Source organism: Kribbella sp. NBC_01484 (assembly GCF_036227145.1).
Lineage (GTDB): Bacteria > Actinomycetota > Actinomycetes > Propionibacteriales > Kribbellaceae > Kribbella.
Genome location: NZ_CP109437.1, coordinates 6,856,623 through 7,087,308, shown reverse-complemented (window position 1 = coordinate 7,087,308; position 230,686 = coordinate 6,856,623). Strand labels below are relative to the sequence as shown.

The 230,686-nt window shown below is 68.2% G+C and carries 200 protein-coding genes, 1 tRNA gene and 4 pseudogenes (2 of these 205 only partly in view); 98 read left to right on the top strand and 107 right to left on the bottom strand.

Annotation, left to right across the window (positions count from 1 at the left end):
• Positions 1-765 carry the 5' portion of an LLM class F420-dependent oxidoreductase gene (locus tag OG555_RS34240; RefSeq protein ID WP_329476777.1) on the bottom strand. It extends 288 nt beyond the left edge of the window, so only the first 765 of its 1,053 coding nucleotides appear in the window; it begins with the start codon at positions 763-765; its stop codon lies beyond the left edge, outside the window.
• Positions 766-816: 51 nt separating this feature from the next.
• Here OG555_RS34240 and OG555_RS34235 point away from each other — a divergent pair, with 51 nt between their 5' ends.
• Both OG555_RS34235 and OG555_RS34230 read left to right on the top strand, forming a co-directional pair.
• Positions 817-1,758: an aldo/keto reductase gene (locus OG555_RS34235; protein WP_328520594.1), complete on the top strand. Its 942-nt coding sequence runs from the start codon at positions 817-819 to the stop codon at positions 1,756-1,758.
• A 16-nt stretch (positions 1,759-1,774) separates the two neighbouring features.
• Positions 1,775-1,960: a DUF5703 family protein gene (locus OG555_RS34230; protein WP_130448421.1), complete on the top strand. Its 186-nt coding sequence runs from the start codon at positions 1,775-1,777 to the stop codon at positions 1,958-1,960.
• Here OG555_RS34230 and OG555_RS34225 read toward each other — a convergent pair.
• The gene (locus OG555_RS34225) at positions 1,935-2,972 is read right to left on the bottom strand and encodes a LuxR C-terminal-related transcriptional regulator (RefSeq protein ID WP_329476775.1); all 1,038 of its coding nucleotides are present in this window, start codon (positions 2,970-2,972) and stop codon (positions 1,935-1,937) included. The two genes, OG555_RS34230 and OG555_RS34225, sit on opposite strands and share 26 nt — an antisense overlap.
• A gap of 10 nt (positions 2,973-2,982) precedes the next feature.
• Positions 2,983-3,402: an ester cyclase gene (locus OG555_RS34220; RefSeq protein WP_329476773.1), complete on the bottom strand. Its 420-nt coding sequence runs from the start codon at positions 3,400-3,402 to the stop codon at positions 2,983-2,985.
• A 98-nt stretch (positions 3,403-3,500) separates the two neighbouring features.
• Between OG555_RS34220 and OG555_RS34215 the strand changes: the two genes are divergently transcribed.
• Genes OG555_RS34215 through OG555_RS34205 form a run of 3 tightly spaced genes read left to right on the top strand, consistent with a single transcriptional unit; the run spans position 3,501 to position 5,588 of the window.
• Entirely contained in the window at positions 3,501-3,986 is a 486-nt protein-coding gene (locus OG555_RS34215) for a MarR family winged helix-turn-helix transcriptional regulator (protein WP_329476771.1), read from the top strand.
• A complete protein-coding gene (locus OG555_RS34210) occupies positions 3,983-4,810 on the top strand; it encodes an ABC transporter ATP-binding protein (protein ID WP_329476769.1) in 828 nt (275 codons plus the stop codon). Before OG555_RS34215 ends, OG555_RS34210 begins: the two co-directional genes overlap by 4 nt.
• Complete coding sequence (locus OG555_RS34205; protein ID WP_329476766.1) at positions 4,770-5,588, top strand: ABC transporter permease; 819 nt, start codon at positions 4,770-4,772, stop codon at positions 5,586-5,588. The genes OG555_RS34210 and OG555_RS34205 overlap by 41 nt, the downstream gene beginning before the upstream one ends.
• Here the strand turns inward: OG555_RS34205 and OG555_RS34200 are convergent.
• Both OG555_RS34200 and OG555_RS34195 read right to left on the bottom strand, forming a co-directional pair.
• Positions 5,585-6,325, bottom strand: a complete 741-nt coding sequence (locus OG555_RS34200; RefSeq protein ID WP_329476764.1) for an N-acetyltransferase — start codon at positions 6,323-6,325, stop codon at positions 5,585-5,587. The two genes, OG555_RS34205 and OG555_RS34200, sit on opposite strands and share 4 nt — an antisense overlap.
• Entirely contained in the window at positions 6,285-7,490 is a 1,206-nt protein-coding gene (locus OG555_RS34195; RefSeq protein ID WP_329476762.1) for an MFS transporter, read from the bottom strand. Before OG555_RS34195 ends, OG555_RS34200 begins: the two co-directional genes overlap by 41 nt.
• Before the next feature lie 73 nt (positions 7,491-7,563).
• Between OG555_RS34195 and OG555_RS34190 the strand changes: the two genes are divergently transcribed.
• Genes OG555_RS34190 through OG555_RS34180 form a run of 3 tightly spaced genes read left to right on the top strand, consistent with a single transcriptional unit; the run spans position 7,564 to position 11,579 of the window.
• Positions 7,564-8,424, top strand: a complete 861-nt coding sequence (locus OG555_RS34190; protein ID WP_329476760.1) for a LysR family transcriptional regulator — start codon at positions 7,564-7,566, stop codon at positions 8,422-8,424.
• Positions 8,425-8,466: 42 nt separating this feature from the next.
• Positions 8,467-9,108 carry a lysoplasmalogenase gene (locus OG555_RS34185; RefSeq protein ID WP_329476758.1) on the top strand — a complete coding sequence of 214 codons (642 nt, stop codon included), beginning with the start codon at positions 8,467-8,469 and terminating at the stop codon, positions 9,106-9,108.
• Positions 9,109-9,140: 32 nt separating this feature from the next.
• Complete coding sequence (locus OG555_RS34180) at positions 9,141-11,579, top strand: glycosyl hydrolase (RefSeq protein ID WP_329476756.1); 2,439 nt, start codon at positions 9,141-9,143, stop codon at positions 11,577-11,579.
• Here OG555_RS34180 and OG555_RS34175 read toward each other — a convergent pair.
• Genes OG555_RS34175 through OG555_RS34160 form a run of 4 tightly spaced genes read right to left on the bottom strand, consistent with a single transcriptional unit; the run spans position 11,570 to position 14,567 of the window.
• Complete coding sequence (locus tag OG555_RS34175; protein ID WP_329476754.1) at positions 11,570-12,901, bottom strand: M20/M25/M40 family metallo-hydrolase; 1,332 nt, start codon at positions 12,899-12,901, stop codon at positions 11,570-11,572. The genes OG555_RS34180 and OG555_RS34175 overlap by 10 nt on opposite strands.
• Before the next feature lie 38 nt (positions 12,902-12,939).
• Entirely contained in the window at positions 12,940-13,335 is a 396-nt protein-coding gene (locus tag OG555_RS34170) for a Rieske (2Fe-2S) protein (RefSeq protein ID WP_329476752.1), read from the bottom strand.
• Between the two features lie 11 nt (positions 13,336-13,346).
• Positions 13,347-13,895 carry a DUF6529 family protein gene (locus tag OG555_RS34165; RefSeq protein WP_329476750.1) on the bottom strand — a complete coding sequence of 183 codons (549 nt, stop codon included), beginning with the start codon at positions 13,893-13,895 and terminating at the stop codon, positions 13,347-13,349.
• A 9-nt stretch (positions 13,896-13,904) separates the two neighbouring features.
• Entirely contained in the window at positions 13,905-14,567 is a 663-nt protein-coding gene (locus OG555_RS34160; RefSeq protein ID WP_329476748.1) for a hypothetical protein, read from the bottom strand.
• 107 nt (positions 14,568-14,674) lie between these two features.
• Between OG555_RS34160 and OG555_RS34155 the strand changes: the two genes are divergently transcribed.
• Genes OG555_RS34155 through OG555_RS34145 form a run of 3 tightly spaced genes read left to right on the top strand, consistent with a single transcriptional unit; the run spans position 14,675 to position 16,207 of the window.
• On the top strand, positions 14,675-14,914 hold the full coding sequence (locus tag OG555_RS34155; protein WP_329476746.1) for a hypothetical protein: 240 nt from the start codon (positions 14,675-14,677) through the stop codon (positions 14,912-14,914).
• Positions 14,904-15,533 (top strand): dienelactone hydrolase family protein, encoded by a 630-nt coding sequence (locus OG555_RS34150; protein WP_329476744.1) that lies wholly within the window; start codon positions 14,904-14,906, stop codon positions 15,531-15,533. The genes OG555_RS34155 and OG555_RS34150 overlap by 11 nt, the downstream gene beginning before the upstream one ends.
• The gene (locus OG555_RS34145; protein WP_329476742.1) at positions 15,530-16,207 is read left to right on the top strand and encodes an endonuclease V; all 678 of its coding nucleotides are present in this window, start codon (positions 15,530-15,532) and stop codon (positions 16,205-16,207) included. The genes OG555_RS34150 and OG555_RS34145 overlap by 4 nt, the downstream gene beginning before the upstream one ends.
• Here OG555_RS34145 and OG555_RS34140 read toward each other — a convergent pair.
• Both OG555_RS34140 and OG555_RS34135 read right to left on the bottom strand, forming a co-directional pair.
• Positions 16,193-16,681, bottom strand: coding sequence for a VOC family protein (locus OG555_RS34140; protein ID WP_329476740.1), 489 nt, complete (start codon positions 16,679-16,681; stop codon positions 16,193-16,195). The two genes, OG555_RS34145 and OG555_RS34140, sit on opposite strands and share 15 nt — an antisense overlap.
• 9 nt (positions 16,682-16,690) lie before the next feature.
• Complete coding sequence (locus tag OG555_RS34135; RefSeq protein ID WP_329476737.1) at positions 16,691-17,500, bottom strand: maleylpyruvate isomerase family mycothiol-dependent enzyme; 810 nt, start codon at positions 17,498-17,500, stop codon at positions 16,691-16,693.
• Between the two features lie 151 nt (positions 17,501-17,651).
• Between OG555_RS34135 and OG555_RS34130 the strand changes: the two genes are divergently transcribed.
• Together OG555_RS34130 and OG555_RS34125 are read left to right on the top strand one after the other, a co-directional pair.
• Positions 17,652-17,737: transfer RNA gene (locus tag OG555_RS34130), tRNA-Leu, on the top strand.
• A 514-nt stretch (positions 17,738-18,251) separates the two neighbouring features.
• Complete coding sequence (locus OG555_RS34125; RefSeq protein WP_329476735.1) at positions 18,252-18,455, top strand: hypothetical protein; 204 nt, start codon at positions 18,252-18,254, stop codon at positions 18,453-18,455.
• A 6-nt stretch (positions 18,456-18,461) separates the two neighbouring features.
• Here OG555_RS34125 and OG555_RS34120 read toward each other — a convergent pair whose 3' ends face one another.
• The 3 genes from OG555_RS34120 to OG555_RS34110 all read right to left on the bottom strand — a co-directional run bounded on the left by OG555_RS34120 (position 18,462) and on the right by OG555_RS34110 (position 22,730).
• Positions 18,462-21,140 carry a P-loop NTPase fold protein gene (locus OG555_RS34120; protein ID WP_329476733.1) on the bottom strand — a complete coding sequence of 893 codons (2,679 nt, stop codon included), beginning with the start codon at positions 21,138-21,140 and terminating at the stop codon, positions 18,462-18,464.
• A 54-nt stretch (positions 21,141-21,194) separates the two neighbouring features.
• Positions 21,195-21,656: a hypothetical protein gene (locus OG555_RS34115; RefSeq protein WP_329476731.1), complete on the bottom strand. Its 462-nt coding sequence runs from the start codon at positions 21,654-21,656 to the stop codon at positions 21,195-21,197.
• Positions 21,657-22,523: 867 nt separating this feature from the next.
• On the bottom strand, positions 22,524-22,730 hold the full coding sequence (locus tag OG555_RS34110; protein WP_329476729.1) for a hypothetical protein: 207 nt from the start codon (positions 22,728-22,730) through the stop codon (positions 22,524-22,526).
• Positions 22,731-23,071: 341 nt separating this feature from the next.
• Between OG555_RS34110 and OG555_RS34105 the strand changes: the two genes are divergently transcribed.
• Complete coding sequence (locus OG555_RS34105; protein ID WP_329476727.1) at positions 23,072-23,356, top strand: hypothetical protein; 285 nt, start codon at positions 23,072-23,074, stop codon at positions 23,354-23,356.
• 44 nt (positions 23,357-23,400) lie between these two features.
• Here OG555_RS34105 and OG555_RS34100 read toward each other — a convergent pair whose 3' ends face one another.
• Entirely contained in the window at positions 23,401-23,682 is a 282-nt protein-coding gene (locus OG555_RS34100) for an HNH endonuclease domain-containing protein (protein WP_329476725.1), read from the bottom strand.
• Positions 23,683-24,484: 802 nt separating this feature from the next.
• Between OG555_RS34100 and OG555_RS34095 the strand changes: the two genes are divergently transcribed.
• The 6 genes from OG555_RS34095 to OG555_RS34070 all read left to right on the top strand — a co-directional run bounded on the left by OG555_RS34095 (position 24,485) and on the right by OG555_RS34070 (position 28,572).
• Positions 24,485-24,757, top strand: coding sequence for a hypothetical protein (locus tag OG555_RS34095; RefSeq protein ID WP_329476723.1), 273 nt, complete (start codon positions 24,485-24,487; stop codon positions 24,755-24,757).
• Complete coding sequence (locus OG555_RS34090; RefSeq protein WP_329476720.1) at positions 24,754-26,751, top strand: RHS repeat domain-containing protein; 1,998 nt, start codon at positions 24,754-24,756, stop codon at positions 26,749-26,751. The genes OG555_RS34095 and OG555_RS34090 overlap by 4 nt, the downstream gene beginning before the upstream one ends.
• 76 nt (positions 26,752-26,827) lie before the next feature.
• Positions 26,828-26,980 (top strand): hypothetical protein, encoded by a 153-nt coding sequence (locus tag OG555_RS34085; protein ID WP_329476718.1) that lies wholly within the window; start codon positions 26,828-26,830, stop codon positions 26,978-26,980.
• A 20-nt stretch (positions 26,981-27,000) separates the two neighbouring features.
• Entirely contained in the window at positions 27,001-27,195 is a 195-nt protein-coding gene (locus OG555_RS34080; RefSeq protein WP_329476716.1) for a DUF308 domain-containing protein, read from the top strand.
• Positions 27,196-27,315: 120 nt separating this feature from the next.
• Positions 27,316-27,543 (top strand): DUF1003 domain-containing protein, encoded by a 228-nt coding sequence (locus OG555_RS34075; RefSeq protein ID WP_329476714.1) that lies wholly within the window; start codon positions 27,316-27,318, stop codon positions 27,541-27,543.
• Between the two features lie 273 nt (positions 27,544-27,816).
• Complete coding sequence (locus OG555_RS34070) at positions 27,817-28,572, top strand: DUF4937 domain-containing protein (RefSeq protein WP_329476712.1); 756 nt, start codon at positions 27,817-27,819, stop codon at positions 28,570-28,572.
• A gap of 435 nt (positions 28,573-29,007) precedes the next feature.
• Here the strand turns inward: OG555_RS34070 and OG555_RS34065 are convergent, their stop codons facing one another.
• Entirely contained in the window at positions 29,008-29,631 is a 624-nt protein-coding gene (locus tag OG555_RS34065) for an NADPH-dependent F420 reductase (RefSeq protein WP_329476711.1), read from the bottom strand.
• A gap of 63 nt (positions 29,632-29,694) precedes the next feature.
• Entirely contained in the window at positions 29,695-30,429 is a 735-nt protein-coding gene (locus tag OG555_RS34060) for an SDR family NAD(P)-dependent oxidoreductase (RefSeq protein WP_329476710.1), read from the bottom strand.
• 277 nt (positions 30,430-30,706) lie between these two features.
• On the opposite strand from OG555_RS34060, the gene OG555_RS34055 reads away from it, so the two are divergent.
• The 5 genes from OG555_RS34055 (at position 30,707) to OG555_RS34035 (ending at position 34,991) form a co-directional block, all read left to right on the top strand.
• Entirely contained in the window at positions 30,707-31,600 is an 894-nt protein-coding gene (locus OG555_RS34055; protein WP_329476709.1) for a LysR family transcriptional regulator, read from the top strand.
• A gap of 407 nt (positions 31,601-32,007) precedes the next feature.
• The gene (locus tag OG555_RS34050) at positions 32,008-32,496 is read left to right on the top strand and encodes a GntR family transcriptional regulator (RefSeq protein WP_329476707.1); all 489 of its coding nucleotides are present in this window, start codon (positions 32,008-32,010) and stop codon (positions 32,494-32,496) included.
• Entirely contained in the window at positions 32,493-33,380 is an 888-nt protein-coding gene (locus tag OG555_RS34045) for an ABC transporter ATP-binding protein (protein WP_329476706.1), read from the top strand. Before OG555_RS34050 ends, OG555_RS34045 begins: the two co-directional genes overlap by 4 nt.
• Positions 33,377-34,417, top strand: a complete 1,041-nt coding sequence (locus tag OG555_RS34040) for a hypothetical protein (protein ID WP_329476704.1) — start codon at positions 33,377-33,379, stop codon at positions 34,415-34,417. Before OG555_RS34045 ends, OG555_RS34040 begins: the two co-directional genes overlap by 4 nt.
• Before the next feature lie 79 nt (positions 34,418-34,496).
• Complete coding sequence (locus OG555_RS34035; protein ID WP_329476702.1) at positions 34,497-34,991, top strand: hypothetical protein; 495 nt, start codon at positions 34,497-34,499, stop codon at positions 34,989-34,991.
• On the opposite strand, the gene OG555_RS34030 is transcribed toward OG555_RS34035, so the two are convergent.
• On the bottom strand, positions 34,911-35,885 hold the full coding sequence (locus OG555_RS34030; protein ID WP_329476700.1) for an NYN domain-containing protein: 975 nt from the start codon (positions 35,883-35,885) through the stop codon (positions 34,911-34,913). The two genes, OG555_RS34035 and OG555_RS34030, sit on opposite strands and share 81 nt — an antisense overlap.
• A 494-nt stretch (positions 35,886-36,379) precedes the next feature.
• On the opposite strand from OG555_RS34030, the gene OG555_RS34025 reads away from it, so the two are divergent.
• Positions 36,380-37,006: a GNAT family N-acetyltransferase gene (locus tag OG555_RS34025; protein WP_329476698.1), complete on the top strand. Its 627-nt coding sequence runs from the start codon at positions 36,380-36,382 to the stop codon at positions 37,004-37,006.
• Positions 37,007-37,620: 614 nt separating this feature from the next.
• On the opposite strand, the gene OG555_RS34020 is transcribed toward OG555_RS34025, so the two are convergent.
• From OG555_RS34020 to OG555_RS34010, 3 genes are all read right to left on the bottom strand, one after another.
• Complete coding sequence (locus tag OG555_RS34020; RefSeq protein WP_329476696.1) at positions 37,621-37,983, bottom strand: hypothetical protein; 363 nt, start codon at positions 37,981-37,983, stop codon at positions 37,621-37,623.
• A 431-nt stretch (positions 37,984-38,414) separates the two neighbouring features.
• A complete protein-coding gene (gene hrpB / locus OG555_RS34015; protein ID WP_329476694.1) occupies positions 38,415-40,955 on the bottom strand; it encodes an ATP-dependent helicase HrpB in 2,541 nt (846 codons plus the stop codon).
• Positions 40,956-41,418: 463 nt separating this feature from the next.
• The gene (locus OG555_RS34010; RefSeq protein ID WP_329476692.1) at positions 41,419-41,748 is read right to left on the bottom strand and encodes a cupin domain-containing protein; all 330 of its coding nucleotides are present in this window, start codon (positions 41,746-41,748) and stop codon (positions 41,419-41,421) included.
• Positions 41,749-42,045: 297 nt separating this feature from the next.
• Here OG555_RS34010 and OG555_RS34005 point away from each other — a divergent pair, with 297 nt between their 5' ends.
• Entirely contained in the window at positions 42,046-42,390 is a 345-nt protein-coding gene (locus tag OG555_RS34005; protein ID WP_329476690.1) for a VOC family protein, read from the top strand.
• Positions 42,391-42,523: 133 nt separating this feature from the next.
• Complete coding sequence (locus OG555_RS34000; protein ID WP_329476688.1) at positions 42,524-42,919, top strand: nuclear transport factor 2 family protein; 396 nt, start codon at positions 42,524-42,526, stop codon at positions 42,917-42,919.
• Positions 42,920-43,138: 219 nt separating this feature from the next.
• Here OG555_RS34000 and OG555_RS33995 read toward each other — a convergent pair whose 3' ends face one another.
• The 3 genes from OG555_RS33995 to OG555_RS33985 all read right to left on the bottom strand — a co-directional run bounded on the left by OG555_RS33995 (position 43,139) and on the right by OG555_RS33985 (position 47,216).
• On the bottom strand, positions 43,139-43,477 hold the full coding sequence (locus OG555_RS33995) for a hypothetical protein (protein ID WP_329476686.1): 339 nt from the start codon (positions 43,475-43,477) through the stop codon (positions 43,139-43,141).
• Positions 43,478-43,625: 148 nt separating this feature from the next.
• Entirely contained in the window at positions 43,626-44,654 is a 1,029-nt protein-coding gene (locus tag OG555_RS33990) for a Gfo/Idh/MocA family protein (RefSeq protein ID WP_329476685.1), read from the bottom strand.
• Between the two features lie 102 nt (positions 44,655-44,756).
• A complete protein-coding gene (locus tag OG555_RS33985) occupies positions 44,757-47,216 on the bottom strand; it encodes an ATP-binding protein (protein WP_329476683.1) in 2,460 nt (819 codons plus the stop codon).
• A gap of 355 nt (positions 47,217-47,571) precedes the next feature.
• On the opposite strand from OG555_RS33985, the gene OG555_RS33980 reads away from it, so the two are divergent.
• From OG555_RS33980 to OG555_RS33970, 3 genes are read left to right on the top strand one after another with little or no spacing between them, the layout of a single operon-like run.
• A complete protein-coding gene (locus tag OG555_RS33980) occupies positions 47,572-48,723 on the top strand; it encodes a patatin-like phospholipase family protein (RefSeq protein WP_329476681.1) in 1,152 nt (383 codons plus the stop codon).
• Positions 48,720-50,456, top strand: a complete 1,737-nt coding sequence (locus tag OG555_RS33975) for a hypothetical protein (protein ID WP_329476679.1) — start codon at positions 48,720-48,722, stop codon at positions 50,454-50,456. The genes OG555_RS33980 and OG555_RS33975 overlap by 4 nt, the downstream gene beginning before the upstream one ends.
• Positions 50,456-51,736: a hypothetical protein gene (locus tag OG555_RS33970; protein WP_329476677.1), complete on the top strand. Its 1,281-nt coding sequence runs from the start codon at positions 50,456-50,458 to the stop codon at positions 51,734-51,736. The genes OG555_RS33975 and OG555_RS33970 overlap by 1 nt, the downstream gene beginning before the upstream one ends.
• Positions 51,737-52,595: 859 nt before the next feature.
• Here OG555_RS33970 and OG555_RS33965 read toward each other — a convergent pair.
• The 3 genes and pseudogenes from OG555_RS33965 to OG555_RS42995 all read right to left on the bottom strand — a co-directional run.
• Entirely contained in the window at positions 52,596-53,780 is a 1,185-nt protein-coding gene (locus OG555_RS33965) for a hypothetical protein (protein WP_329476675.1), read from the bottom strand.
• Positions 53,777-54,943: pseudogene (gene groL / locus OG555_RS33960) on the bottom strand (chaperonin GroEL); the annotation flags it as partial. The gene OG555_RS33965 and the pseudogene groL, both read right to left, overlap by 4 nt.
• 150 nt (positions 54,944-55,093) lie before the next feature.
• Positions 55,094-55,513 (bottom strand): annotated as a pseudogene (locus tag OG555_RS42995) (TCP-1/cpn60 chaperonin family protein); the annotation flags it as partial.
• Positions 55,514-55,959: 446 nt separating this feature from the next.
• Between OG555_RS42995 and OG555_RS33955 the strand changes: the two are divergent.
• From OG555_RS33955 to recD, 4 genes are all read left to right on the top strand, one after another.
• On the top strand, positions 55,960-56,937 hold the full coding sequence (locus tag OG555_RS33955; protein ID WP_329476671.1) for a hypothetical protein: 978 nt from the start codon (positions 55,960-55,962) through the stop codon (positions 56,935-56,937).
• 327 nt (positions 56,938-57,264) lie between these two features.
• A complete protein-coding gene (recC, locus tag OG555_RS33950) occupies positions 57,265-60,579 on the top strand; it encodes an exodeoxyribonuclease V subunit gamma (protein WP_329476669.1) in 3,315 nt (1,104 codons plus the stop codon).
• Positions 60,579-63,875, top strand: coding sequence for a UvrD-helicase domain-containing protein (locus OG555_RS33945; RefSeq protein WP_329476667.1), 3,297 nt, complete (start codon positions 60,579-60,581; stop codon positions 63,873-63,875). The genes recC and OG555_RS33945 overlap by 1 nt, the downstream gene beginning before the upstream one ends.
• Positions 63,872-65,677 carry an exodeoxyribonuclease V subunit alpha gene (gene recD, locus OG555_RS33940; protein ID WP_329476665.1) on the top strand — a complete coding sequence of 602 codons (1,806 nt, stop codon included), beginning with the start codon at positions 63,872-63,874 and terminating at the stop codon, positions 65,675-65,677. The genes OG555_RS33945 and recD overlap by 4 nt, the downstream gene beginning before the upstream one ends.
• Positions 65,678-65,707: 30 nt before the next feature.
• Here the strand turns inward: recD and OG555_RS33935 are convergent, their stop codons facing one another.
• The 4 genes from OG555_RS33935 to OG555_RS33920 form a co-directional block, all read right to left on the bottom strand.
• The gene (locus OG555_RS33935; RefSeq protein ID WP_329476663.1) at positions 65,708-67,354 is read right to left on the bottom strand and encodes an adenylate/guanylate cyclase domain-containing protein; all 1,647 of its coding nucleotides are present in this window, start codon (positions 67,352-67,354) and stop codon (positions 65,708-65,710) included.
• A gap of 123 nt (positions 67,355-67,477) precedes the next feature.
• Positions 67,478-67,711 carry a lipoyl domain-containing protein gene (locus tag OG555_RS33930; protein ID WP_329476661.1) on the bottom strand — a complete coding sequence of 78 codons (234 nt, stop codon included), beginning with the start codon at positions 67,709-67,711 and terminating at the stop codon, positions 67,478-67,480.
• Entirely contained in the window at positions 67,708-68,754 is a 1,047-nt protein-coding gene (locus OG555_RS33925; RefSeq protein ID WP_329476659.1) for an alpha-ketoacid dehydrogenase subunit beta, read from the bottom strand. The genes OG555_RS33930 and OG555_RS33925 overlap by 4 nt, the downstream gene beginning before the upstream one ends.
• A 10-nt stretch (positions 68,755-68,764) precedes the next feature.
• Positions 68,765-69,793, bottom strand: coding sequence for a thiamine pyrophosphate-dependent dehydrogenase E1 component subunit alpha (locus OG555_RS33920; RefSeq protein WP_329476657.1), 1,029 nt, complete (start codon positions 69,791-69,793; stop codon positions 68,765-68,767).
• 492 nt (positions 69,794-70,285) lie between these two features.
• On the opposite strand from OG555_RS33920, the gene OG555_RS33915 reads away from it, so the two are divergent.
• Positions 70,286-70,819 carry a YcxB family protein gene (locus OG555_RS33915; protein WP_329476655.1) on the top strand — a complete coding sequence of 178 codons (534 nt, stop codon included), beginning with the start codon at positions 70,286-70,288 and terminating at the stop codon, positions 70,817-70,819.
• A gap of 268 nt (positions 70,820-71,087) precedes the next feature.
• The gene (locus OG555_RS33910; RefSeq protein ID WP_329476653.1) at positions 71,088-71,693 is read left to right on the top strand and encodes an ankyrin repeat domain-containing protein; all 606 of its coding nucleotides are present in this window, start codon (positions 71,088-71,090) and stop codon (positions 71,691-71,693) included.
• Between the two features lie 136 nt (positions 71,694-71,829).
• On the opposite strand, the gene OG555_RS33905 is transcribed toward OG555_RS33910, so the two are convergent.
• The 8 genes from OG555_RS33905 to OG555_RS33870 form a co-directional block, all read right to left on the bottom strand.
• Positions 71,830-72,714 (bottom strand): alpha/beta fold hydrolase, encoded by an 885-nt coding sequence (locus OG555_RS33905; protein WP_329476651.1) that lies wholly within the window; start codon positions 72,712-72,714, stop codon positions 71,830-71,832.
• Entirely contained in the window at positions 72,711-73,148 is a 438-nt protein-coding gene (locus OG555_RS33900) for a GlcG/HbpS family heme-binding protein (protein WP_329476649.1), read from the bottom strand. The genes OG555_RS33905 and OG555_RS33900 overlap by 4 nt, the downstream gene beginning before the upstream one ends.
• Positions 73,149-73,187: 39 nt before the next feature.
• Entirely contained in the window at positions 73,188-74,039 is an 852-nt protein-coding gene (locus OG555_RS33895) for an enoyl-CoA hydratase/isomerase family protein (protein WP_329476647.1), read from the bottom strand.
• Between the two features lie 66 nt (positions 74,040-74,105).
• A complete protein-coding gene (locus tag OG555_RS33890; RefSeq protein ID WP_329476645.1) occupies positions 74,106-74,939 on the bottom strand; it encodes an alpha/beta fold hydrolase in 834 nt (277 codons plus the stop codon).
• Between the two features lie 160 nt (positions 74,940-75,099).
• Entirely contained in the window at positions 75,100-75,564 is a 465-nt protein-coding gene (locus tag OG555_RS33885) for a VOC family protein (RefSeq protein ID WP_329476643.1), read from the bottom strand.
• Between the two features lie 126 nt (positions 75,565-75,690).
• Positions 75,691-76,296, bottom strand: a complete 606-nt coding sequence (locus OG555_RS33880) for a muconolactone Delta-isomerase family protein (RefSeq protein WP_329476641.1) — start codon at positions 76,294-76,296, stop codon at positions 75,691-75,693.
• A gap of 147 nt (positions 76,297-76,443) precedes the next feature.
• Positions 76,444-79,233 carry an ATP-binding protein gene (locus OG555_RS33875; RefSeq protein WP_329476640.1) on the bottom strand — a complete coding sequence of 930 codons (2,790 nt, stop codon included), beginning with the start codon at positions 79,231-79,233 and terminating at the stop codon, positions 76,444-76,446.
• Positions 79,234-79,238: 5 nt separating this feature from the next.
• Positions 79,239-79,397, bottom strand: coding sequence for a hypothetical protein (locus OG555_RS33870; RefSeq protein WP_329476639.1), 159 nt, complete (start codon positions 79,395-79,397; stop codon positions 79,239-79,241).
• A 600-nt stretch (positions 79,398-79,997) separates the two neighbouring features.
• Here OG555_RS33870 and OG555_RS33865 point away from each other — a divergent pair.
• Positions 79,998-81,158 carry a hypothetical protein gene (locus OG555_RS33865; protein ID WP_329476638.1) on the top strand — a complete coding sequence of 387 codons (1,161 nt, stop codon included), beginning with the start codon at positions 79,998-80,000 and terminating at the stop codon, positions 81,156-81,158.
• 67 nt (positions 81,159-81,225) lie between these two features.
• Positions 81,226-84,153, top strand: coding sequence for a leucine--tRNA ligase (leuS, locus tag OG555_RS33860; protein ID WP_329476637.1), 2,928 nt, complete (start codon positions 81,226-81,228; stop codon positions 84,151-84,153).
• 137 nt (positions 84,154-84,290) lie between these two features.
• Here leuS and OG555_RS33855 read toward each other — a convergent pair whose 3' ends face one another.
• From OG555_RS33855 to OG555_RS33845, 3 genes are all read right to left on the bottom strand, one after another.
• Positions 84,291-84,812 carry an FHA domain-containing protein gene (locus OG555_RS33855; protein WP_329476636.1) on the bottom strand — a complete coding sequence of 174 codons (522 nt, stop codon included), beginning with the start codon at positions 84,810-84,812 and terminating at the stop codon, positions 84,291-84,293.
• A gap of 112 nt (positions 84,813-84,924) precedes the next feature.
• Complete coding sequence (locus OG555_RS33850; RefSeq protein WP_329476635.1) at positions 84,925-85,362, bottom strand: ribonuclease H family protein; 438 nt, start codon at positions 85,360-85,362, stop codon at positions 84,925-84,927.
• Positions 85,363-86,149: 787 nt separating this feature from the next.
• Positions 86,150-87,373 carry an IS256 family transposase gene (locus tag OG555_RS33845; RefSeq protein WP_329476634.1) on the bottom strand — a complete coding sequence of 408 codons (1,224 nt, stop codon included), beginning with the start codon at positions 87,371-87,373 and terminating at the stop codon, positions 86,150-86,152.
• Between the two features lie 798 nt (positions 87,374-88,171).
• Here OG555_RS33845 and OG555_RS33840 point away from each other — a divergent pair.
• Positions 88,172-88,843, top strand: coding sequence for a peptidoglycan-binding domain-containing protein (locus OG555_RS33840; protein WP_329476633.1), 672 nt, complete (start codon positions 88,172-88,174; stop codon positions 88,841-88,843).
• A gap of 98 nt (positions 88,844-88,941) precedes the next feature.
• Here OG555_RS33840 and OG555_RS33835 read toward each other — a convergent pair whose 3' ends face one another.
• On the bottom strand, positions 88,942-89,202 hold the full coding sequence (locus OG555_RS33835) for a hypothetical protein (protein ID WP_329476632.1): 261 nt from the start codon (positions 89,200-89,202) through the stop codon (positions 88,942-88,944).
• A gap of 203 nt (positions 89,203-89,405) precedes the next feature.
• Between OG555_RS33835 and OG555_RS33830 the strand changes: the two genes are divergently transcribed.
• Positions 89,406-90,122 carry a hypothetical protein gene (locus OG555_RS33830; RefSeq protein ID WP_329476631.1) on the top strand — a complete coding sequence of 239 codons (717 nt, stop codon included), beginning with the start codon at positions 89,406-89,408 and terminating at the stop codon, positions 90,120-90,122.
• 15 nt (positions 90,123-90,137) lie between these two features.
• Positions 90,138-91,823: a S8 family peptidase gene (locus OG555_RS33825; RefSeq protein ID WP_329476630.1), complete on the top strand. Its 1,686-nt coding sequence runs from the start codon at positions 90,138-90,140 to the stop codon at positions 91,821-91,823.
• A 4-nt stretch (positions 91,824-91,827) separates the two neighbouring features.
• On the opposite strand, the gene OG555_RS33820 is transcribed toward OG555_RS33825, so the two are convergent.
• A complete protein-coding gene (locus tag OG555_RS33820) occupies positions 91,828-92,514 on the bottom strand; it encodes an AfsR/SARP family transcriptional regulator (protein ID WP_329476629.1) in 687 nt (228 codons plus the stop codon).
• On the opposite strand from OG555_RS33820, the gene OG555_RS33815 reads away from it, so the two are divergent.
• Entirely contained in the window at positions 92,491-93,525 is a 1,035-nt protein-coding gene (locus tag OG555_RS33815) for a WD40/YVTN/BNR-like repeat-containing protein (RefSeq protein WP_329476628.1), read from the top strand. The two genes, OG555_RS33820 and OG555_RS33815, sit on opposite strands and share 24 nt — an antisense overlap.
• Before the next feature lie 18 nt (positions 93,526-93,543).
• Positions 93,544-95,748: pseudogene (locus OG555_RS33810) on the top strand (M36 family metallopeptidase); the annotation flags it as partial.
• Between the two features lie 462 nt (positions 95,749-96,210).
• Here the strand turns inward: OG555_RS33810 and OG555_RS33805 are convergent.
• Complete coding sequence (locus OG555_RS33805) at positions 96,211-98,361, bottom strand: transglycosylase domain-containing protein (protein WP_329476627.1); 2,151 nt, start codon at positions 98,359-98,361, stop codon at positions 96,211-96,213.
• A 197-nt stretch (positions 98,362-98,558) separates the two neighbouring features.
• Between OG555_RS33805 and OG555_RS33800 the strand changes: the two genes are divergently transcribed.
• The 4 genes from OG555_RS33800 to OG555_RS33785 all read left to right on the top strand — a co-directional run bounded on the left by OG555_RS33800 (position 98,559) and on the right by OG555_RS33785 (position 105,555).
• Positions 98,559-102,158, top strand: coding sequence for a BTAD domain-containing putative transcriptional regulator (locus tag OG555_RS33800; protein WP_329476626.1), 3,600 nt, complete (start codon positions 98,559-98,561; stop codon positions 102,156-102,158).
• Positions 102,155-103,525, top strand: a complete 1,371-nt coding sequence (locus OG555_RS33795; RefSeq protein WP_329476625.1) for an FAD-binding oxidoreductase — start codon at positions 102,155-102,157, stop codon at positions 103,523-103,525. The genes OG555_RS33800 and OG555_RS33795 overlap by 4 nt, the downstream gene beginning before the upstream one ends.
• A 96-nt stretch (positions 103,526-103,621) precedes the next feature.
• Positions 103,622-105,013: an FAD-binding oxidoreductase gene (locus OG555_RS33790; RefSeq protein ID WP_329476624.1), complete on the top strand. Its 1,392-nt coding sequence runs from the start codon at positions 103,622-103,624 to the stop codon at positions 105,011-105,013.
• A gap of 164 nt (positions 105,014-105,177) precedes the next feature.
• Positions 105,178-105,555 carry a VOC family protein gene (locus OG555_RS33785; protein ID WP_329476623.1) on the top strand — a complete coding sequence of 126 codons (378 nt, stop codon included), beginning with the start codon at positions 105,178-105,180 and terminating at the stop codon, positions 105,553-105,555.
• Between the two features lie 110 nt (positions 105,556-105,665).
• On the opposite strand, the pseudogene OG555_RS33780 reads toward OG555_RS33785, so the two are convergent.
• From OG555_RS33780 to OG555_RS33755, 6 genes and pseudogenes are all read right to left on the bottom strand, one after another.
• Positions 105,666-106,795, bottom strand: a pseudogene (locus tag OG555_RS33780) (DUF4091 domain-containing protein).
• A gap of 675 nt (positions 106,796-107,470) precedes the next feature.
• On the bottom strand, positions 107,471-111,025 hold the full coding sequence (locus OG555_RS33775) for a choice-of-anchor D domain-containing protein (protein WP_329476621.1): 3,555 nt from the start codon (positions 111,023-111,025) through the stop codon (positions 107,471-107,473).
• A 177-nt stretch (positions 111,026-111,202) separates the two neighbouring features.
• Positions 111,203-112,678, bottom strand: a complete 1,476-nt coding sequence (gtfA, locus tag OG555_RS33770) for a sucrose phosphorylase (protein ID WP_329476620.1) — start codon at positions 112,676-112,678, stop codon at positions 111,203-111,205.
• Between the two features lie 12 nt (positions 112,679-112,690).
• On the bottom strand, positions 112,691-113,197 hold the full coding sequence (locus OG555_RS33765) for a universal stress protein (protein WP_329476619.1): 507 nt from the start codon (positions 113,195-113,197) through the stop codon (positions 112,691-112,693).
• A gap of 14 nt (positions 113,198-113,211) precedes the next feature.
• Positions 113,212-114,588, bottom strand: a complete 1,377-nt coding sequence (locus tag OG555_RS33760; RefSeq protein ID WP_329476618.1) for an MFS transporter — start codon at positions 114,586-114,588, stop codon at positions 113,212-113,214.
• Positions 114,585-115,064 (bottom strand): SRPBCC family protein, encoded by a 480-nt coding sequence (locus OG555_RS33755; RefSeq protein WP_329476617.1) that lies wholly within the window; start codon positions 115,062-115,064, stop codon positions 114,585-114,587. Before OG555_RS33755 ends, OG555_RS33760 begins: the two co-directional genes overlap by 4 nt.
• A gap of 244 nt (positions 115,065-115,308) precedes the next feature.
• Between OG555_RS33755 and OG555_RS33750 the strand changes: the two genes are divergently transcribed.
• Entirely contained in the window at positions 115,309-116,373 is a 1,065-nt protein-coding gene (locus tag OG555_RS33750; protein ID WP_329476616.1) for a LacI family DNA-binding transcriptional regulator, read from the top strand.
• Between the two features lie 204 nt (positions 116,374-116,577).
• On the opposite strand, the gene ligD is transcribed toward OG555_RS33750, so the two are convergent.
• Positions 116,578-117,549, bottom strand: a complete 972-nt coding sequence (gene ligD, locus OG555_RS33745; protein ID WP_329476615.1) for a non-homologous end-joining DNA ligase — start codon at positions 117,547-117,549, stop codon at positions 116,578-116,580.
• Positions 117,550-117,880: 331 nt separating this feature from the next.
• On the opposite strand from ligD, the gene OG555_RS33740 reads away from it, so the two are divergent.
• From OG555_RS33740 to OG555_RS33730, 3 genes are all read left to right on the top strand, one after another.
• A complete protein-coding gene (locus OG555_RS33740; protein ID WP_329476614.1) occupies positions 117,881-119,602 on the top strand; it encodes an ABC transporter ATP-binding protein in 1,722 nt (573 codons plus the stop codon).
• Positions 119,595-121,370 (top strand): ABC transporter ATP-binding protein, encoded by a 1,776-nt coding sequence (locus tag OG555_RS33735; protein ID WP_329476613.1) that lies wholly within the window; start codon positions 119,595-119,597, stop codon positions 121,368-121,370. The genes OG555_RS33740 and OG555_RS33735 overlap by 8 nt, the downstream gene beginning before the upstream one ends.
• Positions 121,371-121,751: 381 nt before the next feature.
• Positions 121,752-124,469, top strand: a complete 2,718-nt coding sequence (locus tag OG555_RS33730) for a beta-N-acetylhexosaminidase (RefSeq protein WP_329476612.1) — start codon at positions 121,752-121,754, stop codon at positions 124,467-124,469.
• A 73-nt stretch (positions 124,470-124,542) separates the two neighbouring features.
• Here the strand turns inward: OG555_RS33730 and OG555_RS33725 are convergent, their stop codons facing one another.
• Positions 124,543-125,079, bottom strand: coding sequence for a DUF1440 domain-containing protein (locus OG555_RS33725; protein ID WP_329476611.1), 537 nt, complete (start codon positions 125,077-125,079; stop codon positions 124,543-124,545).
• 193 nt (positions 125,080-125,272) lie between these two features.
• Here OG555_RS33725 and OG555_RS33720 point away from each other — a divergent pair, with 193 nt between their 5' ends.
• Positions 125,273-126,172 (top strand): MBL fold metallo-hydrolase, encoded by a 900-nt coding sequence (locus tag OG555_RS33720; RefSeq protein ID WP_329476610.1) that lies wholly within the window; start codon positions 125,273-125,275, stop codon positions 126,170-126,172.
• 290 nt (positions 126,173-126,462) lie between these two features.
• Positions 126,463-127,278, top strand: a complete 816-nt coding sequence (gene dapB / locus OG555_RS33715) for a 4-hydroxy-tetrahydrodipicolinate reductase (protein ID WP_329476609.1) — start codon at positions 126,463-126,465, stop codon at positions 127,276-127,278.
• 22 nt (positions 127,279-127,300) lie between these two features.
• Here dapB and OG555_RS33710 read toward each other — a convergent pair whose 3' ends face one another.
• Positions 127,301-128,647: a caspase family protein gene (locus OG555_RS33710; RefSeq protein ID WP_329476608.1), complete on the bottom strand. Its 1,347-nt coding sequence runs from the start codon at positions 128,645-128,647 to the stop codon at positions 127,301-127,303.
• Positions 128,648-128,776: 129 nt separating this feature from the next.
• Here OG555_RS33710 and OG555_RS33705 point away from each other — a divergent pair, with 129 nt between their 5' ends.
• The 4 genes from OG555_RS33705 to OG555_RS33690 all read left to right on the top strand — a co-directional run bounded on the left by OG555_RS33705 (position 128,777) and on the right by OG555_RS33690 (position 133,799).
• Positions 128,777-130,285: an aldehyde dehydrogenase gene (locus tag OG555_RS33705; protein WP_329476607.1), complete on the top strand. Its 1,509-nt coding sequence runs from the start codon at positions 128,777-128,779 to the stop codon at positions 130,283-130,285.
• A gap of 74 nt (positions 130,286-130,359) precedes the next feature.
• The gene (locus OG555_RS33700) at positions 130,360-131,961 is read left to right on the top strand and encodes a DHA2 family efflux MFS transporter permease subunit (protein WP_329476606.1); all 1,602 of its coding nucleotides are present in this window, start codon (positions 130,360-130,362) and stop codon (positions 131,959-131,961) included.
• A gap of 34 nt (positions 131,962-131,995) precedes the next feature.
• Complete coding sequence (locus OG555_RS33695) at positions 131,996-132,907, top strand: carbohydrate kinase family protein (RefSeq protein WP_329476605.1); 912 nt, start codon at positions 131,996-131,998, stop codon at positions 132,905-132,907.
• Positions 132,900-133,799, top strand: a complete 900-nt coding sequence (locus tag OG555_RS33690) for a pseudouridine-5'-phosphate glycosidase (protein WP_329476604.1) — start codon at positions 132,900-132,902, stop codon at positions 133,797-133,799. The genes OG555_RS33695 and OG555_RS33690 overlap by 8 nt, the downstream gene beginning before the upstream one ends.
• 15 nt (positions 133,800-133,814) lie before the next feature.
• Here OG555_RS33690 and OG555_RS33685 read toward each other — a convergent pair whose 3' ends face one another.
• From OG555_RS33685 to OG555_RS33675, 3 genes are read right to left on the bottom strand one after another with little or no spacing between them, the layout of a single operon-like run.
• Positions 133,815-134,342 carry an Lrp/AsnC family transcriptional regulator gene (locus OG555_RS33685; protein ID WP_329476603.1) on the bottom strand — a complete coding sequence of 176 codons (528 nt, stop codon included), beginning with the start codon at positions 134,340-134,342 and terminating at the stop codon, positions 133,815-133,817.
• Between the two features lie 10 nt (positions 134,343-134,352).
• Complete coding sequence (locus OG555_RS33680; protein WP_329476602.1) at positions 134,353-135,828, bottom strand: aldehyde dehydrogenase family protein; 1,476 nt, start codon at positions 135,826-135,828, stop codon at positions 134,353-134,355.
• Positions 135,818-136,573 carry an SDR family NAD(P)-dependent oxidoreductase gene (locus tag OG555_RS33675; RefSeq protein WP_329476601.1) on the bottom strand — a complete coding sequence of 252 codons (756 nt, stop codon included), beginning with the start codon at positions 136,571-136,573 and terminating at the stop codon, positions 135,818-135,820. Before OG555_RS33675 ends, OG555_RS33680 begins: the two co-directional genes overlap by 11 nt.
• A gap of 106 nt (positions 136,574-136,679) precedes the next feature.
• On the opposite strand from OG555_RS33675, the gene OG555_RS33670 reads away from it, so the two are divergent.
• Positions 136,680-137,666, top strand: a complete 987-nt coding sequence (locus OG555_RS33670) for an NAD-dependent epimerase/dehydratase family protein (RefSeq protein WP_329476600.1) — start codon at positions 136,680-136,682, stop codon at positions 137,664-137,666.
• On the opposite strand, the gene OG555_RS33665 is transcribed toward OG555_RS33670, so the two are convergent.
• On the bottom strand, positions 137,658-138,554 hold the full coding sequence (locus tag OG555_RS33665; RefSeq protein WP_329476599.1) for a hypothetical protein: 897 nt from the start codon (positions 138,552-138,554) through the stop codon (positions 137,658-137,660). The two genes, OG555_RS33670 and OG555_RS33665, sit on opposite strands and share 9 nt — an antisense overlap.
• Before the next feature lie 151 nt (positions 138,555-138,705).
• Positions 138,706-139,506, bottom strand: a complete 801-nt coding sequence (locus tag OG555_RS33660) for an alpha/beta fold hydrolase (RefSeq protein WP_329476598.1) — start codon at positions 139,504-139,506, stop codon at positions 138,706-138,708.
• Between the two features lie 202 nt (positions 139,507-139,708).
• On the opposite strand from OG555_RS33660, the gene OG555_RS33655 reads away from it, so the two are divergent.
• Positions 139,709-140,734 (top strand): NADPH:quinone reductase, encoded by a 1,026-nt coding sequence (locus OG555_RS33655; RefSeq protein ID WP_329476597.1) that lies wholly within the window; start codon positions 139,709-139,711, stop codon positions 140,732-140,734.
• A gap of 89 nt (positions 140,735-140,823) precedes the next feature.
• Complete coding sequence (locus tag OG555_RS33650; protein WP_329476596.1) at positions 140,824-141,564, top strand: orotate phosphoribosyltransferase; 741 nt, start codon at positions 140,824-140,826, stop codon at positions 141,562-141,564.
• Positions 141,565-141,580: 16 nt separating this feature from the next.
• Here OG555_RS33650 and OG555_RS33645 read toward each other — a convergent pair whose 3' ends face one another.
• Positions 141,581-143,530 carry a glycoside hydrolase family 15 protein gene (locus OG555_RS33645; protein WP_442914455.1) on the bottom strand — a complete coding sequence of 650 codons (1,950 nt, stop codon included), beginning with the start codon at positions 143,528-143,530 and terminating at the stop codon, positions 141,581-141,583.
• A gap of 262 nt (positions 143,531-143,792) precedes the next feature.
• Positions 143,793-144,650 carry a serine/threonine-protein kinase gene (locus tag OG555_RS33640; protein ID WP_329476595.1) on the bottom strand — a complete coding sequence of 286 codons (858 nt, stop codon included), beginning with the start codon at positions 144,648-144,650 and terminating at the stop codon, positions 143,793-143,795.
• A 273-nt stretch (positions 144,651-144,923) separates the two neighbouring features.
• Between OG555_RS33640 and OG555_RS33635 the strand changes: the two genes are divergently transcribed.
• Positions 144,924-145,916 (top strand): calcium-binding protein, encoded by a 993-nt coding sequence (locus OG555_RS33635; RefSeq protein ID WP_329476594.1) that lies wholly within the window; start codon positions 144,924-144,926, stop codon positions 145,914-145,916.
• Positions 145,917-145,983: 67 nt separating this feature from the next.
• Here the strand turns inward: OG555_RS33635 and OG555_RS33630 are convergent, their stop codons facing one another.
• A complete protein-coding gene (locus tag OG555_RS33630) occupies positions 145,984-146,736 on the bottom strand; it encodes a polysaccharide deacetylase family protein (RefSeq protein ID WP_329476593.1) in 753 nt (250 codons plus the stop codon).
• Positions 146,736-147,533 carry a glycosyltransferase family 2 protein gene (locus OG555_RS33625; RefSeq protein WP_329476592.1) on the bottom strand — a complete coding sequence of 266 codons (798 nt, stop codon included), beginning with the start codon at positions 147,531-147,533 and terminating at the stop codon, positions 146,736-146,738. Before OG555_RS33625 ends, OG555_RS33630 begins: the two co-directional genes overlap by 1 nt.
• A 164-nt stretch (positions 147,534-147,697) precedes the next feature.
• Between OG555_RS33625 and OG555_RS33620 the strand changes: the two genes are divergently transcribed.
• From OG555_RS33620 to OG555_RS33610, 3 genes are read left to right on the top strand one after another with little or no spacing between them, the layout of a single operon-like run.
• Entirely contained in the window at positions 147,698-148,351 is a 654-nt protein-coding gene (locus OG555_RS33620; protein ID WP_329476591.1) for a response regulator transcription factor, read from the top strand.
• Entirely contained in the window at positions 148,342-149,598 is a 1,257-nt protein-coding gene (locus OG555_RS33615) for an ATP-binding protein (protein WP_329476590.1), read from the top strand. Before OG555_RS33620 ends, OG555_RS33615 begins: the two co-directional genes overlap by 10 nt.
• A 47-nt stretch (positions 149,599-149,645) precedes the next feature.
• On the top strand, positions 149,646-150,902 hold the full coding sequence (locus tag OG555_RS33610; protein ID WP_329476589.1) for a COG4705 family protein: 1,257 nt from the start codon (positions 149,646-149,648) through the stop codon (positions 150,900-150,902).
• Between the two features lie 48 nt (positions 150,903-150,950).
• Here the strand turns inward: OG555_RS33610 and OG555_RS33605 are convergent, their stop codons facing one another.
• Genes OG555_RS33605 through OG555_RS33590 form a run of 4 tightly spaced genes read right to left on the bottom strand, consistent with a single transcriptional unit; the run spans position 150,951 to position 155,694 of the window.
• A complete protein-coding gene (locus OG555_RS33605; protein WP_329476588.1) occupies positions 150,951-152,144 on the bottom strand; it encodes a YncE family protein in 1,194 nt (397 codons plus the stop codon).
• Entirely contained in the window at positions 152,141-152,923 is a 783-nt protein-coding gene (locus OG555_RS33600) for a polysaccharide deacetylase family protein (RefSeq protein WP_329476587.1), read from the bottom strand. The genes OG555_RS33605 and OG555_RS33600 overlap by 4 nt, the downstream gene beginning before the upstream one ends.
• Positions 152,924-152,941: 18 nt before the next feature.
• Positions 152,942-153,256: an antibiotic biosynthesis monooxygenase family protein gene (locus OG555_RS33595; RefSeq protein WP_329476586.1), complete on the bottom strand. Its 315-nt coding sequence runs from the start codon at positions 153,254-153,256 to the stop codon at positions 152,942-152,944.
• 56 nt (positions 153,257-153,312) lie between these two features.
• Positions 153,313-155,694, bottom strand: a complete 2,382-nt coding sequence (locus OG555_RS33590) for a hypothetical protein (RefSeq protein WP_329476585.1) — start codon at positions 155,692-155,694, stop codon at positions 153,313-153,315.
• 242 nt (positions 155,695-155,936) lie between these two features.
• On the opposite strand from OG555_RS33590, the gene OG555_RS33585 reads away from it, so the two are divergent.
• Entirely contained in the window at positions 155,937-156,647 is a 711-nt protein-coding gene (locus OG555_RS33585) for a hypothetical protein (RefSeq protein ID WP_329476584.1), read from the top strand.
• On the opposite strand, the gene OG555_RS33580 is transcribed toward OG555_RS33585, so the two are convergent.
• The 3 genes from OG555_RS33580 to OG555_RS33570 form a co-directional block, all read right to left on the bottom strand.
• Complete coding sequence (locus tag OG555_RS33580; protein WP_329476583.1) at positions 156,626-157,270, bottom strand: response regulator transcription factor; 645 nt, start codon at positions 157,268-157,270, stop codon at positions 156,626-156,628. The two genes, OG555_RS33585 and OG555_RS33580, sit on opposite strands and share 22 nt — an antisense overlap.
• Complete coding sequence (locus OG555_RS33575) at positions 157,258-159,135, bottom strand: sensor histidine kinase (protein WP_329476582.1); 1,878 nt, start codon at positions 159,133-159,135, stop codon at positions 157,258-157,260. Before OG555_RS33575 ends, OG555_RS33580 begins: the two co-directional genes overlap by 13 nt.
• A gap of 197 nt (positions 159,136-159,332) precedes the next feature.
• Complete coding sequence (locus tag OG555_RS33570; RefSeq protein ID WP_329476581.1) at positions 159,333-159,767, bottom strand: MarR family winged helix-turn-helix transcriptional regulator; 435 nt, start codon at positions 159,765-159,767, stop codon at positions 159,333-159,335.
• A gap of 46 nt (positions 159,768-159,813) precedes the next feature.
• Between OG555_RS33570 and OG555_RS33565 the strand changes: the two genes are divergently transcribed.
• Positions 159,814-161,217: an MFS transporter gene (locus tag OG555_RS33565; RefSeq protein ID WP_329476580.1), complete on the top strand. Its 1,404-nt coding sequence runs from the start codon at positions 159,814-159,816 to the stop codon at positions 161,215-161,217.
• 1 nt (position 161,218) lies between these two features.
• On the opposite strand, the gene OG555_RS33560 is transcribed toward OG555_RS33565, so the two are convergent.
• Complete coding sequence (locus OG555_RS33560) at positions 161,219-161,581, bottom strand: hypothetical protein (RefSeq protein WP_329476579.1); 363 nt, start codon at positions 161,579-161,581, stop codon at positions 161,219-161,221.
• Positions 161,582-161,960: 379 nt separating this feature from the next.
• Here OG555_RS33560 and OG555_RS33555 point away from each other — a divergent pair, with 379 nt between their 5' ends.
• The 3 genes from OG555_RS33555 (at position 161,961) to OG555_RS33545 (ending at position 163,647) form a co-directional block, all read left to right on the top strand.
• Positions 161,961-162,392 (top strand): hypothetical protein, encoded by a 432-nt coding sequence (locus OG555_RS33555; RefSeq protein ID WP_329476578.1) that lies wholly within the window; start codon positions 161,961-161,963, stop codon positions 162,390-162,392.
• Between the two features lie 192 nt (positions 162,393-162,584).
• On the top strand, positions 162,585-163,211 hold the full coding sequence (locus tag OG555_RS33550) for an RNA polymerase sigma factor (protein WP_329476577.1): 627 nt from the start codon (positions 162,585-162,587) through the stop codon (positions 163,209-163,211).
• Positions 163,189-163,647: a hypothetical protein gene (locus tag OG555_RS33545; protein WP_329476576.1), complete on the top strand. Its 459-nt coding sequence runs from the start codon at positions 163,189-163,191 to the stop codon at positions 163,645-163,647. The genes OG555_RS33550 and OG555_RS33545 overlap by 23 nt, the downstream gene beginning before the upstream one ends.
• Positions 163,648-163,654: 7 nt before the next feature.
• Here OG555_RS33545 and OG555_RS33540 read toward each other — a convergent pair whose 3' ends face one another.
• Positions 163,655-166,237, bottom strand: a complete 2,583-nt coding sequence (locus OG555_RS33540; RefSeq protein WP_329476575.1) for a CHAT domain-containing protein — start codon at positions 166,235-166,237, stop codon at positions 163,655-163,657.
• Positions 166,238-166,256: 19 nt separating this feature from the next.
• Between OG555_RS33540 and OG555_RS33535 the strand changes: the two genes are divergently transcribed.
• Together OG555_RS33535 and OG555_RS33530 are read left to right on the top strand one after the other, a co-directional pair.
• On the top strand, positions 166,257-167,858 hold the full coding sequence (locus OG555_RS33535) for a S8/S53 family peptidase (protein ID WP_329476574.1): 1,602 nt from the start codon (positions 166,257-166,259) through the stop codon (positions 167,856-167,858).
• Between the two features lie 3 nt (positions 167,859-167,861).
• A complete protein-coding gene (locus OG555_RS33530) occupies positions 167,862-168,056 on the top strand; it encodes a hypothetical protein (protein ID WP_329476573.1) in 195 nt (64 codons plus the stop codon).
• Positions 168,057-168,148: 92 nt separating this feature from the next.
• Here the strand turns inward: OG555_RS33530 and OG555_RS33525 are convergent, their stop codons facing one another.
• Entirely contained in the window at positions 168,149-170,101 is a 1,953-nt protein-coding gene (locus OG555_RS33525) for a heparinase II/III domain-containing protein (RefSeq protein ID WP_329476572.1), read from the bottom strand.
• Positions 170,102-170,477: 376 nt separating this feature from the next.
• Here OG555_RS33525 and OG555_RS33520 point away from each other — a divergent pair, with 376 nt between their 5' ends.
• The 3 genes from OG555_RS33520 to OG555_RS33510 are packed head-to-tail and all read left to right on the top strand — an operon-like array spanning position 170,478 to position 173,705.
• Complete coding sequence (locus OG555_RS33520; protein WP_329476571.1) at positions 170,478-171,275, top strand: alpha/beta fold hydrolase; 798 nt, start codon at positions 170,478-170,480, stop codon at positions 171,273-171,275.
• Positions 171,276-171,297: 22 nt separating this feature from the next.
• Positions 171,298-172,146, top strand: a complete 849-nt coding sequence (locus tag OG555_RS33515; protein WP_329476570.1) for a helix-turn-helix domain-containing protein — start codon at positions 171,298-171,300, stop codon at positions 172,144-172,146.
• The gene (locus OG555_RS33510) at positions 172,143-173,705 is read left to right on the top strand and encodes a DUF4139 domain-containing protein (protein ID WP_329476569.1); all 1,563 of its coding nucleotides are present in this window, start codon (positions 172,143-172,145) and stop codon (positions 173,703-173,705) included. The genes OG555_RS33515 and OG555_RS33510 overlap by 4 nt, the downstream gene beginning before the upstream one ends.
• 52 nt (positions 173,706-173,757) lie before the next feature.
• Here the strand turns inward: OG555_RS33510 and OG555_RS33505 are convergent, their stop codons facing one another.
• The 7 genes from OG555_RS33505 to OG555_RS33475 all read right to left on the bottom strand — a co-directional run bounded on the left by OG555_RS33505 (position 173,758) and on the right by OG555_RS33475 (position 180,813).
• Positions 173,758-174,519 carry a carbohydrate deacetylase gene (locus tag OG555_RS33505; RefSeq protein WP_329476568.1) on the bottom strand — a complete coding sequence of 254 codons (762 nt, stop codon included), beginning with the start codon at positions 174,517-174,519 and terminating at the stop codon, positions 173,758-173,760.
• A gap of 97 nt (positions 174,520-174,616) precedes the next feature.
• Positions 174,617-175,399, bottom strand: a complete 783-nt coding sequence (locus OG555_RS33500) for an enoyl-CoA hydratase/isomerase family protein (RefSeq protein ID WP_329476567.1) — start codon at positions 175,397-175,399, stop codon at positions 174,617-174,619.
• Positions 175,396-176,493 carry a hypothetical protein gene (locus tag OG555_RS33495; protein WP_329476566.1) on the bottom strand — a complete coding sequence of 366 codons (1,098 nt, stop codon included), beginning with the start codon at positions 176,491-176,493 and terminating at the stop codon, positions 175,396-175,398. Before OG555_RS33495 ends, OG555_RS33500 begins: the two co-directional genes overlap by 4 nt.
• Positions 176,493-177,713 (bottom strand): CaiB/BaiF CoA transferase family protein, encoded by a 1,221-nt coding sequence (locus OG555_RS33490; protein ID WP_329476565.1) that lies wholly within the window; start codon positions 177,711-177,713, stop codon positions 176,493-176,495. Before OG555_RS33490 ends, OG555_RS33495 begins: the two co-directional genes overlap by 1 nt.
• 22 nt (positions 177,714-177,735) lie before the next feature.
• Positions 177,736-178,854 carry an aldose 1-epimerase family protein gene (locus OG555_RS33485; RefSeq protein WP_329476564.1) on the bottom strand — a complete coding sequence of 373 codons (1,119 nt, stop codon included), beginning with the start codon at positions 178,852-178,854 and terminating at the stop codon, positions 177,736-177,738.
• A gap of 2 nt (positions 178,855-178,856) precedes the next feature.
• Positions 178,857-179,615 (bottom strand): SDR family NAD(P)-dependent oxidoreductase, encoded by a 759-nt coding sequence (locus OG555_RS33480; protein WP_329476563.1) that lies wholly within the window; start codon positions 179,613-179,615, stop codon positions 178,857-178,859.
• A 31-nt stretch (positions 179,616-179,646) separates the two neighbouring features.
• The gene (locus OG555_RS33475; protein WP_329476562.1) at positions 179,647-180,813 is read right to left on the bottom strand and encodes a mandelate racemase/muconate lactonizing enzyme family protein; all 1,167 of its coding nucleotides are present in this window, start codon (positions 180,811-180,813) and stop codon (positions 179,647-179,649) included.
• 180 nt (positions 180,814-180,993) lie between these two features.
• Here OG555_RS33475 and OG555_RS33470 point away from each other — a divergent pair, with 180 nt between their 5' ends.
• Positions 180,994-181,770, top strand: coding sequence for a FadR/GntR family transcriptional regulator (locus tag OG555_RS33470; RefSeq protein ID WP_329476561.1), 777 nt, complete (start codon positions 180,994-180,996; stop codon positions 181,768-181,770).
• 46 nt (positions 181,771-181,816) lie between these two features.
• On the opposite strand, the gene lhgO is transcribed toward OG555_RS33470, so the two are convergent.
• The 4 genes from lhgO to OG555_RS33450 all read right to left on the bottom strand — a co-directional run bounded on the left by lhgO (position 181,817) and on the right by OG555_RS33450 (position 186,581).
• Positions 181,817-183,022 carry an L-2-hydroxyglutarate oxidase gene (gene lhgO, locus OG555_RS33465; protein ID WP_329476560.1) on the bottom strand — a complete coding sequence of 402 codons (1,206 nt, stop codon included), beginning with the start codon at positions 183,020-183,022 and terminating at the stop codon, positions 181,817-181,819.
• A gap of 71 nt (positions 183,023-183,093) precedes the next feature.
• Positions 183,094-183,921 (bottom strand): aldo/keto reductase, encoded by an 828-nt coding sequence (locus OG555_RS33460; protein WP_329476559.1) that lies wholly within the window; start codon positions 183,919-183,921, stop codon positions 183,094-183,096.
• Positions 183,922-183,948: 27 nt separating this feature from the next.
• On the bottom strand, positions 183,949-185,259 hold the full coding sequence (locus OG555_RS33455) for a serine/threonine-protein kinase (protein WP_329476558.1): 1,311 nt from the start codon (positions 185,257-185,259) through the stop codon (positions 183,949-183,951).
• A 104-nt stretch (positions 185,260-185,363) separates the two neighbouring features.
• Positions 185,364-186,581 carry an MFS transporter gene (locus OG555_RS33450; protein WP_329476557.1) on the bottom strand — a complete coding sequence of 406 codons (1,218 nt, stop codon included), beginning with the start codon at positions 186,579-186,581 and terminating at the stop codon, positions 185,364-185,366.
• Between the two features lie 75 nt (positions 186,582-186,656).
• Here OG555_RS33450 and OG555_RS33445 point away from each other — a divergent pair, with 75 nt between their 5' ends.
• The 8 genes from OG555_RS33445 (at position 186,657) to OG555_RS33410 (ending at position 193,038) form a co-directional block, all read left to right on the top strand.
• Positions 186,657-187,634 (top strand): ArsR/SmtB family transcription factor, encoded by a 978-nt coding sequence (locus tag OG555_RS33445; RefSeq protein ID WP_329476556.1) that lies wholly within the window; start codon positions 186,657-186,659, stop codon positions 187,632-187,634.
• Between the two features lie 42 nt (positions 187,635-187,676).
• On the top strand, positions 187,677-188,528 hold the full coding sequence (locus tag OG555_RS33440; protein ID WP_329476555.1) for a phosphotransferase family protein: 852 nt from the start codon (positions 187,677-187,679) through the stop codon (positions 188,526-188,528).
• 45 nt (positions 188,529-188,573) lie between these two features.
• Positions 188,574-189,377, top strand: a complete 804-nt coding sequence (locus OG555_RS33435) for an alpha/beta fold hydrolase (protein WP_329476554.1) — start codon at positions 188,574-188,576, stop codon at positions 189,375-189,377.
• Positions 189,374-190,552: a PP2C family protein-serine/threonine phosphatase gene (locus OG555_RS33430; protein ID WP_329476553.1), complete on the top strand. Its 1,179-nt coding sequence runs from the start codon at positions 189,374-189,376 to the stop codon at positions 190,550-190,552. The genes OG555_RS33435 and OG555_RS33430 overlap by 4 nt, the downstream gene beginning before the upstream one ends.
• A gap of 55 nt (positions 190,553-190,607) precedes the next feature.
• Positions 190,608-191,372, top strand: coding sequence for a GAF and ANTAR domain-containing protein (locus OG555_RS33425; protein WP_329476552.1), 765 nt, complete (start codon positions 190,608-190,610; stop codon positions 191,370-191,372).
• Positions 191,365-191,700, top strand: coding sequence for an STAS domain-containing protein (locus tag OG555_RS33420; RefSeq protein WP_329476551.1), 336 nt, complete (start codon positions 191,365-191,367; stop codon positions 191,698-191,700). The genes OG555_RS33425 and OG555_RS33420 overlap by 8 nt, the downstream gene beginning before the upstream one ends.
• 85 nt (positions 191,701-191,785) lie before the next feature.
• Positions 191,786-192,085: a hypothetical protein gene (locus tag OG555_RS33415; protein ID WP_329476550.1), complete on the top strand. Its 300-nt coding sequence runs from the start codon at positions 191,786-191,788 to the stop codon at positions 192,083-192,085.
• Between the two features lie 83 nt (positions 192,086-192,168).
• Positions 192,169-193,038 carry an LLM class flavin-dependent oxidoreductase gene (locus tag OG555_RS33410; RefSeq protein ID WP_329476549.1) on the top strand — a complete coding sequence of 290 codons (870 nt, stop codon included), beginning with the start codon at positions 192,169-192,171 and terminating at the stop codon, positions 193,036-193,038.
• A 1-nt stretch (position 193,039) separates the two neighbouring features.
• On the opposite strand, the gene OG555_RS33405 is transcribed toward OG555_RS33410, so the two are convergent.
• The 7 genes from OG555_RS33405 to OG555_RS33375 form a co-directional block, all read right to left on the bottom strand.
• The gene (locus OG555_RS33405) at positions 193,040-193,924 is read right to left on the bottom strand and encodes an aldo/keto reductase (RefSeq protein ID WP_329476548.1); all 885 of its coding nucleotides are present in this window, start codon (positions 193,922-193,924) and stop codon (positions 193,040-193,042) included.
• Positions 193,925-193,994: 70 nt separating this feature from the next.
• Entirely contained in the window at positions 193,995-194,924 is a 930-nt protein-coding gene (locus OG555_RS33400; RefSeq protein ID WP_329476547.1) for a helix-turn-helix transcriptional regulator, read from the bottom strand.
• Positions 194,921-195,859 carry an alcohol dehydrogenase catalytic domain-containing protein gene (locus tag OG555_RS33395; protein ID WP_329476546.1) on the bottom strand — a complete coding sequence of 313 codons (939 nt, stop codon included), beginning with the start codon at positions 195,857-195,859 and terminating at the stop codon, positions 194,921-194,923. Before OG555_RS33395 ends, OG555_RS33400 begins: the two co-directional genes overlap by 4 nt.
• Positions 195,856-196,668, bottom strand: coding sequence for a carbohydrate ABC transporter permease (locus OG555_RS33390; RefSeq protein ID WP_329476545.1), 813 nt, complete (start codon positions 196,666-196,668; stop codon positions 195,856-195,858). The genes OG555_RS33395 and OG555_RS33390 overlap by 4 nt, the downstream gene beginning before the upstream one ends.
• Positions 196,665-197,552, bottom strand: a complete 888-nt coding sequence (locus tag OG555_RS33385) for a carbohydrate ABC transporter permease (RefSeq protein WP_329476544.1) — start codon at positions 197,550-197,552, stop codon at positions 196,665-196,667. Before OG555_RS33385 ends, OG555_RS33390 begins: the two co-directional genes overlap by 4 nt.
• A 2-nt stretch (positions 197,553-197,554) precedes the next feature.
• Positions 197,555-198,913, bottom strand: coding sequence for an ABC transporter substrate-binding protein (locus tag OG555_RS33380; RefSeq protein ID WP_329476543.1), 1,359 nt, complete (start codon positions 198,911-198,913; stop codon positions 197,555-197,557).
• Positions 198,901-199,887 carry an alpha/beta hydrolase gene (locus OG555_RS33375; RefSeq protein ID WP_329476542.1) on the bottom strand — a complete coding sequence of 329 codons (987 nt, stop codon included), beginning with the start codon at positions 199,885-199,887 and terminating at the stop codon, positions 198,901-198,903. The genes OG555_RS33380 and OG555_RS33375 overlap by 13 nt, the downstream gene beginning before the upstream one ends.
• A 121-nt stretch (positions 199,888-200,008) precedes the next feature.
• Between OG555_RS33375 and OG555_RS33370 the strand changes: the two genes are divergently transcribed.
• Together OG555_RS33370 and OG555_RS33365 are read left to right on the top strand one after the other, a co-directional pair.
• The gene (locus OG555_RS33370) at positions 200,009-200,632 is read left to right on the top strand and encodes a TetR/AcrR family transcriptional regulator (protein ID WP_329476541.1); all 624 of its coding nucleotides are present in this window, start codon (positions 200,009-200,011) and stop codon (positions 200,630-200,632) included.
• Between the two features lie 106 nt (positions 200,633-200,738).
• Positions 200,739-201,947, top strand: coding sequence for an MFS transporter (locus OG555_RS33365; RefSeq protein ID WP_329476540.1), 1,209 nt, complete (start codon positions 200,739-200,741; stop codon positions 201,945-201,947).
• Positions 201,948-201,976: 29 nt separating this feature from the next.
• On the opposite strand, the gene OG555_RS33360 is transcribed toward OG555_RS33365, so the two are convergent.
• Together OG555_RS33360 and OG555_RS33355 are read right to left on the bottom strand one after the other, a co-directional pair.
• Positions 201,977-202,993: an aldo/keto reductase gene (locus OG555_RS33360; RefSeq protein ID WP_329476539.1), complete on the bottom strand. Its 1,017-nt coding sequence runs from the start codon at positions 202,991-202,993 to the stop codon at positions 201,977-201,979.
• A gap of 62 nt (positions 202,994-203,055) precedes the next feature.
• Positions 203,056-204,744, bottom strand: a complete 1,689-nt coding sequence (locus tag OG555_RS33355) for a SulP family inorganic anion transporter (RefSeq protein ID WP_329476538.1) — start codon at positions 204,742-204,744, stop codon at positions 203,056-203,058.
• Between the two features lie 110 nt (positions 204,745-204,854).
• Between OG555_RS33355 and ppk2 the strand changes: the two genes are divergently transcribed.
• Together ppk2 and OG555_RS33345 are read left to right on the top strand one after the other, a co-directional pair.
• Complete coding sequence (ppk2, locus tag OG555_RS33350; protein WP_329476537.1) at positions 204,855-205,679, top strand: polyphosphate kinase 2; 825 nt, start codon at positions 204,855-204,857, stop codon at positions 205,677-205,679.
• A gap of 163 nt (positions 205,680-205,842) precedes the next feature.
• Complete coding sequence (locus tag OG555_RS33345; RefSeq protein WP_329476536.1) at positions 205,843-207,429, top strand: S53 family peptidase; 1,587 nt, start codon at positions 205,843-205,845, stop codon at positions 207,427-207,429.
• Positions 207,430-207,461: 32 nt separating this feature from the next.
• Here the strand turns inward: OG555_RS33345 and OG555_RS33340 are convergent, their stop codons facing one another.
• Entirely contained in the window at positions 207,462-208,145 is a 684-nt protein-coding gene (locus OG555_RS33340; RefSeq protein WP_329476535.1) for a GAP family protein, read from the bottom strand.
• Positions 208,146-208,160: 15 nt separating this feature from the next.
• Entirely contained in the window at positions 208,161-208,382 is a 222-nt protein-coding gene (locus tag OG555_RS33335; protein WP_329476534.1) for a hypothetical protein, read from the bottom strand.
• A gap of 262 nt (positions 208,383-208,644) precedes the next feature.
• On the opposite strand from OG555_RS33335, the gene OG555_RS33330 reads away from it, so the two are divergent.
• The gene (locus tag OG555_RS33330; RefSeq protein WP_329476533.1) at positions 208,645-210,648 is read left to right on the top strand and encodes a hypothetical protein; all 2,004 of its coding nucleotides are present in this window, start codon (positions 208,645-208,647) and stop codon (positions 210,646-210,648) included.
• Positions 210,649-210,668: 20 nt separating this feature from the next.
• Complete coding sequence (locus tag OG555_RS33325; RefSeq protein WP_329476532.1) at positions 210,669-211,784, top strand: S1C family serine protease; 1,116 nt, start codon at positions 210,669-210,671, stop codon at positions 211,782-211,784.
• Positions 211,785-211,787: 3 nt separating this feature from the next.
• On the opposite strand, the gene glsA is transcribed toward OG555_RS33325, so the two are convergent.
• From glsA to OG555_RS33295, 6 genes are all read right to left on the bottom strand, one after another.
• Positions 211,788-212,774 carry a glutaminase A gene (gene glsA / locus OG555_RS33320; RefSeq protein ID WP_329476531.1) on the bottom strand — a complete coding sequence of 329 codons (987 nt, stop codon included), beginning with the start codon at positions 212,772-212,774 and terminating at the stop codon, positions 211,788-211,790.
• Position 212,775: 1 nt separating this feature from the next.
• Positions 212,776-213,996 carry an SLC13 family permease gene (locus OG555_RS33315; RefSeq protein ID WP_329476530.1) on the bottom strand — a complete coding sequence of 407 codons (1,221 nt, stop codon included), beginning with the start codon at positions 213,994-213,996 and terminating at the stop codon, positions 212,776-212,778.
• On the bottom strand, positions 213,911-215,272 hold the full coding sequence (locus OG555_RS33310) for a leucyl aminopeptidase family protein (protein ID WP_329476529.1): 1,362 nt from the start codon (positions 215,270-215,272) through the stop codon (positions 213,911-213,913). Before OG555_RS33310 ends, OG555_RS33315 begins: the two co-directional genes overlap by 86 nt.
• A 172-nt stretch (positions 215,273-215,444) precedes the next feature.
• Entirely contained in the window at positions 215,445-218,132 is a 2,688-nt protein-coding gene (locus OG555_RS33305) for a LuxR C-terminal-related transcriptional regulator (RefSeq protein ID WP_329476528.1), read from the bottom strand.
• A 121-nt stretch (positions 218,133-218,253) separates the two neighbouring features.
• Positions 218,254-219,081 carry a cytochrome bc1 complex diheme cytochrome c subunit gene (qcrC, locus tag OG555_RS33300; RefSeq protein ID WP_442914454.1) on the bottom strand — a complete coding sequence of 276 codons (828 nt, stop codon included), beginning with the start codon at positions 219,079-219,081 and terminating at the stop codon, positions 218,254-218,256.
• 73 nt (positions 219,082-219,154) lie between these two features.
• On the bottom strand, positions 219,155-219,658 hold the full coding sequence (locus tag OG555_RS33295; RefSeq protein WP_329476527.1) for a hypothetical protein: 504 nt from the start codon (positions 219,656-219,658) through the stop codon (positions 219,155-219,157).
• 154 nt (positions 219,659-219,812) lie between these two features.
• On the opposite strand from OG555_RS33295, the gene OG555_RS33290 reads away from it, so the two are divergent.
• On the top strand, positions 219,813-220,106 hold the full coding sequence (locus tag OG555_RS33290) for a putative quinol monooxygenase (protein ID WP_329476526.1): 294 nt from the start codon (positions 219,813-219,815) through the stop codon (positions 220,104-220,106).
• A gap of 81 nt (positions 220,107-220,187) precedes the next feature.
• Here OG555_RS33290 and OG555_RS33285 read toward each other — a convergent pair whose 3' ends face one another.
• Positions 220,188-220,370 carry a hypothetical protein gene (locus OG555_RS33285; RefSeq protein ID WP_329476525.1) on the bottom strand — a complete coding sequence of 61 codons (183 nt, stop codon included), beginning with the start codon at positions 220,368-220,370 and terminating at the stop codon, positions 220,188-220,190.
• 310 nt (positions 220,371-220,680) lie between these two features.
• Here OG555_RS33285 and OG555_RS33280 point away from each other — a divergent pair, with 310 nt between their 5' ends.
• Positions 220,681-221,271, top strand: a complete 591-nt coding sequence (locus tag OG555_RS33280; protein WP_329476524.1) for a GAF and ANTAR domain-containing protein — start codon at positions 220,681-220,683, stop codon at positions 221,269-221,271.
• A 7-nt stretch (positions 221,272-221,278) separates the two neighbouring features.
• On the opposite strand, the gene OG555_RS33275 is transcribed toward OG555_RS33280, so the two are convergent.
• The 3 genes from OG555_RS33275 to OG555_RS33265 form a co-directional block, all read right to left on the bottom strand.
• On the bottom strand, positions 221,279-223,213 hold the full coding sequence (locus OG555_RS33275; RefSeq protein WP_329476523.1) for an acyl-CoA dehydrogenase family protein: 1,935 nt from the start codon (positions 223,211-223,213) through the stop codon (positions 221,279-221,281).
• Positions 223,214-223,319: 106 nt separating this feature from the next.
• The gene (locus OG555_RS33270) at positions 223,320-223,520 is read right to left on the bottom strand and encodes a hypothetical protein (RefSeq protein ID WP_329476522.1); all 201 of its coding nucleotides are present in this window, start codon (positions 223,518-223,520) and stop codon (positions 223,320-223,322) included.
• Positions 223,521-223,734: 214 nt separating this feature from the next.
• Positions 223,735-223,908: a CsbD family protein gene (locus tag OG555_RS33265; protein WP_328520346.1), complete on the bottom strand. Its 174-nt coding sequence runs from the start codon at positions 223,906-223,908 to the stop codon at positions 223,735-223,737.
• 231 nt (positions 223,909-224,139) lie between these two features.
• On the opposite strand from OG555_RS33265, the gene OG555_RS33260 reads away from it, so the two are divergent.
• Together OG555_RS33260 and OG555_RS33255 are read left to right on the top strand one after the other, a co-directional pair.
• The gene (locus OG555_RS33260; RefSeq protein WP_329476521.1) at positions 224,140-224,325 is read left to right on the top strand and encodes a hypothetical protein; all 186 of its coding nucleotides are present in this window, start codon (positions 224,140-224,142) and stop codon (positions 224,323-224,325) included.
• A 55-nt stretch (positions 224,326-224,380) separates the two neighbouring features.
• Positions 224,381-224,953 (top strand): GNAT family N-acetyltransferase, encoded by a 573-nt coding sequence (locus OG555_RS33255; RefSeq protein ID WP_329476520.1) that lies wholly within the window; start codon positions 224,381-224,383, stop codon positions 224,951-224,953.
• Here OG555_RS33255 and OG555_RS33250 read toward each other — a convergent pair.
• Entirely contained in the window at positions 224,950-225,540 is a 591-nt protein-coding gene (locus OG555_RS33250) for a helix-turn-helix domain-containing protein (RefSeq protein WP_329476519.1), read from the bottom strand. The two genes, OG555_RS33255 and OG555_RS33250, sit on opposite strands and share 4 nt — an antisense overlap.
• Positions 225,541-225,713: 173 nt before the next feature.
• Here OG555_RS33250 and OG555_RS33245 point away from each other — a divergent pair, with 173 nt between their 5' ends.
• The 4 genes from OG555_RS33245 (at position 225,714) to OG555_RS33230 (ending at position 229,859) form a co-directional block, all read left to right on the top strand.
• Positions 225,714-226,118 (top strand): hypothetical protein, encoded by a 405-nt coding sequence (locus tag OG555_RS33245; protein WP_329476518.1) that lies wholly within the window; start codon positions 225,714-225,716, stop codon positions 226,116-226,118.
• 9 nt (positions 226,119-226,127) lie between these two features.
• Positions 226,128-228,824, top strand: coding sequence for a LuxR C-terminal-related transcriptional regulator (locus OG555_RS33240; protein ID WP_329476517.1), 2,697 nt, complete (start codon positions 226,128-226,130; stop codon positions 228,822-228,824).
• Between the two features lie 118 nt (positions 228,825-228,942).
• Positions 228,943-229,629: a hypothetical protein gene (locus tag OG555_RS33235; protein ID WP_329476516.1), complete on the top strand. Its 687-nt coding sequence runs from the start codon at positions 228,943-228,945 to the stop codon at positions 229,627-229,629.
• A gap of 26 nt (positions 229,630-229,655) precedes the next feature.
• Positions 229,656-229,859 carry a hypothetical protein gene (locus OG555_RS33230; RefSeq protein ID WP_329476515.1) on the top strand — a complete coding sequence of 68 codons (204 nt, stop codon included), beginning with the start codon at positions 229,656-229,658 and terminating at the stop codon, positions 229,857-229,859.
• A 27-nt stretch (positions 229,860-229,886) separates the two neighbouring features.
• On the opposite strand, the gene OG555_RS33225 is transcribed toward OG555_RS33230, so the two are convergent.
• Positions 229,887-230,686, bottom strand: partial view of a X2-like carbohydrate binding domain-containing protein gene (locus OG555_RS33225; protein ID WP_329476514.1) — the 3' portion only. Its footprint extends 1,720 nt past the window's final position; only the last 800 of its 2,520 coding nucleotides appear in the window; its start codon lies off the right edge, out of view; its stop codon occupies positions 229,887-229,889.

Genomic DNA, 230,686 nt, shown 5'->3' with positions numbered 1-230,686 from the left:
GAAGTTCTTCTCCCGGCTGCCCATGCCGCCGATGTACAGCGCGGCGTATCCACGGATCGGGTCGGCCGCGGCGTGCAGGTCGTCTCCGGTCATCACCGGTACGGACGCGACGACGTCGAAACCGTCGAGCCCGAGTTGGCGGGTCTCGCGGCCCGTCTTGACGTGGTTCAACTGCTCTCCCAGATAGGCGGGGTCGTTGAGGATGCCGAGCCAGCCGTCGGCGATCTCGCCGGCCAGCTCGAGGTTCTTGGGGCCGACCGCGGCCAGGTAGATCGGCACGTGGTCACGGATCGGCCGGACGGTCAGCTTGAGCGCCTTGCCCGGTCCGTCCGGCAGCGGCAGCGTGAAGTACTTGCCCTCGTACGCAACGGTCTCACGGCGGAGAGCGGAGTTCACGATGGCAACGTACTCACGTGTCCTGAGCAACGGCTGAGAGAACCGGACGCCGTGCCAGCCCTCCGACACCTGCGGTCCGGACACGCCGAGGCCGAGCCGGAACCGGCCGTTCGACAGCCGGTCCAGGGTGGCCGCGGTCATCGCGGTCATCGCCGGGGACCGGGCCGGGATCTGGAAGACCGCGGCGCCGACGTCGATCGTGGTGGTCTGGGCGGCGATCCAGCTGAGCAGCGTGGCGGCGTCCGAGCCGTATGCCTCCGCCGCCCAGGTGACCGAGAATCCGAGCCGCTCGGCCTCTCGCACCAGCCGCAGATGGTCCAGATGGTCGTCGCCGCCGAAGACGAAGCCGATGTTGAGTCCGAGTCGCATGACTGGCGAGCCTAGCGAGCCGTTGTCGGTGGCCCGCAATAGGCTCGGGTCATGCAGCAGCGCTATCTCGGTCACAGTGGACTGGCGGTGAGCAGGCTCGGCCTGGGCACCATGTCCTGGGGCCGCGACACCGACGAGCACGAGGCGCGCGAGCAGCTCGCCGCGTTCGTCGCCGCCGGCGGCACGCTGATCGACACCGCGGCGGCGTACGGCGACGGCGACAGCGAGCGCCTGATCGGGTCGCTGCTCGGCGACGTGGTGGACCGCGACGACCTGGTGATCGCGACCAAGGCCGGGTTCAGCGTCCGCCGCGGCGAGCGGATCACCGACACCTCGCGGGGTGCCCTGCTGCGTGACCTCGAGGCGTCGCTGCGACGGCTGAACGTCGACCACATCGACCTGTGGCAGCTGCACACCTGGTCGGACGACGTACCGCTGGAGGAGACGCTGTCCGCGCTCGACCACGCGGTGAACTCGGGCAAGGTCCGGTATGTCGGCGTGTCGAACTACGCCGGCTGGAAGTCGGCCCGGGCCGTCACCTGGCAGCAGGCCTGGCCCGGTCGCGCGGTGCCGGTGTCCAACCAGGTCGAGTACTCACTGCTGGCCCGCGACGCCGAGGCGGACGCGATCCGCGCGGCCGGCGGGCTCGGGATCGGGGTGCTGGCCTGGTCGCCGCTTGGCCGCGGTGTGTTGACTGGAAAGTACCGAACGGGCATCCCGGCGGACTCCCGGGCGGCGTCTCAGCATCTGTCCAGATTCGTCGACCCCTATCTCGACGGCCGCGGTTCGGGCATCGTGGAAGCGGTCGCACGAGCCGCCGACGGGCTCGGCTGGACCCCACTCGAGGTGGCGCTCACCTGGGTGCGGGACCGGCCGGGAGTGTCGGCGGCGATCGTCGGGGCCCGGACGGCGATGCAGCTCAAGTCGGTCCTGGGTGTGGAGGAGCTGACCCTCCCGCCCGCGATCGTCGCTGCGCTGGAGGATGTGTCGTAAGTCGTTGGAGGTGCGGATGGCCGAATATGAGCTACAGCAGTTCGAGGTGTCGAGGACGGAATCGCGTGGCGCGGTCCGTCGTTTGCTGACCGAGCACGCGGAGTACGGCGGCTGGGAGCTGGCCCGGCTGAGACGCTACCCCGACGGCACCCGGCGGGTCTGGCTCCGCCGCCGCATCATCCGGGTGATGCGGACCCTCTGAGCAACGCCGTCACCAGCTCCCGGCGGCTGCCGACGCCGACCTTGTCGTACGCCGCTCGCACATGTTCCTGCACGGTGTACGGCGACAAGCACAGCCGCTCGACGATCTGCCGTGTGGAGAACCCCTGCAACAGCAACTCCGTCACGCGCTGCTGAGCCGGCGTCAACCCATGCACATCCAGCAGGAACGACCCCAGCTGCGCCGGAGTGACCGGCTCGATCACCACCGCGGTCCGCTCGCCACCGCCTCGAAGTGTCGAGGCGTGCAGGGCCAGCCAGCGGCCCGCGTTCGTCCGCACCTTGACCGCCGGCGCTGCGGGCAGTTCCTGCACCCGCATCAGCTGAGCGGCCACCGCTCGCACCGCGACGGGGAGCTCACTGCGACGATCCGGCTCCAGCTCGGCCAACCAGTGCTCGGCCTCCGCACTGATCGACTCCACCCGCAGATCCGCATCGAGCACGACCACCCCCGGCCCGACGTCCGCGGTCTCCATCGACCCCATGCGGAGGCCTCGTCGCAGTCCCTCGGCCAGATGTGGTGTCAAGCGCCGTATCAGCTGCAACTCCTGCTCCGAGAACCCGGCGTCCGCGTCCTCGCGGTGCAGGCAGATGACGCCCCAGCAGCGGCCGTTCGACACCAGCGCGGCCCGGAGTTCGTCGCCGAGACCGAGTGGCCGCATCACCTCGGCGTACCGAGCGCTGCTCGCCCAATCACCCTTCGTCGCGTGCCCGAGTGAGCTGACCGGATCGCGTGCCGCGGCGAGTGTGGCGAACTTGTTCACATCCGCCTGGCCGAACTCGTTCGCGAGGAACTGCTCGGTCACCGCACCGAGCGGTTCGTCCACACTGACCGCCGTGAACAGCACGGTGGCCGGATCGACCGTCGCGAAGAACGCCGCGTCGATCGTCATCAGGCCCTTCAGCCGGCGCAACGTCTCGGACCGCAGCTCATCGGCGTCCAGCCCCGCGTAACAGCGCTGAATCAGCACGTCCAGGCGATCCGCCGCCCCCATGATCGTGATGCTACGCCGGTACGACGCCGAGCTGCCTGAGGAAACCGAGGTCGTCCAGGCGGCCCCAGCGCTCGACGATCCGGCCGTCGCGGAGCCGGAAGATGTTGATCCCGGGCAGGCTGACCGTCTTCCCGGTCGGCGCGATGCCCATCACCTCGCCCTCGTGGGTCCCGCCGGCGGTGAACCGCTCGACCACGATGTCGCCCTCGGCAACGAGTGCGTGCAGCTCGCTGTGCCAGTCGGGGAACGCGGCCCGCATCATCGCGCCGGCCGCCCGCATCCCGTCACCGTCCGGCGTGACTCCGAACGGCGGATCGTGGTTGATGAAGTCCCCGGCGAGGTACGTGTCGACCGCGCTCGGGTCCCCCTTGGTGAACAGTCCGTCGATGAAGTCCCTGACGACGGCTTTGTTGCTGTCTGTTGTGTTCATGGCATCGATGCTCCGACGGACCGGCTCCCCGGCGTACCCCCATTAGTTGGGGTTTCGTGTCGCTGACATAGCTCTGTGACAGAGGTATTCTGAGGAGCATGAGCACCGACGTCCTTGCCGAGGAGTTGCTGGCCGCGCTCGGGCTGGTGCGTCGGCACCTCCGCCGATCCGCGGGGCGGCCCGGGTCGCTGTCGACGCTGACCGGCTCACAGACCGAGCTCGTCCGGACAGTCCGCCGCAACCCCGGCATCTCGGTGACCGAGGCCGCCGCCGAGCTCGGCCTGGTCGCGAACACGGTGTCGACACTGGTCGGTCAGCTCATCGAGCGCGGGTTGCTCGTGCGCTCCCCCGACGAGGCCGATCGGCGCGTCGCCCGGCTGACCTTGACCGAGCCGGCCCGTGAGCAGGTCGAGGCCTGGCGCGACCGCCGTACCGCGCTCGTCACCCAGGCGCTCGACGGCCTCGAGACCGACGATCGGGACGCATTGCGGGCCGCGTTGCCGGTGCTCGACGTACTCGCGGAGCGGTTGCACCCCCAGCAAGACGAACGTGCCCTGGTCCAGCAGGGGAAGGAGCGAGGATGAGTGCGGATTCAGTGCCTGACCCGGTTCCGGCCGTCCGGATCGACGGCTTGAGCCATCGGTTCGGCGATCATCTCGCCGTCGACAACCTGGATCTGGAGGTGTCACCCGGCGAGTGTTTCGGCCTGCTCGGTCCGAACGGCGCCGGCAAGACCACCACCCTGCGCGTCCTCAACACCCTGTACCGACCGCAGTCCGGCACGGTCCGGGTCTTCGGGCTCGACGTCCGCACCGACGCGATGTCGGTACGGCGGATGCTCGGCTACGTCCCGCAGCAGCTGTCGATCGAAGGGGCGCTGACCGCCCGGGAGAACGTGTCGTGGTTCGCGCGGCTGTTCGACGTACCGCGTAGGGAGCGGGCCGCCCGGGTCGCCGAGGTGCTCGAGATCGTCGACCTGACCGATGCCGCGGACCGGCTCGCCTCGACGTACTCCGGTGGCATGGTGCGCCGCCTGGAGCTGGCGCAGGCGCTGGTCAACCGGCCGGCACTGCTCGTACTGGACGAGCCGACGGTCGGCCTCGACCCGGTCGCCCGGGATTCGGTCTGGGCCCGGGTTCAGCAGATGCAGGAGCGGTACGGGATGACCGTGCTGCTGACCACGCACTACATGGAGGAGGCCGACCTGCTCTGCGACCGGGTCGCCCTGATGCACGAGGGCCGGTTGCGCGCGATCGGGAGCCCGGACGAGCTCAAGGCCGAGCTCGGACCCGAAGCCAGCCTCGAGGACGTTTTCCGCCACCACACCGGCGAGAGTCTCGCCGCTGCCGAGAAGGGAGGCCTGCGCGATGTCCGTGGCACCCGTCGCACCGCCCAACGCATGGGCTGAGTCCAGGCCCCGGGCCGCCGTCCGGCTGCTGTCGCGGATCGCCACGTTCTGCCTGGTCGAGTTGCAGAAACTGCGGCACGACCGGACCGAGCTCGTCACCCGCGCGATCCAGCCGATCCTGTGGCTGGTCATCTTCGGCCAGACGTTCAGCCGGATCCGGGCGATCCCGACCGGCGACGTTCCGTACCTGGACTATCTCGCGCCGGGCATCATCGCGCAGTCCGCCTTGTTCGTGGCGATCTTCTACGGCATCCAGATCATCTGGGAGCGCGACGCCGGCATCCTCACCAAGCTCCTCGTCACGCCCAGCCCGCGCTCCGCCCTGGTGACCGGCAAGGCGTTCGCGGCCGGCGTACGGACGATCTCGCAGGCGATCGTCGTCATCATCGTCGCCGCGCTGCTCGGCGTCAGCATGACGTGGAATCCGCTGAAGTTGCTGGCCGTGTTCGTGGTCGTCGTCCTCGGCGCAGCCTTCTTCTCCTGCCTGTCGATGACGATCGCCGGCCTGGTCCTGCGGCGCGACCGGCTGATGGGCATCGGTCAGGCGATCACCATGCCGCTGTTCTTCGCGTCCAACGCCTTGTACCCCGTCAGCTTGATGCCCGGTTGGCTGCAGGTCATCAGCCACGTCAACCCACTCACGTACGAGGTCAGCGCCCTGCGCGGCCTGCTCATCGGCCTACCCACCAACTACTGGCTGGACTTCGGAGTCCTCATCGTCGCCGCCACCGCCGGCATCTGCGCAGCCGCCTCCCTCCTCGGCCGACTCGCCCGCTAAAGATCGTGCCGCATCCAGACGTTGGGCTCGACGTACACCGCGTGGTCATGCCGTACGTCGCAATGCACCGGTACGAGCGCCTTCGGGACGATCACGTCGCCCGTCGTGTCGAAGGGCAGGCCGGTCCACTCGCGCCACTCCGCCAGTGAGCCCGCAATCACCATCGACCGGGGCGCCACCTTGACGATGGTTGCGCCCGCCCTGACGTGCACCCGCAGCCACGGGTCTTGTGGCAGACCATCTGGGCGCAGCTGCTTGATGTACTCCGTCATCGGCTGATCCGCGTCCGTCTTGCCGTTCGGCCGGACCGGGGCGAACAGGGCGCTATGTCCCTTCGCCTTCACCGCCGTCCGCATTGCCCTGAGCATCTCGTGAGACAGGCCGCGGCCGAGGTGGGACGGCCGGATCAGGATCTCCAGTGCACTCGACACGTTCGGCTCTCGGCCGTTGCGCAGGTCGGCGAACCCCCAGTGCAGCACCCGGTCCCAGCCGCCCGACGGGAGCTCCGCGCGGTTCTCGTCCGGGAAGACGAACGGGATGCTCCGGCCGTGTGCCACCAGCTCACCGTCCTCGGTCGCCACCACGCACTGGTCGGGGAACCGCACCGGCACCTGACCCATGAACGCGTTGCCGATCGGGTCGTTGTGCATGAACTCGGGCCACGCGTCGGCGAACTCGTACATCCGCTCCAGGTACTCAGGCCGCTCGGCCAACGTGGTGATCACGATCTCGGACATACCCCGCAGTCTCGCACCGCACCAGCACGAGTACGGCGACCAGCGCCGTCAGCAGCCCGGCTCCGACCAGAGTGGGCTCAGCCCCGGCGGCAGCGATGACCGGCCCGCCGGCCAGCATCCCGGCCGAACTGCTCGCGCTCACCACCACACTCTGGCCCGACAACAGCGTCCGCCGCTCGGCGCCGGCCGACGACCGCGTGATGATGACGGAGATCGCCGCGATCCCCAGGACGACGGTCAGCCCGGAGAACGCGCCCATCACGGCGACGACCGCCGGGGTGGTCCACAGACCCATGCCGATCCAGCACAGCCCCATGCCGGTCCAGGCGATCGATGCCAACGGCACCGGGCGGATCCGCCGGACGATCGCCAGCGAGATCGCGGTCCCGATCACCGACCCCACGCCGTACCCGGTCATGCCGGAGGCGAGGTAGATGCCCGGCCGTCCGCGCTCCTCGCCGATCACCGACAAGCCGAGAGTGAACGCGAACCACGTCACACATCCCGTACCCCGGACGATCCAGCCGTAGAGCACCTCACGGTGCCCTTCGAGGCTCGCCCGGATCGAGGGTGTCGCTATACCTCCAGGTGCTCGCTCGGCGCGCACGGTGCAGGCCAGCAGACCGGAGGCGAGCACGGTCGCGGCTTCGACCCAGAGGAGTCCGTTCGTCAGGTCCGCCGCGACCGCCAGGGCGCCGACGACCGGGCCGACCATCATGCCGATCCGGCGGAGTCCGTCCTGCCAGGTCAGCAGTACGACGGCCCTGCCCTCAACCCACCGGTCTCCGGTGTCGGCGAGTAGAGCCGACCGGCCCGGCGTGGCCAGCGCGTCGCCGCAGCCGAGCAGGAGTCCGCTGATCACCAGCAGCCCAGGAGTGAGCAGTCCGAGCATCGCCGCAGCCGGCACAAGGGCCAGCGCTGCCGCAGACACAGCCGCAACCACTGCGAGCCGCGGACCCGAGTCCACCCACTGCCGTGCCTTTCGGGCCCACCACGGTGACAACAGCACCGGCATGCCGGCCGCACCACCGACCAGGCCGGTCGCGGCGACCGAGCCCGTCTCGCGCAGGATCACCAGCGGCAGCGCGACCTGCGCGATCCGGAAGGCGAAGTCTGCCGCTCCCCCACCGGCGAGCAACGCCAGGGCTTCGGACCGGGCTCTCATACCCTTGATTCTTCGAGGTTTCCGGCCGTTCAGGTAGTGAGCCGGCGCTGCCTGGTTGCCATAGGCTGAACCTATGGCCTCATTACCCTCGGTCGAGGACCTGCGGCTGGTCCAGGCCGTCACCCGTACGGGCGCCGTCGGCACGGCCGCCCGCGAACTGCGCATCTCGCAGCCCTCCGCGTCCCAGCGACTGAGCCGGCTGGAACGCCTGTGCGGCACCAGGCTGTTCGAGCGCGACACCCGCGGCGCCCGCCCGACCGCGGCCGGCGCCGAGCTCAGCCGCCGGGCCGACCATATCCTCGGCCACCTCGAGGAGGTGTACGCCGCCACCCGGGCGGCCGCCGTCGGCCGGCGACTGGTGATCGGCACCTTCGCCAGCCTCGCGCCGATCCTCTTCCCGGTCCTGGACGCCGATCTGCCCGACCTGGACATCGAGCAGCAGGTCGACCACGGCCACTTCCTGGTCGAGCGCATCGCCGAGGGCACGATGGACGCCGCCTTCATCGCGATCGCCGACCAGATGACCCTGCCGCGCGAGACCGTCGCGCGCCGCGTCGGCCGCGACGAACTCGTCCTGTTCGTCCCACCCGGCGCCCGCCCACCCGGCCGCGGGCGGCACCCGCTGAAGGATCGTCCGGTCGCGTTCGCCACCTACGACCGCGGCATCGAAGACATCCACGCCCGCCTGGCCGCTCTCGGCGCGCTCCCACGCCGCGGCGTCACCCTCAGCACAACGGTCGCCATGGCCCGCCGCCGCGCCCACCTGGCCCTGGTCCCCCGCAGCGCCCTCGCCACCGAGCTCCGCCCCGGCGAACACCTCACCCCGGCCCCCTTCCGCTACCGCCTCACGCTCTCCGTCATCACCACCCCCACGCCACCCAAACCACTGATCCGGTACCTCCCGCGCCTCCGCGCCACGTTGAACTTGTCGTGAACACCGGCGAGCCGCGGCCCGCCGTACGGCACACTCGGACGTATGAACCTGCGGGGGTTGGCGCGTGACCGGCGATTGTTGACGGCGTTCTGGGGTACGACGGTCGTGCAGGTGGCGGCCGTTGCCTTCGACGTCAAGATCCTCAAGCAGGCCAGCAAAGTGCCGCTGATGCCACTGCTGTGGTCATGGTCGCGGACCCAGGACGCACCGCCACTCCTCCAAGCGGCCTTGCTGGCGTCGGCCGCCGGTGACCTCCTCCTCGAGACCGATCTCCAACTGGCCGGCATGGCCGCCTTCGCCGCCGCCCACGCCTGCTACCTGGCGGTCTTCCTCGCCAACCCGGCGCAGCGGTCGTGGCGCGTGCTCGCCGCGTACGGCGCGCTCTGGGCGGCGCTGATCGCGGCTCTCTCCCCCGGGTTGGGCGGTCAGCGCGTCCCTGTCGCGGTATACGCGTTGTTGCTCACGGCAACTGCGATCGCCTCGCGGTGGCACAGCCCGCGCAGCGGCCTCGGCGGCACGTTGTTCTTCATCTCCGACACGCTGATCGCGCTGCGGATGGCCGGCCGCGACTTCCCCGGACGCGGTGCGCTGGTCATGTCGTCGTACGCGATCGGTCAGTACCTCCTCACCTCCGGCATCACCGCATCGCGACCGGATCTGACCGGTAGTGGTCATAGGCGTTGACCTCTGGTCGCGGATCGCGATGGGGTGATCGGGTGGCGACCGTCGACGACGTACGAAGCCAGTTCCGGACACCGCCGCCCGAGGGGCGGCCGATGATGCGATGGTGGTGGTTCGGGCCGTCGGTGGACCGGCGTGAGCTCGACCGCCAACTGCGGGCGATGGCCGCGGCCGGGCTGGGCGGGGTCGAGGTCGCCTTCGTCTATCCCCTGGGCCCGGTCGACACGCCCTTCGGTTCGGACAAGTTCCTCGATGACGTAGGCCATGCCGCGAGGACGGCACGCGAGTTGGGGCTGAGGTTCGATCTGACGCTGGGTAGCGGCTGGTCCTTCGGCGGCGGGCATATCGGACCGGACCTGGCCGCCCGCCGGCTCTGCTGGGACCGGCGCGAGATCGGCCCTGAGGCGTACGACGTACCGGCGGTGGCGGCGTGGCCAGGAGACGAGGTCGTCGCGGCGTTCGTGGGCGAAGGGTCAGGGGGTGTGCCCACGTCCTACGTCGAACTTCCGGTCAGCGACGGCACGATCCGGGTGCCGCGGGGCAACGGGCCGCGTGAGGTGCTGATCGCGTCCTCGCGCCTTACCGGGCAGAACGTGAAGCGAGCCGCGGCGGGCGCGGAAGGGCCGGTGCTCGATCACTACTCGGCGGCTGCGGCGGCCGAACACATCAGGTGTGTCGCGGAACCGCTGCTGATGGCGGCCACGCCGGAGCTGGTCGGATCAGTGTTCTGCGACAGCCTGGAGGTGTATCAGGCCGACTGGACGGCCGGCATCCTCGAGGAATTCGGCCGCCGACGCGGATACGAGTTGCGGCCGCGGTTGTACGAGTTGCTCGTCGACACGACCGGCTCGAGGCAACTACGCATCGACTTCCACCGGACGTTGTCGGAGTTGTACGAGGAGAACTTCGTCGCGGTCTTCCAGCGCTGGGCGGCCGGGCACGGCGTACTGTTCCGGATCCAGAGCTACGGCGAACCGCCCGCGACGATGAGCAGCTACCGCTTCGCCGACCTGTTCGAGGGCGAGGGCTGGGGGTGGACGAGCATCCCGGAGACGCGGTGGGCGTCGTCGGCCGCGAGCATCCACGGCCGATCGGTCGTGTCGGCGGAGGCCTGGACCTGGGTCCACTCGCCGTCGTTCCGCGCGACCCCGCTCGATCTCAAGGGCGAGGCCCACGAGCACTTCCTGTCCGGGGTGAACCAGCTGATCGGACACGGCTGGCCGTACTCGCCGTCCGGCGGCCGCGGACTGGGCTGGATCTTCTACGCCGCCGGTGCCCTCGACGACCGCAACCCTTGGTGGCCGGTGGCAACGGATCTCTTCGGCTATCTGCACCGCTTGTCCTGGTTGCTGCAGCAGGGAACACCGGTCCGGCCGGTCAAGGTCTACGTGCCGGCCTCTGACGCGTACGCCGAGATGCACGGATCGGTGAATCTGTACCGGACCGTCCGACGGTTGATCGGCGACGACATCCCGCGCAGCATCCGGTCGGCCGGACTCGACTTCGACCTGATCGACGACGACGCGCTGAGTGTGGTCGACCCGGCCGGGATTCCGCTGGTCGTCGTACCCCCGGACGCGACGATGCCGGAGGCAACTACCCACTGGCTCGACGCGGTCCGCGCGGCCGGCGGCTCGGTGGTCAGCGACCCGTCGGCAGCGCTGCCGGGTGCACCGCTGACAGCGCCGGACGACGTCGGGGTGGTGCACCGGCGACTGGACGACGGTGACGTGTACTTCGTGGCGAACACCGGCAACGAGCCGCGGACAGTCCGCTACGAGGGGCCGGTTGAGCAGTGGGATCCGTTCACCGGCGCGGTCACGGTCATCGACGGCGCAGAGGTGACATTGGACGCGTACGAGGCGACCGTCCTCGTCCCAACTAGCTCGTCGGTGGACCGAGTCGCGGTGGAAGAGGTGACGGTCGGCTCGGGCGGAGCGGCGTGGATGGTCGGCTTCGCCGATGAGACCACGCCCGTGACGCTCCCGCACCGATGGGAGGACGATCCCGGCCGAGCGGCGTACTCGGGATCCGCGACCTACCAGACCTCGATCGAGCTACCTGATCTGGAAGCGACCATGCGGGTGCTGCTCGACTTCGGCACCGGCCAAGCAGTGCCGACCGGGGCCGAGACCTATCTACCAGCGCACTCCTACCGGGCGATGCTCGTGCCGCCGATCGGCGTCGCCGCCGAGATCTGGCTCAATGACACCCTCTGCGGCACGCTCTGGGCGCCGCCGTACCACGTCGACCTGACGCACGCGGCGCGGCCCGGACCGAACGAACTGCGCATCGTCGTCCACAACACCGCGGCCAACGCCTTGGCGGCCGACGATCAGCTCGCGCCGCTGGTCGAATCCGTCACAGCTCAGTACGGACGCCGCTTCGACCTCCAGAACGTCGAGTATGCTGCCGACTTCCTGAACTCAGGTCTGCTCAACCCACCGACGGTGGTCCTGCGGCATCAGGCCTGATCGAAGAAGCGGTCCAGGACCCGGGAACCGAATTCCAGGGCGCTCGTCGGCACCCGCTCGTCGATGCCGTGGAACATGCCCATGAAGTCGAGGTCCGGCGGCAGCTGCAGCGGCACGAATCCGAAGCAGCGCACTCCCAGCCGGCTCCACGACTTGGCGTCCGTACCACCTGACATCAACAGCGGCGCGGTCCGGCTCTGTGGGTCCTCGGCCGCGAGACAGGCCTTCATCGCCTCGACCAGGCCGCCGCTGAACTCGGTCTCCAGCGCGATGTCCTCGACCACCGTCTCGCGCCGCACCTTGTCACCGAGCAGCTCGTCGATGGTGGCGAAGAACTCGTCCTCGTACCCGGGCAGGAACCGGCCGTCGATGTGCGCCTCGGCGTCGCCCGGGATCACGTTCACCTTGTAGCCGGCGTTCAGCATCGTCGGGTTGGAGCTGTTGCGGACCGTCGCGCCGAACATCCGGCTGAAGCTGCCGAGCTTCGCCAGCGTCGCGGTCATGTCGTCCGGGTCGAGCTCGATCTCGAGCACGTCCTCCAGCGTCTTCAGGAACTCCCGGACCGTCGGCGTGACCCGCAGCGGCCACTCGTGCGTGCCGATCCGGGTGACCGCCTCGACGAGGTTGGTGACCGCGTTGTCGGTGTTGACCATCGACCCGTGGCCCGCCGTACCGCGGGCCTTGAGCCGCATCCAGTTCATGCCCTTCTCGGCGGTCTCGATCAGGTACAGCCGCAGGTCGTCCTTCAGCGTGACCGAGAATCCGCCGACCTCGCCGATCCCTTCGGTGCAGTCGGCAACGGTGTCCGGGTGGTTGTTGACCAGCCACTGGGCGCCGTACACGCCACCGGCCTCCTCATCCGCGGTGAAGACGAGCCGCACCGGCCGCCGCGGCTTCACCCCGGCCCGCTGCCGCGCCCGGACCACCGACAGCACCATCGCGTCGAAGTCCTTCATGTCGACCGCGCCGCGGCCCCAGACGCACCCGTCGAAGATCTCCCCGCCGAACGGGTCGACCTTCCAGTCCTTGGGATCGGCCGGTACGACGTCCAGGTGACCGTGCACGAGCAGCGGATCGGCGGACTGGTCCTCGCCTTCCCAGTGCGCGACCAGCGTGGCCCGGCCGGGCTCGGACTCGTAGATCGTCGACTCGATCCCGACCTCGTCCAGCTTGGCCGCGACGTACTCGGCGGCGACCCGCTCACCGTTGCTCTTGCCGTTGCCGTAGTTCGTGGTGTCGATCCGGATCAGCTCACTGCAGAGCTCCACCACCTCGGCGTCGGGGGTGTACGACGTACGGTCGCTCGGCGTCGGAGAAGTCATGCGACCCATCCTCCCCCACCTGGTCGGTCAGATCGTCGTCAGGTCAGGGTGATCGAGTCGCCGGAGATGGTGATCTGCTTGGGCGGGAGTGGTCGCGGCGCCGGTCCGGCGACTACGGCGCCGGTGGCGATCGCGTACTTGCTGCCGTGGCAGTCGCAGTTGATGGTGCCGTCCGCGACCGTCGCGACCGGGCAGCCCAGGTGGGTGCAGATCGAGCTGAACGCCTTGAAACTGCCCTTGGTCGGCTGCGTGACGACCACCTGGTTCGGCGCGAAGATCACCCCGCCGCCGACCGGGATGTCCTCGGTCTTGCCGAGGATGGCGTTGGCCGGCGCCGGGGCCGGCGTGCTCTTGGGTTCGCCGTACTTGGCGCAGCCGGTCACGGTCGCCAGTCCGGCGGCGACGAGCAAGGTACGGCGACTGGTCTCAGCCACAGGTGGTCCCTTCAACGGATGATGCCGAACGTGGTGAAGAACCACAGCGACGAGGTCAGCCACAGCCCGACCAGGGCGGTGAACACGGCACCGCCGGCCACGGGCAGCAGCCACGACGGTGTGTCCTTGCGACTGAGCGTGAGCATCTTCGCGACGAACGCGCCGTAGAAGAAGCAGCCGAGCAGTGAATGGATCAGTACGCGCGGTTCGCCGTACTGGAATCCCAATGCGTACAGGCAATGCGCGACCACAGGCAGGGTGACCGCGACCGCGGCACGGCCCGACCAGCGGTGGAGCGGGCCGACCCAGGCGCGCCCGGTCAGCCCCTTGAAGTGTCCGAAGAGGGCCATCGCGGAGACCACCTGCACCACGCCGAGCAGGAGGGCGAGGGTCGCCATCCAGGCCTTCACGGACTGGAAGCTCGAGAAGCCCGCGACGTTGATCGCGACGCCGGTGGGATCGTGGACCCGGCCGTAGACGCCGAGCGCGACGGCGGCCGCGGCCCCGACCGCGAGTGGGATCCCAACCCTCGTGACCTGGTGAACCGGTGTCGTCGTCACATCCGCTCCTCAGAACGTCTCGTCACCGGTGATCGACTGCGCCGTCACCTGCACGCCGTCGACGCTCGCGGTCCGGCTCGCCGGATCGAGCCGCGGGGCCGGTGCCGGCGTCCCGTCGTTGTCGACGCCGACCTCACTGCCGTCCGGCAGCACGATCCACCCGATGGTCCTGCTGTTGCTCGCCGACCGGTACAACCCGGCCGGCGGACCAGCCGCGTCGATCGCGAAGTGCAGCGTGCGGCCACGTAACGTGAACGTGCCAACCGCTGACTTCGCGGTAGCCCGGCCGACGAGCCGTTCGCCGGTGCGGGAGCGCAGCGCGAGTTGACCCGTTGTGAACGTGCCGGTCAGCCAGGCCTCCAGCCGACGCCCGTCGCAGACGTAGGCGACGGCTCGATCGCCCTTGACCGCGATTGCGACCGAGGCCTCACGCTTCGTCGTCCTTCCGGCGTAGACGATGGTCCGCTGCGCCTGCGGTGTGACGGTCTGCTGCGGCGCCGCTGTTGGCGTCGGCGGCGGTGTGGTCGCGGGTGCCGTGGTTGTCGGCGTACTCGTCACCGGCGCGGTCGAGGTGTAGGCCGGGCTGCCGGTCTGGGTGCTGTCCACCACGAGCAGGACGACGAGACCCACGGCTGTCGCCGCAAGCGTCACCAACGGACTGCGTTGCCCCATCTCGTTTCCCCCGGAGCGTTGATCCGAGGATCCCGCCCGGCGCACGCCCGGTCAACGGTTGAGGCCGGAGCCCGTCGGGATCCGGATGAGACGAGTACGTTGGGTGTATGAAAGGCGATCGGGTCGAGATCGTCGTCGACACCGGCAACGGCGCGTCGGCGTACGAGATCACGGCGACCAAGGCCGGTCGCCGGGTCGAGGTCACCACCAGCCGCAATGTCACCGAGGTGGTCGAGGTGACCCGCTCCGGTACGCCGATCCGCACCGCCCGCTTCATCTCCGCCCGGGTGATCGCGCTGGTGGAGCACCCGGCCGGTGAGCCCTCGGCCGACGGGCATGAACATTGAGCAGGTCGTCATCGACGCCCGCGGTATGGAACTGCCCGGGGATCTGGCCATGCCGGGGGCGGCGGCTGGTCTGGTGATCTTCGCCCATGGCAGCGACAGCAGCCGTCACAGCCCTCGCAACAAGTACGTCGCCCACGTCCTCAACCGGGCCGGTCTCGCCACCCTGCTGTTCGACCTACTGACCCCGGTGGAGGCGCAGGATCGAAGGAACGTCTTCGACATCCCGTTGCTGGCTGAGCGACTGACAGCTGCCCACGAGTGGGCCGAGCGGCGCGACGACATCGGCGATCTCCCGGTCGGATACTTCGGCGCGAGTACCGGCGGCGCCGCCGCGGTGTGGTCGGCCGGCAGCGCTTCCGACGACGTGCGCGCGGTGGTCTCCCGGGGCGGACGAGTCGACCTGGCCGGCGCGCGGCTTGCCGACGTGACGGCACCCACTCTCCTGGTCGTCGGCGAGCTGGACACCGACGTACTCAGCCTCAATCGTGACGCCCAAACGCAGTTACGTTGCGTCAACCGCCTCGAGATCGTTGCCGACGCCACCCATCTCTTCACCGAACCCGGCACCCTCGAACACGTCGCCGAACTGGCCCGCGACTGGTTCCGCACCCACCTATGACCTGGCCGACCGAGCCCGGCGAACTGATCTCGCGGCAGCAGGAGCTTGCCCACACGCAACCGACACTGTGGACTCCGCCGGACCGCCTTCTGATCGGCGGGATCTGGGTCTGTTTCCCTCACGGATTGACAGGTCCGGGCTCGGCCGGCGACCGCGCTTGGGCCGCCGCGCTCGTCCTGGATCGCGGTCGCGTCGTCGGGCAGGAGCTGGTGACCGGTCACGCCTCGGGTCCTTACATCCCGGGACTGCTCGCCCTCCGCGTCGGTCCGTTGTGGGAGGACGTCGTACGACGTCTGCGCCCCAAGCCCGCCGTGTTGCTCCTCGACGCGACGGGACGCGATCACCCGCGACAGGCCGGGCTGGCGTTGCATCTCGGCGCCGTCCTGGACCTGCCCACCGTCGGTGTCACGCATCGCCCGCTGACCGCCTCCGGAGATTGGCCGGCCGACGAGCGTGGCGCGACCTCACCGTTGACGATCGGCACCGATCAGGTCGCGGCCTGGCTCCGCACGAGGAAAGGCACCCGCCCGCTGGTGGTGCACCCGGGTTGGCGAACCGACCTGCCCACAGCGATCCGGATCGTCTCGGCGTCGCTCGGCGGCCACCGGACGCCCGAGCCGTTACGGCAGGCGCGCCGGTCCGCCCGCCGCGCTCGCGGGTCAGAGCACCTTTAGGCCGTACATCTCGCCCAGTGGGTCGGCGATCAGCTCGATCCTGGCGCCATCGGGGTCGCGGAAGTAGATCGACGTACCGCTCTCCTCCAAGTACTCGACGCCGGCCTCGTCCAGGTTGTGCTTCAGCCGCTCCCACTGCGCCGGCTCCACCGAGATCGCCAGGTGATGCAGTCCGCCCAGCACCTCGGCGTACGGACCGAGATCGAGCCCGGGGAAGTCGAAGAACGCGAGCAGGTTCCCGTTCCCGATGTCGAAGAAGAAGTGGTTGGACCCCTCGTAGTCGCGGTTCCCGACGATCTCAGTCAGCGGGAACCCGAGCACCTCCTGGTAGAACTTGACCGTGCGCTCGACGTCCGCACTCAGCAGCGCGGTGTGATGCAGCCCGCGCGCGGAACTCTTCCCGCCCGGTGTCAGGTACGTCGTCCTGATCCGGTCGCGCTCGGCCTCGATCGCGGGCAGGTCGATATCGGTCATGCGATCCCCTCAGATCCGGAAGAACAGGTTCAGGTAACGGTCGGCGATCGCGCGGTCGCCACGGATCGTGCCGGCGTTGCTCCGGCCGAACGCGGTCAGCACGAAGCTGCCCGGGTCGAACTCGAGGACCGTCGGCAGTCCGGTTGCGTCCCCCGGCTCGTAGTCCATGCCGTCCGGGCCGACTCGCACCAGCGTGTCGCCGGCGTTCGGGCCGCTGGTGATCCGGATGCCGAGCTCGCACGGATCCTTGGCGCCGGTCGTGTACTTCCACAGCACGAACATGAACGGTACGAGGAGATCCGCCGCCTCGCCCGAGAGCCCGTGGGCCCGGCCGGTCCCCTGCCGGATGTCCCAGGAGTGGACGCCGTAGTCCATCAGCTGGAACGCCGGGAAGAAGAACGCCGGCAGCGGACCCATGTAGAAGTGCGGGACGTTGAACCCGGTCCACTCGTCTGGGCCCAGCGCGTCGAAGATCTCCATCATCTTGTCGAAGTCCGTACGCAGCCGCTCGACCAACTCGGTCCGCGGCACCGACCGCAGCGCCAGCGCCTGTGTGTCCACCCGCGCAGCCATCCCCGGCAACCCGTACGCCTCCGGCAGCTCCTGGTCGGCTCGAGCCGCGTCGAAGGCGACGAAGTACGCCTCCGTCGTGTCAGTGATGTGGGCCACCACGTCCCGCACCTGCCAGTGCCCGGCCCCGGTCGGCGCCTCCCAGACGTCGTCGGAGTCCACCATCTCGAAGAACTGTCCGGCCTCTCGCCGCACCACCCCGAGCATCGTCTCCTTGCCCTCGAAGGACATGCCGTTCCACCCGCTCATGCCCCCTCACCTCCCACCACGAGCCGCTCCTTGAATTTCAAACTACGCTCTCCCCACCCCCTCGTCACCACCCCGCCCGCCCGATGTGAATTCCACCCCTGGAGTTTGCTACTGTTCTCCGGTCAGCACCGCTGAGGCGGGGCGACCACTCGTCCGGGTGGCGGAATAGGCAGACGCGCTAGCTTGAGGTGCTAGTGCCCTTCGCGGGGCGTGGGGGTTCAAGTCCCCCCTCGGACACGCATGCTAACCACACGCGGGCTAGGCCTGATGGAAACATCAGCCACCCGCGTTTTGTAGTTGTAGGGGACTTCGAGCCTCATGGCGCCGTAGAGGTCAGCCAAATCCGCTCGATCCGCCTGGTTCAGCACCGCCTTCATGGCCTCCCAGCTCCTCCACCATCGCGCGGATGTCCGCACCGTTCAGACGCTCGGCCTGCTCCAACGCCTCCAGTCCCGCCAGCGCGGCCTCGTTCTCCGCGACGGCAGCGTTGTACTGACTCGTCAGCGCCTCGGGATCCCAACCCGCCTCCAGACCACGTTGAAGCCGCGTCCGCGGCCGCGATCCTCTTAGCTCTGTGCACCCGCCAGAAGTGCAACAGTCCGATCAAGATTTTCAGGACTGAACAGTCCCGCAATCCATTCGTTCACACCGTCGGAGAGGCGATCCTCGCGGACGTAAACCGCCGGCGGATGTCCAAGAGCCGCCCTCGACCCCGGAACCAGGGTCCGCACGGCGCACGGTAGAACCTCGCGTGCTTCCGCGGAGCGCCCTCCATCTGCCGCCCGATCTTCGCTTCCTCGAGCTCTCCGGGCGTGAAGAGGATCCGTCGGCGGCTGCCGCGACCCGGCAGCAACTTCTCGACCTCTACGAGGAAGAGGGCGTGCACGTGAGTACGAAGCCCGAGCTCAAGACCAGGGTCGTGCTGAACTACTTCTCCAACAAGCCGGCGTGCTGATTCGGATCAGGTTCCGGCATCGAAGGTCAGCCGGCGAATCAGGTCGTAGCGGCTGAGGAATCTGCTCATCGGTGTCAGGTCGAAATCATCGCCTGCGCGTCGACCCATGAGCTCCTTGCGTTTCGTCAGCCAAGTCTCCACGCACCTTCGCTCCACGGTCAGCTCGTCCTCGCCGAACGCGGCGAGGGCAGTGCGAAGGGTGGCCGGCGGCTCGGAGATCTCGTCGGCGGATGCCAACGCGAGACGCTTTGCCAGGTACGGCGTACCTTCGTGCAGGACTGCCATGAAACAAGTGGCCATCCGCTCGGTCGGCTGTCCGCCGTCCGCCGACAGCGGCGGTGCCATCGCGAGCAACAGCTGGCAAATGTTGACGAAACGCTTGACCCGGCGCGGTGTTCCGCCCATAAGGGGTGCGAGCGACTCGATGAAAGCGAGTTCCTCCTCGGTCAGCTGAAGCTGCGTGGCGTCGAGGTCGAGCCAGCTGCCGAAGTCCGTCAGCATCGCGGTCACCAGCTCTTCCTCGCGCTTGCCGAGTTGCAGGGTGTCACCTCCGCCGCCGGCAGTGATCGGCTGTGCTGCCACCGATGGCAACAGCAGTCCGCGCAACAGTCGTCGCCGGGCGTCGTCGTCGAGATCCTCCACCCAGAACGGGATCTGGAAGATCTTCTCCACGTAGTCCATCGCCTTCGGCTGCTCGCCGGCCTCGTCCGACGTCGCGTCGAGCGCGGGCAGCGCGTCGTGCAGGGCCGATCGGAGCCAGCGCGTGTCCACCGCGACGACCACGACGAACAGGGGGAACGACAGCAGCAGGTGCACCGCCTCCAGAACCTCGACCACCTTCTTCGGTGGGCATCGATCCAGATCGTCGATGTACAACACGATCCGGTTCGGCGGTCCGCCCGCGCCCAGTGGTGTCTCCCGGTTGAACTCGGCGGTCAGGTCGGCGAGATCCTGCAGGTCCTGATGAACCTTGCTGATCAGGCCCAGCTGGCTGCGGTAGTCATCACTGGCCCCACGACCGGCGACGAAATCCGCCAGCGTGGTTCCGACCGTGTAGGCATCGCGCCTCCGCTCCAGTTCGGTCTGCCGGTCGCGAACCTCGTGCGCGACCGTCTTCGCGGCTCCCACGTCAGCCTGCGTCGTTTGGAGTTCGTCCTTGGCTGCGGTCAGGTCGTTCTTGACCTCGGTGACGGCCGCCGCGAGCTCCTCGTCGACCTTGCGCTCGGCTTCGGCCAAGGCCTCTTGCTGGTTCGTGGCGAAGTCTGCCACCGCCTTGAGCACCAACGCCGCCAAGGGAATCAGCGGAGCGAGACTCGTCACCAGGCTGGCGAGTGGTGGAGCCGACAGCCTGTCCATCACGAACGCGACCACCGGTACGACGGCCGCCGCCAGTGCCACGTAGACGACTCGCCAGCCGGTCCAGAACTTCTTCTGCAACCATGGGCTGGTTCGGCTGGCCACCACGGCCCGCCGTACCTCGGCGACCCCGTCGGCCACGGCCGCGGCCGGCGTACCGTCGAGCTCGTTCTTGCCAGCGGCAACGACCGTCTGGACCAGCGTCGCGCGGGCGACGGATTCGAGTTCACCGGTGATCATCCTGTCCCGGAGCTCCGCGGTCGTCCGCACCACCGCGTCGAGGTGCTCCTCCTTCTTCCGAACAGCGTCGGCCGCCTTGGTCTCGGCGCCGCGCAACCTCTCCAGCTCCCGCTCGGCAGCAGCGACCTCGTTCTTCGTGGCGTCCAGGCTCTCCAGGATGTCTGTCCGCTTTCGATCGGACAGCGTCTGCTGCGCCGGACCCAGCTTGTCGAAGATCTTCTCCAGCAGCGACGCCCAGAGGTTGGTCTCGACGTACTCCCAGGCGTTGAACTGGATGTGCGCGACATTGGGCCAGACGGTGAGGTTGGCCTGCGCGGTCTTGCCGGCCAACTCGCTGAGCTGGCAGATCCGGTGCCGGATCTTGGCCATCAGGAAGCTCTTGCCGCTGCCCCACTGACCGAACAGGCCGATGGCCAGCGGCGGCACCAGGGTGCGGGACGAGATCAGGTACGCGAAGGCGTCGGCCTCGACGCTGATGTCGACGAAGTCGGCTGTCGGATCGACCACGTCACTGCTGAACGCGGCCAGGCTGGCCGGTCGGCGCGGAAAGGTCCCGGCCAGCCACTCCCCCAGCTTCTTCCCCGCGATCTCCTGCTGCGGGACCAGTTCGACCAGAAAGGTGCGATACCGATCGGCGAGCGTACTCACCGAGAGGCCGGATCGGTTCAGCGGGCGTTGCAGAGCCTGCCGGAAGAATTGCGACTCGGCCAGCAGCGCGCCGACCAGGTCGGCGAGGATGGGCGTCCGCCTGGGGGCGAGCCGGTCCGCCACCGAGATGATCTGAGTGACCTGCTGATCCTGGCCGAGCGGGCTGGCGCCGACGGTCGCGGCCGCCTGCCGGAGGCTGTCCAGCGTGATCTTCGGAAAGTCGTCCGGCAGCAGATCACGAGCGGTGAGCCCGAAGTACCCGATCAGGCGCCGCATCTCGCCGTCCGGATCAGGATGAGCCAGCAAGGTCCCGAGGAACAGGTCCGGCTCGCTCACCGTCTGCCCTGCCCCCCGCAACGCCGCCGACGCCTCCGCCCACCGCAACGCCCCCTCGAACGACCCCGACCGCCCCGAAGGACTCCCACTCGCAGCCTGAGACATCTCCCCCACCCCCAGCTCGCACGATACGACGCCGCGCGCGGCGAGAGCAGATCTCTAGCCGGGTGGGGCCGGAGTCGGGCCTGAGACCGCTGCCGCGTAGGTCTCCGGTGGCAGTGTTGACGGGTTCGCCGCCTTGCCCGGTTGGCGGGCCAGCAGGCCCTTCCCCAGCGAGCCCAGGGTGGTGAGCAACGCCAGATTGAGTGCGGTGCCCCAGTCGAACGTGCCGACGTTGAAGACGCCGACAGCGACGATCGATGCCGCCAGCGACGAGAGGAATGTCTTCGCCAGCCGGACAACAACGTCGGGCCAGAAGGTGAGTTCGGTCATCTTGGTCAGGTACTGCAGCGCGGTGAGGATGACCGAAGCCACGGCCGCGCCGATCGCCAGGGTGCCGGAGTACTTCCACGGAACGTTGCCGGCGGAAATCTCCGTACCGCCCGCGAGGAGAGTAGCGAAGAACATCTGCCCGGCAGACCAACCTGCCCTTTCCAGGAAATCGAATACGACTGCCCGCATTGTCAACTTCTTCGTTGCCATTGCCGCCCCCTAGAACACGATCAGATAGGCACAGGATCGCCGCGCCGGCAACCGATGGCAATCTCCTGCCGGCAACGGTGCAACCGGATGGTGCAGAATGCAACCCTCGCGGTGTCCGGCTTTCTCGGCGAGGATGAGGCGTCATGTACGAGGTAGCGGTGTCGGCAGCGGAATTGTGGGCGCCGCGACATCCTGGGAGCTGACGAACCGGCCGTCGTCCTCGAGAAGGAACAGGTCGTGGCTGGCCACCAGACCACCCATAACAGCGGTGTCATCCAGGCCGGCATCTACTACAACCGGGCAGCCTGAAGGCAGTGCTGTGTCGGGACAGCGAAGCTCTCGGTCAACCCGGACCGCGGCGCCTGGGTCGGGACGTCAGTCACCGTATTCGGCGCGATCTCCGACAGCCGCAGACCGACGACGTCGACATGGGGGCCGGAACTGGGCCGCCACCGCGGCCGAGCCGCGAACCTCCGAGAACACACCTCTTTACGCACCTCAATCAGCGCGAGACGATGGCCAGCGACGGGAGCTCTTGCGCATGACCGAACGAGCAGAACCCTTACCAGTAAGGGATTCGGCTCATCTTTGACAACTCACGATCAACCTCAGATGGAGATCAGCCGTTACGGAGTTCGACCAGCGGGCGCCGCGTCGAGCTCGAACCGTGTGGTTAAGGTGCGTGTCCCTCCTCGGACACCGACACTATCCACACGCGGGGCAGGCGTGATCGAGACTTCCGCCAACCGCGTCCGATGGTCGTATTCGACCGCCAGTCGAAGTGCTCGAACAGCCGCTCCCACGGCAACGATCGCGACTGCCCGATATCGAAGAGGTCTTCGACGATCACACCGCCCAGCGGCTCCACAACCGCGCAGCCTCCCCTACCTGCCACGCCTTCGACGTCCTCGGATCCTGGTTCTCCTCCGTCGAACACCGCCCGTAGAACGCCAGCCGCCCGATCCCCTCCCCCGCCACAGGCTTCTCTGCGAGCGCCTCCATCCCCAGCAGGTCATCGAGTGTGGCCCACTCGTCCATCGGCTCTCCGCTCAAGACGCGTTCTCCTCGGCTCGGGAAGCGCCCTCGGCCGCACGCTCCTCCCGCGCCAGTCGTACAACAATCCGGCAGAGGACACGAGCGGCCTGTGGATAAAGCACCGGCACTCCGTCGGCGACCACCCTTATCCACAGCTCCGAGTCATGACTCGGAGCTGTGGACTCGCTAGCGGATCGCCCAACCGTCATATCCGCTCAACGCCCTCCGCCGTCAGGCTGCCCAAACGCTCGCGACGTTGATCAGGAAACCCGCATAACGTGGCAAGCGCGAGACGGCTCGGCGACCGCCTGCGAGATGGCCGTTGCCGCGCGGCGGATAGCAGTCGCATCTTGGAAGGCATGGACGTAAGTGCCGTAGCGCTCGAGCTGTATGGGCTGACACCCGAGGAGTTCACCGCTGCGCGCAACAGCGTCGCCAAGACGGCGAAAGCCGCCGGTGACGTCCGAACCAGCGTCGCGGTGATGGCCCTCCGGAAACCGACACTCGCCGCCTGGCTAGCCAACATCCTGGTCCGAGCCGATCCCGACGGCATCAACAACCTCACCGAACTCGGCGAGGAGCTACGCGAAGCCCACCTCACCCGCGACGCGAACCAGCAGCGCCTCACAAGCTTCGAGGGCTGACGTAGCTACCGCACGGCTGCGCGAGAGGGAGTTGGCGGGTCTTCCTATGGGCAGGATCGGGTGATCGCCTGAGATGCGTCGCGGTCGGCCGCGGAGATCGGCAGTGTGTATTTGCGGGCGACCTGGAGGCAGCGCAGGAAGTCGACGCGTCGCTGCAGCGGCCATTGGGCCGCGCCCATGTCCCAGGCCCGGGCCAGCGGGTACAGATGGTCGATCTGCACCTCGGTCGCGGCGGCCTTGCGGAACTCGATCCGGCGACCGGTGTAAGGGTCGGTGAGAAGGGTGCCGGCGATGACGACCCATCGGGACCGACCGCGGTAGTGCATCGCGGTCAGTTGGGCCGCGAGTACGTCGTTGCGGGTGTCACAGCCGTTGTGGCCACCACGGCCTGAGTGGTCGTCGGCCCAGGCCTGCCCGGACTGGTCTCGCTTTACCCAGGCACGTCGGGCCGGGTGGCGATGCCGCGGGCTTGGCGGAGTTCGGCAGAGATCAGCGTGGCCGAGCTGGTCGCTGGCTGGGCCGGGGCGGGACTGCGGGTGGGTGTATCGACCCGGCCGGGTCGGCGCCGGCCACTGGATAGGCGCACCCGGTAGCCGCGAGGTCGAACGCCCGCAACAACAGGTGTCACCGCTGTCATACCTGTTTAGGGCAATCCGACTAGTGCCAGCGCCATCTGACGGCGAGGCTCCGACCTGGTGGCGAGCCTCACCAACAAGGCAGCCAAGGCAGCCTGGGATCGCCTCCAGGTCCACGTACAGCTCGGCGACGATGCGCCGCTCGAGACCGTCGGGTACTTGCAGCGCAGGCTCGACGGGTCCTCGGCCCCGACACCGTCAACCAGCGGCTCGGGGCAGCGCTGGATAGCCGACTGCTGCTAAGGATCTGGCCGCTCGCGGGCTCGTCCTGGCGGCTCCGACTCGCACCTTGTCGTATCCCGATCTTGTGGATCAAGCTGGTCCCACGTCCGAGGATCGGAGCAGACCATGGCCACGCTGCATGCTGACCTGACGTGCGCCTACCGCCGGCACAAGGCGGTGGTGCCCGTACGACAGCGTCGACCGCCTACTGACGGTCCGTGAGCACGACGCGGCCGCCCCGCCGGTCTCGACCTTCACCTATCACGACAACGTGGGCCCCGCGCCGGCCGACGCCGGCCTGCACACCGCGGGCGGGCGGCTCGTCCGGGTAGACGACGAGTCCGGCACGACGGTGTTCGACTACGACGAGCGCGGGCAGGTCGCGACCAAGAAGATGACCCGCGCCGACTTCGCCCCGCTCACGCTCGAGACCGTGTACCGCGCGCGGACGGGCTCGTCTCGGCGGTCACCTACCCCGACGGGTCGACCATCGATTACGAGTACGACCGCGTCGGCCGGCTCGTGGCGATCACCGACGTCGTGAGTGAGATCGAGTACGACGTGCAGAACCATCCCCGGCGCGTGCGCTACGCCAACGGCGTCGAGCGCCTCAACGAGCACGAAGCGCTCACCGGTCGCCTGACACGCTCGCAACTGAACACACCCAGCGCCGCGGGAGGCACTCGGGTGACGGTCCGCGACGTCAACTACGGCTACGACGTCCTCGGCAACGTCCACACCCTGACGGGCACCGGTCCCGGGCAGACCTGGGCATACGGCTACGACGCCCTGTCCCGCCTCGTGCGCGCCGAGGGCCTCGGGCCGGCCGTTGCCGGCGCCGGCGCAGCTCAGCAGGTGTGGACCTACGGCTACGACGACGCGGGCAACCTGCTCAGCGCCTCCGACGTCGGTACCTATGCCTACGGTGAAGGTGGGGAGGCGGCGACGTGCCTCACGACCCTGGGGACACAGCACTTCACATATGACGACCGCGGGCACGTCGCGAGCGCGCCCTGGGGCGCGCACACCGTCGACGCCAGCGGACGCCTGCGCCGAGTCGCGCTCACGTCAGGGACGGTGCACGAGTACACGTACGACCACAGCGGCCGCCTCGCAGTGAGCGAGGTCACCGGCACGGACGCCGGCGGGGGCGCCGTGACGTCGCGCGTCTGGTCCCCGGACGGGCTCGTGAGCATCGACGACGACGGAATGATGCTCCAGATCACCGATGGCACGATGATCCTGGCCCGTCGGCGAGCCGCGTCCGCGGGCGGCCCGGCGGCCGCGCGCACCACCTGGCTCCACCACGATCACCTCGGCTCGGTCTTCGCCGTCACCGACGGCGCGGGGCAGGTCGTGCTCCAGTTGCGCTACGGACCGTACGGGCAGGTGCTCGACCGGTCCGGGGTGGGCGCCGTACCGCAGACGTTCGCCACCGGGCTGGCGCCGGCGCCGCGAACCGGGCCGGCGGCCACGCTCGACGCGCCCCCGATCGTGCTGCTCGGGGCGCGCTGGTACTGCCCCGCGGTCGGCCGCTTCCTGTCGCCGGATCCGATCGTCGGGGACGCGGCCGATCCCGCCGCCTGGAATGCCTACGCGTACTGTCGGAACAACCCGACGAGCTACGTCGACCCCACCGGTCGCCAGGCCTGGAAGGTCGTCGCGGGCGTGCTTGCCACGATCGCGATCATCGCCCTCGTCATCATCGTGACGATCCTCAGCTGGGGCACCGCCGCGCCCGCCACCATTGCCCTCGGAGGCACCGGGATCAGCGTGACCTGGTCGACGGTGTTCACGGCCACCCCCCTCGTAGGTGTCGTGGCCGGTGGCGTCATCGGAGGCGTCGCCGCGGCGCGCGCCGGCGGCGATGCCTCCGACATCCTGGTCGGCATGCTCGTCGGGGCGGCCGTCGGAGGCTCTGCGGCGTTCGGCGCGGCCGTCGCGGGGCCAGCGGTCGCCGCGGGGTTCGCATTAGCTTGCAACGCTTCCTTCGGCGCGGGCACGGTCGCCGCCGGCGCCATCGCCGGCGCCGTCAGCGGAACGATCAACGGCGCCGCGATGGGCTTCGCGAGCGGCTTCGCGGGCGGGCGCAACAAGGGTGCGGGCGACATCATGGAGAAGGTGCTCGTCGGCGCGCTCATCGGCAAGGCCGTCGGCGCTGCGCTGGGCGCACTCAGCGGGGTCGTGCCACAGCCGGGCGACTCACCGGCGCGGGCCGCCGCGCGCATCTTCGAACCGGAGCCGGCGATGCCGGCAGGGGCTCCCACCCAGGCACCGATGACCCCGCCGACGCCGGTGAACAGCATCGGCGAAGCGGGCCGCCAGATAGCCTTCGGGTTCCTCGGCAAGACCCTGAAGGAGTTCTTCCCGCTCATCGCGTCCTCGACATCTCGAGTGACCGGCTCGATCGTGGCGCAGACAGTTCTCGTCGACCTGCATGCCGCCGCCCTCTCGGCGGGGTGGGACGACCTCGAGGCGTACGTCCGGACGCACAAGATCGATTTGGGCCCGTTCGATTTGTTCGGGGGAAGCTTCTGACAAAACGGGCGGAGAGGGTTCGCACCGATTGCGCCGTCGCTTCTTGGCCGTTGGGAAGCTATGGATCTGGTTCGGCATGTTCGTGCTGTCGTACAAGGTGGGCAGCCTAGGCGCGGTGGCGACGTTCGTCGGCGTGGCTTTCCTGTTCGGCGGCATCACCCAGCTCGTGGTGGCCAGCCGGGTGCCCACGGTGCGCTGGCTCTCCATCGTGGCGGGACCCTGGGGGTAGCCGCCGGCATCGTCACCTTCGTGTGGCCAGACATCACCCTCTACGTCGTGTCGATCCTGGTGGCCTGGTACCTGATCGTCTATGGCACCATCCACATCGTCAGCGCGCTGGTCAGCCTGGTCGGAATGTGGGCCATCTGCCGCTGGGTGAGCGAGATCTTCGCCGGCTTCACCCTGTGCCACGGCGGCAAGCAGGCCGACCGGCTGGTCGCATGACCGCCGCTCGAGCGGCCAGTTCCACCGACGCTCTCCACGGCGCCGCCGTTCTCAAACAGCTAGCGCCGGCACGCGCCAGGCGGCCTTGGCGTCGAGGACCATCCGTTCGGCCTTCTGACCATGATCGTGTCGCTCGAGGCCATCTTCCTGTCAACATTTGTGATGATCAGCCAGAACCGCGCCGACGAGAAGCGCCAAGTGATCGCGGACGAGGCTTGGCGGACAGTCGAGGAGGAGGAGCAACAGAACGAGAGGCTGCTCCGGCTGTCCAACGAGATCCTCGATCTCACCAAGCAGATTCACGCTGCGAGCGCCACGGCCACGCCGGCGAGTCGGCCCGGAGCCTAGTGAAGAGCGGCAAGAGCCCCAGCCTGGCGGTCGTCATCTTCTACTGGTGAGGAGCTGAGCGCGGGGTGTTCGTCTGTCGTGGCTACGTCCCTGACCACCTGCATCCCGGCCGGGCTGAACGGGCGCGGTGGCTGCTGCAACGCGCCATGCATTGCTCAGGTCGCTGACGAGGCCTTTAGTTCATCCGCACAGTGACGTTCCTTGTCGGCGGCAACGGTTCCGGTGAGTCGACCTTGGTCGAGGCGATCGCGGAGGCCTTCAAGCTGGACACGCATGGCGGTCGCTGCACGAAATCTCGAGGCTAGTAATCCATCACAGCACCTGCAGCCGAGGAACCCTCCATGCCCGGGGTTCACACCGGCACGCGTGAACTCAACGCGCATTGCGCGCTCGCTGATGCGTAGAGTTAATCACGTGCTACTGAAATGGATCCGGTGCGCGGTATGCGATCCGGCCGCGTTTGGCCGTGGGCAGAGGGCCTGGGCAGACCTCCGCGGCTTTGCGGGATTTCTGGGTCAACGCGGCGGTTGGGACCGGACTAACCCGGGCGTCGCCCACGTGTTCGGCCTATGGGCGGATCCGGCGAGTTATGAGGCTTTCATGAGCGGACCGCACGACCTGCTCGCCCGGCATCAAGCCGGTACATTCACTGACATCGACGTACAGTTGTACGAAACTCGGCAGACCATCGGCCACCTGCCCGAACAGGTAACCGGTCAGCAGATACTGCGTGTAGCGCGCTGCGAGGTCTCCCCGGAACGCGTTACCCATTTCACCAACGCCCAAGCATCCGTCTGGAATCCGGGCATGATCCGAGCTCCCGGCTTCCGGGGTGGAATCTTCGCTCAACGGGAGCCGAACGAGTTCCTGGTTGTGACGCAATGGGAAACCGCAGACGCCCACGACGAGTACCGGCGGGAGCGTGTCCCAGGACTACGCGAGCGCGCGAAGATGATCCGCGACATGCAGTCGATCATCGGTCACCAGATAGCCCTCCAAACCACGTGGTACGTGGCACGGACAACGTGACCCCAGCAGCCGCAACTTAACCTACTCGTCGCGTTCCACCGGCGCGCCGACCTCGGAGTACACGCCTCGCCGTAGCAGCAGTTCGGCCAGCTACCCGGACCCCCTCGTAGGTGTCGAAACGCCCGGGGGCACCCAGTTTCACGGACAAGCGCGTTGACAGTGTCACCCTCCAGCGGGAGGCGCGTGCCGGTAGGTTCGTGGACGGTGACCTCGTGCCCGGCGGCGATGAGCTCGGGGAAGATATCAGCAGCGGCCCGATGCCTTCCAGCCGGCGGGCGATCTCGAGGCCGCGGACATCGAGCGGGCGTAGTCCGAGGCTCCCGGTGAACGCCGACACGGTGGCCTTGGCCCACGCGTCATCTCCGGCGATGAACACATCCAGCGGGCGCCCCTGAACCAGGACGGCCCTGTTCGCCGACTGCTCGGCCCCGGGGCTCAGCCGGTAAATTCGTTGACGCCGAGGGCGAAGTCCCAGTGGCCGACCCCATTGCCGGCGAGGCCCACCGTGACCAGGCCCATTCCTTCGAGCCAGTGCGCCATTTTCAGGCCGCCGACATCCAGCGGGCGCAGCCCGAGGCTCTCGATGAATGCCGCCACGTCCGCCTTGGCCTGCGCATTGTCGCCGGCGATGAAGACGTCGGGCCGGCCGTTCTCCAGGACATTACGGAAGATGGTGTTGAATGCCTTCACCACGCTGGTGCTGGTCGGGGCCACCTTGGCGACTTCCTGCGCGATCGAGGTTTCCTCGCTGTGGGCCAGTCCGTCGAACGTGGCGTTGAAGGGGTTGCTGATGTCGACGATGACCTTGCCCGCGAGGGCGTCTCCGTATTCGGCGACGACCGGAACGACACCGTCGTACAACAGGGCCGTGATGACGATGTCCCCGGCCGGGACGACGCCCCACTTGCCCGTCGTCGCGCCGCCGCCCAGAGCCTTGGCCAAGTCATCGGCCTTTGACTCATCGCGTCCCATGACCTCGACGGTGTTGCCGCCCGCGACCGCGAGTGTGCCGATGGTACGGGCCATGTTCCCCGTACCGATGAGGGTGATGCTGCTCATGAGGTGTGCTCTTCCTGTTCTCGAGGTGTCGCTCAATCCCCCGCGACATTCCTTGTGTGTCGTTCAGATGGCGGTAGTGCCGCCGTCGGCGACCAGTTCCAGGCCGTTGACGTAACTGGAGTCGTCGGAGGCGAGGAACAGGGCGACGGTGGCGATTTCTTCGGGACGGCCCATCTTTCCGCGGGGAATGAGGGACTCGAATGCGGCCTTGGTCGCCTCGTCGAACAGTTCTTCCTGTTTGGCGGTGGCGACCTGGCCAGGGGTCAGGACGTTGACCCGGATCTTGCGGTCGCGCAGTTCGTTGAGCCAGGCGCGGGCCCAGGCCTGCTGGACGGCTTTGCTTCCCGCGTAGAGGCTCCACCCGGGGAAGGCGCCGAGGGAGGCGTTGGATCCGGTCATGAAGATCGAGGCGTTGTCGTTGATCAGCGGCAGTGCCTTCTGCACGGTGAACAGGGTGCCACGCGCGTTGAGCCAGAAGGCGCGGTGGAACTGTTCCTCGGTGATCTCGCCGAGGACGGCGGGTTCGCCCATCCCGGCGCTGGCCCACAGCACGTCGATCGAGCCCTTTTCCCGCTTGACGGCGTCGTACAAGCGATCCAGGTCGTCCAGGTCGGCCGCGTCCCCCTGGACGGCGGTGACGTTGCGGCCGATCAGCTTGACGGCGTCGTCCAGTGCTTCCTGCCGCCGGGCCTGGATGAAGACGTAGGCTCCTTCCTCGACGAACAGTTTGGCGCCCGCCAGTGCCATGCCGGTCGATCCGCCGGTGATCACCGCTACCTTGCCATCGAGCTTTCCCACGATTGGTGTGCCTGCTTTCTGGAGCTGGATAGGAGGTCACGCCCACCCGTCGTTGTCAACGGTTGTCGTCGATGCCGTCGAATGACGCGATGGGCCTGGCTCAATTCATGAAGTATTCATTCTGATTCTGGGCCCTGCTATCAAGTCCCGAATTCCTCTGCCGAATTCGCTTGGCCCCATCAGCTACCTATTAAGGCTGCCATTGGCCCGAGCGGGTGTCCAAGACCTCTTTCAGCCGTGGTGATACCTTGGAGGCATCACCGGACCAGGAGGCGCCATGGATCTGGACCTGCGCAAACTGCGCTACTTCCTCGCCGTCGCCGACAGGCTGCACTTCGGCCGCGCCGCTGAAGAGCTGCATATCGCGCAGCCGGCACTCAGCCGCCAGATCCGCGCGCTGGAACAGGATCTCGGCGCCTCGCTGTTCACCAGGAATCGCCATGGAGTGGTGCTGACCGACGCCGGCCGACAACTGCTGGCCGACGCCGGTCCGCTGCTCGCCTCCGCGGACGCGGTCCGCCGCCGGGTGACCGTGGCCGCCCGCGTCAGCCGGCGACTGGCGGTCGGCTTCCGGACCGGCATCCCGGTCATCCCGGCGGCCCAGGCGTTCGGGGCCCGGCATCCGGACGTGGTCGTGGACGTGCAGCGGATCGAATGGGACGACCAGGCCCCGATGCTGCTCGACGGCCGCATCGACGTCGGCTATGTGCGGCTGCCCATCGACGAGACCGGCCTGCGCGTGACCCTGCTGTACACCGAGCCGCTCATGGTGGTACTGCCCGCAGGCCACCGGTTGGCCGGCAAGGAGGAGGTCACCGAGGCCGACCTGGCCGGTGAGCCGCTGGTCTGGCATGCCGACCCGAGCACGCACCCCACCAGACGCCCGCACCCCGACTCCGGGCTCCGGGTGCGAGGCGTGGAGGAGAAACTCGAGCACGTCGCGGCCGGCCGGGGCATCTCGTTCGTGGCGCGTTCGGAGACACTGTTCTACTCACGTCCGGACATCAGCTACGTACCCATCCCGGAACTCGCGCCCGACCAGGTGTGCCTCGCAATGGCGGCATCGCGCATCTCGCCGCTGGCCGAGGACTTCTTCAGCGCGGCGCAAGCGACGGCCGAGATCACGGCAGAATGTGGAAACTATGAGGCCTATTCAGGCGGTCAAGCCTAAAGCTGCTGTGGATTGCCGAAATGGGCTGCGAGCTCAGTTGCTCAGATACCGACTCTCGCGTTCAAGCTGGGCATCGGACGCCCTGTCGGCTATGTAGGTCGTCCAGTCGGTCTTGGCTTGACGTGTCCACTGCATGGCGGTGCTGATATTGATATCGGCGAGGTCGGCCAGGCTCGTGGCCGGGAGGTTCGCTGCCAGCGCGCTGCGCCGCTATGCGTCGTCTCGACATTCAGTGTGCCTGGTCCCCCGGAGCTGAACGTCCCATCCGCTGACCGTTTGAATCTGGGCGCCTACTCGGGCGGCGCTAAGACGCGCCCCGGTTTGCAGCGGAGGTCAGACGTCGAGCAGCGTCACGTCTCCCTGCGGCTGTGGCTTGTCTGGAGCGTGGAGCCCTCTATAGTTTAACTATGACACTAGATAAGCAGGACAGGGGTGACCCGGCGTCCTCGCCGATCGTGTTCACCCTTGATTTGGCGTCAGGCGTGCCCACCTACCTCCAGCTGGTGCATCAGGTCGAGCACGCGCTGCGGCTGGGCTACCTCAGGCTGGGAGACCAGCTCCCCAAGGTCCGCGAGGTCGTCGCGGATCTGGCGATCAACCCGAACACCGTGCTGAAGGCCTACCGCGACCTGGAGAGCAAGGGGCTCACGGCGGGTCGTCCCGGACAGGGGACGTTCATCAAGGCGAGCCTCGACCAGATCGACCTGGCCGGTGTCACAGACCTTCGTACGTCGCTGCTCACGTGGCTGCGCGACGCCGACTCGTCCGGCCTCGACCACGACGGCATCGTCGCGTTGTTCTCGAGCACCCTGCGGGATTTCGCTGAACGCCGCGAGGTCGGCACCCCTCGCGGCGTGCCGAGCGAGCGCAAGCGGGCCGGAGGTGGTGCAGCATGACGACCGCCATCGAGACTCGCGAGCTCGGCAAGACGTATGGTCGCATCGCCGCACTCTCCGACTGCACGCTCAGTGTTCCCGAGGGCCAGCTGGTCGCGCTGGTCGGTCCGAACGGCGCCGGCAAGAGCACCCTGCTCAATCTCGTGGTCGGCCTGGCGGCACCAAGCAGCGGTGAGGTCTCCGTCCTCGACGGCGTACCGGCCGGCTCTCCTGCCGCTCTGGACGGGATCGCCTTCGTGGCCCAGGACATGCCGCTGTACCGGAACCTGTCGGCGACGGGCCTGATCCACCTCACCCGCAACCTGAACCAGCGTTTCGACGACGACTATGCGCGACGCCGCCTCGACGACGTGGGCATTCCGCCACGACAGAAGGCCGGAAAGCTCTCCGGGGGCCAGCGGGCACAGCTCGCCCTGACACTCGCATTGGCCCGGCATCCCAGGCTCCTCGTGCTCGACGAGCCCACCGCGCCTCTCGACCCGCTCGCCCGCCACGACTTCATGGCCGCCGTCATGACAGCCATGGCCGAGGACGGCATCTCCGTCGTGCTCTCCTCCCACGTGCTCGCCGAGCTCGAGCGGGTCGCCGACCACCTGGTCCTGATCTCGCGCGGCCGGGTCCGTCTCGACGGCGCCGTCGAGGACCTGCTCGCCGCGCACCGCCTTGTCACCGGCCCCCGCGACGAACACCTCGACCCCCGCTGGCGAGCAATCCAGCAGACCACCGCCGGCGCTCAGAGCCACCTCGTCGTCGAGGCCCCGCCGGACAGCCCCACACCGCTGGGCTGGGAGGGCCGGCCGATCAGCCTCGAAGCGCTGACGATGGCCTACCTGCGCGAGGACGCCCGAACATCAGGACCGACACCCCTGGAGGCGCTGCGATGAGCACGACCACCCTGACTCCGGTCCCGCCGCACGCGGCACGACCGATCCCCTGGCAGCGGCTCGCCTGGGTCAGCTGGCGCCGGCAGCGGACCATGATCCTCACGACCCTCGCGCTGCTCGGCCTGGTCGCGATCTACCTCCTCGTGACCGGACTGCGGATGCGTTCGGCCTGGAACACCGTCAACGCCTGTACCCCGCGACAGTCGAGAGCCTGCAACTTCGAGTGGAACAACTTTCACGACCGCTACTCCAACCCCGGCATCATCAGCGCGGTGTTCCTCTTCGCGCCGCTCCTCATCGGCGCCTTCGCCGGCGCGCCGCTCATCGGCCGCGAGCTCGAGACCGGCACCTTCCGCTACGCCTGGACCCAGGGCGTCGGCCGCCTCAGGTGGGCGATCGCACTGCTTGTCCCGGGTGCGGTCGTGGTCGCCGTCCTGACCGGAGCGTTCGGCGCGCTGGTCTCCTGGCACGACCACCCGTTGTGGGACGCCGACGTCACCGCCCGGCTCGGTGCCAACGAGTTCCCCACCACCGGCATCGCGGTCGTCGGCTGGAGCCTGCTCGCGTACGCCGTCGGCGTACTCGCGGGGTTCCTATGGCGACGTACGCTGCCCGCGCTCGCCACCGCCCTCGCGAGCGGCTTCGGCCTCGCCCTCGCCGCATCCAGGTTCCGGTTCCACTACCTCGCGCCGCTCAAGACCAAGAGCCTCGACTTCGTGCCCGGCTCGCAGACCATCCAGCAATGGTGGGAGAAGGCGGGCGCCGTCGTGAGCAACAGCGACCTCAACGCCACCCTCCAGTCGGCAGGCGTCCAGCAGGTCAATATCGGTGGCGGCGGCAAGACCACGCCGACTACTCCCGGCGACGGCACCGACCCGGTGACCTACCTGCTCCACCACGGCTACACGCAGTGGACCAGCTACCAACCGGGCAGCCGGTACTGGACGTTCCAGTGGATCGAGTTCGGCTGGCTCACCGCACTCGCGGTCGTCCTCCTGGCCGCCACGTTCTGGCTGATCCGCCGCCGCGACGCATGAGCACGAGCCGCATCGGCGCTCGGAGACCGGCGTCGGGACAGTTCCGTCGAGCACCATCGGAGTACGCAGGGATGCCAGGATGAAGAAAGGTGGCGTGATACAGGTCCAGTTCATCTCGAGCGTCGCTGTGATCACCCCGGATCCGAGCGTGAGCCGACGGTTGTACGTCGATGCGATGAGGCTGCCCCTCATCGAGGAGGCGGACCACTACCTGCACACCGAGAACCTAGAGGGGAGTCGAAGCTTCGGCGTCTGGCCGTCGGATGTCGTTCAGGCGTGTGTGGGAGGATGCGCTGCCCGCGGCGAGGCCGGAATCAGCCCTGGCCACGCACTCGATGTCGTAGGCGTAGTGCTCTCGACGCTCAGCTCTCCGCTCCGCGTACGGGTGGCACCGTTGTTCGATCGCAGGGGTAGCGAGCGTGGGTGTGGCCGCCTTCGTGTTAGCGGCGAGGCGTCGCTTGCCTGGATCGTCGGGTGCGGTCTGAGTCATCCGCTACCGTGCGGCCAGCGTCGGATTGAGCCGTACGAGCTGAGCGGAGGTTGTCTCGTCGAGTTCGGCGACGGCTTCTCGTGACCTCACGAAGTCCGAGAACGATCGGTAGCCGAGCGCCCTCTCGCTGAACGACGGGTCCATGCGCTTCATCTGACTCTTCACCGCGGAACTGTGCAGCCAGTCTGCGTCGTCTTTCTCTTGTCCCAGGCGCAGCGCCCGCTCGAGGAGGCTCGTCGCCAGCCGCTGGGGATCTTCGGAGTCGGGGTCGGCCTCGTTTCGCACGGTAGCGCCCGGGCGCCTGGTCCGTCGCGAGCCGGGTTGGGAGACGGTTCCGGCGGGCCCGTCGGGTTCAGCCTTGGGGGTTGCCGGCTGTTCGGTCGCCGACTGGGAGGTGTCGATGGGTGTGACACCGGGCAACGCGTCGTACGTCACGAGCTCGTCGCAGGCTGCGGCGAGCGATCTGCTGGTCGATCCGGCCACCCCCACGCCCACGACGTAACGGCCAAGGCGCCGACAGCGTTGGGCCAAGGCGATGTAATCGGAGTCTCCGGCCACGATCACCACATGGGTCAGGTCCGGGAGGCGGAACATGTCTTCTACCGCGTCTACGGCCAGTCTGATGTCGGCACCGTTCTTGGCGTAGGCCGCGGCGGGAAACAGTTGCACCAGGTCCACTGCGCGACTGACCAGTTGCCCGCGGTAGTCGGCGTTGACCGGCTCTGACCAGTCCGCGTAGGCGCGCGTGAGGACGAGCGTGCCGAACGACGAGGCGAAGTCGATGACTGCGCCGATGTCGACCGTGGCGCGCCTGAGCTTGTCTGCGATGTCGGGCTCGGCCGACATCTCCGCCCGGTCGAACGCCCGCACCTTGTCACGCTGGAACTGGCTACGACCATGCACCTGGTCGTAGCGCGAGATCACAATATTGTCGAAGTCGATGTAGACGGCGACACGGGTCACGCCGGGTTCGGCCATGATTCCCCTTCTCGATGGGATGTGCTCCAACGCCATTCTGCCCAAGCGCGAGGCATCTTCCGGCGCCTCATGGTCCAGCGAACTTGGCACCTTGCGCCGAGCTCCGTGCTCAGGAACTCATGGTGAGACGTGTGGTTAGTGTGCGTGTCCCTCCTCGGACACCGAAACAGCTGTTTGATAGGAGAGGTGACACGGATCCGCGTGTCGCCTGTTTCTGTTCGCGGCCTGGTCTGCCGTGGCGGCGGGATGTTGCTGATGGCAACGGTTGCAGGAACCTCCAGATTTTGTGACGGGCATCCCACTGCGACGGTGACGGACGCTAAGCTTCAGCCGGTGGCGACCCGGGGGATACGTCCGGACTGTGTTCGGTCGAACCGGTGAACCCGCCCAAATTGCGCAGGAGCGTGGCGTGAGTAGCGACTTCGGCTTCTGGAAGCAGGCGTGGGCGAGGCAATCTTCGACGCCGCCACCGGCGATGCGAGACGATGTATCGCATGAGCCCAACACTCGGTGTCAGGCGCTATCACCCCGACGACCACGCCGCGCTGTACGACATCTGTGTCCGGACGGCCGACGGGGGCCGCGACTCTCGGCACATCTACCCAGACCCGGAACTCATGCCGAGCATCTTCGCCGGCCCCTACCCCTATCTGGAACCTGATCTCACGTTCGTGCTGGACAACGGTGACCGCGCTGTCGGCTACATCCTCGGCACCGCAGACACGGCCAGGTTCGTCAAGGAGTACCGCGCATCGTGGCTGCCCACGATCCAGCAGCGATACCCGGCGCCGAGCACCCCGCCAGTGACGCCCAGTGAGATCATGATCGGACTGATGCACAATCCCGAACGCATGCTCGTGCCCGAGCTCGCGCCATACCCGGCACACCTGCACATCGATCTACTGCCGCAGTACCAGCGCCAAGGTCACGGCCGCACGCTGATGTACGCCTTCCTCGACGCGCTACACCGCAAGCAGGTGTCCGCCGTGCACCTCGGCATGGCCACGACCAACACCGCAGCCCGCGCCTTCTACGACCGACTGGGCTTCCACGAGATCTCAGTCCCGGACCACGGGCCGGTGACCTACCTCGGGCGCCATACGGACCTGGACAACCTATGACTCGAACGGGCACCTGAAGACCCAGACGCTGCCGGGGACCGAGGAGGAGACGCATCCTGTGGCTGTGTCCCTGTCGGCCGACGCGCTCGGCCTGCCAGAATCCCTCTGGTCGTCGAAGGAGCGGAAGGCGGGCTCGCAAGCTGGCTACTGGGCAACTGAGGTACTACGGGAACCCGCGACTCATTGTGGAGCCACATACGGGCCGATCGGTGTGGAGGAGAACCTGCCACCCCAAGCCCCTTCGCTCCGGCGAGTCGATCGGAACGTTGGCGTTCATCTCGTCCACGCTGTCCGACGCCGTCACGACCAAGTCCAGACCGCCTTCGAGCGCCCCCGAAGCATCCACTGGCCGACGGGCCAGTCCTACTCAGGCTGGCAGCCTTGTCCACGCCGTACTGGTCGACCTTGTAGTCCTGGCTCTCGGCATTCACCGGCGGTCGCTCGCTGCCGAAGCCGAGCGACTGCGGGTACTTCTGTGCCTCGGTGCCCTGGCAACGGGCGCTGTCAGCCCGACGCCAGGGTCAATGCCGCGTCGCGGTCAGGGCGACGGTGGTGGTCCAGGTCTTCGGCACCATCGGAGCCTCCGTGTCGCTGCGGCTGGTTCGAGCGGGTGGTCACCGCACCTCGATGCGGATGCGCTTGTTCGCCTTGCCCCTGGACTCGGTTCCGGTGACGGCGACTGAGCCCATCTCGGCGGTGCTGAGGACGTCGGTGCCACCGTCGGCCTGTTTGTCGAGGCCGACGATGTCGATCACCCGGAGCGGGTCGATCTCGCGCGGGATCAGGTGAGCGGCGACCCGGATCAGTGCGGGGTACGCGTCGGCCATCTCGCGCCCGACGAAATCCACCACGATCACCCGGGCGGCCGCGATCTCCTCGTTGATTCGAGCCTCGAGCCACCGGCTCAACTCCGCCGACAGCGCGTCGAACGCGAAGTCCAGTCGGCCTTTGCCGGGCTCGATGTTGCCGCCGGTCACGCGACGCCGTGGTCCGCCCAGATCACCCCGCAAAGAAGGTGCAGTGCTCCGACCACTCCAGGAAAACGGGATCGTTACGCTTCAATTCTGTTTCAGCATCCATGGGCACACCTTTGACGGGCCGCGGACACGGCCCGTCAAAGGGCCGCTACGACTGCAGGGACTCTGCTCAGTTGCCGATGATGGCGTGGTCGAGCAGCTCGCTGTCGTCGGATACGGTTTCTCGATCGACCTCGGCTAGAATCACCGGCTACGGTGTTCCACTTCCGGGATCTCCCGAAGCTCCAAGCGTGTGGTCAAGTTGCGTGTCCGGCCTCGGACACCAGAGCTATTCACAAGGCTTCGCGGGTACACCGGCTCCCGGAGCCTTTCCATTTCCCCCGCACCCTCCTCCGTCGCGTGCGCCTGTTAAGAGGCGACCCCAGCTCGGTTCACTGGCGAGGCTTTGGTCGCTTGGTCGGGATGGCGGTGAGTGGATCTTCCGGCCATGGATGGCGGGGGTAGCGGGCTCGCAGATCGGCTCGGACCTGGGGATAGCCCTGCTTCCAGAAAGAGGCGAGATCGCTCGTGATCGCGACCGGGCGCCGTGCCGGCGACAGTAGATGCAGAACGACAGGGACACGACCGTCCGCGACGGCTGGAGTGGCAGTCCAGCCGAATACCTCCTGCAGCTTCACGGCGAGGATCGGTGGCTCGACACCGTGGTACGCGAGTCGCACCTCGGAGCCCGATGGGACCCGGAGCCGTTCCGGTGCGAGTTCGCCGAACCGGGCTGCCGCGGGCCATGGCAGTAGTCGCCTGAGCGCCGAAGCCACGTCGATGTGGGCAAGATCGCGTGCGCCTCGCACGGAGGCGAGCTCGCTACCCAGCCATCCGTCAAGATCGGCCAGGAGTGCCTCGTCGTCGACCGCGGGCCACGGGGATCCGAGGTGGGCATGGCAGAACGCAAGCCGCTCCCGCAAGGCGAGTGCGGCCTCCGACCAGCGCAGTACGGACAGACCGCTGTGCCGGATACCGTCGCGGACGGCCGCTTGGACCAGCAGCCGGTCGGGCTTTGCCAGCGGGACGTCGTTGAGCACGATCGCGCCGAGTGCCTCAACACGCCGCGTCACGATCCGGCCGTCGTCCCAGCGGATCTGGTCGGTGGTCGAGATGAGGTCGCCCGCGATGTCTCGCGCGGTCTGCTCATCGATCGGCGCCGCGGACCGGATCCTGGCGTCGGCGCGACCCGGTGCCCGGTCAGCAGCCGCGATCGCCAGCCAGGTCGTCGTCCGCAACGGCGACTGCGGATCCAGCGCAGCACCCGTACCACCAGACATCTGGTACGTCGCGAGGTCGGCCCCCCGGACCCGCGCAATCCGATCCGGATACGCCAGCCCCACCACAACCCCCACTGCAAGATCATCCGGTAGAACGCGCGTCCCTCCACGAACCGCCGGCCGCACTCCATCACCACCCAACGGGTCGCCGGTCGTCGTGCCTCGGCCGAGGCGCTTCGTTTCTTCTCGCCAGCGGGCCGTGGCTCCGCGGTCCTCGCCACGGCGGAGGGCACGCCAGCGGGCCGGTAGATCATCGCCGAAGTCACGGCCGGAGTCGTCCGAAAGCATCGCGACGACCTCGCGCGCCCGGTCAGCGCCGACCCGCGGCGTCCCATCCAGCAACGCACGAGCCAACCGAGGATGCGCCCCGATCGCCGCCATCCGCCGTCCCCGCTCGGTGATCCGGCCACCGTCGTCAACGGCATCGAGGCGGCGCAGCAATTCGGCGGCCGCGGTCATCGCCACCACCGGCGGCGCCTCCAGCAACGTCAGACCGGCACCAGCAGGCGCACCCCACGCCGCCAGGTCGAGGGCGAAGCCTGCCAGATCGGCGATCGCGATCTCCGGCGCCGGATGATCGTCGAGATGCGAGTGGTCGGTGGCAGACCAGCACCGATAGACCCGGCCAGGCGCCTCCCGCCCGGCGCGCCCCGCTCGCTGGTCGGCCGACGATCTCGAAACCCGGCAGGTGACCAACGCACCGAGGCCACGCGATTGATCGGTCCGCGGCTCCCGGGCAAGACCCGAGTCGACCACAACCCTGACTCCAGGCACCGTCAGCGAACTCTCGGCAACCGACGTCGTGACCACGATCCGACGAGTGGCGGCCGGCCTCAACGCGCGGTCCTGTTCAGCCCTGGACTGGCGACCGAACAACGGCAGAACATTCAGACCGGCCAACCGGCGAGTCACACCGTTGATCTCGGCCTCCCCCGGGACGAACACGAGGATGTCGCCGTCGTTCTCGGTCAGTGCACGCCGAACGACGGCCGCGATGTGATCCAGCAGTCGCGGGTCGACCCGCCCACCGGGAAGCAGCGGCACGGGGACCGGTGGTGAGGCCCATTCGATCGCCACGTCGAACAGCGCCGCGGACGCGGTGATCACTGGGGCCGGAATGTCGGTGCCCAATGCGCGACTCAGCCTGTTCGTGTCCGCCGTGGCCGAAGTCGCAACGATCGCCAGGTCTTCCCGAAGATTCGCCCGGATGTCGACGCAGAACGCGAGCAGCAGATCGGCATCGAGGTGTCGCTCGTGGCACTCGTCGATCACAATCGCGGCGACACCCGGCAGCTCCGGGTTCTGCTGCAGACGCCGTACGAGGAGCCCTGTCGTCACCACCTCGATACGGAGTCCTTTGCCGCCGCTGCGTTCACCGCGCATCGCGTAGCCGATCCGCTGCCCGAGCGGTTCACCGACCAGCATCGCGAGCCGGGCCGCCGCCGCGCGGGTTGCCATCCTTCGCGGCTCGGCGACGATGATCGTGCCCCCGAGCGCGTCGCCCAGCGCAAGCGGCAACAGCGAGGTCTTCCCCGATCCGGGCGGCGCAACCAACACCGCAGTACCGCGCGAACGCACCGCATCGACCGTGGCAGGCAAAACCGCCCGGACAGGCAGATCCGCCCCCGGCACCGACGACTCAGGCAGCAACACGCCCCGACGCTAACCGACCAATACGGCAGAATCCCGCACCTACCCGCAAGCGGATTGATCCAAGCCGCCGACTCGGAGTCGAACATTGCCTCGAAGTCGGCACACCAGGCCCCAATTCATGAGCGCGGATCGATGGTTAGGCAGGGCGTGCGGTCCTCAGCCGGTCTAGCTCCTTGGCGGTGAACATCGCAAAGTGCCCGGCGCGTCCAAGGAGCGCCCCAACTGGACGACTACGCGCGGCCATCAGTCAGCAGGAGATCGCCACGTCACGCCGCAGGCCCGAGCTCCAGGCGTGTGGTTAAGGTGCGTGTTCCTCCACAGATACTGAAACAGATGGTTCAGTTGTGGCCGGCGGCACAGGTCGTGCCGCCTGTTGTGTTTGCGGCCGGCGGGCCGCTCGCACATGGAATCAGTTGCCGTCAGCAATCGCACGATCCGCACTCGCGGCTCGGCGCGAGAGGAATCAGTGCAGTGCGACCGTGAGCAGTAGGACGGACGATTCCAACGCTTCGACGTCGTGGCGCTGCGGCGGCACCGCGACCAGATCACCTGGACCGAGCTCGACCTCCGCGTCACCCGCACGGACCCGGACACGGCCACGCAGGCACAGCAGCGAGGCATCCCCGGGGCTCTTGTGCTCACCCATCACCCGACCTGCGGCAAGCGCCGTGAGCGTCTGCCGCAGACGGGCACCGGGCCTGCTGTAGACCGTGACCGAGCTGCGCCCGCTCTCGGCCGACGCTGCCTTGGCAAGCCGCTCGGCAGCCAAATCGTCGATCGACGAGACATCCATCCGTCGATGATCGCACGGCGAGAGCCGGGTGACCCCGGCACCGCGCACCATCACGATCTGCCATAGCGGCCGGTCTCGAGCATCGGGGGCCCGGCGAGCTCGGCGACGATCCGCGGCGGGCCGTCCTGGCCGTCGGGACAGCGGCGCACGCCGATGTGCGACACCCGGTCGACAACGCGAACGTCGACCCAGCGGGCTCGGCGTCAGCGTGTCGCCGACCCCGACGAGGTCAGTTCGCAAGTTCTGGGTACAGACGATCACGACGAGTCATTCAGCCGGGTGAGAAAGGCGACACCGATGGCGATCAACGCAGTACTGGCGGTGATACCGGTCGGGCAATTCGATACAGCATGCGACTGGTACGCGTCGTTCTTCGGGCGTCCAGCCGATCAGCGACCGATGGACTCCTTGGCCGAATGGCATCTGATCGACGCCGGCATCGTTCAGGTCTTCCACGATCCAGGCAAGGCCGGCCGTACGACCGTCAATTTCCTCGTCGACGACCTGGACGAGCGAGTGGGCCGGCTGACCGCGACGGACATCGCCACCGCTGATCCTCTGGTAGTGGCGAGCGGCCGCCAGCGACTCGTCACGTGCACCGACCCCGAGGGAAACCAACTCGGCCTCCTCGAGACCACCTGACCCCCCAGCCGGATGGCGCATCCGCCGCGGCCTGCCGAGGAGCACCATGATCCTGCGCGACCCCGGATCGCGACAGATCTGGCTGCCTGCATTCGCGTTCTTCGCAGAGAGATGAGCGGACTAAGGTGGGCCAGTGGACAAGCAGACCGCTCAGGACTGGCTCGACCAGTACGTCGAGGCGTGGATGTCCTACGATCCGAGCGACATATCAAGGCTGTTCAGCGAGAACGTCGCGTACCGCTACCACCCGTATGACGAGCCGATCGCCGGTCGGGACGCGGTCGTCGCATCCTGGCTCGGACAGAGCGCGTCGGGCGGCGCCTCCACCCGCGACGCGCCCGGCACCTACGAGGCCAAGTACTCTCCGGTCGCGGTCGACGATGACACCGTGGTGGCCACCGGCACTTCGCGGTACCGCGAAGTGCCTGACGGACCCATCGTCCGCACCTACGAGAACTGCTTCATCATGCGCTTCGACGGCGCAGGACGCTGCCGTGAGTTCACCGAGTACTACGTCCGCCGCCCCTGAACGCTGCGGGCAACGACCGCTCGGCAACTCGGTCAATGAGGTGGCGACTACGACATCGGGCATCAACCGGCTTAGCTCTCCAGGCCGACACCCTGCACCTGCATGGTCTCAGCCCGTCGATCGGATCGGTCGGTGACGCCTACGACACTCACCGCGCCGGCAGGTGACGGATGTCGAACGTCAAGGACGGATCGCCGACCGGGACCAAGAGGATCACGGTCACTTCTCGCTGATGACGAGTGGGTCGCGTCCTCGACGCACGCCAAGGGTGATGCCGAGTGTGGCGCCGGCGGCGGAAATAGCACCGAGCGCGACCCAGGTTGTATCCGGTCGTTCTTCGCGCTCGAGGGGCTGGACCTCGTAGTACGGATCGTAGTTGGAGTAGTTGTACGGCTGGCCGCAGCCCGGACAAGCCGCAACCCTCGACGCGACCGGCGGGTCATGAGGCTTCACGTTGGCGTTCACCGGCAGCGTGATCGAGAGAAGAGCCGCACAGGCTGCCCCGCCCGCGGCGACGCCGACCATTCGCGACCTTCTGGTGCTTTCTGACCTAGACATGGTCGATGCTCCGCTCCTCGCGTCGGCGGGCTCGCACAGTTGGCGGACCAGGTACGCCGAGAATCCAGAGATGATCGGATGGCAATCGGGTGTGCGAGGTCGGCCCCTCCGACGAGGGCGGGTTTGTTCCTCTGCTTCCGGCCGGCAGTCAGTAGGCGGTCAGCGTTGGCGCCAGGGCCACAGGGCGCAGGCTACGTGCGCTCTGACCGACAGCGTCGATGACGCGAAGTACTCTGCGTCCGTCCGTCGCCGTGATGGCTGCCGGTCGTTGATCGACGATCGCCGACGCGAACTCCGCCAGCTCAGGCACCAGCATCATCGTGACGTTGTCGCCTCGCATCGACGGCCGGATGATCGTCGGTTCCCGGTACGCCTCGAGAACGTCGCTCTGAACCTCGATCTCGAACTGTACGAAGTTCCGCCCCCGGAGCCCGATGAAACCCGAGCTGCCAATGATCCGGAAGTCGTAGAAGAACCCGGAGGCCTTCTGAGTCACGACGAGCTGCGCGAGACGACGGTCGCTGAATCCCAGCGTGGCGGCCGATGTCTCGTCGACTTCAGTGTCGGCTGCATAGTGCACACGGGCCGTGACCTCGCTTGGCTCCTCGCCCATGATCCACAGGGCGAGATCAATCAGATGGCAGCCGACGTAGAGCATCGGGCCGCCGCCGGAGCTGGCTTGAGCGACCCAACCGTCGTCCATCGCAGGGGTCCCGATAGCACCAGTGATCACCCGGGGGTCGCCCACGGCTCCCTGCGCCAGCAACTGCGACACATACCTCGCCATCCCGTAGCGGAACGAGTACCCGACCATGCAAGTCACGTCGGCGCTGGCCGCGGCGAATTCAACCTCCTTGGCCTCTTCCTCGTTCAGAGCCATCGGTTTCTCGATCATCACATGTTTGCCGGCCCGGATCGCGGCCAACGCTGTGGGGGCGAGTGCATCGTGCGTCGTCGCGATCAACACGGCGTCGACGTCTGGGGCACCCAGAAGCTCGACAACTGACTTGTGAGAACTGACGCCGTCAGCCAGTACCGCGACGTTCCGCCTGGCGACCTCGTCAGGATCGGCGCACGCCACGAGTTGCAGCTGGTCCGACCGTACGACGGCTCGGGCCAAAGCCGTGCCGTGTCCACCACATCCGACAACCGCCGTTCTCAAGGGCTCGATGGTCATGAGAGCCTCCTTCGTTGCCAACACGGTAGTTGCCGGGGCGGCTGTGGATCGATGTGCACGATGTACGCACTTGGTTCGCAGTTCCACGTTCCGATCAGCGAGCTACGAAGAGTCCGGGTCAGCGACCGACGTACTCATCTCGAGGCGCCGTGTGAGCTCTTCAGCTGCCAGATCGACAGCGTCGCGGATGGCTAGGTCGAGTCCGCAGGACCACGCCGCCTCGAATTCGGACCCACCCAGCCGCTCGCGAGAACCTCCCAGTAGTTGGAGGATCTCGGTTTCCTCCATCGACGGCCGTGGAGCACCGAGCTGGGATCGCCGCTCGGTCGCCGCTGCGATCACGCGGACCGCGATTGCCATCTCGCCGAGCCCGCCGAGGGCCTGTGCCGCGATCTCGATGCAGCGAACCGAGGCCGTCGAGCCGGTGTCGCCGATCTCGAGACTCAGCTCAAGGCTGTTCCGAGCAAGCTCTGCCGCACGCTGGACCAGTCCTAGCTCCAGCATGACCAGCGCCAGATTCATGACAGCAGAACGCTCGCCCATGCGCGTACCGGTCTGACGCCACAGCACGTGACACTCCTCGAGCAGTGTCAGCGCCTGGTCGAGCCGACCGGCCCTGCGGGCTTGCAGTCCCATCTCGTTCAGCACATAGGCGACGCCCCATCGATCGCCCAGCTGTCGCTCAAGCGTCAATGCCTGCTCGAGCCACGACATCGACTGCTGCGGATCGCCCATCAGACCCGTCACCCGCGCCAGACCCAACAGCGCCTGCGCCTTTTCGGGCACGCTCCCGGCACTGTCGGCTGACTCCGCCGCAGACTCGTACAACTCAAGCGCCTCGGCGTACTTGCCGTGATGCAGCACGAGGTCGCCCAGCCCGCAGCAGGCACGGGACCACACCGTCGGGTCATCGAGGGTGCTGCTCATGGATCGGCTGGTCTCGATCAGTTCGAGAGCCCGGTCGAGATCACCGGCGTACTCAGCGAGCCGTCCCCACGAATACAGGCCGGCAGCCACAGCGGGCGATGACCTCCCACCGGTGCGATCGAGGAACCGCTCGAACCACTCCTCACCCTCGAGAAGGAAGCCTTGCGACAACCAGAAGCCGCTGAGCGCCTGGCACAACTCGAGACCCGCATCGAGCCGCTCCCCTTCGAGCAGCCACCGCAGGGCCGCGCGGAGGTTGGCGTTCTCGACGCGCAGCCTGGCAACATCGCGGGGATAGCGGATACCGAGGCGAGTGGCCGCGCCGGCCTCGGCGACCGTCAAGAAGTACCGTGCGTGACGGTCGCGAGTAGTTTCTGCGTCAGCGGCGCCGGCGAGGCGCTCCGCGGCGTACTCACGAATGATCTCGAGGAAGCGATAACGTCGCTCTCCGCCTCCTTCTTCGACGGCGACAACGGACTTCTCGACCAGTCCCTCGAGAGCCCTGACCACAGCGGCTCGCGAGATGTCGCCATCCGCGCAGACGTCTCGCGCTGCGTCCAGATTCCAACCGCCGTTGAAGCTGGCCAGCTGCGTCATGACCCGCTGCTCGGTCGTGTCGAGCAGCGTGAAGCTCCAGTCCAGAGCCGCGCGGAGCGTGCGGTGCCTCGGTGGAGCGACTCGACCACCTCCCGCCAAGAAGTCCAGCCGATCGGCGAGGAGGTCGGCGACCTGGGCCACGCCGAGAGCCGGTATGTGCGCGGCTGCGAGCTCGATCGCCAGGGGTAGGCCCTCCAACCGGCCGCAGACTTGGTTGACAACGTCGGCTTCACCTCGTGTGAACGCTGGTGCGCCGGCCGCATGCGCCCGCCGGCTCAGGAGCGCGACCGCGTCGGCGGTGGTCAACCGTGGCACGACCCACACCGTCTCGCCGTGGATCCTCATCGGCTCGCGACTAGTGGCCAGAATTCGTAGATCCGCAGCATCGCGCAGCACTCCGTCGACCCACTCCGCACACGCCGTCACCAGGTGTTCGCAGTTGTCCAGCACGAGCAAGGTCTGCATCGAATGCAGATGCTCACGTACCCGTTCCGCGGCAGGCTGTCCGGGTGCCGGGATCACGCCGAGTGTTGCCGCAACGGTGGCCGACACGAGCGCGCCATCGGCTACAGGTGCCAGGTCGACCAGTACGGCGCCGTCGCGGTACATGGCCTCCGACTCTCCTGCCAGTTCGAGGGCGAGCCGGGTCTTTCCGACCCCAGCCGGTCCCGTGAGTGTGAGGAGTCGCGAGGTGCCGGCGAGACCTGCCAGGTCGGCCAGCTCACCTTGCCGCCCGACGATCGGTGACGGCTCGATGGGTAGGCGGTACCGCGCTGCGGCGCCTTTCGCAGTGCGATGGCACGCCGCCATGAACTCTTCGCGGTCAGCCGAGCTGAGTTTCAGCGCATCGGCCAGCCGCCGAGCGGTATCAGGGTAGGGAGAGTTGCGGGCGCCCCGCTCGAGGTCCGCGATACCACGGCGACTGAGGCCGGCCTCCTGTGCGAGCACCTCCTGCGACATGCCCGCCAAAGCGCGGTAACGGCGCAACACCACGCCAAACCGCTGCTCCCCACTCGACGACCGCCCATCGAGCCCCACTCAGCAACCATAGCCCCGATCCACCGACGAGCTAGGCCAGAACCTGGGGGGGCAGTGATATGCGGCGGGTTGTCGGGAACGTACGTCTCAACCGACACGATCGCCGGACGAACAGGTAGCCGCGACCGGACGACCTTGCCTGCGGCGACCGCCGCCGGCCGCGAACTCATCGATCACGAACACCCGCAGCCGGTGACCCGCTGCCGCCTTCCGCGGATGCGGATGACCACGGTGGTTCGTGGATTGACACCCCGTGGTGGGCGTGCCTCACTGAACGGAAGGGGATTCGTCGTGAGGTGCGACGAACGTTTGCCGACGGGCCGCTGGGGATCGGCGATGTCGGGGGGAGATCGACATGACCGAAGCCATTGCCGAACTAGCTGATCCTGTCAGGCAGTTGCCGGCAGATCCGGACGAGGCGCCCGTGGACGGCGTGGCAGTGTGTCTGTCCGGTGGCGGGTATCGCGCCATGTTGTTCCATACCGGCGTGCTCTGGCGGCTGGCCGAGACTCGCTGGCTGCACCAGGTCAACCGGATCTCCAGTGTCTCGGGCGGCAGCATGACCGCCGGTATGCTGGCCAAGGTCTGGCCGGAATTCCACCAAGCGGCCGATCCGCACCAGGCGTTCGCCGACCTGGTCGTGGCGCCGATCCGTTCGCTGGCGTCGCGCACGATCGACAAGCCGAGCGTGATCTCCGGCCTCCTCTCGCCGTTCACCACGATCGGCGAGCAGTTCGAGGCGGAGTTACGCCAACACTTGCTGGGCGACACGATGCTCGCCGATCTTCCGGTCACCCCGACGTTCGTTTTCAACTCGACGAACACCGGCTCCGGCAACCTCGTCCGGTTCAGCCGGGACCGGATCGCGGACTGGCGGGTCGGCCGGGTCGAGCATCCCGAACTGCGATTGTCCGCAGCCGTTGCCGCGTCGTCCGCCTTCCCGCCGTTCCTGTCGCCGTACCGTCTGGATCTCGGCAAGGCGACCTGGATCGATGACAAGGGCAACGATCTCACCGGAGCCGAGTACCGCGACGAGTTCGCGCTGACCGACGGCGGCGTCTACGACAACCTGGGGCTCGAGACCGCGTGGAAGCGCTGCCGCACCGTCTTCGTCTCCGACGCCGGAGGCAGCCTCTCGCCCCAAGCGGATCCGGCCGCGGACTGGGCCCAGCACATGCTGCGAGTCACCCAGTTACTCGATCATCAGATCAGGTCGCTGCGTAAGCGGCAGGTGATCGAGTCTTTCGTCCAGGGCCGCCGCGACGGCGCGTACGTCGGTATCCGCAGCGACATCACCCGGTACCCGGCGGAAAAGTTGCTCCAGGCACCTTTCGCCGTCACCACCGGGATCGCCGAGATCAAGACGCGGCTCAAGGAGATCCCGGACAGCGACCAGGAACGGCTGATCAACTGGGGGTACGCCGTCGGCGACGCCGGACTGCGATCACATCTCGACACTGCCGCGGCTCCCCCGGCCGCCTATCCGTATGCCGGCGGCGTAGCGTGACCGACGCCGAGGCGTACGTCGAAGGTCCAGCGGTACGCGCGGCGCGCAACGTGACCGACCTGACGATCATCGCTCAGGATCCGTCGGTGCGGAGCGGTCCCGACAAGCACATCCTCACCGCGCGTGCCAAGGTGCCGGCCGCTCGACTCGAACCAGGACCGCGGACTCCGAGGTTCTACGTAGTGGACTATGACGCCTCCACCGGGACGCTCGTGCCGGCCGCGAATCTGCCGCCGGACAGCGACCTGTTCGCCAAGGCCGACGACAAGACGCTGACCACCGACTTCGCGTTTCATGCCCAGCAGGTGTACGCCGTCGCCGCCCGCACGCTCGCCACCTTCGAGTCCGCCCTCGGACGTCGCCTGCACTGGGGGTTCGCCGGACATCAGCTGTACCTCGTGCCGCACGCCTTCAGTGAAGCGAACGCCTACTACTCGTTCGACGATCGGGCCCTGCTGTTCGGCTATGTGCCAGGTGGCGACGACTCCACCATCTATACGTGCCTGTCGCACGATGTCGTCGCGCACGAGACGACCCACGCGGTACTCGATGGTCTGCGGCACCACTTCCTCGAACCGGGCCTGCCGGATCAGGCGGGCTTCCACGAAGGCTTCGCGGACATCGTCGCCTTGCTGTCGGTGTTCTCGCTCCAGGAGGTCGTCGAGGTCTGCCTCGATCTGGGATCCACCACCAGCCGCCTCAGTTCTGACATGACCGACGAGAACGTCCTCCGCACCAGTGTGCTGACCGGCGTCGCCGAACAGCTCGGCGATGTGCTGACCCAAGGACGCGGCGCGCTGCGAAGGTCGGCCCTCGAAAAGCCGCCGCCCGATTGGAGCAGCCTTCCGGCGTACCAGGAACCGCATCGCCGCGGGGAGATTCTGGTCGCCGCCGTACTCGAAGTCCTGCTCGATCTCTGGACCCGCCGCCTGACAGCCCTCAAATCCAAGCGCAGCGGCCGAGCCAAGCCCACCGTCGACCGGGCTCGGGCGGCAGAGGAAGGCGCCAAGGCCGCAGGACATCTGCTGACCATGCTCATTCGGGGCCTGGATTACCTGCCACCGGTCGAGTTCGAGTTCGATGACCTGCTCGATGCCGTGATCCGCGCCGACGAAGAGGTCCTGCCGGAAGACTCCCTCGGGTACCGCAAGGGCCTGGTCGAGCAGTTCGCCCGCTTCGGCATCGGGCGCCCGCCCGACACCAGCCGCGACCTGGTGTCCGGCGCCTTCCCGGCCCACTACGCGACCATGAACTTCACCGCGCTCCGGACCGCGGGCGACGAGGTGTTCCGCTTCATGTGGGAGAACGCCCCGTTGCTCGGCATCGACACCGACTACCACACCCATGTCGAGGCCGTGCTCACGACCGAACGCGTCGGCCCGGACGGCCTCGTGGTTCGCGAGTCCGTCGCCAACTACGTTCAGATGCTCCAGCTCACGGCAGGCGAGCTCGAGAAACGCGCAGGGATACCGTTGCCCGCGGATCTCGACCCCGCCACGACGCTGCAGATCTTCGGCGGCGGCACCCTGGTCTTCGACCAGTTCGGGCGGGCGAAGCTCCACATCGTCAAGCGGTTGGACGACTGGCAACGTCAGGTCGAGCGGGCTCGGTACCTCCACGACGCCGGCTTCTACGACAACGCAGGCAGGCTGGGGTTCTCCTTCGGCGGAGCGGCGGGCCAGATCTTCACCGAGCTGCACTCGGCCGGCTCCGACACCGGGGAGGTGTGGTGATGGCCACCTTGGTTCCGGCCAGAGTCCGGGTCCGGATGTACCAGGTCGGCTTCGGCGACTGCTTCCTGGTCACGATCGAGTACGACGGCGCCGGCGGGAACACTCGCGCGGAACGGCACATCCTCTTCGACTGCGGCTCGACCAGCGGCCCGGACGACAGGCCGGTGAACATGGCCGACATCGCCGACCTCATCGCCGAGCACACCCACGGCAGTCTCGATGTCCTCGTCCTCACCCACCGGCATCGCGACCACCTGCTCGGTTTCGGCGACACGCACGGCGCGGAGGTCTTCCGGACGCTCGCTCCCAAGCTCGTACTGCGGCCTTGGACCGAGGATCCGACGCTGCCTGCAACCGCCGACGGACCAGCGGATGACGGTGCCGCAGCAGCGGGGAGGTTCGCAGTTCACCTGGCCAATGCCCAATCGGCGGTTGCAGGGGTCGCCACCGCGACCGCGGAGAGTAGCGGTGCGAAGCACGACCTGCACGAGGAGGCACTCCAGGCGCTCCCGAACCAGGCGGCGGTGACCGCGCTCGACACCTTGGCCGCCGACGGACGAGGTCAATATCTGCACGCCGGCACGGCGTTGCGCCTGCAGAGCGTCGTACCGGGCCTCAAGGTCACGGTCCTCGGACCGCCGACCGTCAACCAGGACAAGCGGGTTGCGAAGCAGGTCAGCCGCAATCCGGAGTACTGGATGCTACGGCTGCAACAGTCCCTGACCGCGTCCGCACCGGCGGAGGTGCAACCGCCCGCCGACGTACCGCCCGGCCAGGTGCGCTGGCTCGTCGAGCATCTGGCCAAGCACCAGACAGACTCCCTGACCAGGCTGGTGCGGGACCTCGACGACGCGATGAACAACACGAGCTTGATCCTGGTGCTCGAGATCGGGAACCTGTCGATGCTGTTCCCGGGCGACGCGCAGATCGAGGACTGGCAGCCGACCCTGGACAAGCTCGCGGACGACCAGGTCCTGAGCGCCAAACTCGCCGGGATCGACCTCTACAAGGTCGGCCACCACGGCAGCCGCAACGCCACCCCACGCAGCCTGTACGCCCTGTGGACAAAGCGCCCGGCCGGTGCCCCACCACTGACCGCGCTGATGTCCACCAAACCCGACGTCCACGGCCACTCCGCCCAGACCATGGTCCCCCGCCAAACTCTGGTCGACGCACTCAAGGAAGTAGCCACCCTCTTCTCCACCGACGATCTCGCGAAAGACCGCGCGTTCCTGGAAGTCGTCGCGCCCGCCACCGGCGGCCCATTCAAACCCGTATAAGCGGCGTCGGCGTCGCGTTGATGGCCGCCGAGTGCAGAGGTTCCCGTTGCCAAGTAGCAGCAGCCCATGAACAACCTCGCTTGGATATCAGCGGACTCGGGGTTCGAGTTGGCCGCCCTCCGGCTCAGGCGTTCAGCTCCAAGCGCGTGGTCAAGGTGCGTGTTCATCCTCGGACACACAATTGACCACGCGGGACAGGCGTGGTCGAGACTTCAGCCACCCGTGTCGATGGTCGTAATCGACCGCCAGCCGAAGCGCGTCGTACAGCTCAGCGAGCTCCCGCGGATTTGCCCGATCCAGCGCCCGTGGGATGTCCCCTAGGTGGTCAACCATCGCTCGAATCTCATTCGGCGGCCCACCTCGGCCGATCGCTTCTCAGCAACCGCAGCGTTGTACTGCGTGGTGAGCTCGGCAGCATCCCAGCCGGCCCCCAACGCGTGCCGAAGCCGCAACATCGTCGCCGAGGCCGCCACGACCAGTGACCGGAGCGGCAGCAGGCCTGGGCACTCCGGCTACCGGTGCGGCGGTGTCCGTGCTGGCCGCTACCGGGGCGCTGGTCCAGCCACGCGCGGGACGCGCCTTGGATGCCGCCCGGATCACTGCCTGAGGTGGCCTGGCAGTCGGCCTGCTCATAGCGGCTGCCGGTCTCGGTTGTGCGACCGTCCCGGGAATCGTCGGCGTGCTGCTTACCGGCGTGTTGATCGGGACCGGCACGGGACTGATCACGCCGCTGGGCTTCGCGGCGCTGGTTGCCTCAACACCGCCGGCGCTGCGACCAGCAGGTTCTCGCCGATCTGATCGCCCTCAGTTCGCACTCGCGACGGTGCAGCCAGTCGGATGGCGTGGGACCCGTGCTCGCTCATCGGTGGAGGAGTCTGCGGATTACCGAACTTGCCAGAAGCGCTCGGAAGGCTCTGAGCCGCGATTTGGGCGGCGGTACACCGTTCGCACCGACTGCGGCAGTAGAGAAGTCACTGGCCTTCCCCGGCAGACGCTCGAACCGATCGAACAGAGGTTCCCATTCCTTGGAACCCGTTCGGACGAACCCATTCAGCATTCGCCACAGCTTGCGCTCCTGCTCGAGCGATTGCGGCAGGACGAAACCGAATGCGGCAGCAACCTTGCCTCTGTTCGTGTTGACCAGGGCTGTGACCGCTGCTCCCCAATCACCGGTCTGGGCCACGGCTCGGCGACAAGTCAGGACAGACGCCACGATGCCTGCGAGCCCGGCAGCCACCAGTGGTAGTCCATCGGTCCGCCAGGTATCAGGGTTCACCAAGGGCACGAGAGACGCAAACGCGAACAGCGCGAAGACCACGCTGCCGGCGAGAAAGACCTCGACCCCCTGTCGTGCCGCCTCGATCTGCTCGCGCACCTGATCCTCGGCCGCACCGACGAACTCGTACCACAGGATAAGGATGTCGAGGCCGAACCGCGCGTTGCCGTAGCGCTCGAAAGCCCGGATGCGATTACCCAACGCAGATGGCATCAGCTCGGCTTCTTCGCTTGGGTAGTCCCGCCAGTTCTTCAAACCGCCGACCGGACGCTGCGTCAGAAGACGCCGTACGGGAAGCACCCGCTTCCTGGCCAATGCCTGGGCAGCCGGCGCGTCGGCGCGGAGTTTTGTCAGCCGGGCGAGGCTCGCTGCGTCTTGACTGGTGCCGGCCGCGGCCGCACGACGCTCGGCCACGGCTAGTCGCTCGGACAGCCGGAGATTCTCGCGGTGCAGCCAATGGGTGCGCTTGCGACGGTTCTTGACCCGCGCCGGCAGGTGGTACCCCTCGTAGAGCCGGAAGAAGAACGTCGCGTTCAGACCGAGCGACAGTGTCAGGAGCAACCAGATCACCAGGAACAGCCAGGCGTTCGACAGACCCGAGGCGTTCAAGCGCTGCAGGAACACGTCAGGCAAGACGTGATCTTGCCAAGCGGGCAGCGCGACTGCCCACCACGCAGCCATGCCGATCGCCACCGGAAGTCCCCAGGCAACCAGGACGAACGCGACGCCTTTGGCCGAGGCGATCGACTTGAAGACCTCGCTCGTCACGCTGGGACCTCTGGAACGGCCTGCTCAGGTTTGTCGGCGATGACGGCCTCGGTGGTGAGGAACAGGGCCGCGATGGACGCCGCGTTCTGCAGCGCCGAGCGCGTCACCTTGGCCGGGTCGATGATGCCGGTGGCGATCAGGTCGACGTACTCACCGGACGCGGCGTTGAGGCCCCAGCCCGGCTCGAGGTTGCGAACCTTCTCCACCACGACGCCACCCTCGAGGCCGGCGTTCACGGCGATCTGCTTCAACGGCGCCTCGACCGCGGACCGCACGATCGCGGCACCGGTGGCCTCGTCACCGTCGAGGTCCAGCTTCTCGAACGCGATCACCGACGCCTGCAGCAGCGCCACGCCACCACCGGCGACGATGCCCTCCTCGACGGCCGCCTTCGCGTTGCGAACGGCGTCCTCGATGCGGTGCTTGCGCTCCTTCAGCTCGACCTCGGTGGCCGCGCCGACCTTGATCACCGCAACGCCACCGGCCAGCTTGGCCAGCCGCTCCTGCAGCTTCTCGCGGTCGTAGTCGGAGTCCGACTTCTCGATCTCGGCGCGGATCTGGTTCACCCGGCCGCCGATCTGGTCGGCGTCACCCTCGCCCTCGACGATGGTCGTCTCGTCCTTGGTGACGACGATCTTGCGGGCCTGGCCGAGCAGCTCCAGGTCGACGGAATCCAGCTTGAGGCCGACCTCCTCGGAGATCACCTCGCCGCCGGTGAGGACGGCGATGTCGACCAGCATGGCCTTGCGGCGGTCACCGAAGCCCGGCGCCTTGACGGCGACGGCCTTGAAGGTGCCCTTGATCTTGTTCACGACCAGGGTCGCCAGCGCCTCGCCCTCGATGTCCTCGGCGATGATCGCCAGCGACTTGCCGGTCTGCATGACCTTCTCCAGCACCGGGACCAGGTCCTTGATGCTCGAGATCTTGCTGTTGACGATCAGGATGTACGGGTCGTCGAGAACCGCTTCCATCCGCTCGGTGTCGGTCACGAAGTAGGGCGAGATGTAGCCCTTGTCGAAGCGCATACCCTCGGTGAGCTCGAGCTCGAGACCGAAGGTGTTGCTCTCCTCGACGGTGATGACACCTTCCTTGCCGACCTTGTCCATCGCCTCGGCGATGATCTGGCCGACCTGGTTGTCGGCGGCCGAAACAGACGCCGCCCATCGGATCATCTCGAACCCACTCGGCTCCGCAGGAGACTCCGCCGGCGACTCTTCTAGGTCCTCGTCGTCTGGCTCCTCCGGCGGATCGGTCGGATCCCCTGGCGGACGCCCCATCGCGGACACCGCGTTCCCCGCCGGCACGCCGTACCGCATCGTTGCTATCGGCAATGCGAGCTGCTTCAGTTCCGCCACAATCGCCGCCGTAGCCTTCTCGATGCCGCTCTTCAGGGCCATCGGGTTGGCGCCGGCTGCAACGTTGCGCAGCCCCTCGCGAACCAGAGCCTGAGCCAGCACAGTCGCAGTCGTCGTACCGTCGCCCGCGACTTCATCTGTCTTCTTGGCGACCTCTTTGACGAGCTCGGCCCCGAGCCTCTCGTACGGATCCTCGAGCTCGATCTCCCGAGCGATCGAGACACCATCGTTGGTGATGGTGGGCGCCCCCCAGGTCCGGCCCAAGACGACGTTGCGGCCCTTCGGGCCAAGCGTCACCTTCACCGCATCTGCAAGGGTATTCATCCCTCGCTCCAGGGCGCCCCGCGCGTCCTCGTCGAACCGAATGATCTTCGGCATTCCCCACCCCCCACTCGCAGCGGCGTCCGAGCGCCTCAGCAACGAGTACGACGATCCTCGCAGACTCCAGAGTGATCGCCTAGTGCAAGCGTCACGACTGTCCACGTCCAGCCGACGATGGTCCCCGGGGCGCACCCGGGCACGTTGACCGTCTCTCGGGCGTCACGTGCTTCGACGGCGCGACGATCTCGGGACCCGTAGCGGTGGCTGCGGGGGCCGGACCCTACGCATTCGGTTCCGAATTCCACGGCCCGGTGACGGCGTCCGGGCAGACAACGTTCTGCTGCGCGGTACCACCGTGTCCGGGCCTGTGAGCGTGACCGGTGGAACCCGGGTCTGGGGCCGCCACCACGTAAGTACGCCGAGGACCAGTTATCCACAGGTTGCAAAGTCGTCCGTTCCACGTCTCCGAAAATCCCTATGTTCTTGGGTAAAGGAGGTGCTCGATGAGTACTGGCAAGGCCAAGGACAGCCGTCAGAGCCGACGTGGCAGCCATCGGCGGCGCAAGGAGACAGGCAGGTTGCAGCCACACCAGGTGTTGACGCCGCTGACGGCGAGTCAGGCGGAGCGGCTGGTGCGGATGTCCGAGGAGGCAGTCGCGAAGCGCGGATTCACGATGCGGTACGACGGCGCGGGGGCGTTGGTGCCGGTTGGAAGCGACGGCGCTCCGGTGGGAGACGGCCCGTCGGCCGGTCTCATGAACCTCGCGCGGACCGTTGCCGACCTGCCACGTCAGCAGTGGCGCTCCGCGGTGGCGGCGCATTTCGACCAGATGACCTCTCTCAATGAGCCTCCACCGATCCCGGACGATCTGGAGAACGAGCTCTACCTCCGGCTGGTGTGCGCGGCGACGATCGACCCCGAGATGGGTGAAGGTGTGCCCGAGTTCGCTCCGGGTGTTCTCACAGTGCCGGCCACGTACGTCGGGCGCGGGGTGGCCATGCATTTCAACATCGACAGCCTCGGCGTGCCACGAGAGGAAGCCACACGGATGGGGTTGGCGAACCTACGCGACATTCGGGATGAGGTCGAGACCGTGCGCTTCGAGGGTGCCGAGATCACCTTGCTCACTGGCAGTATGTTCACAGCGTCGCGGGCACTCGTGTTCGACACTGTGTTGCGCGAATCGCTGCAGGTCGAGAACCCTCCGTTCGGCTGCCTTGTCGCAATGCCGGCCCGAGACATGCTGTTCGTGCACGTGCTGCGAGATCAGACGATGCTCAAAGCTCTGCAGTTGCTGATCACAACCGCTAACCGCATGTTCAGCACTCGGCCAGGCTCGGTCAGCCCACACGTCTATTACGTGACCGGCCACGAGTGGCACCAAGTCACCGACTACAGCACCGGCGAGCTCCGTCTCCGGGCCGTCGGCGAGCTCGAAGACGCCGCGCAACGGCTCGGAGTCAGCGAAACAGCCGCCTGACCTTCGACGCCTCAGCGGCTCGGCGCCTCGGACGCTTGCCTGGGCGAGGCAGCGGGCCGGGTCCAGTGACCCACAACTCACAGGACATGTCGCGTCATCGGCACCGGCAATCAGTCTCCACTGCACATCAGCGGCTACAGGATTGGAGTCCGCCACTCAGTAACCGACGTTGTTCTGCGCCTGCGGCGGCCTCCGACGTGCTCAAGTTGCCAACGGCAAACCGCGCCCTCCTGATCGACGCGGCTGCTCACTGGTCGGCCGCCGTCCGTGGGGAGCAAAGTACCCGCCTTCCCACGAGGCGGAGGCGCGACGTGGCATGCTGCGTCGGTGGCCCTGTACTTGCACCGTGCCGAGCGCACAGACGTGCTCGCCGACGGGCTCGGTGACTTGCTCGCCGCTCCTCTGGCCGATCCATTCGCCGAGGAGCTGGTGGTGGTGCCGGCCAAGGGCGTTGAGCGGTGGCTCTCCCAGCGACTCGCACACCGTTTGGGTGCGGCGGCGGGGCGAGGCGACGGAGTGTGCGCTGGGGTTCGATTTGCGACGCCGCGCTCGCTGGTGTCCGGGGTGCTGGGTCTCACAGACGACGACCCGTGGGCCGCGGAGGCGATGGCTTGGCCGCTGCTGGCCGTGCTCGACGATTCTCTGGACGAGGTCTGGTGCGAGCCTGTTGCGCGACACCTCGGCCATTTCGACACCGGAGCCGAGGCCGAGTTGCGCCAGGGGCGCAGGTACGCCGTCGCAGCGCGGTTGGGCCGGCTCTTCGCGGCGTACGCCGTGCAGCGGCCGGCTCTCCTCGCTGACTGGAGCGAAGGTCGCGAAACCGACGGTCGTGGAGTGCCGATCGACGATGACCTGAACTGGCAACCCGAGCTCTGGCGGCGACTGGTCGGCCGAATCGACGCACAGCCACCGAACACTCGCCACGCCGACACGCTGGGCCGGCTCCGGGATCAGCCGGAGTCCTTCGATCTGCCGGAACGCCTCTCACTGTTCGGACACACTCGACTGCCGCTCACGGAGATCGAGTTGCTCTCCACCTTGGCGGAACACCGCGACGTACACCTCTGGCTCCCCCACCCCAGCGGCGCGCTCTGGGAACGGCTGAGGACAGCGGGTTCTACTGCGGGCGACCGAGCCGCCGACACGAGCCATCAAGAGGCCGACAACCCGCTGCTCGCCACCCTCGGGCGGGACAGTCGCGAGCTGCAGTTGGCCCTCGCCGCAGCACCAGCCGTTGACCGACACCTTCCGTCACCACCGGCGCCCGACACACTTCTCGGCTGGCTGCAGCATGACCTGCGCGACAACACCCTCGCCGCTGAGGGTCGCCACCTCGCCGCCGACGATCGCAGCGTGCAGATACATGCCTGCCACGGCACCGCCCGGCAGGTCGACGTACTGCGCGAGGTGCTGCTCGGGAAGCTCCAGGCAGATCCGACGCTCGAGCCGCGCGACATTCTTGTCATGTGCCCCGACATCGAGACCTACGCGCCGTTGATCAGCGCCCGGTTCGGTCTCGGAGAGGTCGACAACGACGGCCACCCGGCGCATCGGCTCCGCGTCCAACTGGCTGACCGGTCACTCACCCAGACGAATCCGCTGCTCGGCGTCGCCGCTCAACTCCTCGACCTCGCCGGCAGCAGAGCGACGGCGAGTCAGGTGCTCGACCTCGCCGAGACCGAGCCGGTACGCCGCCGCTTCCGGTTCACTGATGACGACATCGACATCGCCACCGCCTGGGTGCGCGAATCAGGCGTGCGGTGGGCGTTCGACCAGGACCACCGCGACCCGTTCGGCTTGGCCGACTACCCGCAGAACACCTGGCGCTTCGGCATTGATCGAGTACTGGCAGGCGTGACGATGTCGGCGGACGCGCACGCGTGGATCGACACGACATTGCCGCTCGACGACGTGGGCAGCACCCGCATCGAGCTGGCCGGCCGGTTCGCCGAGTACGTCGGTCGGTTGCTGGCGGCAACTGATCGGCTCAGCGGCGCCCAACCGCTCGCGGAGTGGCTGGACGCGCTTCGCGACGGGATCGACCAGCTGACTCGCGTCGGTCGCGATGACGGCTGGCAGGTCGGCCAGGTGTATCGCGAGTTCGCCGAGGTCGCGGCCGAGGCCGGTCCCCTGGCCGCGACCTCGCTGACGTTGCCGGACGTCCGGGCCCTGTTGTCGACCCATCTGGCCGGGCGGCCGACCCGCGCGAACTTCCGGACCGGCACGCTGACCGTCTGCACGATGGTGCCGATGCGCTCGGTGCCGCACCGGGTGGTCTGCTTGCTGGGCCTCGACGACGGGGTGTTTCCACGGTTCGGGCTCGCCGACGGAGACGACGTACTGGCCAGGTCGCCGGTCACCGGCGAGCGCGACGTCCGCAGCGAGGATCGCCAGCTGATGCTCGACGCGATTCTTGCCGCGACCGAGTCGCTCGTGATCACTTACACCGGCGCCAACGAGTACTCCGGTCAGCCACGGCCGCCCGCCGTACCGCTGGGTGAGCTCCTCGATGTCCTCGACCGCACCACCGAGTCGGAGGTTCGGCAAGCGGTCGTGGTCAAGCATCCGCTCCAGCCCTTCGATCGGAAGAACCTGGAGGCCGGCCGTCTTGGTACGCCGGGGCCCTTCACGTTCGACCCGACCGCACTGGTCGCGGCGCGGGCCGCAGCGGGTTCCCGGCCGCCACGCCCGGAGTTCATCGCCGGACAGTTGACGCTACCGGCGGATGATGATGTCGCGTTATCGGATCTCCTGGCGTTCTTCCGTGATCCGGTGAAGGGGTATTTCCGGGCGCTCGATCTAACTCTGCCGTGGGAGGTCGACGGCGTCTCGGACGTGATGCCTGTGGAGATCGATAACCTCGAGAAGTGGTCAGTCGGCGACCGGATGCTCCGCGACATGCTCGCAGGCATCCACCCCGACGCGGCCCTCCAGGCAGAGTGGCGACGGGGCGTTCTACCACCGGGACGGCTGGGCTGGCGGACCGCGACCGAGATCCGTGATATCGCCCGAAGTCTCGCGATCAGTGCGTACCCGCATCGCCAGGCGAGTCCACAGGCATTCGATGTGGACGTCGACCTCGGCAGTGGCCGGCGCCTCACCGGAACAGTTCCAGGTGTGTACACCTACCGGCTCGTCTCGGTGAGCTACTCGCGGCTCGACGCCAAGCAATTGTTGACCTCCTGGATTCAACTGCTCGCACTGTCCGCCGACGACGAGGACCACAACTGGACGGGTCTGGCCATCGGCCGTCCGCGCAGCGGTCGCACCCCCGCGAGTCGGCTGTTCGGGCCGGTCGGACCCGACGCCCGCGCCCTGCTCGCCGACCTGGTCGCGGTCTACGACGCCGGCCGTCGCGAACCGTTGCCGCTACCGCTGAAGACCTCCTTCGCCTGGTGCCAGGCACGGCGCACGGACGACGACCCGATGCTCGCTGCCGGACGTCGGTGGCGCCCCGCGAACTACGACGGCGAGAACTCTGATCCCGCCCACGTCCGCGTCTGGGGACCCAACACCAACCTCAAGGTTCTTCTCGAGCCGACTCGGCCCGGTGAGGAACGGCCGGGCGAACCGACCCGGCTCGGCGCCTACGCGAACCGCGTCTGGGAACCGATGCTGCGCTTCGAGCAAGGGGCGCCGTGATGGAGCCCTTCGACCTCTTGGGCCCACTGCCGACGGGCACCACTGTGCTGGAGGCGAGCGCCGGCACCGGCAAGACCTATGCCCTAGCCGGGCTGGTCACCCGCTACGTGGCCGAGGGCGCCGCACGTCTGGACGAGATGCTGCTGATCACCTTCGGCCGCGCCGCCAGCCAGGAGCTTCGTGAACGCGTCCGCTCCCAACTGCTGGACGCCGAGCGTGCTCTTGCGGATCCGGATCGCTGGCGCGACGACCCAGGTCTGCTCGGTCATCTGGTCAACGGCGGCGCTGCCGACGTCGCCGTACGACACAGCCGTCTTCGGGACGCCCTGGCCAACTTCGACGCGGCCACCATCGCGACGACTCACCAGTTCTGCCAGCTCGTACTGCGTTCGCTCGGCGTCGCCGGTGACACCGACGCCGGCGTCACCTTGGTCGACGACCTCGGAGAGCTTGTCGCCGAGGTCGTCGACGACATCTACCTCAATCGCTTCGGAGGTTCCGCCGAGCAACCGACCATCACCCGCTCCACCGCGCTGGAGCTCGCCCTCAAGGTCGTCGGCAACCCGCACACCCGGCTGGTGCCCGAGCGGTACGACGGGTCCTCGCCGGAGGGCGTCCGGGTCGAGTTCGCGAAGGCCGTCCTGGCCGAGCTCGAGCGCCGCAAACGCCGCCTCGGCATCCTCGGGTACGACGACCTGCTGACCCGGCTGGCCACCGCGCTGGAGGATCCCGACGCCCCGGCTCGCCAGCGGATGCAGCGCCGTTGGTCCGTGGTGATGGTCGACGAGTTCCAGGACACCGATCCGGTGCAGTGGAAGGTGATCGACGCCGCCTTCAACGGTCACAGCACGTTGGTGCTGATCGGCGACCCCAAGCAGGCCATCTATGCGTTCCGCGGTGGCGACATCGCGACGTACCTTGCGGCGGCGGAAACCGCGGGTCAGCGGCGCACTCTCGGTACGAACTGGCGCAGCGACCAGCCGCTGGTCGACTGCCTTCAAGTGGTGCTCGGCGGCGCGCGGCTCGGCCACTCGGACATCGTCGTCCACAAAGTCAGCGCCCATCACCAGGGCAGCCGGCTCACTGGTGCACCATCCGACGCGCCAGTCCGGCTCAGGGTCGCGCGACGGGAGCAGTTCGGATCGGCGACGCGCAAGAGCATCCCCATGGACGACCTGCGCGACCACATCGCCCGCGACCTCGCCGCCGACATCGGTCAACTGCTCGCGTCCAACGCGACGTACGACGAACGGCCACTCCGGGCCGGCGACATCGCGGTGATCGTCGAGGCACACAAGGACGCGCGGGCCTGCCGGGAGGCACTGGCCAAGGCCGGTATTCCCGCGGTCTACTCCGGCGACCTCGACATCTTCTCGTCGCAGGCCGCCCAGGATTGGCTGTGTCTGCTCGAAGCCTTCGAGCAACCGCACCGATCCGGCTTGGTCCGCGCCGCTGCGACGACGATGTTCTTCGGGGAGACCGCGGCCACTCTGCAAGCCGGTGGGGACGACCTCACCGACCGGACCGGGCAAACCCTGCGCGGGTGGGCCGACCTCCTCCGCACCCGTGGCGTGGCCGCCGTGTTCGAAGCCGCCCAGGTGAAGGGGATGGCTCAACGAGTACTTGCCTGGCGCGGCGGCGAACGCGATATGACCGACCTCGCACACCTCGCCGAACTGCTGCACGAGACCGCTCACCGGGAGGGGTTCGGGCTGCCCGCGCTGCTCGACTGGCTGCGCGAAGAGTGCACCGGCAAGGGGCGTACGACGGAGCGAACCCGCCGGCTCGACAGCGACGCCGCGGCGGTGCAGATCATGACGGTATGGGTGAGCAAGGGTTTGCAGTACCCCATCGTCTACCTGCCGTTCGGGTTCAACCGGCACATCTTCGACGATGACGAACTCCTTCTCTTCCACGAGAACGGCGTACGCAGTCTCGACATCGGCGGCAAGAACCGGGCCGGCTACACCGCCAACGAGAAACTCTGGCGGACCGAGGTCGCCGGTGACGACATCCGGCTCACGTACGTCGCGCTGACCCGAGCCCAGTCGCAGGTCGTGGCCTGGTGGGCGCCGTCCTGGGACGAGGTCAACGGCGGAATCTCCCGCCTGCTGCGCGGTCGCAAGCAGGGCGAGCCGGTCGTACCCGACAGCCTGGACAGGTCATCGTCCGACGACGAGGTGCTGATCTGGCTGCGCCGCTGGCAGCAGGCCGGCGGTCCCGTCGTCGAGGAGTCGATGATCGCCGAGCAGGTCGAGCCCGTGGGTGAGGAGTTGCCCAGCGGGCTCGCAGTCGGGACCTTCTCCCGCGAGGTCGACGTCGCCTGGCGCCGTACGTCGTACTCCGGGCTGATCCGCGCGGCCGACCAGCAGGTGGGCGGTGTAGTCAGCGAACAGGAGGAAAGCCACCTCGAGGACGAGTCGGTGGATCCAGTACCGACACCGGAGAACGGGCCGGCCGATGCGCTGCCGTCTCCGATGGACGGACTGCCGGTCGGGGCCACGTTCGGGTCGCTGGTGCACGCAGTGCTCGAGGAGGCCGACCCGCGCGCGCCCGATCTGCACGCCGAATTGGCTGCACAGGTCCGCGACCAGTTGCGGCTCTGGCGCGTCGACGTGACACCCGATGCCCTGGCCACGGCGATGCTGCCGATGCACACCACGCCGCTCGGTCCGCTCGTGCCTGGACTGACCCTCGGCGACCTCGGCCGCGCCGACCGGCTCCGCGAACTCGACTTCGAGATCCCATTGGCCGGAGGCGATCACGCGATGGCCGGCGACGTACAGCTGGCCGAGGTGGCGCCACTGCTGCGCACCCATCTGTCGGCCGACGACCCACTCCTTGCGTACGCCGACCGACTCGAACAACCGTTGCTCGGCCGACAGAGCTTGCGAGGCTATCTGTCCGGATCGATCGACGTCGTCTTGCGTATCCCGCACGGCGACAGCCACCGATTCGTCGTGGTCGACTACAAGACCAACCGGCTCGGCAACCCCGAGCAGCCTGCTACGTCGGCGGAGTACGGCCCGGATCAACTGAGCGCCGCAATGCTGCACTCCGACTATCCGTTGCAGGCGATGCTCTATTCGGTCGTGCTGCACCGATACCTCCGCTGGCGGCTGCCGGCCTACGACCCTCAGGTGCATCTCGGTGGGGTCGTCTATCTCTACCTGCGCGGCATGTGCGGCCCGGAGACGCCGCTCGTCGACGGGCATCCGGCCGGGGTGTTCAGCTGGCCATTGCCGGCGGCGCTCGTACTCACCCTGTCCGACCTACTCGATGGGAGGACGGCATGACCACGACCGTCGACGAGTTCGACTCGGCCTTGGCGCTCGCCGCGACCGGGATCTTGCGCGATTTCAACCAGGCTGGCGTGATCCTGGCCGCCGACGTACATGTCGCCTCCCGGCTCACGACCATGCTGAACGAGACCGACGAGTCAGTGGCACTCGCCTGTGCACTGGTAGCGCGAGCCGTCCGGGCCGGATCCATCTGCCTCGACCTCACCGAGGTCCGCAGCGAAGTCGGCGATGACGGCGACGAGCTGGCCTGGCCCGTCCTGGACGAATGGCTCGCAGCAATCGCCGCTAGCCCCCTGCTCGCCGCTCCACACCCACTGCGCCTCGATGACGCGCGTCTGTACTTCGATCGCTACTGGCGCGAAGAGGAGCAGGTCGAGCAGGACCTTCGCCGCCGCGCCGCTCAGCCGGCGCCACAGATCGCCAACGAAGCTGCGCTGGTCGCCGGGCTCGACCGGCTCTTCCCAGGTAGTTCGTACGACGAACAGCGGACTGCTGCACAGACCGCGGCCCGGCAATGGACAACCGTCCTCACCGGTGGCCCTGGCACCGGCAAAACCACCACTGTCGCCGGCCTACTGGCTGTGCTCGCGGAGCAGGCCGAGATCGCCGGCGAGCGCCGCCCGTGGATCGCGCTGACCGCACCAACCGGCAAGGCCGCAGCCCGGCTCGAAGAGGCGGTACGCCGGGAGATGTCCGACCGCCTCTCCGAACAGGACACCCAGAGGCTGGGCGACTTCCATGCCCGCACCCTGCACATGCTGCTCGGCCGGCGCCCCGACTCGTCCACCCGGTTCCGCCACGACCGAGAGAACCGGCTGCCGCACGACATCATCGTCGTCGACGAGACCTCGATGGTTTCGCTGACGATGATGGCGCGGCTACTGGAGGCGGTGCGACCCGAGGCCCGGCTCGTACTGGTTGGCGACCCCGACCAGCTCGCTTCCATCGAAGCCGGCGCCGTACTCGCCGACCTCGTCGACGGGCTGGTCGCCGGCGGGCACATCGAAGGAGCCGAACTACGCACCTCGCACCGCTTCGGCAGCGAGATCGGCGACCTGGCTCTGGCCGTGCGCGAAGACCGCCCCGAGGACGTCCTGGCCGTACTACGCAGCAGCGGCGAACGGGTCCACTTCGTCGAGGACGACGACCCACGCGAGACCCTGCGGTCCGCGCTGCTTCCCGACGTACTCGCGATCCGGACCGCCGCCGAAGCCGGCGACCCCGACGCCGCACTGGCCGCACTCGACCGGCACCGTCTACTCTGCGCGCACCGTGAAGGGCCGTGGGGCGTCGACCATTGGAACCGAACCATCGAGCGATGGATCACCGAGGAAACCGAGGACCCACTCTGGGACACCTGGTACGTCGGCCGACCGGTACTGGTGACCGCCAACGACTACGCCTTGGGCATCTACAACGGCGACGTGGGAGTCACGATCCGGCGCCCCGACGGCTCCCTACGAGTCTGCATCGACAGCTCCCGCGGCCGTCTCGACTTCGCCCCCAGCAGACTCGGCAACATCGAAACGCTCCACGCAATGACCATCCACAAAGCCCAGGGCAGCCAGGCGGCGGAAGTCACCGTCTTGATGCCAGGCGAAGAGTCGCGCCTGCTCACTCGCGAACTCTTCTACACAGCAGTCACCCGTGCCCAAGACCGACTACGCGTCGTCGGGAACGAAACGTCCGTACGTCTGGCCATGGGCCGCAGAGCGTTACGTGCAACCGGCCTCCGGCAACGCCTGATCGGAACTCACCTACCGCGAATACCACCGTCCACCGGTGGGAAGCGGTAAACCTTGCCGTCCGAGGCGAGCGGCCACGGCCTACTCCCCCGCGACGAAAGCAAAAGCCTCAGAAGCAAGCTGCTGCCACGGCAAAGCCGAATCAGGATCAACACTGAACCACTCCTTCATGGGCACACCCTTGTTCGCGTCGAACCGAACTCCCTCCCCAGCGGCCACCAACACATCGACCCGGGCCGCCGGCAACTTCACCACCAGCCGCTCCTGCGCCAACATCGCAAAGATCTTCTTCTCGACACGCAACGCCGAAGAACCGAAACCCCGCCCAGAACCTGGCAACGTCACTCCAGGCATATCCAGGAACTCGCCAATCAACTCGTCGAACCGCTCCCCTGGCGTCATCCCAGCCTCCCGGTGATATGGGTCCGGAGGCATCTCCTCCGCAGCCTGATCGGCCCAGTCGAGCAGGTAGGTCTCCATCGGGCCTTTTCCCTTGACCTCGACCGTGCCGCGCGGCCGCACCGCGAACTCCGGACCGAGCGCGGCGGCCGCTCGCCCGGTCACCTGGATCTCGCCGGGCTGTCCATAGGACTCCATCCGGCTCGCCGTGTTCACGGTGTCGCCCCACAGGTCGTAGATGAACTTGCGCCGGCCGATCACTCCGGCGACCACCGGTCCCGAGTCGATCCCGATCCGGACCGCGAGCCAGCCCTGCCCCGGGCGGGCCGCGATCCGGAGGATCTCCTCGCGCATCGCGAGCGCGGTTCGGGCAACCGCCGCCAGGTGGTCCGGCCGCGGCTCCGGCAGCCCGCCGACCAGCATGTACGCGTCCCCGATCGTCTTGATCTTCTCGACGCCCGCGGCATCGGCGAGCCGGTCGAACGCGGAGAACACCTGGTCCAGCAGCGCAACCACTTCTGCCGCCTCCATCACCGCGGACCGGGCGGTGAAGCCGACGATGTCGGCAAAGAGCACGCTCACCGCTTCGTAGTGTTCCGCGATCACGCCCGGCTCGGCTTTGAGACGCTCCGCGATCGGCTCCGGCAGCACGTTGAGCAGCAGCCGCTCCGACCGCTCCCGCTCCACCTGGAGCTCCCGGTGGGCGCGGTCCCGCTGCTCCACGAAGTAGCCGAGCATCACATACGCGCTCACAGTGACGCCCGCGATGTTCAGCACCAGGAACGTGACCACGAACCCTTCCGGCAGCGCCACTGGGGAGTACGGGAGCCGGGCATCGGGGACGGCCAGCAGGACCAACTCGACCAGGTACGCCGCCAGCCACGGCACAGAGCGCCCGAGTCCGAGCAGCGCAAGCGCCGCCAGCGGCGTGACCATCGCCCACAGGATCATCCCGCTCGAGGCCACGAAGCCGCCGAGCGAGAGCTGCAGCAAGGCAGGCAGGACCAGAAACGCTGCGAGCTGCGTAGTACGGAACATGCCGAAGCGCCGCGTCCGAGCCAGCACGACCAGCCCGACGACGGTGATCACCTGGTAGACGCCCGGAATCGCCGCCGAGACCGGGTCGCCGTAGGCGAGGTAGGTGAGAACCCAGATCGTCGCGATCAGGGCGATCAGAACCGACACGAAGATGAGCGTCCCCCGCCGAAGCCGCTCGTCGCGGGAGTCGTCCGGCCGAGCGCCGAGCCCCGCCAGTCGCTCCAGCTGGCGTACGACCGTCCGCCTCGGGCCAGGCCCGGCGGCGCCAGAATGGACCCGCGACCCGCTCACCCGGCTGAGCCTATGCGGCGCGGTCCGGCGGCAACAGCCACCGAATGTGCCTACCGCGGCTGCCAAGGCAGGCCCGGCGTGAGCGCGGTGGGTGGGCGACAGATCCCGATTTCCCGTCGAGACTCATTCAATGCGCGCGATCGGGCAACCCTGCTTCACAGTTTCCTCCTCCGCCACGAGGAGGCGCACCACACCGCCAACGGGTGCCGGTACCTCTGCCGAGACCTTGTCGACCTGTACCTCGGCAAGCAGTTGTTCAGCGCTGACGGTGGCGCCGTCACTGACGAACCAGGTAGCCAGCACTCCTTCCGCGTCCGGTGTGTCCTTCGACAATGCGGGGAACGGTACGTCGGTCATCCGGCCACCGCAGCGCGTACGGCTTTCTCGATCTTGTCCTGCCGCGGTAGGACGGCGTACTCGAGTGCGTGGGCGTACGGGATGGGCACATCGGGCATCGCGAGCCGCTGTACCGGGACCCGCAGCATCGTTGGGTCGTGGTCGGCAACGGTGGCGACGACCTCACCGGACAGACCGAACGAGCGGTAGTCCTCATCCACGACGACGAGCCGGCCGGTCTTGGCCACCGACGTCAGGATCGCCTCGCGGTCCAGCGGCACCAGACTGCGGAGGTCGATGACCTCCACGTCGATGCCCTCACCGGCAACACTTTCGGCGACGTCGAGGGCGTGGTGCACCGACAGGGAGAGGGTCACGACTGTGACGTCGCTGCCCTCGCGGGCGACCCTCGCCTTGCCGATAGGCACGGCGTAGTCACCCTCGGGCACCTCGTCGACGGAGCGAGCGTTCTTCGCCATCCACGGCAGCCCCATCACGCCCTTGTGGAACATATAGACGACCGGGTTGTCGTCACGGATCGCCGAGGTCATCAGGCCCTTCGCGTCGGCGGGGCTGCTGGGGACCACGACCTTCATGCCCGGCAGGTGCGCGAACGTGCCCCACAGACACTGCGAGTGCTGCGCGCCGTCGGAGTAGCCCCCGCCCACGGCGGTGGTCAGCACCATCGGGACCTTCACGTTGCCGCCGGACTCGTAGTGGATCTTCGCCATGTGGTTGTAGATCTGGTCCAGGCATACGCCCATGAAGTCGGCGAACATCAGCTCCACGATGGGGCGCATGCCCTCGACCGCGGCGCCGATGCCGAGGCCGATGAAGGCGGTCTCCGAGATCGGGGTGTCGATGACTCGCTGCGGCCCGAACTGCTCGAGCAGGCCGGTGGTCGAGCTGAAGATTCCGCCGTAGGCGCCGACGTCCTCGCCCAGGTAGAACACCGAGGGGTCGCGTTCCATCTCCTGAGCGATGGCCTCGACCATCGCCTTGGACGTAGTCAGCCGGCGGCTTGCCTGGGGCGCGGGTGCAGCCGGGGTGTCGATGATGGTCATCGTCGTCTCCTCAGGCGAACACGTAGGAAGTGGCCGACCCAGGGTCGGGCACGGGGCTGTTCTTGGCGTAGGTGATCGCGTCCTCGACTCGCGCGCTCGCCGCGTCCTTGATCCGGGCCGCGGCGGCGTCGTCGAGGTGCCCGGCCGCGCGCAAGGTCTGCTCGTAGCGAGGGATTGGGTCCTGCATCGGTACGTCGGCGAGCTCGGGGCGATATCCCTGAGCATCGCCCTCGAAGTGCCCCCACAGCCGCAGGGTGTGAACCTCGATCAGCGACGGCCCTTGGCCCGCCCTGGCTCGGGCAACGGCGCGCTGTGCGGCGCCGTAGATGCCCTCGACGTCGTTGTCCTCGACACGTTCGCCCGGCATGCCGTACGCCGCTGCACGGTCCGCATTCGAGCCGATCGCCGTGGACGCCGAGCGCAGCACCGAGATGGCCCAGTCGTTGTCCTCGATCACGAACACCACCGGCAGCAGCCATCGGGCCGCCAGGTTCAGCGACTCGTGGAACGCGCCCTGGTTGGCGGCGCCCTCACCGGTCACCGCGACAGCGATCTGGCTGCCGCCGCGGCGCTGGAACGCGAACGCCTGTCCCAGCGCGGGTGGGTAGCCCTCGGCGATGATCCCCGAGCAGGAGAAATGCGTATCAGGGTCGAACAGGTGCATGTGGCCACCGCGCCCGCGCCCGAGACCGGTCTCGCGACCGAAGATCTCTGCGGTCATCTTCCGCAGGTCCACGCCGTGGGCGATCGCGAAGTGGTGCGGGCGGTGCGTCGCGGTTACCGCGTCCTCCGCGGTCAGGTGGGCGCACACGCCGGCCGCCACGGGCTCCTGTCCGGCGGACAGGTGCATCTCCCCGGGGACCAGCCCCTTGCCGATATCGAAGCCGGGTCCTTTGTCGGCGTGGTACTCCCGGAGGATCGCCTCCTCGTAGGTGCGGGAGAGAACCATAGTCTCGTAGAGCCCTACCCGCACGGCAGGGTCGACGGAGGTCCCGCCCGGCTGAGGGCTCGACGTCGAGGGTGCTGCGTGTGTCGTCATCACGGCCTCCAGTGCTGAGTCTCCCCCGGCATCGTGTTGGCGTGGGGATTGCCGGGCTCCACCACGGCCAGCGCGGACATCCCAGGAGAGGCCGACTGGCCACCATCGAGCCTATGCACACCGCACTGCTGCGTCCAGGAATCAACGAATCGTGCGCCGTCCGCGCAGCTGTCGCTATGGTCGTGTTCAAGGACGGCGTCCTCGTTCCTCCGTCCTGTCTTGAAGGTGGACGCAGGCCTTGGTCTTGAGACACAGCGGTTCTGTGGATTTTCGCTGGGATACCTGGGCCTAGGTTGCGGCTGGGCTACACGTCACCAGCGCGCTACGCGCAGGTGACATAGCGTTCCCTCCTCGCTTCGACAGCCGTGACCACGTCCCGCCCGACGGACGCGGGCTACCGGCGTCCCCCCTGCTCGACGGTGCTTCCCGAGATGCTGTTCGCGGGCCGCTTGCCCAGGTGACGACCTCTGATGACGGGTACGCTCTGCGGTCATGGCGATCGAGATACACCCGGACGCGATCACGCTGCGATGGATGCCGGAGCCGGCGGACCTGCAAGAGCTGGCGCGCCGGCCGGCCTTTCGGAGGCAGATGGCGAAGTCGCTGGCCGTCGCCTCGACCCTTCTCGTGGTCGGCCTGCTTCTGCTCGCGACCGGGGCGGCGGAAAAGTCTGGTGGCTTCCTCGTCGCCGTCGGCGGCGTGCTCCTGCTGTTGCTCGGCACTGCGCCACGGCGATCGCTCCAACTGCGATGGAAGAACGACCCGCTGCTCCAGGATCTGGTCGAGTACGTGGCCGACAACCGGGGCCTGTCGCGCCGGCAGCAGGACTTCGAGTGCTGGTGGGGGTGGTCCCGGATCCGCGACGTCGAGGAGAGCAGCCGCGCATTCGTCCTCCGGCTCGGCGTAGGCCGTCCCTCCGATGGACCGCTCCTCATCCTGCCGAAGCGTGGACTGGCGAGTCCGGCCGACGAGACCCGCCTGCGCGAGCTTCTGGAGGCCCACGTACGCCGCCGCCAAGCGGCGTAGCGGCGCGTCTCCGGCCATAACGATCTACGGCTGCAGTACTAAGCCGTGTGGTTATGTGCGGGTCCCCGTCGGACACTAAACGGATATTTCAGAAGGCGACGCCGGGGTCACGATCGAGTCCATCCGCCAGCGGACCGACGTACTGGCAGTGGTTGGAGAACGCGCTCCCGGTGTCACCGTCCTCCTCGGGCGGCGCACACTTCCCGCTCCTGGCTCAGCCGGCCCAGATCGCCAAGCTGCTGGCCGCCTGACCGAGGTAGCGTGCCGTATGCCTGCCATCGAAGATCTCGCCGGGTTGCTGGTGGCCATCGCGGCGGGCGATCGCATAGTCGTCACGGCGTCGCTCGACGCGGCACCACAGCTGGCAACGGCGCGGCTGGCGCGCCGCGACGAGCGCTTCATCGCCGAGTGTCAGGTCCAGGTCTACGAAGGCGACACGGCGCTGCATGCCGCGGCGTTCGCGTACGACGTCGAGCTCGCCGAAGATCTGGTCGCGCGCGGCGCCGACTTCCGCGCTCGCAACCGTCGGGGCGCCGAACCTCTGCATGCGGCCGTCAGCGGTGGACCCGGCGCAACGAATTGGAATCCGATCCGTCAGAGGGCGGTCATCGAGTACCTCATCGAGGCGGGCGCCGACCCGAACGCTGCCGCGCTGGGTGGGACCACGCCCTTGCATCGAGCCGTCCGAAACCGGTGCTCGGCTGCTGTCGAGACACTCCTGCGCTTGGGCGCGAATCCTCGTTTGGCGAACGACCGCGGCTCGACTCCGGCCTCCCTCGCACGCCGAGCAACGGGCCGCGGCGGCGTGGGCTCCGAGGCGGCCAAGCTCGAACAGCGGGTCATCATCCAACTCCTCGACGACGCCACAGCCTGAGCTTCCGCCAGGTCCGCCGGGCGGCCGGCTCGACCGCGGCGTCCAGAGCGCCGAGTACCCCGAGACGCGCGAGGATCGTTCCCCGCGCCAGAGCTCAGCGGCTTGCCGCCCGTGCCGCAACGGCAGGGATCACCTTTCAACGCGCCCGGCGCAGGAAGTCGACGACCAGGTCTGTCGTCGCCTGCGGCTGCTCCTCCGTGATCCAGTGCCCGCAATCCGGGATGACCGCATCTTCGACGTTGTCGGCGACACACCGAATCACCTCGCCGATCCCAGGGCCGAAGGTAGCTTCGCCACCGAAGGCCAAGACCGGCATCTGCAGCTTATTGCCCTGCGCAAGGAACTTTCTGTTGTCGGTCGCATCCTGCCCGAACGCCAGGAACTGGGCAAAGCTCGCTCGCATCGCGCCGGGTTGCGCATAAAGCGCCGCATAGTGCTCGCGCTTCGCTTCGTCGAACCGCGTCGGGTCCACGGAGAGTTCGTTCCAGAAGCGGTCGAGATAGACACGCTCGCGGCCGGCGACCAGGCGCTCCATGTCGCGACCACCGAAGCCGAAGTGCCACATGACCGGATCCTGGATGATCTGATCCCAGGGCCCGATGCCGGGCAGCGGCGCATCGATCGCCACCCACCGGCTCACCCGCTCGGGGTGGGTGGCGGCGACTGCGAAGCCGACCATGATGCCGATGTCGTGCGTCACCAGTTCGATCGTCTGCACACCCAGGGCGTCCACGACGCCCCAGATGTCCGCCGCCTGATTCTTCTTGTCGTAGCCGCCCTCAGGCTTCGACGAGAGGCCCAACCCACGCAGGTCGGGCGCGACAACCGTGTGGTCTTCGATGAGTGCGCTCGCCAGATGACCCCACATGTCGCCCGTTGTACCGAAGCCGTGCAGCATGACGACCGGTGCACCATGCCCGCCGACGCGTACGTGGATCGTGACGCCGTTGGTTTCGATCTCACGCGACCGCACACCGGCTGGGAAGGGGTAGATGCCGTCCTGATGTCTGTCGTCGTTCATCGCTTTACTCCGGGTTTGAAGGGGAACATGGCTCCGACCTGTCTCATCGCCGCTTCGACAATGGCTATGTCCTCTTCCGTCGTTCCACCGCTGACTCCGATGCCGGCGATCACCTGACCCTCGCTGGTGAGCGGCACGCCGCCGCCCATCGCGGAGTATCTGCCGCCGGAGACGGCGAGGAGTGGATAGAGGGCCGCGCCTGGTTGCACGAGGGGGACGAGGTCAGCGGTGCGCATCCGGACAAGGGCCGATGTGTAGGCCTTTCGCTCGGAGAGCTCGAGAGAGAATGCGGGCGCTCCGGTCATGCGGTGCGTGAGAACGACGTTGCCGTGGATATCGATGACGGAAACCGCGACGGGTACGTTTTGTTTGAGCGACTCGGCCTCGACGCGGTCCGCGATTTCCTTCGCGATGGTGAGCAGGTCCGTGGTCATGTGTTTTCCTTCCAGAAAGTAAGTCAGGCCGTTCGGGTTTCAGTGCTCGCGCTTGAGCGCCAGCTGTCCCACGAAGGCTCCGAGTCGATTCTCCGAGTCGCCAGGCTCCTGCAAGCCTTGCTCCAGCAGGGCTTTGATGCTTTCCTGCGCCGCTGGTCGTTTGACGGAGGTCATGCAGGCGTCCCAGCCGGCTCTGATTTCGACGTCGGGCGGCAGGCTCGCTTCGTTCACGAGGCGCTTGGTGTTGGCGATCGCCCACTTGTCGAACGAGGCGATTCGGGTTGCGAGTGCGTCGACGAAATTGTCCAGCTCTGCATCCGGTAGCGCACGGTTCACGTAACCGAGGAATTCGGCGTCGGCGCCCCGAACGTCGTCTGAGCTGAGGAGTACTTCGAGGGCTCGTCCCCGTCCCATGACTCGCGGCAATCGCGCCATCGGCCCTCCCCCGGCGACCAGACCCACGCCCACTTCCCACTGCGACAAGATCGCTCTCTCTCGGCTCGCGAAGCTCATGTCACAGGCGAGCGCGAGCTCACTCCCGTTCCCGGTCGCCCGCCCCCGGATCAGCGCGATCGAAACGAACGGGGCGCGCGTCAGCCGCACCAGGATGTCGGGCCATGCCTCGAGGCCGGTCGGGCCTTGCGGGATGCTCGTCAGATCCTCGAAATTCGCGAGGAAGTCGGAGTGATTCAGGAAGAAGCCGTCGACGGCACTTTCGAAGACCACTACCTTCACTCGGTCGTCGTCCTCGAGTGCCGTGACGATCTCTCGCAGCTGCGTAACGAATTCTGGACCCATGAGGTTGAGCGGCGGGTTGTCGAGTACGACTCGACAGTATGAAGGTGTGACTCGATTGAGCCTGAGTTGCGGATCATGCGTTGCTGCGTTCATCAGAGCCTCTCGTGCGTTGGATAGAGACGAATCGTTGTGTGGTTCAGCGCAGACGAAATACGCGGCCTATTTGGCGAAAAAGGTCAGAAGGGCTTGGTTGACCTCGTCGGGGTGGGTCCAGGCGATGTTGTGCGGCCCGCCTTCGACCGTCACGACCTCGAGATCCTTGATCAAGCCGGGCAGCCGGGCAGCGGTGGCGGCGTACGGGAGGATTCGGTCGGCGTCGCCGTGGATCAGCAGTGTCGGTACGTCGATCTCGGGCAGGTCGCCGCGGAAGTCGGTCAGCCAGGTGTCGACGCAGGCGTGCGCGGCGTACGGGGAGGCGGTGATCGCGACGTTGAAGCTGTTCTGCCAGGCCTGCTCGCTGACTCGGGAGCCGCCGAGTACGTCGAGGTTGTAGAAGCTGTCGAGGAAGGCCTCGAGGTAGGCGGGCCGGTCCTTGACGATCGCGGCCTTGATCTCGTCGAACACGGCCCCGTCGACCCCGTCGGGGTTGTCGCCGGTCTTGAGCAGGAACGGCGGGATCGCCCCGATGAGGACGGCCTTGGCGACTCGGGCCGAGCCGAAGGTCTTGAGATAGCGGGTCACTTCGCCGGTGCCCATCGAGAAGCCGCAAAGCACTATCTCGCTGAGGTTCAGGTGCTCGAGCAACGTGTTGAGGTCGGCGGCGAAGGTGTCGTAGTCGTAGCCCACCGTGGGCTGACTGGACTTGCCGAACCCGCGCCGGTCGTAGGTGATGACCCGGTATCCGGCCTGCAGCACCGCTCGTTCCTGCTTCTCCCACGCAGCGCCGTTGAGCGGGTAGCCGTGGATCAGCACGACCGGTTGCCCGGACCCGTGGTCCTCGTAGTGGATTTCGATCGGGGCACTGTTCTCGGTGCCGACGGCGAGGCGTGGCATGACGTTCTCCTTGTCTGCTGCTTGCTTTTCCACACTCACCATCGCGGGCCGAGTGGCCGTCCTGCGCCCGGGGCGAACCCCGGTCAACCCCGGGTCGGCCGGTCCGGCGTACAGCAGGAAGGCCCGGACCGTCTGGTCCGGGCCTTCTTCTGGTGCGGTATCAGACCCGACCGGGGAGTCGGGTCGTGATCTCCTGGACCAGCCACGTATTGCCGTCCGGATCGGTGAACGAGCAGAAGGAGCCGTAGCTGGTCCGCTCCGGGTCAGGGCCGGGCTGCCGTGCCTCGACCGGGAACGGTGGGCCGTGCCAGACATCGACCACGTCGATGCCACGGCTGACGAGATCCTTGTGCGTCGCTTCGATGTCGGAGACAACCAGCACCGCCTGCGCCGAGCCGGGCGCGGCCGCGGTGAGTCCGGTGCCGAACGTGATCGAGCACGGGGAGCCCGGTGGGGTGAACTGGACGATCCGAAGACCGTCCAGCGGGGCGACGTCGTCGTCGAACCGCCATCCCAAGCGTTCATAGAACTGCTTGGACCGATCGACGTCGGAGACCGGAATGACATCGTTCTCGAGATGCAGCTCGCCCTCGCCGATGCCTGCGTCATTGCGCGTGGAGCTCATGTCCACTCTCTTTCTCGTTTGTACACAACTGTTCTACTGGGTTCTTGACCAGCTGCTGCTGGCCGAGTGTGGGGATCGCACCGACGCTGCAGTCCGCCGGTGACATGCAGCCGGGAGCCGCGTCTGTCAGACCTGGGAGTTGGCCGGGTCGCTCGGGTGCTCGGTGAGGGGGGTGGTCTCAGTCGTCATCCACATGCCCATGGGCAGCGACTTCAGGATCACCTGCAGCTCGTCCCCGTCTTCGGCCCGCCAGAGGCCAAGAGCCCGCCAACTGCCCGGCGTAGGCGGCAGCATCCACAGTCGGACGAGATGTCCCTCCTCGGCGAGGTCGCGCGTCCGCTCGGCCTCGCGGGCCTGGATGTCGGCGACCTCCTGCTCACTCGCGCCGTCGGGAACCGTGACCTCGAACGTCGTCAGGAACTCCTTGGCATGTGCTTCGTACGACAGACCGGCGTCGTTGGGATGGGCCGCCAACGGCACCACCTGATCCGAGCGCCAAACCCGCAACGGCATCGACGCGAGGACGGCCTCGAGCTCCATCTCGTCGTCGGCGGCGAACAGGCCGAGGGTGCGCCATTCGCCCGCCTGTAGGGGCGGACGCCACAAACGCAGCAGATGCCCCTGGCCGGCAAGCTCGCTGGAACGTGCAGCCTCGCGGCGACGAACCTCCTCAACCACCTCCTCCGCGGTTCCCTCCGGAACCTGCGTCGTCATCGTGACCAGATACTCCATCTGCGAGCCTCCTGCGTTCAGCTACGGCGCCGACAGGGTCGGCTTCACCCCGATCCTTCCGTTTCGCTGCCCGCCGCGGACCCGGTGAACACCCGGGCCTATGCCTGGTTCGCTCGCGCCAGGGCCTCGCCCTGATGCAGGTTTGGGCTATCCGGGTGCCACGTCGAGCACCGCGTTTCGGAGCTCTTTGCGGGTACTGACGCCTAGCTTCGTGAACACCTTCCCGAGGTGCCACTCGACAGTGCGGGCACTCAGGAAGAGACGGGTGCCGATCTCTGCGTTGGACAGGCCCTCGCGGGCGAGTCGCGCTATGTGGAACTCCTGGACGGTCAGTTCCTCAGTGGTCTCGACACTGCGGCGGAGCGCCTTGCCGCCGGCCAGAGCGAGCTCGCGCCGAGCCCGCTCGGCAAACGCGGTCGCCCCCATCGCAAACAGCATGTCGTGAGCAGTGCGTAGCTGCTCCCGGGCCTTGATGCGCTGACCGATCCGTCGCAGCCACTCGCCGTACAGGAGGTGCCCTCGTGCGACCTCCAGGCGAAGACCCGCGCGGTCCAGGTGATGGATCGACTCGCGGTGCGACGCGTCCACGTCCTCGTCACCCAGCAACGCCCGAAGCCGAGCTTCGATACCCAACGCCCAAGAGGTGGGCGTGACACGAGCGCGCTCCGACATCCGCTGATGCGCTGCCGCTACCAGCTTTGCATCGCCGGTGCGGGAGGCCGCCTCCGCGAGCTCCGAGACCACCATCATCTGGTATCCGCCCACGACATCGCGGTCGAAGACCTCGCGCGCCGCCAGCAGTGCGACCTCGTGACGCCCCAGGCTGTTGTCCAGCACCGAGGTTGCGTAGTCGGCAAAGGTGACGATCCGCCCCTGGCCCAATGACCACGCCTCGCCGCGGACCGCCGCGATCGACCTCGATGCCTTCTCGTCAGGCCCGCGGAGGGCACCGAGGAGCATCGCGGCGTAGCCGACTGCTTGATTGCCGGTGATGTCGGCGACCATTCGGTCCTCCTCGACGAGCTCAGCGGCCTCGGTGAGTTCCCCGGCAAGCAGCCTGTTGGTCGCGAGCACGTTGACGGCAAACTGCAACTGAACAAGCGCGCCGGCGTCACGGGCTCGGCGGACCTGGAGCTCGGCCAGCGCCCGTCCCGCCTCGAAATCCCACAGCTCGGTCGCGAGTATTGCCGTGACCCGGTTGCCGCCGAGCCGAAGCAGCCGGCCGACGTCCTCGGCGCCGCAATCGATGCTCTGCACAGCCATCAGCGCTCGGGCAAGCGATGCTGCCGCCGTCGCGTGGCCGTCCGTGAATCTGCTGGCCAGCGCGTCGAGGATGCAGTCGATGACCCGCGGCGCTCCTCGGGGCGGGGAGCCGACCCGCGCGGCGGCCGCAACGACGTTCGTCACCTCGGGCGAATCGGTCCCGCTGGCCCAGATGGCGGCGGCAAGCGCATCCAGATACGTCTCGCGGGCCAGATCACCGTTGAGCGACTCGAGGTGTCCAGCGGCGTCCAGGAGTAGCGGAGCGGCGCCGGCGGCTCTCCGCTGGTCGAACATGATCTGTCCGCGCAGGTGCTTCACCTCCGCAGACCGCATCGCATCGGCCGGGCCGCTCTCGACCGCGGCCAGGAGCGCGAGAGCAGCATCGAGGGCGCCACCATCGCGCTTGCGCCAGGCCGCGGCGAGCTGGCGTTCAGCCCGCCCGGTTGGTTCGGGCGTGAGACTTGCCGCTCGTTCCAGCAGCGCCGCGGCAGCCAGCAGGCCGCCACGAGACTGCGCTCGGGCGGCCGACTCTTCCAGTTCAGCGGCGATCCCTTCGTCCGGCGCCAGTGTTGCCTGGGCTCGGTGCCATGCTCGCCGGTCGGGATCGACCTCGGCGTCGGTGACCTCGGCCAATGCGCGGTGGATCTCCTGGCGCTCTTCCGGAGACGCAGAGCGGTACGCAGCCGCGCGTACCAAGGGATGCCGGAACCCGACCCGCGCACCGAACTTGATCAGACCCGCCGTCTCGGCCGCCTGCGCAGCATTCGCCCTGATCCCCAGCACATCCGCCGCCCGCCACAGCAACGTCGCGTCGCCGAGCGGTTCAGCCGCCGCGGCCACGAGCAGACGCCTGGTGTCCTGCGGGAGCGTCGACAGCCGACGAAGAAAGCCTTGCTCGATGCGACTGGCCAATGGAACCAGATCCGATTGCTCGAACCCGTCTGCGAGCTCTGCCGCCGTCCACGCGCGCGGCAACTCGAGCAGCGCAAGCGGGTTGCCGCGGGTCTCCACGATGATTCGGTCGCGGACGCGGGGATCTATCGGACCCTTCACCACTGAGTCGAGCAGCCGGCCGGCGTCTGCCTCGATCAGTCCGTTGACCGTGAGCTCCGGCAAGCCGGCGAAGTCGTGCTGATCGCTTGGCTCCCGTAGCGCAACCACAAGCCCGATCCGCTCAGCCGCCAGCCGCCTGGCAACGAAGGCGATCGTCTGCGCCGAGACACGGTCGAGCCAGTGCACGTCGTCGATGAGGCAGATCAGCGGTCGCTGCTCGGCGCGGTCAGCCAGCAGGTCCAGCACCGCGAGTCCGACCAGGAACCGGTCCGGTGCCTGCCCTCCGGTCAGGCCGAAGGCAGTCCCGAGGGCGATACGTTGCGGAGTGGGCAGGCGGTCAAGTCGATCCAGGAACGGGGCGCAGAGCTGATGCAGCCCGGCGTAGGCGAGCTCAGTCTCGGCCTCGACGCCCGCCAATCGGGCGATGCGGCAACCAGCTGCGCGCGCTTCCACATAGTCGAGCAATGCGGTCTTGCCGATTCCGGCCTCACCCCGCACGACGAGCACGTGGCTCTGCCCTGCCCGCGAACCCGCGATCAGGCCGTCGAGGGTCGCGCATTCGCTGCGCCTGCCGAGCAGCGCGGCCAGACGATCACGCCGATCACGCAGAGGCGAACCCATGCAGATCAGAACCAGATCCGAACTGTGTCGACCCCGGTGCAGTTCATGTCGACCTGGTGGAACACCGCGGAGAGCGCGCGTACGACGCCTCGGCGCGCGTGTTCGACTACGGCCGGGTTGTTGGGCACGCCGTTGTCCAAGCCGGCCATCACAGTAGGACTCATCGCACTTCCGAGCGCGGAAGCGGTGCGAACCTGGGCCTCGCCGACTTGGGGCCAGGTGCCGCCGAGGCTGCCTGACCAGCACCTCCGGTCAGTACCGCGCCGGCCGCCAACGCCGCCGTGCCCAGCTTGAGCATGCCCCGGTGTGACGGAGCCTTCTCAGCGTCCTCACACATAATCTATCTACTCTCCGGAGGCTGCAATCTGGTTAGAACGTGCACTTGCTGGTCAGTGTGAACCGGCCACCAAGACCGTGACCACGACCGGTTAGCTCTCTGCTAGGAGACGCTGCCTCCTACCGCCGGCAGGAGGCCTGTGGATGATGGGCGCCGCGTCGGCCACGGTGTCAGAAACTTGCTTCAAAACATTGAGAAATTGCCAAGACACCGTGGGGAGGATGAATCGCGAATTTCATCGACGCGTCAAGACGGCAGGGCCGGCGAGGAGGAACCCGGTCAGCCTCGTCACTGCGGGTACAACTCGCGGCCTGAGCGGCACGAGCGGTGTTTTCATGGTGGTGTGGAACACGATCAGGAAGAGATCCTCGAAGTCGGGAAAGCTTCGAGACGTGGGCGCCGAAGGGCCGGATGGATTCTGGTCCTGGTGGCGGTGCTGACCCTGATCGTCCTTCGCGCCTCGACGGATCGGCCGCCCCATCAGGCCGTGCCGAGTCCAACCCCGTCCGAGGCGATCAACGCCATCCCGGGCGGGCGGACGGCGACGGCGTGGCCGACGGCGCCCGGCGCATGCGGAGCGGAGACGCTGCTGCCGATCGTGTCGAGTGCGCCACCCGCGGGGCACACCGGGATCCAGGTGCTGCTCGGCGGAGACCGGCTGCGACTCGTCGACTTCGACAGCGGCCGCGTGACGACCTTGCCTGACGCAGTCGTCCGTCCGGGCGAGTACGCCGCTGTGCTGGCAGGTGATCCGGTTACGGCGTACGCGACAACCGGGTCGTGCAGCGAGACGGCTCCCTACGCGATGTTGCGCATCAGCGTCGATCACCGGGTGAGTGTCATCCGCCCACTCCGTCCCACCGAGTGGGCGCTGACCGATGGCAATCGGGTCTGGATCGCATCCTTCGCCAGCGACATCGACAACCCCTACGGGACGATCGCTCCGGTCGTCGGCGGGCAGCGGGTCCGGCTGCCGCTCGGCTTCTACGCATCCGCAATCGTGGGCGACACGATCGTCGGCCTGATGCAGCCCGATCCGGGGATCTCACCGACGTGGCTCGCCCTCGTCGACGCACGCACCGGTCGGTTACAGGCCAAGCTCGACCAATATGTCGCGCCACTCGCGGCCGGCGCAGGCCAAGTCTTCTGGACCACCGGCTGTCACGACGACGCGTCACCGTGCAGGCTCCACCGCCGGTTGATCGCCGGCGGAGAGACCCTCGGATTCCCCCTTCCACGGCCCGCCTGCTGCGGTGTCGTCAGCCCGGACGGCACGAGGGTCGCCTTCCTGATCCAACGAGCAACGACAGACCAACGTCTTGCCGGCCAGCCGCTCCCGCCCCTGGACATCGCGATCCTGCAACTCGACACGGGCCGGCTGAGCATCGTGCCAGGCATCGAACTGCCCACCAAGTCACAACCCGGGCTGACCTTCACCGGCCGTGATGGCTGGCTGGTGATCGCCCTCAACGCCGGATCCCGCACCCGGCTCCTCGCCTGGCGGCCCGGACTGCGCCAGCCGTACGAGACGAATGCGCTTCCGGGCCCCGTCCATGACCCGCCGACACTCGTCGTCACCAGCCACTGACCACCTCGTCGCGACCGTGGACTACGGGGGCTCTGTTCGTATCCGCACCGACCAAGGAGCGACGACGATGAGCGAAGTCGACGGGGCCACGGACACACCGACGGCCGGTATCCCTTCGCACCGATACACCGCGGCGCTGGCCAGGCGGATCGAGACCGCCTGGCAGGAGCGGTGGGAGCGAGAGGGCACCTTCCATGCCTCCAACCCGACCGGCCCGCTGTCCGACGGCTTCGACGAGGTCGCCGGCCGGCCGCGCCGCTACGTGCTGGACATGTTCCCGTACCCGAGCGGTGCTGGGCTGCACGTCGGCCACCCGCTGGGCTACATCGGGACCGACGTCTACGCCCGCTACCTGCGGATGTCCGGGGCCAACGTGCTGCACACGATGGGCTTCGACGCGTTCGGCCTGCCCGCCGAGCAGTACGCGATAGAGACCGGGCAACACCCCCGAACCACCACCGAGGCCAACATCCGGAACTACCGGCGGCAGTTGCGCCGGCTCGGACTGGGCCACGACCTGCGCCGCAGCGTTGCCACCACGGACGTCGACTTCTACCACTGGACCCAATGGATCTTCCTGCGGATCTTCGACGCCTGGTACGACGCGGCCGCGAGCAGGGCCCGCCCGGTCACGGAACTGTGGGCCGATTTGGACGCCCGGGCCCGGGAGCCGGCCCAGGGCACCAACCCGTACGGCCGACCGTGGCCCGAGCTGTCCACAGTGGAGCGCCGGCACGTGGTGGACGCACACCGGCTGGCGTACCGGTCGGATGCGGTCGTCAACTGGTGCCCCGGCCTCGGCACCGTGCTGGCCAACGAGGAGGTCACCCCCGACGGCCGCAGCGAGCGCGGAAACTTCCCGGTCTACCGGCGGCCGCTGACTCAGTGGATGCTGCGGATCACCGCGTTCGCGGACCGGCTGATCGACGACCTGGACTCGGTCGACTGGCCGGAATCGGTGGCCCAGATGCAACGCAACTGGATCGGCCGGTCCAGTGGCGCGCGGGTCCGCTTCGGCTCGCCCGCCGGCGACATCGAGGCCTTCACGACCCGGCCGGACACACTGTTCGGCGCCACCTACTTGGTTCTGGCCCCGGAGCACCCGCTGGTGGACGAGGTCACGGCCGACCGGTGGCCGGACGACGTACGTCCGGAGTGGACCGGTGGCGCCCCGACGCCGGGCAAGGCCGTCACCGAGTACCGCAAAGCAGCCTCGCTGCGCTCAGACCTGGAGCGGCAGACCGAGGGCCGGGACAAAACCGGCGTCTTCACCGGGTCAACAGCGCTCAACCCGGTCAACGGCGAGCAGGTGCCGATCTTCGTCGCCGACTACGTGCTGACGGGGTACGGCAGCGGCGCCATCATGGCGGTGCCCGCGCACGACCAGCGGGACCTGGAGTTCGCGCAGAAGTTCCACCTGCCCGTCGTCAAGGTGATCGAGCCGCCGGCCGAGTGGACCGAGCGGCACCGGATCGGCCCGCACACCCCACCGGCCGAGTGGCCGGAGGCGTACTCCGGCGACGGCATCCTGATCGCCTCTGCGAACGCCGGCGTTTCGCTGAACGGACTGGATAAGGAAGAGGCGAAGGCCCGGATCACGGCCTGGCTCCAGGTGCAGGGCCTGGGCGAGGCGGCGATCACGTACAAGCTGCGGGACTGGCTGTTCAGCCGGCAGCGGTACTGGGGCGAGCCGTTCCCGATCGTGTACGACGAGCACGGGCTGCCGGTACCGCTGCCCGAGTCGATGCTGCCGGTCGAGCTCCCCGAGATGACAGACTTCTCGCCGCGTACGTACGACGGACCGGACGCGGCCGACTCAGAGCCGGAGCCGCCGCTGTCCCGGCTGCCGGACTGGGTCGAGGTCGAGCTGGACCTGGGCGACGGGCTGAAGAAGTACCACCGCGAGACCAACACGATGCCGCAGTGGGCCGGTTCCTGCTGGTACGAGATCCGCTACCTGGACCCGACCAACCACGACCGCTTCGTCGACCCGGAGGTCGAGCGGTACTGGATGGGGCCGACCGCCGAGAACCCGACCGGCGGCGTCGATCTGTACGTCGGCGGCGTCGAGCACGCCGTACTGCACCTGTTGTACGCACGCTTCTGGCAGAAGGTGCTGTACGACTTGGGGCACGTGTCGGCGTCCGAGCCGTTCGCCCGGCTGTTCAACCAGGGTTACATCCAGGCCGCCGCGTACGCCGACGAGCGCGGCTTCTACGTACCGGCAGCGCAGGTCACCGAGGTCGACGGCAGCTTCACCTACGAGGGCCGGCCGGTCACCCGCGAGTTCGGCAAGATGGGCAAGAGCCTGAAGAACTCCATCGCCCCGGACGAGATGTACGCCGAGTACGGCGCGGACACGCTGCGGCTGTACGAGATGTTCACCGGTCCGCTGGAGCAATCCCGGCCGTGGGACAACAAGGCGGTCATCGGTGTCTACCGGCTACTGCAGCGGGTCTGGCGCAACGTCGTCGACGAGGAGACCGGTTCACCGCGGGTCTCTTCGGACGCGGCCGACGAGGAGACCCGGCGGCAGCTCCACCGGACCATCGCGGCCGTGCGCGAGGGGATGGAAGGGCTGCGCTTCAACACCTCGATCGCCCGCATCACCGAGCTGAACAACCACCTGACCGCGCGATGGGGCGCGGCCGACGGAGCACCGCGTGAGGTCGTCGAACCACTGCTGCTGATGCTGGCCCCCCTGGCACCCCACGTCGCCGAGGAGCTGTGGTCGCGGCTGGGGCATGCGGATTCGCTGGCGTGGGAGACCTTTCCGGTCGCCGACCCGACCCTGCTGACGACTGAGACGATCGAGATCGCGGTGCAGGTGAACGGCAAGGTGCGGGCGACGACCGTGCTACCTGCCGACGCCGACAAGGCGAGCACCGAGGCGCTGGTGCTGGCCGACGCTCAGGTAGTCCGCATGCTGGCCGACGTCGACGTCCTCCGGGTGATCGTGGTGCCCGGACGGCTCGTCAACATCGTCACCGGATGACCGCGGCTGGCGTGGGCTCGGACGTGGAGCTGAAGGCCTGTGGTTAACGTGCGTGTGCCTCCTCGGACACACAACTCACAGCAGGGCCGGCAGTAGGCCGAGGATCGGTGAGCGGACAGCGGCCTGACGAAGGTCAGCTACCTGACCTCGTTCAACACCTTCGGCCGGGAGGCCTGCTCCGAGGGTCCAGCCAGTGCGCGAGCACGCCGAGGGGCCCAACGAGAGCCGATCTCGCGGAAGAAGTTCTCGCGCTGCTGGATCACATGCTGCACGTACTGGCTCCTTCCGACATTGTTGATCGTGTGCGCTCGCTGATCGCCGATGTCGTAGCGAACCGCGGTCGGCGCGCCCTCGCCCGTGTCGTAGCGAAGTTGCAGGTCCGCGAACGCAACCCGGTCCCCGGGGTACAGCCGCCGCGGCACCGTGATCGCCTCGCCGTTCACGAAGGTGCCGCCGGCCGAGCCTAGATCTTCGACGTAGTCCACACCGCCCTGCTGCCACAGCGCCGCATGCGTCCGGCTCAGGTACGGGTCCTCGAACCGTACCTCGCAGCTCGGCAACCGGCCGACCGTCAGACGGGCGCCGGTCAGGTCGATCCGCTGCCCCTGGTGCGATCCGGTTTCCACCACGAGGTACGTCGTACTCGATCCATCGCTCATCGTCCTCTGCGGCGACCGCAGGCACCTCGCCCGCCCGCACCACAGCCCCACGATCAGGAAAGCACCCGGGCCGGATCGTCACAAGATACGGGGTGTCGCGCGTCCACCCAGGTCAGTGCTGTGGGAAGCAGGCAGCGACGGCCAAGCCATCCACGAAGTCGTTCATCTGGTGGCCGGAATGGCCCTTTACCCACTGGAAGGCGACATCCCCGCGCTTGGTCACCAACGCCACCAGGGGCTCCCAGAGATCCCTGTTGGCGACCGGCTTCTTTGCTGAGGTGAGCCAGCCTCGCTCGAGCCAACCCCTGTGCCACCCGTCGCGGAAGCAGTTGACAACGTACGTCGAATCCGACACGACCAGCAGCGGACCGTCGTTGGCCCGCACGGCCTCGAGGGCGGCTCGGATCTCCATCCGCTGGTTGGTGGAGGCAGCCTCGTGACCAGCGGCATACTCGGTCGTCGACAGCGCCCAGGCCCAGCCTCCAGGTCCGGGGTTGCGCGAACAGGCACCGTCGGTGAACACCGTGCGGGCGCCGACAGGGACTGTCATGTCGGCAGGGCGAGGACGGCGGGCGCGGGCTGGAGGCATCAGAGCGAAACACTACCCCGCCGGCGCATCCCCACATGCACAGCCCTGAAGGCGGCGTACCGCGCCGGACAACGAGGCTCAGTGCGCGGCGAGGAGCAAGAAGGTCACTCGGATCAGAGCTGTTAGACCGACAGGCCGCGCCACGTACCTGCAGGTGCTGGTGCCTCGCCAAGAAACGTCGAGGTCGTTACCGCACTCGCCTTCCGCCGGGTCAATTTCGGGGGAGAACCTCGCAGCTGCACCCTTCTACCCACCGCATACCCGGGGTGAAGGGACAAGATCAGGGGTGAACCCCGCACCTGGCCGCCGGGGCGGGCTTCGGGGTAGTGGTCGCCCCGGATTACCTCCCCAACCTTGCTTGACGCGGCACCAGCCCAGCGCCTTCTCGCACATCGTCGACCATGGGTTCGGGGTTCTGAGCGCTCGAGTCTGTCGCGCCGCATCTCACACGTTGTCGCCGATGAAGGCGTTCAAGTTGCTACCGGCAACCACGGGCCGGCCCTGAGAGCCATTGGTTTCCGCGGTGAGCCAGCCGGGTGTCCTCCGGAACGCCGTTCAAGGTCCCCTCGGTCATCGCGGCGACGGGCATCGCGAGCGGCTCGAGGTACCTTCCGCCGGCTGCAGCTCGGAAGCGCTCCAACGCGGCATCCGCGAGTTCGAGGATCGACAGATCGGGATCCATCGGGTCCGGCGGCTCGAGGTCAAGTCCCTTGTGGTGGTGTAGCGCTGCGCGATCCTTGGGCGGTTGTTAGGCGGTGAGTGCGGGCAGGTCGTCGGCTCCGATCTCGGGGTTGGTGGTGGGGATGGTGGTGAGGCGGCAGCGGGCCAAGATCTCGAGGCCGAGGTAGCGGCGTCCTTCGGCCCATTCGTCGGTCTGTTCGGCCAGGACGGCGCCGACGAGGCGGACGATGGCGTCGCGGTTGGGGAAGATCCCGACGGCGTCGGTGCGGCGGCGGATCTCCTTGTTGAGTCGTTCGGCGGGGTTGTTGGACCAGATCTGGGTCCATACGTCCTCGTCCTCGCGGGCGGCGGCGAGGTGGTCGGCGACGGCGGGGAGTTTCTCGGCGACGTAGTCGAGCAGTCGGTCGAACTGGGCGTGCACGGCGGTCGCGTCGGGCTGGTCGTAGACCGAGTGCAGCATCGCTTTCACCGCCGGCCACATGCTCTTGGGGCAGATCGACATGAGGTTGGCGGCGTAGTGGGTGCGGCACCGCTGCCAGCTGGCGCCGGGCAGGTTGGCTGCGATCGCCTCCCGCAGGCCGGCGTGGGCGTCGGAGGTGACGAGCCGGACACCGGCCAGGCCGCGGGCGACCAGATCGGCGAAGAACTCGTTCCACGCCGGCCCGGTTTCGCTGGTGGCAACGCGCATGCCGAGCACTTCGCGGTGCCCGTCGCCGTTGACTCCGGTCGCCAGCAGGACCACGGCGTTGACCACGCGGCCGCCCTCGCGGACCTTCATGGTCAGTGCGTCGGCGGCCACGAACGTGAACGGCCCGGACGCGTCGAGGGGACGGTGGCGGAAGTCGTCCACGATCGCGTCCAGGTCGGCAGCCATCCGCGACACCTGGGACTTCGACAGCGAGTCGATGCCGAGGGTCTTGACCAGCTTGTCCATCCGCCGGGTGCTCACCCCGGCGAGGTAGCAGTCAGCCACGACCGTGATCAGGGCCGCTTCGGCGCGTTTACGGCGCTCGAGCAGCCACTCGGGGAAGTAGGTGCCCTTGCGCAGCTTGGGGATCGCGACGTCGATGGTGCCGACGCGGGTGTCCAGGTCGCGGTGGCGGTAGCCGTTGCGCTGAGCTGCACGGCCCGGGCTGGGACGGCCCCACTCGGCGCCGGCGACGGCATCGGCATCAGCCGACAGCAGGGCGTTGATGATCGACTGCAGCAGGCTGCGCATCAGATCGGGCGAGGCCTCGGCGAGCGCTTCGCCAAGCAGGCCGGCAGGGTCGACAATATGTGGTGCGGTCATCGTGGTTGGTCCTCGAGGATTCTGTGGAAGGTTGACTCGAAGGATCACGCGGTGGCCGCTTCTTCGTCCGACGTACACGCCGGTGACGAACTCGGCGACCGCGCTACACCACTATCGGGGACTCAACTCGGCTCGATCGAAGGACACCAGCCACGCACGCAGCCATCGCGCCGCCTCCTCACCCATCCGCGCCTGCAATCGCCCCGAAGGCATCGCATGACGAAACATTCCCACCAAGTAGCTGGGAGTGGTACGACGACCCGTCGCATCACTCCCCAGGACAGGGGCAAAGCGATGCGACAGATCCAGATCCGCAGAAGGCCGCTACGAACGCTCGCCCGCAAGAGCACGCAGCCGCTCGACCTCCGCACACCATCGGGCCGACCGCTCCCGTTCTGATGCGTCGACCAATGGCCAACCCTGTAGGACGCAATCGATGCAGGCTGCCACCAGCTGGCCAGACTGTCCGCCACGCCCCAAAACCACGCACAAGCTCCCGTTCCGCGTCGACCGCCTGCGTCGAGATCTGAGCACCGGGTCCGTCGAAGTCCCGGCTCCCCCTTGTCCCACCCTGGCCGGCCGTTCACTGTGGTTCAGACAGCATTCCGCTGGACGTGGGGGCCGCGCTGCACACGCCGGGGCCGACGAGCGAGCGACGGAACGGCGCCACGGATCTGAGGCCGGGCGAACCGGCCTGAAGGGGGACGAAAGATCATGGCCAATTTATTCTTGGAGAAGATATCCCTCGGCAGGGACTCCTCAGAACGACCGCTGGTGATCAACCGCCGTACCAAGGCGATGCTCGAGGCCGTCGAACGCAAACTCGGGCGCAAACTCGTCATTGTGCAAGGCTCTTTCCTGGCCGGAAAGGCGGCGAAGAGGTCTGGTCCGACGCACAACCGCGCCGGGGTCGTGGATATCCGGACGAAAGACCAAAACGCGGCACAGCAGGCACAAACACTCGTCGAGCTCCGCAAGGTCTCCTTCGCCGCCTTCCATCGCACCACGAAGCAGGGATTCGCCGACCACATCCACGCGGTGGCCATCGGTGATCCCGGTCTGGATCCGTCCGCGGCCAGGCAGGTGGAGGCCTACAGGAATGGCAAGAACGGGCTGAAGGACGGCGGCCCGCTCGATGGTCCGCGGGTGAAGATCACAGTGTTCCCGTTGACCATGCCAACTGGCGGCGTGGTGCCGGTCGGAGGTCGGCCGGTGGTACATCTGGTGACGGTTCAGCTGCAGTTCAGGGCCGGCGGCACCAAGGTGTTGCCCGACGTCAAGACGATCCAGCTGGCACTCAATGCCCGCATCAAGACGAGCCTGGCCGTCGACGGCCGGGCCGGCAAGTTCACCCGTGAGGCCTACAAGAAGCATCAGAAGGCCATCGGCAGCGCTCCCAAGTTCATCGATGGCATCCCAGGCCCGAAGGACCTGGCCAACCTCGGCCGTGGCCGCTTCCGAGTCATCTGAACCCCGTGCAGGGGGCACAGATCGTGCCGCCTGTTCGTGCCGTCGCTGGTAGTTGCTGCCAGCAACGGGTCGGCTCGGATCGCCTGGAGCGCAGGGGCTCAGTCGGTGAGGCCTTCAGGTGGTGCTGTTGTGGTCCGGCGCCATTCGATGGTTGAGAGGGTGCTGGAGGCTACGCACGCCAGCAGCAGCGCGCCGACGATGAGCCACTCGGCCGTGCCGGACCCTTGGTCCGGATCGAATCCGAAAGCTTCCAGCCATTCGTGCCAGAACAATGTCACGACGAAGAGCACGCCGGTGACGATCGCGAGTACGAGCTCGAACCAGAAACGGCGACGGACGGGCTTACCTGGATCCGGCATGGTGACTCCCCCACGGGCTCGCCTGTCCTTGCAGGATCCGCTCTCGGCCAACCGGTCGCAAGGGCCTGCAGATGTCAAACATTTGCAACCTTGACGGTGGTTGGGAGGGAGAGGAGTGTGAAATTTGACGTGCGGCCGGTGGAGCTGGGGAGCGGGTCCGGCCGACGTACTCATTGGGGGGTGTCGAGGTGCGTCCAGAATCGGTGGAAATCAAGATCACGCTTGCCGGCGCGCACATCGAGGAGGCGGTCGGCCGACTCGGGCTGACCGGCGGCGACGCCTGGACGGTGGTGTTCTGCGAGGACGTCACCGACGCCGCGGCGTCGACGGCACTGCTCGACATCGGAGTCGTTCTGCGCGTGCGCGGCAAGACCGCGACGACCGGCGACTCGACGATCAAGCTCCGGCCCAGTCGCTGGTCCCAGCTCGCCCCGGAGTACTTCGAGAACCGGGAGGCCGGCGACGAGGAGCTGAAGATCGAGGCGGACTGGGCGGGCGACAAGCGGTCGCTCGCCACGGCGATGACCGTGCAATGGACGGACTCGCGGCTGTCGGCCGCGCAGGCCGATGCCGGGCTGGTCCCCGAACTGTTCAGCAAGGAGCAACTCGACTTCCTCGGCAAGTGCGGCCAGGGCCGGGTCAACCTCGCGGCCGTCAGCATGCTGCCGCCGATCGCAGCTACCCGGTACGAGAAGTTCACCCTCGACGGCCTGACGACAGAGGTGCGGGCCGAACGCTGGCAGGTCGACGCCGGGCTCGACTTCCTCGAGCTGTCGATCGTCGCCAAGCCGAAGAAGGCCGTCGCCGCTCAGGTCGCGCTGACCGACTTCGTGCAGCAGCAGCAGCTACCGGTGGACGACAGCCAGGTCAGCAAGACCCAGCGGGTCCTCGATCATCTCATCGCCACGTCGACGATCTGACTTGGCCGCGCGCACATGAGCGAGAACGAGCAGGTCCCGGGTCCGGCCTTCCAAGCCTTCGCCGTCAAGACCACCGCTCGCGCGGCGCAACAGAAGGTCGATCGGGCGATCAGCGACGTCCTCGGCGAGGGCTGGCACGCCACGAACTACGGAGACCGCAGGAACCAGTTCGAAGTGATCTCCGAGAAGAGTGCGCTGACGCCCAGAGAAGCGTGGGACCGGACGTACCAGCTTCGCGCGCACAAAGGCATCGCGAGCGCCGAGCCGTTGTTCAAGGCCTGGGTCACCGACCGTCCGGAGTGGGGCTTCGACGGCGACGAGCGACCGGCCGCCGCCTTCGGTCTCCCGAGCTTTGCCTGTGGCAGCGGCGAGGATCTCGCCCAGGCCAAGGCGCACGAGTGGAGCATCGAGCTGGCCAACGTCCCCTTGGCCTGGCAGAACCACTTCGCCGGCGCCCAGCCGGGAGAAGGAGTGGTCATCGGCCACCCGGACACCGGCTACCGTCGCCACCCCGAGATCGCGGCCAACCTGCTGACCGGAGTCGGCCGCGACCTCGTCGACAACGACGACGACCCGCAGGACGAACTGAAGAAGACCTTCCCCTGGCAGAACGGCGGGCACGGCACCGGAACGGCGAGCGTGATCGTCAGTCCACGAGGCGCCGCCGACGCGAATCCGCAGAACGCGGTCAGCGGTACGGCGCCGCACGCCAAGTTGGTCCCGTTCCGGGTCTCCGACAGCGTGGTCGTCGTTGACACACTCAACCTCGCCCGGGCGATCGAGCTGGCCACGGACCGGGGTGTCGACGTCATCTCCATCAGCATGGGCGGCGTCGGCAGCGATCGCCTGCATGACGCCGTGGTCTACGCGACCAGCAGAGGCGTCATCGTGCTCGCCGCCGCAGGCAACTGCGTGCGCTTCGTCGTGTTCCCCGCGGCGTACGACGAGGTCGTCGCCGTCGCCGCGTGTGATGCCGAGCGCGGCATATGGAAGGGCTCGTCACGAGGACGCGCAGTGGACATCACCGCGCCAGGCGACCGGGTGTGGCACGCCACCGCGAATGCCAACGACGCCCTCAACAACGTGAGCCAGGGCTCGGGAACGTCGTACGCCGTTGCCACCGTCGCGGGAATCGCTGCCCTGTGGCTCGCCAAACACGGGCGGAACACGATCATCAGCGCGTGCGGCGGTAAGGAGCGGATCGCGCCGACGTTCTCGCAACTGGTGCGAGACACCGCAACCCCGGTCCCGGGCTGGCCGTCCGGGCAGTTCGGCGGCGGACTCGTGAACGCCGACGCATTGCTCTCTGCACAACTGCCGAACGGCCGGACCGTACCGACCCTCGCGCCGACCGCCACCCAACACGTTCCGTTGGGACGCGGCGGCCTCACCACCTTCGGCCAGCTCTTCGAGAGCACCGTCCGCAGCGCCCAACCACTTCTCGCTGCTGCACCAGGTCCGGCGAAGGGCCTCGACGACGGGTTGGCGGATCTCTTGCGGACCAGCGCCGACAAGGTACCGGCCGACCTCGGCCAGGTCGGCCAAGAGCTCGCCTTCTACCTGGCGACCGACCCCGAGCTCTACCGACGGTTCGAAGACGCCGTCTCCCCCGCGCAAGACGATGACGCCGTCGACGACGTTCGCAAGCAGCTGCTCGAGAAAGGCGTCTCGGACGCCCTACAGGTCAAGCTGTCGCGATAAGAGCTCAGATCGGCAGCAACCGGGAGGCTTGCCGCGGCGCTGGACCGGCCGCCCAGTCCGATCGGACGTCGACCAGTTCCGCCGTACGACGCGACGGCGCGATCCCCAGCTCCCGGGCCAGCAAGTCGGCCAGGGACGAGAACTGACGGAGCGCCTCGCCGAAGTTGCCCTCCGTAAGGTGGACCGTGATGACCGCGCGGTGGGCGGTCTCGCGCAGCGGATCGGCAGCGACCGCCGCGAGAGCCGCGTCGAGTGCCAGCGCGTACTGTCCAGCGCGCAGCAACCGGTGCGACAGGGACTCCAGCGCGTGCAGCCGCATCTGCCGCAACCGTTCGCGTTCGAACTCCACGAAGTCGTCGCACCACCCTGGCAACAACTCCCCCGACAAGCTCTCCGCATCGACCGCGGACAGCTCGACGGCGGACGACTCGTCGACGAGGGCCCGGGCCAATCCACGCAACGCGTCGATGTCGACCTCGACCTCGCGACGGAGCGACAGGTGAGATTCCGACAGACTGACCAGCTGCGGACTACTCCTGCGCAGCCGCCAGATGACGGACCGCAGATTGGCGTCGGCCCTCGCTTCGGTCTTGTCCATCCACAGGCATTGCGAGACGTACGAGCGTTCCACGGGCGAGCCGCGCAACGCGAGCAAGGCGACCAGACGATGGGCGCTCGCCGGGACGTGCATCGCGAGGAAGCCAGGGCCCGCCACAACTGGGTGCCGGTCGGCCCGCGGAACGTGGCCGGCCGGATGCGCGCGATCGTCTGCGGCGATCCCGCCAACCCAGATCCCCAGGTGTGGTTCGCCGCCTCGGCCGGCGGCGGAGTCTGGCGGACCCGCGACGCCGGCCGGCACTGGGAACCGCTGCCCGACTGGCACGACCGCCGCTGCCTCGTCGTCGGTGCCATGGCCGTCGCGCCCACCGATCCGACCCGCATCTACGCAGCCACCGGCGAAGCGTCACCGGCCGGCTCGAACACCCTGCGCGGCTTCGGCGTCTTCGTCTCCACCAACGGCGGCGACACCTGGGACAACTTCGGCGCCGGACCGCGAACTCGGATGCCGAAGCCGCTGAGATTCTACCCGCCACCGCCACCGGAACCCCGGCGATCGGCTTCACCTCGGCGACCGGAAGCAGGCTGCGAGCCGGTCGGCGTTCCGGCGAAGGCCGACGTACCGAACATCGACCTGCGGGTCGCGGCGTCGCCCGAGGGCGGTGGGCGGCGGCATCCGGTGCTCGGCGGGGCCCATCTGGCCGAGCTCGTCGCCACTCCCGCGGCGGTCGCGGCACCGGATCGACCCGCGTTGTTCGCCGTCCGGGCCGCGCTCGGTAAGGACGTGCTGAAGGCGGGTGTCCCGAACACCCTGTACCTGCGGGTGCGCAACGTCGGCACCGTCGACTCCACCCACACCCGGCTGCGGCTGTTCCGCCTCGACCTCGCCGCCACACCGATCACCGCGAACGAGATCGTCGCCGCAGCGCCGCCGGTGCCGGCCGGCAGCACTCATATCGAGGAGCTCGCCTGGAACCCGGGTCCCGTTGCCCCGAGCACCGAACTCCTGCTCTGTGTCGCCGACGACAACCGCCCCGGTTGGCTGCTCGACGTCCCGGCCGATTTCGCCGACCTCGAGACCCTCCGCGCCTTCGCCGGCCGCCGGCCCGGCGTCGCCTTACGCGTGTTCGACGTCATCCCCTAGAAAGTAAGGACAGCTGTCATGGCCAGAGAAGTCGACCTCCGCACCGAGGCGAGCAGCGGCACCACCGTCGCTCCGGAGCGACGCGCGGAACTCCACGCCGCGGCCGAGGCAGCCTCCGCCCGGCCGGGCGGGCACGACGTTCAGATCGTCAGCTTCGACGCGAGCACCGGCAATCCCGCGGTCGTGGTGTCCCGGGACGCTCCGGCTGCTGACGGCGACTTCGTCCGGCGTGCGCTGGCGCATGTGCACAACGTCGGGCCGGCCCTGGGCCTCGCGCCGGAGCAGGCGCCCGAGTACCTCGCCGATCCTGGTTACCAGACCACCTCGGCCGACGGCGTCGCCGTACACCTGAGGCAGCAGTACAAAGGCATCGCGATCTACGACGCGAGCGAGACGGTCCGCTTCGACCCGAGCGGCCAACTGCTCGAAGTGGCCGGGCGGTCGTACACGATCGCCGACGATCTCGTCGTCGAGCCGTCGATCCCGGCGTCGGAGGCTCTCGAGGTGGCGGCGGCACATCTCGCAGCCGGCGACGACGAGGTGGAGCCCGATCCCTTCGGCCAGTCCGTCGCCGAGCCGGTTCCGGACGTCCAGTCGATGACCGCGCGGCTGATCACCTCCCCCGTCGAGCGCCCCGACCGGGCAACGGTCTTCGAAGCGACCGGATTCGCCCGGCCGGTGACGGTCGCGCTGATGTGGTTCCCGCTGGACGGAGGGCTGCGACTCTCGTGGCAGCTACGGGTCCAGGTTCCCGGCGCCCCGGAGTACCGGTTCCTGATCGACGCCGCCGACGCGCGGATCCTGCTGTGCCGACGGCTCACGCACGGGCTGGGCGGGCACGCCCAGGTGGTACTGCGTTCCGGCGAGGGACGCCAGGATGTCGACTTCCCGCTGCCACTGGCGACGTACGGGGTACCTGTGCCTCCCGGGCTGCCCGCCGGGTTCCCGGATCCCTGGCTGCTCGACGAGACCACAGCGGGAGCCTCGGTCCGCGCGATCGACTTCAGCACGGGGCGCACAGTGAAAGGAGCACCGAGCGCGGGCGGCGTGGTGTTCGCAGCACCCGCTCAGGAGAACGCGCCGGAACAGCTCGTCCTGAACGTGTTCTCGTACTGCGCCGCGATGCACGACGCGCTGTACCTGCTGGGGTTCCGGGAACCCGACGGCAACTTCCAGCTCAGCGCGCTCGGACGCGGCGGCCGGGCCGGGGACGCCGTGCTCGCCCAGGTGCACCCGGGGGTGGTCTGGGGTACGGCGAACATGGCCACGCCGGCCGACGGATCCGCGCCGACGATGAACATGGGACTGGTCAACTCCACCCAGCGGCACACCGCACTGGACGCGGACGTGGTCTATCACGAGTACACCCACGGGCTGTCGAACCGGCTCGTCGGAGGCCCGCTGGACGACACCTCGCTGGACGCGGCCCAGTCGAGTGGGATGGGTGAGGGCTGGAGCGACTTCGTCGCGTGCTCACTGCTCGGCAAGAACGTCGTCGGCGACTGGGTGGTCGACCGCGCCACCGGGATCCGCCGCCGCCCCTACACCGAGGACTACCCCGGCACCTATGCCGAGCTCGGCTCACCGCAGTACACCAAGGTGCACGATATCGGCGAGCTTTGGTGCGCCGGACTGATGTCGCTCGGCCGACGGCTGGGCCGCACCGAGACCCTGCAGATCGTTGTCGACAGCCTCAAGCTCACGGCCGCCAACCCGAGCCTGCTCGCCGCCCGCGACGCGATCCTGCTCGCGGCCCGGCAGTTCTCCCTCGCGCGCGGAGACGACGACGGGGCCACAGCAAGCTTTGTGCAGTCCGCCTGGGAGGTGTTCGCCCGCTATGGGATGGGTCCTGGTGCGCGGACCGACGGACCGCAGCTGAGCGGCATCGTCGCCGACTTCGAGCCGCCGCCTGCCCCGTCGACCTCAGTCCTGCGGGCCGAGGCGGCTCCCGGCCTGACCATCCCGGATGCCGATGCGGAAGGCGTGGTGTCCACAGTCTCGCTCCCGGCTGCTGGAGTGGTGCAGTCGCTCGCAGTCGACGTCGTCATCACGCACCCGTTCCGCGGTGACCTGGTGGTGAGCCTGGTAGCGCCGGACGGCCGGACCGCGGTGTTGCACGACCGGACCGGCGGCGGGGCAGACAACCTGCGGCGGTCGTACGACTCCGAGTCGGTCGCTTCGCTCGCCGCACTCGTCGGGACGCAGACCGGCGGAAGTTGGTCATTGCAGGTGGCGGACCGCGCGCCGGCAGACGTCGGCCGACTGGATAGCTGGGCACTGGTGGCCGGGATCGCCTCCCAGGGGCCCTCGGTGCAACTGCAATCCCTGCTCGGCGCGCCGATACCGGCGGAAGGCCCCGCCCTCGAGAACAAGGTCACCGTGAGCGAGGCTGGAACCGTTGCGGGGGTAGCGCTTGCCGCAGCGACGCCGGCGAACCACTCGCCGCCTTCGTGGGGTTGGACGCCCAGGGCGATTGGACCCTCACGGTCGTGGACAACGCCGGCCGCGACGTCGGAAAACTCAACAGCTGGACCCTCACGGTGCAGCTCTGATCACTTGCCCGAAGCATCTACACACCGGCACGCTGGAACACCATCGTCCCTCTGGCGTTCGCCCTGTCCACGACCCGCCGACACTCGTCGTCACCAGCCACTGACCACGCCATCGCCCGTACGGTTGCCCTGGTCAACCACCGTTCTGGTTCTGATTCTGGTTCGGGTTATGGTTCTGGTTCTGGTTCGGGTTCTGGTTCGGGCCGGCGGTCTGACTCGAGCTCTGGCCGGCCAGGCTGCCGAGGACCCGGTCCGGTGGGGCGACGAAGTGTTCCAGCGGCATCCCGTCCAGTGCGCCGCGCATCGCGGTCTCCCAGATCGGTCCCGCCGTACCCGAACCGGTCGGGTCGGTGATGTCCTGACCGTCCAGCTTGTGCCCGTTCATCAGGTTCGTGTACGGCGGGGTCGCGTCGGCGACCACCGCCGCGGCGGCGAGGTTCGGGGTGTAGCCGGAGAACCAGACGGCGAGATTCTGGTTGATGGTGCCGGTCTTGCCGGCCAGGTCCCAGTTCCCGAAGGTCAGGTTCCCGCCGGTACCGCCAGGTTGCATGACCGCGCTCAGCACCCGGTTCACGCCGTCCGCGACCCACGGTTCGAGGACCTGCTTGCAGGACTGGCCCGGGGTCGCGATCGACTTGCCGGCCTGGTCGGTGATCGAGGTGACGAGTAGGGGCTGGCAGTAGACACCACGGGCGGCGAACGTCGCATACGCGTTCGACAGCATGAGCGGAGTCACGTAGCCGACTCCGAGGGTGAACGACACCACTTGGTCGAGCGGCTTCAGGGTCTGCGCGTTGTACATGCCGAGCTCGGCCGCGACCGTCGCGGGCGCGCACAAGCCGGTCTTCTCGGACAGCTGCAGAAAGTAGGTGTTCACCGAGAACCGGGCCGCGTCGACCATGGTGAAGTCACCGCTCCTGGTGGAGTTCTTCGGCTGGTAGTTCAGAACCCGGGTCCGGCCCGTGCAGGTCCGGAACGGGACACCGCTCAGGTCGATCTGCGGCGGCGAGTTGATCTGGTAGTCGATCGGGATCCCCTGCTCGATCGCCGCGGCGATCGTGAACGCCTTCATGGTCGAGCCGTTCTGGAACCCGCCGTACCCACCGGCGTAGGACTTCTCGACGTTGTAGTTGTACGCCGTCTCGTGCCGGCCATCGCCGTACGGCGTGCTCTGCACCATCGCCTTCACCAGTCCGGTCCCCGGCTCGACCACGGTGACCGCTGCGATCGTGTTGTCGGTCGGCTTGCTGTGCTGGTCGATCGAGTGCTGCGCGGCGGCCTGGATGCGCGGGTCCAGCGAGGTCCGGATCGTCAGGCCACCGGTCTTCAGATTGTGGTCGCGCTCCTGGACGGTGTCGCCGAGCGCCGGGTTGTCGACCAGCTTGGAGACGACGTACTCGCAGTAGAAGGGGTACGGCGAGTTCGCGCAGCCATTCAGCAGCGGGCGGACGGTGGACAGGTCGATCACCGGTGCCCGAAGTGCCGCGTTCGCCTCAGCGACCGAGATCCGGCCGAGCTTGAGCATCCGCTCGAGCACCGTGTCCCGGCGGTTCCTGGCCTGCACCGGATTGGTCACCGGGTCGTAGCCGCTCGGGTTCTTGACGATGCCGGCCAGCATCGCGGCCTCGGGAAGGGTGAGCTCGGAGGCGTTGACGCCGTAGTAATGCTGGGCGGCGGCCTGGACGCCGTACGTCCCGTCGCCGAAGTTGGCCAGGTTCAGGTACCTGGCCAGGATCTCGTCCTTGGAGTACTCCTGCTCGACCGCGATCGCGTACCGCAGCTCGGTCAGCTTGCGCTGGTAGGTGAGCGCGGTCGCGGCGCGTTGCTCGGCCGGGGTGCGGGCGTTCTCGAGCAGGGTCAGCTTCACGTACTGCTGGGTGATGCTGGAGCCGCCTTGGACAGTTCCGTCGGCGCGGTTGCGGATCATCGCCCGCAGCGTGCCCTGGAGATCGAGTGCGCCGTGCTGGTAGAACCGCGAGTCCTCGATCGCGACGACCGCCTGCCGCATCGTCGGGGCGATCTGGTTCAGCCCGACCGGCGCGCGGTTCTCCTCGTACAGATTCGCGATCAAGCTCCCGTCAGCTGCCAGGATCCGGGTCCGCACCTCGGGCGGCTGAGACGTCAATGTCTGCGGCAACGCGTGGAGCGAGTCGGCCACCTGCTCGCTGCCGATCCCCGCCAGCCCGGCGAGCGGCACCAGCAGCCCCGCCATCAGTGCACCGGCCAGCGCACTGACGCCGAAGAGCCTCGTCAGCGATCGAACACCCTGCCCGGCAGCGCGCACCTGTCCAAGCTAGTTCGCGACATCAGACCAGACACGTCGCTCTCAGCGTCCTCTCATCCATCACCGCATCAGTTGCCCCCCGCAACGAGTTGGAGGCCGTCCCGGCGTCGCGACTGGTAGTAGCAGGGCGCTCACCGACCGCGGAGGCGATGTCGAAATGAGTCTTCTTCGTTTACCGTGGCGGTGGGGGTGGTGGCGTGGGGGCGGACCAGCTGCGGATCAACCTGCTCGGCGAGTTCACGGCGTCGTACGACGGTGCCGTGCTCGATCTGGGTGGGCGGCGGCAGCGCGCCGTACTCGCCGTGCTGGTGCTCGCACGCGGCGAGGTCGTCCCGGCCGAGCGGCTCGCCGACGCGGTCTGGGGAGAGCATGCGCCTGGCAACACCGCAGGCGCCCTGCAGTCCTATGTCTCGCACCTGCGCCGCAGCTTGCAGCCGGGGTCACCGGCTCGCGCCCGGTCCGCGGTCGTCGTCCGCGAGGGTCCCGGGTATGCCGTACGACTCCCCTCCGACGCGGTCGACGCCTGGCGGTTCGAGACCTTGCTGCAGAAGGCCACGACGTCCGCTGCGGAGGCGGCGGCCGCGCTGCACGAGGCGCTCGCGCTGTGGCGCGGTCCGGCGCTGGCCGAGTACGCCGACGAGCCGTGGGCCGCTGCCGAGATCGCCCGCCTGACCGAGCTGCGATCTGTCGGCCGGGAGCGGCTGCTCGCCGCTCGTCTCGATCTCGGGGAGGCGGCCCTTGTCGCTGCCGAGCTGGAGGGGATGGTTGCCGAGGAGCCGTTGCGGGAGGAGCGGTGGCGGCTGCTGGCGCTCGGGTTGTACCGCGCCCATCGGCAGGCCGACGCACTGGCCGCGCTGCGGCGTGCCCGCGAGACCCTGGCCGACGAGCTCGGCGTCGACCCCGGTCCGGCTCTCCGCGAACTGGAGGCGCAGGTACTCGCGCAGTCGCCCGAACTGGTTCCGGCCAAGCAACCGCGGCAGGAGACGGTGCAGGCAACGGCCCCGGACCGCAACGGTCTCGTCGACCGGGACCGCGAGCTCGCCGCACTCCGGTCGACGCTGGACGGCCTCGCGGGCGGGCAGCCCGGCCTGCTGTTGTTCGAGGGTCCGGCCGGGATCGGAAAGACGCGGCTGCTGGCCGAGGCGCGCAGGCTCGCGGCCGAGCGGTCCGTGCGGGTGCTGTCGGCCCGCGGGAGCGCGTTGGAGAGTGCGTTCGCGTTCGGCGTCGTACGCCAGCTGTTCGAGGCAGAAGTCGGCGACCCCGTGCGTCGCGACGAGCTGCTGCGTGGGGCCGCGGCGGGGGCCGGCGCCGTGTTCGACATCGCCGACGGCGGCCGGGCCGAAGGCTTCGCCGTACTGCACGGCTTGTACTGGCTGGCGGTCAACCTCACGACCGAGGGACCACTGGTACTCGCGGTCGACGATGCGCAGTGGTGCGACGGCGCCTCGCTCCGCTTCCTGGCATATCTGGTACGACGGCTCGCCGCGGTACCCGTACTGGTCCTGGCGACCCTGCGCACCGGCGAGCAACACGACCACGAGGACCTGATCGCAGAGCTGGCGCTCGAACCCGATGCGCTCGTCGTACGGCCGGCGCCGCTGTCCACGGAGGCGACGGCGGAACTGGTGGAGCGACGGCTCGGCGTACGACCCGCACCCTTGTTCGTCACCGCCTGCGAGCGGACAACCGCGGGGAACCCGTTCCTGCTCTGTCAGCTGCTCCAGGCTCTGGCGGCTGACGGCGTCCGGCCGGATGCCTCCCACGCCGACCGGGTCGTAGCGGTCGGGTCGCGGGCGGTGTCGAGCCGGGTACTGCTGCAGTTGCGCAGGCTGCCACCCGACGTCGTGGTCGTCGCGAGGGCTGCCTCTGTCCTCGGCGACGGTGCGGCCCTGCCGGCGATCGCGGCACTGGCCGGCGTCACGGAGGCCCGTACTGCGGAAGCGCTGGCCGCACTGGCGCGTGCCGAGATCGTCAGGGACGAGCAACCAGTGACGTTCGCCCACCCGCTCGTGCGGGACGCGGTGTACCAAGCGCAGCCGGCGGCCGAGCGGGAACTTTGCCACGAGCGGGCCGCGTCGGTCCTCCGGTCTGCGCGGACGAGTGACGAACTGGTTGCGGCACACCTACTGCTGGCGCCGCCCCGGGGTAACGAGAACGTCGTGACACTACTCCGTACGGCGGCGCGCGAGGCGGCGGAGCGAGGGGCGTCGGAGAGCGCGGTGACCTACCTGCGCAGGGCACTTGTCGAGTCGCCGATGGGCTCGGGGCGAGGTGACGTCGTGCTCGAGCTCGGGATGCGAGAAGCGCCAGTGGACGGTGCGGCAGCGGTTGAACACCTGGTGCAGGCGTACCGGCTGCAGGACGACCCGCGCGTCCGCAGTGAGATCGCCATCACGGCCGCCTCGACCCAGGTGTTCGCGAGTCCGCCCGGAGTCGCGACGACCTTCGCCCGGGAGGCCGCCGCGGCGCTCCCTGACGGACTGGCCGACCAGCGCCAGGCACTCATCGCCATCCAGCGCATCAGTGGGTTCATGCACAGCATCGGCGACGGCTGGCAGACACCCGCTCAGGAGCCGGCCGGGCAAGGACCGGGAGCGCGGATGCTGGCCGCCACGGTCGCACTGGAAGCGGTTCTGGCCGGCAGCGACCGGGAACGCGCCATCGCGATGGCCCGTTTCGCACTCGACGGCGACCACCTGATCGCCGTCGACGACGGGCTGTTCTGGGTCAATGCCGCCGCGGTCCGGATCCTCTCCGACGACGACATCGGCGACTTCTGGAGCCGGGCTCGCGCTGCCAGCCACGCGCGCGGGTCGCTGTTCGCGGCCCTGTCCACCAGCCTGTGGGAAGGCTTCTGGCAGTGGCGGCGCGGCGAGCTTCACGAGGCCCTGGCGTGCCTGCGGGCCGCGCTCGACCAGGATCGCCTCTGGGGAGGTACGCGGGTGGGCGAGCCCTTCGCCCGCGCCTTCCAGATCGGCTGTCAGCTCGATCGGGGCGACCTCGCTGCCGCCCGCCGGGCGGCCGACGCCTTCGCCGACGGCGCCGCGTTCGGCGAAGGCGGTCGCGTTTATCAGCAGGCCGTGGCGCGCCTGCTGGTCGCCGAGGGCCGCTGCGAGGAAGCCCTTGTCGTGCTCGGCGATCCGCAGTCGACCATCGACGGGATCGCCATCGTCAATCCGGTCTGGAACCCGTGGCGGTCCATCAAGGCCGCAGCTTTGTTCGGGCTCGGACGAACGTCGGAGGCGATCGAGACGGCCGAGGAGGAACTGGCTCTGCTTCGGACCTGGGGCGCACCGAGCTTCCTCGGCAGGGCTTTGTGCATGCTGGGCGAGTTCCGTGGTCGCGCGGGTCTCGACGACCTCGTGGAGGCGGTGGAGCTGCTTTCGTCGACGACCGCCGCGGTCGACCTCGCCCGAGCACAATGCGCGCTCGGCAGCCATCCGGACGTGGGCGGCGAGGATGCGATCGCGCTGCTGGAAGCTGCAAGCAGGTTGGCGGAGCAGCGCGGCGCCGGTGCGGTGCGCGAGCGGGCCTTGACCGAACTGGAGCGGCGCGGTCGCCCGATCGAGCCGGGCACCGACGAGGTGCCCCGGTTGTCGCGGACCGACCGGCAGATCCTCGACCTGACCGCCACCGGCCTGGAGGTTCACGAAGTCGCGCAGCGGCTGTTCGTCACACCGGGAACCGTTCGGGACGTACTGGACGGGGCCGGCTTCACGGCGGAACCCGGCAGCTCAAGAGTTTCTCAAGTCGGACAAGTGACCATGACGCACGACCAGAACGGGAGGCTCCAGTGACGGTGCAGCAGAGTCTCCGGGCCGCGAGCCTTCGAGGGCTCTGCGGCGGCGCCGTGCAGCTTCCCGGCGATCCGGCGTACGACATGGCGCGCGCACCGTGGAACCTGGTGGTCTCCGACTATCCCGCGGCCGTCGCCTATCCCGCGTTCCCCGAGGAGGTCGCCGAGGTCGTCCGCGCCGCGCAGGCCGCCGGCCTTTCGGTCGCGCCGCAGGGCACCGGCCACGGCGCCCCGGCGCTGGGCGGCAGGCTGGCCGATGCCGTACTGCTGCGCACCTCCGCGATGACGGAGCTGAGCATCGACCCCGAGAACCGAATCGCCCGCGTCGGCGCCGGCGTGTTGTGGGGTGATGTCGCGGAGGCGGCCGGGAGGTATGGGCTGGCCACGCTGCATCCGTCCTCCCCCGACGTCGGCGTGGTCGGCTACTCGCTCGGTGGCGGGATCGGGTGGTACGCCCGGCGACTCGGTCTGCAGTGCAACTCCGTCACGGCAGTCGAGGTCGTCCTCGCCGACGGCACCTTCGTACGAGCGACTGCCGACAGCGACTCCGACCTGTTCTGGGCCCTCCGCGGTGGCGGTACGCCGCTCGGCGTGGTCTGTGCGCTCGAGTTCGAACTCCAGCCGATCCAGACCGTCGTCGCCGGGTTCCTCGCCTGGGACGGGACGGCCGTCGACCAGGTCCTGCCCGGGTGGGTCGCGTGGTGCGCGGACGCCCCCGAGCACGTGACGACGTCGTTCCGCCTGGTCGACGTACCCGATCGGGACTCGATACCGGCCGAGGTCCGGGGTCGGCGGTTGGCCATCATCGACGGTGCCGTGCTGGGTGACGACGCGTTCGCCGACGACGTACTGGCGCCGTTGCGCGGACTCGCTCCGGAGCTCGACACGATCGGCCGGGTTCCGGCCGCCGACCTGGTCAGGCTGCACCTCGAGCCGGAGGAGCCGACCCCCGCGTACGCGAGCAGCACGCTGGTCGCCGAGCTTCCCGACGCCGCGATCGCCGCGGTCATCGAGACCGTCGGTCCGCGATCCGGCAGCACCCTCACGGTGGCCGAGTTGCGCCAGCTCGGCGGCGCACTGTCCCGGCCGGACCCGGACGGCGGCATCCTGTCGGCCCTCGACGGCGCCTTCCTGGCACTGGGTGTCGGCCTGGGGTTCGAGCCCGACGACTGGCCGCGCCAGCGCGCCGACGCAGAGCGGTTCCTGGCCGCGGTCGCCCCCTGGTCGACCGGAGGCACCTATCTTCCGATGCTCGACGACAGCAGCGACACCCGCAAAGCCTTCCCGCCGGACGTCCACGCCCGGCTCACCGCGATCCGTCGCAGGCTCGATCCGCACGGGCTCTTCATGGCACCGCATCAGACTTGAGCCGGCGCCTCAAGCCGGTCACAAGTCGCCGTCAAGTGCTTCGCGACACCGTCGGTCCGTCATCACAGCAACGACAGACCGAACAGGAGAAGTTCGATGACGATCGCTCTTGACCGCGCCACCATCCGGCAGCACACCTCCCTCGAGGAACTCCGCAGTCGCCTGACCGGCGAGGTTCACACACCCGACGACGAGCAGTACGCCGCGCTGTCCACGCCGTGGCTCCTCACGGTACCCATGCGGCCGGCCGCGGTTGTCGCCGTACGCACTGCCGAGGACGTGGTCGCCACCGTCCGCTTCGCCCGGGAACACGGCTACACCGTTGGCGTACAGGCCACCGGCCACGGGGCCGACAGCTCGTACGCCGGTCACCTGCTCGTGGTGACCAAGGGCCTCGACGAGGTCACCGTTCACCCTGAGGGTTGGGCTCGCGTCGGGGCCGGCGTCAAGTGGCTCCCGGTGATCCGAGCGGCCGCGCGGTACGGGCTGGCTCCGCTCAACGGGTCCACCAGCGACGTCGGCGTGGTCGGGTACACGACCGGTGGTGGCGTCGGCCCGATGGCCCGCACGTACGGTCTCGCCGCGGACAAGGTGCGCGCGTTCGAGGTCGTCACGGGCGACGGCGAGTTCCGTCGCGTCACCCCGACCGAGCACCCGGATCTGTTCTTCGCCCTCCGGGGCGGCAAGGGCGCCACCGCGATCGTGACGGCGGTGGAGTTCGACCTGGTGCACCTGCCGACGTTCTACGGCGGCGCGGTGTACTTCGACGGCGCCGACTCAGCACGCGTCATCGAGCGGTGGCGGGACTGGTCGGAGAACCTTCCCGAGCAGGCGACGACGTCGTTCGTGCTCTTCCAGCTGCCCGACATGCCCGGCGTCCCGCCGGCCCTGGCGGGCCGCATGACCCTCGGCGTCCGCTTCCTCTGGACCGACGCCGCGGACGAGGGCCGCGAGCTGCTGGACCAGATCCGCTCCGTCGCTCCGGTGATCCTCGACGACGCCGACCTGAAGCCGTACCTGGCCGTCGACTCGGTGCACGCCGACCCGGTCGACCCGATGCCCGTCGTCGACCCGGCCATGCTGCTCACCGAGTTCACCGACGTGACCGCGAAGCGGCTGCTCGACGTGGCCGGCTACGACTCGGGGTCACCGCAGATCATGGTCGAGGTCCGCCAGCTGGGTGGCGCCTACGCCCGGGAGGCCGAGCACCCGGACGCCTTCTCGCACCGAGCCGCCGGCTTCAGCGTGCTCGCCGTGGGCATCGCGGAAGACCCCCGCGTGCTGCCGCACTGGGACCGCCTCTACGCGGCGCTGTCCGAGTGGGACACCGGCGGCGTCTGGCCGAACTTCGGGCCTCCCCACGACGCCCGGACCGCGCGCCGCGCGTACGACGAGGAGACACTTCGGCGGATCGCCGAAGTGAGCCGAAAGTACGACCCGGACGGTGTCCTGCAGATCGGTGAGTATGCCCGCGCGGTTGCCGGCTGATACTCACAGAGCACGTAGCGCGCGGCGGAGCCCACACTCCGCCGCGCGCGCGTGGAAGGCCGGCATCGCCAGTCCTGCCATTGTTGACCTCAAGTCAACTTTAAGTATGAGAGTTGCCTGCACGGACACCGCGGCTGCCGTGCCTCGGTCTTAGGAGAGCACGCATGTTGATCAAGAAGCTGGCATGGGTAGGCACCCGCACCGCTGAGACCGAGGCGACCGTACGGTTCTTTCAGGAGGTTCTCGGCCTGCACGGCGAGAACCCGGCACCGGACTTCTGGGTACTCACGATGGCCGACGGCGCGAAGGTCGAGGTGTTCGGACCCGAGTATCCGAACAATCGGCATTTCACGACCGGTCCGGTCGTCGGTTTCCTCGTCGAGAACGTGTCCGTTGCCGCGGAAGAACTGCGAGCCGCCGGCGTCGAGATCGTCTCCGGGCCTACGGGCAGCGAAGGCGATGGCAACGCCTGGGTGCATTTCCGCGCCCCGGACGGCAACATCTACGAATTCACCCAAGACCCCGGAGTGGCGAACCCATGAGGCGAGCGCCCTTCTCACCAGAAGAGCCCTCGGGTGCCCAGAACTCGCCGCGCCACGGCTCCACCGGATCCCGGCTTCGTCAGACCCGCCTCAGAGTGGAGTCGTTCGGTCTAAGCCACGGGCTCAGTGTTGGTCAGTGCTGCGGCTATGCGTTGGCGGGCTTGGTAGTAGTGGTTTGGGTCGAGGACGGGGCGGTTGAAGCGGAGGGTGCGGTCGGGGTCGATGAGGTCCAGGGCCGCGGTGGTTCCGTGGGCCGCGCGTACGGCTTGTAGTGCGCGGTGGTCCCACATTGCCTGCGCGAAGACGCGGAAGCGGATCGACGGCCAGGGTGTTCTGTCCGGGCCCGGGTAGACGGCGAAGGGGTCTCCGGACGGGAACGCACCTCCGGCCGAGGTGTCCGTGAAGGGGTCCACCCGCCGGATGGAATGCCAGGAGTACCAGAAGTTGAATCCCAGTGGAGGAATCCGTCCACTCCGGAAGCGAAGAGCTGGTGCCCGATCGCACGGTTGCGCGACGAGGGCATCCCGATGAATCGGTTCGCGACATCGCGATCCTGTGAGACGCAGTAGTACACCCACAAGCGTTCCGGCCGCTCCGCCAGGAACGGTTCGACGTGATCGGTCGCGACGACGGGCACGGGAACGGCACCCGACGTATAGAAGGAGTACTCGCTGAGGGCGTCGACGACCGTCCAGCCCTTCAGGAGATCGGCGACGACGGCTTTCGCGGCGAGGTAGCTCGCGAGTCCACCCTCCCCGGATGGCTCGTCCGAGATGTGGAAGACCACGTGCTCGCGGTCCCATTCCTCGTCGAGCACCGCCTGCGGCGCCGGCAGGAGCGCTTCCATCAAGGTCCGGTATCGCGCGTCGGTCGCCGGGACGTCCCAACCGAACGCTCGCTGCTGGTTCACGACGATGCCAGGCGTGGCTTCCGCGCCCCACTGGGTGAAGAGATGCGCGACCTCGACGCCGGTGATCCCGTTGCGTCGGCACAGGTCGAGCCAGCGCCGAAGCCGATCGAAGCCGAACCGGTATCCCTCGGCGGTGGCCGTGATGTCGATGAGCTGCACAACGGTGCGGTACGAACCGACCGCAGTGTCGAGCGGTGGCGTCCAGACCGGTGCGAGCAGCGACGTCACACCCATTTCCGCCGCCGATGCGATGAATCGCTCGACGAGGGTCCAGTGCTCTTCGCTGAACACCTCGACACCGTAGTGATCGGCCAGCGCGTCGAGGTGCATCCAGTGGCTCGACACGATGTCGAGTGGCGGCAGCGCGATACCGGTGATTTCGACGGTGACCGGCTCCCGATGGAGCTCAGACCCGTCCGGCGAGACCATCACGATCGTGAGTTCGTGTACGCCGGCCCGCACCGGATCGGTCGCGGTCAGGTCGAACCACACCGCCCCCCAACTGCCGAACCGCACGGGAGCTTCGCCGTTCGGCACGGGACGCAGCACGTCGGGATACAGCCCGGGTTCGTCCCACTCATAGCCGTCGTCATGCCCCGGGAGAGCGAGGAAGGCGCAAGGCACGAGGTCCACGCTCGACACCGCGACCAGGTCGCCAGCTTCCCCCTCGATCCGCACCTGGAGTGGGCGCGGGTCGCGGAACGTCGGGTCGAGCGGAGGACGGTAGGCGAGTTGGAAGGACGCCGGCTCCCCGAGAAACGCCTGGAACCGGGTTGCGGTGGCCACCGGCCGCGGGTCCCGAACCGGGTGCACCTTCGCGAGCGCATCGCAGAGTACGAACGTCCACTTCGCGGTCACTGCGGACCACTCCTTCCGACGCCAGGACGACACGCTTCTTTGCGTGATTGTGGACCCTATGATGCAGATTCGCGCATCAATACACAACGACGAGTCCAAACCTCCGGCCGGCACGACTGGTTCGTCGTACCGGCCGGAGGTTCCTGACTAGGAGTTCCAGACCTGGAACTCGGAGAGCTGGCCCGCAGCCCAACCTGTGTTCGCCGTGATGTTCAGCCGGAAGTAGCGCTTGGTCGTCGGGGCGAAGGTGATGGTCACCGTGTTGTTGCTACCAGAGGCGAAGGAGTAGCCCGCGGATCCGGCGAGCGTGCTGAAGGTCGTGCCGTCAGTACTGCCGAGGACAGACAGCGTCTCGGTGCGCGCTCCCCATGAGGCGGGCAGCTGCAAGACGATCCGGCTGGCGCTGCTTGCAGAACCGAGATCGACCTGTACCCACTGCGGGAAGGCATTGTTGGCGCTCTCCCAGTACGTCGCCTGGTTGCCGTCGGTCACGTTGCTCGACGGGTAGACGTCAGTGTGGCTGGACTCGCTGGTGGGCTTGCCCGCGGCGAGGTTGGTGTTCGTGGCACCGGCGCCAGTACCGGACAGGGCGACGCTGGTCGGGCTGTTCGTCGCATTGCTGTTGATCGTCAACGTGCCCGTCCGGGTCCCGGAGGCGGTCGGCCGGAAGCTGACGTTGACCGTGCAAGAGGCGTTGATCGCGATGCTGGTGCAGTTGTTGGTCTGCGTGTAGTCACCCGAGGCCGTGACGCTCGAGACCGAGGCGGCCAGGCTGCCCGTGTTGGTCACGGTGATCGCCTGGGCGGCACTTGTCGTGTTGGGCGTCTGCGATCCGAAGGTGAGCGAGGACGGGCTGGCGCTCAACACCGGAGCGTTGATCGGGCTGCCACCGCTTGGGTACACCTCGAGTTCCGACACCTGCCCGGCAGGCCAACCGCTGTTGGCCGTGATGTTGACCCGGACGTAGCGAGCATCGGTCGCCGGAACGGTGATGTTCACGACGTTGGTAGGTGACGTGAACGTGTACGTCGCGGATGCGACCGCCGTACTGAAGTTCGTTCCATCGGTGCTGGTCTGGACCGACAACGTCTGCGTGCGCGTGCCCCACGCCGAGCTCGGCGGTAGCTTCAGCGTCACCTTGCCGATGCTGCGTACCGCTCCGAGGTCCGCCTGCAGCCACTGCGGGAAGGCGTTGTCGGCACTTTCCCAATAGGTGTTCGCGTCGCCATCCGTTGCCATCGCAGGGGTCTGCGTGCCGTTGACCTGGCTGCTCGCCGAGGCCGGCTTCCCGAGGGCGAGGTTGGTGTCGGTCCCGATGCCGTTGCCCGTCAGGGAGATCGAGGTCGGGCTGTTGTTGGCGTTGCTGGTCACCGTCACCCCGCCGGCACGCGCTCCCGACGCAGTCGGCCGGAACGTGACCGTCACCGTGCAGGACGCGCCGACGGCGATCGTGGCGCAGTTGTTCGTCTGACCGAAGTCGCCCGAGGCGGACACGGCCGACACCGTCGCAGACGTCGTACCGGAGTTGGTCACCGCAACGGTCTGAGTCGGCGAGGAACTTCCTACTTGGGTATCCGGGAAGGACAGGCTGCCCGGGTTCGGGGTGAGGATCGGCCCGGGTGCAACGCCCGTACCCGAGAGCGGGACGGTGCTGGTGACCCCGGCAGCGTTGACGGTCAGGTTTCCGGCTCGACTGCCCGCCGTCGTGGGGCTGAAGGTGACGTTGACCGTGCACGAGGCGCCGGCCGCAATGCTGGTGCCGCAGTTGTTGGTCTGACCGTAGTCGCCGGTGATCGCGACGGAGCTGACCGGCGCCGCCGCCGTACCGCTGTTCGTGACGGTGACGGCCTGCGGGGCACTCGACGTACCGGTCGCGACGGAGCCGAAGCTGAGCGCGCTCGGGCTGATCGAGAGCTGCGATCCGTTGTCGGGCAGGTACGGCGGGAACGCCGGCGCGGTGATGTTCTGACACTGTCCAGGTGCGAAGATGCCCGAGTTGCCGCCGCCGTCGGTGAGCGTGAAGCCGACGCCACAGCTGTAGATCGGTCCGGGTGCCTGGGTACCGGTGGCGGTGCTGTTGGTGATGGTGGCCGAGCCGCCGACCTGCTCCTGGACCACCCAGGTTCCGGTGTTCTGGATCGTCGCGTTGTTGATCTTGACGTTGCTGATGTTCGAGCCCGAGACGAATTGGACGGCCTCGTACGGGCTCTGCTGGATGAGGATGTTGTCGACGTTGGTCAGGCCGGACATCGCGCCGTCCCGCGCGTCGAACCAGAGTGCCCCGACCCCGAACTGCCAGTTGGGATCCAGGCTCCCGGACCGGATGATCGTGTTGCGCAGAACGTCCGTACGCCCGAGCGTCGTCGAGGCGAATCGCTGCGCGACGTGGATTCCACCGCCCTGCGCAAGGCCTGCGTCGATCACCCGGTTGTCGGTGACGAAGTTGTCGTGGCCGCCGTAGATGGCGATGCCGTTGGCAAGGATCGGGTACTGCACCGTGTTGTGGTCGAACGAGTCGTTGACGTCGGCGTTCTGCTCCGCCCAGGTCGCCAGGCCGTCATCGCCGAGGTTGCGCAGATCGCTGTTCGTGACCTTGGAGTTGGTGACACCGTTGTGGAAGTTGACCCCGTCGGCCGTCACGTTGCGGATGCGCATGCCGTTGAAGACCAGGTTGGTGAACGGGCCGTCCATCCACGCGCCGACCTTCTCGTGCTCGATCCACACCCGGTCCACAGTGGAGTTGTTCAGCGCGCCGCCGATGCCGTTCACCTGGGCGCCGTCGTTGCGCTCCTGGACGTCGCCGAAGATGGCGAAGTCCGACAGATGTACGCCGCTGCTCCCGTTGGGCGCGTAGTTGCCGTAGAAGCCCGGCGCCGCACCGACGACGGTCGAGCGCCACATGCCCGCACCCTTGATGGTGATGTTGTTCAGGATCAGGTGACCCGGGATCTTGAACGTCCCCTCCGGAATCCACACGGTGCCGCCGGCGCCGGCTGCGGTCATCGCCGAGTTGAACGCGGCAGTGGAGTCCGCGGCACCCGTCGGGTCTGCGCCCGTACCGGTCACCGAGACCGAGCCGGCCGGCTGGGTCAGAGCGCCCGCGACGTTCTCGAAGTCGGCGAAGTCGATCGTGTACGACGAAGCAGTGTCCTCGGAGTCGACCTGCACCCGGAACTTCGTGCCGGCCGGGTAGGTGGTCGGGAACAGCCGGTGGACCTCATCGTAGAAGTGATGCGGGTTGCTCCCCGGCGAGTTCGTGAACGGGTAGCCGCCGTAGTACCAGCTGTACGCGTTGGTCAGGGTGAAGTTGGGCTGCTTGGTCCCGTTGACGTAGAGGGACAGTTGCGGCGTGTAGACCGACCCGGACCCGGTGTCCGGGATGCTGTAGCGGAAGACGATGGAGTTCGTCGCCGCGGGCGTGGTGAACTCGACGAACTTGCCGGTGCCCTGCAACGTCACCGCTTTGCGATAGGACGACTCGGCGGCAAGGGTGTTGTAGTCGGCGCTCGGGCCGATGACGGTCCCGTTGGTCGACGAGTTCTCGGCCTGCACCTCGACGTACGGCAAGGTGGCGCCGACACCGCCGGACGCAGCGGCCCACGCCGGTACGGCGGCCACGACGGCAAGACTGGCGGCGACCAACGCGCCGCACGCGGCGAGCACGCGGACGCGGGCCTTCCAGGGTTTGATTGACCGGAACATGCGCTGCTCTCTCTCGACAGGGGCGGGTAGTCGATCGCACAGCCCCGAAGGACTGCGGCGCGGTGGCCAGACCGTAACGCGGCAGACACATCAACGCAATATCTGAATCAATCTTTGCAAGAATCAGACTCATCTCTCCGGCCGGCCGGGCACGAGAGGTGACGATGCGGGCAGGCGTCAGAACGGGAGTTCGTGGAGCGGCGCAGTTCGGCGGGTGCCTGCTTCGGTCCAGGTGAGGGTGGCCGACGGGGTGTCGAGGGTCGCGTCGAGGGTTACCTGGTCGTTGTGGTGGGTCCACGCCATGGTCAGGTGAGGGCCGCCGCCCGCGGCTGAGAACGCGCCCTCGAAAGCCGGGTGGGAGTTGCGAAAGCGGATGAGTCGCAGCAATGCCTGCACCACTGGGCGTCGCAGTTCGAGCTCGATCTCCGGGCGTGTGTAGTGGTGGCGGTTGACGTCGCGTCCGACATTGGAGCGTGCCAGGAGCTCCATGTCGTTGGAACCCGCAAGGAGCCCGACGTAGTACACCTGCGGGATGCCGGGCGTGAGGAACTGCATCGCTCGAGCCAGCAGGTAGCGGTCGTCGTCCTGGCCGAGGGCGTCGTAGAAGGTGCAGTTCACCTGGTACAGGTCGACGTTGGAGGCGGCGGCACCGGTCGCCTGGCGCGAGGTGCCTCCGCTGCCGTCGTGGATCGCCTCGACCAGCCGATCGATCTGCTCGGGTGTGAGCAGCCCGAGCTGGGACCGCTCGCCGGCGTCGGCGCCGACGTCGATCACCCCGATGCCGTCGTGGGTGTCGAGCACGGTGACCGCATCCGGCGGCCGGATGGCCAGCCAGGCCAGGAGCGGATCGGCGTCCTTGGCGGTGATCGCGTGCAGCACGAGCGGTGGAAGGGCGAAGTCGTAGACGCGGTCGACCCGATCTGCGATCTCGATCTGCCGGCGGTAGTACGAGTGCACCTCGACGAGGACCTCGAGCCCGCGCTCGCGGCACCAGGCGGTGACGTCGTCGATGAACTCGAACGTCTCAGGAGTCATGAACGAGGTCAGCCCCGGCGTTTTCACCGCATAGCCGACCGCGTCCAGACGCACTCGCCGTACCCCGGCCGCGGCGAGCCGATCGAGCACCTTGACCAAGTACTCGCGCGTCCCCGCGTGCCGCACGTCGATATCGATCTGCTGCGGTGTGAACGTAGTCCAGACCAGCCGCTTGGTACCGTCCGCGAGCTGGTACGGCGTGAACGGCAGCCCGGGACGCGGGCGGTACAGCCGCAGCAGCATCTCCTCGGTCGCCCCGTCGGGAAAGACTCCGGCGAAGGTGAGGACCATACCGTCGTACTCGGACCGCCCGCCGTGCGCGAGCCAATCCACGAACGGCGCGGAGTCGGCCGAGACATGGTTGACGATGACGTCCACCATCAGGTCGAAGTCCTTCGCGAGGCGCGCGACGTCCGACCAGGTGCCGAGCCGTTCGTCGACCTCTGTGTGGTCCACTGGGTCGAAGCCGGCGTCGGCGCCGTCGTACGGCGGGAAGAACGGCAGCACGTGGACCCCGCCGAACAGTCCTGCGAGCGGCCCGCGCAGTACTTCATGCAGGCCCGGCAGGTCTCCGCCGAGGCGGTCCGCGTAGGCGATCAGCTCAACCTTGTCTGCCATGGCCACCTGCCCTCAGCCCCGGGATGCCTCCTCGGGTATCTCGAGATCACCCTTCTCGTCGACCGGCCGGACGACGAGTACGTCGCAGCCGGCCCGCTTGGTCACCTCGGTAGCGACCGTTCCGAGCAGTCTGTCCGCGAGTGAACGGTCGTGCACGGCGCCGAGCACGATCAGGTCCGCGGAACGCTCCTCGGCAGTGGTGGTCAGCGCAGTGGACGGCTCCCCATCGACGAGGAGGGCAGCGGAGACCGTCGCCCCCTCCTTCCTCGCCGTCGTCATGGCCCCATCCAGGGCCAGGCCGGCGGCTTCGCGGCCCAGCACCTGTCCAGTGCGCGGATCGCCGCCCAGGGTGGCGACGTTCTTCGCCTCTGCCCGGCGGGGCAGCTGGGAGAACGCGCACACGATGACGAGGTCGGCGTCGTCCCGGACGGCGAGCCAAGCGGCCCGGGCGACCACCTGCCCCGCGAGCTCGGATCCGTCGGTGCCGACGACGATCGTGCGGTAGTCCTTCATGGTCATGGCGATCCTCCTCCTCAGTGCCCGGCCGACGGCATGTAGCTGACCTCGTCGACGTCACGGACGATCGGCGGTTCCTTGATCCACAGCATGGTGAGCCCCGCCAGGCCGAGGAGTAGACCGGCGAACCGGATGGCATTGTTGGGGTTCGCGCCGAGGACGTTCTCGTAGATCGCTCCGAAGGTGACGGACTGGATCAGCATCGGGACGACGATCATCATGTTGATGATGCCCATGTAGACGCCGTACCGGGTCGACGGGATCATCCGGACCGCCATGATGTAGGGCACACCCATGATCGAGGCCCACGCGATGCCGAGCCCGATGATCGGGATGAAGAGCAGGTACTTGTTGCTCACCGACGGGAAGATCAGCAACCCGACTGCGGCCAGCATCAGGCAGACACAGTGCACCACCTTGGCCCCGCGCCGGCGGGCGAAGGCGACCAGCGAGAAGGCGACGCTGAAGGTGACGATGTTGTACCAGCCGTTGACGAGGCCGGTCCACGCGACGGCGTCCTCCTTGCCCTGATCGGTCGGCGGGAAGACGGACTTCCAGATGGACAACGCGACGAACTGCCAGTAACAGACCATGCCGTACCACTGGAACAGGTAAACCAGGCCCAGCTTGCGCAACTCGGGCGGCATCTCGACGATCGCCTCGCCGATCTCCCGCATGGCCGAGCCGAAGCCGCCCCGCTTCGCCCGCAGCGCGGCGAGTTCCTCCGCACTCGGCGGGATCTCGGGCGTGGTCAGCACCGAGACCAGAACCGTCCCGATCGAGCAGACCGCGCCGAGCATGAACGACCCCACCACCCAGTACGGGATACCGGCTTTGGTGGCGCCGTCGATCAGCTGCTGGAAGACGTACAGCGAGATGTTGGCGAGAGTGATACCCAGGCCGGTGAAGAAGGACTGGGCCAGGAAGCCCTTGCCCAGCTGGGATGGCGGCAGCTTGTCGGCGATGAATGCCCGGTACGGCTCCATCGCCGTGTTGTTGCTGGCGTCGAGGAGCCACAGCAGCAGCACGGCCATCCAGACCGCCGTGACGAACGGGAACAGGAACAGGCAGATGCTGCAGCCGATGGCACCGGCGATGAAGAACGGCTTGCGGCGACCCCACCGAGGGCTCCACGTCCGGTCCGACAGGGCTCCGATGAGCGGCTGGATGAGAAGACCGGTGATCGGTCCGGCCAGGTTCAGGATCGGCAGGTCGCCCGGATTGGCGCCGAGGAACTCGTACACCGGGTTCACGGCGGTCTGCTGCATCCCGAAGCTGTATTGGATACCGAAGAACCCGAGATTCATCAGCAGGATCTGCCGCATGTTCATCAGCGGCTTCTGCCGGACGATGGCGGTGTGCTGCAGGCTGGAACGCTGCTCGACCGAACTCATGGCGTGGCCTCCTGCCGGCTCGTCTTGACGAGGAAGTCCTGAAGCCGGATCAGTTCCTTCTCCCAGCCCTCGCCGTGCCAGCCGGCGACATCGGGTTCGTAGGGGCCCTGGATGATCCGGACCAGCGTCCCGTCACGCCCGGTCTTGGAGAACTCGACCCGCAGTTCGAGCGGTACGTCGGGGTCGATGCCGGGATCTCCGGTGATCCGCTCCCGGGACACAAAGACGTCGGGGTCGAAGTACTCGGTGTAGACGCCGTCGGTGCCCACTCGGGTGCTCGGATCGTTGTCGCGCACCTTGAGGTGATAGTGATGGCCGCCGAGCTTCTGCTCGCCCCGCAGGCTCTCCGTCTCCACGTGCCAGCCCGGGGAGCCGCGCCACTGGGCCAGCTCCGTCGGCTCGGTCCATGCCCGGAAGACTCGCTCGCGGGGGTAGTCGAACTGGCGCTCCACCGTGACGATCACATTCGCAGTCAAGGCTCCTCCTCCGTCAGCGCCGTCACTCGGGTCGTGGGCGGAGGGCATCGGGCGAGGCCGACGGGAGTGGTAAAAGCGTTTTCATAGGGAGTGTGACATGAGTCACTGGAGATGGACAAGGGCGTGTCGCGTTGACTCCGTAAGTCCTTATTTCTTAAGTCTTTACTGGCGGTAGGATGGGAAAAAGAATTGGTGAAAGCGTTTTCATCCGGAGATCCGTGAAGCAATCCAGTTGGAGTGAGTCGTGAGCACTGAGCGGGGGCGGGAGTCGTCGGCCGGCCGGCCCGGCATTCTCGACGTCGCCGCTCTGGCCGGCGTATCCCCCGCCACCGTGTCCCGATCCCTGCGCGGACAGTCCAAGGTCGCTCCGCAGACCCGCCGGCGCGTGCTGGACGCGGCGTATCAGCTCTCCTACGTCGCCTCACCCCAGGCGTCCGGCCTCGCGTCGGGCCGGACCCGTGCTATCGCAGTAGTCGTCCCGTTCATCACCCGCTGGTTCTTCAGCACCGTAGTCGCCGGCGTGACGGACGTCCTGCGCGAGTCCGGGTACGACGTCGTCCTCTACCACCTCGGCAGCGCGAACGACCGCGACAGGTTCTTCGAGCGGATGCCACTCGCCCGACGGGTCGACGGCATCCTCTCGCTGTCGATGCCACTCTCCGAGGAGCACACACTGGCGCTACGCGCCCTCGACCTACCGCTCGTCAGTGTGGGTTCCCACGTGCCTGGCTCGCCCTCCGTACGCATCGACGAGATCGCCGCGGCCCGAACCGCGGTCAACCATCTCCTGCACCAGGGACACGAGAAGATCGGCCTCATCGCCGGCGTACCGGACGACCCGGGCTTCGGCTTCGCCTCCTCCGAGCAGCGTCGTCGGGGCTACGACCTGGCCCTGAGATCCGCTGGGCTCACGGTCGATCCGGACCTCACTGTCACCGGTCACTACGGGATCGAAGGCGGCGCGGCCGCGATGGCGCAACTGCTCTCGGGACCGGTACTGCCGACCGCGGTGTTCGCGGAGTACGACGAACTGGCCCTGGGGGCACTCTGGGCGCTACGCCGGGCCGGCCTCCCGGTGCCCGAAAGAATGTCGGTCGTGGGCATCGACGATCACGAGCTGGCACAAGTCCTCGACCTGACGACCGTGGCACAAGACGCCCACGAGCAGGGCGCGGTCGCCGCCCAGCTACTGCTGCAAGCCTTGGAGACACCGTCGGACCACGAGCCGGACACCGACATCGTCCTCCCGACCTACCTCGTCCTCCGCGCCAGCTCAGCACCCCCACGCCGAACCCGCCGCAAACACTGACCACCCGCATCCTCGAAGCGGCGCCAACACAGCCCGCGACGCCGAGTGCGGCACTGACTCGACCAGTCCTGAGATCCTCGGCAGGGAAGCTCCCGATCGACGAGATCTGGACGACCAACTTCATTCACTGCTGGAAACGGCAGCTCCCGCCGCCAGCGCGATCGACCAGGCCATGTGCCGGCACAGAGGCTAGATCGGGACCGATCAGCTTTCGCGCACGACTTCTCGCGCGTTCTTGTCGTCGCGCAACCCGGTGTACCGCGGATGCCGGAGCAGCCCGTCCCGGGTCCACTCCGTGAAGCCGATCTGCGCCACGAGCCGCGGTTCGACCCAGTGCACGTCCCGCTCACGAACGCGTCCACGGGTGAACGGGGACTGTTCCCGCTCCAGGCTCTGCATTCGCGCGTGGAGGTCGGTGAGCACCGAGGCATTGAAACCCGTACCGACCTTCCCGGCATAGACGAAATCGTCCCCGTCGAAGTAGCCGACGAGCAACGCGCCGAAGTCGATCCGGGAGCCCTTCGGTGCGGTGTAGCCGCCGATCACCAGTTCCTGGTCACGCACGCACTTGAACTTCAGCCAGTCGTGCGACCGACCGGCGGCGTACGGCGAATCGGCCCGCTTGGCGATCACGCCCTCGTCACCCCGCGCGCACGCCTTGCGGAACTCCTCCTCGCCCGTGGTGTTGCGATGCGCCGTGAACCGCAGCGGATCGGCGAGATGGACGGCGTCGCGGAGCAAGCGCTTGCGCTCCCGCAACGGCAAGCCCCGGACGTCGTACCCGTCGAGATGCAGCACATCGAAAACGTAGTGGAAGACAGCTATGCCGGTCCCCCTCGCAGCGACAGGATCGGTCAGCCCCAAGCGGCCCTGCAGGCGCTCGAAGCTGGTGCGGCGGCCGACGAACGCCACGACCTCACCGTCCAGCACCGCGGCCACCTCGCACTCGCTCGCCACCGCGTCGGCGATCTCGGGGTAGGTACCTTCCAGCGGCTTGTCGTTGCGTGTGCGCAGTCGGACCTCGCCTGACGCCGTACGGAACGCCAGGCATCGCACGCCGTCCCACTTCCGCTCGAACAACCACTCCGGATCGGAGAAACGCTCGTCTGTCAGCGTGGCCAGCATCGCACTCGCCGACGTGGGCGCCGGCTGCGGCCGGCGATCGTCGGTCGGCATCACTTGTCCTCCAAACGGAAGTCATGCTTGCGGGGGCACTCGCCGAGCTTGGTCAGCGCCTCCAGCTCGCGAACAGTGCGTCCGGCTCTCCGTCTGAAAATACGCCCCCGTCGAACATCTCGTCCGAGACCTTGAACGCGTAGGGCTCGAAATCCTTGGAGTACACCTCGCCCCAGGGCGACGAAGAACTGCGCCTCCCGAGGCTGATGCATCACGAGTGGTTTTCGTCGTTGGATGCGTTGCTGCGAGGATCTGCGGCATGGCCCGCGACAGTGCACGGCGGCGGATGTACCGGATGGCTGCAATACGCCGGTGGTTGGACAGGACAACCGTGACCTGGGTCCCGCCGACGCCGGGTGATCTGACCAGCCCTTTTCGCTTCCTTTTCTGGCTTACCCGATCGCAGTCACGACGTGTCGCGATGGGTGCGACGTTGGGCAGCTGCTGGATGATCGGTTTGGCGGTGCCACCTTGGGTGCTGTCCCGTGCGGTGGATGACGGGCTTGTCGCAGGCGATACTGCCGCTCTCGTCGGGTGGGCGCTGGTACTGCTCGTGGTCAGTGTGATGAACGCGCTGCTGGGGATCGCTCGGCATCGCACGATGACCAAGATCCGGATGGACGCATCATTTCGCTCGGTCCGGGCGACGGTGTGGCACACGTCCCGCTTGGGTGCCTCTCTGGCGCGTCGCGTGAGCGCCGGGGAGGTGGTGACCGTCGGCATCGCCGACGTGAACACTGTTGCGCAGGCGTTGACTGTCACCGGGCCTGGTGTTGGCGCGGTGCTGGCCTATGCCGTCGTTGCGGTCGTGCTGTTCACCATTTCACCGTTGCTGGCCGCCCTGGTCCTCGGCGGTGTGCCGCTGCTCGCCATCGCAGTTGGTCCGTTCTTGCGGCGCATTGAACACACCGGCGGCGAGTACCGGGCGTACCAGGGGCGGTTGACGACGCGTCTGGTCGATGTGTTGGCCGGACTCCGCCTGCTGAATGGCCTCGGTGGGAAGGCGTTTGTGGCCGAGCGGTATGAACAACAGTCGCAGGGATTGGTGGATCGTGGCTACCGCGTCGCCGGACCGTCGAGCTGGGTTGGCGCGTTGTCAAGCGGCCTACCGGCGCTGTTCCTGGCCGCCGTGGTGTGGTTGTCGGCAAGGATGGCGGCGGTCGGCGATATCACCATCGGTGATCTTGTCGCCGTCTACGGCTACGTTGCCGTGCTGGTCGTTCCGGTGGCGTCCTTCATCGAGGGCGGTGGCGATATCGCTCGTGCTCGGGTGGCCGGTCAACGAATCATCGATCTGCTCAACCTGCCGGTCGTACGCCACAACGACGACGACCCTGCGACGATCCCGACTGGCTGTGGCCCGTTGGCCGATCCTGACTCGGGCGTGATCGTTCGTCCTGGCGTGTTCACAGCGTTGGTAGCTGCCCGGCCCGCGGAGGCGCTCGCGGTGATCGAGAGGCTTGGGCACCTGAGCACCGATTCCGAGGCAGGTGTGACGTGGGCCGGTGTGCGGATTCACGATGTTGCCCGCGAGGAGTTCCGGCATCGGTTGGTTGTCGCTGACAACCATGCCGAGGTGTTCGCCGGCACAGTGCGGGATGTTGTGGCGGGGCGTCTTGAGCCTGACGATGACCGGATTCGTGCGGCCATCCGTACAGCGGTCGCCGAGGATGTGGTGGAGGCGTTGCCCGGCGGTCTGGATGCGGCGATCGCCGCCGGCGGGAGTGACCTTTCTGGTGGGCAACGGCAACGCATCCAACTCGCCCGCGCCGTCTATTCCACACCCGACGTACTGCTTGCCGTCGACCCGACCTCTGCAGTCGATGCCAACACCGAAGCGGCCATGATCGACCGGCTCCGCGAAGCCCGGCGCGGCACGACCACGGTCGTCACGACGGCGTCGCCACTCGTGCTCGATCGTGCTGACGAGGTCATCGTCCTGATCGACGCTCGCGCTTCGTCAGTTGGAACCCATGCAGAACTTCTCCGCAGCGACTCCTACTATCGCGACCTGGTCTCTCGCGCCCAGGAAGACACCGAAGCCGATGAGTAGGCAGATGCCGGTTGCGGGCGCAGCCGAAGTCCGTACTGCGGCGATCGGAGACTTGGGCGCAGACCGCCGGGCCGTGGTTGGGGTCATCCTTGTCAATGGGCTCGCCTCGGCGGCAGGTCTGACGGGTCCGTGGCTGCTCGGCCGAATCATCGACACCATCCAGGCCGGCTTGGGTGACGTGCTGAGCACGGTGGACCGACTTGCCTTCGGCGCACTGGTGTTGACGATCGTGCAGACGGTGCTCACGTGGTGGGCGCTCAAGATCGGCTATCGGTTCGGCGAACGCACCGCCGCACGCGTTCGCGAGCGATTCCTGGAACGGACCTTGGCGCTGCCCCCACGAGTCGCGGACCATCTTCCCGCCGGCGATCTGATCGCCCGCGGCAGCACCGATGCCTCGCTGGTGGCCATGACATTGCGGTCAGCAGTGCCAGAAGTTCTCGTGGCCGTCGTCCACGCCCTGTTTCTCATCGTCGCGGTGCTCGTCCTGGATCCGTGGCTAGGGCTGTGCGGGCTCGCGTGCCTGATCGGCGTTGGAGCCGCCGTGCGCTGGTATCTGCGACGTGCCAGGCCGGCCTATTTGGCAGTCGCCGCATCTGGTGCAGAGCTGGCCGACGTCGTCGCCAGCACCGCCAAAGGCGCTCGCACGATCGAACTCCTCGGATTGGAACACCGCCGGACACAGGCCACCGAAGCCGCTATCAACCAAGCCCGGTCCGCACGCCTAGGTGCATTGTGGCTGCGAACGGTGCTGTTTCCGTGGTCGGAAGTTGCGCTAGCACTACCGGTGGTCGGCGTCCTTGTCATCGGCGGTGGCCTTTACGCCGATGGTCTGGTCAGCCTGGGAACCGTGGTGACGGCGACGGTCTACTTACGCCAACTCGTCGGCCCACTCAACACTCTGATGCTCTGGATCGAACAGCTGCAAGGAGCCGGAGCCTCCTACGCCCGCGTCGAAGGGCTAGCTGACATCCAGCTGACCTCGAACGGTCAAGGCGCCGACGCCCTCGACGGTGACCGCATCCAAGTGAACAACGCGCATTACAGCTACACGGGTGCTCGCGACGTACTTCACGGAATCAATCTCTTCGTGCAGCCCGGAGAACGGCTGGCCGTCGTCGGCACCTCCGGCGCAGGAAAATCAACCCTCGCACGGCTCCTCGCCGGCCTCGACCGCCCTCACACCGGGTCCGTGACCATCGGTGGTACGCCGGTTGCCGACCTGTCGCCCGACCACCTGCGCGAGCACGTCGTACTCATCACCCAAGATCATCACGTCTTCCACGACACCGTGCGCGACAACCTGCGGATCGCACGACCGAACGCCACGGACCAGGAGCTGTACGCCGCGTTGGACGCCGTCGGAGCCGCGTGGATGGACGGCCTACCACACGGCCTGGACACCGAGCTCGGCCACGACACCGACCTCGACGGCGCCAGTGCCCAGCAGCTCTCGCTCGCACGAGTCGTCCTCGCCAACCCCCACACGCTGATCCTGGACGAAGCCACCGCACAACTCGACCCGAAAACAGCCCGGCGAACGGAACAATCACTAGCCGCCGTCCTCCGCGGTCGCACCGTGATCGCGATCGCCCACCGCCTGCAGACAGCGCACGACGCCGACAGAATCGCAGTCATGGAAGCCGGTGAACTCGTCGAGCTCGGCACCCACGACGAACTGGTCAGCGCAGGACGTGTCGACGGCAAACTCTGGCAGTCATGGCATGCAGGATCATCCGAAGATCAGTCACTGCCAGATGAGGGGTAGCTCGCCTGCCCGCAACAGGTTCGATGACCGGCCAGGTCGGCGCGCTGGTGCTGTTGCACGTCTGGCGAGTGGGGCGGGAAAATCGCCGGAACGGTCGTCCTCTCTACGCCCGCGTGACACCGCCCAGCACCGGTAAGGAGTGACGTGAGAATCTCGTTCTTGTCGTCGAAACCCGAGGGGAGACGGACCGCAGGCCATCGGTCTCGGTCTCGCGCTGTTCCCGCTCTGACAATCGGTGCGCTTGTGGCCGCAACTCTTGTCCCATTGACAGTGGGACAGGCATCCGCCGGCACACCAACACCGTCCGCCGATCCCTCAGCCTCCGAGAGCGTCAACCTCGCCCTCCTGCCGGGTGCGGTCGCTTCCGCCAAGTCCCAGCGCATGACTGCGCCCGCCGCGACGTACGCGCCCGCCAATGCGGTCGACGTGTTCGTGCACAACGGATGGAGCTCGAACTACGCGTCGGTCGGCAACGGCTACGACCCGACCCAGGACTGGTTCCAGGTCAAGCTGGCCACGCCCGCCCCGGTTTACGAGGTGTTCAGCCGCTGGACTTCTCCGGCCAAGCCGACGGAATACGATCTGCAGGTCTCCACGGACGCCGACTGCCAGACCTGGTCGACGGTCACCCACGTGGTGAATCCGAGCGACAAGGATTCCCAGGTGATCGATCGCAAGGACCCGATCTCGTGTGTCCGGATGCAAGCCCTGGCCACGACGTCCACCACCGGGTACACGATCAACGAGTTCGAGATCTGGTCCGGCCCCAAGCCACCGCCGGTCGTGGGACAGATCATTCCCGTGCCGGTGAAGCAGACGCCCGGCACCGGTCAGCCGTGGGAACTCACGGACACCTCCCGGATCGTGATCTCCAGCAGCGCCCTTGCCGCCACAGCTGAGGTGCTCGCCGGTTACCTGCGGCCCGCCACCGGGTTCGTGCTCCCCGTCGTGACAGATTCCGCTACTGCCTCTGACGTCTCATTGAGCCTGGGGCCGGTGTCCGGCGTCCCGGAGAACAAGGCCGCCGAAGGCTACTCCCTCACGGTGTCGAGTGCGGGCGCGAAGATCGTCGCCCCGCAAGCACATGGCCTGTTCAACGGCTTCGAGAGCCTCCGGCAGCTGTTGCCAGCGGCAATCAACTCCCCCACTACCGGCGCCGGGCCGTGGACAGCGCAGCCCGTCACGGTCCTGGACTACCCGCGCTACGAGCATCGAGGTCTTCAGCTCGACCCCGCCCGCAACTTCATGACTGTCGCCGAGATCCGGTCCATGATCGACCAGCTGGCCGCGTTGAAGGGCGACCGGCTGCACCTGCACCTGAGCGACTCCCAGTCCTGGCGGCTGGAGATCAAGGGCTACCCGGCTCTGGACGGCACCGGATGCAACGGATCGGCCTGTATCGCGGGCTTCTACACGCAAGAGGACTTCAAGGACCTGGTCAAGTACGCCGCCGACAGGTTCATCGAGATCGTCCCAGAGCTGGAGGGCCCGGCCCATGCGACGGCGGCGGTCAGATCCCTGGGCGGCGTCGCGGTCGTGGGCTGCCAGGGCCAGACCCAGACCGACCGGTTCTGCACCAACCCGAACGACCCGGCGAGTGAGCGAGCACTCGCCTTCTGGCGGGACGCGATCGCACAGCTTGCCGCGATCTCTCCCGCACCGATCATCCACATCGGCGGCGACGAGGCCATCGGGATGCCCCACGAGGATTACAAGTGGTGGATCGGGCAGATGGAGACCATCGTCAACAACGCCGGCAAGCGAATGATGGGCTGGAATCCCGCACTGGAGGGATACGCACCGGGCTCGACCTCCATCAACCACTACTGGTCCGACTACACCGGCGGCGGCCCCCCGCTCATCAAGCCGGAGTGGTTCAACCAGGGCCGCAGCGTCATCACGACCCCGGAATGGAACGCCTACCTCGACTTCGGGTACGACGGGTCTCCCGGCCGGACACCGCGGACCGAGCTCGACAAGGCCTACTCGTGGGACCCGGAGTGGGTGTACGAGAAGTACCGGTCCGTCTGGGCGCAACCGGCGTACGGCGGACCGAAGGCGGAGGACATCATCGGCATCGAGGCGCCCATCTGGGGCGAGCAGATGCGTGGGCTGGCCACGAACGAGTTCATGGTGTTCCCGCGGCTGGCCGGCATCCTGGAGAAAGCCTGGTCTCCCAAGGTGCTCACCCAGGACTACGACGCGTATCGCCAACGGCTCAGCGTCGCCGGACCTCGGTGGGCCTTCGGAGGAGTGAACTTCGGTTCGATCGCCCAGGTCACCTGGAGTCCGGAGGCGATGGGCACGGTCACCCGCTTCGGCGTGGACAAGACCGTGAGCAACGCACCTCTGGGACGTCTGGCCGCCGGCTCGATTCCGCCTGGTGAGTTCACCGCCATGATCGATTGGGGCGACGGATCCCCGGCCGAGGCCGCCGGTATCGCAGCACGCGATTACGTGGCGAGCCAACGTCAGGGCAGAAGCCTGATGACCGTCAGCGGGAGCCACACCTACTCGGTGGACGGGGTCTATCACGGGACTGTCACCTACAGCCGTCAGGGCCAGACCTGGGACGTGCCGTTCGTCGCGACCGGCGTCCCGTCCTGTACGACGATGGTCACCGGGACGCACCAGGATCCGTTGACCGTGTCAGCGGGCGTCGCCTGCTTCGACGGCGCGACTGTCTCGGGACCTGTAACCGTGGCTGCGGGTGCCGGACTCTACGCATCCGGGTCTGAATTCCGTGGCCCGGTGACGGCGTCCGGGGCAGGCAGCGTACTGCTGTGCGGCACGACCGTGTCCGGGCCGGTGAGCGTGACCGGTGGAACCCGGGTCTGGCTCGGCAACCACAATGGCGAGTGCGCGCCCCCGACGGTCGGGGGTCCGGTGAGGGTCAGCGTCTCGGTGGGTCAGGTGACGATCGACGGCGCCACCGTCGCCGGCCCGCTCGTCGTGCAGAACAACACCGGCTCGACGATCGTCTCCGGCAACCACATCAGCGGGCCGCTGTCCTGCACGGGCAACTCCCCCGCGCCGACCAACGCAGGCCAACCCAACACCGCGTCCGGCCCGAAGTCGGGCCAGTGCGCCGGACTCTGACAGCCGGTAGCTGAACCCGGCGGCCCTGCGCACCCACGAGCTGCGCAGGGCCGCTCCGATCGCCGGACGGCGGTCAGCGGCGCCGCCTTCTCGCGAGGGTTGTCAGTTTGAAGGCGGCGCCGGTGGTCAGGCCGTAGACCAGGTGGGCGCTGAGGTCCATGGCCAGGACCTTGTAGTGGTACTGCCAGATCGGGCGATAGAGCTTTGCTGCCGGGAGTACGACGTAGCTGGTTCCCCACACCCCGGCGCCGAAGATCGCGCCGTACCAGGCCCGGGGCTTGGGTGCGGACCCGGCGACGACGCCGTACGCGGCACCGTTCGCGATCCCGTACCCCCAGTGCATGATGTTGTTGACCAGGGCGGCTCTGCTGTCCGGCAGTTCGCGCTGGAAGAGGCCCTCGAACAACCGTCTTCCGACCTGTGCTGGGGCGGCTGCCTGGTCCCAGGTCTGGATGTCGGCCGAGAACTCCCAGCGGCCGGCCTCGCTCTTGCCGCCGCCGCTTCGGTACTCGGCGTACAACAGCGCGTCCATGGCGAGGGTCCCGATCGTGCCCGCGACCAGCCCACGAGTGATGGCTCCCAGCGGTGTGAGTCGATCGCGCTTCATCATCCTGCTCCTTCGAACATCTGCGAGTCTCCTTCGATTCTCAGGATCGTCCGGCTGCGCGTGCGTCGCGCCCGGGTAATTCCCTGGTCCGCGGGACTGTCCGTGGCCGGCGTGGCCGGACCAGGGATTTGCCCAGGCGCGATCAGCGCATTCGAAGGGCATCGTCGTAGACGTCCATCGACCAGAGGAGAGGACCATGAACAGCACGCCGGCCGAGGGTCTCGCGTACGAGGTGTTCGTCAGTGAAGCGCCCGCGCAGCCCGGTGCCCTGCCGAATGGTGCGCCGAGGAGTTTCTCCCCGATCGCAAGCACCCTGATCTACGGACAAGAGAACGCCGTTCTGTCAGACCCTGGCTTCAACCCCTCCACGGCGCGCGACCTGGGCGACTGGGTGGCCGGCAAACGACGCAAGCTCACCGACATCTACATCACGCATGGCCACGGGGACCACTGGTTCGCGGCACAGCTCCTCGCCGACCGGTTCGGCGCTCGCATCGTCGCGTCGGCGGGCGTGATCCGGCAGATGCACGCCAGCGTCGCCGCCCGGCCGTTCCTGTGGGACAAGATGTACGACGACATTCCGCCGTCATCGGTCACCGCGGTGACGGTGCCGGACAATCGCTTCGCGCTGGAGGGCCACGAACTCCGGATCGTCGACGTCGGCCACGGTGACGCCGACGACTCGAGTGTCCTGCACGTCCCGGACCTCGGGCTGGTCGTCGCCGGCGACGTGATCTACAACGGCGCCCACCAGTACGTCGGCGACGCCCTGGGACCCGACGGTCTCGCACCGTGGCGGGCCGCGATCGACAACGTCGAGGCACTCGCACCGCGAACGATCGTTGCCGGACACCTGAACCGGCTCGGTGACGACAACGCCGTCCGCCAGATCGCCGCCACCCGGCGGTATCTCGACGAAGCCGAAGCCGCCCTCAAGACCGAGACCACTGCCCTCGGCTACTTCAACCACATGATCGAGCTCCACCCCGACTACGCAGGGCAGCTGATTCTCTGGGCCGGCGCCGGTGCGCAGTACGGCGTCCGCGAACACCCGGCCGCCAACAGACCGCAGATCGTCGCCTCCGCCTGGCTGTGAAGGGATATCTGAACGCCACCGTCGCGTCGTCGTGAGAATGCCCGACGAGCCTGGTAGCCGTCCCACGCGACCAGCGGATCGGTGTCGTCGGGCCGGCTTCTGCCCACGCGGGATGTTCCTGTCAGAGGTGGTGCAATCCGCGGCGACAGCGTAGCCAAGCCGCCTTCACATCCGGGTCAGCCGGTCAGCATGTTGCTAATGGCAACAACTGCAGGACGCGGGTGCCCCGAACACTTCGTGCGCCTCGCGGAGTCGCGCTCATCGAGTGACCGAGCCCGTAGTGTCTTGGTATGACGAATGTGTGTTTCGCCGGTATCACCGGGTGGACCGCGGCGCCGATCGTCGCTGCCATCGCAGCCTCCGATGACCTGACGCTCACCGCCGGAGTGTCCAGATCGGCGGCCGGTCAGGACATCGCGACGGTCACCAGCTCGAATGCCGGCGGATCGATCTACGGGACGGTCGCCGCGGCCTTGCGATCGGCTCCGGTGGACGTGGTCGTGGACTTCACCAGCGCCACCGCGGTCAAGACGAACGTGGTCACGGCGATCGAGGCCGGGATCCATGTCGTGGTGGGGTCGAGCGGGCTGACCGCCGCCGACTATGCGGAGATCGATCGTACGGCGCGTGACCGTGGCGTCGGCGTGATCGCGGCGGGAAACTTCTCCGTGATGGCGGCCGTCCTACTGCGTGCCGCGTCGATGGCCGCCGAGCACCTGGAGCACTGGGAAGTGCTCGACTACGCCAGCGACCAGAAGCCCGATGTCCCCAGCGGCACGTCCCGGGAGCTCGCCGAAACCATGGGCAGTGTGCACCGGCCCGGGACTGCCATCCCGCTCCCCGACCTGCACGGTCCGGTCGAGGCCCGAGGTGCCGAGGTTGCGGGCACCCGGATCCATTCCATCCGGTTGCCCGGTTTCGTCGTGACGACCGAGGTGGTGTTCGGTGGATCAGGGGAACGACTTGTGATGCGCCACGATCCTGGTTCGACCGCGGACCCGTACGTCGCCGGGACCCTCCTGGCGATTCGCCGGGTCGCCGACGAGCCAGGACTCCGAAGAGGACTCGCCTCACTCCTGTACGGCGATCCTGACGCGGATCGCTAGCTGTTCACCATGGGCCGGACAGTTAGGAGTCTTCTCGGCGTTTGCGTTGTTCGCTGGTCAGGTAGGTGGCGACGGCGAGGGTGGTGAGGAGTGTGTAAGCGAGTGGGAAGGATTTGTCGCGGCCCTGCGAGCCGCCCCAGTGGTCGTAGCCGAAGGCGCCGATGAGGACGGATACCACGAGCGTGAGTGCAACGTTCAGTGGCACTGCCGCGCGGACCGCCTGCGCGAACTGGCGCCAACCTGAAGGCTGGACCACCTGGCGCAGGGTGGCCAGCCAGCGCAGGTGCAGGTCGTACCAGCGGGCCGGCGAGCTCCGAGCTGCATCGACGGCGCCGTAGGCGACAGCCCACAAGGCACCGCCCACCGCTGCTGTGACCAGTCCTGCAGTGTCAGAAGGCAGTTGGTCTGTCAGACCCAGGAAATACAGCCAATCGAAGAGCCATCGCATCAGCAACACGCTGAGGACGACCGCGGTGGCCAGGAACAGCAGCAGCCCGAGCCACCACTGTGTCTGCCGGATCCGAGCCGAGACCGGCGCCGCGTTCCCCCAGTCGGGGGACAGAACCGCCGGAAGACTCTTCGCTGTGGGGGCGACCGCAGGCCCCGGCGCGGCCGGCGATCTGGCCAGGACGATCGTGCCGGCCACGTCGAACTCCCACTTGCGCGGATTCTGCAGGTGCGGTTGCCCGGCAAGCTGTCGGCGCGCGTACTCATACATATCGTCGACAGAGACCAGGCCGTCTCCGTCGATGTCGGCGGCACCGGTCTGGAGCCCGCGGGTCACGCTGGACGTGAAGATCGACGGCGTGGCACCTCCGACCACTTTGTCGCCCTCGAAGGCGTACTGCGTCGCATCGGATGCCGTCAGCACCACCAGGCCGCGGGCGTCGAAATGATCCGCGGTGTGAACCGAAGGATCGGCCTTGACGGACAAGCCTCTGGCGAACGCGCCGCTGTAGCAGCAGTCCAGCACCAGAACCTTGCAGCGCGACCGACAGGCGAACAGAACGTCGTTCACGAACCCAGCCGAGACAGCCGTCGAGCGCAACCGATCGCGTCGCGTATCGCGCGCGGCGAAGTACAACCTGCCCTGCTCGTCCTTCAGCCCGTGGCACGACAGATACAGCAGCACCAGGTCACCACGGTCGCGTTCGGCCGCGAAGTCCTCGATGGTCTGAGAGATCTGCCCGGATGCACCATCCAGCACGGACGACACCGCAAACCCGCCGATCGCCGGATCCGCCAGCACACTGGCCAGCGCGGCAGCGTCGTACGCGGGCGATACCAGCTGCGCGAGGCCCTCATCCTCGTACGCCGATGTGGCCACGATCAGCGCGAGCCGTCGCGCGACACCATCGCTTCCCACCATCCCGACCCCCCCGTCACAAGCGAAGATCTCCCCCGCCGCAGGAACTGTCAAGCCTCCGTCCTGGCTGGCCGTCGGGACCGGCGTGACCTAACGTCCGTAGGGAGACGCCTCCGACGATCAGGAGCAGCGATGACCAGTACGACGCTCACGCCGCAGACGGACCGGGAGGACCTGCAGCGGTTCCAGATGTACATCGGCGGACAGTTCGTCGACGCCCTGTCGGGCGCGACCTTCGCCTCGAACAATCCCTACACCGGCAAGGACTGGGCGATTGTCCCGGATGGGACGGTCGAGGACGTCGACCGAGCGGTCCGAGCCGCGAGGGACGCTCTCGACGGTCCCTGGAGCAGCATGACCGGCTTCCAGCGGGCGCGGCTCCTCCAGCGACTCGGCGACGTCATCGCCGCCAACGCCGAGCGACTGGCCCGGCTCGAGGTCGCCGACTCCGGCAAGCTCTACCGCGAGATGATCGGCCAGATGCGGTACCTACCGGAGTGGTACTACTACTTCTCCGGGCTGGCGGACAAGATCGAGGGCCGCGCGATCCCCTCGGACCGGGACAACTTCTTCGTTTACACCCGACGCGAGCCGGTCGGTGTCGTCGCGGCCATCACGCCGTGGAACTCGCCACTCCTGCTGATGACCTTCAAACTCGCCACCGCACTCGCGGCCGGCTGCACCTTCGTCGTGAAGCCATCCGAACACTCCCCCGCCTCGACCCTCGCCTTCGCCGAACTCGTTCACGAAGCCGGGATCCCGCCTGGCGTGTTCAACGTCGTCTGCGGGCTCGACCGGTCGGTCGGCGCATCGCTGGCCGGGCACCCCGGCGTCGACAAGGTCGCCTTCACAGGGTCGACCGCGACCGGTGCCGCCGTGGCCCAGGCCGCCGGCGCGAATCTGAACCGGGTGACACTCGAACTCGGCGGTAAGTCCGCTCAGGTGGTCTTCCCCGACGCGGATCTCGCCGCAGTGGCCAATGGCGTCATCGCCGGTGTCTTCGCCGCGACCGGCCAGACCTGCATGGCCGGATCACGCCTCATCGTGCACGAGAGTGTCCACGACGAACTGGTCGGTCTCATCGTAGAGCGTGCCGACCGGATCCGGCTCGGAGACCCCAACGACGAGGACACCGAGATGGGACCGGCCGCGAACACACCGCAGTACCAGAAGGTGCTCGGTTACCTGGAGACGGCGCGGAAGGAAGGGGCCGTGATCGCCTGCGGTGGCGGTCCCGACCAGGACCACGGCGGCCTGTTCATCCGACCGACCGTACTCACCAGTGTGAGTAAGGCGCATACCGTCGTCCGGGAGGAGATCTTCGGGCCGGTCCTGGCGGTGTACACGTTCCGCGACGAGTCCGATGCGCTCGGTCTCGCCAACGACACGCCGTACGGTCTGGCCGGTGCGGTGTGGACGAAGGACGTGCACCGCGCGCACCGGGTCGCCGCGCGGCTCCGGGCCGGCAACGTCTGGATCAACGCCTACCGCGTCGTCGCTCCCAACGTGCCGTTCGGTGGCTTCGGCGCAAGCGGAATCGGCCGTGAGAACGGGCTCGATGCGATCCACGAGTACACCGAGGTCAAGGCCGTCTGGGTCGAACTCACCGGCGCCACCCGCGACCCCTTCAAACTCGGCTGATCAGGAAAAAGCTCGTGCCCGCGCAGGATTCGCGCGTAGGCTCGGGTTCATCTGATTCGTGCTCAGGGGGCAAAATGAGCCAGCCAGCGACGCAGTCCGACTACCCCGACCACATCGACGCCGCCGTACTGAAGATCGCCGGCGTCGTGGTGCTGGGCGCGGTGATGTCGATCCTCGACATCACGGTGGTCAACGTCGCCCTGCCGACCTTCCAGATCGAGTTCGGCACGCCCGGCAACCCGGTCTCCTACGCACATGTCGCCTGGACGGTCACGGCGTACACGCTCGCGCTCGCGACCGTGATTCCGCTGACCGGATGGGCGGCCGACCGGTTCGGCACCAAGCGGCTCTACATGGCCGCGATCTTCCTCTTCACCGCCGGGTCCGCCCTGTGCGCGACCGCGTCGACCATCAACATGCTGATCGGCTTCCGCGTCCTGCAGGGCCTTGGCGGCGGCATGCTGATGCCGCTGGGCATGACCATCATGACCAGGGCCGCGGGGCCCCACCGGATGGGGCGGCTGATGGCCATCCTCGGGGTCCCCATGCTGCTCGGCCCGATCCTGGGACCGATCCTGGGCGGCTGGTTGATCGAGGTGGCGAGCTGGCACTGGATCTTCCTCATCAACGTGCCGCTGGGCGTGATCGCACTGGTCTACGCCTGGTTCGCGCTGGCCAGGGACACCGCGCATCGGTCGGAGTCGCTCGACGTCGTCGGGGTGCTCCTGATGTCTCCCGGTCTCGCCTTGTTCCTCTTCGGCGTGTCCTCCCTGCCCGCCGAGAACGGTGATTTCGGTGCGACCCGAGTGTGGCTCTCGATGCTGGTCGGGGTGCTGCTGATGGCGGCGTTCGTCTGGCACTCCTTCCGGCCGAAGCACCCGTTGCTCGACCTGCGGCTGTTCCGCAACCGCAACCTCACCGTCTCGATCATCACGATGTTCCTGTTCGCCGCGGCGTTCTTCGGCGGCCTGCTCCTGGTACCCACCTACTTCCAGCAGATCCGCGGCGAGTCCACCCTGCAGGCAGGTCTCCTGGTGGCGCCGCAGGGACTCGGCGCCATGGTGACCATGCCGATCGCCGGGAGGCTCGTGGACAAGGTGCCGGTCGGCCGGATCGTGCCGTTCGGGCTGGTGCTGATCGTCATCGGCATGTTCGGCCTGACCCAACTCACGGCGACGACGCCGTACCTGCTGATCATCGGCATGCTGGTCGTGATGGGCTTCGGGATGGGCGCCACGATGATGCCGTTGTTCACCTCGGCGCTGAAGACCCTCCCCGGCCCCCAGGTCGCGCGCGGCTCCACCCTGCTCAACATCACCCAGCAGATCGCCTCGTCCTGCGGCGTCGCGACGATGTCGGTCATCCTCACCAATCAGCTCAACAACTCGCCGATCATCCCGGGTACGCAGAACATCCCCGGGCTGGACGGAGGCCTCCGCGAGACCCAGGCGGCCATCGCGGCCAATACCCGCCCGGGCGGAATCGCCCTGCTCCACCTCGACCCCGCCGCGGTCCTACGCGGGCTGGTCGACGCCGCCGCGTCGTTCGCGCACACCTTCTGGGTCGCCTGGGTGCTGGTGGTGCTCACGCTGGTGCCGGCCCTGATGCTGCCCCGCAAACGCGAGGTGACACGCCTTGTCGTCGACGACCAGGTACCGCCCGCGGTGGTCGACTGACCGACTCGCTTCCCATAGCGTCGCCTCAGCCGGGATGGGAGGTGGGGCGTTGCAGGGTCGACGGAGTCTTGTGTGTGTCGGTGACCTTGTCGAGGACGTTGTTGTTTGGGCGGCTGGTGCGACGCGGGCGGGTACGGACAACCCGGCACGGATCCGCCGGGCACGCGGCGGCGCGGCCTCCAATGTTGCTACGTTTGCGAGCAGTCTCGGGACGGCGGTTCGGTTCGTCGGGCGGGTCGGGGACGACCCCGTCGGCGCGGCACTGGTGCGGGACCTGGCCAGGGCCGGTGTCGACGCCAGGGTCCAGAGGCAAGGACGAACCGGCACCATCGTGATTCTGGTGGATGACGATGGAGAACGCACGATGTACCCCGACCGAGCGGCCGCGGCTCAGCTGGCCGACGTACCTGACCTCTGGCTCTCCGGCGCGGACGCCATCCACCTCTCGGCGTACTCCCTCGCCGGGCCGTCGCTGTCCGTCCTCCGCCAAGCGTCCGGCATCGCCCGTGCCGAAGGCGCAATCCTCACCATCGATGCGTCCTCGGTCGCTCTCATCGATGCCGTCGGACCTACGCCGTTCCGTGCCCTGATCAGAACACTGCAGCCGACGTACGTCTTCGCGAACGGGATCGAAGCCGACGCCGCCTCCCTGCGAGACCTCGCCACTTCTGGTACGACGGTTGTGGTCAAGAACGGCGTGGAGCCCACTGAGGTTCACCTCGGCGGCAACAGGTCAGCAACCGTCCGGGTACCCCCTGTCGACGAGGTGCGTGACACGACTGGCGCCGGCGATGCGTTCGCCGCGGGCTTCCTGTCCGCCGTACTCGATGCAGCCGATGCCGTCGAGGCCGTCGAAGCCGGCCATCGCCTTGCCCGGAGGGTTCTCGGCGAACCTGGTGCCACCCTGTCCATGACCACTGACGAGAACGGAACTGTGTGTGATTGAGCCCATCTTGTCCAACGACGTGGCGCACGCTCTGGAGAGAGGTCGCGCGGTCGTCGCGCTCGAGTCGACGATCTTCTCGAATCTCGGCCTGCCGGCGCCGGCGAACGCCGACGCACTCGGACTGTGCCAGCAAGCAGTCCTCGACCACGGCGCCACACCAGCCGTGACCGCGATCCTCGACGGCCGGCCGCATGTCGGTCTCTCGCCGGACGAAGAGAAGCGAGTGCTGCAGGGCACCCGCAAGGTCGCCGAGCGCGACCTGGCAGTGGCCCAGGCACAAGGATGGGACGTCGGCGTCACCACCGTCTCGGCGACGGTTGCCTTGGCCCACGCCGCCGGCATCTCGGTGTTCGCCACCGGCGGCATCGGCGGTGTCCACCGCGGATCAGAACTCAGCGGCGACGTCTCGGCCGACCTCGACGCGATCGCCAACCACCCAGTCATCACCGTGTGCGCCGGCGCCAAGGCCTTCCTCGACCTGCCGCGAACACTCGAGTATCTCGAGACCGCCGGTGTCCCGGTCCTGGGCTGGCAGCACGACTGGTTCCCGGCGTTCTACACGCGGTCGAGTGGTCTGCCGATTCCGCACCGGGTCGATGACGAGGGAGTCGTCTGTGACGTCCTCCGCTTCCAGGCGCGGTCGGCTACCGGCGTCCTGCTGACTGTTCCGATTCCCGTCGACGACGAGATCCCGGCGTCGCGCATCGACGCCGTACTCACGGCGGCGTTGGATGCGAGTGCCCGTGCCGGGGTCGCGGGTCCCGCCGTCACGCCGTACGTCCTCGCGAGGATCGAGAAGGAGACGGACGGGGAGAGCATCCCAGCCAACCTCGCCCTGGCCCGGAACAACGCTGACATCGCGGCCCGGATCGCGGTCACGCTCGCCGGGTGATCCAACGGTCGTCAGTCAGTCGCCGGCTGCTTGCTCGAGCTTGTCGAGGAGGGCGGCTCCGAAGTCCTTCGCCGGCATGTCGGCCACGGACAGCAGGGTCGCCGTCCTCTGAATGCCCGGGATCCGCCAGACCTGGTCCATCAGGATCGTCCTCAGCTCGCCGTAGTCGCGGACCCGCATCCGGATCAGGAGATCGAGCTCACCGGTGACCAGAGTGACGTCTTCGACCTCCGCCAGGTCCCAGAGGGCGGCCATGATCGCGGCGACGTCATATCCCGGGCCTGCTTCGATCGAGAGGAACACGACCTGCCCGTAGCCGACGACCGACCAGTCGACCTGGGCGCTGTACCCGGTGATGACGCCATTGCGCTCGAGCCGGGCCATCCGCTCACCGACAGTGGGGGCGGAGACTCCGAGCATGGTGGCGATCTGGCGCTGCGACGTACGACAGTCCGCCACCAGGATCTTCAGCAGGGCCAGGTCGATCGCGTCGAGCACGTACGGTTCGCGCGCCGTCGCGGCCACGTCACGGACGTGCGCCAAGGAGGAATGATTATCGGCGAGCATGAGGATCTCCCGCGGTCTCGGAGACGAGACGTAGTTGGGCGAAGGCGAGGATGCCTTCGATTCCGCCTTCGTAGCCGTAGCCGGAGTTGCCCAGGCCGCCCAGGGGTACGTCGGGCAGCGACGGAGCCAATTGGTTGACGCCGATGTTCGACGCGCTCAGCCGCCGGACGACCTCGTCGCGCACATCCATGCTGTTCGTGAACAGGTACGCCGCGAACGCGTAAGGCGCCGCGTTGGCTGCCGCGATCGCCTCGTCCAGCGTGCTGAACGACGAGACGGTCGCGATCGGACCGAACGGCTCCTCCGACAGGATCATGGCGTTGGAGTCCAGCGGCAGTCCGGCGACGACGGTCGGCTCGAAGTAGAAGCCATCGCGGTCCACTTGCCGGCCTCCGGTCGCGATGACGGCGCCATGATCGGCGGCATCGCGGGCGAGCCGGACAAGTGCGTCCACCCGTCCCTGGTGTGCGACCGCGCCGAGCGTCACTCCATCCTCGGTGCCGTGGCCAACGATGTAGGACGCCGCCTTGGCCGTGAGCTTGTCGACGAACTCCCGGTACAGGGACTCGTGAACGAAGTACCTCGAGGGCGCGACACACGACTGACCGGCGGAACCGAACTTGGCGGCCGCCGTGGTGGCGATCACGTGATCCACGTCGGCGTCATCCATCACCAGTACGGGCGCGTGCCCGCCCAACTCCATGACTGTGCGGATGAGGTTCGGAGCCGCCTGCGCGGCCAGCGTCTTGCCGACGGCCGTGGATCCGGTGAAGGACAGAGCCTTGATCGCCGCGGAGCAAGTGAGCTGTTCGGAGACCGCCTGCGGATCACCGAAGACCAGATTCACCACCCCGGCCGGAAGACCCGCCTCCACCAGCAGTTCGACGATGAGTCGTGCGGTGGCCGGGGCGAACTCCGATGCTTTGAACACCACCGTGCAGCCCGCGGCGAGGGCGGCGCCGAGCTTCCGCGTCGCCAGGACAGCCGGGAAGTTCCAAGCCGTGATCACCGCGACGGGACCGAGCGGAGTCGGAATCGAGAGGCGGCGCGACCCGGCGGCAACGCCGGGGAACACGCTTGCTGGGATTCGGCCGGCCTGCTCGCCGTTCCAGCGCAGCGTCTCCGCGGCGCGGCCGATCTCGCCGCGGGCGTCGGCCTCCGTCTTGCCGGTCTCCAACAGGATCGTCGCCACGGCCTCCTCGCCGCGATCCGCGAGCAGTGCGGCCGCACGCCGGAGGATGTCTCCTCGAGCAGCGGCCGGCGTCGCCGACCAGGCCGGGAACGCGTTCTCGGCGGCGGTGATCGCCTCGGCGACCTGGTCGGCGCCGGCCAGCGAGACGGCTCCGATCGTACGACCGTTGCCTGGGTCAACGTTGTCGAGTGCCCCGGCCTTGCCCGGGATCCAGGATCCGTTGACGAACAGGTCCGCACTCATCCGCGCGAGGGCGGTGTCAACGGACATACGATGCTCCGTTCACGTCGATCGTGGTGCCCGTCGCGTGCTTCGCCAGACCGCTCGCGAGGAACGCGATGATGTTGGCAACGTCCTGCGGTTGTGCGACCTCCCCCAGACCGGTCTGCTCCGCGGCGACCTCGACGCCGACCGTGTCACGGAAGTGCTCGTTCAAGTCGGTGTCCACATACCCAGGAGCGACAGCGAAGGCGGTCACGCCGTGACGGCCGTACTGGCGTGCGATCGTGCGCGTCATCGCAACCACACCGGCCTTGGCGGCCGCGTAGTGCCAGTACTCCGGATCCTCGCCACGAAACGCAGCGCGCGACGCCAGGTTGATGATGATGCCGCCCCGGTCCAGTCGGGCGTACGCCGCCACCGCCTCGCGGCACAGGACCGCGGGCGCCTTGAGATGCAGGTCTAGCGAGAAGTCCCAGACCTTGAGCCACTCCTCGAGCGGGGCGTCCAGTGGAGCAGGCGGATAGGCGCCGGCATTGTTGACCAGGACGTCCACGTGCCCCTTGACGGCCCAGGCGTCGTCCCACAGCTTCTTGACCGCCGCCAGGTCGGTGAGGTCGGCGACCAGGGCCGTAGCGCTGTCACCGAGTTCCTTGGCGAGAGGATCGAGCGCGGATCCCGAGATGTCGTGAATCAGCGCATGCCCGCCTTGGGCAACCACCGTGCGAGCGGTCGCCGAGCCGATACCACCGCCGGCGCCGGTGATCAGAACAACGCGCCCCTCGAGGCTGCCCACAATCCACCCGCCCCTCTTGATTCTTTCAGATGTAAGCCCAGGATGGCTCAGTTGTTATCATTCTCCAAGTTCGGGACCTGAGTGATCTTACGGAGAGGTTGTTCGAATGAGTGGGCTGCGTGTTCTCTTTCTCGGTGGAACCGGCATCATCAGCTCGGCCTGCTCCTGGCGAGCAGTCGAGCTGGGACTCGACCTCACGGTCGTCAACCGGGGCCAGACCTCGATCCGCCCGCTCCCGCCGGAGGCGAAGCAGATCACCGCCGATATCGACGACCCGGCGTCCTTGGCCGCCGTTGCCGGCCAGGACTTCGATGTCGTGGTCGACTGGATTGCGTTCACGCCCGATCAGGTGCGCACCCGCACCGACGCGCTGCGCGGACACGTCGGCCAGTACGTCTTCATCAGCTCTGCCTCGGCGTACCAGACGCCACCAGCCCGGCTGCCGATCACCGAGTCGACGCCGTTGCGCAACCCGTTCTGGCAGTACTCACGCAACAAGATCGCCTGCGAAGACCTCCTGACCGGGCTGTACCGGGACGAGGGCTATCCGGCCACGATCGTGCGGCCTTCGCACACCTACGACCGCACTCTCGTCCCGTTCGACGGCGGCTGGACGATCGTCGAACGGATGCGCCGCGGCCAGCCCATCGTGGTGCACGGTGACGGGACCTCGCTGTGGACTCTGACGCACCACCGCGACTTCGCCCGCGGGCTGGTGCCGCTGCTCGGCCACCAACGCACGCTCGGCGACACATTCCAGATCACATCCGACGATGTCTTGACCTGGGACCAGATCGCGCACGCGCTGGCCACGGCAGCTGGGACGTCAGCACAGATCGTCCACGTTCCGTCCGATGCCATCGCCGCCGTACATCAGGGGTGGGGGGACGGCCTGCTGGGCGACAAGACCCATTCGGCGGTCTTCGACAACAGCAAGCTCCGCCAAGTGGTCCCGGACTTCGTCGCGACGATCCCCTTCGAAACAGGCGCCCGCGAGATCATCACCTGGTACGACGAGGACCCCAGCCGGCGCCGCGTCGACAGCAACATCGACGAGGCGATGAACACGCTCGTCGACCGCTACTCACGCTGACGTACCGCCCCTCCGAGGCTCCGTCGGCGGGGGCAGCAGACGTTGGGCCAGGTGGAGGATGAGGGAGTCTGGTGGCTGCCAGAAGGTGTGGTCATCGGCTGACAGCGCGTAGGTCAAGGCCCCGTCGTCGATGCAGTCGAGCAGGCCCGAGTCGGCGAGTTCGTGTGCCGACCACTCGTAGATCTGTTGCAACCGCGGGACGATCACGCCGTAGTCCAGAAGCCGGCCGAATCCGAGCTCGTTCCGCATATAGAACCGCACCTCCTCGCGCAGTGGATACTCGTCCGGCAGCACTCGGGACAACTGGAGGAAGATCCCGGCCATACCGAGCCTCGGGTCACCGAGCAGCGGGGCGAGCGGACGAAGCCAGCCCAAGGCGATCCGGGGCGCCGCGACGAGGGCATGGGTGTAGAGCACCCTGCACAGCACGACGTTCATGAAGAAGCGCTCGGCGACGGTCTCCGCCTCAGCCAACGCGCGGTGCTCCAGATAGCCGGCGATCACGCTTCCGTTGTGCGCTCGCCACCACGCCCTGGCGGTCGGGTACTGCGCGAAGGACAGCCAGAACTCGACCGTGCGCGACGAGGCCGAGCCCGACAGGTCGCCGCTCAGCGCCACAGCCTCGCAGCCGTCCCGAAGGACACGCTCATTCACGGCCCGCCACCACGGACTTCCCGGACGATCACTGAAGGGTGGCTGCAGCACACCGCGCCGCAACTCCCATTGCATCGCCGACATCGCCGCCCGGCGATACGGCAGATGCCGAGGCGCCTTCCCGAACGGACCGTAGTAGCAACGCTGCATCAGGGCGAGCCGGCCGGACGGATCGTCGCGGACCGCGGCGACCTGCTGCTCGGCCCAAGCAGCGGCCGTCATCCCAGTTCTCACCGCCACAGGATCGCACTCACCCCGGACGCCTACAGCACCTCACGACAGTTCGCCGCCGACCTCCGCTGCCAGCCCTGTTCCGCTGACCGCGCCTGGCAGACAAGAGCCGGCCGGAGCGGGATGCTCCGGCCGGCTCTGGCGAGGACCGCGATCAACGGGCGGCTCGCTCGATCACCTGGGTCACTGCCGACGGCTGGGACACCGCGACCAGGTGCGACGCATCGGGGATCTCGACCTCTGTCGCGCCGGCCCGGGTGGCCATGAACCGCTCGGCGGCCGGGGCGATCGCCTTGTCACCGGTCGGAATCACCGCGTACTTCGGAAGGGCCGCCGGGGCGGTCTTCTCCACCGGCTCGCTGAACGCCGCAGCCGCAACCGGCCGCTGCGCCGCAATCAAGACAGCACCCTGCCGGGCCGGGATGTCCGCGGCCAGGATCGGGCCGGCCTTGTCCGGCTTCAGCGCGAGGTCCACCCCACCGGGGTAGCTGATCACGTTGGTCACGTCCGGACCGAGTTCACTGCCGGGGAACTGCGAGTTGAGTGCCCCCAGCGTCTCGCCGGCCTGCGGGATGAACGCCGCGACGTACACGAGCGACTTCACCCCGGATGTGTCCGCGAGCTCGCTGACCAGCGCGCCGCCGTACGAGTGACCGACGAGCACCTTCGGCCCGGGGATGGTCGCGAGGACGCCGCTCAGGTACGACGTGTCGGACGCGATCCCGCGTAGCGGTACGGCGGGAGCCACCACGTTGTAGCCGTCGTGCTGGAGCCGGCTGGTCACTCCGGACCAGCTCGAGCCGTCGGCGTACGCACCATGCAGCAGCACGATCGTCGGCTTCACCTGCTCGGACTGGGCGGTCTGTCCGGCCTCCGCGGCCTGGGCAGTGGTCGCCCCGGCCAGCAGGACCGCCACTCCGGCCGCGCCGACCAGCAGGTTCTTTGCATTCGACATCAGGTTTCTCATCGGTCTTTCCAATCATCGGAGGGGTTCCGTTACGACCACAGTGCGTCTGTGGTTGACGTGTCACCCCAGTGGAAGTCACTGGTCCGGCTCCTGGTGCGTGTCCGGCGCCGAGGCCTTCGGGCCAGGGGCGACGCCCTCGCACCGGTCGTGAGACGCTGCCCGCAGCGGCCGACATCGAGGAGGACGTTGTATGAGAACGATCAGGTACACGCGCCCCGGCGATCCGGCCGTGCTCGAACTGGTCGACGCACCCATCCCTGAACCCGGGGACGGCGAAGTCCGGCTGCGCGTGATGGTGTCGGGGGTGAACCCGACGGACTGGAAGGCGCGCAGCGGTCAGTACGGCGGCGCACCTGCGGACGCAACCGTCCCCAACCACGACGGCGCGGGCGTGGTCGACAAACTCGGCGCCGGCGTCGACAGCCTCGGCGTCGGCGATCGCGTCTGGGTCACGCTGGCCGGCGACGGCCGTCCCGCGAGTGGTACCGCGCAGGAGTTCACCGTCGTCCCCGCCGAGCGCGTGTTCCCCTTGCCCGCGGGGGCCGGCTTCGACCTCGGCGCCAGTACCGGGATCCCGGCGCTCACCGCACATCGAGCGCTGACAGTCGGCGAGGGCGGCCCAACCCGGCTGGCACCCGATGCGCTGGCGGATCGGACGATCCTGGTCGCAGGCGGTGCCGGAGCAGTGGGCAACGCGGCGATCCAGCTCGCGCGCTGGGCGGGCGCGGAGGTGATCGCGACCGTCAGCCAGGAGGCCAAAGCGCGGCTCGCGACGGCAGCTGGGGCGCATCATGTCGTCAACTACCGCGATCCGGACGCGGTCGAGGCGATCAGGGGTATCGCGCCCGATGGGGTCGATCTCGTCGTGGAAGTCGCGGCCGGCGCCAATGCAGAGCTCGATCTGGCAGTTCTCCGCCCGGGCGGGACGATCTCGATCTACGCGAACGACGGCGGCGTCCCGGTCGATCTCGACGTACGGCGAAACATGGGGCTGAACACGCGCTACCAGTTCGTCCTGCTCTACACCGTCGGCTGGGACCGGATCTCCGCCGGCGCCACGGACATCAACCAGGCAATCGCGGACGGCGCCTTCCGGGTCGGCGAGGAGGCCGGTCTCCCCCTGCACCGCTATCCCCTCGAGGAGACAGCTGCGGCCCACGCCGCCGTCGAGAGTGGAGCGGTCGGCAAGGTGCTGATCACCGTCGACGCTAGCTGAACACGCCGCGTTCCCCGCGGGGCTTCCAGGGTGATCACTAGGGAGAGCCACGGGCGCGACTGACGCGGTGCGGGGCGACCGTGAATGGTATGTACACCAACCAGATCACCTTGGCGAACCCCCGGCGGACGAGGCTCGCCGACCGTGCGGACGTTGCCCGCCTCACCGCCGTACCGAGTCCGCGCACCGACCTCGTCACCCGGCTCGCCACCGTGCCGGGCTTGGTCCGGCCCGGCATCGCGCACTGGGACATGAAGACCCGTCTCCCCCTGCAGCCACTCTCCAACGAGAACGCGTACGGCGACCCGCGGTTGCTGCACGACCTCGCCGAACCAGGTGCAACCTTCGCCCATCAGCTCGACGTGGACGTCATCGTGGGCGCAGAGACCGGTGGGATCCCGCTCGCCACCGCAGTCGCGCTGGCCGGCGACCTCCCCTTCGCGTTCGTCCGCAAGCCTGGGTACGTCGGGCACGAAGACCATGAACCACGCGTCCGCGGAGCGTCGGTCACAGGCCGGCGAGTGCTGCTTGTCGACGATGCCGTCTCGTCAGGTACGGCGCTCGAGGCGTTTGCCGACGAACTCCAGAGCGAAGGCGCGATCCTGGCCGGAGTCTTCACCCTCGTCGACATGCGCGACGTTGCGACGTCCGTGGCTCCGATCGCCAAGACGCTGCCGATCGAGTCCATCGCCACGTACCTCGACGTACTCACAGCCGCCACCGATCACGGCATACTCGACCCGGCGACCCACCGTCTCGCCGTCGACGCCCTGGTCAACCACTGGCCCGACAAAGACCCCCGCTGGACCCTCCTGCCCCAGGCCGCCTAGCGGGGCTCCCGAAGCATCAGAGGCGCTGGTGGGCGGGGACGAAGGTGTTCGGGCCGGTTGCTTCCTCGGCGCGAATGATGTGCGTGATGGCGTTGATCATGGCCAAATGGGTGAACGCCTGCGGGAAGTTGCCGAGGTGGCGTCCGCTGAGCGGGTCGAGCTCCTCGGCGTACAGACCCAGCGGGCTCGCGTACGACAGGAGCTTCTCGCAGAGCGCGGTGGCCTGGTCCAGTTCGCCGATCTCGACGAGCGCGGACACCAGCCAGAACGAGCAGATCGTGAACGTGCCCTCGGCACCGTGCATCCCGTCGTCGGTCTCCGAGACGCGGTAGCGCAGCACCATGCCGTCCTCGGTCAGTTCGTCGGCAATCGCCCGCACAGTGGCGCGAACCCGTGGATCGTCAGCCGGCAGGAACCGCAGCAACGGCAGGAGCAACAGCGAGGCGTCGAGCGTGCCGGCGCCGTACCGCTGGACGAAAACTCCCCTGTCGTCCACACCGTTGGTGCAGATGTCGTGACGGATCTCGTCGGCGACCGCCTGCCAATCATCGGCGAATCCGGGCTCGTCGTGCAGCCGGGCCAGCTTGGCGCCACGATCCATCGCCACCCAGCACATCAGCTTGGACGAGGTGAAGTGCTGCGGTTCACCGCGTGATTCCCAGATCCCCTGGTCGGGCTCGCGCCAGTGCTTCGCGGCCGCCTCTGCCTGCCGCTTGAGGAACGGCCACAGGCTTTCGGTCACCTGGTCGCGCGACCTGGCATGCAGATACACCGAATCGAGGATGGCTCCCCAGACGTCGTGCTGGCCCTGCAGGTAGGCGGCATTGCCGACCCGGATCGGTCTCGCGCCTTCGTATCCGGTCAAGTGGTCCAAAATCTGCTCGGGCAATTCGCGTTCGCCGCCGATGCCGTACATGATCTGGATGTCGTGTTCGCCGTCACACATCTCGGTCAGGAACGAGAAGAAGTCGTTCGCCTCGCGATCGAGCCCGATGGTGTAGAGCCCCCAGAGCGCGAATGTGGAGTCCCGGACCCACGAGTAGCGGTAGTCCCAGTTCCGCTCGCCGTACGGCGTCTCCGGCAGGGATGTCGTCGCGGCGGCGAGCAATGCCCCGGTGGGAGCGAAGGTGAGTCCCTTCAGGGTGAGTGCGCTGCGCGCCAGATAACTGCTCCACGGGTGATCCGGAAACACACCCACATTCATCCACTGCCGCCAGTACTCGGCCGTTCGCCCCATCCTCTCGAGGGCTTCCACCCACGTCCGCGGCGCCGACAGAACCGACCACGAGAGCGCCACGAACGCCGTATCGCCCTGCGACATGCGGGTCCGGGCCTGGGCCGTCCGGCCCTCCAGACCGAGGCGTAGATCGGTCGTCAGCTTCAGAGTGACATCGTGATCCAGGTCAGGGCAGTCTGCGACCGCCTCCCCGTAGCCTTGACCGTCATACCGCCAAGTTGCTTCCTTGCGGCCATAGCCGAACATCGGTTCGCACACCATCGAGAGATCCACAGTGCCGCTGACGCATTTGACGGTCCGCAGCAGACAGTGTTCGGCGTCGTAGTCGGTAGGCGTACGGCGGTGAGTCAGGGACCGGTCGGCGACGTTGTGCCACGGACCCATGAGCAGGGCGTCACGGACGATCAACCAGCCCGTCGGTGTCTTCCAGGTCGTTTCGAGCATCAGGCTGCCTGGCAGATAGCGACGTGCAGCGGGCACTTGTACGCCGTACGGACCGAGCCGGAAGCTCCCCGCGGCCCGGTCGAGAATCGCTCCGAACACGCTGGGTGAGTCGTGCCGCGGCAGGCACATCCACTCCACCGCACCACTCGGCGCTATCAGGCAGTTCGACTCGCAATCCGACAGGAAGGCATAGTCCGCAATCGGCGGGTGTGCGCTCCGACTCGGACCTTCCCGCAGGTCACCAGAAGTCGCGAGGGTACGTGCCAGGGACTGAGGCAAGGTCACTCCCCTCCCTCCTTCGTCGTTCCAACCATCATGCGGAGAACGCTCGTTGTGGCGCCAGTCCGAACGGCTGAGCGGCCCAGCCACGTCACATTCCGGCGGGCTGCGTCGTCGTTACCAGTGAGATCAACACACCGTCGGCACGATGGCGTGCCCTTCGGAGGAGGTGCAATCGATGCAGCAGGTGCTGATTCGGCCGAGGCGGATTCGAACAGTCAGGCGCAGACGCCTGAGAGACCTCGACCTTCGGTCCCCGTCGGGCCGGCTACTTCCGTTCTGATTCCGACTGGACTGGCTGCCCCTGGAGGGCGGCGGTGGTTTGGTCGACGGTCAGCCGATCGGCGGGGTCTTTCGCGAGCAGGGCTTCGATGATCGGGCGCAGCGGGCCGGCGTTCACGAACGGGCCCGGCTGGGCCTCGACCACCGCGACCAGCGTGCTGAACGGGTCGCCGGCGCCGAAGGGTGACTTCCCCTCGACAGCCGCGAACAGTGTCGCGCCCAGGGAGAACAGGTCGGACGCCGGGCCGACCGCGTCACCACGGGCTCGCTCCGGTGACATGTACGCCGGACTGCCGGCCAGAGCCTCACTCGACAGGGTGTGCTGATCGTCGATGGCAGCGGCGATGCCGAAGTCCATCAGGACAACCCGCCCGTCGTCGCACAGTTGGACGTTCGCGGGCTTGACGTCGGAGTGCACCAGACCCGCACGATGGACGGCCCGCAGTGCGTCGACCAGGTGCAGTGCGATCCGCCGTACGTCCGCGGTCGGGAGCGGTCCATCCGATCTCAGCGCGTCGGCCATGGTTCGCCCGGACAGCGGTTCCATGACGATCCAGTGATCGCCGGCGTCCTCGATGACGTCGTACACCTTCACCGCATTGTGGTGATTCAGTCGCGCCGCCGCGCGCGCCTCGGCCAGCGCAGTGGCGCGGACGTGCTCGGACGCGTGGTCCGGGAGCATCATGTGCTTGAGCGCGACTCGCCGGCGCAGCAGTTCGTCCTCTCCGAGCCAGACTCGGCCCATACCGCCGCGGCCCAGCAACATCCGCAAGCGATATCGGCCGGTCACCAGGTGCCCTGGCGCGACGACCGTCGGTGGTGGGTCCACCGCGACTGTTGCCATGATCGCCTGCCTTTGCGGGTCCTGATACGCCTCTCGTGCTCTCAATACGGACGTCGGGCCGATCCGGTTCGACCTTCGATCGGTGAGAATTCCGATCGCCCCGGACACTTCTGTCTTTAGATGCCCTCGGCAACTTCTTGCGACGGGTGCATCGAAAACTCTGCAGATATTGGGGTGAACCGGCCGGCGATCACGCCCGTATAGGTCCCAGACAAACCGGCACCACGGCGTTCCGATCCGAGACCGCCGTGACCAACAGGGAGGGACCACATTATGAGCAGCACGACGAGACGTATCCGGCGGAGCCTCAGCGCGGCGGCTGCCGCGGCTATCAGCGCAGGCATCGCCGTGAGTCTGGCCGGCCCGGCATCCGCGACGCCCTCGGGGAGCGTCGCGATCGACACCGGCCAGCTGATCGTCACCGGCACGAACCACGCGGACCACATCACACTGAGCGTGCCGGCTGCCGACACGTCGGTTCTCGAGGTCGACTTCGGTGATGGTACGGCGAAGCGCACCGTGAAGCGGAGCGACTTCGGCCAGATCCAGGTCACCAGCCGGGGCGGCGACGACACCGTGCGAATCGACTACGGCGCCGAGGTACAGCCGTTCACGATCATCGACACCGGTGACGGCAACGACACCGTATTCGGTGGCAGCGGCAACGAACTGATCCGCACCGGCGCCGGCAACGACGTCGTCGACGGGAACCGCGGCACCGACACGGCGCTGCTCGGCGACGGCAACGACAAGTTCATCTGGGATCCGGGCGACGGCAGCGACGTGATCGAGGGTGGTCGCGGCCAGGACACCATGGTGTTCAACGGCGCGGCCGGCGCGGAGAAGTTCGTTGCCTCCGCCAACGGTCCGCGACTGCGGTTCACCCGGGACCTGGGCAACATCGTGATGGACACCGATGACGTCGAACGGGTCGCGCTCAACGCACTCGGCGGCGCCGACACGGTCACCGTCGGCGATCTGCGCGGCACCGATGTTCAGCGGGTCGACGTCGACCTCGGTGCGCAGCTCAACACGAGCGGCGGCGACTCGGCCGTCGACGCGGTGACCGTCACGGGCACCGCCGGCCGGGACCACATCCAGGTCTCCGGTTCCGCCGGGAACGTGCGGGTGTCGGGACTCCGGGCCGACGTACGGCTGAAGAACGCGGAACCGACCGACCACCTGACCGTCGACACGCTGGCCGGCCGCGACACGGTGGCCACCGGCGGGCTGGCGCGAGGCACGATCACGCTCAGCATCCTCTGACCGCACGACCCGGCGTTCGCCCTACCGCGGACGCCGGGTCCCTCTGTGCGCACGTCTTGCCCAGCTCTCAGTCCATGGCAGAGTGATCTTGATAGGCGGGTACGCCGAGGAGGCGATCGACCGTGACGAAGCCGTAGCCCTTGTCGCGGAGCCGGTCGACGACCAACGTGACCGCATCGACGGTGGCGGCCCGGTCGCCGCCTTTGCCATCACGGCCGTCATGGAAAATGATGATGGAGCCGGGGCGGGTGACTCGCACAGCGAGCCGAGCGATGCGTTCGGGACTGGGCTGAGCGACCTCGAGCGGGTGGCAGAACTCGCCGGACACCGCCTGGAGCCCGTAGTCCTGCAGGAGCCCGAGGAGCGCTGGTATCCGCAGCAGCCAGGGCGGCCGGTAGAGCGCCGGCCGGATCCCGAGCTGCGCGAAGGCAGCCATCCCTTGCTCCAGATCCTCGGCGAGGGTGCCTCGGCGTAGGTACCGGGTGAAGTCGTGGGTGTGACCATGAAGGCCGATCACATGACCTGCGGACGCCAGCCGCACGGTCACCTCCGGGTAGCGCTGGACAGCCCGACCTACCTGGAAGAACGTCGCCTGGATGCCCTCGTGGTCGAGGTAGTCCGCGAGCTGGGACGTGTGAGGCTCGTTGGGGCCGTCATCGAAGGTCAGGGCGACTACGCGCCGATCGGCTGGGCCGCGGTACGGGAACGGGCCGAGCGTTTGCGAGTAGGGCGACATCATGAGCCAATACGCTGCCGCCGTACCCACCGTCAGCCCCGCGACGTACCGCGAGGCTTTGGACGATCTCGTTGCGCGGCTCATCAACTGTCCATCAGTCGGGCCGTCAGCGCCGTGGCAGCGGCGGCCACGGTCAAACCAAGCAACCGGTAACGCCGTGAAGCCGGCCGAGACCGATCACTCCGGAAGGCCGGAGCGGTGCCGATGACGGCGCGCCCGGTCGCGCGGTTCAGGGTGACGGCGAGAACGTAGTAGAACAAGAACGATACGACGAGGTTGTACGCCAGGCCCTGCGTCAGCCGGCGTGCCGAAGTCAGGGTGGGATTGCCCCGGTCGAAGGCGATCCGGCCGCGTGACCTCAGCTGCCGCAGCAGTCCGAGCTCGTCGGCGCCCTGGGTGCCGGTCAAGTCGTAGCCGGACCAGGCGTCCTTGCGAAATGCGATGTTGGTCGCGGTGATATAAACGACCCGGCCGGTCACCCGGTAAGTGAGGTGCACGACTTCGAAGAGGACCCGGGCGTACACCTTGCCCCACCAGGGTCCGTCGGGGTACCGGCACGGACCCGCGACACCTACCCGGACCGGATCCTGCCGGAACGTCCGGTCGATGCGGGACAACCAGCCGGCGTCGAACACGGTGTCGGCGTCGCTCGACACGACGATCTGTCCGCGGGCCGTGAGCGTGCCACGGTGCCGCGCCGCGCAGACGCCCGGTGTCTCCTCGCGTACGACGATTGCGCCGTACAGGCGGGCGATCTGCGCGGTGTCGTCGGTGCAGTTGTTGTCGACCACGATCACCTCGTGCCCGCCGGTGAAGTCTTGTCGAGCCAGCGACTGCAGGCAGCCCCCGATGAGACGTTCCTCGTTGAAGGCGGGGATCACCACACTGAACCTGGGCCCAGCTGCATCCGTGGTGATGTCGCAGGGGGCTTCCGACGACCGTCTACGTCGCACGAGCATCACCTCGCCATCCTTGCGAGACGGAGCTGAGAGAACGCTGAGGAACGACATTTGCCTCCAGCAACTGACCGGCTACGGTTCTGGCCATGGCCAGGATCGCTGTCTGTGAGGACGACCACGCGCTGCGCGGGTTGCTGCGGCGCGCCCTGGAGGGCGACGGCCACTCGGTCGTCGCAACGGCGAAAGGCTCCGATCTTCTCGCCCGGATCGACCCGGCCCCTCAGGTCGTGATCCTGGACATCGGTCTGCCCGACGCCGACGGCCGGGACGTCTGCCTGGCCCTCCGTGCGCACGGGATGAACGCCCCGGTGCTGATGCTCACCGCGCTGGGCGGCATGCACCACAAGGTGAGCGGCTTCGAAGCCGGAGCCGACGACTACCTCACCAAGCCCTTCGACGTCCCGGAGTTGCTGGTGCGGATCCGCGCACTGCTGCGCCGGACCACGGTCGCTGTCGCCGTCGCCGAGGTGGTGCTCGACCCGACCAGCCACGAAGTACGCCGGGGCGACGCCGGGGCATCGCTCACGCCGACCGAGTTCCGGCTGCTCGGCCGGCTGATCTCGGTTCCCGGCGAGGTCGTACGCCGCCACGCGCTGATCGCCGCCGGTTGGCCGCACGGCGCCTATGTCAGCGAGAACACCCTGGATTCCTACCTGCGGCGACTGCGCGTGAAGCTCGACCGGCTGGGTGTCGACGGCCGCGTCGCGACCGTGCGTGGAGTCGGCTACCGATGGGACTGACCGGCTTCCGGGGACGAATCGTGTCGCTCGCGGTCCTGACCGCGACGCTGGTCGTCGCCGTACTCGTGGTGCTGAGCCACATCCTGCTCACCCGGGCGACCGACGCCGATACCCGAACGCTGGCGCGCACACGAGCCGAAGCTGTCGCATCGACTGTCCAGGTTCACAACGGAACAGTCAGGCTCGTCGAGGGCACCGGTGACGCATTCGACACTGTCGCCTGGGTCTATGCCGACGGCCGGCTCATCGACGGGGCTGCCCACTCTCCCATGGTCGGGATCGTCGACCGGCTGGGCAGATCCGGCCGAGCCGAGTTCCTGACGACGGGCCACTATCTCCTGTACGCCGAACCGCTGCCCGTGCACGGGCATCCGGTCACCGTCGTTGTGACGGTGGACCTCGCGCCGTACGAGAACTCGGAGCAGCGCAGCCTGCTGATGTCGCTCGTGCTCGGCGGCCTCGCCGTCGTACTCGCGGGATTCGTCGCCTACCTCGGCGTCAGCCGGGCGTTGCGGGTCGTCCATCAGATGTCTGCGCTGGCCGACGAGTGGGGGGACCATGACCCGGGCCGGCGCTTCGGCCTGGGGCCGGCTCGCGACGAGTTCGGCGAGCTGGCTCAGACCTTCGACCGGCTCCTCGACCGGGTCTCGGACACCATCGCCGACGAGCGGCGGCTGACCGACGAGATCGCCCACGAGCTGCGGACGCCGATGACCGTACTGCGCGGCGAGGCCCAACTGGCCGAGCTCTCGGGAACCCACGTCGTACCGCACGTCGTCCTCGCCGAGACGGACCGGCTCAGCGCCGCGGTGAGTGCGATCCTGGATGCCGCGCGGTCTCGTCTGCGCGGAGAAGCGACCTGCCGGCTCGCCTTGGTTCTGCGCCAGGTTTCCGAGGGCCGCGACGTACAGATCGACGCGCCGGCCGAGCTCGAGGTGGCCGTCCCCGCCGAGGTGGTGACCGCTGTATTGGCGCCTTTGCTCGACAACGCGACCCGGCACGCCAGGACGGCGGCGTCCCTCGAGGCAGAGGTGGCCGGCGACAGTGTCGTGGTCCATGTCCTCGACGACGGGCCGGGCTTCGGACCGGACGACCTCGAGCGCGTCTTCGCGCCCGGTCACAGCAGCACGGACGGGCACGGGCTCGGGCTCGCCGTGGTCCGCCGGATCACGGCCGCGACGGGCCTCGGCGTACGGGCGGTCGCCGACGGGCGCGGACACGTCGAGGTGCGGTTCCCGCGGGCCTGACGGCGGCAGTCAGGTTGCGTGCAGGTGCATTGCGCAAGCGTGGCCGCATGACAACCAATACCGCATCCCGTACGGCCGCACCCCGGCTGCTGCTGAACAAGGTGCCCGAGGTCACTATCTGGTTCTGGCTCATCAAGATCCTCTGCACCACCGTCGGCGAGAGCTTCGCCGACTGGATCAACATGCAGCTGGGCGTCGGACTCGTCGCCACCGCGATCATCTTCACCGTGGTCTTCGCCGTGGTCCTGGGCTGGCAGGTGAGCACGTCGCGGTACAAGCCGGCCGCCTACTGGCTCACCGTCGTGGTCGTCAGCGTCACCGGCACGCTCTACACGGACATCCTCACCGACCAGCTCGGCGTGCCGCTGTGGATCAGTACGTCGGTCTTCGCGGTGGGCCTCGCCGTTGTGTTCGGTATCTGGTGGGCCCGCGAGCGCACCCTCTCGATCCACAGCATCGTCACGCGGCCCCGCGAGGGCTTCTACTGGCTTGCCGTCCTGGTCACCTTCGCGCTCGGCACCGCGGCCGGCGACTGGACCCTGGAGCTGACCGGCTGGAGCCCGGGCGTGTCGGTTCTCCTTCCGCTGGCCCTGATCGCGATCGTCGTCGGCTGCTGGCGACTGGGCGCGAACCCCGTCCTGGCCTTCTGGCTGGCGTACATCCTGACCCGTCCGCTGGGCGCGAACCTGGGCGACTGGCTGGCCTCCCCCAAGGTCCCCGACCAAGGCTTGGGCCTGGGAACGCTGGTCACCAGCATCATCTTCCTGTGCGCGATCCTGGCGACGGTCGTCTACCTGACCCTCACCAGGACCGACGTCATCGAGGGACACCAGCACCGCGACCGGACGGCGAAGTACCACCAGCCGCGCCGGGAGTGGCCGCTCGTCGGGGTCATGACAGCCGCCACCATCGCGGCCGGCATCCTGCTGAACTGGGCGTCCGCACAGCCGCACGCGAACGCGGCGGCCGAGGGCGAGGGCCCGAACCCGGCTGAGGCGAACGTCCACCTGACCTCCCAGCAGGCGACCTCGCATTTCCCCGCCGCTGACGTCGCCGGGTTCCGTACCCTGGTCCGGGGCATGGACGCCGACCTGGTCAAGGGCGACCAGGCCGGGCTGAACACCGCCGTCGACGCTTATGAAAAGGCTTGGGACGACGACGAGACCAAGCTCAAGCCGCTCGACGGGAAGGCCTGGGACTTCATCGACAGCCAGAACGACGCGCTCTTCACCTCGGTCCGGGACAGCAAGGATCCAGCCGCCGAGAAGCAGGCGATCCAGGCACTCGTGAAGACAATGGGATGATCCGGCCAGGTGCCGATCCCGGTCGGGGAACGGCACCTTGGTCGGTTGTCAGCGGAAGACGCCGGTGTGACCCAGCGAGTACCTGCCGGGCTGCGGGAAGACGGCGAGTCCGTGCGGTCCACTGCCCACCGTGATCCGGGCGAGCAGCCGGCCGTCGCGGAGCCGGATCGCGTAGACGACGGCGTTGTAGCGGCCCGTGACCCACAGCACTGACCCGTCCGGCGAGACCCCACCCATGTCCGGGCTGCCGCCACCCGGAATGCGCCACTTCGCGACCACTCGCCGGGTGGCGAAGTCGAGCAAGGAGATCGAGCCCTCCTCGCGGTTGGTGACGATGAGCCGCCGCGAGTCGCGGGTCACGTAGAGACCGTGTGCCCCCTTGCCGGTCGGCACGAAGGCGCGGACCGCGAACGGCTGGGGAGTCACCAGCCAGACGCCGTTGCTCATCATGTCCGCGACGTAGTAGAACCGCCCGTCAGGTGCGAGCTTCACGTCCTGCGGCATCGGAGCCGGCATCCTGCGTCGTTGCGGCAGCCGGAGCACCTGCAGGATCTTCTCGGCCGCGGTGTCGACCAGCAGGAGCTGTCCGGAGAACTCGCACGACACCACGAAGGTCCGGCCGTCGGCGGCGAAGTCGGCATGGTTCACCCCGGCACAAGGCACCGGAACCGACTTCTGCACGGCCATCGTGTGTGGATCGAGGAACACCAGCCGCTGGTCGGCCGAGGCCATCACCACCGCGTGTTTCCCATCCGGCGTGAAATAGAGGTTGTAGGGATCGTGGACCGCCACCGCGCGGCCGGGCAGTCCCGTGACCGGGTTGATCGGGGTCAGGCTGTTGCCGAGGTCGTTGTTCACCCACAGCACGCGCAGATCCCACGACGGTACGACGTGCTGCGGCTGCCGGCCGGTCGGGAAGGTCCGGATCACCCGGTAGGTCCGCGGATCGATCTCGGTGACCGTGTTGCTGCCACTGTTCGGGACATAGATCCGCACCGGGTCCCGGCGTACCGAGGCGGCGAACCGGCCGGGGCGGTCGGCGGCCCAGACATCGGTGGGCGACAGCGGAGGTGGCATCCCCGGCAGGAGTTGAGGGGTCGCCTTCGCAGGGCCTGCCGTGGGGACCTGCGTGACAATCGGCGTCGGGCCTCTGGTGGTGGGACCCGTGGTGGCGCTGGGATGTCCGGTGCACGCGGTGGCGATCAGCAGCCCTCCCAGCAGAGCGAACCGGAGGGGTTTCATGCCAGGAGCTCGGTCAGGGTGACCGGCTGGAGTCGCTTGGTGGACAGTCCGGCCAGGATTCGGGGCAGCGCCGCGATGGTGACCTGATGGCCGAGGTGCAGACTGACGATCGAGCCCGGCCGGACTCCGTCGAGGACCGCACGGACGACGGTGTCCGCCGGTGGGTCCTGCCAGTCCAACCCGTCGACGTCGTACGAGACGCACGTGTCGTACCCGGCCGCGGCCGCCGCCGATCGGATCAGTGGTGTAGTGCGCTGCGTCCCGGACGCGCGGAACCAGCGGCCTTTCGAGTTCGCCGTACGGCGAAGCACTGCCGCGCAGTCGCCGACCTCGCGGTGCGCGTCAGCCGAGCCCAGGGTGCGCATCGGCTTGTGATGCATGGTGTGGTTGCCCAGGTCGTGCCGGCTGTGCAGGATCCGTGTGGCCATCTCCGGGTGGCTGACCAGCCAGGTCCCGACAGCGAGCACGCTGATCCGGGCGGCGTGGCCTTCGACGAGTGCGAGCAGCCGCTCGGCGAGAGCCGGGTCGCCGTTGCCATGAAACGTCAACGCCACCTTGCGGACCGAACGCGGTCCATGACCCACCTCGACCGCAGCAGCCGGCAGTGGCAGGGCCGGCTGACTCGGCTGGACCGGCGATGGCGCCGGTGTCTCCGACGGCGTACCGGACGGGGTCGGGGTGCTGGCCGGAGTCTGCTCGTGGGGCGTGCAACCGGCGGCCGCGGCGCCACCCACGGCCAGCAGCGTCGAACGCAGGACAGTCCGCCGATCCAGAGGCATACCTCGAAGCTAGCTGCCTCATGGTGACGATGGGGCCGCAACCTCGAAGTGGGACACCGTGGCCTCCCGGTCGAGCAGGTACTCATCGTCTTCCGGGTAGTACTTGGCGTAGTCGATGTCGTCACCGGCGAAGACCCGGATCTGATCGAGGTCGCTCCACCAGCTCAGCGTGACGATCTCGGTCCGTCCGTCACCGAGATCGCGGCTGAGCAGCTGAGCACCCTCGTTCCCCGGCGTACTCCGATACCCCGCCATCCCGGTTCGCTCCACGATCTCGACGTACTCAGCCGCCTTCTCAGTCGGCACCCACCCCCGCCACATCCGCGCGATCATCCCCCCACCGTACGCCGAACCCGAACCTCCAACCCGAGTCCACCCGAGACACGGACTCAGTTCAGCGAGCGGCTTCCGGCTCGGGCCAGGCCGACCACGAGCAGGCTGGAGATCGCCCACCCGGCAAGTGTGGCCGTGTTGACCCAGGCAAGCATCAAACCTCCACCGGCGTCGCTGCTCGGGGACCAAGCACTCCGTTGTTTCAGGTCGACAATGGGTACGACGGTGTCGACGGCGTACAGCCAGGGATTGAAGCAGCGCACCTTGCCCTTGCCGCAGGTCTCGGGTGGCGCCTGACCGGACTCGACGAGGCTCAACTCCCCCTGGGGCGTGTAGACAACACCCGCTGGGTCCGTCGCGCGCATGACGTGGCTCGCGCGCGCCGGGAGCACTGGCCCAGCGACAGCGAGGACCAGCAGCGCGAGCGGGATGAGGGCGCGAAGGGGCCTGTAGCCGTATCCCCGGAACCAATCGTTGAAAATTCTGTCCAGCCCGCGAAGCAAGCGGCTGCGCGCCCATCCGACCCGCCGCTGCCGTTTCGTCCGCAGATATGCCATCAGGATCTGCTCAGAGCCGGCGGGGTCGCCATGGTTCTTGAGTGTCTGTGCGGCTTGCTCCCAAGGTCCGGGATCGCCAGGCTCGTCACTTGTCGCTGGGTCACAGTTGGCCAGCCAGCGTGCACGAGCCTTCCATTCCCACTCCCCGGATCCTTGCATCGAAATGGCCGCATAGCGTTCATAGCTGAAGCCGCTCAGATAGCTGCGGCGCGCCGGCCAATCCTGTGTCGGCCGGTCGGCCAGGTACGTGGTGTGAGCGTCGGTGAAGTCGACCGCGCCCTCGATCGACCAGCCGAGCCCCACGCCGCCGCGGAACGTGGCTGAGATGGCCTCAAAAGCCACTACACGTTCGTTCCGCTCGGCGGGGCGCGTGTCGCCCACTTCTCTGGGTCGCCATTCGAAGCGACCACCGTCGCACCGCAGTCGGCCTTCGACCACTGCTCGATTCAAGGCGACGAAGCCGATGGAGCGGAAGCCGTCGCAGAGCCGCAGGTTGCCCGATATACGTGCTTGATGGAGGTTCACCGCCGTATCGCCGGGACTGATGACTTGCGCCCGCTCGGCGTCGAACATTCCGCGGAGCTCGGCTCCCCTGAATCCGACGCCACCGCTCGCTCCTGGGATCTCGACCGGGTAGGTGCCTCCGACCTTTGCGTCCGCCAGCTTCACATCCCCGTGCACGACGGCACGGACAGCTGTCAGGCAGTACCGGCCGGCCGGTCTACTGATTTCAGCCGTCGCCAGGCCGAGAGGGCCCGCCACCTCGGCGCCGTCCAGATCGACTGTCCCCTGAATGTGCGCTCCCAGGGCGGACAGCGCCGATCCCACTCGCGCGTGCGTAAAGTCCAGGGCGATGTCGCCCGCGTTCTGGATCGTCGCGCCGTCGATGTGGATGCCGCCGCCGATCGCGGCTCCGGCGAAGGTGATACCGCCATCCACTGACGTGTTCTCATCGATGCTGAGTTCGCCCTGAATGCTGGCGCCCTGTGCCACGATCGCAAGTCGCTGCGCGGGATCCTTGGCGTTGTAGTGGTGCCGCCCGACGCCGGCTGCTGGTGCGTTGAGTGTGGCCCGGCGGATGAGCACGCGACCGTTGATGGAGACTCGTCCCATTTCGAGGCGGCCTTCGATCAGTGGCGCATGGGCAGGGCTGTCGTTGATGAACAGGCTGCCTCCCACAGTGGCCTCGGCAAGGTCCACAGCCCGTCCGTTGCGCGGCACCAACTGGCAGCCTGCCAGGTCCAGTGAGCCTCCCAGTTGGGCACCGATGAGCCTGATTTCGGCGTTGGCACGGAAGCCTTGGATGAGTCTGATGTCACCGGTGACCTGGCATCTGTCTGCTTGGATCGCGCGATCGCCACTCGAGTCGATGACCGTGCCTACCGCGATGATGCGGCCGCCGATCTCGGCCTCGGTCAGCCAGACCGCAGCTGATCGACTGAGCGAGGACGTGGTTTGATGCGCACCAGTGATCAAGGTGTGCGACAGGACGAGATCGCGCCGGATTCGAACGCCGTTGCCGAGGATGCCCGGCGCCGACGACTCCGGCTCGCTCCCGTCCGCCGGCGTACCGACAAGGAAGAGCGAATGAAGGTCGCTTCCCTCGATCACGATCGGCTCGGTGAACCGGCAGTCCTGGAAGTAGATCGGGAAGTCGACACGACATGCGCTCAGGTCCAGTTGTCCGGTGATCCGCGCGTTGCTGATCCGGACTCCGAACTGGCTTACCTCACCGCCTCGCTCCACCAGGACGTTCCGTAGGTTGCCTGCGGCAAGTTCTGCGGACTCGCCTTGCGCGCCGGCACAATCCAGCACGACCTGGCGGCGTGATGCAGTGATGAGGGCATCGCCTGCTGCACGACGTCGACTGTTGAGCGACAAGTGGTCTCCCTGACTATCATCATCACGGCTGCCAGAGCATCGTAGATGGCTCTCGGCACTGCCCTTCACACCCAGCAATCACCTCTCCTGGGGTACCTCGGCGCCATCCCGGCATCGCCATGCCGCGGGGAGGCACGTCCGTGCTGGCCCGTACCCAGGTGCCGTGCTGGCGCCGACGTGCCCGGTGGGGCACTGGTACGACGCTCGAGGTGATGAGTCCATCTCGACACGAAGGAGTCGCCATGACCACCACCGCAGAGTCCACGCCGGACGCGCGCACCGCGACGACGCGCCGCATCGGACTCGCCGTCGCGATGTTTCTTGCCCCCTGGTTCATCGTCGCCGCCGAGTTGGGCAACGCGGTGATGACCCTGCGCGGGGGTAATGACCTCGAACCGAGCGATGACCTCGCCCTGGCCGGTGCCCACCTGACATTGAACCGCTGGGCGAGCCTGGCCGCGTTGGCCGGTGCGTTGCTGCTGGTGCCCGCCGTCCTCGGCGTGATGCGACTGGTCCGCGTGCGCGCCGCGCGTCTGGGCCTGATCGGCGGTGTGCTCACCGCCGCGGCGTACGTCTGCTATTTCGCGATGGTGTTCCAGGGCTTCACCACGGCCGCAATGACGAAGGTCGGCGGCTCGGCGAGCCAGGACGTCCAGGTGTTGCAGGCCGTCTTGGACGAGCCGCTGACCCGCTGGGTCTATCTGCTCTTCGTCCTGGGCAACTTCCTGGGCACGTTCCTGCTCGGCCTCGCCTTGGTAAGGGCGCGCACCGCGGGCCGGCTCGCGGGACTCGGGCTGATGGCGTGGCCGGTGTTCCACGTTCTCGGCTTCCCGTTCTCGGACGTGATCGGCGCCGTCGCGCAGGCGATCGGCTTCGGACTGGCCGCGACGGCCCTGCTCCGCCGGCGAGCCCCGGGGACGAAGCCGGAAACCTACGAACTGTTGCGCAGGTAGGCCAGAACTGCCAGGACGCGGCGGTGGTCGTCGTCGGAGTCGTACAGTCCGAGCTTGACGAAGATGTGCCGGACATGTGTCTCCACCGTGCGCTCGGTGGTGTGGAGCCGACGTGCCACAGCCGCGTTCGAGCGGCCCTCCGCGACCAGCCCCAGCACCTCGCGCTCGCGCGCGGTCAACTGGGCGAAGGCAGGCTCGGGATGCATCGGTGTCAGCAGCGACGCGACCACCTCGGGGTCCAGCGCGGATCCTCCGGCGGCGACCCGGCGTAGGGCATCGAGGAAGTCCTCGAGGTCGAGGATCCGGTCCTTGAGCAGATAGCCGAAGGCTCCAGTCGCGACCAGTTCGGTCGACTGGGTCGTCTCCACGTGCTGGGACAACAGCACTACCGGTAGCCCTGGCCTCATCGTCCTGAGTTCCCGCGCCGCGCGGGCACCGTCATCGCTCATGGTGGGCGGCATCCGGATGTCGGTGATCAGCAGGTCGGGGTCGTGCTCCAGCACCGCCGCCACCACTGCGGGCGCGTCACCGACGCGTGCGACGACCTCGTAGCCGGCCTCGGCGAGTAGCAGCGCCAGGCCCTCGCGGACGAGGGCGGAGTCCTCGCCGATCACGATCCGCACGGCAGCCTCGCCTCCACCCTGGTGCCAGAGCCGGGGCTGCTGTTCACAGCGAGCTCACCTCCGGTCGCGGCCACTCGATCGCGCAGCCCGGCGAGCCCCGACCCGGCGCGCACCGCGGCGCCGCCGCAACCATCGTCGGACACCACCACCCGCAGGTCCCCGTTGCGCTGGGTCACGTCGATGACGACCGACCGCGCCTCTGCGTGCTTGAGCGCGTTCGCCAACGCCTCGGCGGCCACGTAGTACGCCGTCGTCGCGACCAGATCAGGTACGGCATCAGCGGTCAGGTGAACCTCGACGGGGACCGGGCTCGTCCGGACCAGCCCTCGGATCGCAGCAGACAGGCCCTCGTCCAGCCCGCGTGGGCGCACTCCCCCGGCCAGCTGACGCAGCTCGCCCAGGGCTTCCTGCAGGTCCCGTACGGCGGTACCGAGCACATGTTGCAGCGGATCGGCCGGGTCCGCGCGCTGCTGCGCCAGCCGCAGGAACATCCCGATCGCGACCAGCCGCTGCTGGGCGCCGTCGTGCAGGTCGCGCTCCAGCCGGCGACGCTCGGCGTCGCCGGCCTCGACCAGGCGCGCCCGTGAGGAACGCATCTCGGCCAGCGCGTGGCGCAGCGCTATCCGGGAGTGCGCCAGCTCCAACGGCAGGTGCGCTTGTCGCAGCGCCTCCCGGAGCAGCCGGGGGCGTCGCGCGGCCAGGTCGTAACCGACAGCGCCCAGCAGTCTGCCGGCCACCGTGACGTCCAGCGCAGGTTCCCCGGGCCGGGCCGACGGCTCGCCGTCGCCGGTTCGCCATGGCGTCGCCGGGTCGGAAGGAAGCCAATACACCACGCGTATTCCAGGATCGTGCAGGGCCGAACGCAACGCCGACTCGACCTGGTCCGGCCCGACTCGACCATCTCGAACCTCGTCGAGGAACCGGTCCAGCCGCGCCAGGGCGTCGCGCCGGCCGCGGTCGAACCTGGCGTCAACGACGGCCTGCACCCTTCGCCGCAGCAGTCCGAACGCAGCGGCGCACACCAGCGTCGCCGTCGCGGTCGTCAGACCGGAGCCACGTCCCGCCACAACCCCGAGCCCCACCGTGACCGCGGCGAACATCGCCACCAGGCCGCCGGTCAAGACGATGTAGGCCACCGTGCGGCTGACCAGCGTGTCGACGTCGTACAGGTCGTGCCGGAAGACAGCGATGGCGACGCTGACCGGCACGCTGACGAAGACCAGCAACAGTCCGACCTGGACCACGATGCCGGCGACGTCGGTGAGTAGGTACGCCGCCCAGGTGACGATCAGGACGATCGGCAGCAGCAGGATGCTCAACGCGAACCACTTCAGCTGTCGCCGTACCACCTCCCCTCCTCGGCGGAAGCGCACGACAACCCTGACCACCGATCCGACCAGCAAGGCGAGCAGTAGGCCGAGTGAGCCGAAACCGAGCACCGAGTCGACCCAGCGCGGCACCTCCAGCGGCGGACTACCCGGGATCTGTCCGGCCTGGCCACCGTAGTTGCCCGGGTCCAGGGCGACCGCCACATGGAACGCGATCAGGAAGATCGCCCAGCCCACTGGGAGAACCCACCAGCCGCCGCCGAGTCGACCGTCAGGGAAATAAGCAGCGAGCAGCGCAGGCGGGACGTAGAGCCACACCCATCCGGCGACGGAGACCACCGCGAGGAGTAGGGCCAGACCGTGCGGTGGCGACCTGCCCGCCACCGTCGAGTCGGGCGAGAGCAGTGCCAGCGGGAGCAAACCGAGCGCCACGAGCAGCGCGCCGACGACCCGTGGTCCGCGGAGCAACAGAAGCAGACCGAGCACGAAGCCGGGCGCGCCCGCCGCGGCGGCCAGCGCGACTTGCCAGCCTGTCATCCCCACGCCCCCACGCCCAACTCACACCACAACCTCGGACCGCACGCCCGGACCGGGCGCGTCATGTGTTCCCGATCCCATGATCACGTGCGGACGCCGAGAAAGCATGCGTGCTGACACGCACGGCCGGAGTCGCCGCTCACCGCGACTGATGACCATGTCCGCGCTGAGGACCGCGCCCGTGAGAGTGGGGCGGGTCAGCGGCTGGTGCGGAGGGTTTGGGCTAGTTCTTCGAGGGCTGGGAGGGCGTTGATGATGGTCTGGGCGGACTGCTCGGGGAGCTGGTCGAGGCAGGCGCCGATCGCTTGCGTGCGGAGGAGTTTTACGCGCTCGTGCAGCTGATGGCCCGCGTCGGTCGCCTCGACCCGGACGGCGCGGAGGTCGTCGGGGTTCGGGTCGCGCTGGATGAGGCCGAGCTCGGTGAGTCTGCCGACCACCCGGGACAGCATGGTGGGGTTGAGACCCTCGAGCTGCGCCAGCTCGGTCAGGCCGAGCGGGCCGCGGAACGTGATCAGGCCGAGTACGGAGGCCTGGGTCGGTGTCAGGCCCTCGTCAGTCGCCGTGGCGTTGAGCTCCCGCGCCAGCTTGGAGATCACCCCACGGAGCTTGCTCAACGTCTCGGTGTCAGTCATGTCACCCCTTTATTGCCTGCCAGCAAGCAATGTAGTCTCTTCATCGATGGAACCGTCGAGAACACCCGCACTGATCGCCGAGCCGGCCGCGGACGAGCCACTGGCCCACCGGCGCCTCGTCTTCGGCATCGTCGCGATCGCTCTGCTGATGGCCTCGATCGATCAGACCATAGTGGCGACCGCGCTCAATGCCATCCGCGGCGACCTGAACGCTCCGCTGACCTGGAGCGGCTGGACGATCACCATCTACGCGCTCGGCCAGATCATCGTCATGCCGCTGGCCGGCCGGCTCGGAGACCAGTTCGGGCGCAAGAAGGTCTTCCTCGGTGCCGCGGCGCTCTTCACCATCGCCTCACTGGCCTGCAGCCTGGCCGACAACATCTACCTGCTGGTGGTGTTCCGCGCTCTCCAGGCGATCGGCGGCGGCGCGTTCATGCCGACCGCCACCGGCATCGTCGCCGAACAGTTCGGTCGCGACCGGGACCGGGCGATCGGCATGTTCACCTCGATCTTCCCGATCGGCGGCATCATCGGCCCGATCATCGGCGGCATCATCGTCACCTACTGGTCCTGGCGCGAGATCTTCGTCGTGAACATCCCGATCGGTCTGCTGCTGATCGTGCTCGGCCTGCGGTTCATCCCGAGCAGCACCCCGAAGGCCGCCGCCCGGGTCGACGGCGCCGGCGCCGCACTGCTGGCGTTGACGCTGCTCTTCGGCATGTTCGGGATCAGTTCGCTCGGCGGCAGCGGCGCGGAGCCGACCGATCCACTGTTCATCGCGTCGATGGCGCTCGCGCTGACGCTCGGCGTCCTGTTCGTCCGGCACGCCAACCGGCACGCGGCGCCGTTCATCCCGATCAGCCTGCTGCGCGGCCGCGGCTTCGGGGCGATGAACACGATCAACTTCCTCTTCGGCGCGGCCATGCTGGGTTTCGGCGCACTCGTCCCGCTGTACGCCGAATCCCGCTACGGCATCCCGCCACTCCAGGCCGGGACGTTGCTGACAGCACGGGCGGTCGGGATGATCTGCGTCGCCGGTCTGGCCGTGTTCGCGCTCCGCCGTACCGGCTATCGGGCCCCGATGATCGGCGGCTTCGTGCTGGTCGCGGTCGGGATGACCGTGATGTCGCTGCCGCCGCACGGACTCACGCCGTACGCGTGGCTGGCGATGGCCGCGGGGATCACCGGCATCGGGATGGGCCTGTCGATCCCGGCCTCGAACAACGCCAGCCTGCAACTGGCCCCGGACCAGATCTCCGCGATCGCCGGACTGCGTGGGATGTTCCGTCAGTCGGGCGGGATCGTGGCCGTCTCGATCACCACGACGATCCTCACCCACTCCGCGAACAGCGGTACCGCCCAGGCCTACAGCTTCGTCGTCTTCGCCGCCATCCTGCTGCTGATGATCCCGCTCACCTTCCTGGTCCCCGACCACCGCGGCAACTGGTAGTTCACCCCCGGAGCGCCTGCGGGTGGTAGTTGCTGTGAGCAACGGATAGCCGGCCCGCAGCCGTGGGCGGGGCGGGGGGCGAATCGTCTCGCCGGGTGGCCAGGACGGTCGCCATGCCTGCGATGACCAGGCTGCAGATGACGAGTAGGCCGATGAGCAGGCCTCGGCGCGGCGGCTTGCGGCGGCCGAGGAAGTACTCCCGGTCATCGTCGAGCTCGGGGCCCCATCCGAACGCCGCGAGCGATGGATCGCCGCCGGGCATCCCCGGTAGCGGATAGCTGCCGTAGAACGGGATCGATCCGTCCGGCAGCGCCGACCATGTCTCCCGGTGTTGGTTCAGCAACGTCGTCACTCCCCTCGACACCTGCCTTCCACTCCCCAGTTCCCCCGCAGCAGGTGTGCACACGAATGTACGACGAGACCTCGGTACATGCGACCACCAAATACGCACGTCGCCCGACGATGAGGTGCCCACAGCAACCACCCGAACGCACACCGCCACCACTCACTCTTCGCAAGCAGCCGGACGTCCCGGTAAGCCAAGGCCTGAATCCACGGATCAGCGTCCGATTCGGACCTGTCCGTATAGATAAGTTCGTTCGCGATCGGGGTACTCCGATGTCGTCCGCTGCGCTGGCCACCGTGGACCCGATGGATTGCATGTATCTGGCGGTGTCCTGGTGCGGTCCGTACCAACAAGAGCCCCTATCTATCAGCAGGGGCACGACTTTGGGGGACACACCATGGCAGATTCCGATTTCGACGGCCTTCCGGCCCTCGACGGCGCGGTGACCGCGGTAGCGATCATCGATCACGACGGTAACCCGAACCGGGTCATCGACGACCAACTTCCCTTCGATGTGACCATCGACTGGACCGTCCAGCCACCGGCCACGGCCGCGCTGCTGGACGGCAACTGGACCGTCAAGGTGTACGCGGAGTCGATGGGCCCTGGTCCCGAGGTGCTGATCGGCACCGCCGTCGTGGCGGCGACCGGTGGGCCGGCGTACAGCGCGTCGATCAACGTTCCGGCCGGCACGCTGCCGTCCGACGTGCCGCCGGACTCGGGCGTGTACAAGCTCGTCGTGGTGATCACGTACCGGAACACGCTGAACGTCCTGACGGAGATGGCCGCGTTCAGCGAGGGGCCGATGTTCCTGCTCCGCCGGCCCTGAGGCAGCGGAGCCGACAGTCGCTGATGCACAGACTCGGTAGCGGGGCCGGGTGCTGCGTATCGGCGCCGCCCGGCGGCGACCTGGCAGGAGCTGCAGTGTCGCCACCGGGCCGCCCCGGAGAAGGCGTGGAGATCCGCAGGGAAGTCCACCAGTTGCTCCGGGAAGCAGATGCGGACCAACCCAGGAGCCGTCATGGCAGTTGACATCTCACCAGTCACAGCCCTGGTCGTTGCCGCCGCCGGTGGCGAGCAACAGGCCTGGAGCGAGCTCGTCAGCCGGTACGCTCCCCTGCTGGTGTCTGTCATCCGGAGGTTCCGGCTGGCGCCGAGCGAGACCGAGGACGTCGCGCAGACCGTTTGGCTGCGGCTGGTCGAGCACCTGGACAGCCTGCAGGAACCGCAGGCCATCCCGCAGTGGATCATCACCACCGCACGTCGCGAGTCGATCCGGCACCTGTCATCCGCACGGCGCCTGCGCCCCAGCGACCCGCTGGATCCCGTGTACGCGTCGGTCGCGGCCGACACCGCTGACCCCGGCGAAGGCTTGTTCCGCGCCGAGCGGCACGAGGTGCTGCTGTCCGGGCTGGCCGATCTGCCCGGCCGGCAGCGCGAGTTGCTGTTGCTGCTGGTGGAGGATCCGCAACCGTCGTACGCCGAGATCAGCAAGCGCACCGGTATCCCGGTGGGCAGCATCGGACCGACCCGGTCACGCGCGCTCGAGCGGCTTCGCAGATCGCCGCCGGTCAGGGCGTACCTCGCAGCCTCGGAGCGGTCGGAATCGTCAGGAGGTGATCGGCATGGCGCCGGAACGCTGGGATGACGACGATCTCCTCTTCGAGGATCTTGCCGAGGCTCTCCGCGCCACCGCACCGTTGGCCCAGGAGATCGCCGAGCACGCCGAGGACGCCCTGTCCTGGCAGACGATCGACGAGGACCTCCTGCAGGCGATCCTGACCTTCGACTCGTCGCTGGAACCGGCTGCCGAGACCCGGTCCGACCCGGCTGAGAGCCGAGTGCTGGTGTTCACCTCCGCTCCGCTGTCGATGGAGCTGGAGGTGCTGCACGACGAAGTGGTCGGCCAGATCCTGCCGGCCAGCGCCGGCGAGATCCACATCGAGACCTCGGACGGCGCCGAGTACCACCTCAGTGTCAGCGAGTCAGGCTTCTTCGAACTGCCGTCGCTGCCTGCTGGTGCGATCCGGTTGCGATGCGACACGGCTACCGGCCGAGTGGTCACCGACTGGGTGCAACTGTGAGCGGCTGTCAGGCTCCGAGTGCGATGAAGGACTGTGCGGCCGTGCGCGCCTGCCGGCCGCCGCCGGCCGACGCCCGGGCCTGGGCGAGTGCCTCAGCAAGATCGTCCCCGGCCCGCAGCCTGCCGTGCAGCCCGAGCATCAGCGGTACAGTCGCGGGGTCGTTGACCGGTACGACGCTCGCCACCACGCCGGACGATCCGAGAGCGACCAACGCACTGACCAGACCGAGCAACTCGTCCGCACCACTTGGTCCGCCGAGCGCCGAGCTGCAACTCGACAGCACCACTCGGTGCGGCGCCCGTTCGAGCCGTTCGAGGTCGTACACCGTCAGAGGCCCGTCATCCAGCTCGAGCGCCGAGAACAGCGGGCTGTCGGCGCGGAACGTGCCGTGCGCCGCGACATGCACCAACGACGCCCCGTCCATCGCCTCCAGCACCGCTTCAGCCTTCGCATCGCCATCGGTGAGCACCACCGCGTGCGGATACAGGTCCGAGAGGGATCGCACCTCTTCCAGTCCTGTCGACAACTGGGGACCACCGATCAGGACCACCCGCTCGGTCGACGGCGGTACTGCGTTCCGTGCGCGCAGCCATGCCGCGGCCGACGGGGCCACCGATGTCGGCCGGCTCCGCAACGACGGCAGCAGGCTCCACGGCACTGCGTGCAGCCGCCCGGTCGGTACGACGACCACTGGGCCGTCGTCGAAATGCCTGACCACCTCGCCCAGCAGAGCCGCCTCCAGCCGGGCTCCGATGGAGTCGAGGTCGAGCTGGTGCGTGCCGCGCCCGGTCGCCTCTCTTCGCAGCGCGAACAATGCATGGGACAGGCGATGAGTCGCCAGCGCAGTGGGACCCACCGGCATGAGGTGGACCCGGCCACGCGCGGCGACCACGGCGTACAACTGGTCGTCGACGTCGGTGAGCTCGACCAGGGTGCGGTTCCCGAGGTGATCGAGCAGGTCGGCACTGCGGAACTGGGCGGACCGGCCGCCGGCGGTGCCGGGTGTCAGCAGGACCCGGCGACGTACGACGTTTTCGAGGCGGCGGCGTTCGCGGTGCAGCGGGCCGGATCCGAGCCGGTGATCGTAGCCGGCCTCCAGTCGGTGGGTCAGGTCGCGCAGCGCGGCAAGATTGGCAACCAGGTCGTCGTCGGCCTGGGGCCGGACCGGCGGGATGGCGAGCACCGTGGCACGCCAGCGTTCGCTCCAGTCGAGAACTTGCCGGGCGTTGCCGCGCTGGACGGCGTACCGGAGCGCGATCGCGGCGAGTTCGGCCCCCTGGGCGGTGGCCAGTACGCGCAGTTCGGTGGCGCCGAGGGTTCGAACATAGATCTCGATCAGATTCAGGCCCTGCCGGCAGGCGGCCAGCATCGCGCGCGATCGGCCGTCACCTTGGTGGAGCGTGGCTTGGGCCAGCCAACCGGCGCCGCGCCCCCGCAGGCCACGGTTCCTGGCTCCAGCCGCGACTTTCAGGTGGCGTCCGGCCTCGGCCGGGTCGGTGCGCGCCAGAGCGAGGCGGCCGGTCAGGAGGTGCGCCTCCGCCGCGAGGTCTGGGTCGAGCCCGTCGAGTTCGGCACTGACGCGCTGGCCGGTGCGCAGCAGGCGTGCCGTCCGATCGCCGCTCACATAGCGGGACTGGAGCAGCGAGAGCTCCGCGCGCGCCGCCCACCACGGACGCTGCTGGCGGCGGAACAGCTTCAGCGCGTCGCGGCTGCGGCTTCCGGCCAGATCCAGAGCGCCGGCGGCGTGCGCTGCCAGTCCGGCGCAGTACAACAACTCCGCGCGGCGCGCCGCCGAGCCACGCTGCTGTTCGATCCGGTCGAGCGCGTTGTTGATCTCGGTCAGTGCCTCTCGGGTCAGGCCGGCGGCCAGCTGCACCAGACACCTGTTGGCGAACAAGTCCGGCTCGAGGATGCCCAGCTCTTCGTCCATCCGTTGTGCGTCGTCGAGGTACAACAGCGCCGTCGGCAGGTCACCGCGAGCGAACGCCGCGGCGCCACGCGCCTGACGTGTGTCTGCGTACTCGGCCTGCTGACCGCTCTTCGCGAACAACTCTTCGCTGTGGGCATAGTCCTCGTCGGCACGGTCGATCGCACCCATCGCGAGCAGCACCATCGCCCGATGGGTGAGTGCCCGAGCCTCCCAGACCAGGTCGCCGGTGTCGCTCAGCAACACCACCGCCTGCTCGGCATCGGCCAGCGCCTCGTCGTACTTGCCGAGTACCGCGCCCCACACCCAGACGCGCCGAATCAGGATGCGACCGGCCATCACACCGGTGCGGCCACGCGGGATCGAGTTGAGCGCGGCCACACCCCGTTGGGTGTGACCGGCCATCACCAGAGCCACGCCGAGACTGGCCAGAATGTCCGCCTCGTGGTCTCGATCCGCAGCCTTACGGGCATGCCGGTACGCCGCTCGGAGCTCGGTCACCGCCTCGTGGATGTCGCCGAAGTCGCGGTGGACGACACCCGCCGCCTGATGGGCTGCCGCGGCCTCGGAATGGGATGGGGAGTTCGCGAGAACGTCGCGGGCGATCCGCAGGGCGTCAGCGGGCCGCGAGAGTGCAAGCGCGTGCAATTCGTCGGCGTCCACGGCAAAAACCGCCCTCCCCTTGCCCACCCATCTTCGAATCGTAATACTCCGCCCCTGTGCATTCTCCGGAATATTTCACGATGGAGGAGGGGACGAAATGCCACCGCAGAAACGCCTCAACGAAGCATTGAGCCTCATTCTGGACGATCCTGAAGCCCACGAGCGTTCGAGCCGTCGCAAGAAGCGAGGTGACGGACACGAACGGTGGCACGGCACCGCGGCCGCGTACCCGGACAACTGGGAAGAGCTCGGATACGTCGAGTACTTCTACCGCCGGGACACCATCCTCGTCCGCACGGAAGACCTGGACGTGGTGCTCGACGCGCTGCGGGAAGAACCGCCTGATGAACAGACGGCGTCGAAACGTCGTGACGACGTCGGACCGATCATTCCCGCAGATGTGGCGATCGACCGGTTGCCCGTGATCGACGGTGTCACAGGGCTGGTCTGGCGCTATGGCAGGACCTTCGCAGCGGCCACCAGGCCTGGGAAATACGGTGGCGACCAGCTCGGTGGCACCTACGACGGCCGCCACGACGATCACGATGCACTCTCGACGCCGACGGTACTGCGCCGGCTGGACGAGGTCCTCGGTGTGGGGAAGGCGACCCCGGACCATGCGCTCTCGTTGTGCGGCAACGGGCATCCCTGCCCGGCGACGGAGCCGGCAGAAGTACCCAGCCACTCGATGAGCCCAGTACCGCCGGTGAGCAACGGGATCTGTTGCGGAAAACACGGATGGGACGGCCATGAGGTGATAGTCGGTGTCGTGGACGGCGGTCTGCTCGAGGACGCACCCAAGCGGTGGCCGTGGATGGCCGGCGTTTGCGGCGACCCCGAGGTGCCGTTCGGCGGACCCCAAGGACACATCCAGCCGTACTCCTGCCACGGCACGTTCGTCGCCGGCTGCGTGCGCTGTACGGCGCCGAAGGCGAAAGTGTGCGTCAAGAAGGCCGAGTACATCGACCATCGGCCGTGCGCGGGGATGGCGTACGAGCACGAGATCATCGCGAAGATGAGCGACCTGCTGGACCTGGGTGCGGACATCATCGTCTGCGAGTTCGACGGCTTCACCCGGTTCCATCGCCCGATGCACACCTTCACTGCCTTCTATGACAAGCGTTTGCGCTACTTGAACGCCGTCGTACTCGCGCCGGCCGGAAACGACACGACACAGCTGCCGACCTTCCCCGGGGCGTATTCGTGGGTGATCGGGGTCGGCGCTCTTTCGGCGGACGGCAACGGCCGCGCGGACTTCTCCAACTACGGCGGTTGGGTTGACGTGTACGCGCCCGGCGAGGACCTGGTGAACGCGTTCGCAGTCGGCGATTACACGTGCGTCGAAGAGCCCCATGTCAATGAGCAAAGGCACTTCGCGGGGATCGCGAACTGGAGTGGGACGTCGTTCTCGACGCCACTGGTGGCCGGGATGATCGCGGCACGGATGTCCGCGACCGGTGAAAACGCTCCCCAGGCGGCAGAGGCGTTGTTGCGGTTGGCCCGCAGCCAGGCGGTGGCGGGCGTCGGGCCGGTGCTGCTGCCGCATCAGGTGTGCGGCACTCCTCGCGAACCATGCCGTGCCGGATGCGATTGCGCGTGCGGATGCAGGGTGCTGTCATGAAGCATGGCCAGAACGCATCGGATGGAGTGCACGGCCGGCCCTGCCGGTCTGCTGTTCGAGTGTCTTGACGGCTGCGGCCGCCGGGTCGTGGTGGACGGCGCAAGCGGAGACCTCACCATCATCGACCACGGCGACCGGACGGCCCTGCACCACGCCTCCAGCGGCGGGGTCGACCTGACGTCCACGACCGTCGACTGACAGTCGGAGGACAGGCGACGCCGATGTGGCGCCGCCTGCCCTCTTTCCCGGGTCATGCTGCTTGCTGAAGGCAACTATCCGGGCCCAGCGAGCTAGCCGGCACGGTACAGCGAGCCACCACCCGAGATGCCGATGGTGGCGCGTTGGCCGCCGACGTTCAGGTTGATGATGAACGTTGTACCCGACCAGCGGGTGGTGTAGCTGACCGAACCGGAAGCCCGGACGGGTACGACGAACGACAGGATGGACGCCGTCTTGCCGGACCGCGCGAGTAGCAGTGTCGGGGCGGACTTGCGCACGTAGCTGCTCGGGTAGGACCAGCCCTGGATCGGGTTCGTCTGGGCCTGCTTGACCAAGGTCGCGCCCGCCGGCAACGCCTGCCTGAACGGGATCTGGAACAGGACCGTCTTGGTCGTGTCACCCGGTGCCATCGCCACCGCGGTGGTCCGCGAGATCACGGTCGCCTTCTGATCCGGCGGCAGATGCCACAGCGTCTGGAACGCCTGCGCCGTCCTCGCTGACGCACGGTCCCAAGTGACCATCAAGTCCGGGCCCTTCAGCACCAGCACCGAGCGGACCCGGCTGACCCCGCTCCCCGGTGCGTCGACGAACTGATAGGACTCGGCATTCGCCTTCACCGACGATGCGGTCAGCTTCGTGACCGGGTTCAGATACGTCGACAGCGGCGTCGCCATCACGCTGTGAGCCGCGGGACTCACCGCCCAGGTTCGGTACGCACCGGCGTTGTACGCCGCGTACCCGCCGTCGATGACGATGTCCCGCCCACGGGCCGTGTAGGTGATGCTGGTGTGGTCGAAGTGGCCATGGAACGCCCGCCCCGGACCGAACCTGATGCTGTACGTCGACTCGCCCGCGAACCCTCTGGCGGCATCGGTACCCCAGCCGGTCCGGCCGAAGACGTAGCCGTTCGAGTAGATCCCGACCCGCCACAGTGGCGCCGTACCCTTCGTCCCCCGGGAGCCGGCGTACTCCATCGGCGTTCCCGGCCACGGGTACGTCGCCTGGACCTCGGTGTCACCGAGTTGGTGCAACTTGCCGAGCGAGTTGGTGGCCAGGGTCAGCCACTTGGCCAAGAGCGCTCGCCTGGTCGCGATCGTCGTACCGGGACTGACGCCACAGTTCGTCAGCACGGTCATCGCGCGGCCCCAGAGCGAGTAGTTGAACGCCGCGTACCCAGTCGACTGCTCGTTCGTCGACCCCTGCGCGTCGATCGACGTGGTGATGCCGATCCCCAGCCGCTGCTGGGCGAGGTTCTTGTAGTCGGCCCGGTTCAAGGTGCACCCGACGCCGAAGAGCGCGATGCTCTCGTCGGTGCCGTGGTTCCAGGCGCCGCTCCAGTAGTTCGTCAGGAACCTCGCGTGACTCAGCAGTGCCGCGTTGATCCAGGTGTACCTGGTCGGCAACGTGGTGACTTTCAGTCCAGTCAGGATGGCCTGCCGCAGGCAGATCAGCACGTTCGTCCGGTGCATCGTGGATTCCCACGCACCCACGTTCGCCTTCCACGAATACGGGTTGTCGCGGTACCAGTCGTAGGCGATGGTGTTCACCCGGGTCAGCGCGGTCAGGTTGCCCTGGCCGGCCGCGACGATGCCCTGGCCGAGCCAGCGCAGCGAGTGGAACCACATGTACCAGCTCGCGTTCTTGTACGGGTTCAGCGCCCAATTGATGTTGCCGCCGCCATTACCGACCTTGTACGCCGCGTACGGTCCCCACTGGAACTTGTCCGCGTACAGATTCGCCAACGGGTTCGTCGTCTGGAGCCCGCTGAAGCCGGGACACGCGTAGAACGGTGCCGCCAGCGACTGGACCTGGCCCGTCCCGATGTCCGTGGCCGGCGGCGCGGTCGGGGGTACGACGTTGCTCTGCCCCGGCACGAACTCCGCCTGGTCCGGCCCCGGCGGCGCGGGCACGATCGTGATGCCCGGCGTGGCCGCTGGTGTTCGAGTTGTTCCTGTTGCCGTTCCCGCCCCCAGTACCAGAACGGCGATCCCGACGGCCGCACCGGCCGTGGTCATGAATCGCATGACTTGTCCTTCCCCCACCGTCGCCGGACCGCGGCGACGCTGTCGATGCTCGGGTCGCGAGCGCGCCAGAGCCGAAATGCACGACTGGACAGGGCTCAGGCACTGCCGGCCAGATCTGTCCTGCCATCGGCGAGCACGCGGACACCCCCGGGGCCCGCTCGCCGCTAACGACGGTCCGACCTGCAGCTCAGGTCGAACGTGACTGCCGAAGCTCTCTCACCAAGAACCACCACCCCCTACGGCAAATCCCCACACCTGCTCGATGCACCCGAGCCGCCAAAGGTTGCGCCCACCGCGTGGCGGTCGTCTGTGACGGCACTCGAGAACTGACATTCGTACAAGACCGGCCGTCCGCAGCCGTGGCATCGTGTCGTCCATGAGGGAGTACTCGGACGGGATGCATGTGGTCCACGACGGCCCGCGTCAGGCGCCTCCATTGCTGCTGATCCACGGTTCAGGCGCGTCCGGGGCGTGCTGGGCGCCAGTGGTCCCGGCACTTGCCGGCAACCTTCACGTCGTCCGGGTCGACCTTCCGGGGATGGGCCACTCCCAACCCGCTGCGTCGTACGACGTGCCGGCGCAGGCGGCCCAGGTCGCGAGGGTGATCGATGCCCTCGGCCTCGGTCCTGTCACCGTGGTGGGACATTCGAGCGGCGGCTATGTGGCGACCTCACTCACGGAACAGCGACCCGAGCTGGTGAAGGCGATCGCACTGGTCAGCACAGGCCCGAGAACCGATGCACTTCTACCGCAGCCGCCCCTCATGCGGGCCCTGGGGTGGCCGCCGATCGGCCGACTCGTCTGGGCGCTGCGCACCGACAAGCTGATCCGCAGAGGAATCAACGTGACGTGCGCCCGCCCGGTGGACATCCCGAACGATCTCGTCACCGAGCTCCAGGGACTCACGTACAGCACGTTCGCGGCGGTGCTGCGCTGCAACGGCGAATACATCGCGGCACGAAGTGTCCCCGACCGGCTGGCCGACCTCGACGTACCGGTGCTGGTGGCGTTCGGCGGTGCGGACCCCCGCTGGGATCCGTCGTCGGCGCACGACTATGACGCCGTACCGAACACGCGGGTCGAGTTGCTGCCAGGGATCGGGCACATCCCCATGCTCGAAGCTCCCGGGGCGACGAGCGGTCTGCTGCTGGACTTCGTCGCGGCAGACCTCTGACCATCAGGCCTAGCATCGTCATATGCCATCGACCGGGACACCACCTGACTGGACGCTGGTGGACATCGCCGTCCCGCGCTCTCCGGCCCGGCTGCCGGGCGTCAGCATGGCCGGGTTCGGTCACCGGGCCTCGGCGTTCGTGGACATGGCCATGGTCGCGCACCCCGCCGTCAGCCTGATCATCGATCTGGGCGAGGGCGAAGGTCTCGTCTACGACGTGCACGGCCGGCGAGAGATAGGCAGTGTCTTCGTCGGGCTCCTGCCGGGCGCCCTGCGGGCCGGCGGCAGGGTCGGGGAATGTCTCCAGATCCGGCTGTCGCCGGTCGCGGCGGCCGCGGTCTTCGGTGCATCGACCATCCTGACCGGGACGGTTGCGTCCCTCGCGGAGGTGTGGGGTCGCGACGCCGGACGGTTCGAGGACAGACTGCGGGCTGCAGCGTCGTGGGACGATCGGTTCACCATCGTCATCGATGTGCTCGGCCGGCGTCTGGACGCCCGCAGATCCGTCGATGCGGAGGTCGCCCACGCGTGGGGCCGGACATTCACCAGTCGCGGGCGGGCGCGCGTCGACGGCCTGGCGAGCGAGATCGGCTGGAGCCGTCAGCGCCTGTGGTCCCGGTTCCGGTCGCAGCTCGGCATCACCCCCAAACGAGCCGCTCAGCTGGTGCGGTTCGACCACGCCGCCCACCTCCTCGCGGCGGGCCACGCCGCGGCCGGCGTCGCCGCCGAGAGCGGGTACGTCGATCAGTCGCACCTCCATCGCGAGGTCTTCGCGATCGCCGGGGTGACGCCCACCGCGATTGCCGCCGCACCATGGCTGGCGATCGACGACGTCGCCTGGCCGAACTCGCGGGCTACTGTCGGGGCATGACCGAACTCTTGGTGGACGCTCCGATCGTCGCCGTCGCCGTCTATCCGGACCGGGCCCGGATCACCCGGCGCGGCAAGGTCATCGTGCCGGCCGGCGATCAAACGGTGTACGTCGAGCCGCTGCCGCTCGTACTGGAGCAGGACTCGGTCCGGGTCGCCGGCCGCGGACCGGCCACCGTGCTCGGGGTGGACCTGGCGACGCGGCACAATCCGCAGGCGCCGGGTGAGACCGTGGCCGAGCTCGAGCGGCAGCGTCGCGAGGCCCAGGCCGAGGTCGCGGAGCTCGCCGACGACGACGATGTCCAGGGCCAGCTGGACGCGTTCCTGACCCAGCTCGCTCGTCGGGCCGGCGGCAGCTTCGCACGATCGCTGGCCTCCGGTGAGACCGCCACCGAGCTGAGCGGGTTCACCGAGTCGCTCGCCGCCCGGCTGTCCGCCGTACGTTCGAAGCGACGGGAGCTCGCCACCCTGCGGCACGAGGCGGACGACCGTCTCGCCGCCGCCGACCGCCGGCTCGCCGCGATCGCGCAGCAACGCACACCCGACCGCCTTTCGGCCGCCGTCACGTTGGCCTTGGAGAGCGAGGCGGAGGTGGAGATCGAGCTGTCGTACGTCGTCCCGTTTGCCGGCTGGACGAGCTCGTACGACGTACGCCTAGCCGGCGATCGACTGACGTTGAGCTGGTACGGCCTGGTCAGCCAGCAGACCGGCGAGGACTGGCCCGAGTGCGCCCTCACCCTGTCCACGGCCCGTCCCACAGCGACCGCGAAGGTCCCCGAGCTCGACCCCTGGTATCTCGACCGCTTCCACCTACCGGTACCGGCCGGCGTTCCGCTGAGTCTCGACTCCAGGCGGGCGTCAGGCGACGGGAGGGAGCGGCTCCAGTCAGCTTCGATGCCGGCACCCGACTGGGTCGAGCAGTCCGCGACCGTCGAGCAGGGCGTCACGGCAGCGACCTACACTCCGCCCCGGCCGGTCGCCGTGCCCGCGGACGGCGCCTCGCATCGCGCGACGATCGCCTCGATCGACCTCGACGCCGAGCTGGACTACATCACCGCGCCGGTCCGGTCGACCGACGTCCACCTGCGCGCCACGGTCGTGAACTCGTCCACGCACACGTTGCCCGCCGGGAAGGCCGCGGTCTTCCACGAGGCGGACTTCGTGGGCTCGGCCGCGCTGCCGATCTGGGCTCCCGGCGAGGACGTCGAGCTCGCCCTCGGCCTGGACGACCGCATCCGCGTCGAGCGCAAGCTCGTCCGCCGGAACGCGACCAAGGCCACGCTCGGATCGACCCGCCGGCGTGAGGTCGAGTACGAGACCCGGATCGAGAACCACACCTCACGCAAGGCCCGGGTGACGGTGCTCGACCAGTTGCCGGTGTCGCGCGACCACGAGATCACCGTCAAGCCGATCACCGCCGAACCCGAGCCGGCCGAGACCACCGAGCTCGGCGTCGTCACCTGGAAGCTCGACCTGGCCGCCGGCCAGGAGCTCCTGATCAAGCTCGGTTTCCGGGTCGACACCGGCAAGTCCGTCGAACTCACCGGCTGGCGCGACTGAGCGCCGAAGTGCGGCGAACTTTTCGGGGGCGGCCGGGACCGGCCATCCGGCGTCAGTCGGTGAACGCGTTGCGCATCGACACAAGTTCGATGCCGCGCTCCTCGATCGCCTTGCGGATCTCGGGGTCGGTCACGATGGCCTGATCCGAGAGCCGGTACTCCTCGGCCCAGCGGTAGGTGTCACTGCCGGGGGCGTGCAGGGCACCGAGTTCAGGTTCGGCGAGAGCGCAATGGGTGACCAACAGGTGCACGCCCGGCGTCAGGCCGGCGATGTGCTCGAGCACCCAGGTCTTCTTGATTGCCGCATCGCGGTCGCTCAGCGTCTCGATCGAGGCGAACCGTTGCGACTCCACCGGACCGTAGATGAACGGCTTGCCGGCCGCGGCCGAGACCTCGTCGTACGCCTCCGGCGCGGACTGGCCCATGTGGACGTCGAGGTAGTCGATAGCGAGCCCCTCGGCGGCGAACTTCGCCACCTGAGCGGACAACTCGCGGACGGCGTCGGCATGGGTGATCGACGACTTGGCCTCGGCCACCGTCCGGAGGAACGTGCCATCCGCACCCACGAGCGACGGTCCATCGGTCAGCGGCCGCCAGCGCAGATAGTCCCACTCGCAGGTCAGGGTCTGATGGACGCCGAGCGGAATCCCGGACTCACGTGCCAGCGCCGCGGCCTCGGTGAACCACGGACACGCGGCCATCGTGGAGGCCTGCGTCAGGATCCCTTCCTGGAACGCCTGCATGGTGCCGGCGTTGACGGCATGCACCATGCCGAAGTCGTCGCCTTGAACGATCAGTCGGATTTCACCAGCCACGTGCACTCCTGGGGATAGCGAACGAACCGGAAGTCGACCGTACCCCAAGCTGCTGGCCGGCGATCAGCGGCGGGGTTCCGAGCAGGCCTGAACCGCCTCACGCCCGGGTGAAGGTCGGTGGGCGCCTCTCGGCGAAGGCGGCCCTGCCCTCGGCCGCGTCCTGCGTCGCGAAGCAGACCGTCTGGATGTCGCGCTCGTACCGGACCGCCTGATCGAGCGGCAGGTTGTACGCCGCGGACAAGTTGGCCTTCGCCGTCTCGACGGCGATCGGAGCGCGGGCGGCGATGGTCGTCGCCAGCTCGAGCGCACGAGGCAGTAGCGCGGCGGGCTCCACAACCTCGCTCACCAGACCCCAGGTGAGCGCTCGCTCGGCATCGATCGGATCGCCGGTCATCAGCATCAAGGACGTGTTGCTCGGCCCGATCGATCGGGCCAGTAGCGCGGACATCCCACCGCCGCCGATCCAGCCGAGCTTCACCTCGGCCGCCGCGAACGACGCGTTCGACGAGGCGATCCGGATGTCGCAGATCAGTGCGGTCTCGAGACCGCCGCCGAGTGCGTAACCGTTGACGGCGGCAATCACCGGCTTGCGCAGGACCTTGAGCGAGTCGCAGTAGTCCTCGCGGTTCCGGAACGCCCACGGTGTCGCGTACTTGTCCAGCTCGCGGATGTCCGAGCCGGCGCTGAAGGCCCGCTCGCCGGCACCGGTCAGTACGACGACGCGGATGTCGTCGTCCTGGTTGCACTGCTGTGCCAGTTCGACCAGTGCGTCGGACATCTCACTGGTGACGGCGTTGAGCTTGGCCGGCCGATTCAGGGTGATGACCGCGACGTGTCCATGCTGTTCGAAGAGCACGTCGTCGGTGGCTGGACTGATCATGAAGGGATCCTTTCCACGGCCTGGCGACTCGAGCTGTGCAAGGTGTGGATCCGATCGAGGCCCGCGCTGATCGAGGAGGATCCGGACAGCACGTCCCGGATCACCTCGCTCGCCGCGGACTGGAAGCCGATGTAGCCCGCGTACCGAGGCCGGATCCAGGCGGCGGTGATGGTCCGTAAGGTGGCCCGGTAGAAGTCCCCCACCGGCGCGTTGACCGCCGGCGCCGTCCAGGCGCTCAGCCTCGCCGGCTGCCCGGAGTGGCTGGGAATGAACGATTCCTGAGCAGTTGCCGACAGCAACCAGCGCAGATGCTCGGCGAGGTCCGGACCGACCTCGCAGCGCGCGCTGACCGCGAGACCCGTACCACCGATCGTCGAGCCGGGCCGAGATCCCGGCCGCTCACTGGGTGCGTCGGTGAAGGTCAATCGGCGGTCCACTTCCAAGGCGGCGTAGTTCACATACCCGTACACCAACGGGCAATGCGTCACGGTGTCGTCGGACGTCATGTCCGCCAGCAGTCCGATCGGATCGAGCGACACGGTGTGCCGCGGCGCGCGGGCGGTCAAGTCAGTCATCAGCTCGAGGGCTCGGACACCGGTCGCCGGCACGAACCGGTCGGCCACACCAGGCTCCTCCCCCAGCGCGACGCAGATCGAGGCGAAGGTGAGCAACGCGTGCGGACCAGCAAGCGACAAGGCGACAGGCGCGCGGTGCGACAGCTCGACCACCTCCGACCACAACTGCGGCGGGTCGACCAGATCCGCCCGCGTCGCAGCGACCTGAGTAGCGGCATCCAGGGGCAACGCCCAGAGCCGGCCATCCATCCGGTACGACGCCAGACTCGGGCCGGCGAACTCCGCGCCGGCAGCAAGGAACTCGTCGACCGGCTGAAGGCAGCGGTGGGCCAGTGCATCCCCGAGATGTGGATGATCCAGCACGATCACGTCGTACCGCTCGGCCAGTTCCTCGATCGGGGTGGACTCGAAACCGCTCAACGGGTGCACGTCCCAGACGAGGTCCAGCTCACAGCCGGCCGCGACCAGCGCGTCCCGGCCGCGCGGATGGTCCCAGGTCAGACCGCGGTACGACGCCATCAGCGCACCGGATCCGGCAGCCGCGTCTCGGCGACCGCGCCGGTCTCCAGCAACGCCGCGATCTCGTCGGCCGAGAAGCCGGCCTCACCGAGCACCTCGCTGGTGTGCTCGCCGACCAGTGGCGCGCCGCGGTCGACCGTCGCCGGTGTCTTCGAGAACTTGTACGGGAACCCCGGCGTCTTCACGCGTCCCTCGGTCGGATGGTCGTACTCCACGAAGGTGCCGTTGTGCCGGATCTGCGGATCGTCGACCAGTTGCTGATAGTCGTACACCGGGCCGCACCAGATCCCGGCCGCGGTCAGGTCCGCCAGCCACTCGGCGGTCGTGCGCTCCAGCAGGCGCTCCGCCGTACGACGGAAGATCTCGTCTCGATGCGTCCAGCCGTGCACCTCGGAATCCATCGCCAAGAAGGTGTCCGCACCGATCACCCGGCCCAGCGTCGGCAGATCCGGCATCGCCAGCGCGAGGAAGCCATCGGCGGTCTTGAACGTCCCGTACGGCGACCTGATGTAAACGTGAGCGTGTGGCTCCGAGCCGCGCTGCTGGGGCACTCCCCCAGCCGTGAAGACCGACAGCTCCTGCATCTGCAACGTGGTGATCGCGTCGAGCATGTTCACCTGCACGAGCTGTCCCTCGCCGGTGCGCTCGCGATGCAGGAGCGCGGCGAGCACCGCCTCGAAGGCCGTCGACGCGGTGACGGCGTCGACCAGGTACTGCCCGGCCGGCTGTGGTGGTTCTCCGTGCCGGCCGGTCGAGAGCATCGCGCCGGACTTTGCCTGCAGCAACAGATCTTGGCCGGGCAGATTGCGGTGCGGTCCGTCTTCGCCGTACCCGGACATCGACACGTACACGAGGCGCGGGTTGATCGCCGACAGCGTCGCGTAGTCGACGCCCAGGCGTTCGGCGACGCCCGGACGGTAGTTCTGCAGGAAGACGTCGGCGGTCTCGACCAGCCGGAGCAGCACCTGCTTGCCGTCGGCCGACTTGAGGTCGACGGCCAGCGAGCGCTTGTTCCGGTTGAGCGACAGGAACGACACGTTGATCGCGTTGCCCTTCGCTCCACCGGCCGCGGCGTGCCGTTGCCACTCGCCGGTCACCGGCTCGACCTTGACGACGTTGGCGCCGAGGTCGCCGAGCCGCTGGGCGGCGAACGGGCCGGCCATCGCGATGGAGCAGTCGAGGACGCGGTACCCGTCGAGGATGCGGTTGTTCGTGGTCATCGTCTCTTCCTGCGCTCGGGATTCAGTCGGGCTGGCCGGCGACGCGACGGATCGCGGCGCGGGCGGACGTGGTGGCCTCGACGCCGTCGAGGACGCGGATCGCGGTGCGGTAGGTCCGGGACTCGCCGTGTTCGAGCCAGGTCATCGAACCGTCCGCGCGGGCGGCGGCGTCACCGGCGACGTGGTGGGTCGACGGTTCGAGGCCGACGGCGTACTGACCGCTGCGCAGGTTCTGCCACTCGAAGAAGCACGGCATCGTCGCCGCGTCCCAGTCGACCTCGACGCCGAGGGTGCCGTCGCCGCGAAGCAACGCGACCCGGTGCCGGCCGTCCGCGTCCGGCGCCAGGCGGTGCTCGTACACCTGCTCCACGAAGCCGGGTTGCGGGTCGGGCAGCACCCGGTACGACACACCCTGCTCGGCCACCGAGTCACTGCGCCAGGGCGTCTCGACGATCGGCGCGACGAACTCCGTCCCCGCGTCGATGACCGGCCACCCGAAGTTCAGGTGATACAGGAACATGTGCGGGGTCCGCTCGTACCCGAGGTTGTCCACCACGTCGGACAGCCGGATCTCGAGTCCGTCGAAGTCGACCTCCACCGTGCGGGTCAGGCGCAGGTGTTCACCGAACGACGTCGCCTGGATGACCTCGCCCCGAACCCGCAGCGTGCATCGATCGCCGTCCCAGATCTCGCCCGTCTCCAGCAGCCGAGCGGGGATTGCCGTCAGCCGCCCGTGTAAACCCTGCGCCACGGTCTGCTTCGGTGGATAGCGGTACTGACCGGCGTCGACCTCGTTGCCGAACAACGTGTGGTCCAGTCCGCCCGACACCAGCAACCCGTCCAGCGCCCGGAGCCAGGACAAGCCGCCCTCGTCGTTGTTCTCGTGCAGACCGGGATGGCGGAACCCGTTACCCGACCGCCAGCCGAACGGAACGCCGCGAAACCGAGCAGACCCGAGGTCAAGCGCACGATCCACGAGCACCTCGACCTCGAGCCCGGCAGCACTCCGCAACTGCACCGCCCGCACCCCACGCTCGACACCGTTGCTCAACTCGATCTCACGGACACCGGCAACGCTGGCGAGGTCACCAGTCCGCTCCCGCAGCGCCGCGACGGACAACTCTTCCCCGAAGACGTTCATGCTCAGTCCATCACCCATCCGCCGTTGACGTTGATCGTTTGCCCGGTGACGAACGACGAGTCCGCGCCCGCCAGGAATGACACGACTGCGGCGAGCTCCGCAGGGGTTCCGCGCCGTTTGATCGACTGGTGATCGATGACGAAGGCGGTGTAGGCCTCGGGGTCCTCGTGGATCGTCTCCGCCTTGGTCGGGAACGCGCCCGGCGAGACGGCGTTCACCCGGATGCCGTTCGGGCCGAGCTCACGCGCGAGCGCCCGGGTGAGCGCGACGGCGGCGCCTTTGGTGCTGACGTAGCTGGCCAGCTTCTCCCAGCCGCCGTGCCAGGTGATCGAGGCGACATTGACGATCGAGCCGGACCGCCGCCCACTCATCAGCCGTGCGGCCGCCTGGGCGGCCACGAAGTAGGCACGCTGATTCACGGCGACGACATCGTCGTACTCGTCGAGCGAGATGTCGAGGAACGGCGTTGCCGGATAGATCGCCGCATTGTTCACCAGTACTTGCAGCGGGCCGAGCCGATCCTCGACCGCACCGATCGCGGTGACGAGTGCAGTCGAGTCGCGCAAATCGATCGGCTGTACCGCGGCCCGCCCGCCGGCTGCCTTGACCACGGCCTCGGACTCGGCCAGCCCTTCCCCAGGAAGATCGAGCAGGGCGACGGCATAACCGTCGCTCGCCAGGCGTAGCGCGGTGGCCCGCCCGAGCGAACCCCCGGCGCCCGTCACCACGGCGCTCCTGTCACCGTGCGCGTGTGTCGTCATGCTGCGTCCATTCCGTAGCTACCGGTGGAGTTCAAACCTGGTCACGCGGCCGGATCGCGGGCTTGCCGACCAGCCGGCGGCCGGCCCGATCGGGTCGCACGTGCGGTCCGGCGTTGTCACCCCAGCCGGCGGCGTCGCCGAGCCGGGCGATCGCGTCCTCGTCGACGGTGTAGCCGAGCCCGGGCGACTCCCCCAGCACAAGGTGGCCGTCGGCAACCTCCTGGTCTGCGGTGATCCCGATCGGGGCCGCCAGGTCCTGGATCTCGATCGAGAGATGGTTGGGTACGACGGCCGCCGCATGAGCCAGCGGGTTCACGTTGTACCCGACCGGGCTGATCGGCAGGTCGAACGCGTGTGCCAGCGCCGCCACCCGGAGAAAGTGCGTGATGCCCCAGACGCTGCCGGTCTGCACGATGTCCACGGCGTTGCCTGCCACCAACGGCCGGAACTGCTCGAGTCCGGTGAGGTTCTCGCCGGTGGCGATGGCCGCCTTCACCGACTGCGTGACGAGGGCGAGCCCGTCGACGTCCCAGCGCCGTACCGGCTCCTCGACCCAGGCCAGGTCGACGTGCTCCTCGATCCGCTGGATGTGCCGGACCGCTTCCTTGCGCGACCAGGCCTCGTTCGCATCGAGCATCAGTGCGGGCGTTTGACCGGTGATGTCGCGGTAGAGCTCCGCGACCAGGCCGAGCCGCCGCAGGTCCGCGGCCACGTCGAGACCGCCCTTGACCTTCACCGCCTGCAGGCCGCGCTCGGCGAACCGCTTGTGCAGCCTCGCCAACTCCTCGTCCGCCAAGGGCCCGTCGAGCCCGGAGGCGTACGCCGGTACGACGTGATCGCGCGCGCCGAGCAGTCGCCACAACGGTTGCTCGACGGCCTTCGCCTTCAGGTCCCACAACGCCATGTCCAGCGCACCGATCGCACCGAACACCGCGCCGGCGTGACCACGCTTGAAGACCCACGCGAGCATCCGGTCGTACAACGCGACCACAGCGCGCGGGTCCTGCCCGTCGAGTGCCGGGAACACCGTGTCGATGCCGTCGTACGACCCGAGCCCGATGCCCTCCAGGCCGACGTCGGTGGTGACGATGACGACCGGCACCGACGTCCTGCCGGAGTCGACTGCGCCGTTGGCGTCACCAATGGGTCTGCCCCAGTCGTGCACCGTCGTGGCGGTGCGATATCCCGTGATGCGCATGCGCTACCCCTTGGTCGAGCCGGCGGTGACGCCGTCGGTGATCTGGCGCTGGAGAACAGGTAGATCGCGATCATGGGCAGCTTGAATGTTAGTTGTCTGTTGTCTGTTGTCAAGGGTTTGTTGACTGCTCGGCTTCGGGTGACAATCCAGTGGACGCCCGAGCAGATCCCTGGAGGAAGCGTGGCCACTGACAGCCCGCACGCAACCGTGCGACTCGCCCCGGCCGCGGCCGCGCGACGTCCGGCCCGGTTGGCCGATCTGCTGGTGGACTCGATCGTGGACGGGATCGTCTCCGGCGACATTCCGCCGTACGCCGCTCTGCCGCCCGAGGCCGCGCTGGTCGAGCAGTTCGAGGTCAGCCGGATCACCGTCCGGGAGGCGCTCAAACTGCTCGAGGCCAAGGGCCTGGTCGAGGTCCGCCGGGGCATCGGCGCCGTGGTCCGCGACGACTCGCACTGGAACCTGCTGGACTCGGCCGTGCTGGCCGCGGCGGTCAAGCACGACTCGAACCTGACCATCCTCGACGAACTGGTGAGCGTCCGCAGCGCGTTGGAGTCCGACCTCGCCGGCCAGGCCGCGCTGCTGGCCACCGACGAGGACCGCGCGGAACTCGAGGCGATCTACCACCGGCTCGAGGCCGACACCGCCCGGCCGGAGATCTTCATCGAGACGGATGTGGAGTTCCACGACCGGATCATGGCCGCCTCCGGCAACCGACTGGCCCGCTCGATCGTCAGCTCCGTGCACAGTCAGGCGCGCACCAGCCTGCGCTACCAGGGTCACCCCAGCATCGAGGCCGTGACCGTCACCAACGGCGAGCACCGGATCATCCTGGACCGCATCCTCGACCGCGACGCGCCCGGCGCGGCGCAGGCGATGACCGCCCACATCCGGTCGGCCTGGCAGCGCCGGCGCCCAGAAGGTCATGGCGGAGGCGGGCGCCCGCAGCTGAGCTGATCCGCGATCGGCTCGACAGTCACCCGGGCCGAGTGTGGTCCTTCCTTCAGGCTCGGTCTGCCGACAGTTCCTCGGCGATGCGGTCGGCGATCGTCAGGCAGGCGGTGGCGGCCGGGGACGGGGCATTGAGGACGTGTAAGGTCCGGCCGTCGCGGAGGAAGAGGAAGTCGTCGACGAGCTTGCCGTCGCGGGTCACGGCCTGTGCGCGCACGCCGGCGCCAGAGCGTCGTACGTCGGAGACTCGCAGCTCGGGCAGCATCCGCTGCGCCTCCCGTACGAGCGCCCGGCCCGTGAGTGAGCGCATCACTTCCTTGGCGCCCGTCTTCCCGTACCGCCGCGCGAGACGCCAGGTGCCCCGATACGCCATGGACTCCCAGAGGTCCCGACCGACGATCTTCGACCAGGAATAGCCCTCCCGGGCCAGGGCGGGTACGGCGTTCGGCCCGACGTGGACGATGCCGTCGATGCCCCGCGTGAGGTGGACGCCGAGGAACGGCAGATCGGGATCGGGCACCGGATAGACCAGGCCTCTCACCAGCGAGGCGCGCTCCGGGACGATCTCGCTGAACTCGCCGCGGAACGGGAGGATGCGGACACCGGGCTCGAGGCCGGAGGCCCGCGCGAGCCGGTCACTGTGCAGGCCGGCACAGACGGCGACGCGATCCGCTTCGATCACCTCGTCCGTCGTACGCACGCGGACGACCGAGCCCGCGTTCTCGATCGATGTCACCGTCACCCCGGTGCGGATCTCGCCTCCGGCCGCGCGGACGTCATCGGCCAGGGCGGCGGCGACGAGCTTGAAGTCCACCCGACCGGTGGAGTCGACGGCCAGGGCGCCTTTCACGCGCAGGTGCGGTTCGCGCTCCGCGACCTCGTCGAGGGTGAGGCGTCGTACCGGGACGCCGTTCTGCTGACCGTTGCCGAAGAGCCGGTCGAGCTGCGGCAACTCGGCGTCCGTGGTCGCGACGACGAGCTTCCCGGGGACCTCCAGCGGGATGCCCTTCTCGTCGCAGTACTCCTTCAGCGCCGCTCCCCCGGCCACCGCAAGCCGCGCCTTCAGGGATCCGGGCTTGTAGTACAGCCCCGAGTGCACGACCCCCGAGTTGTGACCGGTCTGGTGCGCCGCGACCGACCCCTCCTTCTCGAGGACGACGACCCGCGTCCCGGGATCGAGCCGCTGCAAAGCCCTCGCCACAGCCAGACCGACAATCCCGCCGCCGACCACGACCGAAGTCCTCACCACAGATCCCATCGAACCCTCCTGGACGCCCCGACTCTGTCAACAAGAGGCGGAATGCGGGCCATAAATACAGTTTCCACGGGTCAGGCCGGCGGTGCTGAGGCGACCAGCGCGAGGTCCTCGGCGTACGCGGTCTCGAGGGCTTCGTCCCAGGGCTCGGACTCCGCGGCGAGGGAATCGAGAACGGTTTGCGGTCGGGTTGCGCCCGAGATGACCGACAACACGGGTGACGAGGCCAGCAGGGCGCGTAGCTGGAGGCGTTGCAGTGAGACGCCACGGGCATCGGCCATGGCGGTCAGCCGGGGTGCCGCGGCCGCAGGTCGAAGGGGTGAGTAGGCAAAGAACGGCACGTCGTTGGCCTCGCACCACGCGAGCACCTCGAGCGACTCGCGTCCCATGGCGCTGTGGTGATTCTGTACGGCGTCGACGCGAGCGACCGTGGACGCTCTCTCGAGCTCGGCCACGCCGACGTTCGACAGACCGATCCGGGCCACCTTGCCCTCATCACGGAGCGACGCCAGAGCACCGACGCCCTCCTCCACAGGCTGCTCGGCCAGGTCGACTCTGTGGAGGTAGTAGAGATCGACGCGCTCGCCTCCGAAGACCCGCAGGCTCGTCTCGACGTCGGACCGGATCCGCGGCGCGCTGATATCCGCGTCCCAGGTGGTCGCCCCGGTTCGCGAGTGACCACCCTTGGTGCCGACGATCGCGCTGGTACCCCGGGCGGCTTCCGCGGCCAGCTCCTCGCCGTACAGGGGCTTGTCGACGTGGGCGTACGCGCGGGCGGTGTCGAGGATCGCCGTACCCGCGGCGAGGCCGGATCGAATAGTTGCTAGATCAGCTGAGCGATCGCGGGGTGCGAATGACAGGCCCGCCACCCCGAGGGCGACGCGACCGACGAGCTCCTTCACCCGTGCCTCCTGACTCCGAGCAGGAGCCTAGTCCGCTGCCGGCCCCGTCGCGCTTGGCGATGGAGTGTCTGACGCCGGAGCGCTCGGCGTGGGGGTGTCGGTCGGAGGCGTGCTCGAGGGGGAGGTTCCCGTGGACGGAGTTCCCTGCGTGGGAGCGCTGGGGGTGGTGCTGGGCCGGCTGGACGCGCTCGGCGACGTCGTGGTGGTGCTGGCCGTAGGGCTGCTCGACGTTGCCGGCTGGGAGGCGCTTTGCGATGGAGTGGTCGGGTTTGCGCGGCTCGCCGTACTGGAGCTGGTGGGGCCGGTGGTGGATGCGGTGCTCGTCGCGGCGGGGTTCGACTCCGGCGTCGCGGAGGTAGGGCCCTGTCGGGGGCCGACCTCGGTGCTCGGGGGCAATCTTGGGTCGTTGCCGTTGAGCAAGACTCCGGCCACCACCGCCCCTGCCGTCGCGAGGAGGGCGATCCCTCCGGCCAGCACGGTCTTCCTGCTCATCCGGTTCGGCGGCTGCAGCGGCTCGAGTGGGCTGGTTGCGATGCTCGGAGCCTCGGCAACGGGTACGACGACGGGACCGAGGTCGGCTCCGAGTGGCTCGGCGCGCAAGGCGCCGGTCGCGATCTCTGCGGCGGACGGACGGTCCGCGGCCTCCTTGGCGAGCATCTGGAGCAAAACGGTCTCGAACGGTCCACCGAGTTCGGGGCGGGTCAGACTCGGCGGCGCCGCAGGAGTGTCGACGTGCTGGTAAAGAATCGCTGTCGGGTGCTCGGCTGTGAACGGCGGCTCACCGGTGACCAGCTGGTAGAGCACGCAACCCAGCGCGTACACGTCGGACGGCTTGCCGGCCTGCCCGCCTCTGGCTCGCTCGGGAGCGAGGTAGTGCGTGCTGCCGATGATCTGGCCGGTCGCCGTCAGCGTGCTCGACGCGTCGCCGGGAACGTGAGCGATGCCGAAGTCCGCGACTTTGACGGTCCCGTCCGCCGCCAGGAGCAGGTTGCCCGGCTTCACGTCGCGGTGGACGACGTCCTCGCGATGCGCGGCGGCCAGGCCCGCGGCGGCCTGTTCGATGATGTCGATCGCACGCTCTTTCGGCAGAGGCCCGTGCTCGGCGAGCTCCGCGGAGACCGTCCGGCCTTCGACCAGCTCCATCACCAGGAAGAAGCCGTCGCCGTGCTGGCCGAAGTCGTACACGGACACGACGTGCGGGTCGCTCAGCCTCGCGGCGGCTCGCGCCTCGCGCTGGAATCGGGCAGCTCCGCGCGCGTCGTGACCGGACGGCAGCAGCAACTTGACCGCGACCACACGTTCCAGTTGTTCATCGGTGGCGCGGAAGACCTCGCCCATGCCGCCCCGCCCGAGAGCGGGCCCCAGTCTGTAACGCTTCGCAACCAGCATTCGCCCCCCGTACCCAGCCTCGAAACGAACCAACCGATCTCCGACGCCCGAGCTTATACAGCGTGATGACGGCCGACCGCGGGGCCGAGCGCGATCGCCGCCAGGACGAACACGGCCGCGATGGCCAGCCAGCCGATCGGGCCCCAGGTCACCGCGAGTGCCGTGAATGCGACCGGGCCGACGATCGACTGGAGTTGTAGCCCGAGCCGGAAGGCTCCTTGGTATTGAGGCCGTTGGTCGGCTGGGGACAGTTCGCTGACCAGCCCCCAATGCCCTGCTGACTGGAACAGTTCGCCGAGCGTGATTGCGGCGTACGCACCGACCAGCAGGCAGACCGTCACCCAGGCGGCGGTCCCGGCGCTGATCGGCATCACTAGGCAACCAACGGCGATACCGGCCGCAGCCAGGCGGGAAGAGCGGACCGCGCCGTGCGCCGTGTTCGCGCCGCGCGCCGCCCAGACTTGCAGACCGACCGCCAGCACTGTGTTGAGCGCGAACAACCAGGCGAGTACGGCGTGCGGCGCGTCGGTCCGCTCGACCAGCCAGAGAGGGAAGACGACCATCAGCAGGACCTGGTGCGATCCGAGTACGCCGTTGAGCAGCGACACCACCAGGAACCGCCGGTCCCGGAGGACCGCGAACCGTGAGACCTGCTGGTCGGAACGCCGGTGTGGCGAGGCCGGCAACCGTGAGATGAGCAGGGCGGTGACCAGCATGAGCCCCCCGGCGAGCGGGGGAACCACCATGATCACGGTTCGGCTGCCGCTCGCCAGTGCGAGCCCGCCGAGTAAGGCTCCCGCGGTGAATCCCAGATTCAGGGCCGAGCGGTTGAACGCCATCAACCGCACTCGCTCCCCCGGTGCGAGGACGTCCAGCGTGTAGGCGCCCCGGCCCGAATGCCCGGCGGACTCGGCGAGGGCCAGGGCCGCGACAATCACCACGAACGCGAGGAACCCGCGAGCCAGCGGATACGCGAAGTAGATGCATCCTTCGATCAGCGCGGCAAGCAGCCAGGCGCGCCGCGGGCCGATCCGGTCGGCAACCGCACCGAGCGGAACCGCGGCGACGAATCCGAGAGCCCCGGCGATCGAGATGCCGAGGCCCACCTCGGCAGCTGACAGGCCGACGATCGTGGTGAAGAAGACGGCGTTCCCGGACAGGAAGAATCCCGAGCCCACGGCATACAGAGCCGACTGCAGGCACAGCGCTCGCGGCAGCCCGGCCGGAGGAAGCAATCGTTGTGCCCGGGTGAGCGGGGTGGCGACAGTCATGCCGGGATGGAACCCGATGACGGCGAGCCGCGAAATCGATTCGTTCTCAGCCGAATCGTCAGCGACACTGGACCCGTGTTCATCACCCGATTCGGCGCCGACGATCTGGCCGGCACCCGGTTCGCGATCTCCCCGCTGTGGGACACGGTGACCAGTCGCTGGTGCCTGCAGGATCCGGCCGGCAGCGCCGTACACCTCCCGTGGCTCAAGGCGGCCGCCCGAGCCGACCGATCGGCCGAGCTCCGTCCGCACCGGCCGCTGCTGGAGGCGCTGATCCGGCCCGGCGCCTGGTTGCCCGATTTCCTCACGCCGCCGCCGCGATCCCCGCTGACCGACATCGCGGCCGAGCTGGAGGTCCTGGCCGCGACGGACCCGGAAACGGTCCGGGCCGACCTGGAGGCCGTCGGCGGGCACCTGCCGCTGACCGATCTCGGCCGCCGGCTTCAGACCGAACCCGAACGTGGTCTCCCGCTTCTGGTCGCGGCGCTGGCCACCTGGTGGCGGCTGGCCATCGAGCCGGCCTGGGCCCGGATGCGAACGCTGCTGGAAGCCGACATCGCGTTCCGCACGCGTGCCCTCGCCGACTACGGACCGGGCCGGATGCTCGCCGACATTCATCCGTCCCTGACGTGGACCGAAGGGCGGTTGGAGATGGACTGGCACCATCGCATCGAGCGAGAACTCCGCGGGGACGGAATGCCGCTGGTCCCCAGCGTCTTCCTCGCCGGGCGCCCCGCCTTCGCCGTTCGGGCTGCCTCGCCACATGCCATGTACTACGCCGCCCGGGCGATCGGCACGCTCTGGGAACGCGCTCCACAGCCAACCGGCCGCCCATTGGCCCGGCTGCTCGGCGACACCAGGGCCAGGATGCTGGCGATTCTCGACGCGCCGCAGACCACCACCCATCTGGCTGAACGACTCGGTGCTGCTCCCAGCAGCATCTCGGCCCATCTCAAGGTGCTGTACGACGCAGGCCTGGTCAGCCGGAACCGCCAGGGCAAACAGGTCCTGTACGTCTGCACCGAACTCGGCCGGAACCTGGCCGGTCACTGACAGCCCCGGCTCTGGGCTTGAAGCGGAGGGGAGGATCAGGCTGTGGATGACGTCAGGGTTCGCGAGCTGGTAGGCAGGCGGTTGCCGGGGTGCCGGGTCGAGGGTGTCGAGCTGATGGGGGCCGGGATGGACAACACGGCGTACGTCGTCAACGGTGACATCGTGGTCCGGTTCGCCAAGGACGTTGCGGTGGCCCAGGTGGAGCGCGAGGCCCGCCTGCTCGGAGTGGTCGCGGGAATCTCGCCACTGGCAGTCCCCCAGCCGCTTTTCGTCGAGGCGGACGAGGGGTGTCTGGCTTATCGGATGGTGCGGGGAATCCCGCTGATCGAGCGGGACTCGCCGTACGACGGCGTCCTGGTGGCGGAGCAGTTGGGGGCGTTCCTGGGTGCGCTGCACTCGGCTCCGACTGAGACGTTCGACGGTCTGGTGGCGCCCGATGTCGTGCCGCTGAGCGATTGGCTCGAGGAGGCCACCGAAACCTTCGAGGCTGTCCGCGACCAGGTGCCGGACAGTCGTCGGCCGGCGATCACCCGCTTTCTCGCCGCGGAGCCACCGGCAGAGCCCGATTCGCTCGTGTTCTCTCACAACGATCTCGGCATCGAACACGTCATGGTCGACCCCGCGTCCGGAGCGGTCACCGGGGTGATCGACTGGACCGATGCCGCCCTGGTCGACCGCGCCAACGACTTCGGCCTCATCTACCGAGATCTCGGACCGGACGCACTCGCGGCGGCGCTCGCGCAGTACGGAACGGCCGCGACCGATCAGCTGGTCGACCGGGCGATGTTCTGCGCCCGGTGCAGCGTCTTCGAAGACCTCGCCTTCGGACTCGAGACCGGACAGACCCGCTACACGGACAAGTGCCTCCGAGCCCTGCACTGGCTCTTCCCTTAGCAGTCGAGATCTGCCCAGTCTGGACGCGGCTGCGAGGATGGCCAGGTGGACATCGTGCGCAGGAACAATGTCGTCGTCACCGGCAATCCGGACGGGCCGGCGGTGGTGCTGGCTCACGGGTTCGGTTGTGACCAGAACATGTGGCGGCTGACTGTTCCTGCCTTGGCCGCGGATCACCGGGTGGTGCTCTTCGACTATGTCGGTTCCGGCCGATCCGATCTGTCGGCCTTCGACGAGCAGCGCTACTCCACGCTCGGTGGGTACGCCGACGACGTGGTCGAGGTGTGTGCCGCGCTTGACCTGACCGAAGCAGTGTTTGTCGGCCATTCGGTCAGCGCAATGATCGGCGTACTGGCCGCGCAGAAGGATCCGAAGCGTTTCGGCGCGTTGGTCATGGTCGCCCCGTCCCCCTGCTACGTCGATGACGGTGACTACCAAGGCGGCTTCAGCGTCCAGGACATCGACGAACTGCTGAGCTCGCTGGAGTCGAACTACCTCGGCTGGTCCGCCGCGATGGCTCCGGTCATCATGGGTACGCCGGATCGTCCCGAGCTCAACGAGGAACTGACGAACAGCTTCTGCGCCACCGATCCCGCGATGGCCCGCGTCTTCGCGCGGACGACGTTCCTGTCCGACTCCCGCGCCGATCTGGCCACGGTCCAGGTGCCGACGTTGATCCTCGAATCGGCCCAGGACGTCATCTCCCCGCGACAGGTCGGCGCCTACGTGCACGCCGCCGTCGAGGGCTCGACCCTCGTCACCTTGGACGCCACCGGCCATTGCCCGCATCTGTCGGCACCCGACGCCACCAACAAGGCCATCGTGGACTTCCTCGCGGACCTGAGGTGACCGACGAGGAGGCGTACGACGCCGCGCCCTGCGGCCTCCTGTCGACGTCGATGGACGGCACGATCGTGAAGGTCAACAGCACGTTGCTGGACTGGCTGGGCCTGCCCCGGGATGCGGTGGTCGGACGGCTTCGGTTCCCCGACCTGCTGACCGTCGGCGGCAAGCTCTACCACGAGACCCACTTCGCTCCCCTGCTGCGGATGCAAGGTGAGGTCAGCGGCGTCGCCCTCGAGCTGAAACAGGCCGGCGGTGCCCGGATGCCGATCCTGGTGTCGTCGGTCGTCAGGTACGACGACAACGACCAGCCGGTGCTGATCCGGACGACGATCTTCGACGCGCACATCCGGCGCGCGTACGAGGAAGAACTGTTGCGCGAACGCCAGGCGGCCGAGCAGGCACGGCGCCAGGCGGAGGCGGATCGTGCCCGGCTGCAGGACGCCTTGGCCGTCCTCCAACAATCGTTGCTCCCGGCCACTATGCCGAAGGTGCCGGGACTGGCCACCGCGGCGCACTACCACACGGCGTCACCCGACGAACTCGGCGGCGACTTCTACGACCTGTTCGCCATCGACGGTGAACGCTGGGGTTTCTTTCTCGGTGACGTGTGCGGCAAGGGGCCTGCGGCTGCCGCGATGACCTCGGTGGCTCGCTATACGTTGCGAGCCGCGGCAATGCATGACCCGGCTGCGGCGCTAGGGACGCTGAACGCCGTACTGCATGAGCGGTATGCCGGCGGAGACCTGCGGTACTGCACGGCGGTCTTCGGGACGCTGCGGAGCAACCCCGTGACCGGCCAGGTCGCCGTACGTTTCGCGTCGGGAGGTCACCCACCACCACTGTTGGTGCGCGCTGACGGACGTTGCGAGTTCCTCCTCAGCCAAGACGGCACGTTGATCGGCATCCTGCCGTCCTCGAAGTTCCCGCAGACCGACGTCACGCTCGAGCCGGGCGACATGTTGCTGCTCTACACCGACGGGCTGACCGAAGCGCGGGTCAACGGCGATTTCTACGGCCCGGAATCCCTGCGAACGCTCGCCACTCAGTACGCCGGAACGTCACCGACTGCACTCGTTGGAGCACTCTCCGACGTACTCTCCGGCTTCGGGCCACGGCTGGCCGACGACACCGCTCTGCTCGCTCTCGGAGCCCCGATTCGCCCGGACGACGATCTGTGAGCTGATTCCCCGCCGTCTGTCAGAGCGGCCTTCCGGGGCGAGGCATCATATGCGCATGGACGATTCAGCTCGGCTCTCCGGCGTTCGGAGCCACAGCGCGAACCCGCCGGCCGAGTCGGCCGCGACGGACGACCGTGCGGCGTTCGGAGCGGATGCCTTCGCCCGCCTCGCGGTCGAACTCCACCACGCGGAGGGAATGACCGAGACGGTCGAGGCAGTCGTGCAGTTCGCGCTCCAGGCGGAGGCCTGTTCGTACGCCGGTGTCATGCTCACGCTGCGGGGCAGCCGGGAGATCGCTGCGGTCACCGACCCCCTGGTCAGCGAGCTCTATGAACTGCAATGCGAAATCGGCGAGGGTCCGGTCCTGACCGCGCTCGCCGAGGGAGTCTCGGTCTATGTCCCCGAGGTCAAGATCGAGACGCGGTGGCCGGCGTGTACCGCACGGGTCACGCAGTACCGGGTCGGATCGGCCCTGCATGTGCCGATGTGGGCCGGCGACCAGCTCATCGGCGTGCTGTCTCTCTTCAACACCCAGCCGAACGCGTTCAGCGCCGACGACGAAGCGATCGCCCACATCCTGGCTCGGCATGCCTCGGTGGCCGTTGCCTCGGCACGGGACGACGAGACGATGGCCGCGGCGGTGGACGCGCGCAAGCTGGTCGGGCAGGCGATGGGCATTCTGATGGAGCGCTTCGACCTGGACGAGACCCGCGCGTTCGAGATCCTGAAGCGCTACTCACAGCAGCACAACACCAAACTGCGCGATGTCGCGCAGGAACTGATCGACACCCGGAAACTCCGAGGCACGCACGGTGAGTGACGAGCACCTGTCCGTCGACGTACTGGATCGCGGGGCGGACGTCGTGGTCAGGGTCTCCGGCGAGCTGGACTTCGGCACCACCGCCGGCTTCCTGAAGGTCGTGCAGCCGCTGGCTGAGGCCGGGCGCTCGCTGATCCTGGATCTGGCGGAGCTGGCGTTCTGTGACTCGAGCGGTCTCGGAGTCTTCGTCAGGCTCCACAAACTGGCCGAGGACGCCGGCGGCAACCTGTGTCTGGCACGGCTGCGGCCGCAGCTCGAGTCGACGATCAAGCTGACGATGCTGCACCGTCTCCTGGTCATCCGCGACGACATCCCCGAACCGGCCTAGGTCATCCGTTTGCTGGGGTGCGTAAGAATCGCGGCACGGGGCACTGGGGAGGCAGCGCCCACATCTTCTCCGGGGAAAGAGGATCGTGACTGACTTCTTCACTGAAATCAACGGCCATCGAGTGGTGGAACTCTCCCGGATGGGGCGCTCCAGCGCCACCCCGGTCTGTCTCTTGTGCGGCGCGCATTTCACCGACCGCGCCGAGATCGAGAACACGACCTGCCCAGCCGCCGGCCCGGCCTACGGTCACGACCTCCTCAGCGACCCGGCCGACGGCCTCCTCTACTGCACCCGCTGCCCCTTCGTGGCCTACGACCTGAACGACGCCGCCACGGACCCGATCTGCCCCATGCCTCTCCAGCCATGGGGATCACTACGGCCCTAGGTGGTGCAGACGGGAGCTGCTGCGGACTGCCTGGGGAGAAACTGGAATAACGCCCCGAACACTGCGAACCAGGGAGAGCTCTGATGGATGTTGGTATCGGTCTGCCGTCCACGATTCCGGGTATTCGCGGACGGCTGGTCCTGGACTGGGCGCGGGCTGCCGAGGAGGCCGGGTTCTCGACCCTCGGGACGCTCGACCGGATTGTGTACGGGAATCTGGAGCCGATCTCGACGCTTGCCGCCGCGGCGGCGGTGACCGGGCGGATCGGCTTGACGACGGCCATCATGATCGGCCCGTACCGCGGCAACGGTGCGCTGCTGGCCAAGCAGTTGGCCACCGTGGATCGCCTCTCCGAGGGCCGGCTGACGGTCGGCATCGCGGTGGGATCGCGCCCGGACGACTTCGAGGCGACGGCATCGCCGTACGAAAGGCGTGGAAAGGTGTTCGACGCACAACTCGCGGAGATGCGAGCGGTGTGGGCCGGTGAGTCGCGGGGGTACGCCGGTGCGATCGGGCCGGCCCCGATGCGACCAGGCGGTCCCCCGCTGCTCATCGGTGGCGGGTCTCCCGCCGCCTTCCGCCGGATGACCGAGTACGGCGCCGGCTGGATCCTCGGCGCCGGCGGACCGGACGCCTTCACCGCCGCAGCCGCCAAGGCCAGAGGTGCGTGGGGCGAGGCAGGACGTGAAGGTGAGCCGCGCCTGGTCGCCATCGGATACGTGAGCCTCGGCGACGAGGCCGAGCAGCACGCGCGGAGCTATCTCGGCGACTACTACAGCTTCGCCGGCGCGTACGTCGACAGGGTCGTGGGCAGTGCCCTCATCACCCAGCAGGCGGTCGCCGACACCGTCGCCGGCTTCACCGCCGCGGGCTGCGACGAATTGATCCTGTTCCCGGCCAACCCCGACCTCCAGCAGATCGAGCTGATCGCCGCAGCCGCCGGCCTGAGCTGACTCAGGCCTCGGGGATCACGATGCCGAAGTTCTCGCGGGTGATCTGCTCCGGCTTCGGACCACCGCGTACGCCGGTGTCGAGCGCGTCGATCGCGGTCAGCTGCTCGGCCGTGAGCTCGAAGTCGAAGACGTCGAGGTTCTCCGCGATCCGCGCGGGCGTGACCGACTTCGGGATGGCCTGACGACCCTGCTGCAGATGCCAGCGCAGCATCACCTGGGCGGGCGTCTTGCCGTGTGCCGCCGCAATCTCGTTGATGGTCGCGTCCTCGAGGGTGCTCCCGTGAGAACCGTCGCGGTAGAAGGTGATCCCACCGATGGGCGACCACGCCTGGGACAGGATCCCGTGCTCGGCGTCGACCGCCAGCACCTCGGACTGGCGGAAGTACGGGTGCACCTCGAGCTGGTTGACGGCCGGCACCACGGAGGTTGCCTCGAACAACCGGGCCAGGTGGTCGGCCATGAAGTTGCTGACGCCGATCGCGCGGACCTTGCCGTCGGCCAGCAGCGTCTCCAGCGCCTTGTAGGCGCCGATCGTCAACTCGAACTCGCCAGGAAACGCCTGGTGCAGGATCAGCAGGTCGAGCTGCTCGATCCCGAGCTTGCCGGCACTCTTGTCGAAGGCGTGCAACGTCTCGTCGTAGCCGTAGTCGGTGATCCAGACCTTCGTCTCGACGAAGACCTCGGAACGGTCGAGACCGGAGCGACGGATCGCCTCGCCGACCTCGCGCTCGTTGAGGTACGCCGCGGCCGTGTCGACGTGCCGGTAGCCGGTGGCCAGCGCTGTCTCGACGGCGGCGATGGTCTGGTCCGGCGGCGTCTGGAAGACACCGAAGCCGATGGCCGGCATCTCCACACCGTTGTTGAGCTTGAGCAGAGGAACAGTCATGCCGGCCACGCTAGACATCCTCACTCCGGCGCGGGAGTGACTGCCGAACCACGCATTGGCAGTACCTGGTTCAGGACTGTGGAGCCCGATCTGTCTGCTGCCGCTCGGTGGCGGACCAAGTGGCCAGGAGTTTGAGCTGGTCCTCGGCGTGGCTGCCTGCCTCGGCCGAATACGCGATGACGATCAGGTCGTCGCCGGTGAGCTCGAGCGCGTCACCGGTCAGCTCGATCTCGCCGACGACCGGATTGCGCAGACGCTTGCGGGCGGTGCTGTGAATACGCACATTGTGCCGGGCCCAACGACTGGCGAACGGATCGCTGCGAGTGGTCAACTCGCCGATCAGGTCGCTCAAAGCCTTGTCCTCGGGGTTGCGCCCCGCCTCGCGACGCAAAGCCGCGACCAGATCGTCGGCGACGGTGTTCCAGTCGGCGAAGAACCTCGCCGACCGCGGATCGAGGAACACGAACCGCGCCACGTTCACGGGCAGCGTGTCGAGAATGCCGTCGTACAAGGCCACGCAGAGGTCGTTCGCGGCGACGACGTCCATACGAGCGTTCCGGACGTACGCCGGCGTACCGGTCATGCCGGTGATAATTGCGAGGATGCTGGGTCGCACGCTGGCCGGTGCCTTCTTCGCCCTGGCGGACCGGACCGGCGCCGACGCCGCGTGGGCCAGGTCGAACAGGTGCTGGCGCTCGGCGTCGTCCAGCCGGAGCGCAGCGACGAGCGCCTCGAGCACCGGCTCGGAGACTCCGGCGAGGTTGCCGCGTTCGAGCCGGGCGTAGTAGTCGAAGCTGACGCCTGCGAGGGAGGCGACCTCCTCGCGGCGCAGCCCGGGCACGCGCCGCTTGTCGTCGCATGTCGGCAGGCCCGCCTGCTCCGGCGTGATCCGGGCGCGGCGGCTGACGAGGAAGTCATGTATGTCCTTGCGGTTGTCCACGGCATCGACCGTAGAGGCGTCCGGCGCCACGGAACAGGTATTGCCAGTGCCTGCCTTCATTCCTCGGTCAGCACGATCAGCGCCTTGACGAAGCCGTCGGGCTTGGCGCGGAGGTCGGCGTACGCCCGGTCGAGGTCACCCAGTGCATAGCGATGCGTGAACAGCGACGCGTAGTCGATGCGGCCGCTGGCGGCGACGTCGAGCCCACGGCGGATGCTGTCGGTGAGCCGCCGCTGATCCCGGACATGGCCGTTGACGACGTCGAGGGCTTTCCAGTTCCAGGCCTGCATGTCGACCGTACGCGCGCCCTGGTGGTACCCGACGATGTCGAGCGTGCCGCCCGATCGAGTGAGCCTGGTGGCCAGGTCGAGGCCGCCCTGCGTCCCGCTCACCTCGAACACCACGTTGAACGCGTCGGCCAACTGGGCCACCTCATCAGGGTCGAGCGCGGCTGACGCGCCGTACCCGAATGCGGCCCGCTTCGCGTCCTCTCGTACGTCGATCGCGACGAGCTCGCCAATTGCGCTGGTGGCGAGCAACTGGATCAGGCACAGACCCATGAAGCCGGCCCCGACCACAGCAACGCGATCGCCGGTGTCCAGCCGAGCGCGCCGCAACGCCTCGACGACGCAACCGAGCGGCTCACCGATGCCCGCCTCGAAGCTGAGTCCGGGCGGGACGACGACGGCGTCCTCGGCCGGTACGACGATCAGCTCGGCGAACGAATCCGTCAGCCGGCCGGTGACGACGTCGCCGATCGCGATTTTCTCGACACCGCCGCCGACCTCGACGACCCGGCCGACCGGTTCGTGCCCGAGCGTCATCGGAGCACCGTCGGTCGGACCGCGCGACCAGGCCGGCAGCTCACTGGCACACAGGCCGTTCGCGACCACCTGGATCAGGAGTTCGCGTGGGCCGGGCGCATGGACCTCGATCTTCTCGAGCTGCGAGGTCGCCGGCGCGACGACGACGCTGCGGTGGGCTGCGTATGTCACTTCACGGCTCCTTGCATCAGGGCTTTGACGAAGTTGCGCTGGAAGATCAGGAAGATCACCAACGAGGGCAGGATGATCAGCAGCGATCCGGCGCACAGCAGCACGATGTCCGTGCCGTACTGGCCCTGGAAGGCGCCCAGCCCGCCGGCCACGGTCCGCTTGGTCGGGTCGTCGACGAGGACGAGCGGCAGCAGGTACTGGTTCCAGCTCGCCAGGAAGAAGAGCACAGCCAACGCGGACCAGGCGGAGGTGGCCAGTGGGAGATGAACCCGGCGGAATGTCTGCCAGGTGGTGGCGCCGTCGACCTTCGCGGCTTCGGTGAGCGCCGGCTCGGCGCCGAGGAAGTGCGCGCGCATCCAGAAGACGCCGAAGGGCATCAGCAGTCCGATCAGCGGCAGCACGATCGCCAGCCTCGTACCAAGCAGGCCCATGCCCCGGAGGTCGTAGTACAGCGGGGTGATCAGCGCCTCGAACGGCAGGGTGAGCCCGACGATCAGAAGACCGTAGATCGCCTTGCCGAAGGGCACGTTCAGCTGAGCGAGGGCGTAGCCCGCGGCGGTGGCCATGGCGACGGTGGCCGGGACGACGCCCAGCACGATCAGCGTGCTCGAGCGGAACAGGGCGAGGAAGTTCGCCGCGTTCCACGCGTCCACGAAGTTGTGCCAGTGCGGGTCGCTCGGCCAGGTCAGTCCCTGGGGCGAGCTGCCCGGCGCCGCGAGCGCCGTGGTGAACATGCTCAGCAGAGGCACGATCGCGAACAGCATCAGCGCGAGCAAGATGCCGGTGCGGGTGACGCGGTGAGCCGTCATCGCTCCCTCCCGAGACGCTGGATCGGCCAGATGAGGACCAGGACGAGCGCGGCCAGGAACACCGCGAGGGCCGAGGCCTGACCGACGTGCTGCTGCAGGAAGGTCAGCCTGTAGATCTGCACGCCGGGCACCATCGTCTGGTAGCCGGGGCCGCCCTGGGTCGAGATCTGGATGATGTCGAAGCTCGCCAGCGCTGCGATCATCGTGAACGTCGTACAGACGACGAGTTCCCGGCGCAGCCCGGGCAGCGTCACGGCGAAGAACTCGCTGATCCGCCCGGCGCCGTCCAGCCGGGCCGCCTCGTACAGCGCCGGGTCGATCTTGCCGATGCCGGACAGCAGCAGCACCGTGCAGAAACCGAGCATGACCCAGACCCCGATCACGCCGACCGCGGGCAAGGCGAACGTGAAGTCACCGAGCCACGCCCGGGTGTGCCGTTCAAGGCCGACCGCGCGCAGGACCTGGTTGACCAGACCGTTCGACGAATACATCCAGGTCCAGGCGATGCCGGCCGCGACCAGCGGCAGCACCTGCGGAATGAACAGCACCACCCGGGCGGTCGTGTTGAACGCGCTGGGCCGGAGTTCGCGGATGAGTGAGGCCGCGACCAGCCCGAGCCCGACCGGCAGGACCGTGTAGAAGACGATCAGGATGAACGCGTGCTCCACGGAATGCAGCAACTCGGGCCGGGTGAAGATCGCCTTCCAGTTGTCCAGCCCGGCCGGTCTCGACGGGCCGATGCCGTCCCAGTCGTAGAACGAGTACTGAACGGACTGAAGCATCGGGTACAGCACGAACACGGCGTACATCGCGAACGCCGGCGCGACCCAGAGCAGCGCGCTCCACTGCCTGGGCCGCCGTACGTTCCGGGGTCGGTTCGCCACCGTCACTGCCCGAGGTCGCGCTCGTAGTCGGCCTGCACCTTGGCCGCGTACGCCGCGGGCGTCGTCTTGCCGGCCAGCAGCAGCTGTGTTTGCGGGATCAGGCTGTTGACATGGATCGAGGCCGTCGCGTCAGCCATGAAGCCGACGAGCCCGTTGCTCTTCAGCAATTCCTGGAACGCGCTGACGGTGGCGGCAACCGCCGATCCCTCCGGCGCGGTCGGCGCCGAGGCATCCGAAGGGCCTGCCGGCACCAGGCCGCCGAGGTTCACAGTGTCCTGCCGCGCCTTTTCGTTCGTCTGTACGAAGTTCAGGAATGCGGCCGCGACATCGGCATGGGCCGACTTCGCCGGGATCCCCAGGTTGGCGGCAGCGGTCATCGCGTACGACGGTCCACCGGCCTCACCCGACGGGAACAGGAAGAACCCGAACTGGCCCGCCCCGCCCTTGTCCAGACCTGGCGCCTGCCAGTTGCCGCTCGGGAAGAACACGCCGTTGCCCTTGAGGAACTCGGCCGGCGCGCGGGTCTGGTCGATGTCGTTCACATCGGCCGGCAGGTATCCCGCCTGTCCCCAACGCTGCAGTGTGGTGGCAGCCTTCACCGTCTCCGGCTTGTCGATACTCGCGCCGGGCTTGGCGTAGTTCCAGTCCTGGACGGCCTGTGCGGCGTCCGCCGACGACATCACCAGGTTCTGCAGTGGGTAGACGCTGCCGCCGTCCTTGCCGTTGATCATGATCGGCTGCAGCCCGCTGGCCTTCGCCTTGGCGAGCAGCTGCTCGAACTCGGCCACGGTCGCCGGTGGCTGCGTCATACCGATCTGCTGCGCGAGCTTCTTGTTGTAGTACACCCCGGTCAGGCCGAAACCGGCGCCGGCGGCGTAGAGCGAACCTGTCCCCCGCTGCTTGCCGTCCGGCCCGACCCGGATGGAGTCGAACTGCGACTGCGGCCATTTGTCCCACCCGTACGCCTTGGCATACGGGTCCAGACTGGTCAGCAGATGGTCCCCGATCAGGTTGCCGAGCTGCGAGACGCGGACGAGGTCCGGAACGTTGCTCCCGGCAAGGATGTGCGCGATGTTCGTGGTCAGGGTGGCGTAGTCCTGGTTGTCCACCTTGACCGTCACATTCGGGTACTTGGCGTGGAACAGCTCCCCGAGGGCGGTGTAGAACGGCACGTCGACGCCGCTGTTGACGAGCAGCTTCAGCGTGACGGGCTCGGTGCCGACGCCGGTGGACACCGGCCCGGACGACGCCGGACCGGCTTCGGAACTGCCACCGGGCGCGCAGGCGGCGAGGAGCAAGGTGGCGGTCGCGGCTACGGCGACCACCCGGACGATTCCGCGGTACTGGGTCAGCGATCGCACGAGAACTCCTTCGAAGGCTGGATGGATGGGAACGCACGACGTACGGCGTCGCCGGCCACGTTGACGGCGTGCTGCGCGTCGGTCATGACGCTGAACATCTCGAAGAAGCCATGGATCTGGCCCGTGTACTCGGCCAGCTCGACCGGTACGCCGGCTGTCCTCAAGCGCTCTGCATACTCCTCGGCCTCGCCGCGGAGGAAGTCGTGTTCGGCGGTGATGATCGTCGCCGGCGCAACGCCGTCCACCGACTGAGCGTGCAGCGGGGACGCGTACGGCGCCTTGCGAGCCGTTGGGTCGGGGACATACGTCTCCCAGATGTGCTCGAGCCGCCGGTAGCTGTTGGCGCCGAAACCCGGCCGGCCCGCGAAGGTCGCGTACCGCTGCCGGAACGCGACCTTGTAGTCGGTGTCCTCGGTGCTGTCGATCACCGGATAGACGAGCAGTTGGGCCGCCAGCTCGACACCTTCGTCGCGCGCCTTGAGCGCCGTCGCCGCAGCGAGATTGCCGCCCGAGCTGTCGCCACCGACGGCCACGCGATCGAAGTTGCGCCGTGCCCACGCGATCGCGGTCCACGTGTCGTCGAAACCGGCCGGGAAGGGATGCTCGGGCGCGAGCCGGTAGTCGATCGACAAGACCGCGCAGGCTGCCCGGTTCGCCAGCGCGCGGGCGACGCAGTCGGCGGTGTCGAGGTCGCCGTGCATCCAGCCGCCGCCGTGCGCCCACACCAACACCTCTCGCTCCGCGCCCGCAGGCCGGTAGAGCCGAGCCGGTACGCCGTCCGCGCCGATCGACTCGACCGACGCCACCGGCGCGGGCTCGCCGGACACGGCCAGGACCTTCTCGCGCGCGTCCGCCCGCACCATCGCGATGTCGGCGCTCCACGGGTCGGGCGACGGGCCGGAGCTGTCCAGGAAGGCCTGGACCTGCTCGTGTGGCCGTGGCGTCGTGTCCTCGTCGTGGCCAGCTGCACGCATCGCATCCGTCCTCTCGTCATTCCAGACTGAGTACTCAGTCTGTTTTGCAAAAGCTACCGAGTACTCAGTCGGTTGTCTATGCTTGGCGACAACCGTCCCGGCCACCGCGAGGAGATCGACCGTGCCCGCCACTCAGAAGCCCAAGACCTCGGCCAAGGGCCTCGAGACGCGGGAGCGCATCGTCGACGTCGCCGTCCGCTTCATCGCCCGCAACGGGGCGCGCGGCACGAGCCTGGCCGATATCGCCGCCGAGGCGGGCGTGTCACAAACCGGTCTGCTCTATCACTTCGGCAGCAAGGAAGCGCTGCTGAACGCCGTCCTGGACCGCCACCTGGCCTTCACCGAGGAGTGGCTGTGGGGCGACGGCCCCGACCCCGGCATCAAGATCGTCGACATCATCGCCCGGCACATGGTGAGCTGGCCGAGCCAGCACGACGACAAGGTCTACAGCCTGCTCGGCATGAACACCGTCGTGCTCGGGGAGAACGTCAGCCCCGACACCGACCTCCACCCGCGCCTGGTCGAGGGCTACCGGACGACGATCGAGCGGGTGACGGCGACCCTTCGGTCCGCACAACAGCGCGGCGAGATGCGCGACGACCTCGATCCGCAGCTCAAGGCGATGGAGATCATCGCCTTCTGCTACGGGCTCGAGGCCGCCTGGTTGGTGAACCCGACGATCCCGGTCGCCGACGCCGCCACCACCTGGGCCGCACAGCAGACGGCACAGATGGCAGCCGGCTGAGCAGCCGCTGCCCTTGCCGCCGTATCAGAATCACAGCGGTGAACGCTGCCCGCCGCCAAGCCGGATATGGTTTCGGCAACGTTCTTGCACAACTAGGTGGGGGCTGATGCTCGACCGGTCCGAGTCTGCGCTGCGCGTTGTCGTCCGGTCGAAGTTCTATCGCTCGGCGTTCCTGGCCCTGTTGATCGCGGGGATCGGGTTGTCGGCCGCGACTCCCCAGCTGACGCTCTTCCTGGTGCGTGACCTGGGTACTCCCCTGCCGGTGGCCGGGTTGTACTACGTCACCAACCTGGCCGCCCCGGTGGCGGGCTTCCTGGTCGGCCGGTGGTCGGACCGGAGCCATGATCGACTGCTCTGGTTCCGGGTGTGCGCGGTGATCGGGAGTGTCGGCTGGCTCGCCATGGCGGCTGCGCAGACGGTGTGGCTTCCGTTCGTCATCAGCACCGTGGCGCTGAGCCTGGCCGGCGGGTCGATGGCACAGCTGTTCGCGGCCTGCCGGGATGAGCTGAGCCGACACCCGACGAAAGCCGAGAACCGGGTCATCGCGACCATCCGGATGGCCTTCACCGTCGGCTGGATCCTCGGACCGGTGCTGGGCAGCTGGTTCGGTGGTGTCTTCGGGCTGCGTGCGCTGTTGGTGGCGACCGCGGCCTGCGTCTTCGCGCAGATGCTGCCGCTCGGCGGCCAGCGGGTGGAGCGCTACGAGGATCCGGGGATCTCGCCGCTCCCCGAGGGCCGGCGACGGCTCGACCACATGATGCCGTTGCTGGTCTTCACGGCGATCTGCGTCCTGGCGATGACCGGTGACACGATCAAGTTCGGTTATCTGCCCATCTACATGGCCGAACAGCTGCATGTCTCCGACTCCGTGCGCGGTGCGGTGATCGGAATCCAGCCGCTGCTGGAGTTGCTGATGCTGCCGGCGGTGGCCCGGCTGGCCGACCGCTACGGACCACTGCGGATCATGACGGTGGGAGCCGCGCTGGGCCTGGCCGGGAACATCGCCTACGCGACCAGCAGCTCCGTCGGCGGACTGTTCCTCGGACAAGCACTGACGGCCGGCCTGTGGGCCTGCGTCGGTGCGCTAGGAGTGTCGATCGCACAACAGCTCTACCCCGAAGGCGTCGGCACCGCGTCCGGCATCTTCCTCAGCTCCATCCCACTCGGCTCGGCCATCGGCGGCGCGATCGGTGGCATCGGCGTGGCGATCATCGGCCTCCCCCATGTCTTCTTCGTCCCGGCCGGCCTGACCACCCTCGCCCTGGTCGCCTTCGTCGTACTGACCGCCCGGCTCAGCGTGCGCATGAAGGCCTGACGGATCCCGAAGTGGGTCACGAGGGCTGCTTAGGTGCGCTGGGCGGTGCCGTGGATGCCGTGTTGGTCGATGAGGGTCAATTCGGCCTCGGTCAGTGGCGGGAAGTCCAGAGCGGCGACATTGTGATCCAGCTGACCGGTCGAGCTCGCGCCGATCAGAGCAGTCGTGATCTCGGGCCGACGCAGCACCCATTGCAGTGCGAGCTGCGCGAGGGACTGACCGCGGTCCCGGGCGATCCCGTTGAGGGCCGCGGCACGCTCGCGGTAGACGTCGTCGATCTGCTCGGGCGAGAGGAAAGTGCTGTTGGCGGCCCGGGCACCGGCCGGGATCCGGCCAGCGAGGTACTTGTCCGTCAGCAGCCCCTGAGCCAAGGGGCTGTAGGCAACGAGTCCGAACCCGTCGGCGCCGGCGAGGTCGAGCAGCCCGGACTTCTCCGGCCCACGATCGAAGATCGAGTACCTCGGCTGATGCACGAGCAGCGGTACGCCGGCCGCACGCAACAGCTCCGCCATCGTATGCGCCGCGGCGGTCGGGTAGTTCGACACACCGACGTACAGCGCCTTCCCCTGCTGGACCGCGCTCACCAAGGCACCGGCCGTCTCCTCGAGCGGAGTCGAGGGATCTGCGCGGTGGTGATAGAAGATGTCGACGTACTCGGTGCCGAGGTCGCGCAGGCTGTGCTCCAGCGAGGTCAGCAGGGACTTGCGTGAACCGCCTTTGAAATAAGGGCTCGGACCGATCGGATTCCCCGCCTTCGTGGTCAGGATCAGCTCGTCACGGTACGGCGCCAGATCGGTCCGCAGCACGTGGCCGAAGAACTTCTCCGCGGCGCGGAACGGCGGACCGTACCGGTTCGCGTTGTCGAAGTGCGTGATCCCCAGGTCGAAGGCATGCAGCACGATCTCCCGCTGCTTCTCGAACGGGTAGTCAGCGCCGAACTTCTGCCACAGCCCGAGCGACAGCGCCGGCAGGTCGAGCCCGGATCGGCCCGCCCGGCGGTACTGCAGACGTTCGTAGCGGTCAGCGGCCGCGCGGTAGGTCGTCACACCGGCGATTCTTCCCGATGTCCCCTGTCCGGTGGGCACTGTCCGCGATGCGACCAGGTGCTTCAGGCGTCGGTGGCGGTTTCCCGGCGGAACGCTTCGACCGCGGTGGGGAGCGTGAAGAAGATTCGGTGCGGGCCGAGCCGCTCGAGGAAGCCGGCTGCTTCGAGGTCGTCGCGGAGGTCCTGTTTGACGCGCGCCAGGGCGAGGACGATGCCGCGTCCCGCGAGCTCTTCGCGCAGCAAGTCCAGGGCATCGAGGGCGGTGATGTCGATCTCGATGTTGGCCTCGGTATTGAGCAGCAGCCAGCGGACCGGGGGCTCGGCGGCGTCGACGGCGGCGAGCGCTCGGCTGCGGAAGTTCTCGGCGTTGGCGAAGAACAGCGGTGAGTCGTAGCGGTAGACGACCAGGCCGGGGACCGGGCGCGCGTCCGGATAGTCGTCGACGTCGTGCATGCCGGCGATCCCCGGCACATACCCCAGAATGCCGTCATGCGGCCGGGCGACTCTGCGCAGTACGTCGAGAACCGACAACCCGACAGCGACGAGTACGCCGTACAGGACGTTCAGAGCGATCACACCGACCGTCGTCGCCAGCGCCAGCCACAGCTCGCTGCGGCGGAAGGCGGCGATGCGGCGGAACTCGGCCACCTCGATGAGCCGGAGGGCTGCGTAGACGACGAGCGCGCCCAGCGCGGGGATCGGGAAGGTCGCCAGCAACGGGCCGGCGAACAGCAAGGTCGCGACGATGACCGCCGCGGCCACCAGCGAGTACACCTGGCTCTTCGCGCCGGCTGCCTCCGCGACCGCGGTCCGGCTGCCGCTACTGCTGATCGGGTACCCGTGCACCAGACTTGCGGAGAGGTTGCCCAGCCCGAGGACGAGCAACTCGCGATCCGGATCGAGCGGCTCACCACCGCGGGTCGCGAACGCGCGACCGGTCAGCACGGTGTCGGTGTAGCCGACCAGCGCGACGCCCAGCGCGGGGAACGCCAGCAACGCGATGTCCTTACCCGTCACCGGCGGTAGGTGGGGCACCGGGAGACCACTCGGCACCTCCCCCACGACTGCCACTCCCTTGTCCGCCAGGTCAGCTGCCCACGTCACCACCGCGGCCAGGGTCACCACGATCAGCGGTCCGGGGAGCCACGGCGTCCAGCGCGCCGATGCGAGCAACAGCGTCAAGGCGGTCACTGACAAGAGCACCGGCGCCAACTGCCATTCGCCGAACAACTGGATCGCCGACCAGACCCGGGCCGGCGGAGAATCACCATGCACCGGGGCGCCGGTCAGTCGCCCGAGCTGACTGGTCATCATGATCACCGCGATACCGGCCAGATAGCCGATCAGCACCGGCTTGGACAGCAGATCCGCAAGGAACCCCAGCCGCGCCAGCCATCCCACCACACAGATCGCGCCGACCAAGAGCGCCAGTACGGCGGCCAGCACCGCATAGCGAGCCGGGTCACCAGCGGCCAGCGGACCGATCGCCGCCGCGGTCAGCAGTGCCGTGGTCGACTCCGGGCCGAGCGACAGCAACCGCGACGACCCGAGCAGGAAATACAGCACAAGCGGCCCCAGCGACGCCCACAGCCCGGTCACGGCGGGTAATCCAGCCAACTCCGAGTAGGCCATCACCTGCGGCACGAAGTACGCCGCCACCGTCACACCCGCGATCACGTCCGACCGCAGCCAGCCCTTGCGATAGCTGCGCAGGAGGGTGATACCGGGAGCAGACAACGACCAGCCGGCCACCCCGCACCTCCCCTCGCAGACCACTTCCTGCTCATAGTGTCGTGGAGTCACGGACTTTTTCGGTGCTACAGGGCCGTGCAAGCCGGACGCGGATGCGAGATGGTTCAGGGATGAGTGGTGCGAAGAAGATCAGTGGTGCGAAGAAGCGGTTGCCGAAGAAGCGGTACGAGCGGGAGCTACTGAACCTGCAGGCCGAGTTGGTGAAGCTGCAGGAATGGGTGCGCGTGGAAGGCGCCCGGCTGGTGGTGGTCTTCGAGGGCCGGGACGCCGCCGGGAAGGGCAGCACGATCAAGCGGGTGACGCAGTTCCTCAACCCGCGGGTCGCGCGGATCGTGGCACTGCCGGCGCCGACCGAGCGGCAGCGGTCGCAGTGGTACTTCCAGCGGTACGTCGAGCTCCTGCCGGCCGCCGGCGAGATCGTCCTGTTCGACCGCAGTTGGTACAACCGGGCCGGCGTCGAGCGGGTGATGGGGTTCTGCACGAACCAGGAGTACGCGCGGTTCCTGCATCAGTCCCCGATCTTCGAGCGGCTCCTGATCGAGGACGGCGTACTGCTGCGCAAGTACTGGTTCTCGGTCAGCGACGGCGAGCAGGAGAACCGCTTCCGCCGCCGCCTCGAGGACCCGATGCGCAGCTGGAAACTGTCCCCGATGGACCTCGAGTCGATCACCCGCTGGGAGGACTACTCGCGCGCCAAGGACGAGATGTTCGTCCACACCGACATCCCCGAGGCGCCCTGGTACGTCGTCGAGAGCGAGGACAAACGCTCGGCGCGGATCAACATGATCGCCCACCTGCTGTCCACGCTCCAGTACCACGAGGTCCAGCGGCGACCGATCGACCTCCCACCCCGCCCACCGTCGAAGGGCTACGAACGCCCACCCCGCGAGATGCAGACCCAGGTCCCCGACCACGCCGCCGCCCTCCGCCGCTGATGGGGGATTGACCTTGGTTCGGCCGAGGAGGACTGTCGGAAGCAACAGGGGGGACACCTGCCACAACTCTCGGCCACCGGCCTCCGATCATCGATGCCGCCTGCCCTGGCCCTGGACCGCGCCCTCCCTCGCAACGGGAAACCGGCGTTACCAAGGAGGAGACATGGCCAGGAAGGTGTTCGAAGACAGCGTTGTTCCGTTGCCGCCTGATGATGGACTCGTGGCCGGCGGGCTGGTCGTCCAGGCGGCGGCGCCGCGCAATCGGGCCGAGACGATGGAGGTCATGTTCTCCCTCGCGCTGCCCGCCGATTCCCAGCGCAGCCTGGAGGAGGCGGTCGCCCGCGGCGACGTCGTACCGGCCGGTGAGCTCGCGGCGATCCGGGCAGCGGATGGTGAACGCGCCAAGCTCGAGACGTGGTTGGAGGGACACGGATTCTCCGTCGAGCATGTGTCCGAGGACGGGACGAGCGTCTACACGACCTCCACGGTCGCGAACCTGGCCAAGCAGTTGCAGGTCGACATGGTGCAAGTGACGAAGGACGGGATCACCTTCACCGCGGCCCGCAATGCGCCGAGCCTGCCGGCCACCGTCGGCGAAGGCGTCCAGGCGATCATCGGGTTGCAGCCGTTCCGGCACGCCAACAAGCACTTCCGATCGGTCGTTCCTCCCATCCCGGCCGCGGAGGCGGCGAGGGTCCTGAATTCGCCGCCGTACCTCGTATCCGAGATTCTCGCGGCCTACGGCGCCGCTGGCCTCACCGTGGACGGCACCGGGCAGACGATCGCGATCCTGATCGACACAGTCCCGAAGACATCGGACATCACGGCCTTCTGGAAAGCCAACGACCTGAAGACCAAGGCGTCGCGGATCAAGAAGATCAACGTCAGCGGCGCGGCCCTGGGACCGCCCGAAGGCGAAGAGACACTCGACGTCGCCTGGTCGAGCGGCATCGCGCCAGGAGCCAGGATCCGGGTCTACGCCAGCGGATCGCTGTCGTTCGTCGCTCTGGACCGCGCGCTCGACCGGATCATCGCCGACCTCCCGCGGAACCCGGGCCTACGGCAACTGTCCATCAGCCTCGGCCTCGGTGAGACCTTCCTGGGCGGTCCCCAGGGTGAGGTCGCCATCCAGCATCAGAAGTTCCTCCGGCTCGCCGCGGCCGGCGTGAACGTGTTCGTGTCGAGCGGTGACGCGGGTTCGAACCCCGATCAGACCGGTCACGGCTCCCACGGTCCGTTACAGGCCGAGTACGAGTCGTCGGACTCGGCGGTCATCGGTGTCGGCGGAACCTCACTGCAGCTGACCCCTCAAGGCGCGGTCAGCGCCGAAACGGGGTGGGCCGGCAGCGGCGGCGGCGCCAGCATCTTCTTCGGCCGGCCGGTCTGGCAGACCGCCGCCGGAGTGCCCGCCGGCGACCGCCGCCTCGTGCCGGACGTCAGCCTCGTCGCCGACCCCGGTACCGGCGCACTGCTCATCCTCAACGGTGCGGCGACTCAGATCGGTGGAACGAGCTGGAGCGCACCCGTGTGGGCAGCGTTCTGCGCCCTGATCAACGAGGCCCGCACCCGGGCCGGGAAGCCGGCGCTCGGATTCCTCAACCCGCAGCTCTACCCACTCGCGGGCGGGCCCTGCTTCCGGGACATCACCGCCGGGACGAACGGCGCCTTCCAAGCCGGCGCCGGGTACGACGAGGTCACCGGCCTCGGCGTCCCCAACGTCGGTCGGCTCATCACAGCTCTCACGACCTAGCTATCTCGACTGACCACGTGCACGACGAGCGGTCAGCGGAAGAGGTCGAGGCTGTTGCCGATCATGACGGTGGCGAGGACGGCCAGGAGGATGACGGTGATGGTGTTGAGGTTGGCCAGGAGCCAGGTTTCGATGCTCTTGAGGGTCGGGGCCGATCGGTCCGGGCCCATGATCGCGACCGCCAGCAGTGGGGTGAGGACTGTCGCCGAGGCAGCCAGGACGAAGATGGCCGCGGCGACGACCGTAGTGCCGGGGGCGAGGCCGGCGCCACCGATGTAACTGGCCGCGCTCACGACGAGCGGGAGGTTCTTCAGGTTCGCCAAGGCTGCGGCCGCGCCGGTCAGGACCAGGGCGGGTGCGGCCATGGTGGCGATCCGATCGACGACCGCCGGGCGGGGTGGCGGCACGCCAGGCTCCGGACGTTTGCGCCAGTACCGGACAGCCAGTACGGCGAACAGGACGCCGACCGCGAGCTGGATGAGGTCGACTCCGTCACGCGCCGCGTCCGCGTTCTTCTCCGCGACTGTGTCAGTGAGCCACGCGACGAGTCCGACCGCGATCGCCAGCGCGCCGACCCAGCCCGCGGCGAAGCTCAGCCCGGCACGCACCGGGCGGCGCGACATCAGCACCAGCACGATGCAGACCATCGGCACGGGACTCAAGGCGATCGCCATCGCCTGGGGAAGCACCGCACCGACGACGGGCCACAACCTCACCACTCCTTCGAGAGCTCAGGCACTCTTCGGCGGCCGGGTCGGCGGGACCTGCATGACCTCGAGGATGTCCACCCCCAGCATGTCGAGGTGGTTGAGAATACCTGCCAGCGCCGCCTGGTCGTCCAGGTATCCGTGCAGGACGGTCTGCGCCGGTTCCGAGTCGGCGGCCAGCGAAGGAAACGCGTCGGTCAGGTCAGGTGACAAGGTGCCCTTCACCCGGATGACGTAATGGCCCATAGGAACGCCCCCTTTCACGGCCCCTCGACACGACTCTCCAGCGTCCGGCGCCGGGAAGCATCACCCTTCCTGGACGACGAGCCGTCCGACTGGCGAACTCTCACCCAGCTGGGCCGGGGCGGTTTGCCCGTCGTACGGTCGAAGCAAGCCTGGACCCGGGCAGTCAGGGGGGAGGGATCACCTGGATCGGGTGACCTGCCCTGTCTCGGTGAGTCGGAGACGGATGGTGCGCGGACCGCCTCAGCGTGCGCATGCTGTCGCCATGACGGCCCGTGCTTGGAAGAAGGCGCTGCCGCTGGCGCTGTCCGCCGTGCTGACAGTGCTGCTCGTCGGCCGTGCCGATGCGGCCGTCGCCGCGGGTTCCCCGGAGGACGCCGCCGGGCAACTGCTGGCCGACCGCTACTCCCCCGTCGTCCGGCTGCAGCAGGATTCGTCGAGATGCGAGGACGGCGAGCAGTTCCAGCCCACCGACGTCGAGGCGGTCCTGGGTGACCAGCAGGTCGCGCTCCGTGGGCCGTGGCGGCCGCCCGACCTGGTCAAGACGCAGCCGCGGGACCAGGACCTCGGCCGTGGCTACCCAGGTCACTTCCTGGACTTCCCCGGCGATCCGCTGCGCCCGGGGTGCGACTATGCCGAGTGGTCGGCGCGGATCAACGCGGTGCATCCGGCGACCGTCTATGCCCACGTCGCCACGGACCCCAAGTTCCCCGGGCAGATCTCGCTGGAGTACTGGTTCTTCTACGTCTTCAACGACTACAACAACACTCACGAGGGCGACTGGGAATCGATCCAGCTCGTCTTCGACGCGCCGACGCCCGCCGCCGCACTGGCCACGCACCCGACCGCCGTCGGGTTCAGCCAGCACGGCGGCGCCGAGCGGGCCCGGTGGGGCGACGCCAAGCTCGAGATCGTCGACGGAACCCATCCGGTCGTCTATCCGGCCGCGGGTTCGCACGCGAACAAGTTCGGTCAGCGCCTGTACCTCGGTCGCGGCTCGGAGGGGCTGGGTTGTGACGACACGACCAGGCCGAAAGCCCCGATGAGTCCGCACGTCGCCTATGTGCCGATGGCCACCGCGGACTACGTGAAGGAGTATCCCTGGCTGGCGTTCGAGGGACGGTGGGGCGAACGGCAGAGGTCCTTCTTCGACGGACCCACCGGGCCGAACATGAAGGACTCGTGGACAGCGCCCATCCAGGATGCCGAGACGACGTGGCGGGACGACAGCGGTGTCGTCCCGGCCGGCTCCCTGCTGGGCCCGAGCAGCACCGGCGCCTTCTGTGCGGCGGTCGCGGCCGGATCGAACCTGGTCCGCGAAACCCTCGACCGGACCTGGCTGCTCGGCCTGATCCTCGCCGCACTCGTCGCGTTGATCTGGTTCGCGGCGAGCCGGACGCGGTGGAGCGATGCCGATCCCCTGCCGGCCCGGAAGCGGCGGGCCTGGGGACAGGCTGTCACCGCCGCGCTGAGGTTGTTCCGGCTGCGGCCGATCCTGTTCGCCGGCTTCGCGGCGGCGTTCGTCGTACTCAGCCTTTGCACGGTCGTCCTGACCGAGTTTCAGATGGCCAGACGCGACGCTCCCACCGACCTCGGCGCTCCGACCGAGAACTCGCCCGGTTTGTGGGCGTCCCTGGTGGCGCTGGCGGTCACGATCCTCACGATTGCGACGTACGGCGCCCTGCTGGCGACCGTGACGACGACGCTCGACCAGCTGGATCGGGGCGTCCAGGTGACGGCCAAGCTCACGGTGCGCGAGGTGGTCTCGAACTGGCGGCCACTGGCTCGCGCGGCTGTGCAGTACTGGGTCGTGTTCACCGTCCTCGCACTGTTCATCGCGACGATCCCCGTGGCCATCTACTACGCGGTCAGCCGGGCGTTCGCCCTACCCATCGTGGTCGCGGAACAGCGCTCCGGACGTACGGCGCTGAGACGCAGCCGGATGCTGGTCAAGGGCCGGTGGTGGCGAACCGCGGTGCCACTCGCGATCATCATCGGACTCGGCCTGGCCGCCGGCCCGATCGCCGGGATCGTCCTGCTGCTCGCCACCGACCTGGCCCCCACGCTGATCAACCTCGGGACGTCGATCATGTTCGCCCTCGCGATGCCGATCACCGCCGCGGCCGTCGCGTACCTGTACTTCGACCGCGCCGCCTTCGCGCTGGAATCACCTGGATCGGGTGAGCTCCCGGACGCGGGCCAAACCTATTCTCAGGGTGGCGACGGGAGCGTCGAGCAAGACCTGCCCTCGGTGCGCTCCGACTCCTGAGGGGACCGGAGGAGGTCCAAATGGTCCAGGCCGACAGCGAACCGCCGACGCCGGCAGCCACACCGCCGGACGACCGGCGCCACCTGCTGTGGATCGCGATCGCGACCGGGGTGATCGTCGTGGCGGCGCTGATCATCGTCGCCGTACGGAGCAACGACGATACCCCCGGCGCGTCGTCATCGGCTGATGCCAGTACGGCGATGTGCCCCGCGATCCCGCTGGCGGACCAGGTCCTGCCGTCGATCGTGACGATCGCGGCGAGCCGCGGCGCCCAGGCCGGCACCGGGTCCGGCCAGGTCTTCCAGGACGGTGGGTACATCCTCACCAACGACCATGTCATCTCGGTCGCCGCGGGTGGGGGCAACGTCTCGGTCCGGTACAGCGACGGTCACAGCTCCGACGCCACGATCGTCGGCCGTGATCCCAGCACCGACCTGGCGGTGCTCAAGGCCGCCGACGGCGCGAAGGACTACCCCGTGATCACCCTCGGGTCGTCGGCGTCGCTGCGGGTCGGCCAGCCCGTCGTCGCCCTCGGCGCTCCGCTCGGCCTCGCCAGCACGGTCACCTCCGGCATCGTCAGCGCACTGGATCGCTACGTTCCGGTGCCGGGCGACGGTGTCACCCACCATCTGATCGGCGCCATCCAGACCGACGCGGCCATCAACCCCGGCAACAGCGGCGGCGCCCTGGTGGACTGCTCCGGGCATCTGGTCGGAGTCAACGCAGCGATCGCCACGGTGCCGAACGAGGCCGGGGTCAGCGGCGGCGGCAGCGTCGGCCTCGGCTTCGCGATCCCGGTGGACCTGGCGAAACCGATCGCCGACGAACTCATCCGGACCGGACAGCCGGGTCACCCGACGACCGGCCTGCAGGTCCAGGAGATCCCACCCGCGGTCGCCGAGGCGGCGGGCACCCAGACCGGCCTGTTCGTCCTCGCGGTCGACCCCGGCGGCCCGGCTGCCAAGGCCGGCCTGCAACCAGGCGACATCATCACCGAGGTCGACAACGCACCGGCTGTCAGCAGTGAGCAGATCGTGGTCGCGACGCTGACCCGCAAGGTCGGAGACACCATCGAGCTGACCTACCTGCGGGGAGGCACGTCGGCGACCACCACCCTCACCCTGGGCGCGCCGTAGTACTCACGCGGGCGGGACCGGCTGCGAGGCGAGCAGGTCGAACCCGAGCCGGCGGGCCAGGAACTCCGCGGCCAGCTGACCTTTGATGCTGTTGCCGGCCTGATCCAGCCGCGGTCCAAACGTTCCCAGCCCACCCTTACCGGGCGAGACCGTCACGATCCCGCCACCGATCCCGCTCTTGCCCGGAACCCCGACGTCGAGCAGCCAGTCCCCGGAGGTCTCGTACAGGCCCGCGATCGTCATCACCGCCAGCGTCACACGCGCGACATCCGCATCGACGACCCGTTCCTGCGTCACCGGGCACACGCCGCCGTCCGCCGGCGTCGCCCCCATCATTGCCAGATCTGTCGCGGTGACGCTCAGACAGCTCTGCCTGGTGTAGAGCTCGGTCGCCTCCTCGGAATCACCGGAGAGCCCGCCCACACTCCGCAGGAGGGCGGCGAGGGCCCGGTTGCGATGGTTCGTGGCCAGCGCGGACGCGAGGACGTCGTCGTCCAGCACGAGCTCCCGGCCGGCGAAGCGGGAAAGACCGTCGACAATGAACTGCCACCGGTCCTCCAGCGAACGACCCGGTGTCAGGCTGGTCGTCGCGATCGCATCGGGATTCACCATCGGGTTGGTCCGTCCTTGCGGAGATCGCTCGACCGCCTGCACCGAGTTGAAGGGCAAGCCGGTCGCATTCACGCCCACCAGGGCGCGGATGGCATCGACCCCGACCGCCTGACACATCAGGGCGAACACGAACGGCTTGGCGACGCTCATGATCGTGAACGACCGGCCGGAGTCGCCCGCCTCGAACCGGCGCCCGTCGATCGCCACGACGCACAGACCGAACCCCTCCGGATCCGCCCGGGCCAAGGCGGGATACACCTCCGAGACCGTCCCGTCGCCAACACCGCGAAAGCGCTCGTACGCCGCCTGGACGAGCTCGGCGACCGTTGTGACTTCGGGCAGGCCGCCGGTGGATACGTACCTGTCGGCGTTCGGCATGTCAGAACGGCCAGACCAGCGGGACGACGACCAGGGCCGTGAGGAGCCACCAGGCCATCACGACGAGACCGAGCTTCCAGTAGTCACCGAAGCGGTACCCGGCGGGACTCATGATCATCATGTTCGCGGGCGTCGAGATCGGGGTCAGCAGCGACGCCGCTCCGGCCACGGCGATCAGCATCAGGACCGGTTTGACGGAGGTCCCGGTCCCCTGGGCGGCCGCCACCGCGATCGGCGCCACGATCAGGACGGTCGCGGTGTTGCTCACCATCTGTCCGAGGGCGGCGGTGAGGGCGAAGAGTGCGAGCAGCAACAAGTACGGCCGGCCCGGCCCGATCGCGTCGATGATCAGGTCCGCGATCCGTTCCGCGGCGCCGCTGGACTGGATCGCGGCCGACAACGGGATCAGGGCGCCGATCAGTACGACGATCTGCCAGGAGATGGCGCGATAGGCCTGTTGCGGTCCGACCACCTTCGTCAGCACCATCGCGGTCGCGGCGAGCAGACCCGCCATCGCGGGCGGCACCGCGCCGGTCGCGAGCAGGACGACCATCGCACCCAGGATCGCGACGGCGATCGATGCCTTCGGCCCCCACGGCACGGCTTGGCGCCGGATGAGTTCCGGCGAGTCCACGAGCAGGACGTCCCGGTCCCTGGTCAGCTCGTCGAGCGCCGGCCACGGGCCGTGGACGAGGATCGCATCGCCCTCGGCCAACTGGGTCTGCCGGTTACCGCGGTCCTTGCCCATCCGCTGGACGGCGATGATGACGAGGTCACCGCTACGGCGCAGGCCCGGAAAGACCGTCTCGCCGACGAGGGACGATCGCGGTGGGATGACGACCTCGACCACTCCGGCTTCACGAGTCATCAGGTCGTCGACCGGCGTCGGCGCCATTCTGACCGCGAGTGCCGAGTCGGCGGTCAGGCTGCTCACCTGCGCCGGCGGGCCGGTCACCACCAGGACGTCACCGACATCGATGGCCGCATCCGCGCGGTACTGTCCCTGCCCGTCCTGCACGCCGACGATCACCACGTCCGGGTACGCCGTGAGGTCGAGCTCGCCGACCCCTTGTCCGAGCAACGGCGAGAGCTCACGCACCTGGAGCCGGTAGAAGCCGTCCGCCCGGTCGTAGTGCTCATCGAGCGTCTGAGCATGGACGGCGAAGTCGACAGCCGGATTGGCGGGCCGAGCGGCCGGCAACAGCATGGGGCCGAGCAGCACCGAGATCGTGATGGTGCCGGTGCAGCGGAAGCTCCCAGACGGGCTCGTCGACGACGTCCCCCGCGCGCCTCAACTGCTCCACCACTGCCGAGTTGTTGCCCATGACACCGGCGATCTCGACACCGAACGTCCGCAGGCAGGCGCCGGTCAAGGTGGCGACGTCGACGATCGCGTCGACCGGTTCTTCGGTTGCCAGCGCCAGTGCGTCGGCCATCACGAGACGTCCTTCCGCATCGGTGTTCAACACCTCGACCGTCGTACCGTTGCGCATCCTCAGCACGTCACCGAGCTTCATCGCCGACCCCGACGGCATGTTGTCGGTGCACATCAGATAGCCGGTCACCGCCGCCGTACATCCCAGCGCCTGCAGGGCGGTCATCGAGGCGAGCACGGCCGCGGCGCCGGTCATGTCGTTCTTCATCTGGGCGTGCGACTCGTCGCTCGGCTTCAGGCTGATCCCGCCGGAGTCGTACATGACGCCCTTCCCGACCAGGGCGATCCGGCCCGTCGGGTTCTCGGGCTGGTAGCGGAGCCGGATCATCCGGGGCGGCTCCACGCTCCCCCGGTTGACCCCGAGCAGGCCTCCGCAGCCCAACTCGATCAGCTGCTCCTTGTCGAACACCTCGACGACGAGACCGGCCGGCGGACCGACTTCCTGGGCGACCTCGGCCATCCGGACCGCCGACAGGGTGGTCGCCGGGCAGTTGGCCAGATCGCGGCCGAGGCAGTACGCCTCGGCGATGTTGCGACCGCGCTCGACGCTGCGGCCGATCTCCTCGGCGTCCTCGTCGGGCGCGACCACCAGCAGCGATTCGAGCGGAGCCCGGTCGGCGTCCTTGCCGACGAAGTACCGCCAGCGGGCGAGCAGCACGCCTTCGGTCACCGCCTGGGCGAAGTCGGCCCGGGAGATCCCCAGGTCCCGCGACGGGACCTCGATCGCGAGGCGCCTGTGCCAGGGGACGGCGCGGGCGAACTCCGCGGCCAGGTCGCGGGCAAGCGTGGCGTCGATCCGCTCCGGCGCACCGGTCCCGACGGCGACCCGGACCGGACCGTCCTCCCGGGTCCGGACCAGGGTCTGGCCGCGCTCACCGGTGAATCCGGCGGACGCCAGTCCGGCCGCGTCGATGCCCAGCTCGTCCGGAGGCTCCTTGCCCAGGGCAACCGGTACGGCGAGCGCGTCCGCCGCCTCCTCGGCCTGCTTCAGCGAAGCAACGCTCACAGGTATCCGGTGACGTGTCGAAGGGATCGGATCGAAGTCGTCTCGGGTCGTGTTCACGTGATCTCCTCCGGCCGGAGCTCGGCAGCGGCGGTGGACGACGCGCCCACCGTTCCGCGACGCCCCATCCCATCAACCGGGCGCGCCCCTCGCCCTCCTCCGAATGAGGTGACCTGAGAACGCCGCAGCGGCCGTCGGAAAGCTACCGGGGTCACCCGGTGTGGGGGATGAATCAGCCGAAGGGCTGTCCGCCGCCCCGCGTCAGGCCGACGGCACGGGCGACCCGAAGGGCCGCCGAGCGCTTCTCCACCCCCAGCTTGCGGTAGAGCGACATCAGGTGGGTCTTGACGGTGTTCTCGGTGATGTAGAGCGCCTGGGCGATCTCGGCGTACGAACTGCCGAGTGCGAGCTGGTCGAGCACGTCCGCCTCGCGGGCGGTCAACCGGATCCGGGCGCCGTTGACCACGGCGTCCAGGCGACGCGGCGGCGGAGCATGCCCGTCCGGCCGGGTCCGCGCCAGCAGGGTCAGGCTGCTGGACTCGCTCGACGCGGCCAGGTAGTCGGTCAGTTTCCCGAGCGCGAGAGCGGCGAACGGATGCGGGTTAGGTCCGTCGACGTGCCTGCGCAGCTGGTCGAGGAACCCCGGTTCACCACTGGCCGGGACGAAGGCTTGCAGGACGCGCTGCGGAGCCACCCGGTTCAGAGTGTCCACCAGCGAGGCATCGGCAGCGGGCAGATCGCCCATCCGGGCCAGCAGGACGGTGCGGAACGCGGCCGCCGCGGACGCGATCGGAGGATACGGGTCGGGTCGATCGAGGATCTGATCGATCCTCGCCACGGTTGCCTGCAGGTCGCCCCGGCCGATCGACAGCATGGCCCGGAGCAACTCGGCCTCGGTCGCGCTGCCGGTCCGGTCGAGCTCCCGGAGCTGCGCCTCGATGCCGGCCCGGTCCCCGAGCAGAATCGCCAGCCGGACCCGCAGGAGCGCGAGGTCCCGGGACAGGAACGACGGCAGCGGTCCGGCCCCCGCGGGATCGGTGGTGAGCGCGGTCAACGCCTCGTCGAGACGACCGGCCTCGATCAGGAGCTCGGCGTGCAGGATCGAGCGCAACGCCGTGACCACGGTGTCGGAGTCGGCCAGGTCGGTCGCGACCAGGAGCTGGTGCCAATGCCAGGCGCCGTCGAGATCCAGCTGGCTCATGGCCGCGAACCCCATCACGACGTGGGCCCGGACGGCGTACTCCTGCGGTAGCCCGTCCTCGCCGACCACGTCGAGGGCCGCCTGCGCCGACCGGGCCGCATTCTGCAGCTGGCCCCGCGCATACTGCACGACGGCCCGGTGCGCGAGACCACCCGCGACCAGCCGCGTGTGGCCGGCCATCCGAGCCGTGACGAGGGCTTCGTCCAGGTGGCTGAGCGCGGCATCGAGTTCGTCGGCCCAGGTCTCCGCCGCCGCGAGCTCGATCAGCAACCACGCCAGCCGCTCGGGCGCGAGTACGGCGCGGCGCCCGGGGTCGCCATCGATGGGCTCCAGCGCCAGCATGCACCGTGCCCGGCCGATCGCGGCATGAACGTCCTGCCAGCCGTAGCGGGATTCCCACAGCTGCAGCAGTACGGCGTCTGCCTCCAGGGCGTCGTCGTCAGGTGTGACCGGCTGCCGCGCCGTCGCGCCTACCAGGTCGTCGGCCGAGGCTGCGTCCATGACTGCCCCGGTGACGTCGCCGGACACGCGTCGCAGCAATCCGCGGACACCGATCAGGTGTGGGTGAGCGGCGAGATAGCCGTCCGGGAGAGCCTCGAAGCCGGCCGTGACGAGGGGGAGATCCCCGGCGGCCAGGATCTCCGGCCCGTGCCCGAGCAGGATCCGGGCGACGAGTGCCGGGTCGTCCGCGCCCAGCGCGCTCCGCAGTGCGGTCCCGCCGTCGCCCCGGTTCTCGTAGTACAGGGCGGACCGGCGCTGCGCCGCGACCACCGTGCGGGCGTCCTCGTTGCTACCGGCAACCCGGCGGCGAAGCAGCTCGACGAGCAGTGGGTGGTAGCGATACAGCGGGTCGCTGCGCTGGCCGTCGGCGTACGCCGTGACCAGTAGTCCGCTGCCGGCGAGATCCGCGAGCATCGCACCGGCGTCCGCGTCGCCGCTGAGCATCACCGCGAGGTGTCCGGTCACCGCGGTGGCTCCGAAGGTACTCAGCAACATCGCCTGGACCCGCGCGTCGAGCGTGCTCAGGGTCTCGCCGAGGAGCAGGTCGAGCACCGGCCGCTGATTCGCGAGCGGCCAGACGACGGCGCCGGACGCGGCGAAGGCCCGGGCCGCGAGCACCAGCGCGGCTGCCCAGCCGGCCGTCTGCTCCTGGAACAGGGAGATGTCTTCCGCGGTGGCATTGCTCGCATGTGCCTGCACGAGCGCGGTGGCCTCGGCGTCGTTGAAGCGCAGATCCCTCGACCGCAGGGTCAACGCCATACCGCCCAGCTCGAGCTCGGGCACCGGAAGTGGAAGGTCGTACCGGGTCGCCAGCACGAGCCGGACCGCGTGCGGCGACTTCCTCAGCATCTGGGACAAGCCGGCGACAGTCTCGGCCGGGAGCAGGTGAGCGTCGTCGACGACGACCGGATCGGGAGGTCGCGTGCCGTCGGCGCCGGCCGCCTCGTCGATCGTTTCGGCCAGCGCGCCGGCCGCCTGACCCGGCACCCAGACCACGGACCCGCCCGCCTGTCTTCGGCGTGCGACCCAGTCCGACAGAAGGACCGTCTTGCCGGTGCCGGCGGGCGCCACCAGCATCGTCAGCGGTGCTCGCGCGCCGAGGTCGAGGGCGGAATGCAGCCGCTCACGAGTCACCAGCGTCAGCGGCGGCCGCGGGACGCGGCCGGCTGACGAGCGCCGGATCTCCTCGCTCGTATCGCCTGGCGTCGGGGTCGTCACCCTCGTCGCCCTCCCCTTGGCCGACGTGTCCTGCTCTGCCCTGGTCCCGCTCCTTCTCCGTCCTCAAAATAACGAGACTAACTGGTTCGCAACGACTACGGCGCGCCGATTCGGCCCTTTGTCATCCTTTTGGTCCCTCTTCGTCGCGCTTGACGCGAGGCGTTTTGGCCCCGATCCACACCGCCACGCCGACCAGCGCACCGATGCCGAGCAGCCAGCCCCACAGGCCTTCGGCCACCGGCCCGAGCCGGCCGAGACCGAAGCCCCCGGGGTCTTCCGACTGTTGCAGACTGACGAGGTAGGCGATGACAGCGCGCTTGTCCTCCGGGGTGAACACGCCATCGGAGAAGACCGGCATCTGCTGCGGGCCGGTCAGCATCGCCTGATACATGTTCTTGGGCGATGTCCCCATCAGCGACGGCGCATAGCGTCCGTTCGGCAGCGCACCACCGCGACCCGAGAAGTTGTGACAGGCCGTGCAGTTCGTCCGGAACAGCTCACCGCCGCGGACGACCTCCTCCTGTGTCGCCTTGCTGACGTCGTACGCCTCCTCAGCCGGAATCGCGGGTCCAGGGGCGAGGGAGGCGATGTACGCCGCCAGCGCCGCGGTCTCCTCGGGGGTGTACACCCGGGGCTTCTGCGGCACCTGGGCACCGGTCTGAGCGGCCGGCATCCGTCCGGTGCTGACCTGGAAGTCGACCGCGGCCGCGCCGACGCCGATCAGCGACGGCCCGGTGATGTGTCCCTCGCCGTCGGTTCCCCCCTCGGCGTGCGCACCGTGGCAGCTCGAGCACCCGACGGCGAACAGCTTGCGTCCTTCCTCGATCTGCTGGGACTGCGGCCCGTCCGCACCGGCCGCGCCGTCCGGCACGAGTACGGCGTACGCGAGGCCGACCATGACCAGCGCCGAGCCAACCACCAAGGTCCTTGCGAACTTTGTCCTTCGCATCTCCGCACCTCCCGTCGCGGGACAAACTGACATGACCGCAAGCCGGCTGGGATCCCCCGATTCGGGCGAGCCCTCAGCGGGCGTCGCGCTTGGCCTGCCTACGCGCGCCGGTGGCCCGGGTGGAGGCGTCCTTCTTCAAGCCACCCGTGGTCTTGGTTGCCCGCGCCCTGGTGCGCGCCTCCGGCTTCGGTTGGTCGACGGCACGCATCGTCGGCGCACCGGCACCCGACTTGGCCGCCCGCGCCGCCTCGAGCCGCTCGCTGCGTAGCTCCATCGACGCCCGGTTGGCGACCACGGCGACCTCGCGGCTCACCCTCGCCAGGACCGACTCGAACAGCTCCGCCTTGTCGCGATCGCGCTGGTTCTTCGGGTAGGACATCCCCCGGCCACCGGTCTGCGCGACGGCGGCACTCGCGGTGCGCCGGTAGTTCTTCACGTACTTGGTTCGCGCCCGTCGGATCCGCTGGTGCAAGTCCAGGAGTTCGTCCTCGTCCAGGCGTTTCAGCTCGTCCCGCTCGGTCTCGGCCACGAGCAGCCGCTCGGCGTCGGTCAACGAGTTCAGCAAGCCACGGTTCATCGCAGTCTCCTCCCCGCTCTGGGCAGACTACGTGAGGTAACTCAACCCTGGTAGAACCGACGCGTCCCGATCAACCATGAAATCAGGGCCGGGTGGCCGGGTGGCCGGCGGCCGGGCGGATAGCGTCGTACCAAGCCTAGAGAGAGAAGGATCTGTGACCGAGCTTCTGGTGATCGCCAAGCACACGATGAAGAAGGGCGAGGAGGACGCCGTGCTCGCCGTGCTGCCCCGGCTGATCGAGGCGGCACGGACCGAACCCGGGAACCTCTCGTTCGTCGCCTATCGCCAGCTGGACGACGAACGCACGTACGTGCTGCTCGAGCGGTACAAGTCCCGCGAGGCCTTCGCCGCGCACCAGCAGACCACCCACTTCAAGGAGCTCGTCCTGGAGCAGATCGTCCCGCGGCTCGACAACCGCGTCCTCGAACTGCACGACGTCAACGACTGATGCAGGAAGGTGATTGCGGGCCCGCTCCCCCTGCCCCCTCCGGAGAGGGACGGGCCCGCAATCGGACAGTGGGTGACGGGATCACGCCACGCAGGACAGCTGCAGGCGGCGTCGGCGCAGTTCGCACAGGGTCGACCGTTTGCGTCGGATCAACGCGGTCAGCCGATCGAGATCGGCGGTACAGCGGGCCGCGCGCAGCTCGGCCTCGACGGCGTGGAGGGCGGCAATCAGTTCGCGGACTGTGCTGGTGTCAGCATCGCGCATAGAGGCCTCGGCAGGTCGAAGAAGTCGCCCGGCTGTCTGAGGCTGAACCACTATGACCGCTGGAAGCGCTTAGATCAACCCCTGTGCCCGAACAAATCGCCGAACCCCTGGACTGAACTGCCTTGCGGTGCTACCCAGGAAAGCAGGAGTGCTCGTGGCCGATCGCCGCAGTTCGGGGAGTCTAGGGCCGGCACCGCAAGACACTCAGTCGGAGCCGGACCAGCTCGCCCATGCGCTGAGTGAACTGGCCCGGGAACTTCACGATGCCGATGATCCTGATGCGGTACTGCGAGAAGTCGTGCAGGCCGCCATGGATCTCGTCCCCGGGGCAGAGGCTGGTTCCGTGACGGCACTCGTCGGTGGCAACCGGGTGGAGCACAAGGCAGAGTCGGGCGTGCTGCCGGCCCGTGTCGACGCCGTGATGTCGGAGGTCGACGAAGGGCCATGTCTGGACGCTGTACTGCACGAGCGCCGGATCATCCGGGTCGACGACATGCGCCGGGAGCTCCGCTGGCCGCGGTTCGCTCCCCGTGCGGCTGAGCTGGGAGCCCTGAGCGTGCTGGCCTTCCCCATGTTCGTGAAGGACGACAGCCTGTGCGCGCTCAACCTGTACGCCCAAGAGGCCAACGCGTTCACCGACGAGTCCGAGCATGTCGGCCGGTTGCTCGCCGCCCACGCGGCCGTCGCCTACGCGGGTGCGCAACGCGAGGAGAACCTGCTCGCCGCCATCGAGACCCGCGATCTGATCGGCCAGGCGGTCGGCCTGCTGATGGAGCGCTACTCGATCAGTTCCGGCCGTGCCTTCGACACTCTGATCCGCTTCAGCCGGCAGACCAATCGCAAACTCCGCGACGTCGCCACCGAGCTGATCCGCGATGCCGAAGCCGGGGCGAGCAAATAGCAAGGGTTCAGCGGTAGCGGCGCGAGTGGTTGGAGGCCTTGGACTCGCCTGGTTGCCAGGCGGCGATCCAGGGGCCGGTGCCTTCGGACGGGTCGATCACGCCGTCCTCGAGCCAGGTGTACCTGCCGTCCAGCACCCGGTCCGCCAAGCTCCGATCGGTGTCGTCGGTGTTCGACCACAGCTGGTCGAACAGGTGGTCCACCCGCAACCGCGCCTGCCCGCAGAACGCCCCCGCCAGCTCGTACGCCGCTTCGCCGCGGACCGGATCGTCCGTCCGGAGCATCTCGGCCCGCGAACACGACGCCGCCATCGCGAACAGCTCCGCACCGATGTCCACGATCCGGCCGAGGAATCCCTGCCGGTATTCGAGTTTGGCCTGCCAGCGGCTCATCCCGTAGAAGGTCTGCCGGGCCAGCCGGCGAGCCGCGCGCTCGACGTACCGGAGCTGATGCGCCAGCGGGCCGAACTCGGCGTACGACGTCGGAACGGATCCCTTGCCCACGGCAAGTTGTGGCAGCCACTTCGCGTAGAACCCGCTGGCCTTCACGGCGGCTCTGGCCTTGGCCCGCAGATCCGCGTCGGCCGAGGCGAGGTCGCCGGCCGCGGCCAGGTGCGCGTCGACCGCCTCCCGCGCGATCAGCAGATGCATGATCTCGGTCGAGCCTTCGAAGATCCGGTTGATCCGCAGATCGCGCAGGATCTGCTCCGCCGGTACGGCGCGCTCACCGCGGGCGGCGAGTGAGTCGGCCGTCTCGTAGCCACGGCCGCCGCGGATCTGCACCAGTTCGTCGGCGACCTTCCAGGCCATCTCACTCGACCACAACTTGGCGAGTGCGGCCTCGATCCGGATGTCCTTGCTCCCCGCATCGGCCAGCTGCGCCGACAGGTCGAGCACCGCTTCGAGCGCGAACGTGGTCGCCGTGATGAACGACAGCTTCTCGGCCACCGCCGCGTGCTTGCCGACCGGGCGGCCCCACTGGACACGCTCCGACGACCATTCGCGGGCGATCTTCACGCACCACTTGCCGGCCGCGGCACAGAGCGCCGGGATCGACAGTCGTCCGGTGTTCAGCGTCGTGAGAGCGATCCGGAGGCCCTCGCCCTCGCGGCCCAGCCGGTTCCCGGCCGGCACCCGGACCTGATGGAAGCGGGTCACGCCGTTCTCGATCCCGCGCAGGCCCATGAACGCGTTGCGGTTCTCCACCGTGATGCCGGGCGAGTCCGCCTCGACCACGAACGCCGTGATACCGCCGCGCTGACCGTCGTGCTCGGGAACGCGGGCCATCACCACGACGAGTTCGGCGATCACGCCGTTCGTGGTCCACAGCTTCACGCCGTCGAGCAGGTACGCCTGGCCGTCGTCGGTCGGCGTCGCAGTCGACGCCATCCGCGCCGGGTCGGAGCCGACATCAGGCTCGGTGAGCAGGAACGCCGTTACCGCGCCACCCGCACAGCGTGGCAGGAAGCGCTGCTTCTGCTCATCGGTGCCGAACTGCTTCACCGGCTCCGGTACGCCGATCGACTGGTGAGCCGACACCAGCGCACCGAGAGTCGGGTGGACCGACCCGATCAGCATCAACGCGCGCCCGTAGTACGACATCGGCAGGCCGAGTCCGCCGTACTCGGTCGGAATCTTCAGGCCGAACACACCCAGGTCGGCGAATCCCTGCAGATACTCGTCCGGGACACGGGCCTCGCGCTCGATCAGCAGCCCGTCGAGAGTCTCGCAGTACGCCGCGAGCCGGCCGAGGAACTCGTCCCCGCGGACCGCGTCCTCGGCCGTGGCGCGTGGATGCGGATGGATCAGCGACAGGTCGAAGTCCCCCAGATACAGCTGCTTGGCGAAGCTCGGTCGCACCCACACCGTCTCCCGGGCCGCCTCAGCAGTCTCCCGAGCCTCCCGCTCACCAACATCCCGCACGACCCGCTCGCCTGTACTCACACCACACCCCTTACTCCACAGTAGCCTCCTCTGTGCCTGTACCCGGACAGGCACAGTCCACACCCCGACTGGCCGCCGCTAGGTGCTGTGGAGCTCTTCCGGGCCGCTAGACCGTGGCGCGGGTTGCCGTGTTCTTCGTGCGGCCTTCGGCGTGGGTGGTCGTGCTGGAGCCGTGCTGTTCCTGCGACGGCGTCCTCGGAGCAGGACACACCGGGCCGCGGCGGATCGGTCCCCCGCCGAGCCTCCGGCTCTTCCACTGCTTCTCGTCGTAGTCGTAGTAGGTGTCCACGCCACCAACCGCCATCATGTCCCCCAGTCACCCCGGCTGCTGACTCCCCAACAGCCCCGCCAACCGCAGTCTGCCATCGCCCTCCGCACCGCACTAGCCCCCTCACCCCATCAACCGGATTACGGACTCCGCTCACCAATCCGTGCCCTCGGGCAACTTCAACGGCGGCCAGCAGGCCGGAAACGCCCGAGGGACCCCATCTGGCTGGATCGGGTCCCTCGGGATGCTGAGGTCAGTCCTTGAAGGCGTCCTTGGCCTTTTCGCCGGCCTGCTTCAGGTCGGCCTTCGTCTTCTCCGCCTGGCCCTCGGCCTGCAGATCGCGGTCGTCGGTCGCGTCGCCGACCTTCTCCTTGGTCTTGCCCTTGGCAGCGTCCGCGACGTTCTTCATCTTGTCTCCGACACCCATCGGTCTCTCCTTTACGGGCTCGGGGTATCCAACCCCGTCCGGGTGCCCGCGATCCCCGGATCCATGCGTTGGACCGGATCTGTAACGCCTCGTGCTCTCCACGCGATGGGTGGGGAGAGGGGTCTCGGCGTTCAGACCTGAAGCGCCGTCCACTTCGTCTGCTTCGAGCCGGGGCACGGTTGAGACGGCGGCTGGGATCAGGAAGCTACGACGCTGGGCGGAGGGACGATCATGTGCGAGACGACGCAGCGCCTGCTCGCTCTGCTGCGCATCGTCGAGCGGGGCCCGGCCCTCTTCGACGTGCTCGGCGACGACGCCGTACTGGACGCCTGGTTCGGAGCCCATTCGCGGCTCGCCAGGTCCACCGACTTCATCCCATCGACCGAGCAGGATGCGGCGCAACCAGCATCACTCTGACTGTGCGTTCACCGATCGTCCGACTGGCGTGCGTACCGCGTGCGATCGTGAGGCCATGAGCATCGCGATTCGCCCGGCTGCGGTCTTCGAGGATGTGCGTGCCGTCCTCGGCCCGAAGTCGCCTGGGTCCAGCGTCTGCTGGTGCCTGAGCTACCGGATCCCGTCCAAGCTGAACAACGAACTGCGCGGTCCGGCCCGAGGCGAGTACGTCGCCGGGCTCTGCCGAGCCGAGCCCGCTCCGGGAGTACTCGCGTATGACGGCGACACCCCGGTCGGCTGGGCCGCGGTCGCACCGCGCTCGGCGACCTCCTTCGCCCGCAACCGCAAGATCCCGCACGTCGACGATCTGCCGGTCTGGTCACTGTGGTGCATTCGCGTCCGCCCGGGTCATCGCAAGCAGGGCATCTCGCACACCCTCATCGCCGGCGCGGTCGACTTCGCCCGCGACCACGGCGCGCCCCTGATCGAGGCCTATCCGCTGGACAACGGCGACGCCAAGGTCGACCTGACCATGGCGTACGCCGGACTCCGCAAGAACTTCGAACACGCCGGCTTCACCAAAGCCGCCGACACCACGTCCGTCCTGGCCGGCCACCCCCGCATCCTCATGCGCCTCGACCTGCGCTAAGCGTGCGGAGTCGTCCCCCCGGCATTCATCCGTTCGCCGGGGCGGCCGAAGATGCTGAGGATCTCCGCGGGCTCGTCGCCGGTGCTGCCGAACCAATGCGGCACCTCGGTGCTGAACTCGGCCACCTCGCCGGGTCCGAGCACCGACTCCTCGTCGCCGAGGATGAGCCGCAGGTGGCCGGACAGTACGTAGATCCACTCGTGGCCGTCGTGCGCCCGGAGCTCTGGGGGCGCCTTGCTGGCCGGAATGACGATCTTCCAGGCCTGCGTGCCGTCAGGCTCCTGCGTCAGCGGGATCACCGTCCGCCCCTTGACGCGACTGGGCTTGAGCCGGATCCGCGGATCGCCCTGCACCGGCGCCGCGACGAGGTCGTCCAGCGGCACCCGGTACACATTCGACAACGCCAGCAGCAGTTCCAGGGTCGGCCGCCGCTGCCCACTCTCGAGCCGCGACATCGTGCTCTTCGAGATCCCCGTCGCCGTCGCGACGTCGGTGAGCGTCAGCCGGCGGTGTGCGCGGAGCTGCTTGAGCCGTCCCCCGACCCGTTCGAGCACCGCGGCGATCTCCGCCGCTGAGGCGTCCTCCATGACTCATCTGACCCCCAATTCCCACAAACAGCAACCTTCCTAGGCGCATCCCCCACCCACCCCCAGCCTTGGGGCATGACCACACGATCGCTCGATCCGCAGCACATCCCGTCACACGCCGCCGGCGGCACGCCGTGAGCGCCACTACCGTCCCTGGCGAACGAACATCGCGAATGGATCAGGAGCTGTCCACCCGGCAGCTGAATGTCATGCGGTTCGGTTATGCGTTCATGGGGATCGGGCTGGTGGTCGTCAAGTGGCCGGTCGTGGTTCAGGACGCTCGGTCGCTCCCGGTGATGGAAGGGGTTGTCGCCTGTCTGCTGACGGCCATGTCGCTGCTGGCGTTCCTCGGGCTCAGATACCCGGTGCGGATGCTGCCGATCCTGCTGTTCGAGGTGATCTGGAAGGTCATCTGGATCGGCGCGGTCGCGATTCCCCAGCTGGTCTCCAACGACCTGAACGCCGAAGCGCGCGATCTGTTGTTCCGTTGCTCCTTCGTCGTCGTCATCCTCGCTGTCATCCCGTGGCGCTACGTTTGGCGACGCTACGTCCGGACCCCAGGGGATGCCTGGCGCTAACGTTCGACCATGGGCACAGGCCAGGCGGGAGAAATCCTCGGGTCGAAGCTCCACGTCCCGTTGCCGCGCCGGGAACTGGTGACCCGCCCGCGACTGACCGCATCGCTGCGGATGGACGAGGGCTCGCGGCCCCGACTGGTCTTGGTGTCTGCGCCGGCTGGATTCGGCAAGACAACCCTGATGAGCCAATGGTTGACCGCAACCGGCCGCGAGGCGTGGCTTTCGCTCGACAGCGAAGACAACGACCTTCGCCGGTTCCTCGTCCATCTCGTCGCGTCGCTGCGACACCTGGAAGTGGGCACCGAAGCTGCCGCGCTGTTGAACACCGACAGAGCCTTGCCCACCGAGGCGATCCTGGTCAGCCTGATCAACGATCTGGACCTGCTGCAGGGATCGACCGTTCTCGCGCTGGACGACTACCACGTGATCGAAGCGCCCGAGATCCACGAAGCGTTGACCTTCCTGCTCGACCACCTTCCACCCCGGGCCACGATCGCCATCACGACACGCGCCGACCCACCGCTGCCACTGGCCCGCCTGCGCAGCCGTGGCGAGCTCGTCGAGCTGAGAGCCGCCGATCTTCGCTTCACCCCGGCCGAGGCCGACGCGTTCCTCAACCAGGTGATGGGACTCGACCTCGCTCCCCCGCACGTCGCCGCCCTGGAGAACCGGACCGAGGGGTGGGCTGTCGGCCTCCAACTGGCCGCCGTGTCAATGCGCGGTCAGGACGATGCGGCTGCCTTCATCGAGGCGTTCGCGGGCAGCCACCGCTTCGTCCTCGACTACCTCGTGGAGGAGGTACTGCGCGGCCAGCCGGACGAGACGCGCGAGTTCCTCCTCGACACCTCCGTACTGCGAGAGCTGAGCGGCCCGCTGTGTGACGCACTGACCGGCCGCGCCGACGGGCAGGAGACGCTGGAAGCTCTCGAGCGAGGCAACCTGTTCCTCGTTCCCCTTGACGCGTCGCGCCAGTGGTACCGCTACCACCACCTGTTCGGCGACGCACTCCGTGCACGACTCGCCCAACAGCATCCAGACAAACTGCGCGAGCTGCACCGGACCGCGAGCCAGTGGCACGCCGAGAACGGCACAGTCGCCGACGCGGTGACCCATGCCTTGGCTGCCGGTGAGTCCGAGCGAGCCGCCGATCTGGTGGAGCTGGCCATCTCCGAACTGCGACGGCACCGCCAGGACCGCACCTTGCGTGGATGGCTCCAGTCCTTGCCCGACGACGTCGTACGCCGACGTCCTCTGCTGAGCGCCTATCTCGCCTGGACGCGGTTGTCCGAAGGCGACCTCGACGGGGTCGGCGCCTGGCTCGACCACGCCGACGCAGCACTCGCGTCCGGGCAGTCGTCGACAGCGTCCGTGGAAGGGACGGGATCCGCAGCCGCGCGCCTGGACGAACTGCGGCTCCTGCCGGCCACGATCGCGATCTACCGAGCCGCGGTCGCCCAGGCCCGCGGTGACGTCGACGGCACGATCGCGCACGCCCGGCACGCACTCGACCTGGCCGGACCGCACGACCATCTCACCCGCGGGGGCGCAGCAGGCTTCCTCGGCCTGGCGGCCTGGGCGTCGGGCGATCTCGTCACGGCTGTCGACACGTTCAGCGAAGCGGTGAGCAGTCTGCAGGCCGCCGGCACCATCGCCGACGCGCTGGGCGCGACCGTGGTGCTGGCCAACATGTGGCTGGCTCGTGGGCACCCGATCGAGGCACGCCGTCTCTACGAGCGAGCGCTGGCAACCGCAGAACGTCGTACCGGTCCGGTGCTGGCCAGCATCGGTGATCTCCACGTCGGCCTCGCCGACGTACTTCGCGAGCAGGGCGACCTGGACGCGGCCGAGCAGCATCTGCGGCTGGCCAAGGAGCTCGGAGAAGCAGCGTCCCTGCTGGAGAACCGGCATCGCTGGTACGTCGCCATGGCCGGACTGCTCCGGGCACGCGGCGATCTCGACGGTGCGCTGGACATGCTCGAGCAAGCCGAACCGCTCTACCTGCCTGGGTACTTCCCGAACGTACGCCCCATCCCGGCCGCGAAGGCCCGGCTACGGATCGCCCGGGGACAGCTGGCCGACGCCTCGGGCTGGGCGCGCGAGCATCGGGTCACAGTGACCGACGAGCCGACGTACCTGGCCGAATTCGACCAGCTCACCCTCGCCCGTCTCCTGATCGCCCAACACCAGACCGAGTATGCCTTGATCCTGCTCGACCGAGTGCACGGCGAGGCGCAAGCAGCCGGTCGCGGCGGCGGCGTGATCGAAACCCAGATGCTGCGAGCGCTCGCCCACCACGCCCGAGGCGACACCGACCAAGCGCACGCCGCGCTGGCGCCGGCCCTCGCCCAAGCCGTCCCGGCGGGCTACGCGCGGCTGCTTCTCGACGAGGGCCCACCCATGCAGGACCTACTCCGGGCCGCAGCACAGCGGCCGGACAGCGCTGAGCATGCGACCCGGCTCTTGAGTGCAGCCGTGCCCGACACGGGAGATGCGGCCATCACCAGCCCGTACGGCGAAGCCCTGAGCGACCGTGAACTGGATGTCCTCCGGCTGCTGGCGACCGACCTGACCGGTCCGGAGATCGCCCAGCGATTGTTCGTCTCGGTCAACACGTTGCGGACCCACACCAGGCACATCTTCACCAAGCTCGACGTGAAGACGCGGCGAGCCGCCGTACTTCGCGCCACCGAGCTGGGCCTGCTGTAGCCGCCAATCACCAACTCGGTCGCATCGCTTGGTGATGTGTGGTCACCACCCCGATTCCTACTGTCGTGGTCATCGCCAGGCTCTCCGGGCCCGGCCTCCAGAACCCAAGGAGCTCGTCATGACCGTGACCACCACCAGCCTCACCCGGGCCGCCGGCCTTTCCGCCGCGGTCGCCGGACTGATCTTCTGCACTGTCCAGATCAACCACCCCCCGATGGAGGTGGCGTCCGTCACCACCACCGAGTGGGTCGTCCGCAATGGCGCGAAGTTCGTCATGGCCGCGCTGGCACTGGCCGGGATCACCGGGATGTACCTGCGGCAGGTCCGGCGGATCGGGATTCTGGGGCTGATCGGCTACCTCGTCTTCAGCGCCGGCTACATCGTCATGCTGGGGATCGAGTTCGTCGCTACCGTCGTCTTCCCAACGCTGGCCGACACCGCGCCCGGCTATGTCAACGACGTACTCGTCACCGCCGCGGGCGGTACTCCGGCCGGCGACATCGGTCTGATGCAGACCGCTCTCTCCGCCGAAGGCGTGGGCTACCTGGCCGGCGGTCTCCTCTTCGGTATCGCGTTGTTCCGCGCTCGCGTCCTCGCGCGATGGGCCGCCGCACTCCTCGCCATCGGCACGCTCGCAACGCTGGCTCTCGCCGTCCTGCCGGAGTCGTTCAACCGGCCGCTCGCGATCCCGACCGGCGTGGCCCTGATCGGGCTCGGCATCTCCCTGTGGCGCGACCAGCGACACCCGCAGACCGCCATCGCCGACCGTACGACGGTCGCACTCGACCAAACCGCAGTCCGTTGACCAGTGGCCGGCGCTATCAGTTCACAGTGGCCGGGCACCTCGACGACCACTGGCCGGCCTGGCTCGGCGACCTCACCATCACTCGTCAAGATGACGGTACGTCGACCCTCACCGGGACGGTCGCGGACCAGGGACAACTCCACGGAGTCCTCGCCGGCATCCGCGACATCGGCGCCACCCTCCTGTCCGTACGCGCACTGCCGACCGAAGAGCCCCCGCGGGCTGGGTGATCTCCCAGTCCGCGGGGGCCGCGGCGCTTACTTTCCTGATGTGTAGCGGATCATGTCGTTGCGTAGTACGTCGCCCGAGACCTTCACGATGCGCAGAGTGTGCGAACCGTCCTTGAGGCCGGACTGGGTGAACACCTGTTGGGTCGTGACCCGCGCCGGGTTGGCGAGGTTCACCCGCTTCACGAGCTTGTTGTCGATGTAGACGTCGGCCTCACCCTGGTCCGGGCCGAGTGCCGTGACCCAGTCGACCGCCGTGCCCTTGAAGGCGAACTCGATGGCCGCGCCGTTCGCGGTCGCCGCATGGACGTCGTCGCGGTAGTCACCGTGGAAGCTGAAGTCCAGCTTCGTGCTGCCGGTCGGCTGCGCCGCGAGGTACGCCTGCTTGATCGTCACGACCTTCCCGTCGACGGTGTAGTCGGTCCCCTTGACGAGAGCCTTGCCGGCGTTGGCGATCGACACCAGCTCACCGGGGTCGCGCCCGATCTCGGTCGTCACATCGGCCGGCGCTGCCTTGTCGAACGCCGCCGTACCCGGGTTCAGCAGGCTCTCCTGCCGGATGACCAGCTTGTCGACCAGCATGAACTGTCCCGACTTCTTCACGCCGCGGATCGTGTGGGTCCCGTTCGGCAGGTCCGAGATGCTGTAGACCAGCTGCTGCGCCGAGCGCGAGTCGGCGTGGGTGTCCACGGTCGCCTTCAGCGCACCGTCGACGTAGATCTCGACTTCGCCCTGGGACGGGTCCTTCTCCGTGATGTAGTCGACGCCGTTGCCGACGAAGCTGTACGTGAAGGCGTCGCCGTTGGTCTCCGACCAGTGCACATCGTCCT

Excerpts from the sequence above, each read along its gene's own strand:
- OG555_RS33815 (WP_329476628.1), top strand. The coding sequence starts at position 92,491 with ATGGGCGCTCGCCGGGACGTGCATCGCGAGGAAGCCAGGGCCCGCCAC.
- OG555_RS34200 (WP_329476764.1), bottom strand. The coding sequence starts at position 6,325 with ATGTCCGAGATCGTGATCACCACGTTGGCCGAGCGGCCTGAGTACCTG.
- OG555_RS33255 (WP_329476520.1), top strand. The coding sequence starts at position 224,381 with ATGAGCATCGCGATTCGCCCGGCTGCGGTCTTCGAGGATGTGCGTGCC.
- OG555_RS33820 (WP_329476629.1), bottom strand. The coding sequence starts at position 92,514 with ATGCACGTCCCGGCGAGCGCCCATCGTCTGGTCGCCTTGCTCGCGTTG.
- OG555_RS33835 (WP_329476632.1), bottom strand. The coding sequence starts at position 89,202 with ATGCCGGATCCAGGTAAGCCCGTCCGTCGCCGTTTCTGGTTCGAGCTC.
- OG555_RS33825 (WP_329476630.1), top strand. The coding sequence starts at position 90,138 with ATGAGCGAGAACGAGCAGGTCCCGGGTCCGGCCTTCCAAGCCTTCGCC.
- OG555_RS33900 (WP_329476649.1), bottom strand. The coding sequence starts at position 73,148 with ATGACCACGGACCTGCTCACCATCGCGAAGGAAATCGCGGACCGCGTC.
- OG555_RS33875 (WP_329476640.1), bottom strand. The coding sequence starts at position 79,233 with ATGGGTTCGCCTCTGCGTGATCGGCGTGATCGTCTGGCCGCGCTGCTC.
- OG555_RS34220 (WP_329476773.1), bottom strand. The coding sequence starts at position 3,402 with ATGAACACAACAGACAGCAACAAAGCCGTCGTCAGGGACTTCATCGAC.
- qcrC (WP_442914454.1), bottom strand. The coding sequence starts at position 219,081 with ATGCGAAGGACAAAGTTCGCAAGGACCTTGGTGGTTGGCTCGGCGCTG.
- OG555_RS33245 (WP_329476518.1), top strand. The coding sequence starts at position 225,714 with ATGGATCAGGAGCTGTCCACCCGGCAGCTGAATGTCATGCGGTTCGGT.
- OG555_RS33630 (WP_329476593.1), bottom strand. The coding sequence starts at position 146,736 with ATGAGCCGCGCAACGAGATCGTCCAAAGCCTCGCGGTACGTCGCGGGG.
- OG555_RS33615 (WP_329476590.1), top strand. The coding sequence starts at position 148,342 with ATGGGACTGACCGGCTTCCGGGGACGAATCGTGTCGCTCGCGGTCCTG.
- OG555_RS34175 (WP_329476754.1), bottom strand. The coding sequence starts at position 12,901 with ATGACTTCTCCGACGCCGAGCGACCGTACGTCGTACACCCCCGACGCC.
- OG555_RS33425 (WP_329476552.1), top strand. The coding sequence starts at position 190,608 with ATGGACGATTCAGCTCGGCTCTCCGGCGTTCGGAGCCACAGCGCGAAC.
- OG555_RS33775 (WP_329476621.1), bottom strand. The coding sequence starts at position 111,025 with ATGTTCCGGTCAATCAAACCCTGGAAGGCCCGCGTCCGCGTGCTCGCC.
- OG555_RS33550 (WP_329476577.1), top strand. The coding sequence starts at position 162,585 with ATGGCAGTTGACATCTCACCAGTCACAGCCCTGGTCGTTGCCGCCGCC.
- OG555_RS33650 (WP_329476596.1), top strand. The coding sequence starts at position 140,824 with ATGTACACCAACCAGATCACCTTGGCGAACCCCCGGCGGACGAGGCTC.
- OG555_RS33545 (WP_329476576.1), top strand. The coding sequence starts at position 163,189 with ATGGCGCCGGAACGCTGGGATGACGACGATCTCCTCTTCGAGGATCTT.
- OG555_RS33405 (WP_329476548.1), bottom strand. The coding sequence starts at position 193,924 with ATGACTGTTCCTCTGCTCAAGCTCAACAACGGTGTGGAGATGCCGGCC.
- OG555_RS33530 (WP_329476573.1), top strand. The coding sequence starts at position 167,862 with ATGGCCAGAACGCATCGGATGGAGTGCACGGCCGGCCCTGCCGGTCTG.
- OG555_RS33895 (WP_329476647.1), bottom strand. The coding sequence starts at position 74,039 with ATGAACGCAGCAACGCATGATCCGCAACTCAGGCTCAATCGAGTCACA.
- OG555_RS33670 (WP_329476600.1), top strand. The coding sequence starts at position 136,680 with ATGAGTGGGCTGCGTGTTCTCTTTCTCGGTGGAACCGGCATCATCAGC.
- OG555_RS33730 (WP_329476612.1), top strand. The coding sequence starts at position 121,752 with ATGACTGCGCCCGCCGCGACGTACGCGCCCGCCAATGCGGTCGACGTG.
- OG555_RS33565 (WP_329476580.1), top strand. The coding sequence starts at position 159,814 with ATGGAACCGTCGAGAACACCCGCACTGATCGCCGAGCCGGCCGCGGAC.
- gtfA (WP_329476620.1), bottom strand. The coding sequence starts at position 112,678 with ATGGCAGACAAGGTTGAGCTGATCGCCTACGCGGACCGCCTCGGCGGA.
- lhgO (WP_329476560.1), bottom strand. The coding sequence starts at position 183,022 with ATGGGATCTGTGGTGAGGACTTCGGTCGTGGTCGGCGGCGGGATTGTC.
- OG555_RS34075 (WP_329476714.1), top strand. The coding sequence starts at position 27,316 with ATGATCGTGTCGCTCGAGGCCATCTTCCTGTCAACATTTGTGATGATC.
- OG555_RS34135 (WP_329476737.1), bottom strand. The coding sequence starts at position 17,500 with ATGAGCGGGTGGAACGGCATGTCCTTCGAGGGCAAGGAGACGATGCTC.
- OG555_RS33295 (WP_329476527.1), bottom strand. The coding sequence starts at position 219,658 with ATGAACCGTGGCTTGCTGAACTCGTTGACCGACGCCGAGCGGCTGCTC.
- OG555_RS33600 (WP_329476587.1), bottom strand. The coding sequence starts at position 152,923 with ATGCCTCTGGATCGGCGGACTGTCCTGCGTTCGACGCTGCTGGCCGTG.
- glsA (WP_329476531.1), bottom strand. The coding sequence starts at position 212,774 with ATGCCGAACGCCGACAGGTACGTATCCACCGGCGGCCTGCCCGAAGTC.
- OG555_RS33765 (WP_329476619.1), bottom strand. The coding sequence starts at position 113,197 with ATGACCATGAAGGACTACCGCACGATCGTCGTCGGCACCGACGGATCC.
- OG555_RS34050 (WP_329476707.1), top strand. The coding sequence starts at position 32,008 with ATGACACTAGATAAGCAGGACAGGGGTGACCCGGCGTCCTCGCCGATC.
- OG555_RS33260 (WP_329476521.1), top strand. The coding sequence starts at position 224,140 with ATGTGCGAGACGACGCAGCGCCTGCTCGCTCTGCTGCGCATCGTCGAG.
- OG555_RS33710 (WP_329476608.1), bottom strand. The coding sequence starts at position 128,647 with ATGGTGGGAAGCGATGGTGTCGCGCGACGGCTCGCGCTGATCGTGGCC.
- leuS (WP_329476637.1), top strand. The coding sequence starts at position 81,226 with ATGAGCGAAGTCGACGGGGCCACGGACACACCGACGGCCGGTATCCCT.
- OG555_RS34185 (WP_329476758.1), top strand. The coding sequence starts at position 8,467 with ATGAACCTGCGGGGGTTGGCGCGTGACCGGCGATTGTTGACGGCGTTC.
- OG555_RS33880 (WP_329476641.1), bottom strand. The coding sequence starts at position 76,296 with ATGGAGTATCTGGTCACGATGACGACGCAGGTTCCGGAGGGAACCGCG.
- OG555_RS33410 (WP_329476549.1), top strand. The coding sequence starts at position 192,169 with ATGGATGTTGGTATCGGTCTGCCGTCCACGATTCCGGGTATTCGCGGA.
- OG555_RS34045 (WP_329476706.1), top strand. The coding sequence starts at position 32,493 with ATGACGACCGCCATCGAGACTCGCGAGCTCGGCAAGACGTATGGTCGC.
- OG555_RS34155 (WP_329476746.1), top strand. The coding sequence starts at position 14,675 with ATGAAAGGCGATCGGGTCGAGATCGTCGTCGACACCGGCAACGGCGCG.
- ppk2 (WP_329476537.1), top strand. The coding sequence starts at position 204,855 with ATGAGTGGTGCGAAGAAGATCAGTGGTGCGAAGAAGCGGTTGCCGAAG.
- OG555_RS33845 (WP_329476634.1), bottom strand. The coding sequence starts at position 87,373 with ATGACCGCACCACATATTGTCGACCCTGCCGGCCTGCTTGGCGAAGCG.
- OG555_RS34115 (WP_329476731.1), bottom strand. The coding sequence starts at position 21,656 with ATGCGGGCAGTCGTATTCGATTTCCTGGAAAGGGCAGGTTGGTCTGCC.
- OG555_RS33995 (WP_329476686.1), bottom strand. The coding sequence starts at position 43,477 with ATGTCTAGGTCAGAAAGCACCAGAAGGTCGCGAATGGTCGGCGTCGCC.
- OG555_RS34055 (WP_329476709.1), top strand. The coding sequence starts at position 30,707 with ATGGATCTGGACCTGCGCAAACTGCGCTACTTCCTCGCCGTCGCCGAC.
- OG555_RS33510 (WP_329476569.1), top strand. The coding sequence starts at position 172,143 with ATGACCGAACTCTTGGTGGACGCTCCGATCGTCGCCGTCGCCGTCTAT.
- OG555_RS33345 (WP_329476536.1), top strand. The coding sequence starts at position 205,843 with ATGGCCAGGAAGGTGTTCGAAGACAGCGTTGTTCCGTTGCCGCCTGAT.
- ligD (WP_329476615.1), bottom strand. The coding sequence starts at position 117,549 with ATGCCGACCGACGATCGCCGGCCGCAGCCGGCGCCCACGTCGGCGAGT.
- OG555_RS33330 (WP_329476533.1), top strand. The coding sequence starts at position 208,645 with ATGACGGCCCGTGCTTGGAAGAAGGCGCTGCCGCTGGCGCTGTCCGCC.
- OG555_RS33885 (WP_329476643.1), bottom strand. The coding sequence starts at position 75,564 with ATGAGCTCCACGCGCAATGACGCAGGCATCGGCGAGGGCGAGCTGCAT.
- OG555_RS33610 (WP_329476589.1), top strand. The coding sequence starts at position 149,646 with ATGACAACCAATACCGCATCCCGTACGGCCGCACCCCGGCTGCTGCTG.
- OG555_RS33250 (WP_329476519.1), bottom strand. The coding sequence starts at position 225,540 with ATGGAGGACGCCTCAGCGGCGGAGATCGCCGCGGTGCTCGAACGGGTC.
- OG555_RS33990 (WP_329476685.1), bottom strand. The coding sequence starts at position 44,654 with ATGACCATCGAGCCCTTGAGAACGGCGGTTGTCGGATGTGGTGGACAC.
- OG555_RS34100 (WP_329476725.1), bottom strand. The coding sequence starts at position 23,682 with ATGCACTACCGCGGTCGGTCCCGATGGGTCGTCATCGCCGGCACCCTT.
- OG555_RS34070 (WP_329476712.1), top strand. The coding sequence starts at position 27,817 with ATGGCGGTCGCTGCACGAAATCTCGAGGCTAGTAATCCATCACAGCAC.
- OG555_RS34150 (WP_329476744.1), top strand. The coding sequence starts at position 14,904 with ATGAACATTGAGCAGGTCGTCATCGACGCCCGCGGTATGGAACTGCCC.
- OG555_RS34120 (WP_329476733.1), bottom strand. The coding sequence starts at position 21,140 with ATGTCTCAGGCTGCGAGTGGGAGTCCTTCGGGGCGGTCGGGGTCGTTC.
- OG555_RS33595 (WP_329476586.1), bottom strand. The coding sequence starts at position 153,256 with ATGATCGCGCGGATGTGGCGGGGGTGGGTGCCGACTGAGAAGGCGGCT.
- OG555_RS34065 (WP_329476711.1), bottom strand. The coding sequence starts at position 29,631 with ATGAGCAGCATCACCCTCATCGGTACGGGGAACATGGCCCGTACCATC.
- OG555_RS34205 (WP_329476766.1), top strand. The coding sequence starts at position 4,770 with ATGTCCGTGGCACCCGTCGCACCGCCCAACGCATGGGCTGAGTCCAGG.
- OG555_RS33520 (WP_329476571.1), top strand. The coding sequence starts at position 170,478 with ATGAGGGAGTACTCGGACGGGATGCATGTGGTCCACGACGGCCCGCGT.
- OG555_RS33365 (WP_329476540.1), top strand. The coding sequence starts at position 200,739 with ATGCTCGACCGGTCCGAGTCTGCGCTGCGCGTTGTCGTCCGGTCGAAG.
- OG555_RS33720 (WP_329476610.1), top strand. The coding sequence starts at position 125,273 with ATGAACAGCACGCCGGCCGAGGGTCTCGCGTACGAGGTGTTCGTCAGT.
- OG555_RS33640 (WP_329476595.1), bottom strand. The coding sequence starts at position 144,650 with ATGGCAACAGTCGCGGTGGACCCACCACCGACGGTCGTCGCGCCAGGG.
- OG555_RS33705 (WP_329476607.1), top strand. The coding sequence starts at position 128,777 with ATGACCAGTACGACGCTCACGCCGCAGACGGACCGGGAGGACCTGCAG.
- OG555_RS34105 (WP_329476727.1), top strand. The coding sequence starts at position 23,072 with ATGGACGTAAGTGCCGTAGCGCTCGAGCTGTATGGGCTGACACCCGAG.
- dapB (WP_329476609.1), top strand. The coding sequence starts at position 126,463 with ATGACGAATGTGTGTTTCGCCGGTATCACCGGGTGGACCGCGGCGCCG.
- OG555_RS33915 (WP_329476655.1), top strand. The coding sequence starts at position 70,286 with ATGGCGATCGAGATACACCCGGACGCGATCACGCTGCGATGGATGCCG.
- OG555_RS33280 (WP_329476524.1), top strand. The coding sequence starts at position 220,681 with ATGGATCTCGTCCCCGGGGCAGAGGCTGGTTCCGTGACGGCACTCGTC.
- OG555_RS34145 (WP_329476742.1), top strand. The coding sequence starts at position 15,530 with ATGACCTGGCCGACCGAGCCCGGCGAACTGATCTCGCGGCAGCAGGAG.
- OG555_RS33570 (WP_329476581.1), bottom strand. The coding sequence starts at position 159,767 with ATGACTGACACCGAGACGTTGAGCAAGCTCCGTGGGGTGATCTCCAAG.
- OG555_RS34195 (WP_329476762.1), bottom strand. The coding sequence starts at position 7,490 with ATGAGAGCCCGGTCCGAAGCCCTGGCGTTGCTCGCCGGTGGGGGAGCG.
- OG555_RS33695 (WP_329476605.1), top strand. The coding sequence starts at position 131,996 with ATGGGAGGTGGGGCGTTGCAGGGTCGACGGAGTCTTGTGTGTGTCGGT.
- OG555_RS33725 (WP_329476611.1), bottom strand. The coding sequence starts at position 125,079 with ATGATGAAGCGCGATCGACTCACACCGCTGGGAGCCATCACTCGTGGG.
- OG555_RS33525 (WP_329476572.1), bottom strand. The coding sequence starts at position 170,101 with ATGCGATTCATGACCACGGCCGGTGCGGCCGTCGGGATCGCCGTTCTG.
- OG555_RS34030 (WP_329476700.1), bottom strand. The coding sequence starts at position 35,885 with ATGGCCGAACCCGGCGTGACCCGTGTCGCCGTCTACATCGACTTCGAC.
- OG555_RS33850 (WP_329476635.1), bottom strand. The coding sequence starts at position 85,362 with ATGACAGTCCCTGTCGGCGCCCGCACGGTGTTCACCGACGGTGCCTGT.
- OG555_RS33450 (WP_329476557.1), bottom strand. The coding sequence starts at position 186,581 with ATGACTGTCGCCACCCCGCTCACCCGGGCACAACGATTGCTTCCTCCG.
- OG555_RS33735 (WP_329476613.1), top strand. The coding sequence starts at position 119,595 with ATGAGTAGGCAGATGCCGGTTGCGGGCGCAGCCGAAGTCCGTACTGCG.
- OG555_RS33390 (WP_329476545.1), bottom strand. The coding sequence starts at position 196,668 with ATGACGGCTCACCGCGTCACCCGCACCGGCATCTTGCTCGCGCTGATG.
- OG555_RS33475 (WP_329476562.1), bottom strand. The coding sequence starts at position 180,813 with ATGCGCATCACGGGATATCGCACCGCCACGACGGTGCACGACTGGGGC.
- OG555_RS33265 (WP_328520346.1), bottom strand. The coding sequence starts at position 223,908 with ATGGGTGTCGGAGACAAGATGAAGAACGTCGCGGACGCTGCCAAGGGC.
- OG555_RS33235 (WP_329476516.1), top strand. The coding sequence starts at position 228,943 with ATGACCGTGACCACCACCAGCCTCACCCGGGCCGCCGGCCTTTCCGCC.
- OG555_RS33910 (WP_329476653.1), top strand. The coding sequence starts at position 71,088 with ATGCCTGCCATCGAAGATCTCGCCGGGTTGCTGGTGGCCATCGCGGCG.
- OG555_RS33335 (WP_329476534.1), bottom strand. The coding sequence starts at position 208,382 with ATGGGCCATTACGTCATCCGGGTGAAGGGCACCTTGTCACCTGACCTG.
- OG555_RS33955 (WP_329476671.1), top strand. The coding sequence starts at position 55,960 with ATGAGTACTGGCAAGGCCAAGGACAGCCGTCAGAGCCGACGTGGCAGC.
- OG555_RS33930 (WP_329476661.1), bottom strand. The coding sequence starts at position 67,711 with ATGACCGACGTACCGTTCCCCGCATTGTCGAAGGACACACCGGACGCG.
- OG555_RS33325 (WP_329476532.1), top strand. The coding sequence starts at position 210,669 with ATGGTCCAGGCCGACAGCGAACCGCCGACGCCGGCAGCCACACCGCCG.
- OG555_RS33620 (WP_329476591.1), top strand. The coding sequence starts at position 147,698 with ATGGCCAGGATCGCTGTCTGTGAGGACGACCACGCGCTGCGCGGGTTG.
- OG555_RS33480 (WP_329476563.1), bottom strand. The coding sequence starts at position 179,615 with ATGACGACACACGCGCACGGTGACAGGAGCGCCGTGGTGACGGGCGCC.
- OG555_RS33920 (WP_329476657.1), bottom strand. The coding sequence starts at position 69,793 with ATGACGACACACGCAGCACCCTCGACGTCGAGCCCTCAGCCGGGCGGG.
- OG555_RS34160 (WP_329476748.1), bottom strand. The coding sequence starts at position 14,567 with ATGGGGCAACGCAGTCCGTTGGTGACGCTTGCGGCGACAGCCGTGGGT.
- OG555_RS33870 (WP_329476639.1), bottom strand. The coding sequence starts at position 79,397 with ATGAGTCCTACTGTGATGGCCGGCTTGGACAACGGCGTGCCCAACAAC.
- OG555_RS33635 (WP_329476594.1), top strand. The coding sequence starts at position 144,924 with ATGAGCAGCACGACGAGACGTATCCGGCGGAGCCTCAGCGCGGCGGCT.
- OG555_RS33790 (WP_329476624.1), top strand. The coding sequence starts at position 103,622 with ATGACGATCGCTCTTGACCGCGCCACCATCCGGCAGCACACCTCCCTC.
- OG555_RS34005 (WP_329476690.1), top strand. The coding sequence starts at position 42,046 with ATGGCGATCAACGCAGTACTGGCGGTGATACCGGTCGGGCAATTCGAT.
- OG555_RS33925 (WP_329476659.1), bottom strand. The coding sequence starts at position 68,754 with ATGACCATCATCGACACCCCGGCTGCACCCGCGCCCCAGGCAAGCCGC.
- OG555_RS33785 (WP_329476623.1), top strand. The coding sequence starts at position 105,178 with ATGTTGATCAAGAAGCTGGCATGGGTAGGCACCCGCACCGCTGAGACC.
- OG555_RS33585 (WP_329476584.1), top strand. The coding sequence starts at position 155,937 with ATGACCACCACCGCAGAGTCCACGCCGGACGCGCGCACCGCGACGACG.
- OG555_RS33680 (WP_329476602.1), bottom strand. The coding sequence starts at position 135,828 with ATGTCCGTTGACACCGCCCTCGCGCGGATGAGTGCGGACCTGTTCGTC.
- recD (WP_329476665.1), top strand. The coding sequence starts at position 63,872 with ATGACCACGACCGTCGACGAGTTCGACTCGGCCTTGGCGCTCGCCGCG.
- OG555_RS34215 (WP_329476771.1), top strand. The coding sequence starts at position 3,501 with ATGAGCACCGACGTCCTTGCCGAGGAGTTGCTGGCCGCGCTCGGGCTG.
- OG555_RS33855 (WP_329476636.1), bottom strand. The coding sequence starts at position 84,812 with ATGAGCGATGGATCGAGTACGACGTACCTCGTGGTGGAAACCGGATCG.
- OG555_RS33890 (WP_329476645.1), bottom strand. The coding sequence starts at position 74,939 with ATGCCACGCCTCGCCGTCGGCACCGAGAACAGTGCCCCGATCGAAATC.
- OG555_RS34190 (WP_329476760.1), top strand. The coding sequence starts at position 7,564 with ATGGCCTCATTACCCTCGGTCGAGGACCTGCGGCTGGTCCAGGCCGTC.
- OG555_RS34040 (WP_329476704.1), top strand. The coding sequence starts at position 33,377 with ATGAGCACGACCACCCTGACTCCGGTCCCGCCGCACGCGGCACGACCG.
- OG555_RS33840 (WP_329476633.1), top strand. The coding sequence starts at position 88,172 with ATGCTCGAGGCCGTCGAACGCAAACTCGGGCGCAAACTCGTCATTGTG.
- OG555_RS34225 (WP_329476775.1), bottom strand. The coding sequence starts at position 2,972 with ATGGGGGCGGCGGATCGCCTGGACGTGCTGATTCAGCGCTGTTACGCG.
- OG555_RS33490 (WP_329476565.1), bottom strand. The coding sequence starts at position 177,713 with ATGACCACGAACAACCGCATCCTCGACGGGTACCGCGTCCTCGACTGC.
- OG555_RS34085 (WP_329476718.1), top strand. The coding sequence starts at position 26,828 with ATGTTCGTGCTGTCGTACAAGGTGGGCAGCCTAGGCGCGGTGGCGACG.
- OG555_RS33655 (WP_329476597.1), top strand. The coding sequence starts at position 139,709 with ATGAGAACGATCAGGTACACGCGCCCCGGCGATCCGGCCGTGCTCGAA.
- OG555_RS33375 (WP_329476542.1), bottom strand. The coding sequence starts at position 199,887 with ATGCGTGCAGCTGGCCACGACGAGGACACGACGCCACGGCCACACGAG.
- OG555_RS34010 (WP_329476692.1), bottom strand. The coding sequence starts at position 41,748 with ATGGATGTCTCGTCGATCGACGATTTGGCTGCCGAGCGGCTTGCCAAG.
- OG555_RS33485 (WP_329476564.1), bottom strand. The coding sequence starts at position 178,854 with ATGAACGTCTTCGGGGAAGAGTTGTCCGTCGCGGCGCTGCGGGAGCGG.
- OG555_RS33660 (WP_329476598.1), bottom strand. The coding sequence starts at position 139,506 with ATGTCGAATGCAAAGAACCTGCTGGTCGGCGCGGCCGGAGTGGCGGTC.
- OG555_RS34230 (WP_130448421.1), top strand. The coding sequence starts at position 1,775 with ATGGCCGAATATGAGCTACAGCAGTTCGAGGTGTCGAGGACGGAATCG.
- OG555_RS33495 (WP_329476566.1), bottom strand. The coding sequence starts at position 176,493 with ATGGCGTCGTACCGCGGTCTGACCTGGGACCATCCGCGCGGCCGGGAC.
- OG555_RS33515 (WP_329476570.1), top strand. The coding sequence starts at position 171,298 with ATGCCATCGACCGGGACACCACCTGACTGGACGCTGGTGGACATCGCC.
- OG555_RS34035 (WP_329476702.1), top strand. The coding sequence starts at position 34,497 with ATGAAGAAAGGTGGCGTGATACAGGTCCAGTTCATCTCGAGCGTCGCT.
- OG555_RS33555 (WP_329476578.1), top strand. The coding sequence starts at position 161,961 with ATGGCAGATTCCGATTTCGACGGCCTTCCGGCCCTCGACGGCGCGGTG.
- OG555_RS33400 (WP_329476547.1), bottom strand. The coding sequence starts at position 194,924 with ATGAAGGCAGGCACTGGCAATACCTGTTCCGTGGCGCCGGACGCCTCT.
- OG555_RS33455 (WP_329476558.1), bottom strand. The coding sequence starts at position 185,259 with ATGGGCGAGGTCTTCCGCGCCACCGATGAACAACTGGAACGTGTGGTC.
- OG555_RS33575 (WP_329476582.1), bottom strand. The coding sequence starts at position 159,135 with ATGACAGGCTGGCAAGTCGCGCTGGCCGCCGCGGCGGGCGCGCCCGGC.
- OG555_RS34025 (WP_329476698.1), top strand. The coding sequence starts at position 36,380 with ATGAGCCCAACACTCGGTGTCAGGCGCTATCACCCCGACGACCACGCC.
- OG555_RS33905 (WP_329476651.1), bottom strand. The coding sequence starts at position 72,714 with ATGAACGACGACAGACATCAGGACGGCATCTACCCCTTCCCAGCCGGT.
- OG555_RS33980 (WP_329476681.1), top strand. The coding sequence starts at position 47,572 with ATGACCGAAGCCATTGCCGAACTAGCTGATCCTGTCAGGCAGTTGCCG.
- OG555_RS33270 (WP_329476522.1), bottom strand. The coding sequence starts at position 223,520 with ATGATGGCGGTTGGTGGCGTGGACACCTACTACGACTACGACGAGAAG.
- OG555_RS33240 (WP_329476517.1), top strand. The coding sequence starts at position 226,128 with ATGGGCACAGGCCAGGCGGGAGAAATCCTCGGGTCGAAGCTCCACGTC.
- OG555_RS33760 (WP_329476618.1), bottom strand. The coding sequence starts at position 114,588 with ATGAGTTCGGTCGAGCAGCGTTCCAGCCTGCAGCACACCGCCATCGTC.
- OG555_RS33605 (WP_329476588.1), bottom strand. The coding sequence starts at position 152,144 with ATGAAACCCCTCCGGTTCGCTCTGCTGGGAGGGCTGCTGATCGCCACC.
- OG555_RS33700 (WP_329476606.1), top strand. The coding sequence starts at position 130,360 with ATGAGCCAGCCAGCGACGCAGTCCGACTACCCCGACCACATCGACGCC.
- OG555_RS34235 (WP_328520594.1), top strand. The coding sequence starts at position 817 with ATGCAGCAGCGCTATCTCGGTCACAGTGGACTGGCGGTGAGCAGGCTC.
- OG555_RS33285 (WP_329476525.1), bottom strand. The coding sequence starts at position 220,370 with ATGCGCGATGCTGACACCAGCACAGTCCGCGAACTGATTGCCGCCCTC.
- OG555_RS33970 (WP_329476677.1), top strand. The coding sequence starts at position 50,456 with ATGGCCACCTTGGTTCCGGCCAGAGTCCGGGTCCGGATGTACCAGGTC.
- OG555_RS34140 (WP_329476740.1), bottom strand. The coding sequence starts at position 16,681 with ATGACCGATATCGACCTGCCCGCGATCGAGGCCGAGCGCGACCGGATC.
- OG555_RS33945 (WP_329476667.1), top strand. The coding sequence starts at position 60,579 with ATGGAGCCCTTCGACCTCTTGGGCCCACTGCCGACGGGCACCACTGTG.
- OG555_RS34210 (WP_329476769.1), top strand. The coding sequence starts at position 3,983 with ATGAGTGCGGATTCAGTGCCTGACCCGGTTCCGGCCGTCCGGATCGAC.
- OG555_RS33500 (WP_329476567.1), bottom strand. The coding sequence starts at position 175,399 with ATGATCAGTCCAGCCACCGACGACGTGCTCTTCGAACAGCATGGACAC.